This window comes from Bradyrhizobium sp. sGM-13 (assembly GCF_018398875.1).
Classification (GTDB): Bacteria; Pseudomonadota; Alphaproteobacteria; order Rhizobiales; family Xanthobacteraceae; genus Bradyrhizobium.
Genome location: NZ_JAGWDK010000007.1, coordinates 1 through 225,572, shown reverse-complemented (window position 1 = coordinate 225,572; position 225,572 = coordinate 1). Strand labels below are relative to the sequence as shown.

Here is a 225,572-nt window from a genome sequence, read left to right as displayed (position 1 = left end):
GGCCGGGCAACCTTACCCCCGGGGCCGCGCGGCGCGAGGTTGCCGCAGTATCGCAGTTCCGCCACACCGTGCGATTTTCAGACTACCCACAGGTGCATTCCGCCGCGGGAGATGTCATAAATAATGCAACGTTCGAATAGTCCGGGTTTGACAAGAACATTGCGCTGACAGCCTAGGCCCCGGTTTTTTCGCCATCTCGTCAGTCCCAGCCAAAGGGCGTCAGCTTTGTTGTTCCCTTCGATGTCGTCCTCGATCCCGGTAGGTGCGCTGATCGGATGGATGCTGCTTCTCACGGTGAAGCACGTCATTGCCGATTTCATGCTGCAAACTTCCTGGATGGCGATCGGCAAGGATCAAAAGACCGGCTGGGCGATGCCGCTGCTCGCACATTGCCTCGTGCACCTTGCGGTATCGCTGGCGTTGATCCTGATCGTCGCGCCGCGATTCTGGTTCGTCGCGTTTATCGATTTCTTCATCCACATCACCGTCGACCGCCTCAAGGGGATCATCGCCTCCCGGTTCGGCGTGACGCTTGAGAACGAGCATCCGTGGTTCTGGACACTGATCGGCGTCGATCAGGCGCTGCATCATCTCACCGGTTTCGGCCTGGCGATTTTCATGGCGGCGAACTGATCCCGCCTGGCGCCATGTGTCCAATCTTCTCCGAATTCGGAAGGCGCACCCACGCTGGCGCGAATCACGTTCTGATTCCGGTTCATGCGTCATTGGCAAGCGCCCCGGAACACTACTGGTGCAGGTGGTTAACCCTTCATTAGAGAATTACGCGGCATCTTCCGGATAGGGAGAACCCGCAATGTTTTCAAGCCGCGCCGCCTTCGAGAATGATTTCTGTCCGGTCCGGGACGAGCTGCTCGGCGAGATGTATCGCGCCAATCCGCACGGGCTGTCGCGGCTGGTGGAAAGCGTTTCATCCGACGTCCGTGCCATGCTGGCACTGTTCTGCTACCGCCGCAGCCACCTCCACGCGTTGGCCATCGCCATCGCCGCGAGCTGCACCGAACGCGAGCTGATCCATTTCGGCGGCCGGGTCGGCTCCACGCTCTACGCGCTGTCGCGCGAACCCGCCGCGCGTTCCGCCTCGTCGTCATCTAACGGCCGCAAGCCGATCACCCTTTCGACCAAGCCGCTCTCGACCTTCAAACCGATCGAAGATGAGATCGACGACGAAGATTTTGCGGAAGCCGTGACGGCGTAAAGAACGCTCAAACTCTCCGTCGTCCCGGCGAACGCAGGGACCCATAACCACCGGCCTTGGTTGGTTATCGAGCGACAGTCGTTCTGCTCTATCGATAGATCACGCGGTATGGTCCCTGCGCCCGTGCGCAATTGCGCACTAGGCAGGGACGACAACTAATATCACGCCAGCACCGGCAATCCGTGCCGCTTTCGCGCCATCGCGCATTCCACGTCACCGGGCATGCAGGTGCGGCACACCTCGGGCCGCACCGGGTAGACCAGGCACGACGTCGTCTCGCCGACCTTGCCTGACAGAGCCGAACAGCGATCGCCGTCGCAGCGCATTCCCGACAACCGTTCGTTGATGAATTGTTCTGGGATCAGGTCGAGCGCCGCATCGTCCTCGGTGGTGAAACGCGGCCAGTTCTGCGAGTAGCTGCAGCAGGCGCCGCAGGCTTGGCAGGGGTTTTGGTTGTCGGCGGCGATTCCTTGCATGTTTCAGCGTTTAGCCCGGAATGACGGCCGCGACCAGCGAGCGGCCTCAAGTATCCTTTGGCGCCTCCCAGACCAGGCTTCGCCGCCATTTCGCCCGCAGGATATCGCGCCGTTCCGGATATTTTTCGTCGTGGTAGACCGCGTCGACGACGCGGTCGGTGCGGAAGCTGCGAAAATCCTTCCGCAGTTCGCACCATGCCGCCAGTATCCGCACCGCCTCGTGATAGCCGACCGCAATCGGCCAGATCGTGCGCTGGCTGTCGCGGCCATGCTCGTCGCGATAGTTCAGCGTGATCTTCTTACCGTCGTGGATCTGCGCCCGTGTTCGCACCATGTCGATGCGGTCGGGCTCCCGGTTCCAGGCTCGCCGGGCGCGGCTGGCCGGCTCCAGCACAAATGGCCGCAAGCGCTCCGGCACTGTCTCGGCGACTTTCGCCATCAAGTCCTGGGCGGCGCGCGCCAATGCGGGATCGGCGTGGCCGACCACCCATTGCGCGCCGAGCACGCAGGCCTCGATCTCATCTGGCGTGAGCATCAAGGGCGGCAGGTCGAATCCCTTTTCCAGGATGTAGCCGACGCCGGCTTCGCCGCGGATCGGCACGCGCTGTTCGATCAGGGTCGTTATGTCGCGGTAGATGGTTCGCTTCGAAGTCTCCAGCTCCGCCGCGATCGCGTCCGCAGTCAAAGGCTTCCGGGTGCGCCGGAGCACCTGAATGATTTGAAACAGCCGGTCGGCCCGTCTCATGGCTCGTCTCTTTTCCTGATCGATGACCCGCGATGCTGACAGCATGTTGGCAGCAGGGGTTTTGTATATCGGGACAACACCTCAATTAAAGGGAACTTGTCCATGACGATTTTCAGCGAATTCGGCCTTCGGCGAAGCCGCGGACCCCTCGTGAATGCCCATCGATTTGCATTGGAACAGCTCGTCTCCATCCACTGCGTCACCACCGACCTGCGCTGGGCGACGGTTGAGCTGGCATGGCGTTCGCTCGTCGCCATGTGCGCCCTGGCGCAAGAGCAGCTTGCGTCGTGGGCGCGCAAGCCCCGTTCGCCGCGGCAGGAGGAAGGCGGCCGGCACTGCTGCTGCTGACACCATGGTGGCAGCAGGGGGGCGCTAGCCTCGGCCCGCGTTTTTGAGATCGGGAGACCAGCATGATTACCCTCTACGGCTTCGGTGCCGGCTTCGGCCTGCCGGAGATCAGCCCCTTTGTGACCAAGACCGAGGTCCAGCTCAAGATGGCCGGTCTTGCCTATCGCAAGGAGAAGGCCAAGCCGCCGGCTTCGCCCAAGGGGCAGTTGCCGTACATCGTCGACGAGGCCGAGACGATCGCCGACTCCACCTTCATTCGCGCGCATCTGGAGGCCAAGTATGGTTTCGACTTCGATGCGCCGCTCAGCCTGCAGGCGCGGGCGCAGGCCTGGGCGTTCGAGCGGATGATCGAGCATCATATTTATTGGGCGCTGGTCGGCGCGCGCTGGGTCGACGGCGACAATTTTGCCAAGGGCCCTGCGCATTTCTTCGACAGCGCGCCGGCGCACCTACGCGAGAAGATGCGCGAGGACGCCCAGTTCCGCGTCGCCGAGAACTACCTGCTCAGCGGCCTCGGCCGCCACGCCCCGGACGAGGACATCGATCTTGCCGCCCGCTCGCTGTTTGCGCTGTCGGTTCAGCTCGGCGACAAGCCGTTCTTGATGGGCGAAACACCCTGCGGCATGGACGCCACCGCGTTCGGCGCGCTCGCCGGAATCCTGACGCCGTTCTTCGAGTCGGCGCTGCGGCAGCGGACCGAGCAATTCGCCAATCTCACCGCCTATGTCGACCGGATGATGCTGCTGTACTATCCGGAATTCGCCTGGGCGCCGGTGCAACAGCAGGCCGCCTGATTACGACGTTGCCGCTGGGTGCCGGCCCTTCAGAGCGGCCAGCTCCGCTTCGAGCTCGGCAATGCGGGCGTCGCGCATGGCCAACGCCTGGGCGACGTCGGCAGCATCGAACTTCTGCGGAATGTGCTGTGGGCAGTTGGTGTCCCACGCCGCTATCCTGAACAGGATGACCTGCTCGGGGCGCGCTTTGTAGCCGTGCGGCATCAGCGATTTCGTCAGCGCCGGATCGTCTTCCACCACGCGCGCCTCGCCCCAGATCTTCACACGCCGGCGATGCGCATAGTCCATCACGAAAATATGTGCCTTCGGATTCTCCGATAGATTGCCCTGGCTGATGTACTGCCGGTTGCCGCTGTAATCGGCGAACGCGATGGTGTTCTTGTCGAGAATTTTGACAAAGCCCTTCGGCCCGCCGCGGTGCTGTATGTAAGGCTGGCCGTCGGCGGAAGCGGTCGCGAGATAGAAGCTCGTGGTCTCCGCCAGGAAGCCGGCGAGGTTCTCGTCGATCTCGACGCGCCAGCCGCCGCGCGCCTCGACGCTGGCATAGGCCTCGCGCGAGCCCTTGCGGGTCTGGATCGCCTTCACCGCCGGGGTGAAGGCAACGTCGCTGGAATAGGTGTGAACGTCAGACATCTGAGCCTCCCGTGGAGCGCCTAAATGATCGTCCTTCGGCCTTTAAGATGGATGTTTCCGTAACTTAAACAATCTTTGGAATTGACACTTCACTATTGCTGGATATGCAATAATAGGATGGACCGGCTCGATGCCATGCAGGCCTTTGTCGCGGTGGCTGACCTGCGGGGCTTTGCCCCCGCGGCACGCAAGCTTGGGCTGTCTCCGTCCGGCGTGACGCGGCTGATTGCGGCGCTGGAGGATCGTCTCGGCGCGCGGCTGCTGCAGCGGACGACGCGGCAGGTGACGCTGACCGACGCCGGCTCGCGCTATCTGGAGCGGGCGCGGCGGATCCTTGCTGACGTCGAGGAGGCCGAGGGCGCTGTCGCGGGCGAGCGTACGCGCCCCGAGGGGCAGCTCGTCATCTCGGCGCCGGTCGGGTTCGGCCGGCTGCATGTCAGCGCAATCGTGACCGCCTATCTGAAGCGCTATCCCGACGTCGGCGTCGATCTCCGCTTGTCCGACCGCATGATCAACCTGGTCGAGGACGGTGTCGATCTCGCGGTTAGAATCGGCCATCTGCCCGACTCGACGCTGGTGGCGCGCCATGTCGGCGAGATGCGGCGGATCGTGGTGGCTTCGCCCGGCTACCTCCGGGCGCGCGGCGAGCCGCAGCGGCCGCGGGACATCTCGGCGCATGACACGATCCAGTTCGGCGCCATGACCGCAGCGCTCGACTGGCGTTTCGTCGAGGACGGCCGCGAAATTCGCGTCGCCAGCACGCCGCGCTTTGCCACCAACAGCTCGGATGCCGCCATTCAGTATGCCGAGCAGGACGGCGGGCTGACGCGGGTGATGGCCTATCAGGCCGCCGAATCGCTGAAAGCGCGGCGTCTCCGAATCGTGCTCGCGCCGTTCGAACAGCCCGCGATGCCGATCCACATCGTCTATCCGACCTCGCGGCTGCTTTCGGCCAAGGTGCGCACCTTCGTCGATCTCGTAACCGAAATCGCCGATTGGCATTTCGGGTAGGGTCGTCGTTCCGGGGCGATGCGAAGCATCGAAGCCGGAACCTCGAGATTCCGAGTCTGGTGCTGGCGCACCATCCCGGAATGACATCACTCCTTCTTCGGCACCACCCGAAACGTCGCATTGGCCCGCGCGATCACGGCGTCATCGGCCTTGATCAGGCTCTGCGCGAAGCAGATCGTCCTGCCGGTCTTGACCACCTCGCTCTCGACTGCGAGCCACTGCCCGACCTCCGCGGTGCCGACGAAATCGACCGCCAGCCCGATCGTCACCAGCGACGACACCCCGCCCGTCACATGGGCGCAGCTATGGCCCATGGCAGCATCGGCGAGCGCCGCGATCAGCCCGCCATGGATGAGCCCTCGGCCGTTGGTGTGCGGTTTTGCCAGCCGCAGCCCGATGATCACGGCCTTGTCGGTCTTCTTCGAATACAGCGGCTCCCAGGGATCGGTAAGCGGGCTCTTGCGGGAGCGCGGCTCGAAGCCTTGGGGAATGTCGGATGCGGTCATTGGCGGCTCGCGGTGTGCCGAGGTTTTCAGTCATTGAACGCAAGGCGGCCGCGATGTCATCGCCTACAAAGTTTTAAACGGGATTTGCAAGCACGTTTGAAAAGGCATGACGGCGGAGCGACGTAGGGTGGGCAAAGCGAAGCGTGCCCACCATCATCATACACTCCGCAAGAATGGTGGGCACGCTGCGCTTTGCCCACCCTACAACACCTTAAAACGGCAGCCCGACATAATTCTCCGACAGCGATGCCGACGCCGCCTTCGAGTTGACGACGTAATCCAGCTCGGCGAGCTGAATCCGTGCGCCGAATTCGCCCTGGTCCGGGAATTTGTGCAGCATCGAGGTCATCCACCACGAGAAGCGCACCGCCTTCCAGACGCGCGACAATGCCTTGGCGGAATAATTGTCGATCCCGGCCGAAGATTTCTCATCGTAATATTCGCGCAGCGCCTGCGAGAGGTAATGCACATCGCTGGCGGCAAGGTTCAGGCCCTTGGCGCCGGTCGGCGGCACGATGTGGGAGGCGTCGCCGGCCAAAAACATCCGGCCGAACCGCATCGGCTCGGCGACGAAGCTGCGCAGCGGCGCAATGCTTTTTTCGATCGAGGGGCCGGTGACGAGTTCGTCGGCCGCCTTCTGGTCGATCCGGCGCTTCAGTTCGTCCCAGAAGCGCTCGTCCGGCCACTGGTCGATATGATCGTCGAGCGGACACTGCACGTAATAGCGGCTGCGTCGGGTCGATCGCATGGTGCAGAGCGCGAACCCGCGCGCATGGTTCGAGTAGATCAGCTCGGGGCTGACCGGCGGCGTCTCCGAGAGGATGCCGAGCCAGCCGAATGGATAAATCCGTTCAAAGGTCTGGATCGCGGACGGCTTTACGCTGGCGCGGCTGACGCCGTGAAAGCCGTCGCAGCCGGCGATGAAGTCGCATTCGATCTCGTGGGTGACGCCGTCCTTGACGTAGCTGACGCGCGGGCGGTCGGTATCGAAATCGAGCGGTTTGACGTCAGCGGCCTGGTAGATGGTGGTGAGGCCAGCCGCCTTGCGCGCGTTCATCAGGTCGAGCGTCACCTCGGTCTGACCGTAGATCATGACGGTCTTGCCGGTGGCGCCGTGCAAGTCGATTCGGTGCCGCGCGCCGCCAAACGCCAATTCCAGACCATGGTGGACCAGTCCCTCGCGATGGGCGCGCTCACCGGCGCCTACCTCGTCGAGCAGCGCCACTGTGCCCTCCTCGAGCAGGCCGGCGCGGATGCGGCCGAGCACGTATTCGCCTGTCTGGCGCTCGAGAATGACGTTATCGATGCCGTAGCGGTGAAGTAGTTGCCCAAGCAACAATCCTGCCGGACCTGCACCTATGATTGCGACTTTTGTCCTCAATACCCGCTCCTTCCGGTATTATAGGTTTCAAACCGGCGGTTGCCCCAGGCTTGCAATGGTAGTTATCTTGCAATGGTAGTTATATCATATAACGGTTTTGGCAAAGGACATTGGCGCGAAACAGTATGAATGTACTTCGCAGCGGTGCACATGGCGACCAGGGGAAGAGGAGACGCCGCGGCTGAACGTTCGCCTTGAAAACGCGGGCGAGTTAGATAACATGTTAATTAACAAGGTCGGGCGATCGAACAGCCCGCGTGCCAAGGGAGAGGATGCCGATGAGGAAAGCATTTCTGGCGATGCTGCTGGCCGCCAGCGTGACGCCTGCGCTGGCGCAGGAAAAAACCTTCGAACTGAAAATATCGCATTGGGTGCCGGCCTCGCATCCGCTGCAGAAGGCGCTGGAGGAATGGGGCGCGGCGGTCGAGAAGGAATCCGGCGGCACCGTCAAGTCCAAGGTGTTCCCGGCGCAGCAGCTCGGCAAGGCATTCGACCACTACGACATGGCGCGCGACGGCATCGCCGATGTCACCTATATCAACCCGGGCTATCAGCCGGGGCGGTTTCCACTCATCGGCGCCGGTGAATTGCCCTTCCTGATGTCGGACGCCAAGGGCGGCTCGATGGCGCTGGACGCCTGGTATCGCAAATATGCCGAGAAGGAGATGAAGGACGTCAAGTTCTGTCTGGCCTTCATCCATTCACCGTCGACGTTCCATTCCCGGACGAAGAAAATCGTTACGCCCGAAGACATCAAGGGCATGAAGATCCGGCCCGCCCACGCCACCATGGCGAACTTCGTCACCCAGCTCGGCGGCACCAACGTGCAGTCCTCGGCGCCCGAGGTCCGCGACATCATCGAACGCGGCGTGGCTGACGCCGTCACCTTCCCGTGGGGCTCGGTAGTGCTGTTCGGCATCGACAAGGTGACGAAGTATCACATCGAAGCGCCGATCTACGTCACGACCTTTGCCTTCGTGATGAACAAGGACAAGTACAACCAGATGTCCGACAAGCAAAAGAAGGCGATCGACAACAACTGCAACACGGAAGCCTCCGGCCGCGTCGGCGAACCCTGGGGCAAGTACGAGGATGCCGGCGTCGAGAAGATCAAGGCGATGTCGGGTCATGAGGTCTATAAACTGACGCCGGAGCAGACTGCGCAGTGGAAGAAGGCGGCCGAGCCGCTGGTCAAGACCTGGGGTGAGGGCGTCAAGAAGAACGGCGGCGATCCGGACGCAGCGCTGTCCGAACTCAAGGCCTCGCTCACCAAGTACAACGCGCTCGCGCAGTAAGGCCGAAGCCGTACCGAAGAGGCTGCGCTCCCTCTCCCGCGCTTGCGGGGGAGGGCTGGGGTGGGGGTCGTGCCGCATAACGCATGCTGGAGTTCGGGGAGAGAGCCCCCACCCGCTGCGCTTCGCGCCGCGACCTCCCCCGCAAGCGGGAGAGGTTAAGTGAGTTCGCGGCCAGACCTATTCAATCAACCGGCATCAGTCGATGGGGAGCTCCGCACATGAATCGCGCGTGGATGGATCGTTTCATCGACACGATCGAATGGATCGCGGCCGGCTTTGTCGGCATCGTGGCGCTCAACATCTTCATCGGCGTCCTCTTACGCAACACTTTCAATTATGCGATCCCGGATTCGTTCGACATCGGGCGCATGCTGCTCGGCATCCTGATCTTCTGGGGCATCGCCGCCACCAGCTATCGCGGCGGCCACATCACGGTCGATCTGATCTGGGCCAATGTCGGCCCGAAATACCAGCGCATGATCGACGTGTTCGCGACGCTGGTGCTGCTGTTCGTCGTCACGGTGCAGACCTATACCCTGTTCGACAAGGTGCGCGGCACCTACAACGACAATGTTCTCACCTTTGAAATGCACATGCCGACCTGGCCGTTCTTTGCGATCGCCTGGGCGGGCGATGCCGCCGCGGTGCTCCTGATCGCGATCCGCACTTGGCGGCTGGTCTTCCATCCGGAAGACATTCATGACGCCAAGATCAAGACCGTGGAGTAGGCGCCATGAGCACCGATACCGTCGCGGTCCTGGGATTTGGCGCGCTGTTCGTGCTGATGGTGCTGCGCGTGCCGGTCGGCATGGCGATGGGCCTCGTCGGCGTCTGCGGCTTCGGTTATCTGGTCGGGTTCACACCGGCGCTCAAGATGGTCGGCCAGACCTCGATGCGCACGGTGACCGACTACACCTTCGGCGTGATCCCGATGTTCCTGTTGATGGGCGCGTTCGTCAGCAATTCCGGCATGAGCCGCGAACTGTTTCGTGCTGCCAACGGCTTTGTCGGCCATCTGCGCGGCGGGCTTGGCATTGCTACCGTCGGGGCCTGCGGCGGTTTTGCCGCGATCTGCGGCTCGTCGGTGGCGACCGCCGCAACGTTCTCGGCCGTCGCCTATCCGGAAATGCGGCGCTATGGCTATCCGCAATCCTTTGCCACCGGCGTCATCGCGGCCGGCGGCACGTTAGGCGCCATGTTGCCGCCATCGACGGTGCTCGCCGTCTACGGCATCATCACTGAGCAGGACATCGGCAAGCTGTTCATCGCCGGCATCATCCCCGGCCTGCTCGCCATCGCCATGTACATGCTTACGATTTCGCTGATCGGCTGGTTCCGGCCGGACTTCCTGCCGGCGGGTCCGCAAACCAAATGGCGCGAGCGCCTGGCCGGCCTGAAGAACATCTGGGCGCCGGTGCTGCTGTTCATCTTCGTAATCGGTGGGCTGTACGGCCTGCCATTTCTGCCGCGCTTTACGCCGACGGAGGCAGGCGGCGTCGGCGCCACCGGTGCATTCCTGATCGGCGTGCTGACGGGAAGGCTGAACAAGGAAAAGATCCTGGGCGCGTTGCTGCAGGCGACGCGCACCGCCGCCGCGGTGTTCACGGTGCTGATCGGCGCGCTGATCTTCGGCTACTTCCTGACGGTGACTCAGACCCCGCAGAAGGTCACCGAGCTGCTCACCGGCCTCGGGCTCGGTCCCTACGGCATCCTGGCGCTGATCATGGTGATGTATCTGGTGCTGGGCTGCCTGATGGATGCCATGGCCATGATCATCCTGACGGTGCCGATCATCTTTCCAGTGATCGTCCACCTCGGTTTTGATCCGATCTGGTTCGGCGTCATCATCGTGATGACAGTCGAGCTTGGCCTCATCTCTCCACCGATCGGCATGAATGTCTTTGTCATCAAGAGCGTCGTCAAGGACGTGTCGTTCTCCACGATCTTCCGGGGCGTGATGCCTTTCGTGGTGACGGACTTGATCCGGCTGGTGATCCTGATCGCATTTCCAATGCTGGCACTGTGGCTGCCGCAGCGCATGGCCGGATAGGGCTGTTACGATGACCCCACAGCTTTCGACCCAGTACGTCTTCACCATCACGGCGCGGATCGGCGAGGTGATTTCGGCGGGCGAGATCGGCACCGGCGTGCGCCGGATCATTCCGATCATCGGCGGCGAGGTGAAGGGCGAAGTCAACGGCAAGGTTCTTCCCTTCGGCGCCGATTTTCAGATCATCCGCCCGAACGAGCTCATCGAGCTGGAAGCCAAATACGCTTTCGAGACCGACGACGGCGCCGTCGTCTATGTCGAGAACAAGGGTCTGCGCTTCGGCCCGGTCGAACTGCTGCGGAAGCTCAAGCGCGGCGAGCCGGTTGATCCGAAATTGATCTATTTCCGCACCGTGCCGAAGTTCGAGACGGGTGCAGAGAAATATCGCTGGCTGATGCAAAACCTCTTCATCGCCTCCGCCGCCCGCCACGCCGACCGCGTCGTCATCGACGTGCATCAGGTGCTGTGAGCCTTTCTTACGCTCCTGGGGAGGGTGAACAGCTACGCCGTAGTCGTCCACCCGCGAAGGCGGGTGACCCAGTATTCCAGAGACAGCAGTGATCGAACCGAGAAGCCGCGGGGTACTGGATCCCCGCATCCGCGGGGATGACAGTCGAGTGTTGCGTCGACGTCTCCGCGTCGTTGCGAGCGCAGCGAAGCAATCCATTCCACCGCTTGCGGAGATAGATTGCTTCGTCGCTGGCGCTCCTCGCAACGACGGGGAGGGACCGTAAACGCAACGACGCGCCTTGACTCCCGCCCGGCAAAATCGTTATAAAACATAACTATTCTGCGCAGGACCTAAAATTGCCCATGGGAAACGCCTCCACCGCCGCCGCGGGTCAATCCGACCTGCTCAAGATCGAGCAGAAGGGCGCGGTGCTGACCGTGGGCCTCAACCGTCCGGCCAAGCGCAATGCGCTGAACGACGGCATTATCCTCGCGATCCAGGATTGCTTCTCCAATCTGCCCGATGGCACAGGCGCGGTGGTCATCCATGGCGTCGGCGACCACTTTTCCTCCGGCCTTGACCTGTCCGAACTCACCGAACACGACGCCACCGAGGGCCTGCGGCATTCGCAAATGTGGCACCGGGTGTTCGATCGCATCCAGTATAGCCGCGTTCCCGTGATCGCGGCACTGAAGGGTGCGGTGATCGGCGGCGGGTTGGAGCTGGCCTGCGCGGCCCATATCCGCGTTGCCGAACCATCAGCCTATTTCGCGCTGCCCGAAGGCCAGCGCGGCATCTTCGTCGGCGGCGGCGGATCGGTGCGGCTGCCGCGCCTGATCGGGGTAGCGCGGATGATCGACATGATGCTCACGGGGCGGGTCTATTCGGCCACCGAAGGCTCGTCTTATGGTTTCTCGCAATATCTCACGGAGGCCGACGGCGCGCTGCCGAAGGCGCTGGAACTGGCGGAACGGGTGGCGGCGAACGCGCCGCTGACCAATTTCGCCGTGCTGCAGGCGCTGCCGATGATCGCGGAGGCCAACCCGCAAACCGGCCTGTTGATGGAATCCCTGATGGCGACTGTGGCGCAGAGCGACAAGGAAGCAAAACGCCGCATTCGTGCGTTTCTCGACCACAAGACCGCAAAGGTGAAGCCGACCTGACATGAGCGCCAAGCCCAGCATGTCCGCCTCGACCGATTCAGCCGCGCGCGCCGATCATCCGCTGCGCCCGATCTCGTTCGGCACGCCCGCGGTGCATGTCGAGCGCCGCGACGACGGCACCATCTATCTGCGTCCGAAAGCGCAGTTGCGCGACTATCCGATGCGCATCACCGACCGCCTGCATCATTGGGCCGCAGCGGCGCCTGACCGGGTCTTCATGGCGGAACGCAACGCGGCACGGGGCTGGCGGCAGATCACCTATGCAGGGCTCCTGACGTCATCGCGGCACATCGCGTCTGCGCTGCTGGCGCGTGGACTTTCGGCCGAGAAGCCGGTCGTCATCCTGTCCGGCAACTCGGTCGATCATGCGCTCATAGCGTTCGGCGCGCTCTATGCCGGCATTCCCTTCTGTCCGGTATCGCCGGCCTATTCGCTGGTATCGCGCGACTACGGCAAGCTCGCCTATCTGGTGAAGCTGTTGACTCCCGGCCTCGTGTTCGTCGACGACGCGACGAAATTCGCCGATGCGCTCGCCGCCAATGTATCGTTCGGGACCGAGATCGCTGCTTCGCGCGGTGCGGTGCCCGGCCGTGATGTCACGACGCTTGCGGATCTGATGGCGATGCCATTGCATCCGCGACTCGACGCGGCGCACGAGGCGATCGGCCCGGACACAATCGCCAAATTCCTGCTGACGTCGGGCTCGACCGGCAACCCCAAGGCCGTCATCAACACCCAGCGCATGATCTGCGCTAACCAGGTGATGCTGCGCGAGACGCTGGCGTTCCTGAAGGACGAGCCGCCGGTCATCATCGATTGGCTGCCGTGGAATCACACCTTTGGCGGCAATCACAATATCGGGTTGACGCTCTATAATGGTGGCTCGATGTATCTCGACGAGGGCAAGCCGATGCCCGGCGGCATTGAAGAGACCGTGCGCAATCTGCGGGAGATTTCGCCGACGGTCTATTTCAACGTGCCCAAGGGCTATGAATCGCTGTTGCCCTATCTGCGCGACGATGCGGCCTTGCGCAAAAAGTTCTTTGCGCGGCTGCACGCGATGTTCTTTTCGGGCGCGGCGCTGTCGGCCTTCGTCTGGAACAGCCTCGACGAATTGTCGGTCCAGGAAACCGGCTATCGCGTGCCGATGCTGACTGGTCTCGGCGCCACCGAGACCGCGCCGTTCTTCATGTCGGTCAATCCGGTGACCAGCCGCTCCGGCCATGTCGGGCTGCCGGTTCTGGGCAATGATGCGAAACTCGTGCCCAATAACGGCAAGCTGGAGGTTCGCGCCAAGGGGCCGAACGTGATGCCCGGCTATTGGCGTCAGCCTGATATGACGGCGAAGTCTTTCGATGAGGAAGGCTTCTACAAGATGGGCGATGCGCTCAAGCCGGCCGTTGCAGATGATTTCGACGCCGGCTTCGATTTCGACGGCCGCATCGGCGAGGACTTCAAGCTCGCCAGCGGCACCTGGGTCAGCGTCGGCCCGTTACGGGCGCGCTTCGTCGCGGCCTGCGCGCCGCTGGTGCGGGACGTCGTGATTGCCGGCATCAACCGCGACGAAATATCGGCGCTGGTGGTGCTCGATCTCGACGGTTGCCGCCTGATCAATCCGGCGCTTCCGCATGACGACCTCGCTGCTGCGGCGTCCGACCCGCTGATCGTCGCGGCCTTCCGCGAACGCTTTAGGAAGCTCGTCGCGGGCGCGACCGGTTCATCGACCCGGATCACGCGCGCGGTGCTGCTCGATACGCCGCTGTCGATCGATCGCGGCGAGGTCACCGACAAGGGTTCGATCAACCAGCGCGCGGTTCTGGAGAACCGCAGCGCGCTGATCGAGGAGATCTATTCGCCCGCGCCACCAGCGCAGGTGATCACGCCGTAACCGAATTCGTGCAAAGCTTGTCAGGGAGAGGACCATGCAGTTGAAGGACCAGGCCGCCATCGTCACCGGCGGCGCATCGGGATTGGGCGCGGCGACCGCGCGCCGCCTCGCGGCGCAGGGCGCCAAGGTCGCAGTCTGCGATCTCAATGCCCAGCTTGCCGAAACCGTTGCCGCCGAGATCGGCGGCGTCGCCGTGATCTGCGACGTTTCCGATGCCGCCTCGGCGGAGGCCGCGATCGCCAAGGCGGCGGCGGCCCATGGTCCGGCGCGCGTGCTGGTGAACTGCGCCGGCATCGGCGTCGCCAAGCGCGTGATCGGCAAGGACGGCCCGATGGCGCTCGGCGATTTCGACAAGGTGATCAAGGTCAACCTGATCGGCTCGTTCAACATGCTGCGGTTGGCGACCGCGCCGATGTCGAAGCTCGAGCCGCTTGCGACCGGCGAGCGCGGCGTGGTGATCTCGACTGCCTCGGTCGCGGCCTATGACGGCCAGATCGGTCAGTCGGCTTATTCGGCTTCCAAGGGCGGCATCGTCGCCATGACGCTGCCGATCGCGCGCGAACTGGCGCAGTTCGGCATTCGCGTGCTGACGATCGCGCCGGGCCTGTTCCTCACGCCGCTGCTCGCCAACCTGCCGCAGGAAGCGCAGGATTCGCTTGCCGCCTCGATCCCGTTCCCGCGCCGCCTCGGCCAGGCCGACGAGTTTGCCTCGCTGGCGCTGCACATGATCGACAATCCGTACCTGAACGGCGAAGTGGTGCGGCTCGATGCTGCGCTTCGCATGGCGCCGCGCTAGGATGCTTGATCCCATGTTCGTCAACCGGCGCGACGTGCAGATCCAGTGGGGCGATTGCGACCCCGCCAACATCGTTTACTACCCGCGTTACTTCGCGATGTTCGACGATTCCACCTCGGTCATGTTCGAAGCCGCCGGCTTTTCGAAACAGGATCTCATCCGCAAATATGGCCTCGTCGGCATTCCCATGGTCGACACAAGGGCCAAATTTCATATCCCGTCCACCCATGGCGACTGGATCCGGATCGAAAGCCGGATCGAGAGCTTCAAGCGCTCCAGCTTCGAGGTGATCCACAACGTGTTCAAGGGCGAGGCGTTGGCGATCGAGGCGTTCGAAACCCGCGTGCTGGTCGGCAAGCACCCGGATGATCCCGCAAAGCTGAAATCGGCGCCGATGCCGCCGGAGATCATCGAGCGTTTCATGCGGGGCTGACTTACTATCCGGCATGACCTAAAGAAGGGGCTGAATTAAGGGCCCGGTTTTGCTTAAGACTGCAGATAATAATCCAAGGGAGGAATGAATGAAGAAGGCTTTTCTGTCCGCGGCGGCGGTCATCGCGGCTCTCGCCCTGTCGGGGGCGCCGGCCATTGCACAGACCAATGAAATCACGATCGGCATCACCGTCACCACGACCGGTCCCGCAGCCGCTCTCGGTATTCCCGAACGCAACTCGCTCGATTTTGTGCCGAAGGAAATCGGCGGCGTGCCGATCAAGATCATCGTGCTCGATGACGGCGGCGATCCAACCACGGCTACCACCAATGCACGGCGCTTCGTCACCGAGTCGAAGGCCGACATCATCATGGGCTCCTCGACAACACCTCCGACGGTTGCGGTCTCCACGGTTGCGAACGAAGCGGGGATTCCGCATTTCGGCCTGGCGCCGCTGCCGATCAACGAGGCGCGCATGAAGTGGTCGGTCGCGATGCCGCAGCCGATTCCGATCATGGGCAAGGTGCTGTACGAGCACATGAAAGCGCACGGCATCAAGACCGTCGGCTACATCGGCTACTCCGATTCCTACGGTGATCTCTGGGTCAACGACTTCAAGACCCAGGCTGTACCCATGGGCCTGACCATGGTGACCGAAGAGCGCTACGCCCGTCCCGATACGTCGGTCGCGGGCCAGGTGCTAAAACTGGTTGCCGCCAATCCCGACGCCATTCTGGTCGGTGCCTCCGGCACCGCCGCAGCGCTGCCGCAGACCGCGCTGCGCGAGCGCGGCTACAAGGGCCTGATCTACCAGACCCACGGCGCCGCCAGCATGGACTTCATCCGCATCGCGGGTCCCGCGGCGGAAGGCGTGATCATGGCTTCCGGTCCGGTGATGTCGCCGGAAACCCAGCCCGACAGCGCGCTGACCAAGAAGCCGGGACTGGCGCTCAACACCGCCTACGAAGCCAAGTATGGCGCCAACAGCCGCAGCCAGTTCGCCGGCCATTCCTACGACGCCTTTGAGGTGCTCAAGCGCGTGATACCGGTGGCGCTGAAGAAGGCCAAGCCGGGCACGCCGGAATTCCGCGAGGCGATCCGTCTGGCGCTGATCTCGGAGAAGGAAATCGCGGCAAGCCAGGGCGTCTACAACTTCACCGAAAAGGATCGCTACGGCCTCGACGACCGCTCGCGCATCATCCTGACCGTGAAGGACGGAAAATACGTCCCGGCGAAGTGAAGGCCGCCCACTCAGCCGTCATCACCCGCGAAAGCGGGTGATCCAGTACGCCGCGGCACCTGACGTAAACCTCGATTTCCCGGCGTACTGGATGCCCCGCCTTCGCGGGGCATGACGAACGTGGGATTAGATCCCGCTTGCGCCCTCGTGCTGGAAGCCGAGATAGCTCGCCGCGACGCGCTGGTTGCTGGCGATATCCTTGGCCGATCCGGACAGGATGAATTCGCCGAGTTCCATGACGTAAGCGCGGTCGGCGATTTTAAGCGCCGCTTGCGCATTCTGTTCCACCAGCAGCACCGAGACCCCGGCGGCGCGCAATTCGCCGATGGTGCGGAAGATATCGGCCACGATGATCGGCGCGAGACCAAGGCTCGGTTCGTCCAGCATCAACAGTTTTGGCGCGCCCATCAGGGCGCGGCCCATCGCCAGCATCTGCTGCTCGCCGCCGGAGAGCGTGCCGGCCAATTGCTTGCGCCGCTCCTTGAGCCGCGGAAACAGCGTGTACACCCGCTCGAACGACCTTGCCGCGGATTCCTTCGGAATCCGGAAGGCGCCGAGCTGCAGATTGTCCTCGACGTTCATCGTGCCGAACAGTTCGCGGTGCTCCGGCACGAGACAGAGGCCCGCCGCGACGCGATCCTCGATGTCGAGCAGGGTCATGTCGGCGCCGGCGAAGGCGGTGGCGCCCTTGAGCGGCAGCACGCCCATGATGGCGTTCAGCAGCGTGGTCTTGCCGGCGCCGTTGGCGCCGATGATGGTGACGATCTCATCGTCGGCGACCTCGAGCGAAACCGAGCGCACGGCTTCGACCTTGCCGTAGGAAACGTGGGCGTCGGAGACCGATAACAGCGCACTCATGCGGTAGCTCCGAGATAGGCCTTGATCACATCGGGATTGGTCTTGATCGCATCCGGCGTGCCCTCGGCAATCTTGGTGCCGAAATCGAGCACGACGATGCGGTCGGCGAGATCCATCACGAAACCCATGTCGTGCTCGACCAGCAGCACCGACATGCCGCCGTCGCGCAGTTGACGGAGCAGGGCAGCGAGCCGCTGCTTTTCCAGATGGCGCAGTCCCGCAGCCGGCTCGTCGAGCAGCAGCAGCAACGGATCGACGCACAGCGCGCGTGCAATCTCGACAATGCGCTGCTGGCCGAGCGACAGGCTTCCGGCCAACTGGTCGATCTGGTCGCCGAGGCCGACGCGCTCGATCTGGCGAGCGGCTTCCGCCAGCAATTTCGCCTCGTCGGCCCGGTCGAGCCGGAGCATGCTGGAGATCGCGCCCGCAGACCCCCGCAAATGCGCACCGATCGCGACGTTCTCCAGCACGGTCATGTCAGGGACCAGCTTGACATGCTGGAAGGTGCGCGCGACGCCGAGTTTGACAACCTCCTGCGGCGGAGCGTTGTCGACCTTGTTGCCGAGCACCGAGATGGTGCCGCCGGTCGTCGTCAGCACGCCTGTGATCAGATTGAACGTCGTGCTCTTGCCGGCGCCGTTGGGGCCGATCAGGGCGACGATCTCGCGGGCCTGGACGTCGAACGAGACGTCGTTGACGGCAATCACGCCGCCGAACTGCTTGCGCGCCTTCTCGATCTGCAGCAGCACGGCGGACGAAGCCTGTGCGCGCACGGGCGTGGCAAGCGGAAGCGATGCATCGGGCATCTTGCGGCCCGGCTGGATCGGTAGCCGCGACATCAGCCAGGGCCAGACGCCGGTCGGCGCCAGTTGCAGCAGAACAACCAGCAGGATGCCGAACACGATGGTCTCGAGCTGGCTCTGGCCGCCGAAGATATAGGGCAGATAGCTCTGCAGGATCTCCTTGAGGATCACGACGATGCCGGCGCCGAGCACCGCGCCCCAGACATAGCCGGCGCCGCCGACCACGGCGATGAACAGATATTCGATACCGGCATGTGCGCCGAACGGCGTCGGATTGGCGGCGCGCTGGAAATGCGCATAGAGCCAGCCGGACAAACCCGCGAGAACCGCCGCATACACAAATACCAGAAGCTTGGCGCGCGGAGTCTGCACGCCGAACGCTTCGCCGGCGACATGCCCGCGCCGCAGCGCGCGGATCGCGCGGCCGGTGCGGGAGTCCAGGAGGTTCATGGTCAGGAGCGCCGAGACCAGCACCGCGATCCAGATCGCGAAATAGATCGTGCCGGGATCGAGCATCCGGAAATTGCCGATCGAGAGCGGCGGGATGCCGGAGATGCCGTCATTGCGGCCGAGAAATTCCAGCTTGCTGAACAGGTAAAACAGGCCGATGCCCCAGGCGATGGTGCCGAGCGGCAGATAATGGCCGGATAGCCGTACCGTGACGATGCCGAGCAGGACGGCGGCGATGCCGCTGACCACGAGCGAGAGCGGCAGCGTGAGCCATGGCGAGACACCATAGGCCGTGGTCAATACCGCCGTGGTGTAGGCGCCGAAGCCGCAGAAGGCGGCCTGGCCGAACGAGGTGAGGCCGCCAACGCCGGTCAGGAGCACGAGGCCCATCGCCACCAGTGCGGCGAGGCCGATATTGTTGAGCAGCACGATCCAGAATGGCGGGACCCCCGGAATGAACGGGATCGCTGCCATCACGAGCGCGAAGATGATGAGAGGGGTGCGCTGGTTCATCGCCGTCAATCCTTCTCTTCCTCGACCGCGGGCGCTGCGAGCGAGCGCAGCACCAGCACGGGAAGGATCAGCGTAAAGACGATGACCTCCTTGAAATTGCTGGCGTAGAACGATGAGAACGCTTCGACGCTGCCGACCAGCAAGGCTGCGACGGCCGTCAGCGGATAGCTGACCAATCCGCCGATGATCGCGGCAATAAAACCTTTCAGGCCGATCAGGAAGCCGGTATCGTAATAGAGCGTGGTGATCGGCACAATCAGGATCCCGGAAATCGCGCCGATGATGGATGCCAGCAGGAAAGCAATCTGCCCCGATAGCGTGGTGCGGATGCCGACGAGGCGGGCGCCGAGGCGGTTGACGGCGGTAGCGCGCAACGCCTTGCCCATCAGCGTGAAGCCGAAGAACAGCCACAGCGCGACGATGAAGGCGACCGTCAGCCCGTAGACCGCAAGGCTCTGGCCGGTGAAGCGCAGCGGGCCGATCGTCAGTGCGGTATTCGACAGCGCCGGCCCGCGCAGGCCCTCGGCGCCGAAGAACACGAGCCCCAGGCCCTGCAGCGCAAGATGGCAGCCGACAGAGGCGATCAGCAGCACCAGCACCGAGGTATGAGCGATCGGTTGAAACGCGATGCGGTAGAGGAACAGCCCGATCGCCGCGACGATCAACAGCGACAGCGCGATGTTGACTGCAATCGGGGTCTTGGGACCGGCAAGGCCGTAGGTCAGGGCCAGGATCGCGGCGGGGAGAGCGATGTTGAGGGCAAAGGCGCGCGCGACCCGCCTCGGCCGTAACGATCGCCGTGCCTCAAACAGGTCGAGGCCGAAGGCGACGACGCCCATGGCCATCGCCAGCTTTGCAGTGCCCGGCACCTGACCGGTTGCGAGCATGGCGTAGCTCAGCGCGCCGAAGGTCACGAACTCGCCCTGCGGGATCAGGATGACGCGGGTGACGGCAAACACCAGCACCAGCGCAAGCCCGAGCAGCGCATAGATCGCGCCATTGGTGATGCCGTCCTGCAGCAGGAACAGCATGATCGTCGTATTCAAGACTGGCGCTCCCCCTAAAAGCGTCGCCGGTCCTGACCTCGCACGGTCCGCCGGCCGTCCCATATCTCGGCAGTTGAAAGACGCCGATATTTGATATATCCAATAACAATTATTAAATATAACATCAAGGCCCGGTCACCCGACGAGCCTTTTTGGGGGCGAGCCTCACGCCATGACAGTTTCCAAGGCAGCGACCGATGTCGTCAAGTCGTCGCGCGGCAACGGCAAGGAAATCGCCGATGGCGCCGCGGAGAATGCCGGGCTGCAACTGGGCGAGCTGGCCGACCTGCTCGGCTATTCGCTCAAGCGCGCGCAGCTCAAGGTATTCGAGGATTTCCTGCGCTGTGTCGCGCCGCTGCAACTGACGCCGGCGCAATTCTCGGTGCTATTGTTGCTCGATCGCAATCCCGGGCGCAACCAGACCGAAATCGCCAACACGCTCGGCATCCTCAGGCCGAATTTCGTCTCGATGCTGGATGCGCTGGAGAGCCGCGGCCTCTGTGCCCGGATGCGCTCGACCAACGACCGTCGCTCGCACATCCTGGTTCTGACGGAGAAGGGAAGGGCGGTGCTGGCGCGCGCCAAGAAGCTCGTTGCCAGCAAGCACGAGGCGCGCCTCAACGAGTTGCTGGGTCCCGCCAACCGCGTCGCGCTGCTCGAAATGCTGTCGAAGATCGCGGCGGAGTTTTGAGGGACGTTGTCATTCCGGGATGGTCCGAAGGACCAGACCTCAGATGTGCAATTGCACATCGGGGAATCTCGAGATTCTCAGGTGCGCAATTGCGCACCATAGTTCGATGCTTTCGCATCGCCCCGGAATGACGGTATGGGGAGCCCTCACGCCGCGACGATACGGCCTTGAGCCTCTCGCGGCCCGCGTCCCGACAAAAACTGCCGCTCGATCTCGGCGGCGGGAAGCGGCTTGCTGAACAGGAAGCCCTGCATTTCCGTGCATCCCTCGGATGCGATGCTGTGGAGTTGCTCCGCCGTTTCGACGCCCTCGGCGGTAGCCGTCATGCCCATGCCATTGGCGAGCGCGGCAACCGCGCGCACGATGTTGAGCGAGCTCGAATTCTCGGTGATGTTCTTGACGAACGAGCGGTCGATCTTGATCTTGTCGAACGGAAAGCTCTGCAGGTAGGTCAGCGACGAATAACCGGTGCCGAAATCGTCCATGGCGATCCGGATTCCGAGCGCCCGCAACTGATGCAGCAGCGCGAGCGTCGCTTCCTTGTTGTGGAGCAACACGCTCTCGGTGATTTCGATCTCCAGCCGCGTCGGCGCGAGACCGGAGGCGGCGAGCGCACCGACGATCACCTGCATCAGGCCGGGACTGCGAAACTGGATCGCTGAAATATTGACGGCGACTTGAAGGTTGTCGGGCCATTGCGCGGCGGTGGCACAAGCCTTCCTGATGACCCACTCGCCCATCGGCACGATGAAGCCGATCTCTTCGGCCAGCGGGATGAAGGCGGCCGGCGAGATCAATCCCTTGGTCGGATGATTCCAGCGTATCAGCGCCTCGAAGCCGCTGATTTCCTTGCTCGCCAGATTGACGACCGGCTGGTAATGCAGCTCGAACTCGCCCGCCGGCAGGGCCTTGCGCAGATCCTGCTCCATGATGCGGCGGGTTTGCATCTGCAGATCCATCGCAGGCTCGAAGAAGCGAAACGTGCTGCGGCCGTCGCTCTTGGCGCGGTAGAGTGCGAGGTCGGCATTGCGCAGCAATTTGTCGGGGTTCGATCCGTCGCCGGGACCGACCGAAATGCCGATGCTGACGCCGATCACGACCTGCTGGCCGTCGATTTCATAGGGCTCGCTCAGCGCATCGATGACGCCCTGCGCCAGCGAAGTGGCATCGGCGGGGTCCGAGATCGCGGCCTGCACGATGACGAATTCATCGCCGCCCATTCGCGCGATCGTGTCGGAATCGCCGACGAGCCGGCGCAACCGTTCGGCGACGCTCCTGAGCAACTTGTCGCCGCAGGGGTGGCCGAACGTATCGTTCACGGCCTTGAACTGATCGAGATCGAGGTGATGGACGGCCACCATTTCCCCGTCCGAAACCCTGCCCAGCGCATACTCGAGCCGATCGTTCAACAACACCCGATTGGCAAGATCGGTCAGCGCATCGTGATGCGCCATGTATTCGATCTTGACCTCGGACTGGCGCTGCTCGGTGATGTCCTCATGCGTGGCGACCCAGCCGCCGCCGGGCATGGGGCGGTGCCGGATCTTGAAGGTACGCCCGTTCTTCAACTCGACGATGCTGTCTTTCGCTTCATTGGAAACCGCCACGTTGGTGCGCCATTGCAGATATTCGTCGCGCGTCATGGCAGGGAAGCTGCCGGCTTCGAAGCGCAGGTCGACGATCTCGACCAGCGACATGCCGGGGCTGACGCGCTCGGGCGCAATGTCGTACATCGTAACGAAGCGATCGTTGCAGACGATCAGGCGGTGGTCGGAATCGAAGAAGCAAAGCCCCTGCGACATGTTGTTGATCGCGGTGTCGAACTGGAAGTTCCTGACGCGCAGGGCCTCTTCCTGCTCCTTGCCGAGCTCGTACTGTTTCTTCAGCCGGGCATTGAGCGCTTCCCGCTCGGTGATGTCCTCGTGGGTCGCCATCCCGCCGCCGTCCGGCATCGGGTAGACGGTGTAGGCGACGATCCGGCCGTCGGTGAACTCCTGCACCGTGGTGTCGAGTGCGATGTCACGACCGACGCGCTCACGGATATAATCATCGACCGCGACCTGCACCTTCAGTCCGAGTTTCAGCCGGTGCCGGATCAGTTCCTGTGTCGGTGTTCCCGGCTTCACCTGTTCAGGCGAGAGCCCGTACATTTCCGTGTAGCGGCGGTTGCAGAAAACGACCTCGCGCTTCTCGTCGAATACGACGATTCCGAGCGACATATGGTTGATCGCGTCCTCCAGCCGAGCACTCAAATGCGCTGACCGCGGCGCGGTTGTCGCGATGTGATCCGTCATAGAGCGTTCCCCAGCCGCCACTGGCGACTCTCCTCCTGCAGGAGAACGGCCATTAGAAGCCAGGCTGGTGAATCGCACCTTCGAGAGAGGCAAACCGCGCGCGGGTTCCTCGCAAACTGCTCAACAAAGCGTTAATGCCGTTACGGCGCGTGCGAGGCTCCGGCAACTGCCCCGGCGATCTACGCCGGGTCCACCAGGATCACCCTGACGTCGTTGACGTTGGTGAGGGTCGGGCCGATCAGCAGGAGATCGCCGGTGGCTGAAAAGAACGCGGTCGCATCGTTGTTGGCGAGATAGGCCGCAGGATCGAGGCCGAGCGACTTCATCTTCGCGAACGTCGCCTCATCGATCAAAGCGCCAGCCGGGTCGGTCGCACTGCCGGCGCCGCCGTCGGCGCCGTCGGTGTCTGCGGCCAGCGCCACAATGCCGGACGTATCCTTCAGAAGATCGGCCAGCGCCAGCGCATATTCCTGGTTGGGACCGCCGCGGCCATTGCCGCGCACGGTCACCGTGAGTTCGCCGCCCGATAGGATCGCGATGCGTTTGCCCTCGCTCTGTGCTTTCAGCGCCAGTCGCGCATGATCGGCCGCCACCTCGCGCGCCTCGCCTTCGAGATCCGCGCCGAGGCCAACAACCTCATACCCTGCATCCTTCGCGACCTTGATCGCCGCGTCGAGAGAAGCCTTCGGTTTTGCGATCATCTCGAATTGCGCGCGGGCAAAGGCGGGATCGCCGGGCTTGCAGCTCTCGTTCCTGGGATCGTCGAGCGCGCGCCTGATGGCATCGTCGACCGTGAGATTATACTTTGCGACCAGGGCGCGGGCGTCCGCCAGCGTGGAGGCGTCCGGTACCGTCGGTCCCGATGCAATCGCGGACGGATCGTCGTGCGGTACGTCGGAGATCGCAAGCGTCACGATCTCGGCGGCGCGCTGCCCGGCGCGGGCCAGCCGGCCGCCCTTGATCCGCGACAGATGCTTGCGCACGACGTTCATCTCGCCGATCGGCGCGCCCGAGCGCAATAGCGCGCGGTTTACCTGCTGCTTCTGTGCGAACGGAACGCCATCTGCGGGTGCGATCCAGTTTGCCGAGCCGCCGCCGGACAACAGCACCAGCAAAAGGTCGTCCGCAGTCGCCTCCGCGGCAAGACGCAGCGTCTCGTCGGCGGCTTTCAGGCCGGCTTCGTCGGGCACGGGATGGCCGGCTTCGACGACCCTGATGCGCCGCGTCGGCACGCCGTGGCCGTGGCGCGTGGTGGCAAGGCCGGTCAGCCGCGACGGATCGAGGCCAAGCGTATCGAGGTAGTGCCGTTCCGCCGCGGCCGCCATCGCTGCCGCGCCCTTGCCTGCGGCGAGGCAGATCACCTTGCCCTTGGGCGCGGGACGCAGATGCGCCGAGAGCACGACGTCGGGATGCGCGGCCGCAACGGCCGCATCAAAGATCGAACGCAAGAGGGAACGTCGGTCGGTCATGATCTGCTACGAGGCTGCTAACGGGACGGGAGGTCTGGTTATCCATCCAATCGTTGCAAAAGAAAACCCCCGCAGACGGGCCGCGGGGGGTCTCCCGGCCCGCAAATGGGCCGATCAGACTTCAAAATGACTAGCCGCCGGCGTCGCCGGACAGGATTTCACCGAAGCGTTCCCAGGTGTCGCCCTTGAACTTGATCAATTGCACGGAGGAGATCGGGGCAAAGTCGGTCGCTGACGTGTTGACCTTGATGCCCGGCAGCAGGCCGCCGAGTTCGAGATCCTTGATGCTGGCCGCTTGCTTCATGACGTTCTCGCGGGTGAGGTTATCACCGCAGGCCTTCAGCACATGCACCAGACCCTGGGCAACGGTGTAGCCGAACATGACATTCGCGTCGGCGCGGTTGGCTTCCGGATAGTACTTGTCCAGGAACTCGTTCCAGGCCTTCAATCCGGCGTCATTCTTCCACTGTGCATCCGTCGGGTCCTTCAGGTACTGCGACGAGATGATGTCCTGCGCGTTCTCCATGCCGGCCGGCTTGATAACGGCGCCGATCGAGGCCGAGACGTTGTTGAGGAAGTGCAATGGCTTCCAGCCAATCTCGGCGTTCTTCTTGATCGCCTGCGCCGCAAACTTCGGCGTGGTGATGTTGATGAACACGTCGGCGCCGGACGCCTTCAGCTTGACGATGTGCGAGTCGATGGTCGGCTCGGAGACTTCGTAGCTTTCCTCTAGGACGATCATCGACGCAGCCTTGGCGCCAAGGCCGTCCTTGAAGCCCTTCAGATAGTCCTTACCGTAGTCGTCATTCTGATAGAGGATCCCGATCTTGGCGTTCGGCTTCTCCTTCAGGATGTACTTGGCATAGATCTGCGTTTCGCTCTGGTAGTTCGGCTGCCAGCCCATCGTCCACGGAAAACTCTTCGGATCATTCCACTTGGTGGCGCCGGTGGCGACGAACAGTTGCGGCACCTTCTTGCTGTTCAGGTACTTCTGGATCGCCGTGTTCGGCGGGGTGCCAAGCGGGTTGAAGACCAGCAGGACCTCATCGCTCTCGACCAGCTTGCGTGCCTGCTCCACGGTCTTCGGCGGGCTGTAGGCGTCGTCATAGCTGATGAAATTGATCTTTCGACCGTTGACGCCGCCCTCGGCATTGATCTTCCTGAAATAGGCCTCTTCGGTTTTGCCGATCACACCGTAAGCGGAAGCTGGCCCGCTGTAGGGCATAATATTGCCGATCTTGATTTCAGTGTCGCTCGCACCGGGATCGTATTTTTTCTGTGCGAGAACGCCGCTCGAACTTGCCGCGAGCAATCCAAACGCGGTCGAAACCACCGCAAGTTTTTTGATTGTGGACACTTCTGTCTCTCCCTTTTCATTTCTTAATGTAACTGTCGGGCCTCTTGACGAGGCTCTTTTGACAGCGTCGTGATTAGCATCTTGCCAAAGGCGTCACAATAAAAAGGCCCCTGCGGCAGAAGCCGCAGGGGCTGCATCTTAAACAGAGCTCGCAGCCAGGTCAGCCGCCGACGTCGCCCGAGAGAATTTCGCCGAAGCGTTCCCAATTCTCGCCCTTGAACCTTATCAGTTGCAATTGCGACAGCGGAGCAAAATCGGTCGGCGACGTGTTGACCTTGACCCCAGGCAGCAGGCCACCGAGTTCGAGGTCCTTGATGCTGGCCGCCTGCTTCATGACGTTTGCGCGGGTCAGGTCGTCGCCGCAGGCCTTTAGCACGTGCACCAAGCCTTGAGAGACGATATAGGCGTACATCACAGATGCATCGGCCCGGTTGGCTTCCGGATAATACTTATCCAGGAACTCGTTCCATGCCTTCATCGCGGCATCGTTCTTCCATTGCGCGTCGGTTGGATCTTTGAAGTATTGCGACGAGATGATGTCCTGCCCGTTCTCGAACCCGGCCGGCTTCATCACGCTGCCGATCGAGGCCGAGACGTTATTGAGGAAGTGCACTGGCTTCCAGCCGATCTCGGCATTCTTCTTGATCGCCTGAGCCGCGAACTTCGGCGTGGTAATGTTGAAAAAGACGTCGGCGCCGCTCGACTTCAGCTTGACGATGTGGGAGTCGATCGTCGGTTGAGAGACTTCGTAGCTCTCCTCAAGGACGATCATCGATGCGGCCTTGGCGCCGAGCCCGTCCTTGAAGCCCTTCAGGTAGTCCTTGCCGTAGTCGTCGTTCTGATAAAGAATTCCGATCTTGGCGTTCGGGTAGTTCTTCAGGATGTACTTGGCGTAGATCTGCGACTCGCTCTGGTAGTTGGGCTGCCAACCCATCGTCCAGGGAAAGTCCTTCGGATCATTCCACTTGGTGGCGCCGGTCGCGACGAACAGTTGCGGCACCTTCTTGCTGTTCAGGTACTTCTGGATCGCCGTGTTCGGCGGGGTGCCCAGCGGATTGAAGACGAGGAGCACTTCATCGCTCTCCACCAGCTTGCGGGCCTGCTCCACTGTCTTCGGCGGGCTGTACGCATCGTCATAGCTGATGAAGTTGATCTTGCGGCCATTGATGCCGCCTTCGGCGTTGATCTTCCTGAAGTAGGCCTCTTCGGTTTTACCGATCACGCCGTAAGCGGAAGCCGGTCCGCTGTAAGGCATGATGTTGCCGATCTTGATTTCGGTATCGCTGGCGCCGGTGTCGTATTTTTTCTGCGCGAGTGCGCCGCTGCTGGTCGCAGCAAGCAATGCGAGGGCGGCCGCAAAGGCCCCCAAACGCAAGTTGATGGCGGACATTTTTTGATCTCCCTAGGATCGGTGACTGTGTCATTGTTTTTGATTGGAGCGCTTGGCGGCTCTTGGGCTTCATTGAATACCTTTCGGCTGCGTCCAGCAACAAAAAGCCCCCCGCGACGGCGTCGCGGAGGGCGATATTTAGTCGGATGCTCCGGGAAACTACCGCCCCGCGGAATATTGGTTAATGGCCGAGTTCGCCGCTGATGATGTCAGCCGAACAGATCCTGCGGCGCGAGGTTAGTTCTTCAACTTACCGAGCATCTGCTGCGCAACAATTGCGACCTGCCTTGCGCCATGCGGCACGAGGAAGATGACAATAAACAAGAGCACGCCGAACACCGCACCGGAGAGGCCCTTTGAGATGCTCTCCGCGATGTTGGGCACGAAGATGATGAAGGCGGCGCCCACGAACGAGCCCGGCAGCCAGCCGACGCCGCCGACCACCATGCCGAGGAATAGCGCGATGGCCAGGTTGATCGTGTAGCTGTCGGGCGCCACGAACGCCACGACGATGGCGCTGAGCCCGCCGGCGATACCGGTGATGCCCGCAGATACGCCGAAGGCAAGCGTCTTGTACTGGGCGACGTCGACGCCCATGGCGGAAGCCGCGATCTCGTTGTCGCGGATCGACATGAGGGCGCGGCCCGAGCGCGAGCGCAGCAGGTTGACTGACCCGACATAGATCGCGACCGAGATCGCCAGCGTAAAGTAATAGAGCCACTTGTCCTGACCGATCGGCAAGCCGAACGGCGCATCGGGTTTCATGACGGTGAGGCCCTGAACGCCGCCGGTCCAATGCTCGAGGAAATGCAGCTTCAGGAGCTGCGGCATGGCGACCGCCAGCGCGAAGGTGGCTAGCGCGAGGTAGATGCCGGAAAGCCGCAACGCGGGTTTGCCGAACAGGTAGCCGGCACCGAACGAGACCAGCCCCGCGATCGGCAGCGTCAGCGCATAGTTCATGTTGGCGTTTTCCATCAGGACCGCCGACGTATAGGCGCCGAGCGCATAGAACGCGCTCTGGCCGAGCGAAAACTGCCCGCTGCCGCCGGTCAGGATGTTGAGTGCCAGCACCGCGATCCCGTAGATCATGACCATCGTCATCTGGAAGACGACGAAGTTCTTCACGAATACCGGCGTTACAAGCAGCGCCGCCAGGATCACCAGCGAGGTGCCGGTGCCCAGCGTCATGGCGCGCTTCGGAACAGCTTCGACGGCCGGGGCTTCTGTGACGGTGTCTTCTGCAGCTACGCTCATGATCAGACTCGCTTGACGATGGCTCGGCCGAAGAGACCGGCAGGTTTGAAGACCAGGACGGTGATGATCAGCGCAAGCGCGATCGGCAGTTTCAGTTCATTGCCCACGCCGGGGATGTAGGTGCCGGCGAGGTTTTCGAAGACGCCGACCAGGAAGCCGCCCATGACGGCGCCCAGCGGCGAACTAAGGCCGCCGAGCACGGCAGCGGCGAAACCGTACACCAGCACGCCGCCCATCATGTTCGGTTCGAGGAACACGACCGGGGCGATCAGGATGCCGGCGACGGCGCCGATCGCGGAGGCCATGCCCCAGCCGAGCGCGATCATCCAGGAGGTGTTGACGCCGACCAGCCGCGCCGATTCCGGCAATGCCGCCGCTGCACGCATGGCAAGGCCGATCCGGGTGAACTGGAAGAACAGGTAGAGCCCGATCAGCATCAGGAGAGTGACGCCGATCATCCCGACCTGGTGGGTCGAGATCAGCTGGCTGCCGAGGAACGGCGAGGAGCCGAACGGGGTCGGATATTGCTTGATGGTGAAGTCCCAGGTCAGGCCGGCCACCGAGTTGACGATCGCAAACAGCGCGATGAAACCGGCGACGTTGGTCAGCACCGGCGCTTTCGCAAGCGGCTTGAACAGGAGGCGTTCGATCAGGATGCCGCCGGCGAACGAAATCGCCAGCGTGAGCAGGAACGACCACCAATAGGGCACGCCCCACTGCATCAATTGCCAGGAGATGAAGGTCGAGAACATCGCCATTTCGCCCTGGGCGAAGTTCAGATGGTCGATCGCCTGGTAGATCATGACCACCGCGAGCGCCATACAGGCATAGATCGCGCCCGTGGCGATGCCGGCCAGGACTTGGTTGGTGAACAATTCCATCGTCCCAGCTCCTCAGTAGCCCAGATAGGATTTGCGGACGTCTTCGTTGCTCGCGATTTCCTTCGCGTTCCCCGACATCACGATTTTTCCGGTTTCGATCACATAGGCCTGGTCGGCGAGCTCCAGCGCGAGCTGCGCGTTCTGCTCCACCACGAGGATGGTGACCTTGTCCTCACGGTTGATCTTGCCGAGGATCTTGAACAGGTCGCGCACGATCAGCGGAGCGAGGCCGAACGACGGCTCGTCCAGCAACATCAGCCGCGGCCGCAGCATCAGCGCACGCGCTACCGCCAGCATCTGCTGCTCGCCGCCCGACAGGGTGCCGGCCTGCTGGGTGTGGCGTTCCTTCAGTACGGGAAAGTGCTCGTACATCCGCTCGATGTCGGCGACGATGTTCTTCTTGTCGGTGCGGGTGATGGCGCCGAGCTGCAGGTTCTCCTCCACCGTCATGGTGGTGAAGGTGCCGCGGCCCTGCGGCACATGCGCGATACCGAGGCGAACGACGTTTTCGGTCGACTTGCCGGACAGCGGCTTGCCCTCGAACTCGATCGCGCCGGTCGAGCGCACCATGTTGCAGATTGCCCGCAGGGTGGTGGTCTTGCCGGCGCCGTTGGCACCGAGCAGCGTGGTGAGGCTGCCTTCGTTTAGGGCGAAGGAGAGGCCGTGAAGGGCCTGGACCTGGCCGTAATAGGCGCGCAGGTCCCTGACATTGAGCATCGCAGTCATTGGTCCTTGCTCCCCAGGTAGGCCTTGATGACGTCAGGATCGGCCTGGACCTGGGCCGGCGTTCCCTCGGCAAGCTTGCGGCCGAAATTGAGCGCCACGACATGATCGGCGATCGACATCACCAGACCCATGTGGTGCTCGACCAGCAGCACCGTCATGTGCCGTTCGTCCCTGATGCGCTTGATCAGGTCACCAAGCACATGGACTTCCTCATGGTTGAGGCCGCCGGCGGGTTCGTCGAGCAGCAGGATCTTCGGATCCGCGGCCAGTGCGCGCGCCAGCTCGACGCGCTTCTGGGTGCCGAACGGCAGCCCGGACACGATGGTATGGGCAACATCCTCGAGATGCAGATAGGCGAGGATCTCCTGCACCTTCTTGTTGATCTCGACCTCGCCGCGGCGAACCCAGGGGAGTTTGATCGAGTCGGAGATGATGTCGCTGGAGGAGCGCGCGTGGCAGCCGACGCGGACGTTGTCGAGCACCGACAAATTGGGAAACAGCGCGACGTTCTGGAAAGTGCGGCCGATGCCGATCTCCGCGATCTTGTGCGCCGGGCGCGTCAGGATGCTGACGCCTTCCATCAGGATGTCGCCGGTGCTCGGCTGATAGAGGCGGGACAGACAGTTGAAGAGTGTCGTCTTGCCGGCGCCGTTCGGTCCGATCAGCCCGAGGATGTTTCCCTTATGCATGTCAAAGGACACACCGTTGAGCGCGATGATGCCGCCGAACACGACGCTGACGTCGCGGACCGCGAGCAGGGGAGCATTGCCCTGCGCGAGCTGTGGCTGCGTCATCGCGTCCTGCCCGCCCTGATCACGGAGCGGGAATGACCGCGCAAATGTTTTTGCCGGTCATGGTGAAGGCTATCTGATCCCCTCGGCCAAACGTGCAACTCTTCCTCCTGCTTTCAACTTCTTGTTCTCTGATTTTTTTGATTGCGGTGCTGCGCCGCCCAGCGCTGCTTCGATGTTCCTTACCATCGTGACAAGGCGAGGTCCAATGTCGTTGATCAAACGATCTTCCGTGAAACGGAAAGCGGGCGCACCGCAATTGAAGGCATACGGTCCGGTTCCGTCGCTGAGCTTCAGCGGCACACCTACGGCGTGCACATCGTCCTGCCATTCGCCGGCAGAGATAGTGAAGCCGTGACGGGCGAGCATTTCGCCCGCGCGCTCGATGCCGTCGCGCATTTTGGGCCAGCGATTGCCGTAGTGGTCGCGCAGTTCGCGCAATAGTGAGGCGCGCTCGTCGTCGGGCAGGGCCCAGAGATAGGCCCGTCCCATCGCGGTGGTCGCGATCGGAACGCGTGAGCCGACGTCAAGCTGCACACCGAGCAGCCCGGTGCGGCTCTGGCCGAAATAGATCATGCTGTGACGGTCGCGCCCGCCGACGGCCACGGCGCCACCGGTCTCGCGCATCAGGGCTTCGCGATAAGGCTCGGACAAATGCCGAACGCTGAGATTGGCAAGGGCGGCATACCCCAGCGCCATGGCTGATGGCGCGAGCTGATACTTCTCGAAACGCGGAACGGGTGTAAGATAGCCGAGTTTGGTCAGGGTGTAAGTCAGCCGGGAAATGGTTGGCTTCGGCAGTTTGGTACGGGCGGCGAGTTCTTGATTGCCAAGAAGCCCGTCATTGGGTTGGAATGCGCGCAACACATCGAGTCCGCGGGAGAGCGCGACGACGAAGCTGCGATCAGTCGCCACTTTCTTCCCTGGACGTTTCATTACCCGCTACTGCTGCTGATGAGCTCGTTGACAAGGGACGTGCTTCAAAATAACCCTCCCTGTCAAGATGTGGAATTAAATTTCGCAGTGCGAAATTGATGAAATGGCCGTAGCTACTCAACGCAAGTTGGGCGGTATCCAAGAACAAACGATCCAGGGAGAGTCCCGTGAGCGAAGTGGTAAAACTCGAGCGTCATGACGTCATCGCCATCGTCACGGTCAACAGTCCTCCCGTCAACGCGCTGAGTGCCGCGGTGCGCGGCGGCATCTTCGACTGCATGAAGAGCGCGATCGCGGATTCGGAAGTGAAGGCCATCGTGCTGACCTGCGCCGGCCGCACCTTCATCGCCGGCGCCGACATCACCGAGTTTGGCAAGCCGCCGAAGCCACCGGGCCTGGCCGAGGTGCTTGATCTCATGGAGAAGTCGCCGAAGCCGATCATTGCTGCCATTCACGGCACGGCGCTCGGCGGCGGTCTCGAAGTCGCGCTGGCATGCCACTATCGCGTCGCCACCAAGGACGCTCGCCTCGGCCTGCCCGAGGTGAAGCTCGGCCTGCTGCCGGGCGCCGGCGGCACCCAGCGCCTGCCGCGCGCGGTCGGGCCCGAGCTGGCGGTCAAGATGATCGTCAGCGGCGATCCGATCAGCGCGGCGGAGGCGCTCAAGAACGGCCTGATCGAGGAGATCGTCGAGGGGCCGGCGTCGGGTGGCGAATCCTTTGCACTGAAGGTGCTGGCGGAGAAGCGCCCGCTGCGCAAGCTGCGCGACGATGACTCAAAACTCGCAGCCGCCAAGGCCGACATCTCGATCTTTACCAACGCGGTCGCCGCATTGACCAAGAAGGCGCGCGGGCTGGAAGCGCCGTTCGCCGCGGCCGATGCGGTGCGCGCCGCGATCGAGCTGCCGTTCGACGAAGGGTTGAAGAAGGAGCGTGAAGGTTTCCTCAAGCTGGTCTCCAGCGACCAGTCCAAGGCGCAGCGTTACGCGTTCTTCGCCGAGCGCGAAGCCGCAAAAATCGCCGGCGTGCCTGATGGCACCAAGCCGCGCCCGGTCGAACGCGTCGCCATTATCGGCGCCGGCACCATGGGCGGCGGCATCGCAATGTCCTTTGCCAACGCCGGTATCCCGGTGACGCTGATCGAGACCGGCGAAGAGCAGCTCAAGCGCGGCATGGGCGTGATGCAGAAGAATTACGAGGCGACCGCGGCGCGCGGTGGCATCCCAGCGGATGCGCCGGCCAAGCGCATGGGCTTGATCGATGGCAAGGTCGGTCTCGAGCACGTCAAGGACGCTGACCTTGTGATCGAAGCGGTGTTCGAGACCATGGCGGTCAAGAAGGAGGTCTTCGAGGCGCTCGATAAATACGCCAAGCCCGGCGCGGTGCTGGCTTCCAACACCTCCTATCTCAACATCGACGAGATCGCGAAGGTGACGAAGCGTCCGCAGGACGTGCTCGGCATGCATTTCTTCTCGCCGGCCAACGTGATGAAGCTGTGCGAGATCGTCCGTGCCGACAAGACCGCGCCGGATGCCTTGACCACCGCGGTGTCGATCGCGCGCAAGATCGCAAAAGTGCCGGCCGTGGTCGGCGTCTGCGACGGCTTCGTCGGCAACCGCATGCTGGCCCAGCGCGGCAAGCAGTCGGAGAAGCTCTTGTTCGAAGGCGCGTTGCCGCAGCAGGTCGACGCCGTGGTGACGAAGTTCGGCATGCCGATGGGCCCGTTCGCGATGAGCGATCTCGCTGGCCTCGATATCGGCTGGCGTTCGCGCAAGGACCGCGGCATCAAGTCGGAAATCGCCGACGCGCTGTGCGAGGCGGGCCGCTTCGGCCAGAAGACCGGCAAGGGCTATTACAAATATGAAGGCGGCTCGCGCGCGCCGCTGCCTGATCCGGAAGTCGAGAAGCTGATCGATGAGACCTTGCAGCGGATGGGCCGCAAGAAGCGCGTCGTCAGCGACGACGAAATCCTCGAGCGCATGATGTACCCGATGATCAACGAGGGCGCGCGCATCCTGGAGGAAGGCATCGCGGCGCGGCCGAGCGACATCGACGTGATCTGGCTTTATGGCTATGGCTGGCCGATCTATCGCGGCGGCCCGATGTTCTATGCTGATCAGGTCGGGCTGAAGCATATTGCCGACCGGCTGTCGTACTATGCGAAGGAGACCAACGATCCGTCGCTCGAGCCGGCCCCGCTGCTCAAGCGCCTCGCCGCAGAAGGCAAGACGTTTGCGTCGCTGGCCGCGCAGTCGAAGGCGGCTTGATGGGTCACTGCTCTTGCCACACGTCATTCCGGGATGGTGCGACAGCACCAGACCTCAGATGCGCATTGCGCATCGGGGAATCTCAAGATTCCGGGTTCGCGCTCCGCGCGCCCCGGAATGACGGCTTCCGCTGAGCGCATCCATGACCCACCCCGGCGAGCAGTTCTATCCGGAAGGCGTCCGCTGGGACGATCAGATCGCGCGCGGCACGCTGCCGGATCTATTGTCGACAGCCGCCGCCGAGTTCGCCTCGCGGCCGGCCATCGAATTCCGCGACCGGCCGATCAGCTACGGCGAACTCGAAGCGTTGGTGGAGACCGCCGCAAGCGCCTTCCTCCGCGCGGGGTACGGCAAGAACAGTTCGGTCGCGCTGTTCCTCGGCAATTCGCCCGATCACCCGATCAGTTTCTTCGGTGCGCTGAAGGCCGGCGCCCGCGTCGTGCATCTGTCGCCGCTCGATGGCGAGATCGCGCTGTCGCACAAGCTCACGGATTCGGGCGCGCGCGTGCTGGTTACAAGCAATCTGTCGGCGCTGTTGCCGACTGCGCTGAAATTTCTCGCTCACGGACTGCTCGATTGCCTGATCGTTTGCGAGGACGATCATTGGGGCAAGGTCGGGACGCCGCAGACGGCGCTGCCGGTTAATCCGAAAATCGTCACCTACCAGCAATTCACCGACGGTGCGGCAAGGCCCGTGCAATGGCCCGCGATCTCGGCCGACGACGTCGCGCTGCTGCAATATACCGGCGGAACCACCGGATTGCCGAAGGGCGCGATGCTCAGCCACGGCAATCTGACGTCGGCGGTGTCGATCTACGACGTCTGGGGCAAGCCGTCGCGCGCCGAGCGCAATGCGATCGAGCGCGTGATCTGCGTGCTGCCGCTGTTCCATATCTATGCGCTGACGGTGGTGCTGCTGTCGTCGATCCGGCGCGGTAATCTGATCTCGCTGCATCAGCGTTTCGACGTCGAGGCCGTGATGCGCGATATCGAGGTCAAGCGCGCCACCTTTTTCCCCGGCGTGCCGACCATGTGGATCGCGATCGCGGCGCTGCCGGACCTCGACAAGCGCGATCTGTCCTCGCTGGTCAGCGTTGGTTCGGGCGGCGCACCGCTGCCGGTCGAAGTCGCGCGGATCCTGGAGCAGAGGGTCGGCATGAAGCTGAAGAGCGGTTGGGGCATGACCGAGACCTGCTCGCCCGGCACCGCACACCCGAAGGAGGGGCCTGATAAGCCGGGCTCGATCGGCCTGATGCTGCCCGGCATCGAGATGGACGTGGTGTCGCTGGAGGATCCGACCAAGTTGATGCCGGTGGGTGAAACCGGCGAAATCCGCATCCGCGGCCCGAACGTCACCAAGGGATACTGGAACCGGCCGAAGGAAACTGCGGAAGCCTTTGTCGGCGACCGTTTTCTCACCGGTGATATCGGCTACATGGACGCCGATGGCTATTTCTATCTGGTCGACCGCAAGAAGGACATGATTATCTCCGGCGGCTTCAACGTCTATCCGCAGATGATCGAGCAGGCGATCTATACGCACCCTGCCGTGCAGGAAGTGATCGTGATCGGAATTCCCGATGATTACCGCGGCGAGGCGGCGAAAGCCTTCATCAGGCTGCGTGATAGCGCCAAGCCGTTCACCATCGATGAGCTGCGCAGCTTCCTCGCGGGCAAGCTCGGCAAGCACGAGCTGCCGGCCGCCGTCGAGTTCGTCACGGAATTGCCGCGCACGCCGGTCGGCAAGCTGTCGCGCCACGAATTGCGCATGCAGCAGCCTTCTCAGGCTGCGCCATCGAAACAGCAAGTCGTATCAGGAGGTCGTTCCTAAACTCCGCCGTCGTCCCGGCCTTGAGCCGGGACCCATACGCCGCGGCCTGGCTTGAGGCACTTGGGGAGACGGCTTTGCGAGTTACAGAAGCCGGTGGTTATGGGTCCCTGCGTTCGCAGGGACGACGAAAGAAAGAGTTTCGCGTTACAACGGATGCAATTCATTCGCTCACAGGAGGATCTGATGGATCTCGCTTTCAGCAAGGAAGAAATCGCGTTTCGTGAAGAAGTCAGAGCCTTCTTCAGGGACAACGTACCGCCGGAAACGCGGCGCAAGATGGTCGAGGGCCGTCACCTCTCCAAGGACGAGATGGTCGCCTGGTGGCGCATCCTGAACAAGAAGGGCTGGGGCGTCTCGCACTGGCCGAAGGAATATGGCGGCACTGGCTGGAGCTCGGTGCAGCAGTACATTTTCAACGAAGAGCTGCAGATGCATCCGGCGCCGGCGCCGCTCGCCTTCGGCGTCAGCATGGTCGGCCCGGTCATCTACACCTTCGGCAACGAGAAGCAGAAGCAATATTATCTGCCGCGCATCGCCAATGTCGACGACTGGTGGTGCCAGGGCTTCTCGGAGCCGGGCTCGGGTTCTGACCTCGCCTCGCTGAAGACCAAGGCCGAGCGCAAGGGCGACAAGTACATCATCAACGGCCAGAAGACCTGGACCACGCTGGCCCAGCACGCCGACATGATCTTCTGCCTGTGCCGCACCGACACGTCAGCGAAGAAGCAGATGGGCATTTCCTTCATCGTGTTCAGCATGAAGTCGAAGGGCGTCACGGTGCGGCCGATCGAGACCATCGACGGCGGCCACGAGGTCAATGAAGTGTTCTTCGACGACGTCGAGGTGCCGGTCGAGAACCTGATCGGAGAGGAGAACAAGGGCTGGGATTACGCAAAGTTCCTGCTCGGCAACGAGCGCACCGGCATCGCCCGCGTCGGCGTCTCCAAGGAGCGGCTGCGCCGCATCAAGGAGCTCGCCTCCAAGGTCGAGCAGAACGGCAAGCCGGTACTGGAAGACCAGGGTTTCCGCGAGAAGCTGGCGGCCTGCGAGATCGAGCTGAAGGCGCTCGAACTGACGCAGCTCCGCGTCGTTGCCGACGAGGGCAAGCACGGCAAGGGCAAGCCCAACCCGGCGTCTTCGGTCCTGAAGATCAAGGGTTCGGAAATCCAGCAGACCACCACCGAACTTCTGATGGAAGTGATCGGCCCGTTCGCCGCGCCTTACGACGAGCACGGCGACGACGCCTCCAACGAAACCATGGATTGGACCGCCCAGATCGCGCCGAGCTACTTCAACAACCGCAAGGTCTCGATCTACGGCGGCTCCAACGAGATCCAGCGCAACATCATCACCAAGGCGGTGCTAGGGCTGTAGGCAAGGTAGCGCCACAACAATGCACGTCGTCCCCGCGAAAGCGGGGACCCAGTACGCCGCGGCGGTCGTGATTCACGAAGAACGCCGGTGAATACTGGATCCCCGCATTCGCGGGGATGACGACTGAGGGTGGGGCGCGGATGCCCGCGCATGACGACGAATTTGGTTAGCCGGAGAAAGAAAACAACATGGATTTTGATTTGTCCGAGGAGCAGCGCCTTCTCAAGGAGAGCATCGACGGTCTGTTGACCGATTCCTACGATTTCGATGCGCGCAAGAAGTACCAGAAGGAGAAGGGCGGCTGGAGCAAGGCCGTCTGGGGCAAGCTCGCCGAGCAGGGCCTGTTGGGCCTGCCGTTCGCGGAAGCCGACGGTGGCTTCGGCGCCGGCGCGGTTGAAACCATGATCGTGATGGAAGCGCTCGGCAGGGCGCTGGTGCTGGAGCCGTATCTCGCCACCGTCGTGATCGGCGGCGGCTTCCTGCGCCATGGCGGCTCGGCCGAGCAGAAGGCCGCGCACATTCCCGGGATCATCGACGGCAGCAAGACCTTTGCTTTCGCGCAGCTCGAGAAGAACTCGCGCTACGATCTCGCCGACGTCTCGACCACGGCCAAGAAGAAGGACGGGGCTTACGTGATAGACGGTGAAAAATTCGTCGTGCTCAACGGCGAGAATGCCGACACGCTGATCGTGACCGCGCGCACCAAGGGCAGCCGGCGCGACAAGACGGGCATCGGTGTGTTCCTCGTGCCGGCGAATGCCAAGGGCGTTACCCGCAAGGGCTATCCGACCCAGGACGGGCTGCATGCCGCCGACATCACCTTCACCGGTGTCGAGGTTGGCAGCGACGCTGCGATCGGCGATCCCGAGAACGGCTTGCCGCTGATCGAGCGCGTGGTCGATGAAGCCCGCACTGCGATGTGCGCGGAAGCCGTCGGTGCGATGGATGAATCGCTGAAGACGACCGTCGAGTATCTCAAGACGCGGAAACAGTTCGGCGTTCCGATCGGCAGCTTTCAGACCCTGCAGCATCGCGCCGCCGACATGTTCGTCGCCCTCGAACAGGCCCGCAGCATGTCGATGTTCGCGACCATGGCGGCCGATTTCGAAGACGCCAAGGAGCGCGCGACCGCGGTTGCCGCTGCCAAGGTGCAGATCGGGAAATCCGGAAAGTTCATCGGCCAGCAGTCGATCCAGCTCCACGGCGGCATCGGTATGACCCAGGAAGCCAAGATCGGCCACTACTTCAAGCGCCTGACCATGATCGAGAATACGTTCGGCGACACCGACTACCACCTCCGCCGTGTCGCGGAAGGTGGGCTGGTGTAGTTCCCAGCATTCAGACTGTCATCCTCCGCGTATTCCAGAGAACTTTCAATCATCACTGACGCCGCGGCGTACTGGATCGCCCGGTCCCAGTGCGCAATTGCGCACAAGGCCGGGCGATGACAGCGGCGCGTGCGCAGCATGCGGAGACAACAACAATGAAAAACACCCCGTTCGATCTCACCGGAAAAGTCGCCGTCATCACCGGCTCCAGCCGCGGCATCGGCCGTTCCTCCGCCGAACTGCTGGCAAAACTCGGGGCCAAGGTCGTGATCTCCAGCCGCAAGGCGGATGCCTGCCACGAAGTGGCCGAAGGCATCAAAAAGGCCGGCGGCGACGCCCATGTCATCCCCTGCAACATCTCGCGCCGCGAGGAAGTAGAGGCATTGATATCGGGCACGACAAAACATTACGGCAAGGTCGATATCCTCGTCTGCAACGCAGCGGTGAACCCCTATTACGGTCCGCTGCTCGATATCAAGGACGAGGCCTTCGACAAGATCATGGGCAGTAACGTCAAGAGCAACATCTGGCTCTGCGCGCTGGCGATCCCGCAGATGGCGGAGCGCGGCAACGGCTCGGTGGTGATCATCTCGTCCATCGGCGGCATGCGCGGCTCGACCGTGATCGGCGCCTACGGCATTTCGAAAGCGGCGGATTTCGCACTCTGCCGCAGCCTTGCCGGCGAATGGGGCCCAAAGGGCGTTCGCGTCAACTGTGTGGCGCCGGGCCTCGTCAAAACCGATTTCGCCCGCGCGCTGTGGGAAGACGCCGACCTCCTCAAACGCCGCACCGCCACCACGCCGCTGCGCCGGATCGGCGAGCCGGATGAAATCGCAAGCGCCGTAGCGTACCTCGCCTCCGATGCCTCCACCTTCATGACCGGCCAGACCATCGTGGTGGACGGCGGCGTGACCACGGCGGCGGTGTAGGTCCTGTCGTCCCTGCGAACGCAGGGACCCATAACCACCGGCGCTCATTGGTGCAGGAAGCGTCTGCCATCTAAGCTTGAGCCGAGGAAGCAACGCGGTATGGGTCCCTGCGTTCGCAGGGACGACGAAGATCTTTCGCAGGGTCGACGGAGATATTGACCTTCGCCTCCCGATCGGATTGCCTCTGCGCAACCAACAATCCTTCGGGGAAGCAGCGTCATGTCCTTTGTGCTGGCCATCGATCAGGGCACCACGTCCTCGCGCGCCATGGTGTTTCGCAGCGATATTTCCATCGCCGCCACGGCGCAGCAGGAATTCCCGCAGCATTTCCCGGCGTCGGGCTGGGTCGAGCATGAGCCGGAGGACATCTGGACCTCGACGTTACAGGTCTGCCGCGAGGCGCTGGAAAAGGCCGGACTGAAAGCGCAGGACATCGCCGCGATCGGCATCACCAACCAACGCGAGACCACGGTGGTGTGGGACCGCGCGACGGGCCAGGCGGTGCACCGCGCCATTGTCTGGCAGGACCGCCGCACCGCGGACATCTGCGCCAAATTAAAGAGCGAAGGCCACGAGCCCACGATCTCGGCCAAGACCGGCCTGATCATCGATCCCTATTTCTCCGGCACCAAAGTCGCATGGATCCTCGATCACGTCCCGGGCGCGCGCGAACGCGCCGGGCGCGGTGAACTGATGTTCGGCACCGTCGATTGCTACCTGCTGTGGCGGCTGACCGGCGGCAACGTGCACGTCACCGACGCCACCAACGCCTCGCGCACGCTGCTGTTCAACATCCACACCGGCGACTGGGACGACGAGCTCTTGAAAATCCTGCGCGTGCCGCGCTCGATGCTGCCCGAGGTCAAGGATTCCTCCGCCAAGTTCGGCGAAACCATGCCCGACCTGTTCGGCGGCTCGATCGCCATCTCCGGCATCGCCGGCGACCAGCAGGCCGCAACCATCGGCCAGGCCTGCTTCACGCCCGGCATGATCAAATCGACCTACGGCACCGGCTGCTTTGCGCTGCTCAACACCGGCACCACGCCGGTGGCCTCGAAGAACAAGCTGCTCACCACCATCGCCTATCAATTGAACGGCAAGCGCACCTATGCGCTCGAAGGCTCGATCTTCGTCGCGGGCTCGGCGGTGCAATGGCTGCGCGACGGCCTCGGCATCATCAAGCAGGCATCCGAAACCGGCCCGCTCGCCGACAAGTCCGATTCCATGCAAAGCGTCTATCTGGTGCCCGCCTTCGTCGGCCTCGGCGCGCCGTACTGGAATCCGCGCGTACGCGGCGCGCTGTTCGGCCTGACCCGCAACACCGGTCCGGCCGAACTCGCGCATGCGGCGCTGGAAAGCGTCTGTTACCAGACCTTCGACCTCTGGGCCGCGATGCGCGCCGACTGGCCGGACGCAACCGCCGCCAACATCGTGCTCCGCGTCGACGGTGGCATGACCGCTTCCGACTGGACCATGCAGCGCCTAGCTGATCTGCTTGACGCACCTGTCGATCGCCCGATGATCCAGGAGACCACGGCGCTGGGCGCGGCGTATCTCGCCGGGCTGAATGCCGGGGTCTATCCCGAGCCGGCAAAGTTCGCCGACAACTGGCGGCTGGAACACCGCTTCAAGCCGGCGATGAGCACGGCGACGCGCGAGCGGAAGCTGGCAGGTTGGGCGAGGGCGGTGAAAGGCGTGCTGGCAAGCGATGAAGGGGAGTGATGTCAGTTGATAGTGCCTGATGGTTACTCCGACATCGCTGCCGGCAAGATCGCGGCCGTCGTCACGCATCTGGAGATGACTGAACGGCCTGCGCCGCGTTCCGATCCGCCCCGAGCCTGGTCGCTGCGTCGGGTGGAGATGCCGCCGCTCGATTGGTTTCGCGATCTCTATCGTCGCGTCGGCGAGGAATGGCTGTGGTTCTCGCGAATACAGATGCCCGATGCCGAACTCGCAGCACGGCTCCATTCGCCGCAGCTCGAAGTCTACGCACTGGTCGATAACGGCCGCGACGAGGGTCTGTTAGAGCTGGATTTTCGCGGGCCCGATCAATGCGAGATCGGCATGTTCGGTGTCACCGCAAAACTGGTCGGCACCGGCGCCGGCCGCTGGCTGATGAACCGCGCGCTGGAGCTCGCATGGTCGCGACCGATCAACCGCGTCTGGCTGCACACCTGCACCTTTGACCACCCCGCTGCGCTCGCGTTCTACCAGCGCTCGGGGTTTCGTGCGTTCCGACGGCAGATTGAGGTCGTCGACGATCCGCGGCTCGACGGCACCGCACCGCGCGAGGTTGCGCAGCATGTGCCGGTGATTGAGTGACATGTGCCGGTGATTGAGTGAGGAGATAGAGAGAAGTTAGGGGCAGGAGCCTACGCCAATCGGAGCTACGTCCAACAAGTGGTCCCCCTTGCTACAACTGCAGAGCTTATCGATGATTCCAATGGAGTAAAAGTGCTTCGAGGGACATCTAAAGTTCTAGAATTGGTTCGATAATCCTAAAAACACCTTCTGCTTTGCCCGCGCCAGCTAGAACTCGCGGCGGTCTGCGCCGCCTATCTCGCCGGGCTGACCGCCGGCGTCTATCCCGAGCCGGCCAAGTTCGTTGACAACTGGCGCCTCGAACACCGCTTCAAGCCGGCAATGAGCGAGGCGACGCGGGAGCGGAAGCTCGCGGGCTGGGCAAGGAGGGCGTGCTGGCGAGCGATGAAGGGGAGGGGTAAGGAAGTTATCTTCCTCTCGATAGCAATTTTCGTTGGAGTATTCTGAAATGCCGACGCAACTGCCTTACAGGAGAGTCATCGCCTAATATGGCGCTTGCCTTTTTTGCATACGTGTAGAAATTTTGCCGACCGAGATGAGTTAGGTCTCTATAGATACCTCGAAGGAAAACTTTTCCTGAGCCGGATTTTTTCGCGGACCGAATAGTTTGACGCGTCGCATAAGTCATCCGGCGATAGTACCGAGAAATCGTACGCCCCCGAAGCAGCGCACGTTGCCCGTCATATGTTAAGCCAAGATAGGTCATCGGCCTATCGCATTCAAATACGCCTGAGGCGAGACGTTCAAATTCGGACACTTCAGTTTTGCTGTCGTTGATTTTCATCGAGGAGCCAAGTTTGGCAACCTCTATCTTTATGAAATCCAGCGCCTCCTTAGCCGTTTCCCGGCTGCCGATAATGAGTATGTCGTCGGAATATCGTCTATAAAAAACGCCGGTAGTCGCAAATTGCTTTACACAGGCAAGATCAAAACGCGTCATGTAAATATTAGATAGGACCGCAGACAGAGGGGACCCTTGCGGGATCCCAAATCCTTCTTTGTTTCGATTGATTAACGAGACATGCTTGCCGTCGTCACCGCGAACTATTTTTCGATAGATTTCGGGCGAGCAAATCGGCCGCGGTGGATTGTCCTTTTCGAAGTTCAATCGCTCGGAAAGATCCGAAATATCCACCCAAGAATACTGCGTCATCGATCTGTAGACTTTGAACCAGTCAAGGGGCAGCCGAACCTCACCAAGGACCTCGCAGAGATTTTGCTTTAGAACATTATGGTCGATGCTATCGAAAAAAGAGTTGATATCGAGAGCGATCGCACAGCAGGAGATTCGACGGTTGATTTCGTCGAATGCGGCTTTGGCCATATCGACATTCGTGCCCCTTCCCTTGCGGTAACCAATAACGACATCACTTAGATTGTGTTTGGCTAGGAATTCCTCGTATCTGGGGATAATTTGCTGGGCATAGAAAGAATGAATGTAACCATCGACGTGCGAGCAGTAGCGGAGGGGTCTATCCTTCGTGCTTACTATCGACGTTCCAGCCTCTTTTTTGAATTTTCTCTTGCTGTCGACAAATCCGATTAGCGGCCAAAAAGACCGCTCTATAATGAATTGCTTGTCCTGTACCCTTGAGAGCGCTGCCTCATAGGTCAAAGGTAGGTCAAAATGAGCAAATGGCTTCTTGACGTACCAGCCGCCTACACGGAGCTTGCGACGCCGTAACATGTTTTTCTCTCGTAGCAAGTTCGGAGGGGCGCAGGTACGCGTCCACCTTTGTCCCCTCCGAAACCAACTTAGTCTCGGCTTGTCATCGCCGTCCGCAAGATACTCGGTGAGCTATAATGTTGAAGGATATAACTCAATGCACTTCATTGGTCGCGTGATTGTCACGCTTGCAATCCATGCCGGCAAGTTCATGGCCTTGGCCATTGGACTTGACGGAAGTTACGCCTTCCCCCTTCGCCTTGCGCGAGGGCAAGGTTGATTTAGGTTCGGATTGCGCTACTTCAATATGCAGCTCTAGGTTTTTTGCTGTGTAGAGCCTCTTTTTTTGCTTGATTACGAATTGATGGGGCTTTGAGCGAACTGATTCGTGGGCGCAGTATCCGCTCATGGTGGAATCGATCACGAGCAAAGCCTGATCGCCTCCTCAAAACACCTCCTGCTTCGCCTTCGCCAGCGAAAACCCGCGCCGGTCGGTGTTGAAGCAGGTCACGCCTGCCTGCTCCGACTTGCACGTAAATCCCCCGCGCTGCCAGACCTCGTCGTAGGCCAGCACCGGCAGTGATTTGTCCATCACGGTGTCACCATGGCAGATGCGGGCGGCGGGGCCTTTGGCGTTCATCTCGAAGGCTTGGCCGTAGTCGAGCTCGCAATCGGCAGGCCTCCGCGGCTTGGTTTCCATGACGCTGAGGTCGCAGCGGAGCACGTTCTGCTTGTCGTAGTCGAAATATTTGCAGGCGATGTTTTTGGATGGCGACTGGAAGCCGGTCGGGCCGGATTGGGCGTGGGCGAGGTCGGGGAAAATCAGAAGGCACAGCGTGAGGAGAACTGGTCGCATACCACGCATGATGAGTGACTCCTGAGTTGCAATACGCCTCAACGTACTTAGGATGACGCATAGCGCAACCCCGACCCCGCATGTCATGCCCGGACTTGATCCGGGCATCCATCAATCTTCAAAAAAATCTTTCGAAGAGGATGGATTGCCGGGTCGAGTTCGGGTGGACGCGCTTCGCGCTTTTGCCCGGCAATGACGAGTGAGAAACCATGATCCTGATTGGCCAATTCGACTCCCCCTTTGTCCGCCGCGTCGCCATCGCTATGCGGCTCTATGGCATCGCCTTCGAGCACAAGCCGTGGTCGACCTTCGGCGACGCCGACAAGATCGCAGCCTATAACCCGCTGCGACGGGTGCCGACGCTGGTGCTCGATGATGGCGAGGCGCTGATCGAGAGCGCGATGATCCTCGATTATCTCGACGATCTCGTCGGCCCCGACAAGGCGATGATTGCGCGAAGCGGCGAGACGCGGCGGCGGCATTTGCGGGTCGCGGCGCTGGCGATGGGGCTCGGCGACAAGGGCGTCAGCCTGCTCTACGAGCGCGTGCTGCGGAAGGAGCAGCTCGATCTGTGGGTCGAGCGCTGCAAGTCGCAGATCGCCGGCGTGCTGGAGGTGCTGGAGAAGGAGCGCGCCGCGGTCAAAACGCCGTATTGGTTCGGCGAACGCGCCGGACACGCCGACATCGCGGTCGCCTGCGTGCTGCGCTTCGTCGGCGAGGCGCATCCGGAGTTGTTCGACGCCAGCTATCGGGCGCTGAAAGCGCATTCCGCTACTTGCGAGGCGCTGCCGCCGTTTAAAGAAATCGTGCAGCCGTTAGCCCCGCCGAGCGGCGATTGAGCTGGATGGGCCGTGCCCGGCCACGGCCGCGGAGTTAGGCCCAATCCTACTTTGCATGGGGTTGTTTTCGCGATTTGTTCAGCAGCCGCTGGCCCCGTAGGGTGGGCAAAGCCAACGGGTCGCGCGAATGCGCGCCCGATGACAGGCTCCGCGTGCCCACCATCGAGGATGGTCTGCCGACAAATGGTGGGCACGGCGCAAGCGCGCCTTTGCCCACCCTACTTCGCCCGCATCGCCTCCGGCGTATCCGGCTGCGCCAGCGGATGCGCCTTCGCAAATTCCGGCAGCGCCATCGCGGTCTCGAAAATGCGCTTCACGGTCGGATAGGTCGCCAGATTGACCTGCTGGTTCAGCGCAGCGGTGACATGGCCGACCATGCAGATGTCGACGATGGTCGGCGCATCGCCATGGCAGAATCTGCCGGTGTCCTTGTGGTCGACGAGATGTCCCTCCAGCGCTGCCAGCGTCTCGGCGATCCAGTGCCGCCGCCACGCCGCCTGCTGCGTATCGCGCAGATTCAGCTCGTGATCGAGATAGCGCCGCACCCGCGGCGTCAGCAGCGGGTGGCCCTCGCACGCCACCATCAGCGCCAGCGCGCGGACGCGGGCGCGGCCGGCGAGGTCGGAGGGCAATAGCGGCGGGGAGGGATATTTCTCGTCGAGATATTCGAGGATGGCGAGCGATTGGAACAGCGTGGTGCCGTCATCCTCCACCAGCGCCGGCAGCGCCATCTGCGGGTTGACCTTGCGATACTCGCCATCGCGGTGCGCATTGGCGTCGATGTCGACGAACATCACTTCGACCGGAACATTTTTCAGATTGAGCGCGATGCGAACGCGAAAGCTCGCCAGCGATCGCCAGAACGAGAAGAATTTCATGGGGCCTCCACGCACGCGTCACGCGCGGGCTTGACCCGCGCATCCATCACCCTTGTAAGACTCTTGAAGATGGATCACCGGGTCAAGCCCGGTGATGACACGTCAAGCCCCGACCGCCTTCTTCCGCCAGGCGAGGTGCACGGCGCAGGTGCAGCCGGGCGGATGCGAGGTGACGTCGTTGGCGGGGACGATCTCCGCCGCTGGCGCCTTCGTCGCGGGCTGCTCCTGCGAAGGGATGTAGTTCAGCACCGGGGCCAGCCAGCGTTCGGTCTCGGCGACGCTCATGCTCTTGCGCGCGGCATAGTCCTCGACCTGGTCGCGCTCGATCTTGCCGACGCCGAAATAGAAGCTTTCGGGATGGCTGAAATACAGCCCCGACACCGACGAGCCCGGCCACATCGCAAAGCTCTCGGTCAGCTTCACGCCGGCTGTCTTTTCCGCATCGAGCAAGCGGAAAAGCGTCGCCTTCTCGGTGTGGTCGGGCTGCGCGGGATAGCCGGGCGCCGGGCGAATGCCGGCATATTGCTCCAGGATCAACTGGTCGGAGGTCAGCGCCTCGTCCGGCGCATAACCCCAGAATTCCTTGCGGACGCGCTGGTGCATCCGCTCGGCAAAGGCTTCCGCCAGGCGATCGGCCAGCGCCTTGCACAGGATCGAGGAGTAGTCGTCATTGGCGTTCTTGAAGCGGTCGGCGACTACGTCCTCGCCGATTCCTGCCGTGACGACAAAGCCGCCGATATAGTCTGATACGCCCGACGACGCAGGCGCGATGAAATCCGACAATGCGGCGTTGAAGCGGCCTTCGCGCTTCTCCAACTGCTGACGCAGCGTATGGAAGGTTGCGATCTTCTTGGCTCGCGTATCGTCGGCATAGATGATGATATCGTCGCCTTCCACATTGGCCGGCCAGAAGCCGATCGTTGCACGCGCGGTGAACCATTTCTCCTTGATGATGCGGTCCAGCATCTTGCGTGCGTCGTCATAGAGCGAGCGCGCGACCTCGCCGATCTTGGGATCGTCGAGAATGGCCGGGAAACGCCCGGTCAGTTCCCAGGTCTGGAAGAACGGCGTCCAGTCGATGTATTCGGCAAGCTCGGCCAGATCATAGGCGTCAAAAGTCTTGAGCCCCAGGAACGACGGCTTCTTCGGCGGCGTTTTCACAAAGTCCGCCTTGACCGCATTGGCGCGGGCGTCCGCCAGCTTCAGCCGCTTCTTGTCGGCCTGCGCGCGCAGATGCGCGGCCGAAATCTTGGCGTATTCGGCGCGGATGTCGGCGGCATAGGCCTCGCGCTTGTCCGGCGAGAGCAGCGAGGATGCGACACCCACCGCGCGGCTGGCGTCATTGACGTGCACCACCGGACCGCCCTTGTAGTTCGGTTCGATCTTCACGGCAGTATGGACCCGGCTGGTGGTGGCGCCGCCGATCAACAGCGGCATCTTCATGCCCTGCCGTTCCATCTCGCCGGCCAGAAAGCTCATTTCGTCGAGCGAGGGCGTGATCAGGCCCGACAGCCCGATGATGTCGGCGCCCTCGGCTTTCGCCGTCTCGATGATCTTGGTCGCCGGTACCATGACGCCGAGGTCGATCACCTCGAAATTGTTACATTGCAGCACGATGCCGACGATGTTCTTGCCGATGTCGTGGACGTCGCCCTTCACGGTGGCCAGCACGATCTTGCCGGCGGCATTGCGGCCGTCGCCGGTGACACCATTGGCGAGGTTGCGCGCCTTCTCCTCTTCCATGAACGGCATCAGATAGGCGACGGCCTGCTTCATCACGCGCGCCGACTTCACCACCTGCGGCAGGAACATTTTGCCGTCGCCGAAGAGGTCGCCGACGATGTTCATGCCCGCCATCAGCGGCCCTTCGATCACATTCAGGGGGCGTTCGACCGTCAGCCGCGCGGCCTCGGTGTCTTCCTCGATGAATTCGGTGATGCCGTGCACCAGCGCGTGACTCAGCCGCTTTTCGACCGGCCATTCGCGCCAGGCGAGGTCCTGCTCTTTTGTCTGCTTCTCCTTGCCTCGGAATTTTTCCGCCAGCGCCAGCAGCCGCTCGGACGCGCCGGGGTCGCGGTTGAGGATCACGTCCTCGCACACCTGCCGCAGCTCGGGATCGATATCGTCATAAACGATCATCTGCCCGGCATTGACGATGCCCATATCCATGCCGGCGTGGATGGCGTGGTAGAGAAACACCGAATGCATCGCCTCGCGCACCGGCTCGTTGCCGCGGAACGAGAACGACAGGTTCGAGACGCCACCGGAGACATGCGCTCCCGGCAGGTTCGTCCGGATCCAGCGCGTTGCCTCGATGAAGTCGACGCCGTAATTGTTGTGCTCTTCGAGGCCCGTCGCGATCGCAAAGATATTCGGATCGAAGATGATGTCCTCGGGCGCAAAGCCGACCTCGTTGACCAGAATGTCATAGGCGCGCTTGCAGATTTCGGTCTTGCGCGCGAACGTGTCGGCCTGGCCGATCTCGTCGAACGCCATCACCACGACGGCCGCGCCATGGCGGCGCGCGATGCGGGCCTCGTGGATAAATTTCTCCACGCCTTCCTTCATCGAAATCGAGTTCACCACCGGCTTGCCCTGAACGCATTTCAGGCCGGCCTCGATCACATGGAATTTCGAGGAGTCGACCATCACAGGGACGCGCGCGATATCCGGCTCGGCAGCGACCAGGTTGAGGAACGTCACCATCGCGGCTTCCGAATCCAGCAATCCCTCGTCCATGTTGACGTCGATGATCTGCGCGCCGTTCTCGACCTGGTCGCGCGCCACCTGCAGTGCCGCGGTGTAATCGCCCGCGGTGATCAGCTTGCGGAATCTCGCTGAGCCCGTGATATTGGTGCGCTCACCGATGTTCACGAACGGAATCGCCGGCGTCAGTTCGAACGGCTCCAGCCCCGACAGCCGCAGCCGGGGCTCGATCATGGGCACAATACGCGGCTTGTGCGGGGCGACCGCGGCGGCAATCGCGGCGATATGGTCGGGCGTGGTGCCGCAGCAGCCGCCGACAATGTTGACGAGGCCGGCTTCGGCAAACTCGCCGATCAGCCGCGCCATATATTCCGGCGTCTCGTCGTACTGGCCGAATTCGTTGGGCAGGCCGGCATTCGGATAGGCGCAAACCAGCGTGTCGGCCACGCGGCCGATATCGGCGATATGGGCGCGAAGGTCTTCCGCACCGAGTGCGCAGTTGAAGCCAACGGTGATCGGCTTGGCGTGGCGGATCGAATTCCAGAATGCTTCCGGCAATTGGCCGGAGAGCAGGCGGCCGGATTTGTCGGTAATGGTGCCCGAGATCATCACGGGCACGTCGATGCCGCGTTCCTCCGTGATCTCCGAAATCGCGTAAAGCGCCGCCTTGGCATTCAGCGTGTCGAAAATGGTTTCGACCAGCAGCAGGTCGGCGCCACCGTCGAGCAGGCCATTGACCTGTTCGCCATAGGCCTTGCGCAGATCGTCGAAGGTGACGGCGCGATAGCCGGGATTGGAAACGTCGGGCGAAATCGAAGCGGTGCGGTTGGTCGGGCCGAGCGCGCCGGCAACGAAGCGCGGCTTGCCGTCCTCAGCCGAGACGCGCATCGCTGCGGCGCGGGCGAGTTTTGCGCCGTCACGGTTCAGCTCATAGGCGAGGTCCGACATATCGTAGTCGGCCTGTGCGATCGAGGTGGACGAAAACGTGTTGGTCGCGACGATGTCGGCGCCGGCGCGCAAGTAGGCGGCGTGGATGTCCTCGATTGCCTTGGGCTGCGTCAGAATCAACAGATCGTTGTTGCCTCTGACGTCGCGATGGAAGTCCTTGAAACGCTCGCCGCGAAACGCTGTTTCGTCGAACTGCAGGCCCTGGATCATGGTGCCCATGGCGCCATCGAGCACCAGGATGCGTTCGCGGGCGGCGGCGAGCAGGGCAGTTCGCTTCGGCGAAACCTTCGGAATCGAAACACTCATCGGATCAGGCGGCTTTCTGTGCGCCATTGGGGCGAATGCCCAGCAGATGGCTGATCGCGAACACCAGGTCCGCGCGGTTCATGGTGTAGAAGTGAAAAGTGTCGACGCCGTGCTTGGCGAGCTTTTGCACCTGGCCGGCGACCACAGTGGCGGCGACGAGCTTGCGCGTCTCCGCATCGTCGTCGAGGCCATCGAACTTGTCGGCGAGCCAGTCCGGCACCGTGGTGCCGGCACGGGTCACAAAACTCCGCGCCTGCTTGAAATTGTGCATCGGCATGATGCCGGGGACGATCGGAATATCGATGCCACGGGTACGGACGCGGTCGAGGTAGCGGAAGTAGAGATCGTTATCGAAGAACACCTGCGTGATCGCACGCGCCGCGCCGGCGTCGACCTTCGCCTTTAGCGTATCGATATCAGCGTCGATGGTCGGGCTTTCCGGATGTTTTTCCGGATAGGCGGACACCGAGATTTCGATATCGGGAAAGCGCTTCTTGATGCCTGCGATCAGGTCTGGCGAACTCTGGTAGCCGTCGGGGTGCGCGCGATAGGCGGTGCCGATGCCGGTGGTGGGATCGCCGCGCAGCGCTACGATATGGCGGACGCCGATCTCGTGATAGCGCGCCACCACGTCGTCGATCTCGCCCTTGGGCGCGCCGACGCAGGTCAGGTGCGCGGCAGGCGTTAGCCGCGTCTCTTTCAGGATGCGGGCAATGGTCGAATGGGTTCGCTCGCGGGTCGATCCCCCTGCGCCATAGGTCACCGAGACGAAATTGGGGGCGAGCGGCGCCAGCCGGTTGATAGTCTCCCACAGGCTCCGCTCCATCTCTTCGGTCTTGGGCGGAAAGAACTCAAAGGAGATCTTTGGCGAATGCAGCGCGCGATGGCCGTCGAAAGCGGGGGGCGTAACCTCGGTCATGGCACTTCACAAAGCTCCGAAACGATGGGCGAACATCAGCCGCAGCGAACGATGCGCTAAAATAAGCGAAACAGGGCGGACCAAACAGCCCATTGGAGATGGGAAGTAGCCCAATACGCGCAAAATAGACGAAGTTCCGGTCTTGATAGAATGGGTGAGTGGGCTGTCCTTTTAGTAAATTATACAGCGAAAGCAATGGCTTGTAGGATGGTCGCTTGCGGATGAGGTATAATCGGTAGTGGGCAATGGCGCAATTTATCGAATTTGTCACATTTCATCCCACTGCGGTGCTGCGATGTGGCGCTCTTTTCCCACGAGCGCGGGCCTGCTCTGCGCCGACCAGGCCTTTGTCGCCTCCCGTTGCCGCACTAGTTTAGCGCCATGATCCCGCTTTCCGTCCTCGACCTCTCCGTCGTCACCACAGGCACAAGACCCGCCGCCGCGCTGCAGAACAGCATTGATCTCGCGCGTCATGTCGATGGGCTCGGCTATGTCCGTTACTGGCTCGCCGAGCACCACAATCTGGCGTCGGTGGCGAGCCCCGCGCCTGATTTGATGATCGGGCAGATCGCCGCGGTGACCAAAAACATCCGCGTCGGCTCCGGCGGCGTGATGCTGCCCAACCATGCGCCGCTGGTGGTGGCCGAGCGCTTCAAGATGCTGGAGGCGCTGTTTCCCGGCCGCATCGATCTCGGTCTCGGCCGGGCGCCCGGCACCGATGGGGCGACCGCGCATGCGCTGCGCAGCCGGCTCGACCGCCGCGAGGGCGACGACTTTCTCGAACGGCTGAGCGAACTGGTGTTGTGGGAGACCCGCGGGTTTCCGGCCGGCCATCCCTACAACAATGTGGTGGCGATGCCGGACGACACGCCGCTGCCGCCGATCTGGCTGCTCGGCTCCTCCGATTACAGCTCGGAATTGGCGGCGCAAGTCGGCATGGGCTTCGCGTTCGCGCACCACTTCGCGTCCTACGACGCGATTGCAGCGATGACGAACTACCGCAGCCACTTCAAGTCGTCCGGCTGGCGGGAAACCCCACACGGCATTCTCGCCATTGCGGCGGTCGCCGCCGAGACCGATGCGGAGGCTGAGAAGCTCGCCTCCTCGATGGACCTCAACCGCTTGCGCCGCGATCGCGGGCAATACTTGCCATTGCCGAGCGTCGAGGAAGCGCTGGCCTATGATTACACCGACGCCGAGCGCGCCTCGGTCATGCGCAACCGTTCGCGCCTGTTTGTCGGCAGCCCCGCAACCATCATGGCGAAGCTGCAGCCGATGATTACGGCAAGTCAGCCGGATGAATTGATGATCATCACGGCCGTCTACGACCATGAGGCGCGCAAGAAGTCGTACAGCCTGCTCGCGGAAGCGTTCGGGCCGAGCAAGAAAGCCGCCGCCTAGACCGTGATGACTTTTCTGCGAATCTGTATCTCATTCTCTTGAGCATTCCTGCTTTTTCAGCATTCCTGATCTGCATGCCTGCGTTTGTTCGAGCCCCAGAAGCAACCAGGCGTTGTCAAGGAGGTTATTGAAGTCTCCAACCAAGGAGACAAACCATGGAACTGAAATCTGCTATTGTTGGGTTGGCCGCCCTCGGCGGCGTTGTGCTCGCGGCCGGCTCGGCTTCCGCCGCGATGCCGAACGGCATTCCGCAGGCCGACCAGATCTCACGCCAGGCCACTGATGTCGAGCAGGTCCGCTGGGTCTGCAACGCCTGGGGTCGCTGCTGGTGGCGTCCGGGTCCGAGATGGTACGGCGCCTATGGCGCTTGGGGCCCGCGCCCCGTGTGGCGTCCGGGATGGCGCGGCGCCTATGCTTGGGGCGGGCCAGTTTGGGGTCCGCGCCCCGTGTGGGGGCCGCGTCCAGGATGGGGCCCGCGTCCAGGATGGGGCTGGAACGGCCGGTGGTGATCGGAGAGGGGGCGTACGCCGGCTGATAACGCCGCGAGTACCGCTTTCATAATATCCGTATCCACTGCACCGTTAACGGCGCGCAACTTGCCGCTCGCTGGGCAAGCGTCCGGCTGTTGCACGTTACGTATCTGCGCGCCCACGGCAGCAGTCGTGCGCCGGGAGACGCGAACAGATGCGTGCGCGTCCCTTAATCCAGCTTTTCGCTGAACGTCGCGCGGAAAGGGTGGGCCGGGTAGACGCCGACGATGCGGAATTCGCGCGAGAAGAACTTCAGTTCCTCCAGCGCGAAGGCGAGGCCCCTGTCGTCGGGATGGCCCTCGACGTCGGCATAGAACTGGGTGGCGAAGAAATTGCCATCGACCATGTAGCTTTCGAGCTTGGTCATGTTGACGCCGTTGGTGGCAAAGCCGCCGAGCGCCTTGTAGAGCGCGGCGGGCAGGTTGCGCACCCGGAAAACAAAAGTCGTGACCAGCGGGCCCGAGCCTTGTTTCGCCCAGTCGGCCTCGCGCGCCAGCACCACGAAGCGCGTGGTGTTGTGCGCTTCGTCCTCGACGTCTTCGGCCAGGATATCGAGCCCGTAGATCTGTGCGGCCAGGCGGGACGCGATCGCGGCCACGCTTTTGTCCTTGCGTTCGGAAACGTCGCGCGCGCTGCCGGCGGTGTCGGCGGCGACGATCGGCTTGATGCCGAGCTTGCGGATGATACGGCGGCATTGGCCGAGCGCATGGACGTGGCTCTCCACCGTCCTGATGTCGGCGAGTTTTGCGCCTCTCGGCGCCATCAATTGATGGCGGATTGGCAGAAACCATTCGCCGACGATGAACAGGCCGGAAGCGGGCAATAAGTGATGGATGTCGGCGACGCGCCCCGCCACCGAATTCTCGATCGGGATCATGCCGAGATCGGCCTCGCCTGAGGCGATCGCCGACAGCGCGTCCTCGAAGGTCGCGCAGGGCAACGGCTCGGCGTCCGGATGGGCCTCGACGATGGCGATATGGGAATTGGCGCCAGGCTCGCCCTGGAACGCGATTTTGAACTTTTTGGTCATGTTGTCTTTCCTGGCGGGCCTTTTAGCAGCCGTTCAGCCATTTGCCAGTATGCGGCGGGCGGTGTCGAGGTCGGCCGGGGTATCGACGCCACGCGGCACGCTATCGACGATCGTGATGTCGATCCGCATCCCGGCTTCCAGCGCGCGGAGCTGTTCGAGCTTTTCCTGCTGCTCCAGCCGGGAGGGAGGCAAGGTCACGAACCGCTGCAGCGCGGCGCGGCGATAAGCATAGAGGCCGATATGGTGAAAGCGCGGTCCGTCGCCGTGAGGCGCGGTGGCGCGGGTGAAATACAGCGCGCGCAGCCGGTTTGGACCGATCGGCGAGCCGATCGCCTTCACCACGCTCGGCGCCCGGTCTTCCTCCTCGGTGTGGATCTGCGAGGCCAGCGTCGCGATGTCGACCGCGGGGTCGTCGAGCGGCGGCAGCGCAGCGCGGATGGTGTCCGGCGCGATCGTCGGGAAATCGCCCTGCAAGTTGACCACGATCTCAGCTTTGCCGGCCGGGTCGAGCGCCAGCATGGCCTCATGGATGCGGTCAGAGCCGGAAGCGTGGGAGGCACCGGTCATCACCGCCTCGCCGCCGGCAGCCCGCACCGCGTCGGCGATCTCCGGCGCGTCGGTCGCAACCGCAACCCGGCCGATCTTGGCTTCTTCCGCCCGCCGCAGCACGTGCACGATCATCGGCAGGCCGGCGATATCCAGCAGCGGCTTGCCCGGTAGCCGGGTCGCCGCCATCCGGGCGGGAATCAGCACCAAAATACGGGAATCGGTCATCGTCTGAAGGCCCGGCGGGATAGCTGGTTTTGATGGGGATGGGACGAAATTCGGCGCGTTTATACGGGTTGCCAGAGCCCGGGCAAACCGATATCTCAACCCTGCTGAGGGTGCGGCGCGAAAGGCTGATTCCTCACGCCCACCCGCGGCCGTTTTGCCGGCCTTCAGTCGACCTTTCCGGCCTGGAGCCTGATCCCGTTATGGACTCCTTCGAACTCAACAAGATTCTTGGTGCTATCCTTGGCACCTGCATTCTTCTTCTGGTGACGAACTTTGCTGCCGAGGCGATTTTTGCGCCGGTGAAGCCTGAAAAGCCGGGCTTCGAGATCGCCGTGAAGGAAGACACTTCTCAGGGTGCAGCCAAGGAAGCCGCCGCGCCGTCCGAGCCGATCGAGAAGCTTTTGCAGACCGCTTCCGTCGAGAAGGGCACCGCGGCCGCCAAGAAATGCGCCGCCTGCCATACGTTCGAAAAGGGCGGCCCCAACCGCGTCGGGCCCAATTTGTACGGCGTCTTGAATGAGCCGAAGGGCCAAGGGCGCGGCGGTTTCAACTTCTCGGCCGCCTTGAAGGCCAAGGGTGGCACCTGGACCTATGAGGACCTCAACAAGTTCCTCGCCAATCCCAAGGCCTTCGTTCCGGGCACGGCGATGGGCTTTGCCGGTATCCCGAAGGACAGCGAGCGCGCGGACGTGATCGCCTATCTGCGCAGCCTCTCGGACAGCCCGGCTCCGCTCCCGACGGCGGCGAACTAATATTTCGTCAGTCTCGCAGAGACTTCCATGTGGCATCACGGCCGGGCATTGCCTGGCCGTTTCGCTATGCGGGATCGCTTCGTCGTTGTCGGAGTTGTTACCGGGACTATTCGCCGCAGCGGCGGTGTTCTCAAGCTGCTATCATGAGGAAAAAGCAACGTAATTCGTCGAACCCTTGCCTTATATTAGGTCCTCACTAGCTCCGCCTTGTTGTTTTGCGTAGTTCGTGGCAGGGGCGGCGAACTTCGAAACAACGGATACTGGCGTCAGCAACAGGAATTCTGCATTTGGCCATTACCCGACGACATCTTCTCCAGGGCAGCGCAGTTGCCGCCATGGCACCTGCATTGGGGCTAGGCATACCCGAAATTTCGCCGGCTCACGCGCAATCGGACGCGGGCGAACCGGTCTTTCGGCATGCCCTGTCGCTGTTCGGCGACATCAAATACCCCGCCCACTTCAAGCGCTTTGACTACGTTAATCCGGACGCGCCCAAGGGTGGCACCGTCCGCAACGCTGCCTTCGGGACCTTCGACAATTTTAATATGGTGGTCGCAGGCGTGAAGGGCGCGCTCGCCGGTGCGATCCCACTCATCTATGAAACTCTGACGACAGCGTCGCTTGATGAGGCCTCGACGGAGTATGGCGAACTCGCCGAGGCCGTCTGCCATCCCGACGATTTCTCTTGGGTGATCTATCGCCTGCGGCCGGAGGCGAAATGGCACGACGGCAAGCCGATCAGCGCCGATGACGTCATCTTCTCGCTGGAAGCTTTCAAGAAGCATCATCCGCAGTTTTCGCAATACTATCGCCACGTTGTACAGACCGACAAGTTGAACGATCGAGAGGTAAAATTTGTCTTCGATGGTCCGGGCAACCGCGAGCTCCCGCTGATCGTCGGCCAGTTGTATGTCCTGCCCAAGCATTGGTGGGAAGGAACTGACGGCGAGGGACGCAAGCGCGATATCTCCACAACGACCCTGGAAGTGCCGCTCGGGTCTGGCCCATACCGAGTGAAGGAGTTTGTTGCAGGCAGGTCAATCACGTTTGAGCGTGTGAAGGACTATTGGGGCCGCAATCTTGCGGTCAATGTCGGCCGTGCCAATTTCGACGAGCTTCGGTACGACTATTTTCGAGATGCAACGGTCGCGCTTGAGGCCTTCAAAGGCGATCAAGTCGATTTTCGTGTCGAGAACAGCGCGAAGAACTGGGCGACAGCCTATGATTTTCCTGCGGTGACCGACAAACGAGTGCTGAAGGAGGAATTCCCCAACAATCGATCGGGGGTGATGCAGGCGTTTGTGCCGAACACTCGCCGCGGCAAGTTTGCCGATCCTCGGGTGCGACTAGCATTGAATTTCGCGTTCGACTTCGAAGAGATGAACAAGCAGATCTTCTTCGGGCAATACACGCGGATCAGCAGCTATTTCCACGGCATCGACGAATTGATGGCAACCGGGCTTCCGACCGGAAAGGAGCTGGAGATTCTCGAGTCCGTGCGGGCAGACGTTCCGAAGGAGGTCTTCACGACCGCCTACTCCAATCCGGTTGGAGGAAGTCCGGAAGCGGTCCGCAGCAATCTGCAGCAAGCGCTAAGACTGATGAAGCAGGCGGGCTTCGAGGTTCGTGATCGAAGGCTCGTCAATGCTGCAAGCGGTGAGCCGTTCTCAATCGAGCTGTTGTCGCGTGCCGATGATCCGGCTTTCGAACGCGTCGCCTTGTTTTACAAACCTTCTCTGGAACGGATCGGCATTTCGGTCTCCGTTCGTGGTGTCGATGCGATCCAATATCAGAATAGGCTTCGCAACTGGGACTACGACATGTTGACGATTTCGTCGTGGGGCCAGTCGCTGTCGCCGGGCAACGAGCAGCGTGAGCACTGGAGTTCGAAGTCCGCCGACCAGCCTGGATCGGACAACTACGTTGGAATCAAGAATCCGGCAATCGACAAGCTGGTTGACCGCGTCATCTTCGCGACGGATCGTCAAGACCTCATTGCGGCCACCAAAGCGCTCGACCGGGTGCTACTGTGGAATCACTACGTCGTGCCGCAGTGGACCTATCCGAAACAGCGCACGGTGCGTTGGGATCGCTTCAGCCGTCCTGCGGAAATGCCAAAATATGGCTTGTCGGCCTTCCCTGACATCTGGTGGTACGATGCGGAGAAGGCTACCCGGATCAGCAAGCGCTCTTGAAGGATATTTCGCGCATGGCGCAATTTTCCCGCCGGCACGTCCTCGGCCTTGGCGCAGGCGCGCTGAGCGTTCTGCGGCTTGGCCCCGTCCGCGCTACAGAGGAAAACGGCGCTGAGGTGCACGGCATCTCGGCGTTCGGCGATCTGAAATATCCGGCCGACTTCAAGAATTTCGACTATGTGAATGTCTCTGCCCCCAAGGGCGGCGTGTTCTCGACCATCCCGTCGACGCGCTCCTACAATCAGTCCTACCACACCTTCAATTCGCTCAACGCCTACATCCTCAAGGGCGAGGGCGCGCAGGGCATGGACCTGACCTTCTCAGTGCTGATGGTACGCGCGGGCGACGAGCCGGATGCGATGTACGGACTCGTCGCGAAGTCGGTGCGAATTTCGCCGGACAAGCTGATCTACCGCTTTACGCTGCGCCCTGAGGCCAAGTTTCACGACGGCTCGAGGATCACGGCGCATGACGTCGCATGGTCCATCAATACGCTGAAGGCCAAGGGCCATCCGCTGATCCAGGTGCAGATGCGTGACGTCAAGGGGGCCGAGGCGCTCGACGATGCGACCGTGATCGTTACCTTCGCAGAGAAGCGCGCGCGCGATGTGCCGCTCTACGTCGCGGGCCTGCCGATCTTCTCGAAGAAATATTATGAGACCCGGCCCTTCGATGAATCGACGCTGGACACGCCGCTGGGCTCGGGGCCCTATAAGGTCGGCAAGTTCGAGGTCAACCGTTTCATCGAGTACGAACGCGTCAAGGACTGGTGGGGGGCAAACCTCCCGGTCTGCCGCGGTCATTACAATTACGATGTGGTCCGCTACGAATTCTATCGCGACCGCGACGTCGCCTTCGAAGGCTTTACCAGCAAGAACTATCTATTCCGCGAAGAGTTCACTGCGCGCATCTGGGCGACGCGCTACGACTTCCCCGCCATCAAGGACGGCCGCGTCAAGCGCGAGCAGGTGCCGGACGAAAGGCCGTCCGGCGCGCAGGGCTGGTTCATCAATACCCGCCGCGACAAGTTCAAGGACCCCCGCGTGCGGGAGGCGCTGATCAACGCCTTCGATTTCGAGTGGACCAACAAGACTATTATGTACGACGCCTATGCGCGTACGCATTCGCCATTCCAGAATTCAGACATGATGGCGAAGGGGCCGCCCTCGCCGGACGAACTGAAGTTGCTCGAGCCATTCCGCGGCCAGGTGCCCGACGAAGTGTTCGGCCAGCCCTACGTGCCCCCAGTTTCGGACGGCTCTGGGCAAGACCGCACCATGCTGCGCAAGGCGCAGCAATTGCTCAACGAAGCCGGCTTCGTCATCAAGGACGGCAAGCGGATGACGCCGAGCGGCGAAGTGTTTCGCATCGAATTCCTGTACGATGAGCCTTCGCTGAATCCGCATCACGCGCCCTATATCAAGAATCTGGGAACGCTCGGCATCGAGGCGAGCCCGCGCATGGTCGATGCCGTGCAGTATCGCGCGAGGGTGGAAGATTTCGATTTCGACATGACTATCACGCGCTTCTCGATGTCGACGACGCCGGGCGACGCAATGCGTGCCTTCTTCTCCTCGCACGCTGCCAAAACCAAGGGCTCCTACAACCTGGCCGGTATAGAGAACCCCGCCATCGATGCGCTGATCGAAAAGATCATTGCGGCGGATACCCGCGCCGAGCTGACGGTTGCCTGCCATGCCTTCGACCGCGTTTTCCGCGCCGGCCGCTACTGGGTGCCGCAGTGGTACAACAAGACGCATCGGCTGGCTTATTGGGACATCTTCGATCGCCCGAAGAACCTGCCGCGTTATCAGATCGATGCATCGGGCTCCGGCGAGCGAGTTATCTGGTGGTATGACGCTGCCAAGGCCGGCAAACTTGAGCAGGCGAAGCAGTAATGACCGCTTATATCGCCCGCCGCATCCTTTTGATGTTTCCGACCTTGCTCGGCATCCTCTTCATTTCCTTCGTGGTCGTGCAGTTCGCGCCGGGCGGCCCTGTCGAACGTGTGATCGCACAGCTTTCCGGTGCCGATACCGGCGGCTCCTCGCGCATCTCTGGTTCTTCCACCGGCGATTTCGCCGGCCGCACGCCGCAGGCGGGTGCCTCAGCCGATGCCGTCAATTCGAAATACCGCGGCGCGCAGGGGCTTGACCCGGAATTCATCAAGAACCTGGAAAAACAGTTCGGCTTCGACAAGCCGGCGCATGAGCGCTTTGCGCTGATGGTGTGGAATTTCGCCCGCTTCGATTTTGGCAAGAGCTACTTTCGCGACACCACCGTGTTGCAGCTGATCAAGGAGAAGCTGCCGGTCTCGATATCGCTCGGCCTCTGGTTGACGCTGCTGACCTATTTGATCTCGATCCCGCTAGGCATCCGCAAGGCGGTGGCGGACGGAACGCGATTTGATACCTGGACTTCCGCCGCTATCATCGTCGGCTTTGCGATCCCCGGTTTCCTGTTCGCGATCCTGCTGATTATCCTGTTTGCCGGCGGCTCGTTCTTCAACTGGTTTCCGCTGCGCGGATTGACCTCGGACGGCTGGTCGCAATTCCCCTGGTACTGGAAGATCATTGACTACTTCTGGCACCTCACCCTGCCTTTGATCGCGATGGGTCTCGGCGCCTTCGCCACCATGACGCTGCTGACCAAGAACTCGTTTCTCGATGAGATCAGGAAGCAGTACGTCATGACCGCGCGTGCAAAGGGTTGCAGCGAGGGGCAGGTGCTCTACGGCCATATCTTCCGCAACGCCATGCTGATCGTAATCGCAGGCTTTCCCGGTGCGTTCATTGGTGCATTCTTCTCCGGCTCGCTGCTGATCGAGACCATCTTCTCGCTCGACGGCCTCGGCCTGCTCGGCTTCGAAAGCGTGCTCAACCGCGACTATCCGGTCGTGTTCGGCACGCTGTTCATCTTCTCCCTCGTGGGCCTTGTGGTGGGTCTGATCTCCGACCTCGCCTACATGTGGATCGATCCCCGGATCGACTTTGAGGCGAGGGAAGTCTGATGGCGCTGCTCGCTCCACAACCGGTCGAAACCACCGCGCGGTCGCCGCTTGGCGAGGTCGTCCCGGCCACGCAGCACGTGTTCGCGCCATCGCCGCTGAACCGCCGGCGCTGGCAGAACTTCAAGGCGAACCGCCGCGGCTACTGGTCGCTCTGGATATTCCTTGCGCTGTTTATGATCTCGCTGTTTGCCGAACTGATCGCCAACGATCGGCCGTTCCTTATCAAGTATGACGGAAAGCTGTACTGGCCGGCTTTCGTCAGCTATTCCGAGACCACTTTCGGCGGCGATTTCGAAACCGCGGCCGACTACCGCGATCCCTATTTGCAAAAGCTGATCGCCGAAAAGGGCGGCACCATCATCTGGCCCTTGATCCGCTATTCCTACTCTACCCACAATCTCGATTTACCGACGCCGGCGCCGTCGAAGCCGACATGGATGCTGACGGAAGAGCAGTGCAAGCCCGTGGTAGAGAAGAAGGGCCTGAAGAGCTGCAGCGACCTCGAATACAACTGGCTCGGTACCGACGACCAGGGCCGCGACGTGGTGGCGCGACTGATCTACGGCTTTCGCATCTCGGTGCTGTTCGGCCTGACGCTGACCATCCTGTCCTCGATCATCGGCGTCGTCGCCGGCGGCGTGCAAGGCTATTTCGGCGGCTGGACCGATCTGATCTTCCAGCGCATCATCGAAATCTGGAGCGCAATTCCCTCGCTCTATCTGCTGCTGATCCTGTCATCGGTGCTGGTGCCCGGCTTCTTCGTGCTGCTTGGCATTCTCCTGCTGTTCTCATGGACCTCGCTGGTTGGCCTGGTTCGCGCGGAATTCTTGCGTGGGCGCAATTTCGAATACATCCAGGCGGCGCGTGCGCTCGGCGTCTCCAACGGCGTGATCATGTTCCGGCATCTGCTGCCGAACGCGATGGTGGCGACCATGACCTTTCTGCCGTTCATCGTGTCGTCCTCGGTGATGACGCTGACGGCGCTCGACTTCCTCGGTTTCGGCCTGCCGCCGGGCTCGCCGTCGCTCGGCGAGCTGCTGTCGCAGGGTAAGTCCAACGTGCAGGCACCATGGCTCGGTTTTACCGGCTTCTTCTCGGTCGCGATCATGCTGTCGCTTTTGATCTTCATCGGGGAGGGCGTGCGCGACGCCTTCGACCCGCGCAAGACGTTCCGGTAGAGCATGATGGACGCCGTCAACCAGCCCTTGCTCGATGTGCGCGATCTCTCGGTGGCCTTTCACCAGCCGAGCGGCGCCACGACTGCGGTCGACCGCGTCTCGTTTTCCATTAAGCGCGGCGAGTGCGTGGCCCTGGTCGGCGAATCCGGTTCCGGCAAATCGGTCAGCGCGCTGTCGGTGCTAAGACTGCTGCCCTATCCGACCGCGTCGCATCCCTCCGGCACCATCCATTTCAAGGGCCGAGAGCTGCTCAATGCCTCGGAACGCGAGATGCGCGAGATCCGCGGCAACGATATCTCGATCATTTTTCAGGAGCCGATGACCTCGCTCAATCCGCTCCACACCATCGAGGCGCAGATCGGCGAAATCCTCTCGCTGCATAGAGGCATCAGCGGATCGATGGCGCGGGCGCGGACGCTCGAACTCTTGACGCAGGTCGGCATTCCCGATCCGGAAACGAGGCTACAAAGCTATCCGCACCAACTGTCCGGCGGCCAGCGTCAGCGTGTCATGATCGCGATGGCGCTCGCAAACGAGCCGGATCTTCTGATCGCGGACGAGCCGACCACCGCGCTCGACGTCACGGTGCAGGCCCAGATCCTGGCGTTGCTCGCGGAGATCAGGTCCCGGCTCGGCATGAGCATGCTGTTCATCACCCATGACCTCGGCATCGTCCGCCGCATCGCCGACGTGGTCTGCGTGATGAACTCGGGCAAGATCGTCGAGCAGGGCCCGGTCGAACAGGTCTTCACCGCGCCGAAACATACCTATACCCGCGCGCTGCTCGCGGCCGAGCCCAAGCCCGATCCGGCGCCGCCGCGGCCCAACGAGCCGGTGGTGATGTCGGCCGACAATCTCAAGGTCTGGTTTCCGATCAAGCGCGGGCTGTTGCGCTCGACCGTCGGCCACATCAAGGCGGTGGATGGCGTCAGCGTCTCGGTGCGCAAGGGTGAGACGCTCGGCGTCGTCGGCGAATCCGGCTCGGGCAAGACCACGCTGGGTCTCGCGCTGCTCCGGCTGATTTCCTCCGACGGCCCGATCGTGTTCCTCGGCAACAACATCCAGGGCCTGCGCTTCAAGGCCATGCTGCCGCACCGTCGCGACATGCAGATCGTGTTTCAGGATCCGTTCGGCGCGCTCAGCCCGCGAATGTCGGTCGGCGATATCGTCGCCGAAGGCCTGAGCGTGCATCAGAAGTCGCTGTCGCGTGAAGAGCGCGAGGCGCGCGTCGTCAAGGCGCTCACAGACGTCGGTCTCGACCCGGCGACGCGATTCCGCTATCCGCATGAATTTTCCGGCGGCCAGCGCCAGCGTATCTCGATTGCGCGCGCGGTGGTGCTGGAGCCGAATTTTGTCGTGCTGGACGAGCCGACCAGCGCGCTCGACATGCTGTTCCAAGCGCAGATGGTCGACCTGCTGCGCGAGCTGCAGCGCAAGCGCGATCTGACCTACATGTTCATCTCGCACGATTTGCGCGTCGTGGCCTCGCTGGCCAGCCATCTGATCGTGATGCGTCACGGCAAGGTGGTTGAGGAGGGGCCGGCCGCGGAGCTGTTCAAGAACCCGAAGAGCGACTACACCCGCGCCCTGTTCGCTGCCGCGTTCCGGATCGAGGCGGTTCCGGAGCCGCAGTAGCGGCCGTCAAGAGTAACAGCCGTCAAAGATAACAGCCGTCAAAGATAACGGTCGTCATGCCCCGCGAAGGCGGGGCATCCAGTACGCCGCGGCCCCTCATTCACTCACAACTGTCTCGGAGTACTGGATCACCCGCTTTCGCGGGTGATGACAGCGGGCTTGTGGTTAGAGCCGCTTGATCGCCGTCACCTCGCTGCCGATGGCCTTGATCCGCGCAATAGCCTCCTGCGTGTTCTCCACCACCGTCGCCATATGATGCGCATTGGCGTGCACGATGCTGTCAGCGTCGCGAACGATCGCGACGTGACCCTCCCAGAAGATCAGATCGCCGCGCTGCAGCTTCGTCATCTCGTTCTTATCCAGTGCACGGCCAAGACCCGCCTCTTGCATGTCGCTATCGCGCGGGCAACCCGTGCCGGCGGCGTTCAGCGATACCTGGACGAGGCCGGAGCAATCGATGCCGAGCGAGCTCTTGCCGCCCCAGAGATAGGGCGTACCGATGAAGCGTTCGGCGACCGCCACGAAATCCTTTTCCACCGCGTCGAGGCTGCCGACATGGTGGCGCGGCAGATACCGGCCGTCGCTTGTAATGGCGAACGCGCCGTCTTCGCGTATGACCGTCATCCTTGCTTCCATCGTCAGCGTCTCGACCGGCGGCAGCTTGATCGAGGGGCCCGGAAACGCGAACGTCCGCAGCACCGTGACCTTGTGCGTCGGTGCGGCCGCAGGCTTTGCCAGCGCGGCATCCGGAATCCAGCCGACATAGCCGTCGCTCGCGAGCTGACCCCACGCAAACCCTTCGCCATTGCGGTCGTAGATCGTGACGCGTTCGCCCTTCAGCGCCTGCGTCAGCATCATGGCGCCCGCGGCAGGTCGCTCCCACAGCGGCGCGATGGCCTCACACACGCAAAGTTCCTCGCCGGACACGTAGCGCGCGGCCTTCACCTTGCCTTCGAGATATTTCGCGGCGATTTCGGGCCGTGCCGGCATCAGGCGCGGATCATCCATAGCGTTCGCTCAACAGTTTGTAGATCGCACGCGCGGCCTGGCATTCGCCGCCTTCGGGACGCGCGGGTTTTGCGGAAGGCGTCCAGCCGTAGATATCGACATGCAGCCAGCTTTTGGCATCGGTGACGAAGCGCTGCAGGAACAAAGCGCAGGTGATCGAGCCGGCAAAGCCGCCCGACGGCGCGTTGTTGATGTCGGCGACCTTCGAATCCAGCCACGAATCATAGGGTGGCCACAGCGGCATCCGCCACAACGGATCGTTCTCCCGCTTTGCATGTTCTGCGACGCTTTCGGCCAGCGTCTCATCATGGGTGTAAAAGGGCGGTAAATCCGGTCCCAGCGCCACCCGCGCAGCGCCGGTCAGTGTGCCCAAGTCAATCAGCAGATCCGGTTTGTCTTCGTCCGCCAAGGCCAGCGCATCTGCCAGCACCAACCGTCCCTCGGCATCGGTATTGCCGATCTCCACCGTCGACCCCTTGCGCGACTTGAAGATGTCGAGCGGACGGAAGGCGTTGCCGGCGACTGCGTTCTCGACCGCGGGGATCACGACGCGCAGGCGGACCTTCAGCTTCGCGTCCATCATCATCTGCGCCAGCGCCAGAACGTTGGCGGCGCCGCCCATGTCCTTTTTCATGATCAGCATGCCGCTGGACGTTTTTAGGTCGAGCCCGCCGGTGTCGAAGCAGACACCCTTGCCGACCAGCGTGACCTTGGGGTCAGTGGCATCGCCCCAGCTCAGGTCGATCAGGCGCGGGGAACGCGCCGAGGCCATGCCGACTGCGTGGATCAGCGGAAAGTTCTGCTTCACGAGTTCGTCGCCGACGATGCAATCGAAGCTGGCGCCGAAACGCGCCGCAAGCGCTTGTGCGGCGTCTGCCAGTTGCTCCGGCCCCAGGTCGTTCGACGGCGTGTTGATCAGGTCGCGCGCCAGCGCCGCCGCTTCCGCCATCCGCGCGATGTCGGTGATATCGACGCCGTCGGGCGGCACCAGCCGGACCTCGGGCTTTTCGGCTTTGCGGTAGCGGCCGAAGCGGTAGCTCCCGAGTGCAAAGGCGAGTGTCGCCAGGCGCAGGTCGTGCGGCGCGTTGGCGAAGCGATAGACGCCCGGCGGCAGCAGGCCGGGCAGCGCGCCGGGCCGGAACAGGTCGCGCGACTTGGCGGTTTCTTCATCAAGCCCGAACACGACCTGCGCAATCTTCCCGTCTGGCGCCGGCAGCGTCAGGCACTTGCCGGGCTTGGCGGTAAAATCATTGGCGAGCGCAAACTGACGGGCCGATTCGGGAAGTTCTTTGGCAATCGTGCTCCAGGTGGTTTTGGTGGCGAAGGTAATCGGAATGGCGGGGGCGATGGGCGCGGTCTCGAACGGCGATTGCATGCATGTCTCGCGGGGAATGGGCGTGTCCGGCTGGCATAGCACAGCCGATTAACCGGCCGTTAGGGTTAACAGTCTATTGCTGACTAGCACGCTCTATTTGTTCCGCCATTCCCATGAGTTGAAGTGCCATGCGTCGATCGTCCAGCCACGCCGGGTCTTTTGCCCGGTTCCTGACCTCAGCCGCGGTAACCGCGGTTTTGGCCGCGGGCCTTGGCGGCTGCCAGACCATATCCGACATCACGGGATCGCTGAGCTCATCGTCAAAGGCCCAAGCTGCCCCCGACGATCCGCGCCGCGCGGCTGAGATATATGGCGAGCGCTATCGCGCCAATCCCAAGGATGCCGAAGCGGCGCTGGGCTATGGCCAGGCGCTCCGTGCTACCGGCCAGCGCGCGCAGGCCGCCGCCGTGCTCGAACAGGCCACCATCGCCCATCCCGGCAACAAGACGCTGCTCGCCGCTTACGGCCGCGCACTCGCCGATAACGGCAATTCGCAGGCTGCCTTCGAGGTGCTCAGCCGTGCCCATACGCCGGCCAATCCCGACTGGCGCATTCTTTCGGTGCAGGGGACCACGCTCGACAAGATGGGCAAACACGAAGAGGCCCGCCGCTATTACGCGAGCGCGCTGAAGATCACGCCGGAAGAGCCCTCGGTGCTGTCCAATCTCGGCCTCTCCTACATGCTGACGCGGGAGCTGCCGCAAGCCGAGGAAACGCTGCGGCGCGCCTATTCCAATCCGCGCGCCGATGCCAGGGTGCGGCAGAACCTCGCGCTGGTCGTCGGCTTGCAGGGCCGTTTCGCCGAAGCCGAGACTATCGCCAGGGGCGATCTGCCCGCCGACGAGGCCGCCGCCAACGTGACTTACCTGCGGGAAATGCTGAGCCGCAAGGACAAGGACCATTCGCGTCCCCCCGGCAACAGGGCGACCGTCCCGGTCGCCGCTCTCAACCGGCCGGACTGAGCATCACGCCGGTCACCCGCCGCAGCCTTGATCGCTATAGCCCCGGCTGCAGCGTTCGGGGAACGGAAAGCTATTTCCGGGTCTCAAAAGCTCTCGTGTCCCGGACGCGGCGCGGCGCACAGTGACGCGACGCAGAGACGGGGCCTACGACCAGCGGATACGTGGCCGGGGAAGCGCCGGCCGCCGTGCCGCTCGCCTCACGGCATCGCCTGAAGCTTGATGTAGGTCGGTCCGAGAATGACGATGAACAGGCATGGCAGGAAGAACAGGATCATCGGCACGGTCAGTTTCGGCGGCAGCGCTGCCGCCTTCTTCTCGGCCTCGGTCATGCGCATGTCGCGGTTTTCCTGCGCCATCACGCGCAGGCTCTGGCCGAGCGGAGTGCCGTAGCGTTCCGACTGCATCAGCGCGAGACAGACCGATTTCACGCCCTCCAGGCCGGTGCGCTTGGCGAGATTCTCGTAGGCCACCTTGCGGTCTTGCAGATAGGACAATTCCGCCGTGGTCAGCGCGAATTCCTCCGACAGCGCGATCGATTGCGACGTGATCTCGGTGGAAACCTTGCGGAAGGCGACTTCGACCGACATGCCGGACTCGATGCAGATCAGCAGGAGGTCGAGCGCGTCGGGAAAGGCGCGCTTGATGGAGAGCTGTCGCTTGCTGATGGCGTTTTTCAGGAACAGCATCGGCGCCTGCAGCCCGAGATAGGCGGCGCCGATGCAGATGCCGAGCTTGACTGTCAACGACTTGTCCAAGTTGGTGATCACGAAGACGTAGAGGGCCGCGCCGAGAAACAGCGCGACCGGCGTCACCGCGCGGGCAAACAGGAAGGTGATGTAGGGCGCGTGGCCGCGGTAGCCGGCCATGATCAGCTTGTCGCGCGCGGCTTCCTGCGCCAGCCATTTGGTCAGGTTCAGGTCTTCCACAACCTTGGAAACGAGTTGCTTCGGAGTCTGGCGCAGCGATACCTTTTCCGATTTGTTGAGGCGCTCGCGCTCGCGCTGGCGGAGCCGTTCGCGCTCGCTGGCCACCGCCTTCATGCGTTTGGCAAGGCCTTCGCCGGCGAACAGCGGCATGATCAGCGTATAGGCGGTCGCACTCGCCGCGATGGCGGCAAGCAGCATGGTCATGAACCGCGCGTCGTGCATCTTGCCGATCAGAAGCTCAATCATAGGCGCACCGTCAGAAGTCGAAGTTGATCATTTTCTTCATCACCAGGACGCCCATCCCCATCCAGCTCACGCAGCATAGCAGCATGAACTGGCCGAGGTGGGTGGTCCAAAGCAGCGAGACGTAGTCGGGCGTCGTGATCCACACCAGCAGCATCACGGCCGGCGGCAACGAGCCGATGATGCCGGCGGAGGCCTTGGCTTCCATCGACATCGCCTGAATCTTCTCCGCCATCTTCTTGCGATCGCGCAGAACCTTGGAGAGGTTGCCAAGTGCTTCCGACAGGTTACCGCCGGACTTCTGCTGGATCGCGACCACGATGCCGAAGAAGTTCGCCTCCGGCAGCGGCATCCGTTCATACAGCCGCGCGCAGGCCTCGCCGAGCGGCATGCCGATGGTCTGGGTTTCGACGATGGCGTTGAACTCGCTCCTGAGCGGCTCCGGCGAGTCGGCTGCGACCACCTTGATCGATTCGAACAACGGCAGACCGGCCTTGATGCCGCGTACGATGACGTCGACAGCGTCGGGAAGCGCTTTCAGAAACGCCTTCTCGCGGCGCTTCTTGAGGTAGCTCAAGAGCCAGCGCGGCAGGCCGAGGCCGGTGCCGAATGCCATCACGGCGGCGCCCAACGGCGAGCCGCCGACGATGAATGCGAGCACGAAGCCCACCGCCGCGAGGATGCCGGAAACGATCCAGAATTTCTGAGGCGTCCAGGATCCCAGCCCGGCCTGGGCGAGGCGGGTCGAGAGCGGAACGGACTTGTCCTTCTTGCGCCGGGCGTCGAGCTCCTTGAGCGATCCCTCGACCTGCTCGCGGCGCGAGCGCTGGCTTTTCTCGGCCTGCCGCGCCGGCGCATCGGAACGGGCGATCGAGGCGCGGCGGGATTCGGCCTTCTTCTCGCCCGACAGCGTCGGATAGACGAACACCCATGCCAGGCCGCCGATGGCGGTGGCGGCGAGAAACGCCAGTGCGAGCGCTTGCATGCTCATCGCCTCTTCACGTCTTGTCGACGACTTCGGCGGCATCGAGCGCCGCCGCAAGCCGCTTCTCTTCGTTGTAATATCGCGCGCGTTCCCAGAACTTCGGACGGCCGATGCCTGTCGAGCGGTGCCGCCCGATGATCTTGCCGTTGGCGTCTTCGCCGAGCAATTCGTAGACGAACAGGTCCTGGGTGATGATGGTGTCGCCTTCCATGCCCATCACCTCGGTGATGTGGGTGATGCGGCGCGAGCCGTCGCGCAGGCGCGCGGCCTGCACGATGACGTCGATCGAGGCGCAGATCATCTCGCGGATGGTGCGCGAGGGCAGCGAGAAGCCGCCCATCGTGATCATGGATTCGCAGCGCGACATGGCTTCGCGCGGGTTGTTGGCGTGCAGCGTTCCCATCGAGCCGTCGTGGCCGGTGTTCATCGCCTGCAACAGGTCAAACGCCTCGGGTCCGCGGACTTCGCCGACGATGATGCGTTCGGGACGCATACGCAGGCAATTGCGCACCAGCTCGCGCATGGTGACCTGGCCTTCGCCCTCGATGTTGGGCGGACGGGTTTCCAGCCGCACCACGTGAGGCTGCTGCAACTGAAGTTCGGCGGCGTCTTCGCAGGTGATGACGCGCTCGTCATGCTCGATGAACTGGGTCAGGCAGTTCAGCAGCGTGGTCTTGCCGGAGCCGGTACCGCCCGAGATCAGCACGTTGCAGCGGACACGGCCGATGATCTGCAGGATCGTAGCGCCTTCCGGTGAGATCGCGCCGAACTTGACCAGTTGATCGAGCGTCAGCTTGTCCTTCTTGAACTTACGAATGGTGAGGGCAGGCCCATCGATCGCCAGCGGCGGAACGATGGCATTGACGCGGGAGCCATCGGCGAGGCGGGCGTCGCAGATCGGCGAGGATTCGTCGACGCGCCGGCCGACCTGGCTGACGATGCGCTGGCAGATGTTGAGGAGCTGCTGGTTGTCGCGGAAGCGGATGCCGGTCTTCTGGATTTTGCCGGCGACTTCGATGAACACCGTACCGGCGCCGTTGACCATGATGTCGGCGATGTCGTCGCGTGACAACAGCGGCTCGAGCGGGCCGTAGCCGAGCACGTCGTTGCAGATGTCGTCGAGCAGCTCTTCCTGCTCGGCGATCGACATCACGATGTTCTTGATCGCGATGATCTCGTTGACGATGTCGCGGATTTCCTCGCGCGCGGACTCGCCGTCGAGCTTGGCGAGTTGGGCAAGGTCGATCGCCTCGATCAGCGCGCCGAAGATGGTCGCCTTGACCTGGTAGTAATTGTCGGAGCGCCGCGCCTCCATGGTGGGCGCGGGCTGCTGCTTTGCGGGTGCGAGCGGCGGCGAAGCCACCGCCGGCGCCGCGATCTCGCGCGGCGCCGCTACGGCGCTGGAGACCGGCTCCGGCGCCTGAATGGCGGGCTTAAGGACCCGCGTATCACTATCATTTCCGCTACGCTTACCGAACACGATGGCACTCCACGCGGGCTATCTACTTCTTGGCCCGCAACTTCTCGATCAAAGGCGACAGCAACGAACTCTTCGGCTTCTTGGTCTCGCCGCGGCCGGTGAGCCGTTGCGCAATCTGCAGGAACATCTCGGTGGTGCGATGAGTTGCGGAGATCTCCGCAATCATCTGGCCGTTGTTGGCGGCCGAGCCGAAGAGTTGCGGCTCGAACGGGATCGTGGCGATCGGGTGGTTCTCGATCGCCTTGGCGAACTCGGCGGCGGGGATCTCCGGCCGCTTCGGGATACCGACCTGATTGAGGCAGTAGAGCGGCGCACGATCGTTCGGGCGCGATGCCTTCAGGAGGTCGAAGATGTTCTTGGTGTTGCGCAGGTTGGCGAGATCGGGCGCGGCAACGATCAGGATGTCGTCGGCCGCGATCAAAGCGCGCTTGGTCCATCCCGACCATTGATGGGGAACGTCGAGCACGATGCAGGGCATCGTGGTCCGAAGCGTATCGAAGATCGAATCGAAGGCTTCCGCGCCGAAATCGTAGACCCGGTCGAGCGTGGCCGGCGCCGCCAGCAGGCTGAGATGGTCGGTGCATTTCGACAGCAGGCGGTCGAGGAACGCGGTATCGACCCGGTCGGGCGAGAACACCGCATCCGCGATACCCTGCGGCGGGTCCTGATTGTAGTCGAGGCCGGCGGTGCCGAAAGCGAGGTCGAGGTCGGCGACAACGGAATCCAGCGCCAGATCGCGCGCGATCGCCCAGGCGACGTTGTGGGCAACTGTGGACGCGCCGACACCGCCCTTGGCGCCGACGACGGCGATGATGCGGCCGACGGCCTTGGCTTCCGGCGAAGAGAACAGGTTGCAGACCGAGCGCACGACATCGATGGCGCTGACCGGCGCGATGACGTAGTCGCTGACGCCGCGGCGGACCAGTTCGCGATAGAGCATCACGTCGTTGATGCGCCCGATCACGATCACGCGTGTTCCGGCGTCGCAGACGGCGGCAAGCTGGTCGAGGCCGGCGAGAATGTCGTTGCGGCCCTCGGTCTCCAGGATGATGACGTTCGGGGTCGGGGCCGAGCGGTAGGCTTCGATGGCCGCGGCCATGCCGCCCATCTGGATCTTGAGATGAGCTTTGCCGAGGCGGCGGTCTTCGCCCGCCGACTGCACGGCGGCCGCGGTTTCCACCGTCTCGCAGAACGCCTGCACCGACACCCGCGGCGCCGGTGCGATGTGGTCCTCGGTCGACGGCGCCGTGATTTCCGGCTGCGATTCTGTATTCTGGCGCGAGTAAGTGATCATTTGCCGGTATCGCTGAGTTTGGCCCTTTCGGCCTCGGGATAGGTGGTCGCGGTGGTCGTACCCTTGCGATACTTGTCGAAGGCGATGCCACGGCGCGGCGCAAAGGCGGGGGTTTCGGGACGCGGCTGCGCGAGGTCGGATGGGTTATCGACCATCGCCGCTAGGTTGCGCTGGTTGGAGCAGCCGAAATTGTAGTACTGTTTGTTGTCGAAGTAGCTCTTGTTGTTGATCGACGGTCCGAGATCCTCCGGCCACAGCCCGCACGGCCCGGCCACCGCCGAGATCTTCGGATAGTTGAGGCGGATCGCGGCCATATGCCTGGGATCTTCCGGGTGATACTGACGGACATTGATCGCGCGCGGTGGCACGCCGGCAGCGGCAAAGCTCGCCCGGATCTCGCGCAATGAATCCTCGGCCGCCCGCGCGTTCGGCGTATTGACGGGTACGTCAACGCTGATGACGCCGGTGCCTTCACGAAGCCAGTCCTGGGCCAGACCCATGACATCGGCGCGCTGAGAGGCGGACAAGCCGCCGCGTCCGCGACCGACGAAAACGACGATCGAGCGGTCTGCTTCCTGGACGGCGATCGGATGGCGCTGGCGGTAATCATCGGGCACGCCGGCCGTCGTCACGGGATCGACGACGGTATGCTTGCAGGCGCCGAGCGCCACGGAAAGGCCGATCAGCGCTGCGGTCAGGCGAAGCGCGCGCTTGCGATCGGCGGGTTTTGTGCTCTGTGCTGTCATCGTCCCGCCTCAGTCCGTAATAAAGCCGTAGGTGCCGCGATAATTCCGCGCCTTCTCGACGCGGCCGGGAACGCCGTAGATGCGATTGATGCTGCCGAGCAGATCGGCCTGCGGATCCGATGCGCTGGCAAAGCCGTCATCGGGGCGCGACAGGTCCTTCTGCGCCACCGCGCGCACCACATAGGGCGTGACCAGTACCATCAGTTCGCTCTGGTTGTTGACGAAGTCGCGGCTGCGGAACAGCGTGCCGAGAACCGGCAGTTGCGCCAAACCCGGAAGACCGTTGATCGCCTGCTTGGTCTGGTCCTGGATCAGGCCGGCCATCGCCATCGCGCCGCCGGAGGGAATTTCCAGCGTCGTCTCGGCGCGGCGGGTCTTGATCGAGGGGATCGTCGTTCCACCGGCACCGCCCTTTAAAGCGTTTTCGGTCGAGACTTCCGACACTTCGGTCATCACCCGAAGGCTGATCCGCCCCTCCGTCAGCACGACCGGTGTAAAGTTAAGCGAGATGCCGAACTTCTTGAAGCTGACTGTCTGGACGCATTGTCCGATGCCACCACCCACTGTGGTTTGGCAGGTCACGCCGGTCGGAATTGGAAATTCGCCGCCGGAGATAAAGGTTGCGGATTCGCCGGAAATGGCTGTGAGGTTGGGCTCGGCAAGGGTCCGCACCACGCCGGCGCTTTCCATCGCGCGCAGCGTCGCCGTCACGGATGGCATCGTGCCGAATTTCCCGGTAAGGGCGTTGTCGGCGACGAGCGGCGCACTGTTTGCGGTGAACGGGTTGCTGTTGTTGAAGTTAACAACTGATGTGCCGTAGGTCATGCTGGCGCTGAGATCAATGCCTAGCTGCTTGATGACCGAGCGCTGGACTTCGGCGAGCGTGACCTTCAACATCACCTGGTCACGGCCGCGAATTGCAATCGAATTGACGACCCTTTCGGCGCCATTCACCAGGCGGGCGGCGATGTCGACGGCCTGCTGCGCCTCGACCGGGCTCGCCGCGCTGCCGCTCAGCACCACGCCGTCACCGACGCCTTCGATCTGGATGTCCGAATTCGGCAGCGACTGCTTCAGCGCCGCGCGCACGCCGTTGAGGTCGCGCTTGACCGCAATGTCATAGGCCGCGATCTGCGCGCCGGTGGAATCGAAGAAAACGATATTGGTCTGGCCGACCGCGGCGCCGATGATATAAGCGCGCTGGGTCGAACGCACCACGGCGTTGGCGATCTTCGGATCGGCAACCAGCACGTCCTTGATCTCGCGCGGCAGGTCGATCACGATGGATTTGCCGATTCCGAGAGAAACGAAGCGCGCGTTCATCTGCCCGTCGGTGGACACCGGCGCGACGCGATAGTCGCTCGCCACAACCGGCGTCAGCGCCGGATTGAGCGTGAGAGCAGCCACGGCCGAAAACGACAGGGCGCGGACGATGAACGTTCGCATCGTCGGCTGAATTTCCCTGCACTTCATATCGTGCGTCCTTTTGGTCACTTCTGCACCGTCTGCTGGCTGGCAACGCCGTAACGGATGACGTTAAGGTTCTCGCCGCGCTTGTTGAGTTGCTCGTCCGGCTTTTCGACCGCGTTGACGTCGGCGATGCTGCGCAGCGCCAGCGTCAGCGAGCCGTTCTGGCGCGACCGCGCCAGCGTCTCGGCCTGCTCGGGCTTGAGTTCGAGGGTAACCGTCCTGCCGATCAGCGCGCTGGCGCCTTCCTTTTCCTTCGGCGCCTGGTCGATCGCGAGAACGCGAACATTGCTGAGAATGACCTCCGAACTGGAGACGTCCGGGCCCTTGGCGTCGGGATTCTTCTCGCGCTTGGTAAGAATCACGTCGACGCGGTCGTTCGGCAGGATGAAGCCGCCGGCGCCGGTTTCCGGCGAAATTTCGGTGGAAATGGCTCGGTAGCCTGCGGGCAGGATCGCCGCCATGAAACCGGAGCCGTCGGCCTTCACCAGCTTCTGCTCGCGAATCGGCTCGCCCGCGATGAACGGCGCGCGCGCGATCGAGCCGGTGATCTCCTTGACGGCGTCGGCCTTGCTGGCACGGCTGATGAAGTTACTGCTGGCGGACGTGGCCGGCCAGGTCTGCCATTGCAGATCGTCGGCCTTGACCGACTTGCCGAGGTCGATGTCCGATTTTGCGACGAGAATATCGACGGTCTGAAGCTGCGCGACCGGCTGAGCCGGGGCAGGCTCGTTGCCGGACCCGCTGGCGAGATATGCGGCAATGCCGCCGGCGCCGATCGCGATGGCCAGGACCACAATGCGTGGCTTATTCATACGCTTCACTTTCCACATTACGCCGCGACGCTTCCGTCGCCGTGATGGGAGTTGACCAGCTATTCGTCAAAGCATGGTTAATGAGGCGTGTGTAAATTGCCTTAACGGAAAGTGAGCGACGCCGGATCAGCGCATGGCGAGGTGAGTAAGGTCGACCGCCTTGATCCATTCGGTCTCCGGATAGACGATCAGCGCGCCGAGCGCGAGCGCGATGCCATAGGGAATCCCGCTCTGCTTGTCGTGCAGCCGGTTCAGCCAGGCTTGTCCCGTGAGCAGCGAGGGCAGCGGCCATTGCCGAAACTGAATCAGCAGGACCGTCAGCGCGCCGCCGAGCAGCGAGGCATAGACCAGATAATTGAGGAGATGGTCGAAACCGAACCAGAGCGCCACGCTGGCCGCGACCTTCGCGTCGCCGCCGCCGACCCAGCCCATCGCAAAGCAGGCAAAGGCCACGACGAGAACGGCGGCGCCGGCGCCGAAATGCAGGAGGATGTCGTGAAGGCCCATGCCGCCGAACACCGCAAGCGCGACGAAGCCCGCGATCAGGGCTAGCGACACTCGGTTCGAAATCGTCATGGTGAAAAGGTCGCTCGCGGCTGCGAACGCCATCAGGGCTGGAAACAGCAGGAGACGGGCGGTATCGAGGATCATGAACTCACGCTTGCTGGCGAATGGCCCGATGTCCAGGCTCCGGCCGAGCCTAGCCACGAGAAGTGAACAATCGGGAAACGCCGGAAATCGTAGTCGTGCGCATCCGAGGCGCTTTCTGAGTCCGGCAGTGCGGACCTTGCGAAAAACAACAAAGGCCCCGGCATGCCGGGGCCCTTGAAAGCTAGCTCGCACCCGTCGCTTACTTCAGCGAGGTCGAGATGGCAGTGAACTTGCTCGACAGCGTGGTGCCGAGACCGTTGACGACGCCGATGATCGCGATCGAGATGCCGGCGGCGATCAGGCCGTATTCGATGGCAGTTGCGCCGGACTCGTCCTTCACGAAACGCGAAACGAGATTCTTCATGATAACTCCTGTGTACACACGTGGCTGGTCGAACTTAAGTTTGGTCTCGCCGGCGTTCTCAGCACCGTGACCATGGCGTCACCCTAGGGTGCGACAATTTCGGCGCAGTTAATTCGACCGTGCAAAAATGCTTGAAGCTTGCAGTTCTTGAGCACAGTAAACGCCGCATTAAGGCATCCGATAAAATGCAAGCGCGACGTCATGCACGGCTACAGGCGGTCGCGCCGTGCCGGCCGACCCTTTTGATTCACGGCTCCTTAAGTGCGGGCGGATACCCCTTGCAGTGTCCGATTGAACGAGGTCGTCATGTCCAGTTTGCCAATGGAAGTCATCGAGGTAGTGGGCCAGACGATAGCGAAGGTCGTTCCTGTCACGATCGCGCTTGCTCTCGTGTTCACGGTACTCTCGCATTTTTGGGCCTGCAATCCGGGCAAACCCTGGTGGCGCAAGCGCGAGCTCATCACCGACATCTGCTACTGGTTTCTCGTACCGGTGTTCGCGCGCACCTTGCGCATCGGACTATTGGTGCTCGGCGCCGGCATCGTCTTCAACATTCACGAGGCCGACGAACTGATCGCATTCTACGACAATGGCCATGGACCGCTGTCGCAGCTTCCGCTCTGGCTGCAGGCGGTGTTGTTCCTCGTTGCATCCGACTTCATGCTGTACTGGCTGCACCGCATGTTTCACGGCGGCGGGTTCTGGAAGTATCATGCCATCCATCATTCCTCTGAGGATCTCGAGTGGATCTCGGCGGCGCGGTTTCACCCCGTCAACCTGTTCATCGGAACGATCCTGGTCGACGTCATCCTGCTGATGGCGGGCATTTCTCCCAACATCATGCTCTGGGTCGGGCCGTTCACGACCTTCCACTCCGCCTTCGTTCACGCCAACCTGAACTGGACACTGGGGCCGTTCAAATACGTGCTTGCCACGCCGGTGTTCCATCGCTGGCATCACACCTCGCTTGAAGAGGGCGGCAATACCAATTTCGCGGGCACGTTTCCGCTCTGGGACATCCTGTTCGGAACGTTCCGCATGCCGGAGAACCGGCTGCCCGACAATTACGGCGTCGACGATCAGCAGATCCCGACCGAGATCGGCGGGCAATTGGCCTATCCATTCCGTCAGTAGCCCGGCCGGTAATTTCGCATGAGCACTGAAGTCGGGACGATCCAGCGGGCCAAAGCCTTCAGCCTGGGCGATGTCCCGGCATGGTTCTGGCTCGGCATCGCCGTCTACGCGCTGCTACTGATCGGTAGATGGCTTCTGAACGATTCGGATACCTACTGGCAGATCGCCGTGGGCCAGTGGATCCTCGACCACCACGCTTTGCCACGCGTCGATATCTATTCTTTCACCAAGGCCGGAGAGCCGTGGACATCATCGTCCTGGCTGTCGCAGGTACTGTATGCGGTGAGCTACAATCTGGCGGGCTGGACCGGACCCGTGGTTCTCGCCGCGACCTCCATCGCCGTAACCTTTGCGTTGTTCGCCCATATTCTCGGCCGCCGCATTCCCGCGGCCTATGCGGTCGCGGTCGCGATCGCGGCGCTGGTGCTCTCGATGGGGCATTTTCTGGCGCGCCCGCACGTATTGGTACTGCCGATCATGCTGGCATGGGCGTACGGGCTGATGTCGGCGAGCGAGCGCGGCCAGGCGCCGTCGCCATGGCTTTTGCTGCTGATCGCATTGTGGGCGAACCTGCACGGCGGATTCATATTCGGCCTGGTGCTGGTCGGCGCCTTCGCGCTCGATGCGCTGTGGAATGCCGATCGCGCGCAGCAAAGGTCGCTGGCGCTGCGCTGGGCAGCATTCGGCGTCGCTGCTCTGGCGGCGTGTTGCGTCACGCCCTACGGATGGGGGTCGATTCTTGCGGCGCGCAAGATTCTCGATCTCGGGGAACTGCTGCATCTCATCTATGAATGGATGCCGGCCAACTTCAGCAAGTTCGGCCTGTTCGAGATGTCGATCCTGGCGTTGATCGCGGGCGCGCTTTACGGCGGCGTAAAGCTATCGCCGCCGCGGATCGCGCTCGTGCTGGGTCTTTTGCACATGGCGCTGTCGCACGTCCGGAACATCGAGATCTTCGCGTTGTTGCTGCCGATCGCGGTGCTCGCACCGGTGGCGTCGCAGTTCGCGTTGCGGCCGGCTTGGTCTGCCCGCACCGGCGCTCCGATGCCTGTGCTGGCCGCGGTGATGATCCTCCTTGGCGGCTGGACATGGCTGCTCGCGGCGAACACCGCATTTGCGCCGCCCGAAAACCACTCGCCGGCCGCCGCCGTCGATGCTCTCAAGGTGCGCAATCCCAAGCGCGTCCTCAACGACCTTCCCTTCGGTGGCTATCTGATCTGGCGGCAGATGCCGGTGTTCATCGACGGGCGTGCCGAACTCTACGGCGAGGCGTTCGAAATGGCGTATTACCGCGCGCTCCAGCTCAAGGACATCAACCAGCTCCTCAGCCTTCTCAAGGACTACGAGATCGACGCCGTGCTGCTGACGCCCGCCACTCCGGCGGCGAGCCTGCTCGATCATCTCGACGGCTGGCAGAAAGTCTACGCGGACAAGAATGCAGTGCTGCATGTTCGCGCCGCGAATTGATTGATCGCGGCAGTTTCCGAATCAGCGGCGATTTCGCGCGGGCGGCGCTTTTCACCCCATGATGCTGCTGCTCGGAACCATCGCCGTTGAGGGCAACGGCTCCCGCCGCCACCATGGGCCTGCGCGGCGCAAGACCAGACCGGCGACGATCAGCGTAGCGCCGAGCCCGACCGGGATGCCTGCGAAGATGAAGGTTAGGATCAGGGCCATCGCACAGCCGAGCGCGGGAAGCTCGTAAGCGCGAAATCCGGACTTCAGTCCGATGCGGACCAGGAACGCTATCGGAATCGCCAGCACCATCATGTCGTACATGTACAGATACGGCGTGCTCAACAAGGTGCCGGCCGCAAGCGCCGCGGCCTTCATCGCGTAGGGCACGCGGCTCCTCCACATCAGCGCCAGCACAGTGGCGACCGAAGCGGTCAAGACCCATTGAAACGCCCACGCCAATTGGTCGGAGCCGCCCAAATAGCGCACCAGCGCAAGAAGGCTCTGCAGTTTCCACCACGCGGCCCTGCCTTCGGTCAGGAAGGCTTGCGAGGACAGCGGCAGCCAGTGAAAGAACGCCTGCCAGCTTTCGGTGCCGAACGCGAGCCAGGACGCGAGAGCCAACAGGACAGCCGTGACGCCGGCGCTAATGAACACGCGCCAATGTCCGGCGGCGATCAGCACGATCGGAAACAACAACCCGTATTGGGGCTTGTAGCTGAGCAGCCCGAGACACACGCCCGCCAGAACCGGTCTCGTCGGTAGCAGGTAGAGTGTGCCACCGATCAGCGCGGCGGTCAGAAAGCCGTTCTGTCCGACCATCATGTTGACGAACAGCATCGGAAGCGCGACCGCGAGCATCAGGCCGAAACTACGGCCAACGACCGCCCGCATAACCGCGAGATATGGCACCAGGCTGATTACCATCCAGCCAAGGAAGGCCATCGGATAAGGAAACTGAGCCAGAAAGGCCGCAACGAACAGGAACGGCGGCGGATAATGCCACGCGAAATTGCCGGAGAAGTCCTGGCCAAGTACCGCCACCTCGACTTGCCTCTGGATATCCCAGTCATAGGCCAGTGCCGGATGACCATCGAGCACGAGGCGGCCCGCGGCCCAGACGTTCACGAAATCGGTCGGCTCGAGGCGGCCATTCAGATCGTAGATCCATAAGCCCAGGAAGTACGCCACCGCGAAATAGCCGGCATTGATGCCGCATAGCACAAAGCACGCTCTGAACAGCGCGTCAGGAACGCCGCCTTGCCCGGGCGGGTTCATCGCAGCTTGTGCCAAAGTGGCCATGCGGATTCTCTTGCCTTTGCTGGAGCTCAGACTCTCAAGCAGTAGGCCGGAGTGAATTGCCGAAATCTTAAGCCTTTGGGTGTTCCGGCAGGATTTCGACGGCGCCGCTGGATGTCAGCGGTCAAACTGGCGGGTGCGCCCGAATTCTGGTAGCGAGTCCGCAAACTCAGGGCCCACCGGTTGGAGCAATTGCCGCTCCGGGTTGCCCGACCGGAAGAGACGGGTATGTCGGGCCTGCCCACGGAAATCGTCGAGATGCTAGGCCAGACCCTGGCCAAGGTGGTGCCGGTCACGATCGCGCTGGCGCTCGTGTTCTCGCTGCTTTCGCATTTCTGGGCCTGCAATCCCGGCAAGCCGTGGTGGCGCAAGCGCGAACTCGTCACCGACATCTGCTACTGGTTCCTGGTGCCGCTGTTCGCGCGCGTATTCCGCATCGGGCTATTGGTGCTCGGCACCGCTTTGCTGTTTGGAATTCACGACGCCGACGAGCTGATCGCCTTCTACGACAACGGCCACGGCCCATTGTCTAGGATGCCGTTGTGGCTGCAGGCGATGCTGTTTCTGGTGGCTGCCGATTTCATGATGTACTGGCTGCACCGCATGTTCCACGGCGGCGGATTCTGGAAATACCACGCCATTCATCATTCGTCGGAAGATGTGGACTGGATCTCGGCGGCACGCTTTCACCCGGTCAACCTGCTGCTCGGGACCATCGGGGTCGACGTCGTGCTGCTGATAGCCGGCATTTCGCCGGGCGTGATGCTGTGGCTCGGGCCGTTCAACATTTTCCATTCGGCGTTCGTTCACGCCAACCTCAACTGGACGCTGGGGCCGTTCAGATATGTCGTGGCGACGCCGGTGTTTCACCGCTGGCATCACACCTCGCGCGAGGAGGGCGGCGACACCAATTTTGCCGGCACCTTTCCGCTCTGGGACATCCTGTTCGGGACCTTCCGGATGCCGAAGGGCGCGCTGCCGGAGCAGTACGGCGTAGACGATCAGTCCTCGTTCCCGCGCGAAATCATTGGGCAACTGGCTTACCCATTCCGCAAATAGGCCGGCGGCGGATTTCTTGCCGCACAGCCGGTTCTATTTGCCGTTTGTTCATGAATTGTCGTCAGATTCACCTTGTCGGGCGCCGGTTCCGCTGCGTATCGCCATCGCCGGCTTGTTGATGCCCCGGGGTAAAGTATGTCGTTCAAGTTCCCGCGTATTCGCGCACGAGCGCGTTCTGGATTGCGTTCTCTCGCTGCAGGAATACTGCTGTGGCCGGCCGTCGGCCTGGCCTCGCCCGATCCCGACCGCATCGCCGTCTATGTCGACCAGGCGAAGCTCGTGAAGCTTCCCGCCAAGGTCTCCACGATTGTGGTCGGAAACCCCTTGATCGCGGACGTCACGCTGCAGAGCGGCGGCATCGTCGTCGTCACCGGCAAGGGCTACGGCGCGACCAACTTCATCGCCATGGACCGCAACGGCGAGGTGCTGGTGGACCGCCAGATCCAGGTCGAAGGCCCGACCGATCAGCTCGTCACCGTCTATCGCGGCGTCGAACGCGAATCCTATAGCTGCATGCCGATCTGCCAGCGCCGGGTCACCCTTGGTGACGGCGACGGCTACTTCAAGACCGCCATCGATCAGGCCGGTTCGCTCAGCGGTCAAGCCAGCGGCGCTGCAGGCAAAACGGGAAACTGAGCCCCTAACCGGTCCCTTTGCGAGACGGGTCAGAGGAAGCTTGTCGGCGCGTCCAGCACATTGTCCCGTCTGCGAATCGACGTCGGCCCGCACGCTCCGAGGTTAGTTAACGCCCGGTTAGCGAGGCGGGCCGCCCCACTTCGATTCGACGAAACACTTCCACAATCACTTTCAGCTAGTTCTTGCGGGCGGATAATCGCTGCCGTCTGGGGACTTTTCGATGTCGTCACCCGCTCCTGCAACAGTCTCTGTTAGAAGTCTATTGCGCCGATTTCGCCGCAACCGGCGGGGCACGGCCGCCGTCGAGTTCGCGCTGATCGCGCCGTTGTTCTTCCTCCTGCTGTTTGCGATTATCGAGGCGGCGATCGTGTTTTTTGCAGGCCAGCTTCTGGAACAGGGAACGGCGGATAGCGCGCGGCTGATGATGACGCATCAGGCCCAGGACAGCGGCATGGACGAAACTGCGTTCAAAACGAACCTCTGCAATCGCATTAAAGTATTGTTCAACTGCGACGGCGGCAATCTGGCCAACCTTACCGTGGATGTGAAGGTCTTTACCCCGGGCACCGAGATCACGATTACCGATCCGATCGTCGCTGGAAGCCTGACCGGACCTTTCTCATATTCTGTGCCGCCTTCGGGCTCTCCCAATACCATCGTCGTTCGCGCCTTTTATAAATGGCCGCTATTCGTGACCGGATTAGGCTTCAACTTGGCAAATCTCAACGGCAGCCAACGGTTGCTCGCTGCGACCGCCGCTTTTCATGTAGAGCCGTGATGCGATGATGGTGTCCCCGATGCAGAAGATGTCGCTTCGCGTGCGCGGTCTGTTGGCCGATCGCAGCGGCCTTGCGGCGGTTGAGTTTGCCATTATCTTGCCGGTGATGGTGGTGATGGTCTTCGGAGTGGTCGAGATTTCGTCGGCCATTTCTGCGGATCGCAAGGCCACCCTGGCGGCGCGAACGCTTTCCGATCTGACGTCTCAGATGAAGAGCGTGGCAGATGCCGACCTCAAAAATTTTGGTCAAACGGCAAAGGCGATCATGACGCCGTACCCGGCATCGCCGTTGATATCCTCGATTACGCAGGTTTACATCGATGCATCGGGGGTCGCTAAGGTCCAGTGGAGCAAGGGACTGACGATCGATCCGTCAGGCAAAGTCGATATCACGATGGCGCCTCATAACAAGGATGACATTGTGCCCTTGCCGTCGACTCTCGTTGCGGCCAAGGGCACATACGTGATCTGGAGCAAAGTCAGCTACAAATATACACCGGCCGTCGGCTATGTGGTGGCGAAGACCATCGACCCCTTTGACAGTGCCGCTTACACGCGTCCGCGGACGGAGCTCTGTGTTACATATCCGACGGGTGGCTACGCCACTTGTCAGGGCTCGTAGCATTCGCCGCGGACCTTCCCTTGGAAGACGGGCGGCGCTGTTTCGTGGGTTGAGTTGGTCGGGCTTCGGTAAGGGCGGGCCCGATCCGCTGCATTGGAAAGCGGTCCTGTACGGCTTCGATCGGATCAGGATCTAATGCGCGCGCCAGCAACGCGGTATTCCTGCATCGATCGCCTGCCTCGCCGCCAAACGGACAACCTTAGTCTCATCGCGGTCGTTCCGGGCGCCTTGCCGTTTGGGATAGAACGCCAGGAAAGACGTTGGCCTTGTGGGGCCAAGGCCATCCGCAGTCGTGGCCGATTTTGAAGAAGACGGGGCTCGCCGGCCGAACAGCCCCGTTGAGGGGCTGATGGCCGGCCCCTTCTGCCAGGTCAGTGCGTGATATGCGCGGTCCGCAGCGCGTGCTTGAACATGGCGTCCAGAGCAAGTTTGATCTCGTCGGGCGTGTTCGCTGTGCGGAAGAAATCAGACGACGACGCGCATTTCCGCAGGCTGGCCGGAATATACTGAATGTTGTTGTTGGCATAGGTGCCTTCGTTGCCGGCAAAGCTCGTATTCACGGGATCGATCTTTTCATAGGGAATATAAAGCACGGAAACTTTGATGCCGCGGCCCTTGAGGGCTTCGCAGGAGGGAACGGTCGTCAGGGTGTTCTGGAGATCAATCGTGGTGGCGTGGTTGCTGCCGGACCAGGAGCCGTTGGGAACGCCTTTCACCTGGTTGTTTTGTGCGCCGTCGGTGATGAGGAAGACGTAAGGCTGCGGGGTGGTCGGCGTGCTGCCGTCGCCGACGGCGCCGCTGCCGCCGGAGATGAGGTTATTGACCGAAGTAAGCGCGGCACTGATATGCGTGCCGCCGGAGCCAAGGTTTGCATTTACATTTGTATCAAGCAGCGTGGCAAGGTTTGCGGCCGCGTAGTTGATGGTGCCGGGGGTTTCGGGATCGCCGTTGATGTTTTTGGTCAGCGGAAAATAGGCGTAGAGATACCGGATGAACGGGTAGAGACCGATCTTGAACTGGTCGGGAACCTTCTTCTCGGCGTTCGCGGTTTTGAACAACTCGGTCAAGGCGTAGCCGACCGCGTCGAGGCGCAACTGGATGCAGTCGTCGGTGCCAGGGGCCTTGCAGTTTGGAACCGCGGTCAGGCCTCCCCCGGTCAGGCCCGACTGCGGCCCGGGGTTCTTGGGGGCATACAGCGAGTTCGGCAGGCCTGAAGCGATGCCAGTCGGCAGTTGCTGCTTCTTGGGATAAGTGTTGTTTGTCATGAGGAGACTTGTGTATCCGGATTGGCTCACGCGCGAGATTTTATAGCCCAAGCAGTAGTTGTTCGTTGGGTATCCCTGGGTCCCGCTATTGGTGCAGGCGCTGTTCTGCGGCGAAAAATGGCAGGCGAAGGCGCAGCCGGTGGGATATTGGCGATAGTTATCCGGGTTGATTTGGGCAAGCCGCGTCTGCTCGGCGGGCGTCGACGCCAGGCCCATCGAGCCCGAGACGTCCAGCGTCAGATAAAAATCGAGATACGGCGGCAACGAAGCGGCCGAACTTGAAACGCCCGTTACCGTCAGCTTCTGAAACCCAACCACTTTCATGAAGGTTACCGGTACGTCGGCCGAGAACGTGACGCTGGCGGCCAGCTTGATTCCGGTCTTCGTAACGGTGCTGTTGCGGACCAGATTTTGGTAGCCGGTGATCCCGTTCATGTTGGCATCAAAGACATTGTTGGCATCGGTAACGCCGGCGGTGACCGAGCCGTTGCCTGTCATGGCCGAAGCCGCGAGAAAGCCAGGCGACTTCTGTGCAAGCGCGGCGATGCTCGCAGCGTCCGCCGCGGTTTGCATTTTGGCCTTCATTCGGGTCGCCTGCGAGTAATCCACTGCACAGCCGACGGCCGATATCAGGGGGATCGCCGCGATCGTGAAAATTACCGCCACATTGCCGCGTTGATCGCGGCGGAAACGGGAAAGAAGCTGCTGAAGACGGAATTGCACGAGAGCGCCCCTTGGCTATCCAAAAGCGCGTGATCGTAGCCCCGGCCCTCCTAAGTGCCCCTTAATTCGATTGCCGAAAAACGGGCTGATCTCGGACGTGACCGATTTCAGCAACGGTCGGTTACGATCTCTTTACTACGTGAGATCAGTGAAGACGCAGCGCCCTGTGCGTTCTTCGTCGACAAGCAGATCGCTCGCACCGACCAAATAAAAAGGCCGCGCATCAGCGCGGCCTTTCTATATTTCGAACTGGATTTCTCGGCCGAGGCCGAAGGAAATCCTTTATCCGGCGGCGCGCAGATTGTCGGCCGAAGATTTGCCAGAGCGGCGATCTGCCACGATTTCGTAGGAGATCTTCTGGCCTTCACGCAACGTTCCAAGACCGGCACGCTCGACAGCGCTGATGTGCACGAACACGTCATTGCCGCCGTCATCCGGCTGGATGAAGCCATAGCCCTTGGTTGCGTTAAACCACTTCACGGTTCCCATGCTCACGGGGGTAGTCCCTTCTCAGATATACAAGTCGTAGCCCACCTTTCGACGGGCTGGTGAGATCGAATTTTTGGAAGGGTCGTCAGCGTCTAAACCGGCTGTACCGGTGGATAGCTAATGTCGTCCGGCCGAAAATCGATACCTAATATTATTCTATAGTAGGGTTCAAAACAATCCTGACGTGCGACTTTTTGATTCGGCCGGCCAGCCGCCCTCATTCGCGCGCGACGCCGCCGCGTCGGGCGCGACTTCGAGGGCGTTTACGATCTGTTTACCGGCGGCGGAACTGGCCGCCGCGCGGCGGCGCGCCGCGTGGGGCGCCCGGTGTCGACGGACGCTCGTCCTTGTGTCGGAAGATCAGGCGACCCTTCTCCAGATCGTACGGCGACATTTCGATCGTCACGCGGTCGCCTGCCAGCGTCTTGATCCGGTTCTTCTTCATCTTGCCCGCGGTATAGGCAACAATCTCGTGTCCGGCATCGAGCTGCACGCGATAGCGCGCGTCGGGGAGAATTTCGGTCACCAGTCCTTCGAACTGGATCAGCTCTTCTTTAGCCATGGTGGTCTCCAGGTCGATCGAGGCTAGCGCTGCGGTCGGTGGTTACGGTTCGGTTGATTATTCGGACGGCTCTCGCGATGCAAGAAGGCGACGCCCTGAATGCCCTCGCTTTGGCCGGCCTGGCTCTTGCCGGCCTGCTGGGCCGGACGCGGCGCTTCGTGCCTGTTCGGCTGCTGCGCATTATTACCACCACCGCGTCGGCGTCGGCGAGGGCCTTTTGCGCTCGGGGCCGGTTCATGAGAACGGCCAGCATGGACGCGTGTTCCGGGCCGTCCGCCCCGGTTCTGGGCGGGGGCCGGCGCCGCATCACGGTGGCCCGGCGTCCTTCGGTCTTCCCGCGGCAGCGCAATGCGAATCAGCCGCTCGATGTCGCGCAGATAGCCCATTTCCTCGGCGCCCGCGATCAGCGAGATCGCCACGCCCTCGGCGCCGGCGCGCGCGGTGCGGCCGATGCGGTGGACATAGGTTTCGGGGACATTGGGCAGGTCGAAATTCACGACATGGCTGATGCCGTCGACATCAATGCCGCGGGCGGCAATGTCGGTGGCGACCAACGTGCGGATCTCGCCGGAGCGGAACGCCGCCAGCACGCGTTCCCGGTGGTTCTGCGACTTGTTGCCGTGAATCGCATTGGCTTCGATGCCGGCCTTGGCCAGCACCTTCACCACCTTGTCGGCGCCGTGCTTGGTGCGGGTGAAGACCAGCGCGCGGTCGACCGGTTCCTGCTTCAAGAGCTGCGCCAGCACCGCCGGCTTGGCCGCGAAATCGACCTGGATGATGCGCTGGCTGATCCGGTCGGCCGTCGAGGCCACCGGCGTCACCGCCACCCGCGCAGGGTCGCGCAGCATGGATTCGGCGAGTTCCGCGATATCCTTCGGCATGGTGGCCGAGAAGAACAGCGTCTGCCGCTTGATCGGCAGCTTGGCGACGACTTTGCGGATGTCGTTGATGAAGCCCATGTCGAGCATACGGTCGGCTTCGTCGAGCACCAGGAACTCGACCTGGTTCAGCTTCAGCCCGTTGCTCTGGACGAGATCGAGCAGACGGCCGGGGGTCGCCACCATCACTTCAACGCCCTGCATGACCGAGCGGACCTGGCGGCCCATCGGCACGCCGCCGATCGCCAGCGCCGAGGTCAGGCGGATGTGGCGGCCATAGGCGTTGAAGCTGTCGAGGATCTGGCCTGACAGCTCGCGGGTCGGCGACAGCACCAGCACGCGGCAGCTCTTCGGCTGTGGCCGGATGCGGTTCTCCAGGATCCGGTGCAGGATCGGCAGCGCAAACGCCGCGGTCTTGCCGGTGCCGGTCTGGGCGATGCCGACCACGTCACGGCCGGTCAATGCGATGGGAATGGTCTGGGCCTGAATGGGCGTGGGCGTGTGGTAATTTTCTTCCTTGAGTGCACGCGAGATGGGATCGGCAAGGCCGAAATCCTGAAAGGAGGTCAAAAGGGTGGTTCTTTCCATTAAAAGAGGCAGGCGCCCGGCGATGTCAGCCAGGAGCGCGCGAGTGTGTCAGAGACACCCGCGTGTTTGGGGCGTCGGTTTTGCTAGCTGAAGGGGGCAAGCCAGAAACCGCAAAACGGGATCAGAACACGCGGCTCGCAGGGACCTGATGATTCTCTAGGTCACGGCACTCATATGGAGCACCTGCGCGCCGCTTTCAAGGTGAATTCGGCGCGCCTCGCCAGCGCGGTTAAAGGAAACCGATCGGCCAGATCGCGCCGTGGCGCCTAGCCAACCCAAACGATCAAAATTCGTGCAAGAAATCTAGCCAAATTGCGGCATTTGCACAAAAAGTAGATGGTTTGCTGCCAAAGCATACATTTTTGCTGTCTAATAAATAGGCAGATTTCCTGCCGACGGCTTTCGCGTAGTCGGAATTTCCAAGCGATTATAGGAGCTTATCCGGCCATCGAGCGATGGCATGGTTCTTGCGATTCGCTTCACGCAGGCGGCCGTGGGGCCGTTCGCAGCGTTCAACGCCTGCGTCAGGGAGATGACATTTCATGCTTACAAAATTGACTCACGATATAGTGACGCTGAGCCGCCGCCGCTGGCTGGCGGCCACTGCCGGCCTGGTTTTGGGTCTGGCTGCGTTCTCGAACGCCAAGGCGCAGGAGACCATCAAGGTCGGCGTGCTGCATTCGCTTTCCGGCACCATGGCCATCAGCGAAACCACGCTGAAGGACACTATTCTCTTCCTGATCGAGGAGCAGAACAAGAAGGGCGGCGTGCTCGGCAAGAAGCTCGAGCCTGTCGTCGTCGACCCCGCCTCGAACTGGCCGCTGTTTGCCGAAAAGGCGCGCGAGCTGATCACCAAGGACAAGGTTTCGGTCGTGTTCGGCTGCTGGACCTCGGTGTCGCGCAAGTCCGTGCTCCCGGTATTCAAGGAACTGAACTCGATCCTGTTCTACCCCGTGCAATACGAGGGCGAGGAGAGCGAGCGCAACGTGTTCTACACCGGTGCTGCGCCGAACCAGCAGGCGATTCCTGCCGTCGACTATTTGATGAAGGACGAGAAGGTGAAGCGCTGGGTGCTGGCCGGCACCGACTACGTCTATCCGCGCACCACCAACAAGATCCTCGAAGCCTACTTGAAGTCGAAGGGCGTCAAGCAGGAAGACATCATGATCAACTACACGCCGTTTGGTCATAGTGACTGGCAGACGATCGTGGCCGACATCAAGAAGTTCGGCTCCGCCGGCAAGAAGACTGCCGTGGTCTCCACCATCAACGGCGACGCCAACGTTCCCTTCTACAAGGAGCTCGGCAACCAGGGCATCAAGGCGACCGACATTCCGGTGGTCGCGTTCTCGGTCGGTGAAGAAGAACTCGCCGGCATCGACACCAAGCCGCTGCTCGGCCATCTCGCCGCCTGGAACTACTTCCAGTCGATCAAGTCGCCCGAGAACGAGAAGTTCATCAAGGCCTGGCAGGCCTACACCAAGAATCCGAAGCGCGTGACCAACGATCCGATGGAAGCGCACGTCATCGGCTTCGACATGTGGGTCAAGGCGGTCGAGAAGGTGAAGTCGACCGATCCGGACAAGGTGATCGACGCGCTGCCCGGCATCGAAGCCAAGAACCTGACCGGCGGCACCTCCAAGATGCTGCCCAACCATCACATCACCAAGCCGGTGTTCATCGGCGAAATCAAAGCCAACGGCCAGTTCGACGTGGTGTGGAAGACCCCGGGCCTTGTCGCTGGCGACGCCTGGTCGAAGGAGCTCGAAGGCTCCAAGGACCTGATCGGCGACTGGGTCGGCAAGAAGTGCGGCAACTACAACACCAAGACCAACAAGTGCGGCGGTCAGGGCTCCTGATCCCGATCTGATCCGATTGGATCATGATCCCGATCTGATCCGACAGGATCAGGATCGCCCGAGTTGCAATAAAGAACTTCCAAAAGTTCTTCGAACAGAACGACCGGAGAAGGCGGCGCTGCCGCCGCCTTCTCCCCATACTCCTGCCGGGGTCGTATTGTGTCTGCCAATTTCCTTGATAGCCTTCGCGCGCTTTTGCTCGCGATCCTTTTGGCTGCAGCCTTTGCGGCGCCGGCGCTGGCGGGCCCGTTCGAGGACGCGGTCGCCAAGTTCGCCAACGACGATTTTTCCGATACCGATGAAGCGATCGGCGCGGTCGCGACGTCGGGCAATCCGCTGGCCTTTCCGATCATCAGCGCGCTGCAGGAAGGGCGGCTGTCGGCCGATCCTGATACCAAGAAGGTTTTCGTCACGCAGGCCGACGGCAAAGTCATCGATGCCGCGACCGGCGCTGCCGTGGACAAGCTGCCGGACAACGCGGCTGCCGTGCGCCTCAACAACCGCTTGCGCCGCGCCGTGGAAGCCGCGCTCGGTGGGCTGACGCTGTTGTCACCCGATCCGGCCAAGCGGATCGCGGCGGCGCAGTCGGTGTTCAAGAGCCATGAGGAGAGTGCGCTCGTCGTAATCGACGGCGCCCTGGCGAAGGAGACCAACAAGTCCGTCAAGGCCGCCTTCGCGGAAGCCCGCGCCGCCATCCTGCTCTACAAGTCCGACGCGACAGAGGTCGAGAAGCTCGAAGCGGTCGCCGTCGTTAAGGCGCGCGGCGATCAGGAGGCGATGGCGCTCTTGACGGGCTTGGGCAGCGACCTGCCGCCCAACGTCGCGCGCGCCGTAGCAAGCGCGATCGCCTCGATCCAGAGCAATCTGCAGATGTGGTCGATGGTGCAGTACGCCTGGTACGGCCTGTCGCTGGGATCGGTGCTGCTGCTCGCCGCGATCGGCCTCGCCATCACCTTCGGCGTCATGGGCGTCATCAACATGGCCCATGGCGAGATGGTGATGCTGGGCGCCTACACCACCTTCGTGGTGCAGGAGGTCATTCGCAGCAATTATCCCGGCCTGTTCGATTATTCGCTGCTGATCGCGGTGCCGCTGGCGTTCCTCGTCGCCGGCGCCGTCGGCGTAGCGATCGAGCGCGGCATCATCCGTTTCCTCTATGGCCGCCCGCTGGAAACGCTGCTCGCGACCTGGGGCCTGTCGCTGGTATTGCAGCAGGCCGTGCGCACCGCGTTCGGGCCCACCAACCGCGAGGTCGGCAATCCCTCCTGGATGAGCGGCGCGTTCGAGCTCGGGCAGATCACCATCACCTATAACCGGCTCTGGATCCTCTGCTTCACGCTCGCGGTGTTCGTCATCCTGCTCGCGATGCTGCGTTACACCGCGCTCGGGCTCGAGATGCGCGCGGTGACGCAGAACCGCCGCATGGCGGCCTCGATGGGCATCGCCACCTCGCGCGTCGATGCGCTGACCTTCGGCCTCGGCTCGGGCATCGCCGGGATTGCCGGCGTGGCGCTGTCGCAGATCGACAATGTCAGCCCCAATCTCGGCCAGAGCTACATCATCGATAGCTTCATGGTCGTCGTGTTCGGCGGCGTCGGCAATCTCTGGGGCACGCTGGTCGGCGCCTTCACGCTCGGCATCGCCAACAAGTTCCTGGAGCCGGTGGCGGGCGCCGTCCTCGGCAAGATCGCCATCCTGGTGCTGATCATCCTGTTCATCCAGAAACGCCCGCGCGGCCTGTTCGCGCTCAAGGGCCGGGCGGTGGAAGCATGACTCCGCACGTCCTCACGCGCTCGCTCGACCGCAGCGCCACCATCTTCCTGGTGGTGGTCGCCGGCCTCGGCGTGCTGATCCCGCTGTCCAACCTGCTGCTGCCGGCAGGATCTGCACTGCAGGTGCCGACCTATCTGGTCGCGCTGTTCGGCAAATACGCCTGCTACGCCATTTTGGCGCTCTCGATTGACCTGATCTGGGGTTATTGCGGCATTCTCTCGCTCGGCCATGGCGCGTTCTTCGCGCTCGGCGGCTACGCCATGGGCATGTACCTGATGCGCCAGATCGGCAGCCGCGGCGTCTACGGCAATCCGATCCTGCCCGACTTCATGGTGTTTCTGAACTATCCGGCGCTGCCCTGGTACTGGCACGGCTTTGATATGTTCTGGTTCGCGGCGCTGATGGTCATTCTTGTTCCCGGCCTGCTCGCGTTCTGCTTCGGCTGGTTGGCGTTCCGCTCCCGCGTCACCGGCGTCTATCTCTCGATCATCACCCAGGCCATGACGTATGCGCTGCTGCTGGCGTTCTTCCGCAACGATTTCGGCTTCGGCGGCAATAACGGCCTGACCGATTTCAAGGACATCCTCGGCTTCAACGTACAGGCCGACGGCACCCGCGCCGCTCTGTTCGCGCTGAGCTGCCTGGCGCTGATCGTCACCTTCCTGATCTGCCGGGCGGTAGTAACCTCGAAGCTCGGCAAGGTCCTGATCGCAATCCGCGATGCCGAGTCGCGGACCCGCTTCCTCGGCTACCGCGTCGAGTCCTACAAGCTGTTCGTGTTCACGCTCTCGGCCTGCATGGCCGGCGTCGCCGGCGCGCTGTACGTGCCGCAAGTCGGCATCATCAATCCGAGCGAATTTGCACCGGGCAACTCCATCGAAGCGGTGATCTGGGTTGCCGTGGGTGGCCGCGGCACGCTGGTGGGTGCGGCGCTCGGCGCTGTCGTCGTCAATTACGCAAAAACCTACTTCACCTCGGGCCCGCTGGCGCCGTACTGGCTGTTCATGCTGGGCGCGCTGTTCATCCTGGTAACGCTGCTGCTGCCAAAGGGGATCGTCGGCACCTTTAACGCCTGGCGGGAGTCCCGGAAGGCAACCGAAAAAGCCAATGCCGAAAGCGCCGCGCTCGAAGACGGCGTCGGCGAACCGAAGCCGGCGGAGTGAGCGCATGAGTGTCATGGAGGGAAGGACCACTTCGGCGCTGCTCTACCTCGACGGCGTGCATGTCTCGTTCGACGGCTTTCACGCCATCAACAACCTGTCGCTGACGCTTGAGCCCGGCGAGATGCGCGCCATCATCGGCCCGAACGGCGCCGGCAAGACCACGATGATGGACATCATCACCGGCAAGACCAAGCCGGACGAAGGCACAGTGCTGTTCGATGGCATGACCGACCTGACGCGACTGGACGAGACCCATATCGCCGAACTCGGCATTGGCCGCAAATTCCAGAAGCCGACGGTGTTCGAGAGCCAGACCATCGAGGACAATCTGTTGCTGGCGCTCAATGTCGATCACAGCGTCAGGGGCACGCTGTTCTGGCGCGGCAGCAGGGATGAGTCCGAGCGGATCGACCGCGTGCTCGAAACCATCCGCCTGACCGATGCGCGCAACCGCCTTGCGGGCAGCCTGTCACACGGCCAGAAGCAGTGGCTGGAAATCGGCATGCTGCTGGCACAGGACCCAAAACTGCTGCTGGTCGACGAGCCGGTCGCGGGCATGACCGATGTCGAGACGCATCAGACCGCCGAGCTTCTGAAGGAAATCAACAAGGAAAAGACCGTCATGGTCGTCGAGCACGACATGACCTTTGTGCGCGAACTCGGCGTCAAGGTCACCTGCCTGCACGAAGGCACGGTGCTGGCGGAGGGGACCATCGATCAGGTCTCATCGAACGAGCGCGTGATCGAAGTGTATCTGGGAAGATAGGCGGAGAGCGAGTAGCGAATAGCGATTGGAATTCTTCTTCGAACTATTCGCTACTCGCCATTCGCCATTCGCGAAAGGCTGACGATGCTGGATGCGAAAAACATCAATCTCTACTACGGCGCAGCACAAGCCTTGCGCGGCGTCTCGCTGTCCGCCGAACCCGGCAAGGTGACGTGCGTGCTGGGCCGCAACGGCGTCGGCAAGACCTCGCTGCTGCGCGCGATGGTCGGCCAGTATCCGATCGCCAGTGGCTCGATCGCGCTTGATGGTCACGATATCACCGGTCTGAAACCTTATGAACGCGCGCGGCGCGGCATCGGCTTCGTGCCGCAGGGCCGCGAAATTTTTCCGCTGCTCACGGTTGAGGAAAATCTCAAGACCGGCTTCGGGCCGCTCAAGCGCGAGGATCGCTATATCCCCGACGACGTGTTTTCACTGTTTCCGGTGTTGAATACGATGCTGGGGCGGCGCGGCGGCGATCTCTCCGGCGGCCAACAGCAGCAGCTCGCGATCGGCCGTGCCCTGGTGATGCGGCCGAAACTGTTGCTGTTGGACGAGCCGACCGAAGGCATTCAGCCCTCGATCATCAAGGACATCGGCCGCGCGATCTCGTACCTGCGCAGCCTCGGCAACATCGCGATCGTGCTGGTCGAACAATATCTCGACTTTGCCTGCGAGCTCGGCGACAATTTTGCGATCATGGACCGCGGTGCGGTGAAGTATGCCTGCGACCGCGCCAATCTCGATCCCGCGGAAATCAGTCGCCAGATGGCGCTGTAACGCTTTCGAGCGCGGCACACACCGTTTGGGGGACGGATGCGGACCGATATCACGCGCGCGGCTTCAGCAACGTTCGCGGCCAACCGCGCGCAGGGCGCTGTGCGGTTCGGCGTGCATCTGCAGGATGGTGTCACCCGCCGTGGCGACCTGCACGAATCCGGCTCGCTGCGCGTCCGCTTTCCCTCTCCTGAAGCGGAAGGACTGTTCGGCGTGTTCGTCAACACCGCCGGCGGCATTGCCGGCGGAGACCGCTTCGATATCGATATCGGGGCAGGCGAGGGGACGCGGCTGACGCTGACGACGGCGGCGGCCGAAAAGGTCTATCGCGCGCCCGGCGCCGCCGCCCAGCTCAGCATCGCCCTGAAGGCGGAAGCCGGTGCGCATCTCGCCTGGCTGCCGCAGGAAACCATCCTGTTCGACCGCGCGCGAATTGTCAGGCGCATCGACATCGACTTGGCCGAAGACGCCTCGCTTCTGCTCTGCGAAATCGTCGTGTTCGGCCGCGCCGCGATGGGCGAGCGGATGCTTCACGGCGAGTTCGTCGACCGCTGGCGCCTGCGCCGCGGCGGCAAGCTGGTGTTTGCGGAGACCATCCGGCTCGACGGCGACATCGGCGCAAAGCTGGCGCGGCCGGCCGTTGCGAAAGGCGGCGTTGCCATCGGCACCGCGCTGATCGTGCCCGGCGATGAGGCAGTCGTGGAGCGCATCCGTGAAGCCGGGGAAAGCTTCGGCGGCGAGGTCGGCATCTCCTGTTGGAATGGATTTGCAATGGCACGCTTCTGTGCCCAAGATGCGGCCCGGCTCCGCGCCGATATGATGACGGTGCTCGGCCGTGCCAGCGGCGTGGCGCTGCCAAGACTTTGGCTCAATTAACCGCTGTGGCTCAATTAGAGACAATCACCAGAGTGCTCGCATGAATTTCTCCCCCCGCGAAAAGGACAAGCTCTTGATCTCGATGGCGGCCGTGGTGGCGCGCCGCAGGCTGGAGCGCGGCGTCAAGCTCAACCACCCCGAGGCGGTGGCCATCATCTCCGACTTCATCGTCGAAGGCGCCCGCGACGGCCGCACTGTCGCCGAACTGATGCAAGCCGGCGCCCAGGTCCTGACCCGCGCGCAGGTGATGGATGGCATTCCCGAAATGATTCACGACATCCAGGTCGAAGCGACGTTTCCGGATGGTACAAAACTCGTCACCGTGCACGAGCCGATACGATAGTCATCGTCATTCCGGGGCGGCCGCAAAGCGGCCGAACCCGGAATCCAGAGGTTATTATCTCGAACTTCCAGGTTCGATGCTGCGCATCGCCCGGAATGACAGAGGAGGCTAAATGATCCCCGGCGAACGCTTCATCAAAGACGGCGAGATCGAACTCAACGCCGGCCGCAAGACGGTGACGCTTACCGTCGCCAATACCGGCGACCGCCCGATCCAGGTCGGCTCGCACTATCATTTCTTCGAAACCAATCCCGCACTGAAATTCGACCGCAAAAAATCCCGCGGGATGCGCCTCGACATCGCCGCCGGCACCGCGGTGCGGTTCGAACCCGGCCAGACCCGCGACGTACAACTGGTCGCCCTCGCCGGCAAGCGCGTCATCTACGGTTTCCGCGGCGACGTGCAGGGCAAACTGTGATCTTCGAAGGCGAAATGCTGACAGGAATATGTCTCGTCACCGAAGCTGCCGAGTTCGCTGCGCGCTGCCACACCGGCATGGCGCGCAAGGGGCGCGGCAACGAGCCCTACGTCAACCATCTCGCCGAGGTCGCACACCTGCTCGCCGTCGCGACCGATGGCGCGGATGCCGAGCTCGTCGCGGCCGGCTGGCTGCATGACACCATCGAAGACACCGAAACGACGCGCGAGGAGCTTGCGGAAGAGTTCGGCGCACGCGTCGCGGATATCGTGGTCGAGGTGACCGACGATATGAGTCTGCCCAAAGACCAGCGCCGGCAAAAGCAGATCGTCGATGCTCCGCACAAATCCTCTGAGGCGAAAATGATCAAGATCGCCGACAAGATCAGTAATATCCGCGCACGCGTCTTCCCGCATCCGAGCGAGACCGAACGCGACGATCTCGCCGACTATATCGCCTGGGCCGAAAAAGTCGTCGCCGGATGCCGCGGCGTCAACGCGGTGCTCGATCGAACTTTCGACAAAGCAGCCGAGCTTGCAAGGAGCACACTGTGAGCACGAAAATCAAACGTAGCGTCTATGCCGACATGTTCGGGCCGACCACCGGCGACAGAGTGCGGCTGGCCGATACCGATCTCATCATCGAGGTTGAAAAGGACTTCACCACCTATGGCGAGGAGGTGAAGTTCGGTGGCGGCAAGGTGATCCGCGATGGCATGGGGCAGTCGCAGGTCACCAACCGGCAGGGCGCTGCCGATACCGTCATCACCAATGCGCTGATCGTCGATCACTGGGGCATCGTCAAGGCCGACGTTGCGATCAAGGAGGGTATGATCGCGGCGATCGGCAAGGCCGGCAATCCCGATATCCAACCCGGCGTTACCATCATCATCGGCCCCGGCACCGACGTCATCGCGGGCGAGGGAAAAATTCTCACCGCCGGCGGCTTCGACAGCCACATCCATTTCATCTGCCCGCAGCAGATCGAGCATGCGTTGATGAGTGGCGTCACCTCGATGCTCGGCGGTGGCACCGGGCCCTCGCACGGCACCTTTGCGACCACCTGCACGCCCGGCCCCTGGCATATGGGCCGGATGATCCAGTCGTTCGACGCCTTCCCGGTCAATCTTGGCATATCAGGCAAGGGCAACGCCGCGCGTCCCGCTGCACTGGTCGAGATGATCAAGGCCGGTGCCTGCGCGCTGAAGCTGCACGAGGATTGGGGCACCACGCCGGCCGCGATCGACAACTGTCTCGCCGTCGCCGACGATTACGACGTCCAGGTGATGCTGCATTCGGACACGCTGAACGAATCCGGTTTCGTCGAGGACACGGTAAAAGCCTTCAAGGGCCGCACCATCCACGCCTTCCATACCGAAGGCGCCGGCGGCGGCCATGCGCCTGATATCATCAAGATTGCCGGCTTGAAGAATGTGCTGCCGTCCTCGACCAACCCGACGCGCCCCTTCACGCGCAACACCATCGACGAGCATCTGGACATGCTGATGGTGTGCCACCATCTCGATCCGTCGATTGCGGAGGATCTCGCGTTTGCCGAAAGCCGCATCCGGAAAGAAACCATCGCAGCCGAAGACATCCTGCACGATCTCGGCGCGCTGTCGATGATGTCGTCGGATTCGCAGGCGATGGGCCGGCTGGGCGAAGTCATCATCCGCACTTGGCAGACCGCCGACAAGATGAAGAAGCAGCGCGGCACGCTGCCGGAGGACAAGGGTAACGACAACGACAATTTCCGCGTCAAGCGCTACATCGCCAAATACACCATCAACCCCGCGATCGCGCATGGCGTCTCGAAACTGATCGGCTCGGTGGAGAAGGGCAAGCTCGCCGACCTCGTGCTGTGGTCACCGGCGTTCTTCGGCGTCAAGCCGGATTGCATCATCAAGGGCGGCTCGATCGTGGCGGCGCCGATGGGCGATCCGAACGCCTCGATCCCGACGCCGCAGCCGGTGCATTACCAGCCGATGTTCGCCGCCTTCGGCAAGTCGCTGACCGCATCCTCAGTGGTGTTCACCTCGAAGGCCGCTATCACCGGCGGGCTGGCGCGCAAGCTCGGTATCAGCAAGACGCTCTACCCGGTGAAGAACACCCGCGGCGGCATTTCCAAGAAGAGCATGATCCATAACGGCGCGACGCCCAAGATCGAGGTCGATGCCGAGACCTATGAGGTGCGCGCAGACGGCGAGCTTCTGACATGCGCGCCCGCAGAGGTTCTGCCCATGGCGCAGCGGTATTTCATGTTCTAAGGTCTGGCCCGGAACGTTAGCCAGAACAAAAATCCGGGAGGATCTAGTGATCTATGTCGTTGCCACGCTGACCATCAAGCCCGAAACGCGCGCCGATTTCATCGCCGCCGCCACCGCCTGCATCAAGGAAACCCGGAAAGAACCCGGCAATATCGCCTATGACCTGCACGAGAGCGTCACCGATCCTTCAAAAATGGTGTTCGTCGAGCAGTGGGAAAATGCCGAGGCGCTGGTGCCGCATCGTAGCGCCGAGCACATGAAGACCTTCGGTCGCGTCGCCGTGAAATGCATGTCGGCGCCACCGAAGATCGAAGTGATCACGCCCGAAAAGGTCGAGACCCGCTAACAAGAAAAGCCAGCGGGAGATAAATTGTGGAGAAGCTTTGAGGCCCACGTCATGATCCGCGCGACAAAAGTCCTGGGCCAGCATCGCTGGACACAAGCAGCCGCCGACACCGTGGTGCTCGATTTCGACGACCGGCACCGGCGGCGGATGGCGATGACGGGAACGCGCGGGCTCGAATTCCTGCTCGACCTGGAGAATGCGGTGGCGCTGCGCGGCGGTGACGCGCTGGTGCTGGAGGACGGCAGGCTGATCGAGGTGGTCGCGGCCGCCGAGCCCCTGATCGAGATCCGGGGCGTCGATCCCTTGCATCTGGTCCGCATCGCCTGGCATCTCGGCAACCGTCATTTGCCGACCCAGATCATGCCGAAAGGCCTGCGAATCCGCCGCGATCACGTCATCGAGGCGATGGTGAGGGGGCTGGGTGCGCGCGTCATCGAGATCGAGGCGCCGTTCGATCCCGAAGGCGGCGCCTATGCACAGGCTTCGCATGATCATGCCGCGCACGGCCACGGCCATGATCATCACCATCATGATGATCATACGCACCATCACCACCACGACGAACATTGCGACCACGATCATCACCACCACGATCACTCCCATGCTCATGACCACAAGTGAGCCTGCGCCCGCCGACGCGAGCAGTGGAATGAATACGGAGGAGTCGTCGGCGCTGTACCGGCTGATGACCTGGCTGTCGCCGTCCTTCCCGGTCGGTGCATTCTCTTATTCCAGTGGCATCGAGTGGGCGGTGGAGGCGGGCGACATCACCGACGCCGCATCGCTGCGCGACTGGCTGGCCGCGATGCTCAACGAAGGCTCCGGCTTCTGCGACGCCGTGTTTCTGGCGCAGGCGTATCGCGCCGCGTCCGTGCAGGACGCCACGGCGTTGCGCGAGGTTGCCGAACTCGCGGCTGCCTTCGTGCCCTCGCGCGAGCGTCAGCTCGAGACGACAACGCAGGGCCGCGCCTTCATCGATATCGCGCGCGCCGCCTGGGCCTGCGATGGCCTCGACGGCATGGTTGCCGCCAGCGGCAGCGCAATCGTTTATCCCGTCGCGGTTGGCGTCGTCAGCGCCGCCCATGCCGTTCCGCTTGCGCCGGCGATGCATGCCTTCCTGCATGCCGTGGTTTCGAACTGGATTTCCGCCGGCGCGCGCCTCGTGCCGCTCGGGCAAACCGACAGCCAGCGCATTCTCGCGGGCCTGGAAACTGATGTCGCCTCGACCGCCAGCCGAGCGCTTGCCGCCTCGCTGGACGATCTCGGCAGCGCCACCTTCCGCGCCGATCTCGCCAGCCTCCGCCACGAGACGCAGTATACGCGGCTGTTCCGGTCATGATGGGGGTGAGCCATTCACCATTCGTCGTCCCTGCGAAAGCAGGGACCCATAACCACAGGTGCCTGTTTTGCGAAGAGCGTCGGCCACCGCAATCTACCGTTAGGCCGCGGCGTATGGGTCCCTGCGTTCGCAGGGACGACGACAACAAAGAGAGCATCGCATATGTCTAAATCTCACGGCCCGCTTCGGATCGGCGTCGGCGGTCCTGTCGGCTCCGGCAAGACCGCGCTGATGGACCTGCTCTGCAAGTCGATGCGGGAGCGTTACGACATCGCCGCCATCACCAACGACATCTACACCAAGTGGGACGCCGAATTCCTGGTGCGTTCGGGCTCGCTGACACCCGACCGCATCGCCGGCGTCGAGACCGGCGGCTGCCCGCACACCGCGATCCGCGAGGACGCCTCGATGAATCTCGCGGCGGTCGCCGACATGCGGGCGAAATTTCCCGATCTCGATCTGGTGCTGATCGAATCCGGCGGCGACAATCTTGCGGCGACGTTTTCTCCCGAACTCGCCGATCTCACGATCTACGTGATCGACGTTGCCGCCGGCGACAAGATTCCCTCCAAGGGCGGCCCCGGCATCACCCGCTCGGACCTGCTCGTCATCAACAAGATCGACCTGGCGCCTTATGTCGGCGCGTCGCTGGAGAAGATGGAGACGGACGCCAAGCGGATGCGCGGCGAGCGGCCGTTCGTGATGACCAATCTGAAGAAGAGCGAGGGGCTCGATCGCATCATCGGCTTCATCGAGACCAAGGGCGGCCTGCGCCCGGCCACGAAGGCCCGGTAGGCCCGGGGCAGCCGGCCCCGCAGGGCCCGGACGACAGGCGGCCGAACGAGCGGTCAGGCCAGCGGCAGGTGAGCGGCGCGTTAACATTAATGCTCGGTCCGCCGCCGCAGCCCGCGGATTTGTCCGCCCGCGCCGGAACCAAATCGACGGTGTCAGATTATCCAACTTCTGGCGCCGCCAAATCAGCGTTAACGGCTGCCGTGTTGTTGCCCGCTGCCAAGCTGTCAGTTGCGTGCTGATGATCGCTCCGTCATATTCGCCGCGCTTGGCCTTCGCGCTATTGCCACGTGTCTCTGCCCCGGCAGACCCCGAAATGCTTCCAATACGTCTTCGCCAACACGTCATTCCTGAGTAAGCGAGTGGTTCGGCTGGGCTTCATTATCGGCTTTATCGCACTGATCGGAGTTCTGCTCTCCGGTCTCGCAGCCTATCGCGTCCACGAGCAGGAACTGGCGATCGACGGCATCGCGCTGTCGCGCGCCATCGACGTTCATGCCAGCCTGGTGCAGGATCGGCTGACCGAGCGCGAATTGCTCGCACGGGTTGCATCCGGCTTGTTTCGCTCCCCTTCAGTAGTGAAGGCCAACATGCTGCAGCCGCTGCGTTCGGCGATCTATGCCTTCAAGACCGATTTTGTGATCGCGTCCTGGATCGCGCGTCTCAAGCCGGGCGATCTGGTGGCTGCCCAGACGGAGCTGAAGGGCGCCGGCTTTACCAATCCGACGATCAGGGATTTCGACGACAAGCCGCTGGATCTACGGACCATCAACAAGCCGATCGACGTGCTGATGGATCTCGAGCCGCGCAGTCCTGATACGCTCGGCTTTCCCGGCCGGGCCTACGACCGGCACTCGGTGATCGGGCCGATGCTGGCGCAGGCGGCGGCAGCCGGCAAGCCGCTGGCGTCGGACCCGATCCCGCTGTTGCGCCAGAGCGGGCCGATCGGTCTCGTGCTGGCGTCTCCGATTCTGCTCGAGGGCAGTTCGGAGCCGGCCGGCTTCGTGACCTTTTCCTACGAGCTGGCGCCGCTGATGCTGACCGATGACGACCGCTCGTTGTTCTCGGTGGTGTTGAAAGACCCTGATGACGCCAACGACGAATATGTCGCCAACGACCAGGGCGTCGTCACGCTGCGGGCGGTGAGGCAGGGTGATCCGTTGCCGTCGGTGGTGCGGACGGTAACGTTCGGCGGCCGCGACTGGTCGCTCGGCTATTACGCCAAGAACAACGCCGCGCTGCGTGCGCAGCAGACCGCGATCGTCGTCGCAGCCATCGGGCTGGCGCTCACCGGAATCGTCTGCGGCCTGTTCGGCTATGTCGCCTACAACAATCTGCGGCTCAGCCGCGAGATCCAGGTGCGGATCGGCTTCGAGCGTCGCTTGACCGCCGTCATCGACGAGCTCAACCACCGGGTCAAGAACATCCTGGCCGTGATCCAGTCGATCGTGACGCGCACGCTGCGTCACGGCTCCGACATGGATGTGGCACGCGAGCTGTTGATCGGCCGCATTCACGCGATGTCGAACGTGGTGACGCTGCTCAGCGAAAGCCAGTGGCAGGGCGTCAAGCTCAAGGGCCTGTTCGAGTCGCGCGCGATCCCGCATGCCGACCGCATCGTCATCAACGGCCCGGATATCGCCGTCAGCGCGCGCGCCGCGCAGTCGCTCTCGCTATTGTTTTTCGAGCTGGCCTCGCACTCCGACGAGGGCCTGTCGCTGGTCGGCAAACATCCGCATATCGTCGCGAACTGGGAAGTGACCGGCGAGGAGCCCGACACGATCTTTCATTTCCGCTGGGAAGAGTTCAACACCAGTGCGGCGACACGGCGCGAAGATAGCGATTTCGGCCTCATCCTGCTCGACCGCGTCGCCCCCGAAGCGCTCGGCGGCACCGCAAAACGCTACTTCACCGATGTCAGCTATGTCTACGAACTCACCGCGCCGATGGCCACGGTGGTCGACATGACCGAGCGCGATCGCACGGGCGAAATTTCCGCGCCGGTACGGCCAGTAAAGTAGGTCACGTCGTCCCTGCGACGCAGGGACCCATAACCACCGCTGTGAATGGTGAGACACGCCGTCTTGCCTTGTGCCAGTTCCGCCGGCCGCGGCGTCTGGGTCCCTGCGTTCGCAGGGACGACCACGTTGAAGGCATCACGTCCAGGTTACGATAGCGACAAAAAAGGCGGCTGCTCCGGCCGCCTTTTTCATGTCACCTCGATCGCGTCATCAGCCGCCGTTGCCGCCGATCACGGCGCGCACGGTCTCGTCAGGTCCGAAATCCTCGGCGCCCTCGACATAGAGCAACGCGGAGAGTTTCGAGCGCGCGCGGTTGACGCGGCTCTTGATGGTGCCGACCGCGCAGCCGCAGATGGCGGCGGCGTCCTCGTAGGAGAAACCGGAGGCGCCGACCAGGATCAACGCTTCGCGCTGGTCCTGCGGCAGCTTGTCGAGTGCTGTGCGAAACTCCTCAAACTCCAGATGCGCGTTTTGCGACGGCTGGGTCTTCAAAGTTTTTGCGTAATTGCCCTCGGCGTCCTCCACCTCGCGCCGCCGCTTGCGATAGTCCGAGCGAAACAGGTTGCGCAGGATGGTGAACAACCAGGCCGGCAGGTTCGAGCCGGGCTGGAACGAGTCAATGTTGGCAATGGCGCGCAGCAACGTTTCCTGCACCAGGTCATCCGCACGGTCGCCATTACCCGAGAGCGAGATCGCGAACGCGCGCAGGCTGGGTACCGACGCCAAAATGTCGTCGCGAAGTTGGTCTGTGAGAGGCATTAGTCCCTCCCGTCATTTTTTGCTGTTTCGTCGATCTGGGCCGCCGCCGCCTCCGGCCCGTCGAGCTTCCGGATCAGCTCCGCAAAGCGGTCCGGCACGCCCTGTCGGACCACATCGTCGTACATGGCGCGGAGCTGGTGGCCGATCCTCGATTGAATCTCGGCATTGAGCCCGCCCTGCTTTTTTGCTTCCTTCATGGTCTGATCCACGCTTCCCCGAGAGTTAATTCTCTGTGGTTTCAAGAGTTTACCTCGAAATTGGGCCTAGGCCGCCGCGTTATAGGTCCGAGGCTAATGCGAATATCTGCGGAAGGTTCCGAAATCTGGGAACTTTTTCTGGAACTTTTTTGCCCTCCGCGAGTAGTCGGGGTGACAGGGGAACCGGGTCCCCCCGACTCAAATGGTTTAAAAAGTCTTAAATGGCGCCGGACGCGGCGCTCGAGGTTACGTCCGCCCAGATGCGACCCTAAGTACGGCCAAGAATACGGCCCTAGACAAGGATGAATGGGGATGTCCCGATCACAGCTCGTTGCTGAACATCTGCCGCTGTTGCGGCGCTATGCCCGTGCGCTCACCGGAAACCAGGCCTCGGGCGATGCCTATGTGGCCGCCATGTTGGAGGCCCTGCTGCAGGATGGCTCGCTGCTGGATGAACGGTACGGCCCGCGCGCCGGGCTGTTCAAGCTGTTCACCCAGATCTGGAATTCGGTCTCGCTCAACGACAATCCCGATGTCGCGACTTTGGCGCTGCCGCCGGAGCGGCGGCTGTCGAACATCACGCCGCTGCCGCGGCAGGCGTTCCTGTTGCTGTCGCTCGAAGGCTTCTCCGAGGAGGAGGTGGCGTTCATTCTCAATACCGACATTGCCGAGACCCGGCAGTTGACGGATGCTGCCGGCCGCGAGATGGCGGCCGAAATCGCCACCGACGTCCTCATCATCGAGGACGAGACCTTCATCGCGATGGACCTCGAAAGCCTCGTGAAGAACCTCGGTCACAACGTCATCGGCGTCGCCCGCACCCACGCCGACGCAGTCGCGCTGGCCAAGAACAAAAAGCCCGGCCTGATCCTCGCCGACATCCAGCTCGCCGACGGCTCGTCGGGCCTGGATGCGGTCAACGAATTGCTGCGTACGTTCGAGGTGCCGGTGGTGTTCATCACCGCTTACCCCGAGCGCTTCCTGACCGGCGAACGCCCCGAGCCGGCGTTCCTGATCTCAAAGCCGTTCCAGCCCGCAATGGTTTCGGCGGTGGCGAGCCAGGCGCTGTTCTTCCAGCGCAACTCGCGCAATCGCACCCCGCGCGCAGCCACCGGCTGACGGGAGCCTTGTAGCGAGAGTAGTAATGATCCGGCGCGCCCAACTAGCGCGTCGGATTTTTTGCGGTCATAAACCGCAGGGCTTGGGGCGGCGAATCAAATGGTGCGGGCTGGAAATCGATGAGTATCGGGCTGATCGGCCTTCTTGATGATGTCGCTGGTATCGCGAAGGTAGCTGCAGCCTCCCTCGATGATGTCGCCAGCCAGGCCGCCAGAGCGGGTGCGAAGGCCGCAGGTGTCGTGATCGACGATACCGCTGTTACGCCCGGTTACGTGATCGGGTTCGAGCCGAAGCGCGAGCTTCCCATTGTGGGCAGGATCGCCGCAGGATCGCTGCGCAACAAGCTGTTGATTCTGCTGCCAGCCGCCCTGGTGCTGAGCTACTTCCTTCCCTGGACGATCACGCCGCTGCTCATGCTGGGCGGGGCCTATCTCTGCTACGAAGGGGTGGAAAAGGTACTTGAGGCCGTTATGCCGCACAGCGCGCATCAGCATGAGGCCCAGCTCGAAACGGTCGCTTTGAACGCGCAGTCGGTCGAAGACGAGAAGGTCGCAAGCGCGATCAAGACCGACTTCATCCTCTCAGCCGAGATCATGGCGATCACGCTGGCGGCGCTCCCAGCGGGGAGCATTTGGAACCAGGCGCTCGTGTTGGCGGTCGTGGCGATCGGAATCACCGTCGCCGTGTATGGCGTGGTCGCGCTGATAGTGAAGGCCGACGATGTCGGCGTGGGTCTGGCGCAGAGCGACCGCGCCTCGCCTGTCGGCCGCGCGCTCGGCCGCGGCATCGTTCGCAGCATGCCCGTGCTGCTGAAAATCCTCAGCGTCGTCGGCACCGCCGCCATGATCTGGGTGGGCGGTGGCATCATCCTGCATGGCCTCGAGGTCTACGGCCCGCCCGCGATCGAACACGCCGTCAAGGCGGCGGCGGAGGCTGCGGCGCACGCAGTGCCGCCCCTCGCCGCGATTCTCGAATGGGTGGTTGAGGCCGCCATCTCCGGTGCCATCGGATTACTGGTCGGCGCCGCATCGATTCCGGTCGTCGGATTTGTCGTCGCGCCGGCGTGGAAATGGCTGAAGCATCTTCTGCAACGCGGTCAGAATGGGCCGGCTCAGTGAAGAGCCGCCGGTTTGCGGCGGAAGATGTTAAACCTTCGTATAGTCGGTCCATCCGTTTCGATACCGGCGGCTTACCTCGGTACAATTGAGCTCGGCGCGCATGCACCTTAACGTTGGCGTGTCGAGGCAGGATGCATATCGACTAAACTACTGGCGCAGCGCGCGATTGTTCCTCCCGGTCGTCGGCGCCCCTGCCTCGTCACCTCGGTCAGCTTTTGTAGCTAGCAGCGTGCGGGCAAGCCTTTAGCGAATGCTCGCCCGATCGGCGTCCCCTAAATGAGAGGCCAGTGTCTGATGATGCCGTCCGACAGAATTGCGCTCTTCATCGATGGCGCTAATCTCTACGCGACTGCCAGGACACTCGGTTTCGATATCGACTACCGGCGTCTGCTTAAGGAGTTCCAGCGCCGTGGCGCGTTATTGCGCGCGTTCTACTACACGACCATTATCGAGGATCAGGAATATACATCGATCCGTCCCCTGGTCGATTGGCTCGATTATAACGGCTACACTGTCGTCACCAAGCTCACCAAGGAATTCACTGACGCCAGCGGCCGTCGCAAGGTGAAGGGCAGCATGCATATCGAGCTTGCTGTCACTGCGATGGAGCTCGCCGAGCGTATCGACAGGATATTTCTGTTCTCCGGCGATGGGGATTTTCGCCCGCTGCTGGAGGCGGTGCAGCGCCGCGGCGTGCACGTTACTGTCGTCTCGACCCTGACCAGCCAGCCTCCGATGGTGGCTGACGAACTGCGGCGGCAGGCCGACGCTTTTCTCGACCTTGCGGAATTGCGGGCAACGATCGGGCGCGATCCGTCCGAGCGGCCGCCGGCACGCGACATCCGCCAGCAATTGCCGCCGCTCGCAGCGCGCGGAGCGATCAATGGCGGTGGCATCGCAGAATGATTTCGGATTGGTCTGTTGGACCGCAGGCCGCGGCCTGATCCGAGTTGTTGTTGCGTAGAGTTGGATGGATTCGGCGAGACCGCTGCACGGCCTGTCTTTTTGTGCAAGCGGTCTGTGAAGCAGTTCACCTCCGGCTTGTGAGGCCGGCGGTATGATTGCTTCGCCTGACACGCCGCCGATCCCGGAATTCCACACGCTGGAATTGGCGATCGCCGACGTTACCGTGTTCTCGGCCAGGCACCTCCCCCTGGCTAGAGCCACCAGCTTCGATGTGAAAGCTGGTCGGACTATCCGGCGCGCCACCAGCGCGCCGGATTTTTTCGGGCAGGAGCCACGCACGCACTGACATAGGGTTAGCAATCGGATCGATTGCTTGTTGAACTGCGCGCTGCGCCCGCATAGGCTCGTTGCAACGAGAAAACAAACGGAACGTCCCTTCACCGATGCAGTCCGCCGAGCGGCCTTTCCCCCACCGCCGGGGCCTCATCATCGTTGCGACATTGGCGACCGCCTATGTCGCCAGCCATTTTTTCCGCGCCTCCAACGTCACCATCGGCCTCGATTTGATGCGCGATCTTGCGATCGGGCCGGAAGCGCTGGGGGCGCTGACCGGCGCGTTCTTCTTCGGCTTCGCCGCGATGCAGATCCCGTGCGGCTTCTTCTTCGACCGTTTCGGGCCGCGCTATACCGTGGTTGGCATGCTGATCGTGGCCTGCATCGGCGGCGCGATGTTCACGCTGGCGCCGAGTTGGCCGGTGCTGCTCACCGGCCGCGTGCTGATGGGCGCCGGCTGGGGCGTGATGCTGATCGGCAGCATGGTGGTGATCTCGCGCTGGTTTCCGCCGGATCGTTTCTCCACGCTGACGGCGCTCGTGCTGTCGATCGGCCTGCTCGGCAACCTCGCCGCCACCACGCCGCTCGCCTGGGCATCGCAGGCGGTCGGCTGGCGTCCGGTGTTCGGCGCCGTCGTCGTGTTCACCGCGCTCGCCACAGTCGCGATCTTTCTGGTGGTGCGCGACGCGCCGCCGGGCCATCCCTTCCTGAGCCGAAAGGCGGAGCCGCCCGGCGAGATGCTCAAAGGCTTGATCGAGGTGCTGCGCAACCCGCGCCTGAAGCCGATCCTGGCGCTGAACTTCTGCAATTATGCCTGCACCTTCACCGTGCAGGGCCTGTGGGGCGGCGCATTCCTGCGCGAGGTGCATGGCTTGAGCCCGATCGCGGCCGGTAATGTCCTGCTCTGTGCCGTGATCGCCTATCAGGCCGGCATGCTCGCCTTCGGCCCGCTCGACCGCCGGCTCGACACCCGCAAGTGGATCGCCATCGGCGGCACCTCGGCGATCATCTTGCTGCTCGCGATTCTGGCGCTGTTCTCCCACCCGCCCGCCTGGCTGCCGGTCGGCGTCATCGTCGCCATGGGCTTCTTCTCCGCCTCCAGCACCATGGTGATGACCCACGGCCGCGGCATCTTCCCCGACCGCCTGATCGGCCGCGGCATCTCGACCATGAACACCTCAGTGATGCTCGGCGTTGCCTGCATGCAGACGCTCTCCGGCATCATCATCGGCGCGTTCGAGCCGCTGGCGAACGGCGCGCGCACGGAGGAGGCCTATCGCGCGCTGTTCGGCACGCTGACGCTGGTGCTGATCGTCGCGGTCGCGATCTACAGCAGATCGCAGGATGTGAAACCGAGTGAGGAGATGAGGGCGGCAGGACGGTAGTTACAAAAAAGCAGGGCGCGACCGGCATCACCACGGTCGCGCCCTACGTCGCCGGTCAATGGGGCAGGGGGAATAACCGGCTGCCGGGATGACTCCGAGCCCCCCGGAGTCGTTCCATGGTGCCGCAAATATTTTTCATACACGGTTAAGTGATCGATAAGCGCCGGACCTACGGCTACTCGGTTCGGGTTGTGTTCGTGATCGCCATGGGGCGAGGGACACAGAGCCATGTCACAGATTTTCAAAACAATTTTTGCCCTTCTTGCCGTCTTCGCCACGTTTAGCGCCGTTCAGCTTGCCTCTGGTCACGATCTCGCAAACCGGCTGAAACTCGCCGCGACCTCACCCGGAACAGACATCAACCGTGGGGCAGACATCAACCGTGCTGCCAAGGCCGACCGCGCGGCCATTAAAGCCGCGGCGGGTCAGACCGAGACGATTACGATCCGGACCGTCGGCCTCGAGGACACATCCGTGGTGGTGCGTGTTCCCGTGGTCCAAGAGGAGGCGCGGAACCGCCCGACGCCACCGGCAAAGCCGGAGAACAAGCCCGGCAAATCCCAGACCGTGATCGCCTGCGAACCGCCGGTCAGCGTGTTGACCGAAGTCGCAAAACTGCTTCAGCCCGGCCGCTGCGTGACCTGAGGCATCGTATCCGCCAAACGAGATCTGTAGTGTGGGCAAAGGCGCGATCGCGCCGTGCCCACCATCCATCATCGAGCACGCTTCGTGATGGTGGGCACGCGGAGCTTTGCCTACCCTACGAACCGCGCGCTGATTTGCCTGGCGTGCAAGCGCAATCTCGATGCAACGTTGCGACAAATCATGTCGCGAGATCGCAAACGCACACTCATGTGTCATCGCCCGGCCTTGACCGGGCGACCCAGTATCCCAGAGACGTCAGTGATAGAACCGATAAACCGCAACGTACTGGATCCCGCCTTCGCAGGGATGACAGTGGTGTGTGCGTTGCTATTGGCACGTCATTGCGAGCATAGCGAAGCAATCCATGCCGTCGCATAAAGAAGAATGGATTGCTTCGCTGCGCTCGCAATGACGTGCGATAGGCCGCAGCGCACTGGATACGCCGTACGCTCAGCATGTGACAGCTTCACTATCACTCACGACGGCCGAGCTCGTCCTACTCCGCCGGCGCTTCGCTCTCGCCGCTGCTGGCGTTGGCGCGGCTTGCCAAGAATCCCAGCGCCAGTCCGCCGATTGCGAGAATCGGAATCAGCTTCCTGACGCCGATGGCGCGGATCACCTGGATGCCGGTCGCGACCAGCACCGGATCGGACAGCACGGTCTGCGCGGCGGATTTCGCCTTCGCCGCCTGTTTGGCGCGAGCCTCGATCTGCTTCTTGCGCACCATGTACCAGCCGCCCGCGATCAGCGCGACCACGAAGAAGATGGCGGCACCGGTGAGGCAAGCCTGCACGGGACCGTACCGCTCCAGCACGAACACGAAGGCCGCTGCGCACAGAAAGGCGGCCATGACCAGCAATGCTGTCGCCGCCGCTGCCGCCAGCGAAGTCAGCCGCAACGCGGTGCCGGTCGATTCCTTGAAATCGTCGATCAGTCGCTGAAACATGGCCACGCCTCGATCTGAAAACCGCGTCAACGAAACACGCCGCAGCGCTCCGTCGCCACGGGAATGCAAGAGGCGATGCACGGCATGGCTGCCCAGCGCCCGCGATCGGTCGCCAAACCTACCTACGCCACGCCACACCGATCAGAAAGCCGATCCCCAGCGCCACGGCGACGGTTGCCAGGGGACGCTGCGTGATGGCGTCTTCCAGCGTCTCCTCGATCGAAGAGGCGGCGTCTTGGGCTGCGTCCATCATCGCGCTGCCGCGCTCCGACACGTCGTCGACCACCTGTTCTGCATTGGCGCGCGCCTGCCTGTAGCCATGCCGCGCCTGCTTGCCGGCGGTACCGGCAAAACTGCTCAGCGCGTCGGTGATCTGCTCGGTCAGGGCTGCGATATCGTTTTTCACAGCGGTCACGTCCTTCTGCAGGCGCTCGTAGGTCGCTTTGTCCGTCAGATTCTTCGTTGCGGCGTCAGACATCGAAAGCTCCCGGGTACTGAGTTCATTCGTGGAACAAACGCTCCGCCGAATGGGAAGTTCCTTGCTCTACTCCTCCGGCAGTTGCGGCGAATCCGGCGGCATCAAGTGCTCCTTCACGATCAGCGCGACGATCAGAAGCGGCGACGACAGGAACGCGCCCATCGGGCCCCACAGCCAGGTCCAGAACGCCACTGCCAGGAATACCGCAAGCGCGTTCAGCGCCAGCCGGCGGCCGACGATCGTCGGCGTCAGGAAATGGCCTTCCAGGAAAGTCATCACGGCGAACATGGCCGGCGCCAGCAGCCCGGCGCCGATGGTCGGGAGCGCGACAATGCCGACCACGACCAGCACGGCAAACATTGCCACCGGGCCGATGATCGGAATGAAATTCAGGATCGCCGCCAGTGCGCCGAGACTGGCCGGGTTGGGCATGCCCGTGACCGCGCAGATCAGGCCGGTGGCGATGCCGACGCCGGCATTGATCATGGTCACCAGCAACAAATAATTGCCGAGATGCTCCTCGATCTCGTTGAGAATCCGCAGCGTCCGCAGCCGCCACGCCCGCTCGCCGAAATTCAGGATCAGGGCCCGGCGCAGGTCCCGCCAGCTCGCGATGAACAGGAGCAGCGTCGCGATGAACAGCAGGAATTCGGCAAAGGTCGGCGACAGGAATTCCAGCGTCGGCTGCACCCAGTCGACCTTGGGCAGATGCAATGTCGTCAACGTGCCGGGCCCGCCGAGCATGCTCTGCAGCTCCTGCCACAGCGCGAGCGGCCGGTCGAACACGCGCAGCTTGTCCTTCAAAAGCGCTCCCAGCTCCGGAAGCTTGCCGCTCCATTCGATCGCGGGCGAGGCGATCAGGCCGACCATGAAAGCGGTCGCGGCGCTGGCGGCCGCCACGATCAGCACCGCGGCGACCGCGCGCGGAATGCGGTAGCGTTCCAGGAAGCTGGCGGCCGGCGAAAGCATGGTGCCGACGATAAAGGCCAGCGTGATCGGCAGAAGGAGCGCCTTGGCGAGATAGAGGCCGGTGATGATGCAGATGATCAGAAGCCCTACGAGGCAGATCACAACTACTTCCGTGCGGCGGATGACCGGCGGCAAATCGAGCTTGCTTTCGGGGACCGGCGTGCCTTCCTGCTCGTGGGGAAGCTGGCGTTCACCGGGCAACGGCTTTGTCGGCGGGGATTTGGCGGCCAAAGGCTTGGTGGGCGAAGGCTTGGTGGGAATGACGCTCACAATGGTTTTCCCTCGCCCGAAGCGGCGGTGACACGGCAAAAGCGACGTCGCGAACCGGACTGCGATCATAACGTGACGCCAAGGTGCGAGTTCCAATCGCGCAGGCGTGAGCGGTGTCGCACTTGACCGTGATGCGACGCGACATCGGCGGTTCGGAACCGCCGGCTTGTGGCCGCGTTTGTTGGGGCAGAGCATCCAATGATGCACAATCCCACGGGGCAGGTCCTATGACACAGCCTTCCGATCGCCGGCCTTCGTCGCGCGTGGCGAGCGCGTTTGTCCTCGTCACCGCCGTCTTGCTGACGCCCTCGGCGCTCTCGAGCGCTGCGAACGCGCAGACGCTCGGCTACGCGTCCACCCAGCCGAATGGCTATCCCGCCGATGAGGTGATTGCCTCCGACGAGGGCGCGACGCCCGAACGGCTTCGCCGCGCGGTCGTTCCCTTCGGCACGACCGAGGCGCCGGGCACCATCGTCATCGATACCGGCAACACCACGCTCTATTACGTGCTCGGTCAGGGCCGGGCCATCAGGTACGGCGTCGGCGTTGGCCGCGAAGGCTTTACCTGGGCCGGAGTGCAGACCATCAGCCGCAAGGCGGAATGGCCGGATTGGCATCCGCCTAGCGAGATGATCGCGCGCCAGCCCTATCTGCCGCGCTTCATGGCCGGCGGTCCCGGAAATCCGCTCGGCGCGCGGGCGATGTATCTCGGCACCAGCCAGTACCGCATTCACGGCACCAACGATCCCTCGACGATCGGGAAATTCGTCTCGTCCGGCTGCATCCGCCTGGTCAATGAGGACGTCATCGACCTGTTCAACCGTGTCGATGTCGGCACCAAGGTCGTGGTGCTGCCGAAGAACGCCCCGGTCATGGCGCGCGGCGGGGATTCCAGGACCGGCATCACGGCTCGTCCGGCCGCCGCGCATCCGCGCCCCGTCGCAATTGCTCCGTCGGGCCGCCAGGCGATGAATCTGACGCCGCAGCTCAACTGAAGTGATGCCTGGTATTGCGTGAGAGGAAAGCGTTGATGCGATCGGGAAAACTGGCGGTATGGGGAGCAGCCGCGCTGGCATGCGCGTCGGCGCTGACGCCTGCCGCGCAGGCGCAGGACTTCTTTTCGCAACTATTCGGCGGATTCGCCCGCCCGCGCCATCAGCCCACTATCCAGATGCCGTCTCCCAATGACGACGGCCAGGTGTATGCGCCGCGCGGCGAGGGGCGCACCCGTTACGGCGGCGGCCGGGCCTATTGCGTGCGGACCTGCGACGGGCGCTACTTCCCGCTCACAGCGTCCGACAACGCAAGCCGGGGGACCTCCTGCAACAAGCTATGCCCGGCGAGCGAGACCAAGGTGTTCTACGGCAGCAGCATCGACGACGCGGCCGCCGAGAACGGAAAGGCCTATTCGGAATTGCCGAACGCGTTCCGCTATCGCAACGAACTCGTCAGCGGCTGCACCTGCAACGGCAAGGACCAGGTCGGGCTGGCGCAGGTCAAGATCGAGGACGACCCGACGCTGCGCAAGGGCGACATCGTCGCCGGCGAGAACGGACTATTGGTCGCTGGCCGCAGCGGCGACAGGCGCGGCACTGAGCTGAACTTCTCACCCGCATCCGGAAAGGTCCGCACCAAATACGGTCGCGTGCCGGTGGTAGCGCGGGACTGAGGGATTTGGTGGCGAACATCTGCCAAAGCCGGTGGTTATGGGCCCCTGCGTTCGCAGGGGCGACGGCGGGCGTGGGTGCCCGGGTCAAGGCTGGTCAAGCCGGGGCGTGACGAGTGGAGGTGAACTAAGCCGCGCGGATCTTGCCGAGAAACGCGGTGACCTGATTGCCGAGTTGCTGGCTCTGCGTCTCCAGCGTCTGCGAGGCCTGCTTGACGTCCTCGGCGGCGGCCGCTGCCGCGTCGGCATCGGCCTTCACGCCGGTGATGTTGTCGGACACGTTCTTGGTGCCCTGCGCGGCAAACTGGGTCGAGCGCGTGATCTCCTGCGTTGCGGCACCCTGTTGCTGCACGGCGGCGGCAATCGCGGTCGCGACCTCGTTGACCTCGCCGATGATGCTGCCGATGCCCTTGATGGCATCGATGGCTTCGCCGGCAACCCGCTGGATGTCCGAGATCTGCTCGGAAATCTCCTCGGTCGCCTTCGCGGTCTGGCTCGCCAGCGACTTGACTTCGGAGGCGACCACCGCAAAGCCGCGGCCGGCTTCGCCGGCGCGCGCGGCCTCGATGGTGGCGTTGAGTGCCAGGAGGTTGGTCTGCGCGGCGATGGTATTGATCAGGCCGACGACTTCGCCGATCCGCCCTGCCGACTGCGCCAGCCCCTGAACGGTGCCGTCGGTATTGCGCGCCTGGCCGACCGCGCGGCTGGCAATGCTGGCGGCGTGCGCCGCCTGCTGGCTGATGTCGTTGATGGAGGCGCTAAGCTCTTCGGAAGCCGCAGCGACCGTCTCGACGCTCATCGAGGCGTCGCCGGAGGCCTTTTCGGCGACCTGGACGCGCTCGTTGGTCTGGCGCGAAATCGCCGAGAGGCCGGTCGAGGTGGTCCGCATCTGGCCGGAAGCATCGCCGAGTTGGGTGAGCGTCTCGCGCACCATGCCCTCGAACTCGCCGACATAGCTCTCGATCGTCTGCTGCCGCGCCATCACGCCGGCGTTGCGCTCGCGCTGCTGCGCCTCGATCCGCGCTTTGTCGACGGCCTGCTGCTTGAACGTCTCCAGTGCGCCCGCCAGCGCGCCGATTTCGTCGTGGCGCGCGGCATAGCCGGTATCGACACCGAGGTCGCCGGCGGCGACTTTCAACATGGCATCGCGCATGGTGTGCAGCGGCTTGATGACGCGGCGGGTAACGATCGCCATGGCACCGAACGCCAGCGCCAGCGCGCCGGTTAGCAATGCGAGCTGCACCGTCAGGGAGCGTTGGGCGGTGGAGCGCAGGTGCGCGGCGTGATGCTTGGCGGCGTCGAGCGCGGCCTCGGCCACGTTGACGGCGGCGGAGAGACGCCCGACCGTGACCGGCGTCCACTGGTTGGCGGTCATTTCCGGCTTCTCGCCGCCCGCAATCTGCATCAGCAGCCGGTCGCGCAGAGCAAGATATTGCGGCTCGAAATAGGCGGTTTTGGTTGCGGCCATGACGCTCGAGATCGCCGGGGGCAACTGCATCCCCGCTGCGGTCAATTCCAGCGCGCTCCAGGCGGCGTCGATGCCGCCAGTATATTTCGTGTAGGCGAGCCTTCCCTCAGGCGAGACCTTCCCGGTGCTGAGCCCGGTCGAGACGATCAGCGAGGCCTCACCGGCGGTGTTGCGCAACAGCCAGGCGATCTGCTTGATCGCCAGCAACTGGTCGATGGTCGCGTCCTGGTGATTGACGGCCGCACCCAGCGCCCCGGACAGCTTCTCCAGCGTCTCCAGCATCGCGCTGGCGGCAGCCATATACTCCTTGGCCAGCTCGGGTCGGCGCGCCGCCTTCGGCTTGGCCACGGCTTCCCAGAACTCCCTCTGCAGCGCGGTCATCGTCTTGTAGAGACGGTCGAACTCGGGGACCAGCGTCTGGTGCTGCGCGAACTCCAGGCTGCCGAGCAGGCCGAGCGCATTGCCCATCGCCGGCATTTCGGTGTCGCGGATGTTGCGCAGATACTTCTCGATATCGGCATCCATCGGCGCATCGGAATTCAAGAGCCGGTTGGTCGTGGAGCGATCGGTGCGCAGATTGTGCATCGCCTTGAACATGTTTGCGGAGGCGTCGGCGATGACCGCAATGCGGCTAGCCGCCTGCAAGCGGCCCCAGGATTCCCAGGCGCTAAGCGAAAATCCAACCACCACGCAGAATGAGGTGACGAGGATGACGGCTTTCAGCAGCGCGGATACGGTCAGACGGTTCAACATGATGGTCCCCCGAGGCGTCGTGGCCATTTGGAGGGCAAACGGTAAATACTTGTCGAGTGAGAGCCGCGTAGTACTACGAGGATTCCTTGAAATGACTGCAATTTTCCAAGCGGGTGCGGTTCCGTCGCGCGGAACCCGGGGCGCCTGTTCACGTTAACAAAACACTACAGCGCATTTTCCGGCCAACGCCGAAGGGGGCTTCACATGCTTGTCAGCATACTCATCACGTTCCTGGTCGTTATCCTCGTCCTCTATCTCATCAACCTCCTGCCGATCGACGGCCGCGCCAAGCAGATCGCGCGCGTCGTGGTGATCATTCTGGGCGTGATCTCGCTGTTGAGATACATCGCGGTGATTTAGCCGCAGCCACCAACGAAAAAACCCCGGCGCGGGCCGGGGCTTTTTTCGCTCCAAAGCGTGTTCCTATTTCAGGGTCCTGAACCAGTCGTCGACGTCCTTGCGGATCTGGTCCTTGGCGAAGCCGTAGCGCTCCTGCAGCTTGCCTTCGAGTTGCTCGCGGCTCCCCTCAATCACATTGAGATCATCATCGGTGAGCTTGCCCCACTTCTGCTTGGCCGCGCCCTTGAACTGCTTCCAGTTGCCTTCAACCCTGTTCCAATCCATCGTCATCTCCTCCGTATTGAGATGACAATCAACGACGGTCCGCGCCGGACGTTCCGGCCGGAACCGCGGCATCATGACATGGCTCAGCCCGCCGCTTTTGCCTCGCGGCGGCGCGCCGTGAGAATGTATTCGGTGTAGCCGTTCGGCTGCTCGCGGCCCTTGAAGACAAGATCGCAGGCGGCCTGGAAAGCAACGCCGTCGAACGAAGGCGCCATCGGCTTGTAGAGCGGGTCGCTGGCATTCTGCTTGTCCACTACGACGGCCATTCGCTTCAGCGATTCCATCACCTGATCCTTGCTGACGACGCCATGCGCCAGCCAGTTCGCCAGATGCTGGCTGGAAATGCGCAAGGTCGCGCGGTCTTCCATCAGGCCGACGTCATGGATGTCGGGCACCTTGGAGCAGCCGACGCCCTGGTCGATCCAGCGCACGACATAGCCGAGGATGCCCTGACAGTTGTTGTCGATCTCCTGCTTCACGTCATCCGGCGCCCAGTTCGACTGCGAAACCGGAATGGTGAGGATGTCGGAGAGTTTTGCGCGCTGGCCGCCCCTGGCGAGCTCTTCCTGTCGCGCGATCACGTTGACCTGGTGATAATGCAGCGCGTGCAGCGTGGCCGCGGTCGGCGACGGCACCCATGCCGTGGTCGCACCGGCCTGTGGATGGCCGAGTTTCTGGGTGAGCATGTCGGCCATCTTGTCGGGCGCCGCCCACATGCCCTTGCCGATCTGGGCATGGCCGGGCAGGCCGTCGATCAGGCCCATGTCGACGTTCCAGTCTTCATAGGCCTTGATCCAGGGCTGCGCCTTCATGTCGTTCTTGCGGATCATCGGACCCGCTTCCATCGAGGTGTGAATCTCGTCGCCGGTGCGGTCGAGGAAGCCGGTGTTGATGAAGCAGATGCGCTTCGACGCGTTCTGAATGCAGGCCTTCAGGTTCACCGTGGTGCGGCGCTCCTCGTCCATGATGCCGACCTTCATGGTGTTCTCGGGCAGTCCGAGCAGCTTTTCCACCTCGCCGAACAATTCACAGGTCAGCGCGACTTCGTCGGGGCCGTGCATCTTCGGCTTGACGATGTAGACCGAGCCGGTGCGGCTATTCCTGACCTTCGAGTTGCCCTTGAGGTCGTGGATCGCGAGCAGACCGGCGACCGCAGCATCGAGCAACCCTTCCGGAATCTCCTCGCCCTTTTCATCGAGCACGGCGTCGGTGAACATGTGATGGCCGACATTGCGCATCAGCAGCAGGCTGCGTCCGTGCAGCGTCAGCTCCTTGCCGTCGGGCGTCTTGTAGACGCGGTCAGGGTTGAGAGATCGTTGAACGGCCTTGCCGCCCTTTTCAAAGTCGGCGGAAAGCGTGCCGTTCATCAGGCCGAGCGTGTTGCGATAGACCAGCACCTTGTCTTCGGCGTCGACCGCGGCAACCGAGTCTTCCATGTCGAGAATGGTGGAAACCGCCGATTCCAGAATCATGTCGGCGACACCGGCCGGATCGTCCTTGCCGATCGCATGATTGCGGTTGATCTTCACTTCGACGTGCATGCCGTTGTTGACGAGCAGGACCGCGGAAGGCTGAGCGGCGTCGCCCTGGTAGCCGGCGAACTGCGACGCGGATTTTAGCGCGGTGGCGTTGCCGCTCTTGAGCTTCACCGCAAGCTGGCCGGCGATCACGCTATACGAGGTCACGTCGGTGTGGCTGCCGGTCGCGAGCGGCACGGCGGAATCGAGGAACGCCTTGGCCTTGGCGATCACCTTGTCGCCGCGCGCCTTGTTGTAGCCGCGGCCAGCCTCGCTCGGATCATGCGGAATCGCGTCGGTGCCGTAGAAGGCGTCATAGAGCGAGCCCCAGCGCGCATTCGCCGCGTTCAGCGCGTAGCGGGCATTGGTCAGGGGAACGACGAGCTGCGGTCCGCAGATCTTGCCGATCTCCTCGTCGACATCCGATGTCTCGACCTTCTGCGTAGCCGGCTCGGGCAGGAGATAACCGATCTCCTTCAGGAAGGCCGTATAGGCGTTCATGTCGAACGCCTTGCCCTTGTTGGCGCGATGCCAGCCGTCGATTTTGACCTGCAGCGCGTCGCGGAGGGCGAGCAGCTCGCGATTTTTCGGCCCGAGCTTTTTGACGATGGCGGCGACGCCGGCCCAGAATGCATCGGGCGAGATCCCGGTTTTAGGGGTCGCCTCCTTGGCGATGAAGTCGAACAGAACAGGGGCGATCTTTAATCCGTGGGCATCGACACGATTCATGATGGGCTTTCTCGGGCAAAAACTGGCGTTCAATTGCTGGTTTTCAGACGAAAACAGCAAAAAACGCGCCAAAGGGGCGGCATTGGCCGCCCTTTTAGCCCTAAAGCCGGGTCGATGAGAAGGCCCCAAAAGAAGTGGAAGGCCCTATTTGGACGCGTTCTCTTCACGCAAACCGGCGTCCACTTCGCTCGAAAACGCTTTTAAATGTTGGCCGCGAGGTCGACGAGTTCGTCGAACAGAATGCCGGTCTCCGCCAGCATTCGCTCTATATCGTCAGTTGCGTCCGAAATCGAGCGCGCAGAGGTGTCGATGCGCAGCTCCGCCTGGGCCGGCGGTTGGTAGTCGTTGCCGATGCCGGTGAAAGCCTGCAGCGTGCCCGCGCGCGCCTTAGCATAATGGCCCTTGGGGTCGCGGCTCTCGCAGACTTCGGCAGGCGTCGCGACGTAGATCTCGCGGAACGAAGCGTCGGCGACGCGTCGCGCGGCTGCGCGATCGTCAGCGGACGGCGACACCGCCGCGACGACGGCAATGTGCCCGTTGCGCGCCAGATGGGTCGCAACTTCCGCCAGCCGGCGGATGTTCTCGGTGCGATCATGCGCCGAGAAGCCGAGATCGCCGTTGAGGCCGGCGCGCAGCGTGTCGCCATCGAGCAGAATAGGCGAACCGCCGCGCGAAAACAGCCGTCGCTCGAGTGCGCGCGCCAGCGTCGATTTGCCCGAACCCGGCAGGCCGGTCAGCCAGATCACCGCGCCGTTGTGGCGGTAGCGCGCCGAGCGCTCTTCCGGGCGCAATGCGGATTCCACCGGCACGATGTCGATCGGAATAGCGCGCTGTCCGGCGTCGACCGACAGCACGAGGCCGCCGCCGGCGATGCGGCCATTGACTTCGATCACCAGCCGACCGGTGCGCGAATTTTCCTGATAGGGATCGGCCGCGATCGGCTGCGCCAGCGAGATGTCGATTTCGCCGACATGATTGCGCGCGATCGCCGTGGTCTCCTCGTTGGAGAGTTCACCGGGATCGACCGCCTTCTCGATCGCTACCACGCTGGCGCGGGTTTCCCGCGTGCCGAGGCGGATCAGAATCTGGTCGCCCTTCGACAGCGGCTTGTCGTGCAGCCAGAAAATGCGCGCGCGCATGCGCCGTGTGTCGCGCGGGGTAGCTCCCGCATGGGCGATGACATCGCCGCGCTCGATGAACAATTCGCGGTCGAGCGTGATGCCGACCGAACGGCCGGCGCCATGGCTGCCGTTGAGCGGCGTGACCGGCCAGCTCTCCACCGTCTTGATCTTCGCGATCTTGCCGGCGGGCATGATGACGATTTCATCGCCGGCACTCAGATGTCCGGACTCGATGCGGCCCGCAACAATGCGGCGGTCGTCGAACTTGTAGATCGCCTGCACCGGCAGCCGCAGCGCCAGTTGCTCCAGCGGCCGCGCCGGCTCGAGCGCATCAAGCGCCTCGACGACGGTTGGTCCCCGGTACCAGCCGATCCGTGGCGTCTGCTCCGCAACGCCGTCGCCGTCGCGTGCGGAAATCGGAATCACGGCCGAGGGCGTCACGCCGAGCCCGATGAGATGCGCCGAAATTTCGTCGCTGATCTCCTTGAAGCGATCCGCGCTGAAATCGACGCGGTCCATCTTGTTGACGACGATCGCGACCTGCTTGATGCCCAACAGATGCAGCAGATAGCCATGCCGCCGGGTCTGGTCGCGCACGCCCTCCAGCGCGTCGATGATCAGCACCGCACCGTCGGCCTGCGAGGCGCCGGTGATCATGTTGCGCAGAAATTCGGCATGGCCGGGCGCGTCGATCAGTACGACGTCGCGCGAGCGGGTGCGGAAGCGGATTTGCGTGGTGTCGATGGTGATGCCCTGGTCGCGCTCGGTCTGCAGCGCATCGAGCAGGAACGACCATTCGAACGGCATGCCGCGTCGCGCGCTGACCGCTTTCAGCATCTCCAGCTTGCCTTCAGGCAAGCTGCCGGTTTCGTGCAGCAGGCGGCCGACCAGCGTGGATTTGCCGTGATCGACGTGACCGACGATGACGATGCGGACTTGCGGGCGGGTGGTGCCGTTCGGTGTTGCCGAAACGCTGGCAGGCAGGATCATGTTCATCGCAACGCTCACAGCAAATGTCCGTTAGAGATAGCCGGCGACGCGCAGCCGCTCGAAAGCATCTTCGGTTTCATGATCCAGTGCGCGGCCGGCGCGCTCCGGCACCTTGGTGCCGTCGAGCTCGGCGAGAATTTCGTCGATGCTGGAGGCGGTCGAAGCAACCGGATTGGTGATGTCCTGATCGCCCAGCGAGCGATAGCGCTTGCCGTCCTTCGAGAGATAGAGCGGAATGACCGGAATGTTTTCGCGCTTGGTGTAGGCCCAGATGTCGGCCTCGGTCCAATGCAGGATCGGATGGACGCGTAGATGTGCGCCTTGCGGCACTGAAGCGTTGAATTGATCCCAGAACTCCGGAGGCTGATCGCGCACGTCCCAGCCGCCTTCGAGTCCGCGCGGAGAGAACACGCGCTCCTTGGCGCGCGTGGCCTCCTCATCGCGGCGGATGCCGGCAATCAATCCGTCGAAACCATATTTGGTCAGGGCCCACTTCAGCCCTTCGGTCTTGCGAGCGGCCGAACGTGCGGCCGGCGGTAGCGTTGGATCGACGGCATCGATCGACGGGCAGGGTTCGACTTTCAGATCGAGATCCCACTCTTTTCCGAAGCGATCGCGGAAGGCGTACATCTCGGGAAATTTCTTGCCGGTATCGACGTGAAGCGCCGGAAACGGCACGCGGCCGAAGAAGGCCTTGCGCGCCAGCCAGATCATCACGTTGGAATCTTTTCCGAGCGACCACAGCAGCGCGAGTTTTTTCAACCGCGCGAACGCCTCGCGCAGAATGTAGATGCTCTGTGCCTCGAGCTCGTCGAGATGATCCATCGAGGGCGGCGGCAGCCGTCCATCGGTGAAAATTTGTTCGACGGTGGCGCCGCTTTTGCGGTCGGCGCCACGCAACCGGTCTTTGGCAGAGTCGGGATTGAGAAGATGCATCTCTGGGCCTTGGCCTTGGAGGGCGAAAATTCTATAGTCGCGACGCAACAGAGAAGAAAAAATTTTCTCTTTGCGGGCGCTGAACGACACATATATAGAAAATAATTCCAGTCAACCCCGAAGTGGGGAAGTGAGTTTCGCATGCGATTTCTGCCCGTGTTTCTCGATCTGCAAAGCGGCGTGGTGCTGCTCGTCGGAGCCGGCGAACTTGTGCGCGCGAAGCTGCGCCTCCTGGCATCGGCCGGTGCAAACATTCGCTGGTATGCGACCGACGGCAGCCATGACGTTTCGGGACTCGATGCGGCCACTGCCGCGCGGATCGAGCGCGCAACCGGCGATCCGCTCACTGCCGATCTCTCAGGCGTCATCGCGGTGCTCTGCGCCGGCGCCGGTGATATCGGCGTTGCGATGTCAGTGCGCGCGAAGGCGGTCGGTCTGCCCGTCAACGTGATGGACGATCTCGCTCATTCCACTTTCATCTTTCCCGCGATCGTCGATCGCGGCGACGTCGTCGTCGCCGTCGGCACCGGCGGCGCGTCGCCGGTGGTTGCGCGTCGCGTGCGCGAGCGCATCGAAGCGGTGCTGCCGGCGCGCATCGGCGATCTCGCCGCCTTCATCGGCAGCTTTCGTAAATCGATGCATACACGCATTCCCGAATTTGCGCTGCGCCGCCGCTTCTGGGAGCGCGTGATTGACGGCCCGATTGGTGCGCTGGTTCTGGCCGGGCGCAAGGCCGAGGCGGAAACCGCGCTGAATGAAATCGCCGATCCCTCCGCCTTCGCCGGCGCGAGCAAGGACGGCAAGGCCGAGGGCAGGGTGACGCTGGTCGGCGCGGGGCCGGGCGATCCGGATCTGCTCACCATCAAGGCGCTGCGCGCGCTACAGGATGCCGACGTCGTTTTCTACGACGAGCTGGTGTCGCCGGAAATTCTCGACCGCATCCGCCGCGACGCTTCGCGCATTCCGGTCGGCCGTCGCGTCGGCAAGCCCGGCATCGGCCAGGATGCGATCAACAAGCTGCTGATCGAGGCTGCCAAGGCTGGACAGCGCGCGGTACGGCTGAAGGGCGGCGATCCCTTCATCTTCGGCCGCGGCGGCGAGGAAATCGAAGTGCTGCGCGCCGCAGGCGTTGCCTATTCGGTGGTGCCGGGCATCACCGCAGGCCTCGGCGCCGCCGCGCAGTTCGAGGCGCCGCTGACCTATCGGCATGAAGCGCTGCGCATCACTTTCCTGACCGCGCACAAGGCAAAGGACGCCGAGGCCGTCGACTGGTCGGTGCTGACCGACAAGAAGATGACCATCGTGGTCTACATGGGCATGACGGCCGCACCGTCGGTCCGCGCAGGGCTTCTGGCCGCAGGGCGGTCGCCACAAACGCCGGTCGGAATATTTGCGCGCGTGACGCGGCCGGATGCGCAGGCCGTGGTCGGGACGCTCGAGAACCTTCCCGCGCTGGTCGAAAAAATCGATGGCGGCCCCGCTATTCTCATCATCGGCGACGTCGTCGCGCATTCCGCGCCGTGGCGCCAGTCCAACCTCAATCAAGTCATCTCAAAACTATTGGATGCTGCCGAATGACCTCTCCGCTCGAACAAAAGAAAATCAGAATCACTGGGCCGTCGGTGGTGACCGCCAACCGCACCTGGGATGGCGCCGTGGTCTACCGGACCGCACAACAGGGTTGGTCGACCGCTCTGTCCGACGCTGCGATCGTGAGCACTTCGGATGATGCGCGTGCTTTGCTCGCCGAAAGCGCTGCCGATGACGTCGGCGCAGTCGGTGCCTATATCGCGCCGGTCGAGCTCAAAGGCGGGGTAGTCAAGCCCGGCAACCTCCGTGAACACATCCGGTCGAAGGGCCTCACCATCGACCTTCTTCCGGCCTAAAGGCTGATCCATCATGTATGCATATGACGAACTCGACCGCACGCTCATCAACGAGCGGGTTTCGGAATTCCGCGATCAGGTGAAGCGCCGCCTCTCGGGCGAACTCACCGAGGACGAATTCAAGATGCTGCGGTTGCAGAACGGCGTGTACCTGCAATTGCACGCCTACATGTTCCGCGTCGCGATCCCCTATGGCACGTTGTCGTCGAAGCAGTTGCGCCGGCTTGCCCATATTGCCCGCCGCTACGACCGCGGTTATGGCCATTTCACCACGCGGCAGAACATCCAGTTCAACTGGATCAAGCTTGCCGAGTTGCCCGATGCGCTGGCCGAGCTTGCCGAGGTCGGCATCCACGCGATGCAGACCTCGGGCAATAACATGCGCAATGTCACCTCGGACCAATGGGCCGGCGTCGCGCCCGGCGAGGTCGAGGATCCCCGCATCTGGTCGGAAATCCTGCGTCAGCATACCACGCTGCATCCGGAATTCTCGTTCCTGCCGCGCAAGTTCAAGATTGCGATCACCGCATCCGAGCACGACCGTGCCGCGATCAAGATCCACGACATCGGCTTGCGCCTGCACAAGAACGCCGACGGCGAGACCAGTTTCGAGGTGCTGGTCGGCGGCGGCCTCGGCCGCACGCCGTTCATCGCCAAAACCATCAAGCCGTTCGTCCACGGCCGCGACATTCTCAACTACGTCGAGGCGATCCTGCGCGTCTACAACCAGTACGGCCGTCGCGACAACATCTACAAGGCGCGCATTAAGATCCTGGTGCATGAGCTCGGCATCGAGAAGTTCGCGCGTGAGGTCGACGAGGAATGGAGGCAGATGGGCCACAGCGCCCTGACACTCGACCATTCCGTCATCGAGGAGGTGCGTTCGCGCTTCTCCTATCCGGCTTACGAGAAACTTCCGCACATGCCGGACGAGCTGAAGCAGGCCGCGCATGATCCGCTGTTCGAGCGCTGGCGGAAGAACTCGGTGGCCCCGCACAAGGTGCAGGGTTATTCGATCGTGACGCTGTCGCTGAAGCCGGTGGGCGGCCCGCCCGGCGACGCCACTGCCGACCAGATGGACGCGATCGCCGATCTCGCCGATAAATACTCCTTCGGCGAAATCCGCGTCGGCCACGAGCAGAATTTGGCGTTGCCGCATGTTGCCAAGCGCGACCTGCCGCAGTTGTGGAAGGCGCTCGACCGTCTCGGGCTCGCCACGCCGAACGTCAATCTGGTCACCGATATCATCGCCTGCCCAGGGCTCGACTACTGCTCGCTCGCCAACGCGCGCTCGATTCCGATCGCACAGGAATTGACCCGGCGTTTTGCCAACCACGACACCGCCGACATGATCGGCCGGCTGCACATCAACATCTCCGGCTGCATCAACGCGTGCGGCCATCACCACGTCGGCCACATCGGCATCCTCGGCGTCGAGAAGAACGGCGAGGAGTTTTACCAGATCACGATTGGCGGCCGCGCCGACGAGAACGCGCAGATGGGCGCGCTGATCGGCCCGGCCGTCCCTTATGCGGAAGTTGCCGACGTGGTCGAAGACATTGTCGAAGCCTATCTCGCGCTGCGCGACCGTCCCGAAGAACTGTTCGTCGATACGGTCAAGCGTCTGGGCGTCGAGCCATTCAAGGAGCGGGTCTATGCCACTCGTTAAGAACGGAAGAATCGCCACCGACCTGTTCGTCCATGTTGCCGACGGCGCCGAATTGCCGGGCGACGGAGCGGTCCTCCTTTCGTCAGCGCGGTTCCTCGAAGATCCGGAAGCCATTCTCAAGCGTGCCGGCAAAACCGGCGTGATCTGGCCGAACAGCCGAGCCGTCGACGATCTCGTGCCCTATCTCGACCGCCTGGCCGCCGTCGCGCTGGTGTTCCCGACCTTCCGCGATGGCCGTGCCTACAGCCAGGCGCGCTTGTTGCGCGAGCGGCATGGCTATGACGGCGAGCTGCGCGCCACCGGCCAGGTGCTGCGCGACCAGTTCGTGTTCATGTCGCGCGCCGGCTTCGACGCGTTCGAGGTCAAGAAGGATGCCGACGCCGATGCCTTCGCCGAGACCATGAAGCGCTATTCGGTGTTCTACCAACCGACCGGCGATGGCCGCGTCACGGCGCTCAATCGGCGGATGCAGTTGCGTCATTCGGAGAGTGCCGGCCAGTGAGCACGATTTCACAGCAGGTGGTCGCCGCTGAAGCAGCGATCCTTCATTCGGCGCAGACGCTCGACGATACCTTGCGCGACGCTTCGCCGACGCATGTCATTGAAACCGCGCTGAAGACCGTCGGCCGCGAGCAGCTTGCGCTGGTGTCGTCGTTCGGTACGGAATCGGCGGCGCTGCTGAAGGTGATGGCCGACGTCGACCCCGCGATTCCCGTGATCTTCCTCGATACAGGTTGGCTGTTCGAGGAGACGCTCGCCTATCGCGATACGCTGATTGCTGCGCTTGGTCTCCGCGACGTCCGCTCGATCAAGCCGCTGGCAGAAGCGCTCTCACGCCAGGATCCCGATCGCGAATTATGGTTTTCCGATCCCGACGCCTGCTGCCGTATCCGTAAAGTAGAGCCGCTGGCGCGGGCGCTCAAACCGTTCTCGGCCTGGATCAACGGACGCAAGCGGTTTCAGGGCGGCGCGCGCGCTGAGATTCCCGTTGTCGAGGACGACGGCGACAGGCTGAAATTCAATCCGTTTGCCAACGTGTCGCGCGAAGAGATCGAGGCGATTTACAAGCTCGCCAAATTGCCGCCGCATCCGCTGGTCGCCTCGGGTTATCTCTCGGTCGGGTGCATGCCGTGTTCGAGCCGGACGGCGCCGGACGAGGACGCCCGCGCCGGCCGTTGGCGCGGCAGGCCCAAGACGGAATGCGGCATCCATACGACCAAAACTTCCTAGAGTCCGGACTTCATAGGACAAGGAAGCTGCGGAACCGCAAACAATGAAATGCGGTTTCGTTGACTAAGCGGCCTTTCGTAGCACTTATGCGCTCGTGGTTGATGATATGCTTCGTCAAGCCGAATGGAGATCAACGATGATCCGTCGCATTCTGCCGCTTGTTGCCGGATTGCTCTGGGCGAGTTCGGCCTTCGCTGCCGACTACACCTTACTCAACGTGTCCTACGATCCGACGCGCGAGCTGTACGCCGATTTCAACAAGGCGTTCGCGGCGGCCTACCAGAAAGAGAACGGCAAGAGCGTCGAAATCAAGCAGTCGCATGGCGGCTCAGGCTCGCAGGCGCGCGCGGTAATCGACGGGCTGCAGGCCGATGTCGTCACGCTGGCGCTGGCCTATGACATCGACGCCATCGCTGCGAAGGGGCTGGTGGCGCCGGATTGGCAGAAGCGCCTGTCGCTCAATGCATCGCCGTATACTTCGACGATCGTATTCCTGGTGCGCAAGGGTAACCCAAAAGCCATCAAGGATTGGGACGATCTGATCAAGCCCGGCCTGCAGGTGATTACGCCGAACCCGAAGACCTCGGGTGGCGCGCGATGGAATTACCTGGCGGCATGGGGCTTTGCCGAAAAGAAATTCGGTTCCGCCGACAAGGCGAAGAAGTTCGTCGCCGATCTCTTCAACAACGTGCCGGTGCTCGATACCGGCGCGCGCGGCTCGACCGTAACTTTCGTCGAGCGCGGCGTCGGCGACGTGTTGCTGGCGTGGGAGAACGAGGCATTCCTGGCGCAGCGCGAATTCGGCAAGGGCAAATTCGAGATCGTCGCGCCGCCTTTGTCGATTCTCGCCGAGCCGCCGATTTCGGTCGTCGACAAGGTTGCCGATAAAAAAGGCACGCGAGCCGTCGCCGAAGCCTATCTGAAGTATTGGTATACCAAAGAAGGCCAGGAAATCGCCGCGCGCAATTCCTATCGTCCGCGCGATCCGGAAATTGCGAAGGAGCACGAAAAATCCTTCGCCAGGGTCGAACTTTTCACAATCGACGACGTTTTCGGTGGTTGGACCAAGGCGCAGAAAGATCACTTCGGCGAAGGCGGCATTTTCGACCAGATCTACAAGAACTGATCCGGCCAACGGGCGGCCGTAGCGGAAGCAGGGGGATTTGTGAACACAGCGGTCGCACGGCGCACGAGCTTGCCCGGGTTCGGTCTGACCATGGGCCTGACGCTGACGTGGCTCTCAATTATCATCCTCATTCCGCTCGCCGGACTGTTCCTCAAGACGCTCGAGCTTTCGCCCGCCCAGTTCTGGGAAATTCTCAGCAGCCGCCGCACGCTGAATGCGCTGAAGATTTCGTTCGGTCTGTCCTTTGCCGCAGCCTGCGTCAACCTGGTGATGGGCACCATCATCGTGTGGGCGCTGGTGCGCTACCGCTTTCCGGGCCGGCGGATTTTCGATGCCATCGTCGACATTCCCTTTGCGCTGCCGACCGCGGTCGCGGGCGTGGCGCTGACGCAGTTGTTCGCACAGAAGGGATGGCTTGGGGCGCCGCTGGCTGAACTCGGCATCAAGGTGGCGTTCACGCCGATTGGGATTTTTATTGCGATGATTTTCATCGGCATCCCCTTCGTGGTGCGCACGGTTCAGCCCGTCCTGATCGATCTCGATCCGGAAATCGAGGAAGCGGCCGCAAGCCTCGGCGCCAACCGCTGGCACACCGTGTTCCGGGTGATTTTGCCGAGCCTGATTCCGGCGCTGCTGACCGGCTTTGCGTTGGCATTCGCGCGCGCGGTCGGCGAATACGGGTCGGTGATCTTCATCGCCGGCAATCTGCCCAACGTATCGGAGATCGCGCCACTGCTGATCGTGATCCGGTTGTCCGAATTTCGCTACGCCGATGCGACGGCGATTGCCGTCGTCATGCTGCTGGCTTCGTTCGTGATCATCTTTGCCGTCAATCGCCTGCAACGCTGGGCGCAAACCCGCATTCCCGCGCATTGAGGGCCGATCGATGTCGACGCAAACGAGCTTTGTGACTCCGGAGGCGCCGCTAAAGGCCTACGCGTCAACGGCGGGCGCGGCCATTTCCTCGCTGTCGCGCCGCGAAGCGCGCGAGCGTCCGCGGGCGCTTGCTTCACCCAAGGATTTTCGGACAGAGCCGGGGCCGGTCCGCTTCGTCATCGTCGCGCTTGCCGTCAGCTTCCTCACCATCTTTGTCGTGCTGCCGCTGGTCGTGGTGTTCGCATCGGCCTTGTCGAAGGGTTTTGGCGCCTATTTCGCCGCGCTGGCCGAGCCGGAGGCGCTGTCGGCAATTCGGTTGACCCTGCTGGTGGCGGCGATTTCGGTCGGTCTCAATCTGCTGTTCGGGGTGATCGCGGCCTGGGCGATCGCAAAGTTCGATTTCCCCGGCAAGACCTTCCTGGTCACGCTGATCGACCTGCCGTTCTCGGTCAGTCCGGTCATTTCGGGCCTCGTCTTCGTGCTGCTGTTCGGCGCGCAGGGCTATTGGGGCACCTGGCTACAGGCCCACAACGTCCATATTCTGTTCGCCGTGCCCGGCATTGCGCTCGCGACCATCTTCGTGACGTTTCCGTTTGTGGCCCGCTCGCTGATCCCGCTGATGCAGGAGCAGGGCACGCAGGAGGAGGAAGCCGCGATCTCGCTGGGAGCGTCAGGCCTGCAGACCTTCTTCCGCGTCACTCTGCCCAATATCAAATGGGGCCTGTTATATGGCGTACTGCTGTGCAATGCGCGCGCCATGGGCGAGTTCGGCGCGGTGTCGGTGGTGTCGGGCCATATCCGCGGCGAGACCAACACCATGCCGCTACTGGTCGAGATCCTCTATAATGAATATCAGTTCGTAGCCTCGTTTGCGATTGCCTCGCTCCTGGCGATGCTGGCCTTGATCACGCTGGTCGTGAAGACCGTTCTCGAGCAGCGTCTGGATGAAGGACAAACCCCAAGAGACGATCCAAGGGATGATTTAAGGGACGATCCAAGTGACCATTGAAGTCAAAAACATCGTCAAGAGATTCGGCGCGTTCGCGGCCCTCGACAATGTCGATCTGAAGGTCGGCAAAGGCGAATTGCTGGCGCTGCTTGGCCCATCCGGGTCGGGCAAGACCACGCTGCTGCGGATTATCGCGGGCCTCGACTGGCCCGATGCGGGCGAGGTGCGGATCGATGGCGAGGATGCGCTCGGCCACGGCGCCAGCGAACGCCATGTCGGATTCGTGTTCCAGCACTACGCGTTGTTCCGCCACATGACGGTGTTCGAGAACGTCGCCTTCGGCTTGCGCGTGCAGCCGCGCGCCGTCCGCAAGGACGAGGCCACGATCCGTGCCCGCGTCAAGGAATTGCTCGACCTGGTGCAGCTCGACTGGCTGGCAAACCGCTATCCCAGCCAATTGTCGGGCGGCCAACGGCAGCGCATTGCGCTGGCACGCGCGCTTGCGATCGAGCCGCGCATCCTCCTGCTCGACGAGCCCTTCGGCGCGCTCGACGCCAAGGTGCGGAAAGAGCTGCGGCAATGGCTGCGCTCGCTGCATTCCGAAATCCATGTCACTTCGATCTTCGTCACCCACGACCAGGAAGAGGCGTTGGAAGTCGCTAACCGCGTGGTGGTGATGGACAAGGGGCGCATCGAGCAGATCGGCACGCCAGGCGACGTCTATGACAATCCGGCGACCGCCTTTGTCCACGGCTTCATCGGCGAATCCATCGTGCTGCCGGTCGAGGTCTCAGGCGGCTCGGTGCGGCTCGGCGGCCGGCCGCTCAATATCGCCGCCGATGGTGCAGCCTCCGGCGCCTCAAAGCTGTTCGTCCGTCGCCACGACATGCAGATCGGGCCCGCCGGAACCGGCTCGCTGGAGGGCGCGGTGCGCCATGTCCGCTCGTTCGGCCCGATCCAGCGGGCGGAGATCGCCTTGACGGGCGGGGAGGGCAAGACTGTGATCGAGATCGACGCCCCCCGCGACCGGGAACTCCAGGCCGGCGAAATCATCAGCCTGCAACCCCGCCGCTACCGGATCTTTGCCGCGCAGGAATGACGTCGAAACGACGGCCCGTTCACCATTCAGCCACGGTTGGTATGCAACAAGCGGCCATCCAGGCTTAGGGGCTTCTTCGGGGGATTCTTTCAGTGAAACGGGCGACCACCGCCATTATCGGCCTATTGCTGCTTGCCGGCTGCTCGGCAGACGTCAAGATTCCGGAACAGCCGGCCATGTATCTCGACATGGCCCAACCCGGCGCCACGCTCGACCCTGTGGCGGCGGCGCTTCTGATCTCGCAATATCGCCAGAACAATGGCCTCGGCGCCGTCGTGGTCGATCCCGATCTGATCAAGCTGGCGGAGCAGCAGTCGCAGGCGATGGCGGCCCGCAACAAGATGGACCACAACGTGAAGGGCCCGCTGGAGAAGCGGCTGGGGGCCTCAGGCTATCCGGCGAAGCTTGCCGTCGAGAATATCTCGGCCGGCTATCACACGATGGCGGAAGCCTTTTCCGGCTGGCGCGACTCGCCGCCGCACAAGGCCAATATGCTCAAGAATGGTGTCACAAAATTGGGCATCGCGGCGGTTTACGCTCCAAACACCAAATACAAGGTGTTCTGGACGCTGATCCTTGCATCAACCTGAGGCAACGCTGGATGCGGGCTTCGACCTCTCACAAAACGATAAACTCGGCGTGATCCTTGCTTCGATCCTGCCTGATTGACGCCGTCGCGAACTGCCGCCACGGTGCACCGGTCATTGTCCACTAGCCGACGGTCACGATGGATTATTCCGATACCGCGCCGGCAACCACGCCCGCCAAAGCGCAGCGTGTGCTGGTCCTGCAAGGGGGCGGCGCGCTCGGCTCCTATCAGGCGGGTGCCTTTCAGGCGCTGTGCCGCTCGGGGTTCGAACCTGAATGGATCGCGGGCATTTCGATCGGCTCCGTCAATGCCGCGATCATTGCCGGCAACGAAGGTGAAAAGCGCGTCGATCGGCTGAAAGAATTTTGGGAGATGGTGTCATCTCCGGTGCCATGGAAGCCCGTCGCATCAGGCGACCGCGCGCGCTCGCTGTTCAACGAGACCAGTGCCGCGCTGATTGCGACCTTCGGCGTACCGGGCTTCTTCACGCCGCGCATTCCACCTGCACCCTTGTGGCCGCCGGGCAGCCGGCAATCGCAAAGCTATTATGACACTGCGCCGCTGAAGAAAACGCTGGAGCGGCTGGTCGACTTCGACCGCATCAACGATCTGAAGACGCGGCTCAGCGTCGGCGCGGTCGGAGTAACCTCGGGCAACCTTAAATACTTCGACAATTTCGATTTCAGGAAGCGCGGCAAGAAGATTGGCCCGGAGCACATCATGGCCTCCGGCGCGCTGCCGCCCGGCTTTCCTTCCATCGAGATCGAAGGCGAGCACTATTGGGACGGCGGCATCGCTTCCAACACGCCGCTCGATTACGTGCTGGGTGAGGAATCCAACCGCGATCTCCTGATCTTTCAAGTCGATTTGTTCAGCGCGCGCGGCGAATTGCCGACGTCGCTGCTGGAGGCCGCAGAGCGCGAAAAGGACATCCGCTATTCCAGCCGCACCCGCATGACTACCGACAAGAACAAGCAGGTGCACAACGCGCGGAAGGCGCTGCGCGAGCTGCTCGGAAAGTTGCCCGATGATCTCAAGAACGATCCGTCGGTGGCAGTTCTCTGCAACGCGGCCAAGGAAAACACCGTCACCGTCGTGCATCTGATCTACAAGAGCAAGAACTACGAAACGTCATCCAAGGATTACGACTTTTCGCATGTCGCCATGGTCGAACACTGGAACGCAGGCGTCCGCGACGTTCATCTGTCGATGCGTCACAAGGATGTGTTGGAGCGTCCGCAATCCGGCCAGACCATGATGGCCTACGATATGACGGGGGATGTTTCGAAGAGCGCCGCAGGCAAGCAGGAGTGAATGGAATGGGTACGTTAAAAGGCAAGACCGCTGTCGTGACCGGCTCGACAAGCGGCATTGGATTGGCTTACGCGCGCGCTTTTGCCGCCGCCGGCGCCAATGTCGTGCTCAACGGCATGGGCGTGCCGGCCGATATCGAGCGCGAGCGTTCCGGCATCGAGACCGACTTCAAGGTCCGCGCCGTGCACTCGCCCGCCGACATGACCAAGCCCGCCGAGATTGCCGAAATGGTCGCGCTTGGCGAGAAGACGTTTGGTTCGGTCGATATCCTCGTCAACAATGCCGGCATCCAGTTCGTCTCGCCGATCGAGGAGTTTCCGGCCGAGAAGTGGGAAGCCATTATCGCCATCAACCTGTCATCGGCGTTCTACGGCATCCGCGCTGCAGTCCCCGGCATGAAGAAGCGCGGCTGGGGCCGTATCATCAACACGGCTTCCGCGCATTCGCTGGTGGCGTCGCCGTTCAAGGCGGCCTATGTCTCGGCCAAGCACGGCATTGCCGGTCTCACCAAGACGGTGGCGCTGGAGCTTGCGACGTTCAAGATCACCTGCAACTGCATCAGCCCCGGTTATGTCTGGACGCCGCTGGTGGAAAAGCAGATTCCCGACACCATGAAGGCGCGCAACCTGACCAAGGAGCAGGTCATCAACGACGTGTTGCTGGAGGCGCAGCCGACCAAGGAGTTCGTGACCTCCGAACAGGTCGCCGCACTGGCGCTGTACCTGTGCAGCGACGATGCCGCCCAGATCACCGGCGCCAATCTGTCGATCGATGGCGGATGGACCGCGGCATAGCAATTGCGAACGAGGAATTTCGAACGGCCCGGGAAGCGCGCCTGGAGCCTTTTCGGTTCTGATTGAATCAGAACCGGGCTCCAGGTTTTTGTTTGACGCGTTTTCTTGAACGCGAACCGGTGTCCACTTCGCTGGAAAACGCGCTAATGGGCGACGCTCCCGGTCACGGCTGCGATACTCGCCTGCGAAAAATGCAACTCGTTGAAGCCGAGTTTGCTGGCCACCAGAATCAGCACCGAGGCCAGCACCACCCTCAGCACCGTCTCCGGCACGCGAACCGCGCAGTAGCTCCCGATCACGATGCCGGGCAACGATCCGATCAACAGCACACCCATCAGCGCCCAATCGACCGAACCCAGCGCCCAATGTCCGATGCCGGCCACCAGCGTCAGCGGCACCGCATGCGCGATGTCGGAGCCGACAATGCTCGCCATCGGGAGGCGCGGATAGAGCAGCAAGAGCGCAGTGACGCCGACGGCGCCGGCGCCGACGGATGAAATCGAGACCAGCACACCGAGCGCCACGCCGACCATCACGGTCGCGCGGCCGGTCGCCGCGGCATCGAACCCTTCCATGCGCCGGCGATAGTGATCCATGATCGCCCTGCGGAAGATCAACGATGTCGCCGTGAGGAGGAGCGCGAAGCACAGCACCAGATTGACCAGGCTGCGCGCGGCCTCCCCCTTGAGCTCGAGTTGCCACAGCACGAGCAAGGTAACGACGCTTGCCGGGATGCTGCCGCTGGCAAGGCGCATCACTGCCGGCCAGTGGATGCTGCGTGCAAAGCCATGCACCAAGCTGCCGCCCGTCTTGGTGGCAGCGGCATATAGAAGGTCGGTGCCGACAGCGGTCGACGGGTGGATGCCGAATAGCAGAATCAGCAACGGCGTCATCAGCGAGCCGCCGCCGACACCAGTCATCCCGACGAGCAGGCCGACGCCGAATCCCGAGGCAACGTAAAGCGGATCAATCATTTCCGGGTGCAAGTTCCATTTGGCATGTGCGGGTATATATCAACGCAGGGGATAAACGTCCTATCGATGGCGGCGCATCGGGTGAAATAAGAATATTTCATGCGCACATGGGAATCCGGTGGTTATTTTCCCCAATTTGGCGGTGCAGAGCGAAACCGGTATCCTGCCTCGCCGATGCCGTCGGCCGCCTGGCGGGGCCCTGCTGGTCAACCTCGTTAACGGGCCGTCGCGACGTTGTCGGATGTGCAGGATATCGATCGTGTCCTTGCGCAAACGATAGAAAATCCGGAAACGGATAACGCAGGACGGTTACGACACGGACTTGAGGTGCAGGCGGCCGTCTTCCAACCGCTCCAGTGGCCTACAGGATCAACGCTTCCCGAACGCCAGCACGCGCAGTCCGAGCCGCCGGCGCACGATCCAGAACAGCAGCACCGTCTCGAACGTCAGCGAGATCGAGGTCGCCGCTGCCGCGCCATGGCCGCCGAAGTCGGGCACCAGGACGAGGCACAGCACAACGTTCATGACGAAGGCGAGCGCATAGGCCAGCGCGCAGATGTGCTGATGGCCGAGCATATTCAGGAGCCGCTCGACCGGGCCGATGGCGGAACGCACCACAAGGCCAATCGCTGCAATGAACATGATGTCATAGCCGACGACGAATTGCGGTCCGAACAACGACAATAGCGGCTTGCCCAGCGCCAGCAGCAGAACAGTTGCGCCGAGCGACGGCCAGAACGTCCACTGAATCGCATGCGCCACATAGGCCGACAGCCGCGGCTTATCGCCCTGCGCGTGATACTCGGCAAAGCGATGCGCAGTCGAAGCCCCCATCGCGTAGTGAATGAAGGAGACCAGCGCCAGCGTCTTCACCACGGCAAAGTAGACGCCGACCTCTTCCGAGGAGCGGAATTGCTGCAGCACCAGTACGTCGGTGTAGGACAACAGCAGATAAAAGCTCTCTACCAGCAGGATCGGCAGCGAGACCGCGAGCCAGCCGCGGAAGTCATAGGCCCGGGGGCCGGGGTCGATATGGCCGCCGAGCTTGCGATTGAGCACGATCATCTGGCCGATCATCGCGATCCATACCGCCGCGGCGCTGGCCCACATCGCGGCGGTGGCACCGAGATTGAAGCCGAGCACGAAGGCGCCGGCGGTCAGGCCAATGATCAGCGACTGGCGCACGATGAACTGCGGCACCAGGCCAAGCCGCATCCAGTCATGCGAGCGGGCGATGCCGTCCTGGGTGTTGGCGACGACGAACGCCGGCAGTGTCAGGCAACCGATGTAGAGGGGAACGATCGCGTTGCCGTCGATCCACGGCGATAATCCCTTCACCGCGCCCGCCAGCAGCAGCGAGACGATGGAGGAGACTGCGAACGTCATCCATCGGCTGCCGGAGAGAAAGCCGCGCAGCAGCGCATGCTCGCCGCGTGTACGATATTCCGGAATGATCTTCTGCGCGGACGCCGAGATGCCGAAATCCATCATGCTGCCGAGCAGCAGCACCCAGGTCCAGACATAGACATAGACGCCATAGTCCGAGCCGCCCATCCAGCGCGCCAGCAGGATCTGCGAGAAATAGGCAAGTGCTGCGCTGAAGACGCGGATCACGAAGATCGTGCCGGCCAGCCGCTTTGTAACGGAGGCTTCACTGGAGCCGCCAAGCAGCGCACGCAGGCGCGCGATCACGCCACCAGGCGGAGCGGTTGTGGATTGCGAATCCATTACGGCCACGACGGTACATCCCCGAAACGCGCCGCGAGGTGGCGGCGACGATCGGATATATCAACCATTCGTTAAGATTCGGTTGGGTGCCCGTGATGTGCAGGGACCGATATGAGTGGCTTTCGGGCCGACCGACGCCGCTCCGCGGTCATGCCCTACCAGGAATAGCTTGTATCGCGCCGCTGCAGATGGATGCGATCTGCGCGAGCAACCGCAAATCGCATCCGGAGAGACTTGGCTCAATTAGCCGTCAGCTTCTGCTTATCCTGCGGCTCTGGTGTCAGTCCAATTCCCCACCGCAACGTCGGCGACAGCAGGAGGTCGGTCTTGGACGCGTTGGTGTTGACGTTCCACTGCATCCAGGGGATGGAATCGAGGTAGGGAATTGGCGGCAAGATGATCGGAGTCGCGGCGCGATCGGAAGGCTGCTGGGTATGCGGACTATCGATTCCCCAGGCTGCCAGCGCCGGCATGGCCAATGCCGCGCCAGTGAAAGCTGCGATCAATCGCCGGATGAAGCGGCGATCTTCGACGGCCTTTTTGCGTTGCTCCGCCCGAGCGGAGACAATGGTGTGATCAGTGATCATATCATCCTCCTATCGTTCGAAAACTGATCCAAGCGATCGTTGCGAAGCTCATTGCGACCATGAGCCAGTCCAGAACAAGCGATCCGCCCTTGCGCGGCCTTCGCTGAACAGAGGTGCTCATCTCAAGCTCCCGTGGTTTACCGATCTATCCTTTCCTCGTTTGACGATTGCGTCGCCGGGCCTGCAAACCGGGGCTCCGGATTTGGATGTGCGCCGTCTGCGGCATCGAAGCGCCTCCGGCGCGGAAAATGATCTGAGGAGCACAAAAATAGGGTTCAAGAGGTCAGCGAAATTTTTGTTTAGCGCACGGTCAGGAGCCGCCACCGACCATGGCTGGGCGCGAAGGCACGTCGCGGCGACCAGTTGAATTCGCCCCCTGCCGCTGATCGCTCCGGGACGGCTCGAACCCTGAGCTGCTTGGTCGGGGTGCCACGAAACGACGAAGTCAGGAACAAAACGGCTGGGCCGTCGTTTGATGCCGCGGAGCCATCGCCCGCCGTTCACAACGGCGCATGTCGCGGATAGCCAAAGGTCTTCGGACCCGCCGTTATTCGTTACAGGCGCTCGCGCGGATAGCCAAAGGCGATGGCTGCCATCGCACCCGAACGCCCGCATGTCCGGGCCGCGAGATGGATGATCCGAATGATCTGGTCCTGGCCATGTTGGGATTGGTGATCGCTGCCATCATGCTGGTGGCCGGCGCGCTTTATCTCATCAACGCACCCGATCCCATACCGACCCACAGGCCCCCGCCAGCCGTGCAGCTATCCCCGGTTTCGTAGCTTCATGCTGGTTGGTCCCGGGGTTGCGGAACTTTTCTGGCTTTTTATAACTTGAGCTTCGGCCGCATGGTGCGGCCGGGGAGGAAAAATATGAAACTGCTGTTTGTCACCGCTGTAACGATCACCACCGCGCTGGCTGTCAGCCCGGCTTCTGCCCAGAAGGCTGCTGCCCAGAAGACGGGTTGCACAAGCGAGAACATGGCCAAGCTCGTCGCGTCCAGTAACGCTATGCCTGATAGCCCCGGCAAATTTGCGATGATGAAAGAGTTGGGTGCGGCGAATACCGCCATGTCAAAGGGCGACATGCGTAGTGCCTGCAAGAGCTATATGCGCGCTCAGCAGATGAGCGGCCAGAAGAGCTAGGAGGACACACGTTGCTGAAGAGGAGAGCTGCCAAGCGCCGGCTCTCCTTTGACTGGAAAGCGTCGCTGCACCCGGTGGAAACACCTTGCGGCATCGTGGCGCGGCTGAGCACGTCCGCAGGGTCGGCAGGTCGCGTCAATTCAAGTCGCGTCAATTCAAACTGACGTTGAACTCGTAGGCCCGGTCGCCGCCGACGAGCGTCAGTTTGAGTGCGGCGCCTTCCAGACTGGCGCCGGGCGGCAGGCCGTCGAGTTCGAAGGCAAAGCGTTTGACGCCGGGCGGGCCTTGCTCCACGAGCTTGGGAACCGGCAACGCCCAGTCGGGCGTCGGCCCCTCGGCGAACAGGTTGACCTCCCGGGCCTCGGGCGCGGTCACGTCGACCAGCACGTTCTTTCCCTCGCGCTTGACGCCGCGGATGGTCAGCGGATTGGGGTCCCCGACATTGGCCGGCTTCGGCACCGCATTGAGCGCCTCGGACAGTGTGCCGTCCTCGGTGCTTGCCACGCTGGCAAAAGCGAGTTCGGCATGGGCTTCGACGGGAATGCAGAGCTTTTCGCAAACCGCGTAGCTGATGTGGGTGCGCAGCGTCACCGGCTTGTCGGCATTCTTGGCGACGATCCGCAACGGCAGCACGACCTGTTGCTTGTATCCCAGCGCGGTGCCGCCTGCGCCGTCGTCGAATTTCATCGGTGCCGGCCACAGCACCGTCACAGCTTCGACATTGTCGGATTTGGAGAAGTCGAAGCGGGGTGGCACGCCGGAATCCCCGGGCGTCCGCCAATAGGTCTTCCATCCCGGCTGCAACTGGATGGCAACGCCGCCGAGCAGCACTGCGCCGCTGCGTGATCCCGCCAGCAACCGTACCGCGGAATGGGCGTCATGTTGCCACGGTGAGGCATCCTGGGCGCGAACATCCGACGCCGCACACGCGACGCTCAAGGCGGCGACGCCGAGTGCGGCGCGCAGGGGAACTAGGACGCTCATGGCACGTCTTTACAGGCAAGTTTCGAGGCAAACCATTGAATTGCGTGTGATCGGCAGCCGAATGATGCCGGAAGCTTGATTGACAGAAACCGCACCCGATATCAGGATATGAACCTGCAAGAGAGAGGCCTTTGCGGATGAGCCCTGAAGGCAAGACATCGAAGCCTGTCCGCCGCAAAGCCGCCGGCTTTGGCGATAATTCGTCCGGCGAGGGCTATCTGGACGGCCGGCTGCTGATCGCCATGCCGGTCATGGGCGATCCGCGTTTCGAGCGCTCCGTCATCTACATGTGCGCGCACTCGTCGGAAGGGGCGATGGGCATCATCGTCAACCGTCCGGCCGGCAGCATCGACTTTCCAGGACTGCTGGTGCAACTCGATATCATCGAGAAGGCCGACCAGATCACGCTGCCGGAAAACGCCGAGACCATGCAGGTGCTGAAGGGCGGTCCGGTCGATACCGGCCGCGGTTTCGTGCTGCATACGAGCGATTTCTTCATCAAGGACGCGACTCTGAACATCGACGAGGGCATCTGCCTGACCGCGACGGTGGACATCCTCAAGGCGATCGCCAAGGGCACCGGCCCGAAGCACGCCATCCTGGCGCTCGGCTATGCCGGCTGGGCGCCCGGGCAGCTTGAGGACGAGATCCAGCACAATGGCTGGCTGCACTGCGATGCCGACCCGGATCTGATCTTCGGCGACGACGTCGACGACAAATATCAACGTGCGTTGCGCAAGATCGGCATCGACCCGGGCATGCTGTCGAATGAGGCCGGGCACGCGTAGGGGTCTCGTCGCGGACCTTGCCACAAACACCGCGTCGTCCCTGCGGAAGCAGGGACCCATACGCCGCGGCCCATCCGTGAAGCGATGGGGTAGTTACCGTTCAAACAACCGAAGCCGATGGTTATGGGTCCCTGCGTTCGCAGGGACGACGATGCCTTTGTGACAATCTACTCCGCGGCCTGCTGCGTCACCGTCGGCTCGGTACCGGCAACCGTGGCGCGGCGCATGTCGCGGGGCTGCGACTGGTCGTAGCGCCGCACCCGGTGCATGGTCTGGCGGTTATCCCACATCACGAGGTCATGCACGGTCCATTTATGGACGTAGACGAATTCCTTCTGCGTGGCGTGCTCGGTCAGGTCGCGCAGCAATAACCGCGCCTCGGGCATGCTCATGCCCAGAATCGCGCCCGCGTGCGATGACAGATACAGCGACTTGCGGCGATGCACCGGATGCGTCCGCACCAGCCGCTGCAGCACCGGCCTGAACATCTCTTTTTCTTCATCGGTATAATCCAGGAAGCCGAGCGAGCCGCGCGAATACATCAGCGAATGTTCGCAGATCAGGTCCTCGATCTCGGCCTTGGTGTCGTCGTCGAGCGCGTCATAGGCCGCGCGCATGTCGGCGAATTCGGTGTTGCCGCCCTTCGGGTTCACCACCCGCGCCGACAAGAGCGAGAACTTCGCCGGGATCGGACGAAACGAGCTGTCGGAATGCCACAGGCAATTGCCGAGGTTGAACAGATGTGCGCGGCTGTCGCGCGGCAATGGCTTGCCGTCCTTGCCGAGATTGGAGACGTCGTTGAGGCCGGTCGAGAGGCGCGAATCCTGAGGCTTGACGATGTTGCCGTCGCGAGCGTCTTCGCGCTTGCCGAAATTCAGCGCAAATGCGAGTTGCTGTTCGTCCGTGATGTCCTGGTTGCGGAACAGCAGCACGGCGTATTTGTCCATGCCGGCTTCGATGTCGGCTGCTTCCTGCGGCGTCAGGGGTTTTCGTAGATCAAGCCCGGATACTTCGCCGACAAAATGCGGATGCAACTGCCGGATTGCGATCACCATGGCGTCTCTCCAGAAAGCGGCGGGCGGTTTGCCCGCTCTGTTTGTAAGAAAAATTACTCGCCGAAATGTCCAAGTCAACGCTGCGGCGCGCATGCGGCATTGCGCCTGTCTCGTGTCCCGGACGGTGCTGATTTCTCATGCCCCGGGCGCAGCGCAGCACAGAGTGCTGCGCTGCTGAACCGGGGCCCAGGTCTAGCGGCGCTACGGGTCCCGGCTCTGCGGCGCAGCGTACCGGACGATGCTTCGCATCGCCGGGACACGCTGCACCGCGTCCGGGACACGTTAACGGCTCTACCTCATCTTCCAGAGTGTCAGGCATATCTGCCGCGCAGCATCCGGGGAACGCCTCACGCATTTCGCGCCATCAGCCCACCGTCGACCGGGATCACCGCGCCGGTCAGGAACGAGGCGGCAGGCAGGCAGAGGCTCAGCGTTATGTGTGCCACTTCCTCAGGCTCGCCGTAGCGGCCGAGTGCGGTGCGGCGCTTGGCATAGATCGTCTTGTGCTCTTCGGAAATCCGCTCGGTGATCGCGGTGCGGATCGGGCCCGGGCAGACGCAATTCACGGTGATGCCTTCGCGGCCGAGCTCGACGGCGAGCGAGCGCGTCAAGCCGGTGACGCCGGCTTTCGCCGCCGAATAGGGACTGTGCAGCGCGGTCGCGCCGAGCGCCTCGGTGGAGGCGATATTGACGATCCGCGGGCATTTCGATCGGCGCAAATGCGGCAACGCGGCGCGGATGATACGCGGATGCGCGGTCAGCATCACGGCCAACGCCCTGTCCCAGGCGGCTCCATAACCTTCCTCGTCGATCGCCATGCGCACGGAGATGCCGGCATTGTTGATGACGATGTCGAGTCCACCGAAATGTGCGGCAACCTCGTTGACCACCTTGATGATGTCGTCGGGCTTCGCGACGTCGAGCGTCCACGCCTTCGCCGCGCCGCCATTTGCTGCGATTTCGCTGGCAACCGCCTGGGTAAGCTCGGCGTTTAAATCGGTAACCGCGACGTTGGCGCCCTCGGCCGCGAACACGAGCGCGGTCGCGCGGCCCATGCCGCTGGCAGCACCGGTGACGAGAACGGTCAGACCTTTGACCGAACGACTGAGCTGCTTGAAATCTGACATGAGGGATCCGGACAAAAATGCGAGGTGCGCGTTGCAGGATTGACAAGGCTGGCACCGATCCGCAGACAGGTCAAACGAGCTGAGCGAGGTGCAAACGTGACGAATATTCGCGGCCTGCAGATCCGCCGCCTGGAGCCTTCGGACGCTGCGCTGTTCAGGGATATCCGGCTGGAAGGCCTGCAGCGAAATCCGGAAGCCTTCGGCAGCACGTTTGAGAAGGAGAGCGCGCTACCACTGTCGTGGTTCGAAGCGGTCCTTGGCCGTACCGCCATCTTCGGCGCTTTCGTCGAGGAGACGCTCGGAGGCGTCGCAGCCTATGCTGCGCAGGAAGGTACGAAGCAAGCGCATCGGGCGACCCTCTGGGGCATGTATGTTCGAGACAGCGCAAGAAACTTGGGGCTCGGGAGGAAGCTCGTTGCGGCGGTACTCGATCATGCACGCGGACGCGTGGAGATGGTTCAATTGACCGTGGTGAGTAAGAATGAGAGCGCGCGCCGGGTCTACAGCGCCGCGGGTTTCGTCGAGTACGGCTATGAAAAGAGGGGCCTCAAGCGTGACGGGCGATATTACGACCAGGTCCTGATGGTCAAATTCCTCGACGAAGATTGAACTAGAACACAAGGAAGGGATCGCGAGCGATGAACGAACTGGATTTCAGCGGCAGGCAGGTGCTGGTGGTCGGCGGCTCCAGCGGGATCGGCAATGGCATCGCGCAGGCGTTCCGTGCCAAGGGCGCGCGTGTCGCCGTCTGCGGTACCCGCGAAAGCGCCGCCGACTATTCGTCCGACGAAGGCTCGCTTCTCGACGGGCTGGAATATTTTCAACTCGACGTCAGCAACGCGGAGGCCATTGAATCCTTCCAGCCATCCTTCACGAAATTGGACGTGCTGGTGCTGGCGCAGGGCGCGGTGATCTACCGCCGCGGCGAATTCGAGATGGATGGCTTTCGCAAGGTGGTTGAAGTCAACCTGATGAGCCTGATGGCCTGCGCGACAAAATTCCATGCGATGCTGAGCGCTAGCAAAGGCTCGCTCATCATCGTCAGTTCGACCGCCGCCTATCACTCGACGATGGGCAATCCGGCCTACAACGCCTCGAAGACCGGCGCGGTCGGGCTGACGCGCACGCTCGGCGAGGCATGGGCCGGAGACGGCATCCGCGTCAACGGCATCGCGCCCGGGCTGGTCGACACCAAGATGACCAAGGCGACCACCGCCAATCCGAAACGCCTCGAAGGCGCGCTCGAGCGGATCCCATTGAAGCGGCTCGGCAGGCCGGCCGACATGGCCGGTGCGGCGCTGTTCCTGGCCTCGCCGCTTGCGTCCTACGTCATCGGCCAGACCATCGTGGTCGACGGTGGTCTGATCCTGTAAGCTTGGCATCTTGATTAGAACTGCGTTTCGATCGCGGTAGGAACCCGAACGGGGTCTCACCGGTTACATTCCCCGAAAACAGGAGGACCGCGATGGACAAGGATCGGATTGCTGGTTCGGCCGAGGATTTTGCGGGTAAGGTCGAAAGCACCGTCGGCGATATGGCTGGCGATGCGAAGGCGCAAGCCGAAGGCCGCGCGCGCGAAGCGGCGGGCACAGTGCAAAATCTCTACGGCCAGGCCAAGGATGCCGCCCGCGACGCCACTGACACCGCCGTCAGCTATGCCAAGGACGCCATTGAGCATAGCGGCGACACCATTCGTAGCGGCCAGCAGACGGTAGCGAAAACTGTTCAGGAAAATCCGCTCGGCGCGCTGTTGGTCGCAGCCGGCATTGGCTTTGCGCTGGCGCTGTTGATGACGCGCCCGCCGCGCCGCCCGCCGCCGCGCTGGCGCTATTAGGGCTAACTTCATCCTGAGAGGAGCGGCCTCTTGGCCGCGTCTCGAAGGATGGCTGCATGGGAGCTTCATGGTTCGCGCGGCGATGTGAAGCATCGCCCGCAGACGCGCGGAGAAGCGCTCCTCAGCATGAGGACTAGAGCCGGTTCTGATTGAATCAGAACAGGGCTCTAGGTTTTTGTTTTGACGCGTTTTCTTGACGCGAACCGGTGTCCACTTCGCTGGAAAACGCTCTACCTAAATCATCGCGTGAAATTGCCGGGCGGAACCTCTGCCGAGCGCCCGACATTGCCCGGCGGCCGCGGCGCGCCCGGAAGAGCAGCGGGTCCACGCGGCGGTGCAGCCGCGGGTGGTGCAGGCGGCCGCGGCCCCACACCGAACCCGCCGAAGAAGTCACGTAGTGACGGACCGTTGTTTTGCGCCGGGCGGATCTGCATCGGTGGCGGCGGCACCTGTCTCTTCTGTTGCTGCAGCGTTTGCTGCGGCGGCGGCAGTAAAAGCTGCTTCTGTGGCGGGGCGGCTGCCGCGGTTCCGCTCGGTGAGGTGGCCGCCATCGGCGTATCGCCCTTCGCCGGCTCGCGGCCGATTTCGCGACGAGGCCATACGTAGTCGTCGGCGCGGCCGGCCGGCGCGGCCAGCGCTTCACCCTTCACCAGCGTGCGCGCGGCTAGCGCATCAACCGCTGCCGGACGCGAGCCGGGACCGCCGAGCAATTGATCGGTGCCGACGGAAGAGGCCACCAGCGGCATGACCGGTCCAGCCAGCGGACGCGGCGCCGGCTGGCCGGGCGCGACATTGGCCTCCGGCGTCGCCGGTTCGATCGGCACCGCGATCGGCCCGGAGCGGGCGGCGAGGAGGCGCGTCACCTCGCGCTCGACATAGTGTGCGAGCTTGCGCGCGCCGGGCTTGGTGAAGAAGACGCCGTCGGCCGTGCGGAGCTGGCGGATCTGACCTTCGAAGTCGGGACCTTTCTGCAGGAACCGGCCGGCTTCATCGACAAAGCCATCCCAGATATCGACATAGGTGATGCCAGCCTTGCCGGCGCCGTCGCGATACAGCGCATCGAGGAACAGCATGTCGGCCGTTCCCTTTTGCCCGCGGATCGCCGGCAGGCCGACCCACAACACCGGGACGCCCTTGGATTTCAGCACGCCGATCAGCTCTTCGATCTTCTTGGTGTAGAGTTCGACCCAGCGCTCGTCGCGGAATTCGTAAAGTCCGCCGCCAGATCGCGCGGGTGCGGCGGTTTGTGGCGTGTCGCTATCGGCTGCATCGTCAGGCGACAATTCGGCATCGGCCGGCTTATCGTCCCGCTTTGCCGTGTCAGCCGAGCCTTCCGGCTTCTTTGCGTCCGCCGGCTTGGTATCTGTCTTGGTATCTGTCTTGCCGCGCGCGTCCTTCTTGTCTTCCTTCTTGTCGGTCTTCTTCTCGGTGACCGCCTCGCGGATGGCCTGGCGGTCGTGAAGGCCGAGCATGACGACGATGGCATCGGGGTTTTCGGTGGCGAGGATGCCCTTGGCGGCCGCGGTCCAATCGGCGGGCTCGCCGCGCGGCTGATACTTGATCAGGCCGGAGACGGTCTTGTGCTTGCGGATCACGCCCATGTCGGGCTGCTCGGAATAGGCGTCTTCCAGGCCATAGGCGAGCCAGTCAGCCATGGCGTCGCCGAGCACCAGAACGTTACGTTCCGGCACCGTGTCTCGCTTGGCGGGCGCGGGGGCGCGGGAAAAATCCTGGCGCGGCGCCTGGGGGGCCTGCTGCTGGAATGGCGAAAAGAAATCGCCGCCGAACCAGCCGCGCTGCGGCGCTTGCCGCTGCGGCGGCCCGCCAAAGCCGCCGAAATTGAAAAACTGCGCCGACGCGGGTCCCACGATCCCGATCAGGAGCGCGATCGCAACCGCCAGCGCCACCAGTGGCCCGGTCTCGGTAAACACGCGCAAGAAGGAGGTTGGCTTTCGCATCCGGCTCGGTCGCAAATGGATCGTGAAGCGTCAAATATAGCTGCGGAATCGGGCCGCAAGCGGGCAGATTTCACATCCTCATAAACCGGGGTTCCCGGTCCAGCGTCAAGGCTCCTGCCGAATCGTGGTTTTCAGGGTCATTTAAGCGCTGAAAACAGGTCTTAGCGGTCCCGCAGCCGCTCCAGCACGTCGGAAGAGGCAAATCCATCCGCTGGCGCTCCGATCGAAGCCTGGAAGCTGCGGAGCGCCTCCCGCGTCTGACCACCGAACTGGCCATCCGGCGTGCCCTTGTAGAAGCCGCGCTGCGCCAGGAGCTGCTGCAGTTCCAGTCGCTCCGCCCTCGACAGCACCCGTTCCTGCCGCGGCCAGGGTTGCACGAACGGCGGTCCGCCGCGCAGGCGGTCGGCAAAATGGCCGATCGCCAGCGCATAGGCCTCGGCCGGGTTGTACTTCATGATCACCCGAAAATTCTGCAGCATCAGGAAGCCGGGCCCCTGCATGCCGGCCGGCGCCAACAGATAGGCCCTCTCGGTTGTGTCAGGAAACGGCTTGCCGTCGGCCCGCTTCAGTCCCTGGCTCTGCCACTGCGCAATCGTCATCGCCTTGGACTTGTCTGCCAGCATGAAATTAAAGCCCTCCGGCAGCACCACCTCGTAGCCCCAGCTCCGGCCGGTCTGCCAGCCGTCCTTTTTGAGGTTGTTGGCAGTGGAGGCGATCAGATCGGCGACATTGTCGACGACGTCGCGGCGGCCGTCGCCGTCGGCGTCGACGGCATAACGCTTGAAGGCGGTCGGCATGAACTGCGTCGGCCCGAACGCGCCGGCCCAGGAGCCGCGCATCTGTTCGGGTCTGAGATCGCCGCGGTTGAGGATCTCGATCGCGGTGAGGAATTCATCCTTAAAATAGGCCTGGCGGCGGCCGATGCAGGCCAGTGTCGCGGTCGATCGCACGACATTGCGGTCGCCCACTTGCGTCGAATAGTTCGATTCGATGCCCCAGATCGACGCGATGATGTAGCGGTCGACGCCATAGGCTTTCTCCACCGCGTCGAATTGCGGCTTGTACTGGGCGAGGATCTCGCGGCCCTTGGCAAGGCGGTTGTCATTGACGAGGATGTCGAGATAATCCCAGACCGCCTTGGTGAACTCGGGCTGCGAGTCCATCAGGTCCATGATGCGCAAATCAGGCTCGAGGCCGGTGGTGAAGCGCTCGAAATTTTGCTGGGTGACGTTGCGCCGCGCAGCATCCGGCCACATCGAGGCGACGCAATTTTGAAAGTTCGCCGCCGCCTGCCTGATCGCGGACGCCGTCATCAGCGGATGGCCGGAGGCGCCGTCTTCTCCGCTCCAGGGCGGCGGACCGCCGTTGGGGCCGGGCGCGGGTTGCGGTGGCTGGCTGGACTGCTGGCCTTGGAAGATGTTGCCAAGGAAGTTCGAAATCCCGTCGTTGCCGGAGGATTGGGCATGCGATTGGCCAGAGGAACATAACAGCGCGGCCGCGATTAAGACCGCGCCGATTCGATTGCTCATCGTTCGTTCCATCAGACCCATGCCGTGCCGTCCATCGTAACAACCCCGTGCCAGAAGGCCCTGCCACGGTTTCCAATAGCTTAACAGAGGCCATTTTGTTGTCGCAGCCGGCGAGCGCAAGGGGAGGTGCAAGGGAGGAAGGCCACCATACATCCGCCTTTGTTCAGGGGTGCAAACCGGCTATCAACGTGCAATCAAAGCGACTTTCCGCATTTCGAAGTTTCTCAATATCAAGGCGCCCGACATCCCATGAAAATCCGTAAAGCCGTCTTCCCGGTCGCCGGCCTCGGCACCCGCGTCCTGCCCGCCACCAAGGCGATGCCGAAGGAAATGCTGACTATCGTCGACAAGCCGCTGATTCAATACGTGGTCGACGAGGCCAAGGAGGCCGGCATTGAGCATTTCGTCTTCGTCACCGGGCGCAACAAGGGAGTGATCGAAGATCATTTCGACCGGATGTTCGAGCTCGACACCACGCTCGCCGCGCGCGGCAAGAAGGCCGAGCAGGACATCCTAGCGCGCGACCAGCCCGAAGCCGGCGCCATGAGTTTCACCCGCCAGCAGGCGCCGCTCGGCCTCGGTCACGCGGTCTGGTGCGCGCGCGATATTGTTGGCGATGAGCCGTTCGCCGTGGTGCTGCCGGACGAACTGGTGCTCAACAGCCCGGGTTGCTTGAAGCAGATGATCGAGGCCGCAGCGAAACTCGGCGCTAAATCCAATCTGCTCGCGGTGGAGGCGGTGCCCGACGATCTCACCCACCAATACGGCATCTGCGGCGTCGGCAAGCGCCTCGCCAAAAACATGTTCGAGGTCGACGGCATGGTGGAGAAACCGCCGAAGGGCACCGCGCCGTCAAACCTTTCGATCACCGGGCGTTACATCCTGCAGCCGGAAATCTTCAAGATCCTGGAAACCCAGGAGCGCGGCGCAGGCAACGAGATCCAGCTCACCGATGCGATGAAAACTCTCGCCAAGATGCAAAAGTTCTACGGCGTGGAATTCGAGGGCGAGCGGCACGACTGCGGCTCGAAATCCGGCTTCCTTCGCGCCAACATCGCCTACGGCATGGCGCGCGCCGAGCTGCGCGAAGGCCTGCGCGCGGAGATGAAGAAGTATCTGGTCGAATAGGGGCGAGGGACGCATTCCGCATTCCTCCGCTGTCATCATCCGCGAAGGCGGATGATCCAGTACTCCGCGGCATTGGTGATTGATCATAAGCGGCGCAGCGTACTGGATGCCCGCCTTCGCGGGCATGACGAGACTGTGCCCTAAGCCACCAGCGCAAGCTGCGGGATGGCGGCGACCACCGACTGGTTGCGGCCGTTGGCCTTGGCCGCGTAGAGGGCCTTGTCGGCCGCTTCGATCAGATAGGACCAATCGATCGCTGCCGTGGGCGTCATGCTCGCCACGCCGATACTCACCGTCGTCACGCTGGGGTATTCGGCCCATTGTTCGACTTTGACGCGGATGGTTTCGGCGACGGTGAGCGCTTCCACCGCAGAGAGGCCGGGCAGAAGTACCGCGAATTCCTCGCCGCCGTATCTGGCCGGACAGTCGCCGGCCCGCCCCACCGAATCCGAAATGCAGATCGCAATGCCGACCAGCACCTGGTCGCCGGCCTGATGTCCAAACGTGTCATTGAACGATTTGAAATGATCGGCATCGATCATCAGCACCGCGACCGGGGTCTGGTTGCGCGTCGCCCGCCGCCATTCCAGGTCGATCTCGGAATCGAATTTGCGCCGGTTCTTCAGGCCGGTGAGCGCGTCGGTGGTCGCAAGCTCTTCCAGCTTTTCCTCGGCCTCGGCGCGGCGGCCGATCTCGCGCGCGAGAAACAATGTGGTGCCGAGCACGAACAGGATCAGGGCCACCATGACCGCGCCGATCCGGATCACCTCCCGGTGCCAGAGGCTCAGGATGCTCGCCAGCGGTTTTCCGACTACGACAAAGAACAGGCTCGTATTGGCGCTTCGAACGTAAAGCCGCGGTGTCGGGTCCACCGGTCCGACCCCGACGTAGGATCCGCCTTGCTGCAGATTTGCCGGATTCCAGTTTCTTCGCTCTGCCAGATTTTTGCCGACGATGTCGAGATCGAATGGCTTGCGCATGATGATCGTCCGGTCACGGCGCAATACCGTGATCGTGTCGGTGGGATCGAGTGTCAGCCGCCCGAACAAATCGTGGAAATAGCTGAAGCGGATCGAGCCCACGACCACACCGAGAAAACCACCATCGGCATCGGCGATGCGTCGACTGAGCACGATCGAATAGGCGCTGCGATGCAGCATCGGACGGCTCATGTACAAGCCCACGTCGGGCCTGTCGCGATGGACGAAGAAGTATTCCTCATCGCTGCGATCCTCCGGCACGGGGTCGAGGCTTGCCGCATCGATGATCAGTTTACCCTGCGCGTCGAGCACCTGGATCGCGCCGAAATGCCTGGCGGTCGCGGCATGATCGAACAGAATCAGGTGGCGAATCTCCTTGCTGACCTTTTCGATCTCCGGCACCACCAGATTGGTGGCGACGTTACGCAGCGACAGATCGTAGAGTTCGATATTCCGGCTGATATCGGAGTCGATGCTCGAGGCCAGATTTTCCAGCGTTTGACGCGCCAGCTCTTCCTCGCCGCGGCGCATGTCGAACATGACGCTGGTGCAAATCGCGGAGAAACCGATCACGGCCGCGACCGACGACGCGATCAGAAGCTTTACGGACAATCGCCAGGGGCGGCGGCCGGAGTCTTTCCTGAACCAACCCTTTCTGGCTACGTCGCTTTGCCGCTCGAATAGCATTCATCCGCTCCAAGCCTTCCGGTATGCGCCGGATAAATTGTTGCGGTCTTAAGCGGCGACGGCGATATGGTAGACAGTTAACATTCGGTTGCCGGCGCCGACGGTTTTGTGCAATTCGCTCAAGAGGACACGTGTGAACGTTTACGATCCGTTGCGGGACTATCTGAAGGCGCAGACGCGCACCGAGTTCGTGCTGAGCTTCGAAGAGATCGAGGAGATCATCGATGCGGCGCTGCCGCGCGCCGCGCACCGTGCGTCATGGTGGGAGACGTTGCGAAGCCCGCAGGAGAAGATGCCGCAGCGCGAGGCCTGCCTCGAAGCCGGCTACATTGCAACGCGGCAGGCGGATGGAAAGAGCGTGAAGTTCAAGAGAATGCCTCAAGACCGCCGTCGCCCCAGCGAACGCGGATACCCATAACCACCGGGGCCTTGTTGTAGCGAAGGCAATTGGCCCCATCATTTCACGCAAAAGCCGCGGCGTATGGGCACCTGCCTTGCTAACGGTGCGGATTTCGGTCTCCGATCTGTGGAAGAATAGCGGGCATTACGGCCTCAGGCAGCATCAGCAATCACCGGCTTGATCTTTTCCAGTTGCTTGCCGAGCTCGCGCTCAGCCGTCTGCACGTCATAGGCGTTCTGTAGGTTAAGCCAGAGCAGGGCTGACGTATTGAGCGCCTTGGACAGCCTGAGAGCCGTATCCGCCGTGATGTTGGTGTTTTCGCTCGCAATGCGCTCGATCCTGGTGCGGGGGACGCCGCACGCCTTCGCCAGCGCACCTGGCGAGAGCCCGAGCGGCTTCAAGAACTCTTCTCGGAGAACTTCTCCGGGGTGCATCGGTGCCAGTTTTTTTGCCATGTGCGACTTCTCCAAATCTGGGGCCTGCCCTTCGGCAGTCTCAGTGTGGCTAGTGGTAGTCCGTGAATTCGACGTCTTTCGGTCCGTCCTTGGTCCACACGAAGCAGATGCGGAACTGATCGTTCACGCGAATGGAGTGTTGTCCGCCCCTGTCACCCTTCAGGGCTTCCAGCCGATTTCCTGGAGGGGAACGAAGGTCTCAAGGAAATCGCCGCGTTCAGGTACTGAAGCTTGCGGCGGGCCACCTTGAGCAGATCGGCCGGAAAGCCCTTTGTCGTTTCGCCTTCGAAGGCGGCACGGGCCAGATCATTCTTGAAGCTCTTGATCACAAGCCCTTACGTATCACGTATTGATACAGAACGCAAGGACTTTGTATCATGCGACGATACACCCCTCAGAGGGCTCGTGCCGCAGCGGTTAGCTCGCCGCTTCCAGCCGTTCTTCGGTCAATAGCCGCATCGCGGCATCCGCATCCATCGGCTCGCCGAAGGCAAAGCCTTGCGCGTATTCGCAGCCCAATTGATAGAGCTCGACGGCATCTGAATCCGTCTCCGCGCCTTCCGCCACCACATCCATGCCGAGGTCATGCGCCAGCGCAATGATCGATTTGAGGATCACCGGCCGCGTGCCGCGGCTGGTGGTGCGCACGAAGGACTGGTCGATCTTGATAGTGTCGAAGGGGAAGCGCTGCAGGTACGCCAGCGAGGAATGGCCGGTGCCGAAATCGTCCAGCGACAGTCCGGTGCCGAGTTCGCGAATGCGCGCCAGCATCTGTGCCGCATGCTCCGGATTCTCCATCACAAGCGACTCGGTGAGCTCCAGCTTAAGCGTGCCGCGCGCCACCGACGAACGCGACAGCACGGTGCGGATATCGTGGATCAAGTCGTGGCGGAGCAACTGCCGCGAGGAAACGTTGACGGAGGCGAAGATCGGTTCGCGCGAGCGCATCGCGCGCTGCCACACCGAGAGCTGCCGCGCGGTCTGGTCCAGCACGAACATGCCGAGGTCGACGATCAGGCCGATTTCCTCGGCAATCGTGATGAATTCCGACGGCGACATCCGCCCGAGCTTGGGATGATCCCAGCGCGCCAGCGCCTCAAAGCCGGCGATCGAGCGGTCTTCCAGCCGCACGATCGGCTGGTAGAGAATAGTGATTTCCTGCCGCTCGATGGCCCGGCGCAATTCGCTTTCCAGCGTCAGGCGGTCGGTCTTTCGCGCGCGCATCGCCGGCTTGTAGACGTCGATGCGGTCGCCGCCGATCCGCTTGGAGTGATACATCGCAAGCTCGGCGTCCTTGATGATCTCGTCGGACAATTGCGTCTGCGGATCCGACAGCGCGAGCCCGATGGAAGCGGTCAGGAAGATCTCGCGGTCGTTGAAGGCGATCGGCGCGCGGATGGTCTTGCGGATGGTTTCGGCGAAGGCGGTGATACGTGCCGGGTCCTGTTCCGACATCAGGATCAGGCCGAACTGGTCGCCGGCCAGGCGCGCCAGCGTATCCTGCGGTTTCAGGATGCGCGTCAGCCGCCGCGCCAGCGTCAGCAGGATGGAGTCGCCGACCGCAATGCCGACGGAATCGTTGACCTGCTTGAATCGATCGAGGTCGATCACCATCAGCGTCGGCCGCAGGTTCGGCATGCTCTTGGCGAAATTTGCCACCGCGCCGAGGCGATCCATGAACAGTTTGCGGTTGGGCAGGCCGGTGAGGTTGTCATGCACGGAGTCGTGCAGCATGCGCTCTTCGGCGTTCTTGATTTCGGTGACGTCGGTCAGCGTGCCGACCACGCGCGAGACTTCGCCGTCGGAGCCGACCACCGGGCGCGCCTTCAGCGCGAACCACATGAAGTGGCCGTCAGGCGTGCGCAGGCGGAAATCCTGCACGAGCCGGCCGCGGCGCTGGTCGAGCACGCTGTCCAGCGCGGCACGGAAGCGGTCCTGGTCGAGCGGGTGCAGCACCTCCAGCCATTTTGCGGCCGGACCTTCCAGCGTGCCCCGCTTCAACCCCAGCAGGCTTTCGGTCTCCGGGCTGGTGAATACCTTGTCGGCAGAGACGTCCCAGTCCCAGATCAGGTCGCCGGAGCCGGTCAGCGCCAGCGCGCGGCGCTCGATATCGGAGACAATGCCCGTTGTCGCGCCGCCGCCGGCGAACGCGTGCTGCATCACCGTAAATCCGATCAGCATCACGATCAGCACGAGGCCGCCGAGCAGCGCCGGGCCTACGATGTCGTTGGTGACGCTTCCCGCCACCGTCATGCCGGCGGCGATCACCCAGACCACCAGCAGGAACCAGGTCGGGATCAACAACACCGCGCGGTCGAAACCATGCGTCGAGAGATAGACGATCAGCGCAAAGCCGGCGAAGGCGATTAAGACCAGCGAGATGCGCGCAATGCCGGAGGCGACCGCGGGATCGAACAGCGCCAGCGCCACCAGCGATCCGAGGAAGGCCAGCCAGCCGACGGTGATGTGGGAATAGCGCACATGCCAGCGGCTTAAGTTGAGATAGGCGAACAGAAACACCAGCAGCGTCGCTGCGAGGATCGCTTCGCCGGCCGCGCGCCAGACGCGCTCGGCATTGTTCGACATGTCGAGCACCTTGCCCCAAAAGCCGAAATCGACACCGATATAAACCAGCACCGCCCAGGCCAGCGCGGCGGCGGCGGGGAACATGATGCTGCCCTTGACCACGAACAGGATCGTCAGCACCAGCGCCAGCAGGCCGGAAATGCCGATCACGATGCCCTGGTAGAGCGTGAACGAGTTGACTTTGTCCTTGTAGGCGTCGGGTTCCCAGAGATAGAGCTGTGGCAGCTTGTCGGTGCGCAGCTCCGCCACGAAGGTGATGACGGCGCCGGGGTCGAGCGTGATGCGGAAGATGTCGGCGGTCGCGCTCTCCTGCCGTTCGGGGCGGTCGCCGGTCGACGGCGTAATGGTCGCGATGCGCGACAGGCCGAGGTCGGGCCACAACAGACCCGATGACACGATCCGATAGTGTGGCGCGACGATCAGACGGTCGAGCTGGTCGTCGGTGTTGTTGGCAAGCGCGAACACCACCCAGTTCTGTCCGCCTTCGCGGGCGCGCACTTCGATACGGCGGACGATGCCATCGGTTCCCGGCGCTGTCGAAACCTGGATACGATCGGTTTCGCTACGCTGGTGGTCGAGCACTGCAGTGAGATCGATGGCAGGCGCGTCGCTGCGGACGCTGACCGCGTCAATGGCATGCGCCGCAGGCGCGGCCATAACAATCATGAGGCCCAGCGCAACTAGCGCAAGGCACCTGATCAGACGCAATGTCAGTACTCCGCGACCAGCGATTCTCCCGGCCCAGCGAACGGGGTCGGCGTTGCCGCGATAAATGACATGAAAGCGAAGCAAATCAAAGGGTTTCCACCCGCGCTTCGCTCGCGATCGGTTAGACCGCCAACACAATTTTGCCAATATGTGCGGAGGTCTCCATCCGCCGGTGCGCGTCGGCCGCTTTTTCCAGCGGGAATGAGCTGTCCATCAGCGGTTTTACACGTCCCTCGCGCAATAGCGGCATCACCTTGGCCTCGATCGCGGCGACCATCGCGGCCTTATCCGCATTAGTACGGGGGCGCAGCGTGGAGCCGGTATGGGTCAGCCGCTTCACCATCACCTTGGCAATGTTGACGGTAACCTTGGGGCCGTTGAGCGTCGCGATCTGCACGATACGGCCGTCGACCGCAGCAGCGTCATAGTTGCGATCGACATAGTCGCCGGCGACCATGTCCAGGATCAGGTTGGCGCCGACATTGTTGGTCTCGGCCTTGACCACGGCGACGAAGTCTTCGGTCTTGTAATTGATCGCGCGGTCGGCGCCGAGCTTGAGGCAGGCGTCGATCTTGTCCTGAGAGCCGACGGTCACGAGCACCTTGGAGCCGAACGCTTTCGCAAGCTGGATCGCCATGGTGCCGATGCCGGACGAGCCGCCGTGGATCAGAAGCGTTTCGCCGGGCTTGAGCCCGCCGCGCTCGAACACATTGTGCCAGACGGTCATCAGCGTTTCCGGGATCGCGCCGGCTTCCTGGATCGACAGCGACGGCGGCACCGCCATCGCCTGCGCATCTTGCGCAATGCAATACTGGGCGTAGCCACCGCCCGCGACCAGCGACATCACCTTGTCGCCGAGCTTGTGCTTTTTGGCGCCTTCGCCAAGCGCCACCACTTCGCCCGCGATTTCAAGGCCGGGCAGGTCGCTGGCGCCGGGCGGCGGCGGGTAAGCGCCGGAACGTTGCGCAACGTCGGGGCGGTTGACGCCGGCGGCCATCACCTTGACCAGAATTTCGCCTGGGCCGGGCGCTGGAACGCTGCGGGTTTCGGGCAACAGCACTTCGGGGCCGCCTGGCTTGCTGATGCCGATGACGGTCATTTGCGCGGGCAGCTTTGACATGATTTGTCCTTGTGAAAGGCTGAGAATTGAAGGCGGTCCCTGATTAGCCAGCCCGGCTGCGGCTGGCAACCGCGAGAAGGGGCGGCCAGACCTGCTGGGAAAAGCCGAAAGGAGGAAACGCATGGCCATCGAAGACGACGACAAGCCGCGGAAGAAAATCAGCCATGAGATCGGCCAGGACCTGTCGCTGCTCTCGGTCGAGGAACTGACGGAGCGGATTGCGCTCTTGAATTCGGAAATCGCGCGGCTGCAAGAGGCGGTCACCAAAAAGCGCGCGTCAAAGGACGCCGCGAACAGTTTCTTCAAGACGTAGGACTTTAGAACGCGCTCTCTCACCATGTCGTCCCTGCGAACGCAGGGACCCATACGCCGCAGCCTTTCTTGTGGCAGGCCGTTGGCCGACTTTCCCTCAACTATGACTGCCGGTGGTTATGGGTCCCTGCGTTCGCAGGGACGACCCGCGGTTAGAGTCAATCACCAAACTCGGCCAATGGCCGACATGGCAAACAATCCCTAAAGAAAATTGCTCGTTTACGAAGGATTAAGCTTTCTCGATTATGACTGTCATCGTCCTCGTTTGGACACCGAGTGGCTCCTGTCCACTCTGTTTGACGCCTCCCTGTTATCAACTTCAAAAGCCGCCGGAAACGGCGGCTCTTTTTTGTGCTCTCCGCGGCTATTTTGTGCCCCCACGAGCTGGAAACCATAAATCCGGTTGCCGCTGGACTCTCGACTTCGCCCGAGCAATGATTTGTTCATCATAAACCGGTGGTTCACAGCCGGTTGGGGCAAATAGTGGCGTGAGGGCGTTAACCATGGCGGACCGTTCGCAAAGCGAACCCGCGCTCGTTCTGTTCAGCGAGCGGCTGACTAATTCGGCGGCGTTCGGAACTCTCTTCCGGGAAGGCATGGATCTGGTCGAGGAAACCGCCGCCTATCTCGATGGCGATGGCCGCACCGAAGCCAAGGCGCTCGAACGTTCTGTCAGCCTTACTTACGCAACCGAAAGCATGCGCCTGACCACCCGCCTGATGCAGCTTGCGTCATGGCTGTTGCTGCATCGCGCGGTCAAGGAAGGCGAGATGACGCTGACCCAGGCCAATCGGGAAAAGACCAAGGTCAAGCTCACGGCCGCCGATCCCGGGCCGGAGGAGATGATCGAGAAGCTCCCGCAGCAATTGCAGGATCTGATTGCGCGATCGATGAGCCTGCAGACGCGGGTCCGTCGCCTCGACATCTCGATCCACGCGGCGCCCGCGGAACGTGCGCCGATCGGCAATCCGCTGGTGCCGCAGCTCAACAGGTTGAAAGCGGCGTTCGAGCAGTAAGTTCGGAAGAGATCACATCCGTCATTCCGGGATGGTCCGAAGGACCAGACTCCGAATCTCGAGATTCTAGGGTGCGCAATTGCGCACCATAGTTCGATGCTTCGCATCGCCCCGGAATGACAACAGCAAATAAAAAACGCCCCGGCTGACCGGAGCGTTCTTGCATTTCTGGGCAGGAGGAGAGCGCCTCAATCCTTCTTGAGGAAGCCCGAAAACTTCTTCTGGAAGCGCGACACTCGGCCGCCGCGGTCGAGGATCTGCTGCGAGCCGCCGGTCCAGGCCGGGTGCGACTTGGGATCGATATCGAGGTTCAGCTTGTCGCCTTCCTTGCCCCAGGTGGAGCGGGTCTGGTACTCGGTCCCGTCGGTCATTACGACCGTAATCGTATGATAATTCGGATGAATTTCGGCTTTCATGGCATATCCTTCGGCGCGCCTGCGCCCGTCTCAACTGTCAGGGGATACGGGATTTGGCGGCTCTATAGCTCAGGAAGCCTGTCAAAACAAGCTACGTATGTGTTCTGATTGGGAATCTCCCGGATTTGCCAGAGGGGGGCGCGGAGGCCTATCTGGGGGCAGAAAAACGGGTTGGATTTCATGAGCGCAGTGGAACAGATTGAAGCCCCCCGCGGCACGCCGCCGCGTGACGCCCTGCTCGAGGAAGAGGCCTTCATCGAGAGCCAGTTGACGCAATCGCCGGCCAGGACCGGCGCCAGGCTGCGCCCGCTGCTGGCGCTCGCGCCCTATGTCGCGCGCTACCGCGGGCGCGCGGCGCTCGCTTTGATTTCGTTGACGGTCGCGGCGATCACCACGCTGGTGGTGCCGATCGCGGTCCGGCGCATGATCGATTTCGGCTTCAGTCCTGAAGGCATTGTCCTGATCAACAGCTATTTCAGCGTCATGATCGCGATCGTCGCGGTGCTCGCCGCCGCCAGCGCGTCGCGTTACTACCTCGTCATGACGATCGGCGAACGCATCGTTGCCGACGTCAGGCGCGATGTGTTCGCGCACCTGATCTCACTCTCGCCCGCATTTTTCGATTCCGCGCGTTCGGGCGAGTTGGTGTCGCGGCTGACGGCCGACACCACCCAGATCAAATCCGCGGTCGGCGCCTCGGTATCCATCGCGCTGCGCAACATGATGCTGTTCATTGGCGCCGCCACCATGATGGTGATCACGAGCCCCAAGCTTTCAGGCTTCGTGCTGCTGGCGATCCCCGCGATCGTGATCCCGCTGGTCGCCTTCGGGCGGTGGGTGCGGCGGCTGTCGCGCAACGCGCAGGATACGCTGGCGGACGCCAGCGCGTACGCTTCCGAACTGGTCGGTGCGATCAGGACCGTGCAGGCCTATACCAGCGAGCGGATGGCCACCGCCCGCTTCGGCGGCGATGTCGAACAGGCCTATGAGGCGGCGCGCAGCTCGACGCGGGCGCGCGCGGTGCTGACGCTGATCATCATCTTCATCGTGTTCTCCAGCGTGGTGGCGATTCTCTGGGTCGGCTCGCACGACGTGCTGACCGGCCAGATCACGCCGGGCCGACTCGGTCAGTTCGTGCTGTATGCGGCATTCGCCGCCGCCGGTCTCGGACAGCTTAGCGAGGTCTGGGGCGAAGTCTCGGCCGCCTCCGGCGCCGCCGAGCGGCTGTTTGAGATTCTTCGGGTCAAGTCGCAGATCACGGCCCCGCCGCAGCCCGTCGCGCTGCCGCAGCCTGCGCGCGGCGACGTCGGGTTCGAGAACGTCAGCTTTGCCTATCCGGCGCGGCCGGAAGTGCTCGCGGTCGATGATGTTTCGCTCTCGGTCAAAGCAGGCGAGAAGGTCGCGATCGTCGGTCCCTCGGGTGCGGGCAAGAGCACGCTGTTTCATCTCCTGCTGCGATTCTACGATCCGGCCAAGGGCACGATCTCGCTCGACGGCGTGCCGGTCAAATCGGCAGATCCGTTTGACGTACGCTCGCGGATTGCGCTGGTGCCACAGGACTCGGTGGTGTTTGCGGCCACGGCGCGCGAAAATATCCGCTTCGGCCGGCCCGATGCCACTGACGCCGAAGTCGAGCGCGCCGCCGATCTCGCGCACGCCACCGAATTCCTGCGCAAGCTGCCCGGCGGCTTCGAGGCGCAACTCGGCGAGCGCGGCGTGACTCTGTCCGGCGGCCAGCGCCAGCGCATCGCGATCGCGCGTGCGATCCTGCGTGACGCGCCGCTATTGCTGCTCGACGAAGCGACGTCAGCGCTCGATGCCGAAAGCGAGACGCTGGTGCAGACCGCGCTGGAAGAGCTGATGCGCCACCGCACCACGCTCGTGATCGCGCATCGCCTCGCCACCGTGCTCTCCTGCGACCGCATTATGGTGATGGACCAGGGCAGGATCGTCGAACAGGGCACGCATGCGGAGCTGGTCGCGGCGAACGGGCTATACGCGCGATTGGCGCGGCTGCAGTTCGAGGGGATTTGAGATTGGCGGCTATGACCCCCGAGGAATTGGCTAACCTGCGATGCTGGTGGTTTGGCTCTGTCCACGAAATCTCGAATATTGAGTTGCAGCGTGGCACTTGGCTTGCTCCGCCAACCCCCAGCCCGCATTGGTCCTTTGTTGAATTTTGTTGCTCGTTTCCAAAGCCTGAGCAGCTCCAATTCGGGCTTGATCAAGGATATTTGAGTGCGTCGGAGTTTGATCAGTTGGCGGCACTCAGCGTGGCAATTGCGCGGTACAAACCCCAAGGGAGCGCGTACGATCATCTCGCAATATTGTCCGATCCTGCCTGGCATGCAGTCGTCGCACTAGCTGAAAAAACCCGTCAAGCACTCTTGCATCTGACGAATGATCCGATTGAACGAGGCTACTTGATGGATAACCCTATTTCGTCATTGCGAGCGAAGCGAAGCAATCCATAGGCGTTCACCCGGAAGGCTGGATTGCTTCGCTCCTCGCAATGACGGCGTACCCTAAGGCTTCCACGCCATCTTCAGCACCGGCCGTCCGGACGTCGGGTTCACATCCTCGCCGGCATGCGCAAAGCCGTTGCGCTCGTAGAAGCGGATCGCGCGCGCGTTGTCCTTGTTGACGAGCAGCGTGACGCCCTCAGGCGACAGGCGCTTTGCCTTGTCGACCAAAGTGCCGGCGAGTTTCGAGCCCCAATGGTCGGGACTGACAACGAGCTGGTCGAGATAACCCGATCCGTCGATGGTCACGAACCCGATCAGCGCCTCTGCCTGCTCGGCCACGATGATCTCAGCGTTCGGCACCAGTTCGTTGCGCCAGCGCTCGCGCCACCACGCGACGCGCGCGGTGAAATCGATCGAGGGATAGGCCTGCTGCCACGTCAGCCGCCACAACTCGATCGCAGCGTCTTCATCCTCGGCGCGATAGGGGCGGAGCGTGAATGAACTCAACCCCGTCATGCCCGGGCTTGCCCCGGGCAACGTGGATGGCCGGGATAAGCCCGGCCATGACGACGCTGCGAGAGGCGCAATGAAATCACCGTTCCGTCAGCTTCAGTTCGATGCGGCGGTTGCGCTTGTAGGCGTCTTCGTTGGGTGCTGAGTCGAGCGGCTGGAATTCGGCAAAGCCGGCGGCGACCAGCCGCTGCGCGGGAACGCCAAGGAAAACCAGATACTGCACCACGGAGATGGCGCGCGCCGACGACAATTCCCAGTTCGACTTGAACAGCGGCGAGTTGATCGGCCGCATGTCGGTGTGTCCGTCGACCCGCAGCACCCAGCCGATCTCGCTCGGTATCTGCTTGTCCAGATCGATCAGCGCAGTGGCGAGTTTGTCGAGTTCGGAGCGGCCCTCGGGGAGCAGCACCGCCTGGCCGGTATCGAAGAACACTTCCGACTGGAATACGAAGCGGTCGCCGACGATGCGGATATCGGGCCGATTGCCCAGAATGGCGCGCAGGCGGCCAAAGAATTCCGAACGGTAGCGCGACAATTCCTGCACGCGTTGCGCCAGCGCGACGTTCAGGCGCTGGCCGAGATCGGCAATCCGTCCCTGCGATTCCTTGTCACGCTTTTCGGAGGCTTCCAGCGCTTCCTCGAGCGCCGCAAGTTGGCGGCGCAGCGCGCTGATCTGCTGGTTCAGCACCTCGATCTGGGCGAGCGCGCGGGAGCTCACCGCCTTTTCGGATTCGAGCGCCTTGTTGAGCTCGTTGGCGCGGCCCTGGGCGTCGCCGGCACCGGATAACCCGTCGTAAAGCCCCTTGATGCGGTCGCGTTCACCTTCCGCGGCGGCGAGGCCGGCGCGCAATTGCGCGAGCTGGTCGTCGAGCGTGATCTTGCCGAGCTTTTCCAGCGACAGCAGGTCGTTGAGCTGTGCGATCTTGGCGTTGAGTTGTTCGAGCGCCTTGTCCTTGCCGGTAACCTCCTGCGACAGGAAGAATTGCACCACCAAAAACACCGACAGCAGGAACACGATCGACAGCACCAGCGTCGACAGCGCGTCGACGAAGCCCGGCCAATAGTTGAAACCGGATTCACTGCGGCGGGCACGGGCGAGGGCCATTTATTGTCTCCAATCTCGTGTCCCGGACGCGGTGCGGCGTGTAAGCGCCGCTCCGCAGAGCCGGGACCTAGAGTGCTTGCATTGGCCCCGGCTCTGCAGCGCAGCACTTCGTGCTGCGCTGCGTCCGGGGCACGAAGTGTTCGTTCAGCTCTTCTCGGGCTGCCTGGCGATCCGCTCCAGGAGCTTCTTGATCTCGCGGTTTTGTTCGCCCTGGCCGTCGGCCCATTCGCGGATCATCTGCTGCTCGGTGCGCATATGCGCAACCAGGCCCTGGATCGCCTCGGCCAGATTGGCCATCGCCGCCGTGGTGTTGCGGCTGCCGCCGCTCTCTTCCACCACTGCGCGGATACGTTCCATCGCATGCTGCAGTTCGCCGCCGATCCCGGAACTGCCATCGCCATATTCGCGCACGGTGGAGGCGAGCCAGTCTTCAAGGTCGGTATAGAAGCGATTCTGCGCCTGGCTCGACTGCAGGTCGAGAAAGCCCAGGATCAGGGAGCCCGCGAGGCCGAACAGCGAGGACGAGAACGAAATGCCCATGCCGCCGAGCGGCGCGGCCAACCCCTCTTTGAGCGTGTCGAACAGCGAGCCGGCATCGCCGCCGACTTTCAGGCCGTCGATCACCTTGCCGACGGAACCGACGGTTTCGATGAGGCCCCAGAAGGTGCCGAGCAGGCCGAGGAAGACCAATAAGCCCGTCATGTAGCGGGAGATATCACGGGCTTCGTCTAGCCGCGTCGCAATCGAGTCCAGCAGGTGCCGCATGGTCTGCTGCGATATCGTCATCCGCCCGGTACGCTCGCCGCCGAGGATTGCCGCCATCGGCGCCAGCAGGGTCGGGCGCCGGTCGATCGCGAGTCCCGGATCGGCGATGCGGAAACTGTTGACCCAGGCCACCTCCGGATAGAGCCGAACCACCTGCCGGAACGACAGGATGATGCCGATCAGGAGCACCCCGCCGATCAGCGCGTTAAGGCCAGGATTGGCAAAGAACGCCACGATGATCTGCTTGTAGAGCACGACCGTGACCAGCGCGCACAGCACCAGGAACACGAGCATCCGCACCAGGAAAATCCGTGGTGAGGACAGTTTGCTCAGTTCGATCTCTATTTCGGAGCGGGAGGAGGGGCCTGAAGGCATTTGCGGGGTGTCATCCGGTTACGAAAAGCCGCGCTGGCGCCAATATGGCACAGCGGGCTGGAGAAAAAAGCTGGCAAGCCGCGATTTCGGGCCGACGGTGGTGGAACATCTTCCCGAAACCCGGCTTTGACATCAGCGTATTTTGGAACGGTTCGCTGTCCAACCGGGATTTTTCAGGAGCCCCGCCCAACGCTCGGCAGTGGCGCTATCGCGACTGCCGGTTGCGCACCACCCCATTTCTTCCCGCGGCCGTCGCCGGCATCATCCGACCCGGAGGATCGCGTTAGCCCATAGCGGGCACCGGTCTTTTGAAGAGGATCGTGCCAAAAAAGGGAGGGAGTGGTCACGAGCTTCGTCTCCGCGATCATGGGCACCGCCGAGCGGGTGCCGCTGCCCGACGTCATTATCCGGGCCGCAATCCACCAGCTCCGCTCACGCACCGCCACGAAGCTCGCCACCGGAAATGCAGAAAGCGATGCCAGGCTCGCCGACGAAATCGAGCGCGTGCTTCGCAAGGTCCATGGCGGCGAGACCGCGCTGTGGATGCGGCGCTGGCGCTGGTTCCTGCTCCCACCGCAGGGCCTGTTCGCTTACGCCGGTGGCAGCGAGTGGGGCACCAGCCATTACCGGCTCAAGGCGCCTTAGCCCGAAATTAACCGATTCGTGCCGGATGCCTCCCGCGCGGTCATCTGCTGCAATCATATGCAGCGAAACGGCAGGTTCCGGGCGCTCGGTTTCCGACCCAGCCGCAATGGAACCGACTCACAATCAAGTGAGTCCGGAAAAATCGGCGGTAATTCAGTGTGATAGCGTTGTGTGACATTGGGCCGCCGCGAAATCGTATTGCATCGCAGCAGCCTGTCCCTATCCTATCTTCCATCAACCGTGAGTTCCCAAGACTGCTTACGACAACGACGCTTACGGCAACGTCGCGAATGATCAACTCGCGCCTTCCAACCTGAACTGGGGCAATGCTTTCAATGTCCGGACTACGAACGCAATCGGCATGCATCATTGTGATGTTGACTGCGATGGCGCCGCTTTTGGCTGGCTGCAATGAACCGATCGCAGCGACCGCAGCGGCAAAGCCGCCCGAGCCTGAAGTAGGCACTTTCACCGTCAGATCTCAGCCCCGCGCCATCGTTCGTGAATTGCCCGGCCGAATCGCACCCACCCGGGTCTCGGAAGTCCGGGCGCGGGTTTCGGGCATCGTCATCGAGCGCCTGTTCCAGCAGGGCACCGAGGTGAAGGCCGGCGATCCGCTCTACCGGATCGACCCCAAACCGTTCGAGGTGGAACTGCAGGCGAGTGAAGCCGCGCTGGACAAGGCGGAGGCTGCGCTCGATCTCGCCACCCAGCACGCCCGGCGCATTGCGACGCTGACCAGCCAGCGCGCGGCGCCCGAGGCCGAGAACGAAAAGGCCATCGCGGCCCAACGCCAGGCTGAGGCTGAAGTTGACAGCCGCAAGGCCGATGTCGCCCGCGCGAAACTCAATCTCGACTACGCGACAATCCGTGCACCGATCAGCGGCGTCGTCGGCGCGGCGCTGGTGAGCGAAGGCGCGCTGGTGGTGCAGAACGATGCCACCAGCCTCGCCACGATCCAGCAACTTGATCCAATCTACGCCGACTTCACCCAATCGATCGCGGAGATGAACAAGCTGCGCCGTGCGCTCGAAAGCGGCGACCTCGACCGGATCGCGCCCGACGTGGCCAAGGTCCGCCTCGTGCTCGACGATGGTCCGGCCTATTCGATTCCCGGCAAGCTTCTGTTCTCTGATGCCAAGGTCGACGCCTATACCGGGCAGGTCACGCTGCGCGGACAGTTTCCGAATCCGAATCGCGAACTACTGCCCGGCATGTATGTCCGCGTCCTGATCGAACAGGGCATCGATTCCGATGCCATGGCCGTGCCGCAGCAGGCGATCCAGCGCGATGCCGGCGGCGCCAGCGAGGTCTTCGTGGTCAAGGACGACGGCCGCGTCGCGACGCAGCCGGTCCGCACCGGCCCGATGCAGGACGGCCTGTGGCTGATCAGCGATGGCCTCAAGGAGGGCGACCGCGTCATCGTCGACGGGTTCCAGAAGTTTGTTGCCGGCGACAAGGTCAAGGCGAAGGCGTGGATCGATGCGGATGCCTCGGTTGGTTCGATATCGCCAGCACCGGCAGCGCAAGCGTCCCGCTGAGACCGGGAGATGCCCAGCTTCTTCATTGACCGGCCGATCTTCGCCTGGGTGGTCGCGCTTTTCATCTGCCTAATCGGCGCGATCTCGATCCCGTTGCTGGCGGTCGCGCAATATCCGATCATCGCACCGCCCTCGATCTCGATCTCGACCAGCTATCCCGGCGCGTCGCCGGAGAACCTCTACAACAGCGTCACGCGGCTGATCGAGGAGGAACTCAACGGCGCCTCCGGCATCCTCAATTTCGAATCTACCTCTGACTCGCTGGGACAGGTCGAAATCATCGCCAACTTCGTGCCCGGCACGGAGACGGGTGCGGCGTCGGTCGAAGTGCAGAACCGACTCAAGCGCGTCGAGGCGCGGCTTCCGCGCGCGGTGATCCAGCAGGGCATCCTGGTCGAGGAGGCCTCCTCTGCCGTGCTGCAGATCATTACGCTGAATTCGGCCGACGGCTCGCTCGACGAAATCGGCCTCGGCGATTTCATGATCCGCAACGTGCTCGGCGAGATCAGGCGCATTCCCGGCGTTGGCCGCGCCACGCTCTATTCCACCGAACGTTCGCTGCGGATCTGGGTCGATCCGGCCAAGCTGGTCGGCTACGGCCTCACCGCCGACGACGTCAACAAGGCGATCTCGGCACAGAACGCCCAGGTCGCCTCGGGCAGCGTCGGCGCCGAGCCGAGCACGCCGGAGCAGAGGATTTCCGCGCTGGTTCTGGTCAAGGGTCAGCTCTCATCGCCGGATGAATTCGGCGCCATCACGCTGCGCGCCAATCCGGATGGATCGACGGTGCGGCTGCGCGACGTCGCCCGTATCGAGATTGGCGGCTTGAGCTACCAGTTCAACACGCGGCTCAACGGCAAGCCGACGGCGGGCCTTTCGGTGCTGCTGTCGCCGACCGGCAACGCGCTTGCCACCGCCAGCGCCGTTGAAGCCAAGATGAAGGAACTATCAAAGTTCTTTCCGGCCAATATCGGCTACGAAATCCCCTACAACATCACGCCCGTCGTCAAGGCCTCGATCAACAAGGTGTTGATGACGCTGGTGGAAGCGGTGGTGCTGGTCTTCATCGTGATGTTCCTGTTCCTGCAGAACATCCGCTACACCATCATTCCGACCATCGTGGTGCCGGTGGCGCTGCTCGGCACCTGTGCGATGCTGATGGCGGCCGGCTATTCCATCAACATGCTGACCATGTTCGGCATGGTGCTGGCGGTCGGTATCCTCGTCGACGACGCCATCGTCGTGGTCGAGAATGTCGAGCGGATCATGGCGGAAGAGGGCCTGCCGCCGAAGGAGGCGACCCGCAAGGCGATGTCGCAGATCACCAGCGCCATCATCGGCATCACGCTGGTGCTGATGGCCGTGTTCGTGCCGATGGCGTTCTTTCCGGGATCGGTCGGCATCATCTATCGCCAGTTCTCGGTCACGATGATCTCGGCCATCGCCTTCTCCGCGCTGCTGGCGCTTTCGCTGACGCCGGCGCTGTGCGCGACGCTGTTGAAGCCGGTCGAGGCCGGCCACGGCCATGCGCGCAAGGGCGTGTTCGGCTGGTTCAACCGCGTGCTTGAGACGAGCCGTGGCGGCTATTCGCGCACCGTGCAGGGCTCGCTGAAGCGCACCGGGCGTTTGATGCTGATCTACGCCGCGCTGCTCATCGGCCTCGGCTGGGCCTTCGTCCGGCTGCCCGGCGGCTTCCTGCCGGTCGACGACCAGGGCTTCATCACGACAGACGTGCAGACGCCGTCCGACTCCTCCTATGCCCGCACCGAAGCGGCGGTCGAGGCCGTGGAGAAGTATCTGCTCAATCGCGCCGGCGTCGAGGACGTCACGTTCCTCACTGGCTTCAGCTTCCTCGGCCAGGGCATGAACACCGCGCAGGCCTTCATCACGTTGAAGGACTGGTCGGAACGGGGCAAAAAGGATTCCGCCGCGGCGATCGTGGCCGACATCAACCGCGAGCTCTCGTCGATCCGCGACGCCAGGATCTCGGCGCTGCAGCCGCCGCCGATCGACAATCTCGGCAATTCCTCCGGCTTCTCGTTCCGCCTGCAGGACCGCGGCCAGAAGGGCTATCCGGCGCTGGTTGCCGCATCCGACCGGCTGATCGCAGAAGCCAACGCCAGCCCCATCCTGCAGAAGGTCTATGTCGAGGGCCTGCCGCCGGCGCCGCAGGTCAATCTGATGATCGACCGCGAAAAAGCCGGCGCGTTCGGCGTCACCTTCGAGGACATCAACCAGACGATCTCGACCAATCTCGGCTCGAACTATATCAACGACTTTCCGAACCGCGGCAGGATGCAGCGCGTGATCGTGCAGGCCGACCGCGCCAGCCGAATGAACGCCGACGACATCCTCAATTACAACGTCAAAAACAGCCGCGGTCAGTTGGTGCCGTTCTCCGCCTTCGCCACGGTCCAGTGGTCGAAGGGGCCGACCCAGATCGCAGGCTTCAACTACTATCCCGCCGTGCGCATCTCAGGCGAAGCCAAGCCCGGCTTCACCTCCGGCGATGCCATCGCCGAGATGGAGCGGCTGGCCAACAAGCTGCCGCGCGGCTTCGGTTTCGAATGGACCGGCCAGTCGCTGCAGGAAAAGCTGTCGGGATCGCAGGCGCCGTTCCTGCTCGGCCTCTCGGTGCTGGTGGTGTTCCTGCTGCTTGCTGCGCTCTATGAGAGCTGGACCATTCCGCTTGCGGTCTTGCTGACGGTGCCGCTCGGCATCTGCGGCGCGGTGATTGCTGCGACCATGCGGGGGCTACCGAACGACGTCTACTTCACCGTCGGCCTGATCACCATCATTGGCCTGGCGGCGAAAGACGCCATCCTCATCATCGAATTCGCCAAGGATCTGCGTGCGCAGGGCAAGCCGCTGATTGAAGCGACGGTCGAAGCCTGCTCGCTGCGCTTCCGCCCGATTTTGATGACCGGCTTAGCCTTCGTCTGCGGCGTGCTGCCGATGGCGATAGCGACGGGAGCTGGCGGCGCCAGCCAGCAGGCGCTCGGCACCAGCGTGATGGGCGGCATGATCGCGGTGGTGATTCTGGCGCTGTTGATGGTGCCCGTGTTCTTCGTCTCAGTGCAGCGCGTGCTGGCGGGGGACCGGGAGCCGAAGGTAGAGGACGAGGCGGCGGTGGCGGAGCCGCACACTCCAGCCGTCGTCACCCGCGAAGGCGGGTGAACCAGTATTCCAGAGACGCTGGTACTGAATCGAGAGGCCGCGGCGTACTGGATACCCCGCATGCGCGGGGTATGACGCTCGCGTGGGTCGTCCGCATTGCCCAGTAGCCGTCGAGAAGTCTTGGCGCAGGCGGCGGCCGATGCATCCAGTCCGTGAACCCATAAATTTGCCGGGCTGACGCCGCGCCAGAGTCCGCTATGCCCCGATAGCCGGCGTGCTGCTGCATAGCAGCGAAACGACGCTATGGGCCAGGTCCGGACGCGAGCAGCGCGCCCGTCACGATGGAGTCGATACCGGATTCTTGCGCCGCCAAAAGTGGCTTCGTTAGCTCGGTCAGATGTTATCTGCTGATCAAGTAACCACCGACGAGCATGAGGCAAATTCCCAAGCCCTTTTGTAGCATCTTCGTGCGATCTAGCGATTCCTTGGCCACGCGAGGGAAAAACAGGGTCAACACGATGCCGAATGCAAAGACGAAAAGTGGCTGGAACGAATTCACGAGAAGAACCAATGCGACGGGCGCCAGGAGGGTCGCGTAAAGCGTGACGGCTTCGCTGACACTGAACAATGTTTTGCTCAGTGCGATGAGGCCAACAGCGGCGACTTTCGATTGCTGGAATAGGTCGAGAAAATCTCTGCGGTAACTTGGAACGATGACCAGGAAAGCCAAGCCGGTCATCGTTTGGCCGACGAATCCCCAGGAAAGCGAGACCCAAAAACCCTTGTCCACGGCGATCAGCTTGAAAATGACGCCATTGACCGCACTCAAGAAGGAAGCCCCGAGCATCAGTGCCACAACGTTTCGCCTGAACCGCATTCCCCGCCGACCAGACTCAAACGACAATGCAAGTGCACCAACAATAATAACGAACGAACCCAATCCTTGAGCAAGCGTGATCGTTTCACCGAGGATGAAGTAGCCGAGGAAGTAAGCAAAGATGGGCACCGTCTGATAAAAAGGTGTGACGAAAGATGCCTCATCGATATCGAGTGCGTAGAGATAGCAAACACCAGCGAAGACGCTCGACACTCCGGTCGCGATAAGCGCAGTTCGTTGAACAAAGCTGACGTCGTACACGTCCGGCTGCATGAACAACAAGATCGGGATCACCACGCCGCTGAACAGCGAAGAGAGTATGACAATCGATCCGATACTCTTCTGCTCAAGGTATCTCGACAGCAAAAACTTGTCGTTGTGATTGGCGCAAGCAAGTAGGAATGGCGCACACAGGGCGATGAAAAACCAGCTCATAATCGACACTCCGCCAGAAATTGCCTTCAGTTCTGCCGTGGCGGAGACTGTGGCTGATCCCGATTGACGGCCTGCTCGTGCGTTCTACTGCGTCAGAACCGAACCCCAAGAGTTCTGCGACGTTGATCCTATTCTTCTCCGGAGCCTCAAGCCTAGCATTTGCCGCCCTGCTGGGCGATGCGGCGTGGCATTCAGCGTCTGCGAAAACTCGGGCTGGGTAGCGACTCTGCAAACCGATCGCATTGACGCGCCAGGTTCCGAACGAGAGGCAAATGCGGCGCGCGTCCCACCTCCATCCGGGGAACCTAAGCGAAGCAATTAAATTGTTTTGTCGTCTAGAGTCGGTACCTGCCATGCCGATGATACAGAAGCGGAATTCGATTAGTCCTGTCGATCTCGCAGGCCGCCCCCTGCGGGGACAGACACCCGACGCTGAACGACGAGCGCCTTGGTTAAGGTTTCGCGGTGTCAGGACCACGCCCTCATGCAACACCACCGATATCAGGTCCTTCTTTGATCGATGTGCATCAACAGGATCTCCCGAGCAGCACGGTGATCCGCAACGACTGCTCGAATACCGACTCGCGCTTGTGCGAAGCCTGGCTCGAATCCGGCCCTCTGATGTGGTGCTGGACCTCGGTTGCGGCAACGGCCATCACCTGTTCGCCCTTGCCCCTGAAATAGCTCGTGGCATCGGGATTGATGTCTCGTCGGGCATGATCGCATTGGCGCGCGCTCGTCTTCGGAACTCAGCTTGGAAAGCCAACCTTACGTTTGACGTGGGCAACGCAGAGGAGCTGAACGGAATCTCAGACCAGTCGATCGACTTGGCGATTTGTATCGGTGCCTTCGAGCATATGCTAGACAAGCGAGCAGTGTTGGCCAGCATCTATAGAGTGCTGAAGTTTGGTGGCCGTTTTTTCTGCCTGACACCGAATGCCGATTACGTTTGGTATCGGGCGATAGCGCCTGTGTTGGGGTTTGACACCAAACATCTTTCCAGTGACAGAATACTGACTCGCGAAGAATTTTCCGTGCTGCTGGATCAAGCTGGGTTTCGCCGCCGTCGCTCTGTTCCCTGGACGTTCATTCCCAAAGGAGACGTGCCCGCCCTCGTTGCGCTGCTGCTCACCATGCTTGATGTCATCGGGAGACACGCGCGATTGGCTTCTTTTCGCGGCGGCCTCGCACTATGCGCCTGGAAGGAGGCGAAACCTACCTAGCGGCGCGGCGAAAGGAATGGCGCCATGAAGAGGCATATTGTTCGGCTTGCGGCTCGCGCAAATCCGGCTAACTTTACGCAACCATCGCTGGATCCGCACCGTGCGCACGTTTCCATGCAATGAACTGCACGTTGCGTTCGCCGTGCCGGGTGATCTCGCTACACCGACCGGAGGTTATCGCTATGATCGACGCATCATCCAGGAGCTTCGGCGACTCGGTTGGCGCGTCGATGTTGCCAACATCGGCGACAGCTTTCCATTCCCGAGCATCGCGCAGCGCGCGACCGCGCTCGCCACACTGCGCGCGGTGCCGGCCGGCTGTCCGATAATCCTCGACGGGCTTGCGTTCGGGGTCCTGCCAGAAGCCGGCGCGCTCCGATCCCGCACACCACTCGTCGCGCTGGTGCACCAACCGCTTGCTCTGCACGCCGGTCTAGACAGAAAGCAGGCAGACGTGTTCCGCGAGAGCGAGCGCGCTGCGCTCGCCGCTGCCGCGCAGGTCGTGGTCACGAGTGAGGCAACCGCCCGGATTGTAATCGCTGATTACGACGTCCCGGCCCGGCGCGTCAGCGTGGTCCGACCGGGTAATGATCCAGTTCCGTCAGCGCCCGGCAGCAAGGATGGGGTCGTTCGGCTTCTCTCGATTGGCTCGGTGGTGCCGGACAAAGGATACGATCTGCTGATCGCTGCTCTGGTCGCGCTTGCCGACAAGCCCTGGCGGCTGACGATCGCGGGTGACCGGACCCGCAACCCGACCGCCGCCGCGCAGCTTGACGCCGACATCGAAGCCTACGGCCTCGGCGACAGGGTCGCGGTGCTGGGCGCCGTGCCGCCTGAGCGCATCATCGAACTCTATTTGGCATCCGACATATTTGTTCTCGCGTCGCGTTTCGAAGGGTATGGGATGGCACTCGCCGAAGCGATCGGGCACGGCCTTCCGGTCGTATCTACCAGAGCGGGCGCAATCCCCGATACAGTGCCGGCGGAGGCAGGTCTGCTGGTGCCTCCGGAGGATACGATCGCATTGGCGCAGGCGCTGCGCCGTCTGATCGACGATCCGCCTGAACGGCGGCGACTTGCCGCGAATGCTCGCGCGGCAGCGGCTCAACTCCCCACTTGGCAAGATTCCGCCCGACTGTTTGCCAGCGCAATCGAGACGATCGGTTCATGAGTGGAGGCTGGCTTCTCATTCGCCGGTGGGCGGTGCAGACTATCGCGTATGACACGTCAGGCCGCCGGGAATTCCAGTTCGAGATTTAAGAAAATGGCTGTCAGTGCGAATGCCGATATTGCTTCGGCCCTATGGTATCGCGGACCCGGGCAGGTCGAGATTCGCCGGGAAGAGATGGCTCCGCCTGGCGCGGGCGAAGTACGCGTGAAAACCATCTATAGCGCAATCAGTCGGGGTACTGAATCACTCGTGTTTGGCGGGCGCGTACCCGTCAGCGAATTCGAAAGGATGCGCGCGCCGTTCATGGCGGGTGATTTTCCCTTTCCCGTCAAGTACGGCTACGCCGCCGTCGGACGGGTCGAGAGCGGCGAAGGCGCTTTGCAGGGCAAGAACGTCTTCGCGCTCTTCCCGCACCAGACCGCTTTCAACATCCCTGCGAGCGCGGCGGTCGCGCTTCCGCAGGACGTGCCACCATACCGTGCGGTGCTGGCGGCCAACATGGAAACCGCGCTCAACGGCGTGTGGGACGCTGCACCGGCACCAGCCGACCGCATCGCTGTCATAGGGGCCGGCGTAGTCGGTTCTCTCGTCGCGTATCTGTGCGGGCGGATTCCTGGTACGGACGTCACGCTTGTCGATATCAATCCAGGTCGGGCGAAATTAGCAGGAACACTCGGGGTTAGTTTCGCTGAACCCGGGAAAGCAAGGGGTGACTGCGACCTCATCGTTCACGCCAGCGGTTCGCCTGATGGACTACGGACGGCGCTCGAACTGGGCGGAGACGAGGCTACTGTGCTCGAGATGAGTTGGTATGGTGATGCGGCAGTGACCGCGATGCTTGGCGGCTCCTTCCATAGCCGCCGGCTTCGGCTGATATCGAGCCAGGTCGGGCGCGTTGCCCCATCGCACCGTCCACGCTGGACGTGCGTCCGCCGTCTTGCGTCGGCCGTCGCACTGCTCAACGACCAACGGCTCGACGCATTGCTTGCACCGGCGGTTGCGTTTGGCGATTTGCCGCATCAACTTCCGGGAATTCTCGACGCCAAGACGGGGATACTCTGCCAACCCGTCGTTTATTCGTAAGGAGTTGCCTTGTTCACCGTCGAAGTTCGCGATCACATCATGATCGCTCATTCGTTTCGGGGCGCGGTTTTCGGGCCTGCGCAGACGTTGCACGGGGCGACGTTCGTGGTCGATGCAGCCTTCATCGCGGACACCCTCGATAACAATGGAATTGTCATCGACATCGGCCGCGCACACCATGCGCTTAAGGCGGTGCTGGCGCCACTTAACTACCGCAATCTCGACGACATACCCGAGTTCAAGGGCAGCAACACCACTACGGAATTTCTGTCCAAGTATATTTTCGACGGGCTGGCGAAGCCGGCCCGAGCTGGCGAACTCGGCCGTCCCGGCCGGGAGCTCAAGGCGCTGCGCATCACGCTCTCGGAGTCACACGTCGCCCGCGCGCAGTACGAGGCGCACTTGTGGTGATTACGTCGTCTTCGCCGTGCCCCGACCGCTCCGTGTGCGAAATCGAACCGCTATCACGCCCGAAATCGACCGCTGGCTGGTCAGGAAATGCCGCAATCAGCAAAACCGTTTCAGCGGTGCGCGTAGTTCACGTCGACTTCTTTGGCACACCGAGTGCCACGCGTTGAGCCGAGAGGTCGCAATCAAACAGAACATCATCCTCGATCATGTGCACGCGCACGGGCATACGGTGGGCCTGATCGGCCCGCTCGAGCGGCGGCAACTGGATGCCAGGACCTCCGGCGCCCAACATGATAGGCGAGACGGTTATGTGCAGGCGATCGAGACATCGGGCCGCGATAAAGCGCGAAACAGTGTCAGCGCCGCCCTCGATCAGCATGCGGCGCATCCCTGCCCGCGTCAGCGAGGCTACGATGGTGGACGGAGCTATATTTCCATGTTCGGCCGGCAAGGTCACAACTTCAACCCCGGGAGGCGGCGTACAACGTGTGCCCTCTGCCGTGATTAGCAGTCGGCGAACACCATCATCGGCGAACAATCTCGCATTGGCCCCGAGGCGGCCTCTTGGATCAATCACGGCACGCGCCGGCTGAGGGCCAGCTACTTGTCTGACCGTCAATTGCGGGTCGTCAGCGACGGCAGTGCGAACGCCAACGACGACAATGTCGACGAGCGCACGCAGCCGGTGAAGGTGCTCAATGCCAGCCGGACAATTGATATACTTTGAATGGCCAGTAGCCGTCGCGATGCGTCCATCGAGCGATTGGCCGACCTGCCCTACGATCACGAGATCGTCCACTTCCCCGTTTCGCAACGGACCAAACAGATCCGCCCACGCTCGAGGAAGGGGCTGTTGCCCTCTACGAAAACGCTGGACAAAGCTCTCCCATGCATCAGGAGACGCGAATTCACGGGTGCGTAATTTGCCAAACTGCACGGCAGAGATCAAAATTCGGAACCTGTGAACGATCAATGCTACTATCGACCTCTCGGCCGCAAAAATCCATCTGATTCCTAGCGGAATGATTCAGGACTTTCGGTGTTCTACGAACGCGCCCGGTAACGAAAGTCACCTGCGAATGAGCGCCGCGCATTCGTCTGCAAATTCAGCCCTGCTTGGCAACAAGGAATGCCTCAATGTCAGCCGCGCGTTAAGCGAGCTGCAGGCGCGAAGACCGATTCGTATTCGCGCATCTGGCGAATCCTTGCTCGTTTTGCCAGTCGACGGGCTTGACCAACAACGCCTGGGTGATTTTGCGGTCCTATGCAGTCCGAACGCGCCGAAACTCGTCGTCACGGAACAGCGAGCGCGCTCGATCGGCATCAGGGCATCGACAGCAATGGCGTTATCGCTTTCCCGAGTAGTCGGCGTGAGTACTATCTTCGACCTCGCTGCCAACGCTGAAAACGAGGAGCCTTTTGCAGGAGAGGCGGAAGCTGCAAGTCGTGCTGCCACGGCGGCAATCCGGCTCGCTAAATTGAGCCGCAGCCTGCCGGCGGTTCTCGCGGCGGACGTGCTGCCGAACGGCGACGACGATTTGATGGACTTGATCGTTGCGGTCGAAGCGGACGCGGTCAATCGGTTTGCCGCGGACGCGACCAATACACTTGCGCTCGCGAGCGAAGCAACGATTCCATTGGCGTCGGGCAGAGCGGCGCGCTTTGTCGTGTTTCGGGATGCTCTCGGCGTGGATCAAGTCGCCATCATAGTCGGCAAGCCAGATTTTACCCAACCGGTGCCGGTTCGACTTCATTCGGCATGCCTGACCGGAGACGTGTTCGGCTCACGGCGATGCGACTGTGGTGACCAGCTTCGGCTGGCCCTCGCTCACCTGGAAAGCCTCGGCGGCGGCGTCATTCTATATATGGCGCAAGAAGGCCGCGGTATCGGCCTTGCGAACAAGATGAGAGCCTATCGACGGCAGGACGGCGGGCTCGATACGCGTGATGCCAACACGACGCTCGGCTTCGAAGACGATGAGCGCGACTACGGGGTTGCTGCGCTGATGCTGCGAACCCTGAACTGCACGCGGATCGTCCTGCTCACCACCCGCCAAGCTCGACGGGCTCACTGAAGCCGGAATCGAGATCGCTGCCCGCGTCGCGCTTGAAGTGCCGGTCACCCCCCACAACAAGCGGTACCTAACGACGAAGGCGGTACGCTCCGGTCACCATCTCAGGGGCGATCTCCAGCCGGACTGCCGGATTGAGCGCGGGGATTGACCGGCCGACGAGGTAATCGAGAGAGCGGCTGTCTGCATGTCGCGTATGGGTCCAATCGCTACGCGGGCGACCCAGCGGCAAGTCCGGCCATGTCGGCTAGGCCTCCGTAAGCGGAAGTAAATTCAGAGCATCAATTTAGTGTCATGTTGCTGGGCTCCCCAGCCCTTCCACCAGCGTGCTCAAGGCCGCATCCAAGGGGGCCGATCCCACCTTCTCGGACACCAAGAGCCCATCGATCGCAAGCATAGTCATGCCGTGGACCAGCCCCCAGCCGGCTGCCGCCTGACCTTCTATCGGCCGCTTGCGAATGCTCCCCGCGGCCTGGCCGCGCCGGAGGACTTCGAGGAGAACATCGAATACCGCCAGCGCCCGCTCGTTGAGATGTATTCCCACCGCTTTCCCGTCCTCCGCGCTATACATCAGGCGGTAGAGAGCCGGGTTGTCCATTCCAAACGCGACGTAGGCGCGGGCTATCGTAGTAATTTCGTCGCGCAGAGATTTGGGCGCTTTGGGCTTCGCGGCCGAGAGGGACTCGCGCAGCCGGTCGAACCCAATCATGGCGAGTTCTGCAAGCAGCGCGGCTTTGTCCGGAAAGTGCTTGTAGGGGGCCGCGTGGCTCACGCCAGCCCGGCGGGCGACCTCCCGCAGCGTGAACTGCCAGCCCTTCTCCTCCCGAAGCATATCCAACGCCGTCTCGATAACCGCGCGACGGAGATCACCGTGGTGATAGGGGCGGTTGGGTGCGTCCGGCATGGTACCTCAAAGTTTCTTCTGGATACATTGTTGACAGTGGCTACTTCAGCGCCTATGTCAAGGGCGTAAGTTTCTTCTGTCTACATCGGAGTGGAACATGAGCGCCATCGCAAAAATTACCGACGCAGATCGGCTAGCCGGCCTCCTCGCCAGCCAGCGTGCTGCCTTCCTGCGTGAGGGAGCGCCTTCGCTGGCGCAGCGACGCGCTGATCTGACCAAGTTCAGGGCCACGATAATCGGGCACCGCCAAGCGATCGAAGATGCCATCAATGCCGATTTCGGGCATCGCTCGAAGTATGAGACGGCGATCATGGAGGTTGGAGGGGTCGCCGAGGGCACAAAGTATCTGATCCGCAACCTTCGCAAATTCATGGCGCCAACCCGCCGACACGTTGCGCTACACATGCAGGCTGGCAAGGCCCGCATCGAATATCAGCCGCTTGGTGTCGTCGGCGTCATGTCGCCTTGGAACTATCCGGTGAACCTCGCGCTGATGCCGGTTGCCACGGCCATCGCCGCCGGAAACCGAGTTATGCTGAAGCCCTCGGAATTCACGCCCGTCACCAATGCGCTACTCGCGAAGATGCTGGGCGAGATCTTCCCCGAGGACCAGTTCGCGATCGTGACCGGCGATGCGGCCGTGGGGGCGGCTTTCTCGGCCTTGCCGTTCGACCACCTGGTCTTCACCGGGAGCACTGCAGTAGGGCGGTCGGTGATGAAGGCCGCCAGCGACAGTCTCGTTCCGGTTACCCTCGAACTCGGGGGCAAGTCACCGAGCATCGTTGCCAAGGACCACGCCCTCGACCAAGCGGCGGCGTCAATTGCCTACGGAAAGCTGCTCAGCGCCGGCCAGACCTGCATCGCCCCGGACTACGCACTCGTCCACGAAAGCGAAATTGACTCGTTCATCGGGGCGTATGACCGGAAGGTGGCGTCCTTCTATGCGGACGGTCCGACGAGTGAACACTACACCTCAATCATAAACGAGCGGCACCATGCCCGGCTTCAGAGCCTGATCGACGATGCCCGCTCCAAAGGAGCGCGGATCATCGAGGTCGGCAACCGGCCCGGTGAGGCGTCTCTGCGCCCCAACACGCTGGCGCCGACTGTCGTCCTCGGCGTCACAGACGAGATGCGCATCGCTCATGAGGAGATCTTCGGCCCGATCCTGCCGATCTTTCCCTACCGCGACATCGGCGATGCGATTGCCTACGTGAACGCCCGGCCTCGGCCGCTCGCGCTCTACTATTTCGGTGCCGATGATGAAGACCGACGCAGGGTGCTGAGCCGAACAACCTCAGGCAACGTCACTATCAACGGGACGATCATGCACATCGCCCAGGATGACTTGCCCTTCGGCGGCGTCGGGGCCAGCGGCATGGGCGCTTACCATGGCGTCGAGGGCTTCCGTACCCTCAGCCATGCCAAGGGGATCTATGAGCAGGGGCGCTGGAACCTCTCCAATCTTCTGCGCGCGCCCTTCAGACAGCCGATTGATACCATCCTCAACATGATGCTCCGGTGACCAGCATGCCGTCATCAAATCAAGCTCAGGAACATCAGCACATGACCACCGACACATCGTTGCCGCTCCGCGGCTCCTGCGAATGCGGCGCTTGCTCCTTCGAGGTACATACGTCGCCGAAAGCCAGGTTCCGGTGCCACTGTCTGATCTGCCAGGCGTTCAACGACAAACCGTTCGCGGATGTGGTCGCCGTTCGCGCCAAGGATGTCGTGCTAAAAAACGCCGGCAATATCTCATTCAGGAAATACCGTCCGCCGCCGAACTTCAATCGCGGGGTTTGCCTGACTTGCGGCAAGCCTGTTGTGGAGGTTGCGGGCGTCGGGCCGTTCAAGGTGATGTTCATCCCGGCCAGCAATTTCGAGCCCGAGACCCGGCTGCCGCCGGTTCGGATGGATGCATTCTATCACCGCCGTGTGCGGGACATGCCCGATAGCTTGCCCAAATACAGCGGCTACTTCGCGATCGAGTGGGCGGTCGGGAAAATGATCATGAGCGGCTTGTGAAATGGCGAGTCGATCTATTTGGCGAAGCGTAAACCGAAGATATCGATAGCGAACAGACTCGTCTTTCGGGCGGCCCCCGACGACTTCGCAGAGATACGATGTACGGTCGTATTGGTTTGGACGCTCGCCGTAGAGGCGGGTTCCAAAGAACACTAGATTTGCAGGACGCACGATCGCACGGCCGGCCAATTGATACCGCCGCTTGTATTCAAGAATCACTCCGGGCTTGCGGCCAGCATCGCCCACCAACTTCTGCCCAGAGGGACCTACCGCCGTCGCACCAGACGCACTGAGCATGGTTGGGGTCTTCAATCCCTTTTATGCAACCGGTTGCAAAAGGCGAAATTCCGAGCTATGCTGTTTTGCAACTAATTGCATAAATGGTGAGCTCTCCCGAATTGTTGCGGCCGCTCGAGCTCGACTTCACCACGCTCCGCAACCGACTTCTGATGGGCTCCATGCACGTCGGACTATCAACCAACTAAGCAACGAAATTGGCGCGACGGAGGATTGCATCATGTTCAACGAGGGGCTTCTCACAGGCCGCAATATCCTGGTGACTGGCGGTGGCACCGGGCTCGGCAAGGCCATGGCAGCGAAGTTTCTCAGCCTCGGCGCAGAGATTCACATTTGCGGACGCCGCAAAGGCGTGTGCGAGGAGACCGCCGCCGAGTTGATGAGACTTCATGGCGGCAAGGTCACCGCCCACGGCGTGGACATCCGCGACGCTGCGGCGGTCGACGCCATGGTCGAGTCCGCCTTCAAGGACAGTCCCCTCACCGATCTCATCAACAACGCCGCGGGCAATTTCATTTCCCGCACGCAGGATCTCACGCCGCGCGGGTTCGACGCCATCGCCAATATCGTGATGCACGGCACGTTCTACGTGACCCACGCTGTCGGCAAACGCTGGATCGCCAGCGGACATCGCGGCAACGTTGTCTCCATTACCGTGACATGGGTACGTAATGGCAGCCCGTACGTGGTGCCGTCCACCATGAGCAAATCCGCGATTCACGCCATGACCATGTCGCTGGCCACGGAATGGGGTCGCTACGGCATCCGCCTCAACACCATCGCGCCGGGAGAAATTCCGACCGAAGGCATGAGCAAGCGTATCAAGCCCGGCGACGAGGCCGGTGCGAGGACCATCGCTGCGAATCCGATGGGCCGCCTTGGAGAAATGAGCGAGTTGCAAAATCTCGCGACGTTTCTGATCTCCGGCGGCTGCGACTGGATCAACGGCGAGACCATCGTGATGGATGGCGCCCAGGCGCTGGCGATGGGCGGCAACTTCTACGAAGTGCGCGACTGGAAGGATTCAGATTGGGCCGCAGTGCGCGACGCCATCATGGCTCAAAACGAAAAGGACAAGGCGAAGCGTGGTTAGCAGTCGAACTGGACGCTAAGCGCGCCATGAATCAGGGAGCACGGCTTGTCGCGTCCCTCTGAGTACGCAATCCGGAATTCCAAAGGCGAGGAAGTCACAATGACTGGACTGCCCGATCTTCATCCGGCCGCCGCAGCATCTCTGGAGAAGTGGCACGCTATGATCGCAAGGAAAGATCTTGTCGATCTTCCCTCGATCACTCATCCGGAAGTGGTCCTCCGCTTCCCGATCGCATTCAATCCCTACCACAGCGTCGAAGCGTTGGTTCTCATCATGAGCAACGCGGTTCAGATTTTTGAGGACTTCAACTACCATCGTCAGGCCGCGACTGCCGACGGCCGGAATGTCGTTCTCGAATTCAGCGCCAAGGTTGGCGGCAAGATGGCCAAGGGAATCGATTTCATTCGCTTTGACGACGACGGCAAGATCGTCGAGTTCGACGTGATGATGCGGCCGCTCAATGCCGCGCAGGCGCTTGCCGCGGAAATGGCGAAACGCGTTTCCGGCGCGCTCCCTTCGTTCAAGTGAGGTGAAATGAGATGCGTGTTCATTTGGTCCATGCGCACCCAGAGCCGAACTCCTTTGTGAGCGCGATGCGCGATGTCGTCATCGACGAACTGAAGGCCGCGGGTGCGATTGTCACCATTTGTGATCTCTATCACAACGGTTTCAACCCTGTTCTCTCCGGGAACGATTTCACTTCAAGAAGCCGACCCGATTACTTGGTATACACGCTCGAACAACGGCACGGCTACACTACTTCGACGCTGGCTTCCGATGTTGCCCGCGAGGTAGAGAATGTACTGACGGCGGACCTCATCGTCTTCACTTTCCCAATATTCTGGTTCAGCGTTCCGGCAATTCTCAAAGGCTGGATCGACCGTGTCTTGCTGTGCGGCCCGATGCATAGCGGCAACCGGGGGTTCTACGATCTGGGTGGTCTCAGGGGTAAGAGAACATTTACTGCAATGGCTCTCGGCGGGCGCCGAAATATGTTCGGACCAGACGCCCTCCACGGAGAGCTCGAGACTGGGATGATGCGCCACTTCTTTCAGGGGACGTTGGGCTATGTCGGACTAACCGTACACAAGCCATTTGTCGCCTATCATGTTCCATATGTTACGGACCACGAGAGGCAGACACTGCTGCAGGACCTGCGGGTCTATCTGCGTGAACTCGACCGCCAACCCACCCTTAAGTTTCCCGAGCTTAGAGATTTCGACGATGTGCTTAGGCCAATGCGCGACCGTGCTCGTTAGCGGATAGTCCGGCCAATTGAGGCTGCTGACCGTGGGCGCTGACGTCATTGTCGTGCAGGGTAGTAAGGGGCTGGATCATCAGCTCAGGATGCTTTCAGGATCGAAATTGCCTCCTTGCAAAAGGCGATACGCTGGGTCTCGAAGTCGATTCCGGCCTTGAGCACGAGCCAACGAAGCTTTTCATCCCGCGTCATTCTCTTTTGCGAGAAATCCCTGGCCTCGATTTCCCGGTAGACCTTGAGCTTTTCCCGGTGTTGCCCGGCAAGTCTCTCCAGCTTTTCGATGAGGCGTGTAGGACCGATGACGGCTTCCGCCCGAAGCCGAACCATCAGCTCATCGCGAATCGGAGACGGGGCCTGCGTCTCCGTAAGCCAACGTCGCAGTTCCTTGAGTCCGGCGGGCAGCACAAGATAAGTCTTCTTGCCGCCTCGCGCGCCGTCGACGAGAGAGCCTTGAACGAAGCCGGCATCTTCGAGACGGGCAAGCTCCCGGTAGATCTGCTGATGAGTTGCCTGCCAAAAATAGCCGATGGAACGGTCGAAGCGCTCGGCCAGTTCGGAGCCGGAACAGGGTCGTTCGATCAATGCGGTCAACAGCGCGTGGGGCAAGGACATCGACGATAGAGTCTCAACATGGCGGTAGAGCTTGTCGCATCAGCTATGGACGAACTCAATGGCGAAGTGGTCGAACTTCTCGGCCTAGATTGGCTTCGAAATCGCGGTGGTGATTCTGGCGCTGTTGATGGTGCCGGTGTTCTTCGTCTCAGTGCAGCGCGTGCTGGCGGGGGACCGTGAGAAAGTGGAGGAGGTGGCGGGAGCCGAGGTGGTCGGCCCGCCGGCGCCAGTGAAGTGACAGACGTTGTCATGCTCCGTGACCTCGCGACGCCAGGGCTTCGCCGGGACTTGCGGTCTCGGGCCGTCGAGAAGCCTTGGCGCAGGCGGCGGCCGATGCATCCAGTCCATGACCCCATAAATTTGCCGGGCTGACGCCGCGCCAGAGTCCGCTATGCCCCGATAGCCGACGTGCGGCTGCATAGCAGCGAAACGACGCTATGTGCCATAGGACTAAACCGCTGCCGAAGCGTCGGCAAGCTCGTCCCTCACCCGGCGCGCCGATCTTGACGCGCCTTCAAAGGATACCTGCTGATCGCAATCCGACCAGGCAATCCAACCGACGCCAGCGATTAAGAATTCGTTAACCTTACGGGAGCAAAACTTTTCCCGCCGGGGCTGGGCGCATCATGAGAGGAGAATCCCATGCAAAATCTGGAAGAGGCCATTCGCGAACGTGCCTACCACCTCTGGATCGCCGATGGCCAACCCGAGGGCCAGGCGGACATGTATTGGCTCAATGCTCAACGCGAAATTCTCACGACATCAGTTGAAGGCTCAGGCAGCAACGCTGCCGCTGCAGCGCCCACCGACACGAGATTGGTTGCGACGAAATCCGCTAAAAAGGCAAAGGTCGCCCGATCGAGAAAAGGCGAAACCCGCGCCGCATAGTTGCATGCGAGCATCGTCACGCGGACCGCAACGACGACTCCGTCATCAGCGGAGGGGGCAGCCCCGCTCCCCCGTTGTTCGTCAAAACGTATCGAGGCCGATTTTCAGGAATGGCGAGGAGTACGGCTTCGCCTATTCGACGATGCAATCGGCTTCGATCTCGACGAGCCACGTGGGATCGATGAGGCCCGAAACCTGGACAAACGTGCAAGCAGGTCACGAAAGACCTCGCCATGCGCGCGAGCTGCATCGCGATTGTTCCCCCGCCTCTCACGCCACCCCTCTCCGCCGCCGCTCGCCCGCTGCGCTTCTGGGTGAGGCGAGCGACGGCGGCTCCGAGGGGATGGCTCGGCCGGACCCCATGATCGATTTTGCCGAACTTGACGCACAGAACTCTTGGCGCAGGCGGGGCCGATGCATCCAGTCCATGCACTCACAAATTTGCCGGGCTGACGCCACGCCAGAGTCCGCTATGCCCCGATAGCCGACGTGCTACTGCCTAGCAGCGAAACGACGCCATGTGCCACAAGCGGACTCAGGCACTGCAGCAAGACGCTCTTGTTTTCGGCTTCGCTTTAGAGACGATGGCCGCAGGCAGCGTGCAATGATCGGTACTTCAAGCACTGCCAAGCGAAGGATGAGCGGGAGGACTGTTGCCAATCTGCTCACCAATCTGGCGCTCGATCCGTTTGGAAAGATCCCAAAAGAGTTCTGCGCCGTGCGCGCGAAGCCAGTGGGAATTAGGACGGCGGCGGAGCAGGCGACGGCCGGGATCAATCTCCTCGGACCGCTGTCAGTTGGCGAAAGGCGTCTGCGGCGCGATCTTGTTCTGCGCGATGATGGCTTCGGCCCGCGCGAGATTTTCCAGCAGGCGCTGGCTGGTCAAGACAAGGAAGTAATAGCCGAACTGCGGGTTTTGGAAGTAGATCTCGAGCAGCTTTTCATAGCTGATAGTCAGGACGCGGCCATCCTCGATACATTCGATCGTCGCGGTCCGGCGGTTGTCGAGCGTGAGGAAACCAAGCTCGCCCATCAAACGCCCCGGCGGAAGTTCGACGTTGATTTCGATGACCCGGAATTTGCCGGTAACGGTCAGCAGCATTTCGTTGGCTGCGTCACCCTTCTTCATCAAGATATCGCCCTTGCGATGCTTGCGGTCGGTCATGAACGGCTTGAGCCACTCCATCGACATGTCGCCCTGTGTTGCGGTGCGCGCCTTCTTCACCAGCGCGAGCATTTGACGGAGACGGTAGGCATTGATGGGAATCATCAGGAGATAAAGAAGAAAGATCGTGACGGCTCCGGTGAGCGCACCGAAGATGGCGAAGAATGCGCAACCGATCATGTTCGCGACCCGCAGCGGCACCATCGTGTGCGTCAGCAATGTAGCGACAAAGAAGATCGCGCCGACCAGGGCGAACATATTGGCAAGCGTGATGTTGTGCAGAAAGATTTCCAGCAGGCGGTTGAAGATGGCGTCCGAGGTCACGTTGTTCGGATCGAGACCCATTTGGACCAGAATCTTCGCGAACCTGAGGTTGTCGGTTGCTGCATCGAGAATGCGGTCCAGCATGATGGACATATCCTTTGGAGCCGGTGAGGCCAGCTTACCGGAAGTGACTTTATCGTAGCGCAGCAAACTTGGCCGCCCGACTTCCGAGATGGGTCAAAAGCCGGCGTTGAAGGTCGCACTGAGCTACGTCCGGTCTACCCCCACGAGCCGACGGCCAATGATCTTCGGCTAAGGGCCATGTGTGGACGGCTCAATCATTTCGCTCGTTTCCAAATTACGTCGACTACATCTCCCGCCGGAGGACGAACGGTCAGCGTCAGTAGGTCTCCCGCAATCGCGACAAAGCGCTTCTGTTCGGTACCATTCCAGTTTGGAAAGGAACTGCCTTCGACGTGGATTGCGATGCTGCTATCTGCCTCGTTTGCTGAATACGTTCCGAAGTAGGTTATCGTGCCGTCGGCAGTTTCCTTGTTCTCCTCAGGTGTGCCCTGCCACAGGGTATTGCTCGCGTATTTGGCCCGATCTGAGCGCATCACCGTAATGATGTATCGCCCACCCGCATCAAAAAACGCGATGCCCTTCGGAGCGGCCCCATAACGCTCGATCTTGGTGCCGTCGCCTTTCTTTTGCTCCCACGAGAGCAGCGTCCATGTACCAACCAGTTGATCTCTCAGCGTTTGCTTCTGACCAAGCGCGTCGACTGTCATCATGAACGATCCAGAAGCTGCAATAGCGCATTCGGCGAAAATTGCTCGCAAAGTCATTCGTTTGTCCCAAGCGACGGACTGATACATCGGTGGAGCACCCCGGATGTTACCACGCACCGGCGATACGGGTAAGAGAGGGCCGGCATGTCCTTACCGGGTCAAATCGCTACACGGGCGACCCGGCGGCAAGTCCGGCCATGTCGGCTATGCCTCCGAAAGCGGAAGTAGATTCAGAGCATTAGCGGCTTCGCTAGGGGCCGGTGCGGATTGATGGCGCTACCTTGGATGTCATTCAAGCTTCGAAACCGGAGCCTCGAATCATGCGCTACGAATTCAGCGAACATGAGTGGACCGCCATTAAGCCGATGTTGCCGAACAAGCCGCGCGGCGTTCGGCGAGTAGATGACCACCGCGTGCTCGATGGCATCGTTTGAGTCCTGCGTTCAGGTGCGCCATGGCGCGACCTGCCGGCGACCTATGGTCCCCGCACGACTTGTTACAATCGCTACCTTCGGTGGATGATGGTCTTGTCTCGCTGATTTGCCCGACGTGTCAAATGTCGACTTCGGCACTCGACGAGTGCCGGCTACTATGCATGGGGTTGTTTTCAATATTTTGGCTGGGAGCGCCGAGGCTCCTCGGTGTGCTTCCACCGCTTCCGGAAGGCTGTATCACCCGATCGCGGATGAGGCGACGGCGCGTGGCTTGGAGCCGTCGCCCTATTTTCCCAGCGGCCCCAATATCTTCACCAGCTCCCCGTGCACGAACTCGTTGCCGCAGACCACGTGCCCGGTCTTCAGCGCATCGTCATTGCCGCCAATATCAGAGATCGTGCCGCCTGCCTCCCGCACCATGATCTGCCCCGCTGCGATATCCCACGGCGCCAGGTTGCGCTCCCAGTAACCGTCGAGACGGCCGGCGGCGACGAAGGCGAGGTCGAGCGAGGCGGCGCCGAAGCGGCGGAAGCCGGCGACCTTGTTCTGCAGCGCGGCCATCTCGCGGTTTGCCAGCGCATGGTCGCCGCGGCCGATATGCGGCAGGCCGCAAGCGACCACGCATTCGTTGAGCTGGCGGCGGCCGGCGACGCGCAGCCGCTGGTCGTTGAGGAACGCGCCCTTGCCGCGCTCCGCGATGTACAGCTCGTCATTGGCGGGATTGTAGATCACGCCGGCGATGACGGTGTCTTCGCGCCGCAAGCCGATCGAGATCGCGAATTGCGGAATGCCGTGCAGGAAGTTGGTGGTGCCGTCGAGCGGATCGACGATCCAGGTGTGGGTCTTGTCGGCGCCCTCGCGCGTGCCGCCTTCCTCGCCGATGAAGCCGTAGCCGGGACGTGCCTTGGCGAGATCCTCGTACAGCATTTCCTCGGCGCGCTTGTCGGCCTTGGTAACGAAGTTCGCCGGCCCCTTCAGCGACACCTGCAGATGCTCAATTTCGCCGAGGTCGCGCTTGAGGCTGCGGCCGGCGCGGCGCGCGGCTTTCACCATGACGTTGATAAGAGCAGAGTAGAGCATGATGAACAGGTTTCGTTGGCGCGATGATTGTGAGTGGCGGACTGGGTCTTGTTCCGTCATCCCCGCACAACGGCTACGCCGATGTTGCTGGGAGCGCGGGACGCGTCTTAAAGGGACGGCCACCGGCGGGATCGTTCATCCTTCGAGGCTCGCATAGCGAGCACCCTCGGGATGACGGGAAAGGCATGGGTGCCCTCTGGAGCCGCCGCCGTCAAGGCGTCATTTACTGGCGGTGCCGATCCATTTTTTCGCAGCTTCCTGGGCCTTGGCGCGATCTTCGGGACTGATCTCGGAGAACCTTTCGTCCAGCTCGGGGTCGCCCTTGCCGGCGGTCTTGGCGACAATGTGCCACTTGAAACCCTCGATCTTGTCCATCGGCGCGCCCTGTCCGGTGACCAGCACGCGGGCGAGCCGGTTCTGCGCGATCGGCGAGTTCTGCCGCGCCGCCTTGCGCAGCAGCGCGACCGCCGCGGCCTGGTTCTTCGGCGTGCCGGTGCCGTTGTAGAGCGCAATCGCATATTCGACCTCGGCGTCGACATTGTCGGCCAGCGATGCCGCCTGAAGCAGCCGCACCGCCTTGTCGATGTCCTTCGGCACGCCGGTGCCTTCCTTGTAGAAGGTAGCTAACGCGTATTGTGCTTCCGGACTGCCTGCGTCGGCTGCGACGCGCAGCAGTTCGGCAGCGCGCCGGACATCCTGCGGCAGCGTGTTGCCGTCGAGGTAGAGCAGCGCGAGGTTGTAGGCCGCCTTCGGGTTGCCGAGCTTGGCCGCGGAGGCCAGGAGCTTGACGGCCTGTTCCCGATTGGTCGGCCCGCCGCGGCCGGACAGCCGCATCATGGCGAGCGCGAACATGGCCTCGCGGTCGCCGGCATCGGCCGCACGCTGGTACCAATCGGCAGCCTTCCCATAGTCGCGCTTGATGCCGAGCCCGTTGGCGTAGAGCTCGCCCAGCATCGTCATCGCCTTTGGGTCGCCGTTATATTGCGCGCGCGTCGTCGCGAGATCGAACGCCGTCTTGTACATGCCGCGCTGATAGGCGCCGTAGACGAGATCGACGTTGGGATCCTCGAAGGCCGTCGTCGGCGAGGGGGCCGGCGTGGGCGTTGCCGCCGGTTTGGGCGCTGCCGCCGGCTTCGGCGGCGCGGCGGGGGGCTGCTTCGCAGCGGGCGGCGCTTTTGGCTTGGGCGGCGCTTCCTTTTTCGCCGGCGGCGGGCTGGCGGGCGGTTGCGCGGCAGGCGGCTGCGCGGCAGGCGGCGTCAGCGAGATCTGCGCGGAGGCGCCGGCCATCGTCATCACGAGGCCCGCAAGCAGCGATATGGGACGCAGGAGTTTCATTGTCCGGCGTTATCCGTGCCCGGCCTTATCCGTGCCGGACTTATCGGTACCAGCTTTGGTTTTTCCGAACGCGGCTTCGTACGCTTGCGCGATTGCCTGCGCGGCGTCGATCAGTGCCGCCTTGGCGCCGCGCGGGTCGGCCCAGATGAAATCGCCCACCAGCACGAAATCGGCGCCGGCAGCCGCAAATTCGAGAAGCTCCTCGCGCGAGGCGGCAAAGCCGACGCAGGGCGGCTCGAACAGTTCATCCCACCATTGCAGCCGCTCGGCAATCGCTTCAGTCGATGGTCGCTGGCCCTTGGCATCGGGCTCGCCGAACAGCACGTAGTCGGCGCCCGCTTCGCCCGCGGCCATCGAATCGTGCCGCGTGGCAAGGCCGCCGATGCCGGCGATGCGGTCCGGCTTCAGCGACGGCCAGGCATCTTCCAGCGCGGCGAGGCCGGTCAGATGCGCACCGTCGGCGCCGGCACGCGCCACCAGTTCGACATGGCCGTCGAGCAACAGCGCCGCGCCGCTATTCTGGATCGCGGGCGCAAGTGCTTTCACGCGCGCGATCATCGTGCGCTGGTCGGTCTGCTTCAGCCGCAGCAGCACCGCCGCGACGTCGGCCGCGGCCAACAGCTCCGGAAGCTGGTTTGCGAGCTGCGATGGATCGTCCACCTCGGGCGTCGCGAGATAGAGGCGCGGCGCCGGGCGCGGCGGAACGGGTTTGTTGGACAAGTCTAGGCGACCTTCTTTTCCTGGCCGGTGTCCCACTCGCCTTTGCTCGCCAGCGCGTTCATCCGCGCACGGTGTGTGAACGCGCGCTGGCCCGCGGCGACGTTCTCGGCCTTACCCGACCACGCCTTCTGCGGCGCCGCCTGCAGCGCCCGGCCATAGGAGAAGGTCAGCCGCCAGGGCAGGCCGCCGATCCGGTTCATGGCATTCAGATGCGCGGTCGCTTCCTCATCGGATTGTCCGCCGGAGAGGAAGGCGATGCCGGGCACGGCCGCGGGAACGCACGCCTTCAGGAGACGGACGGTTTTCTCCGCGACTTCCTCGACGGAAGCCTGCTTCGGACACTTCTTGCCCGAGATGGCCATGTTGGGCTTCAGCACCATGCCCTCGAGCTCGACACGCTGGACCCGCAATTCCTGGAATGTCTTGTTCAGCACACGCTGGGTCACATCGTAGCAGCGCTCGATATCGTGATCGCCGTCCATCAACACTTCCGGTTCGACGATCGGCACGATCTGCGCCGCCTGGCACAGCGCGGCGTAGCGCGCCAGCGCATGCGCGTTGACGTGGATCGCCGTCTGTGTGGGAATGCCGCTGCCGATATCGATCACTGCACGCCACTTGGCGAAGCGCGCGCCGCGCTCGTAGTATTTTTTCAGGCGCTCGGCGAGCTTGTCGAGGCCGACGGTCACCAGTTCGCCCGGACATTGCGGCAGCGCTTGCGTTCCTTCATCGACCTTGATGCCGGGGATGGCGCCGGACTGCTCGATCAGCTTGACCAGCGGTGTGCCGTCCTTGGCGTTCTGCCAGATAGTTTCGTCGTAGAGGATGACGCCCGAGACGTACTTGCTCATCGCCTCGGTGGAGCGGAACAGCATTTCACGGTAGTCGCGGCGATTCTCCTCCGTGGATTCGACCTTGATGGCGTCAAAACGCTTCTTGATCGTGCCCGAGGATTCGTCGGCAGCGAGAATGCCCTTGCCTGGGGTGACCATGGCGAGGGCAACCTTGTTGAGGTCAGCAAGATTCATGGGAACGTTCTCCGAAAACATCATGCCCTTGCGCACCAAAATAGGCGGTTCTCGGGCAATTGCCTAGAAAACGTTCGTCGCACCCTGGGTGTTTGCAAGGCGCGGGGGGCCGCTCAGGCGATCTTGTCAGGCGACCTTGGGGTCCAGCTCACCCTTGCCGTACCGCTTGGCCATTTCGGCCGTCGTCAGCACCTTCTTGATCTTGCTGGCTTGCCCTGCGGTATTGAATTCCTGCAGCCGCTGCTTGCACAGCTTGGCCATCGCTTCCATCGCGGGCTTGAGGTATTTGCGCGGGTCGAACTCTTCCGGATTGTCCTTGAAGACTTTGCGGATCTGCCCGGTCATCGCCATGCGGTTGTCGGTATCGATGTTGATCTTGCGCACGCCGTTCTTGATGCCGCGCTGAATCTCCGAAACCGGCACACCCCAGGTTGGCTTCATCTTGCCGCCATTGGCATTGATGATTTCCTGCAGGTCCTGCGGCACCGAGGACGAGCCGTGCATCACCAGATGCGTGTTCGGCAGCTTGCGATGGATTTCCTCGATCACGTTCATGGCGAGGATGTCGCCGTCCGGCTTGCGGGTGAACTTGTAGGCGCCGTGCGAGGTGCCCATCGCGATCGCCAGCGCGTCGACCTTGGTCTCCTTGACGAACTTCACGGCCTCGTCGGGGTTGGTGAGCAACTGGTCGTGCGACAGCTTGCCCTCGGCGCCGTGGCCGTCTTCCTTGTCGCCCATGCCGGTCTCCAGCGAACCGAGCACGCCGAGCTCGCCTTCCACCGAGATGCCGCCGAGATGGGCCATGTCGGTGACTGTCTTGGTCACGCCGACATTGTAGTCCCAATCGCCCGGGGTCTTGCCGTCGGCCTTGAGCGAGCCGTCCATCATGACCGAGGTGAAGCCGGCCTGGATCGCGGTCATGCAGGTCGCGGGCTCGTTACCGTGGTCGAGATGCACGCAGACCGGGATCTGCGGATAGATTTCGGTGACGGCGTCCATCATGTGCTTGAGCATCACGTCGTTGGCGTAGGCGCGCGCGCCGCGCGAGGCCTGGATAATGACGGGCGCGTCGACCGAGGAGGCTGCCTCCATGATGGCGAGGGCCTGCTCCATGTTGTTGATGTTGAACGCCGGCACCCCGTAATCGTGCTCTGCCGCATGATCGAGCAGTTGACGCAAGGTAATGCGAGCCATTCAAATTCTCCTGTATTTGCCGCGCCTTGGGCGCTTCATTGGGTCCCGGTCTAACGCAGTTTGAGAACTTCGACGCCGGGAAGCGGTTTGCCTTCCATCCATTCGAGAAACGCGCCGCCTGCCGTCGATACGTAGGAAAAATCATCGGCCACGCCGGCCTGATTCAGCGCCGCGACCGTGTCGCCGCCGCCGGCAACCGAGATCAGCTTCTTCGCCTTGGTGCGCTCCACTGCGTGCTTGGCCGCAACCACCGTGCCGCGGTCGAACGGCGTCATCTCGAATGCGCCGAGCGGGCCGTTCCAGACCAGCGTCGCGGCGTCGTCGATCGCGGCGTGAATCCGCGCGATCGATTGCGGCCCGACATCGAGGATCATGCCGTCGGCAGGAATGGCGTCGAGGCCATAGGCGTGCGAGGGCGAGTTGGCGGCGAAGTGATAGGCGACCACGGCATCGACGGGGAGGATGATGGCGCAGTTCGCAGCGGTGGCTTTTTCCAGGATGCGCAGCGCGGTTGCGGCGAGGTCTTTTTCCGCCAGCGACTTGCCGACGCCGACGCCCTGCGCGTGCAGGAAGGTGTTGGCCATGCCGCCGCCGATCACCAGCGCATCGACCTTCTTCACCAGGTTTTCGAGCAGATCGATTTTGGTGGAGACTTTTGCGCCGCCGATAATCGCGATAACCGGCTTGGTCGGCGCTTCCAGCGCCTTGCCAAGCGCGTCGAGTTCGGCCTGCATGGTGCGGCCGGCATAGGCGGGCAGCTTGCGGCCAAGACCTTCGGTCGTAGCGTGCGCGCGGTGCGCCGCCGAAAAGGCGTCGTTGACCCAGATGTCCCCGAGCTTTGCCAGCTCGGCTACGAACGCCGGATCGTTTTTCTCTTCCTCTTTATGGAAACGGGTGTTTTCTAGGCAGAGGATATCGCCATCTTTCATCGCAGCCACGGCCTTGGCGGCAGCCTCGCCGATGCAGTCGTCGGCAAATGCAACCGGCTTCTTGATGACGTGGCTGAGCGCTGCCGCGACGGGCTTCAGCGAATCCTTGGCGTCGCGCCCCTTCGGGCGGCCGAAATGGGCGAGCAGGATGACCTTGCCGGCCTTGTCGGAAATTTCGGTGATGGTCGGCGCGACGCGCTCGAGCCTGGTCGCGTCGGTGACGCGGCCGTTCTCCATGGGCACGTTGAGGTCGACGCGCAGCAGCACGCGCTTGCCCTTCACATCGACGTCATCGAGGGTGCGGAAGTTTTTGGACATTGGCGCTCTCTTGTCCTGGGCGCACTGCGGCGCCAAGCGCCGCTGTGCAGAACCGGGACCTCTACGCTGGAGTGGGTCCCGGCTCTGCGTCGCGTCACTTCGTGCCGCGACGCGTCCGGGACACGAGACTTACAGCAGCTTCCCCATCGCCACGGCGGTGTCCGCCATGCGGTTGGAGAAACCCCATTCATTGTCGTACCAGGACATCACGCGCACCAGCGTTCCGTTCTGCACCTTGGTCTGGTCCTCGTGGAACGTCGACGAGTGGGGATCGTGGTTGAAGTCGATCGAGACATTCGGCGCCGTGGTGTAGCCAAGGATGCCCTTGAGCTGTTGCTCGGAGGCGCGCTTCATGGCCGCGTTGATTTCCTTGGCATCGGTTGCGCGCTTGGCGACGATCTTGAGATCGACCACCGAGACGTTCGGGGTCGGCACGCGGATCGCGACGCCGTCGAGCTTGCCCTTCAGTTCGGGGAGCACGAGGCCGATTGCCTTCGCCGCACCGGTCGAGGTCGGGATCATCGACATCGCCGCCGCACGGCCGCGATAGAGATCCTTGTGCAGGGTGTCGAGCGTCGGCTGGTCGCCGGTGTAAGCGTGGATCGTGGTCATGAAGCCGGTCTCGATGCCGACGGTGTCATTCAAGACCTTGGCGAGCGGCGCCAGGCAGTTGGTGGTGCAGGAGCCGTTGGAGACGACCAGGTGATCCTTGGTCAGGGTGTCGTGGTTGACGCCGTAGACGATGGTGGCGTCGGCGTTGTCGGCGGGCGCCGAGACCAGCACGCGCTTGGCGCCGGCGGCCAGATGCGCGGAAGCCTTGTCCTTGGCCGTGAAGATGCCGGTGCATTCCAGCGCAATGTCGACGCCCAGCGCCTTCCACGGCAGCTTCGACGGGTCGCGCTCGGCGGAAACCTTGATCTTGCCGTTGCCGAGGCTGATCGAGTCGCCGTCGACGGTCACGGTGCCGGGGAAGCGGCCATGCACGGAATCGAAGCGCAGCAGGTGGGCGTTCGTCTCGACCGGGCCGAGATCGTTGATGCCGACCACTTCGATATCCTTGCGGCCGGATTCTGCGATGGCGCGCAAGATATTGCGGCCGATGCGGCCAAATCCGTTGATCCCGATGCGGACTGCCATGCTGGTTTCTCCTCTGATAGCCGGTGCCCGCCCCGCGGAGACGTTCCACGGAGGTGCTGACGGCGGAACGCCCGGTTCGGCCGGGCGGGAACGGTCAATATGGGGGTCTAGGTAGTCCTTTTTCCCCCACAGCTCAACCGTCAGCGGAGCGCCGCCGATTTGAAGTTCCTGCTATGGTTGCTTCGAGCACCGTCAGGAACTTCAAATCGACAAGCGGCGCTCCCAAACGTATTCAATCGTCTAGTGCCCATCTATTTCCGAAGTTCGCATCGCACGGGCCGCAAAAAGCGTGCGAACTTCGGAAACGGGCACTAGACGCGCTTCAGGACAGCGTTAACCGCAGCCTCGGCGGTAATTCCGAAGTGCTTGAAAAGGTCCTTGGCGGGGGCGCTTGCACCGAAACCGTGCATGCCGATGAATTCACCATCCTGGCCGATCACGGCGTCCCAGCCCCAGCGTACCGCGGCCTCGATGGCGATCTTGATCGGCGCATCGCCGATAATGGCTGCCTTTCGGTCTGCCGGCTGCGCCAGCAGGAGCTCGAGCGAGGGCACGGAGACCACCCGCGACGGGATGCCACGCTCACTCAGTTGCTTTTGGGCTGCCACCGCGATCTCGACCTCGGAGCCCGAGGCGAACAGTGACACTTTTGCGTTGCCCTGCGCCGCGACCAGCTCATAGGCGCCATGCGCGCAAGGATTATCGTTCGGTGCGTTGGTGCGAAGCTGTGGCAGGTTCTGGCGGGTGAGCGCCAGTACCGTCGGGCCGTCGACACGGTTGAGCGCCAGTTCCCAGCATTCCGCGACCTCGACGGCGTCGCACGGGCGGAACACGCGCATGTTGGGAATGGCGCGAAGCGCCGCGAGATGCTCGACCGGCTGATGCGTCGGCCCGTCCTCGCCGAGCCCGATCGAATCATGGGTCATCACGTAGACGACGCCCGCGCCCATCAGCGCGGCGATCCGCATCGCAGGCCGTGCGTAGTCCGTGAACACCAGGAAGGTCGCGCCGTTCGGCGCGAAGCCGCCATGCAGGAAGATGCCGTTCATCGCCGCGGCCATGCCGTGCTCGCGGATCCCGTAATGGATGAAGCGGCCCTTCGGCGCCTTGGCCGAGAACGCCACTGCCGACTTCGCCTTGTTGTTGTTGGAGCCGGTGAGGTCGGCAGAGCCCGCCAAAAATTCCATCGGCATCGCGGCGGCGATCGCCTCGATCGCGGCTTCGGATGATTTCCGCGTTGCGACATTCAGCGGCGATTCCAATAGCGTCTTCTTGTGCGCCCGCAGCGCCTTCGACAGCGCGGCCGGCCGCTCGTGCCGCATCCGCCGCTCGAACTCGGCGCGCTTGCGCGGGCCGAGCTCGGCGAAAACGCTTTCCCATTCCTCGCGCGCGGCAGCGCCGCGGCTACCGGCCGCACGCCATGCCTTCAGCACATCGTCAGGCACCGAGAAGGCGTCGAGCGAAATGCCGAGTTTTTCCTTGGCGCCCTTGAGCTCGTCGGCGCCGAGCGCCTCGCCATGGGCCTTCGCCGTGCCGGCCCGCGTCGGCGCGCCATAACCGATCGTGGTCTTGCAGGAGATCAGCGACGGCTTGTTGGATTTTTGCGCGCGAGCGATCGCGGCGGCAATCGCCTTCGGGTCTTGGCCGTCGATCAGTTCGGCCGCCCAGCCCGCGGACTTGAAGCGCTTCACCTGGTCGACCGAATCGGCGAGCGAGGTCGGGCCGTCGATCGAGATGCCGTTGTTGTCATACAGTACGATCAGCTTGTTCAGCTTCCAGTGCCCGGCCATCGCGATCGCTTCCTGCGACACGCCTTCCATCAGGTCGCCGTCGGAAGCGAGCACGTAGGTGTGGTGGCTGACCACCTTTTTGCCGAACTCGGCGGCCAGCATCTTTTCCGCCAGCGCCATGCCGATCGAGGTAGCGATGCCCTGACCGAGCGGGCCGGTGGTGGTCTCGACGCCGCTGGTCTCGAAATTCTCCGGATGTCCCGGCGTCTTGGAGCCGAGCTGACGGAAATTCCGGATCTGATCGAGCGTCATGTCCTTGTTGCCGGTGAGGTACAGCAGCGCATAGAGCAGCATCGAGCCGTGTCCGGCCGACAGCACGAAGCGGTCGCGGTCCGGCCAGGTCGGTGCCGCCGCGTCGAATTTGAGGAACTGCGTGAACAGCACAGTCGCGATGTCGGCGGTGCCCATCGGCAGGCCGGGATGGCCGGATTTCGCCTTTTCGACGGCATCCATGGCAAGCCCGCGAATCGCATTGGCCATACGGGTATGATCGACCTGCGTCATGATGAAAATCCGCCTGAAATGAGGTGCTTGGTTAGGGGTATGTACCGGGCGAAGGCCGCAATACGGGCGTGTTTGAGGGAAAGTGCGGGCTGGATAGCACCTCAATCCCCGGGAGTCCAAGGCGTGGAAACGTCCTTGCCATGCGAAAAGTTGCTTAGCGGTGCATAGCTTCGCGCGGGCGTTGCGCTCGGCTCGCTTGCCACGTAAATTTCGTGCTCTAACCGCTTGCCGAACCGCGGATTTTGCTGCCGTGCGGCGGGCCTACCGCCAGGGTGCGCGCTGTCTCTTATGAGCGATCGTCACACCAACGGGGCTGGCAATGCCGAGCCGGTCCAAGTCGACATCGACGCCGCCACGCGGCGCCTGATGATGGCGCTCGATGCGCTCGAGGCTGCGGCCGAGCGGCGGCGCGACGCCGACCGCGACGAGAACGAGTTGGCGAGCCGGATTCAGGCGCTCGGCGCCGATCGCTCGCGGCTCGCCGACGAACTCGACGGCTCGCTGGTGAAGACGCGGCGGCTGGAGCGGACCAACCGCGAGATATCGGAAAAGCTGGATGCCGCAATCGGCACCATCCGTGCGGTGCTCGATGCCGACGCCGGGGAGAGTGAATGAGTCACATCAACGTCACCATCAACGGCCGGCAGTACCGCATGGCCTGCGAGGAAGGGCAGGAGGTGCGGCTGTTAAAGCTCGCCGAGAGCCTGGAATCGCGGGTCGGAGAGTTGCGCGGCAAGTTCGGCGAAATCGGCGATGCGCGCCTCACCGTGATGGCCGCGCTCACCGTGTGCGACGAGCTGCTGGATGCCAACGCGCGCATCCGCGCGCTGGAGGGCGAACTCGAAACACTGCGCAACGTCCGCACCGCCGCCGCCGATCGCGCCAAGGCCACCCAGGTCGCCGTCGCCAACGCGCTCAACGCCGCCGCCGACCGCATCGAAAAAACCACGCAGGTCATCAACCGCACCATCGGCAGCGGCGTCGCGATCGGGTGAATCTCGCGCGCGGCACTCCTTCGCCCCCTGGAGGGCGCTCCAGGGAAGGGTGAAGTGAAACGCAATCTAAAGGCGATCACAAGTGATTTCCTTACCGCTGGCGGATTGGCTCCGTAACGCTTACATTGTACTGGCGAGGCTGCGTCGTGCGTCAGGAGCCATATATCCCCGGGGCCTTATCGATCCTTTAGGGAACTGTCCCTGGCCGGGTCCGTGGATCCGGACATATGGTGCCCACCTACTTTCGTAGGGAACTCCGGGATCGAGTGCTTCAACGGCGTTCGCGGCCTCGCACTTTAATTTTTTGTTGCTTGCGACCTCGTCCTACCCGCGCACGTCCCGTCATACCCCGCGCATGCGGGGTATCCAGTACGCCGCGGCGTCTCGGTTGAATCACTGAAGTCTCTGGAATACTGGATCACCCGCCTTTCCGCCTTCGCTCGTTGAGCCTCGGCGGACAGGTCGCGGGTGATGACAGCGGAAAGATACTGCATGACGGCAACCTTGTCGAAAGCCGATCTCCGCGCCGCAGCTCTGGCGAAACGCGATGCGTTGAGCGACGAGCAGCGTGCGGCTGCGGCAGAGGCGATGGCGAAGCGCGGCCTGCCGTTCGAGGTCGAGCCAGGGCTCGTCGTGTCAGGATACTCGCCGATCCGCAGCGAGATCGATCCCGCGCCCTTGATGCGCAAGCTCGCCGAGCAGGGCGCAAAGCTCGCGCTGCCGGCGGTGCTGTCGCGCGGCAAATCGCTCGCGTTTCGCGCGTGGTCGCCCGACGATAGGCTGATGATGGGGCCGCTCGGCATTCTCGAACCGTCGCCGGCGGCGGCCGAACTCGTTCCCGATATCATGATGGTGCCGCTGGCTGCGTTCGATCGCGCCGGCCACCGCATCGGCTATGGCGCCGGACACTACGACTTCACGCTTGCCCACTTGCGCAAGGCGAAGGCCATTACGGCTGTCGGCACCGCCTTCTCCGTGCAGGAAATAAAGGCCGTTCCCGCGCTGCCGCACGACGTGGCGCTGGATTATGTGCTAACGGAAAAGAAAGTGTTCGATTTCCGGAGCTGAACTTTGCGTATTCTCTTCGTTGGTGATGTGGTCGGTCGCGCTGGGCGCGCCGCGGTCGCGGCATATCTGCCCGGCATGATCAGGGACTGGGCGCTCGACCTCGTCGTCGTCAATGGCGAGAATTCTGCCGGCGGGTTCGGCATCACCGAGGTGATCTATCAGGAATTGCTCGACGCCGGGGCGGATGCCATCACGCTCGGCAACCACGCCTGGGATCAGCGCGAGGCGCTGGTGTTCATCGAGCGCGCGCCGAAACTGGTCCGGCCCGCGAACTATCCGAAGGGCACGCCGGGCCGGGGAGCGGCGCTGGTCGATACCAAGAACGGCAAGCGCGCGCTCGTTATCAACGCGATCGGCCGCGTCTTCATGACGCCGTTCGACGATCCCTTCACGGTGCTCAATCAGGAGCTCGAGGCCTGTCCGCTGGGCGAAGCCGCGGATGCGATCGTGGTCGATTTCCATGCCGAGGCGACCAGCGAGAAACAAGGCATCGGCTATTTCTGCGATGGCCGCGCCAGCCTCGTCGTCGGCACGCATACCCATGTGCCGACTGCCGATCATCAGATCCTCGCCGGCGGCACCGCCTACATGACAGACGCCGGCATGACCGGCGATTATGATTCCATCATCGGCATGCAGAAGGAAGAGCCGCTGCGGCGCTTTACGACGGGTATTCCATCAACCCGTTTCGAACCGGCCGCAGGGGTGGCGACACTCAGCGGTGTTGCGGTCGAGACCGATGATTTAACCGGCCTCGCGCTGCGTGTTGCGCCGGTGCGCGCCGGTGGCCGGCTCGAGCCGGCCGTGCCGGCGTTTTGGGCGTGAGAGAATTCACACGCCGGAGAGTGTCGATGCCGAGATTACCACTCTCCGTTCCCCGGACGCAGCGCCGCACGCGGTGATGCGCTGCTGAGCCGGGGCCCAGAGATGATATGCGGAAACATGGGTCCCGGCTCTGCGGAACCGCGCTACGCGCTGCACCGCGTCAGGGACACGGACCTAGCTTCAATTGAACTGGATCACCTTGTCGAGCGTGATCGGCAGGTCGCGCACGCGTTTTCCCGTCGCATGATAGACCGCGTTGGCGATCGCCGCCGCCACGCCGACAATGCCGATCTCGCCGAGGCCCTTGATACCGAGCGGGTTGACGATCTCATCCGGCTCGTCGACGAAAATCACCTTGATGTCGTGCACGTCGGCATTCACGGGCATATGGTATTCGGCGATATTGGCGTTCATGACGCGTCCGAAGCGATGGTCGAACAGCGTTTCCTCGTGCAGCGCCATGCCGATTCCCCAGACCACGCCACCCATGACCTGGCTGTGGGCGGTCTTCGGGTTGAGAATGCGGCCGGCGGCGACGGCATTGACCACGCGGGTCACGCGGATCACGCCAAGCTGTTCGTCCACCTTGACCTCCGCAAAGATGGCCGAGTGGACATTGCGCGCGTGAGACTTGTCATCGGCAACCTTGTTGACCTCCTCGCGCGTGATGCGGTCGGCGTTGCCGGACTGCATCGCGCTGGCAATCGAGACCGCGCGGGTCGCATCCCGCCTGCTGACGATCTTGCCGTCGATCAGCGCGACGTCGTCCACGCCGGCGCCCGCCAGCGGCGAATCCTTCATGCCGATTGCAAGCTTCAGCAAGTCGCCGCGAACCCCGCGGGCGGTATTGGCGATCGCGTTGCACACCGAGGACGCGATCCACGAACCGCCTTCGAGTGGACATTGCGGCAGCGTGGAATCGCCGAGCTTGACGCTGATATTGTCGATCGGCAGGCCGAGCATGTCGGCCGCGACCTGCGCCATGATCGTGTAGGTGCCGGTGCCGATATCGGAGGCTGCGGTCGCCACTTCCGCATGGCCGTTCGCTGTCAGCACGATGCGCACCGTGGTGGGCATCTGCAGCGCCTCCCATACGCCTGACGCCATGCCCCAGCCGACCAGTTCGCTGCCCTCGCGCATCGAGCGCGGCTGCGGGTTGCGCTTGTCCCAGCCGAACTCCGCGGCGCCTTGCTGGTAGCATTCGCGCAGTTGCTTGCTGGTGTAAGGAATATCCTCGCCTTGATGACGCTCGGAATAGCATTGCAGTCGCAACTGCACCGGATCGGCGTCGAGCGCGATGGCGAGTTCATCCATTGCGCATTCCAGCGCATAGACGCCGGTCGCAGCGCCTGGCGCCCGCATATCGCAGGACGTCGGCAGATCGAGCTTCACGAGCTTGTGCTCAAATTTCGCGTTGGGACTTTTGTAAAGCAGATTGCCCCAGCCGGTATCGTTGCGCGCGAATTCCTCGAACTGCGAGGTCACGGCGATGGTTTCATGTTGCATGGATTCGAGCGTGCCGCCGCTGCTCGCGCCGAGCGCAAGCCGTTCGATGCTCGCCGGCCGATAGCCGAGCGCGTACATCTGCGCCCTCGTCAGCATGACGCGAACGGGGCGTTTGAGCGCGCGCGCTCCCAGCACCGCCAGCACGACCTGGTATTGCGGGCGCAGGCCCGCCCCGAAGCCGCCGCCCATATAGGGCGACATCACGCGCACCTCGTCTGGCTTCATCTTGAACACGCTGCAAAGATATTTTTGCACGTTCTGCACGCCTTGCGTCTTGTCGTAGACGGTGAGCCGACCGTCTTCCCAAATCGCGGTCGAGGCAAACAATTCCATCGGGTTGTGATGCTCGGTCGGAATGAAATATTCGGCCGCGTGACGCACGGCGGCGGACGCGAATGCCTTTTCGGCATCGCCGCGCGGCTTCTCCGGCGCGTCGATGGCAAACGCCCTGCTACGCTCTGCGTGCAAGTCAGTGACGTGCGGCTCCTTCTGGTACTCGACTTTTACCATTGAGGCGGCGACGCGCGCGGCTTCCCAATCTTCTGCCAGCACCAGCGCGACCGGCTGTCCGGTGAAGAGGATCCTGTCGTCGTAGAGCGGGCGATAGGGCGAACCTTTTTCCGGTGCGACTTCGTCCTTGTAGGCATCATCCTTGTCGGGCATCTGCGGCCGATTGCGATGGGTGAGCACATCGATCACGCCGGCAACTTCCAGGGCAGCGCTGGTGTCGATGCGCGCGATCCGGCCCTTAGGGATTGTCGACTCGACGACATAGCCGTGAACAAGGCCGGGGACGTTGAACTCGCCGGCATACTTGGCTTCGCCGGTGACCTTGGCTCTGCCGTCGACGCGGGATGTCGCTGATCCGATATAGGATGCCATGGCGTTCACCGTATTTTCTTGTCGGAGATCGACTGCGGCTTGCCGCGCGCTGCCTGACCGAGCGTCCGGATGATGGCGCGCCGCGCCAGGCCGATCTTGAAGTCGTTGTGTCCATAACCTTTGGCGCCATGCAGCAGCCAATCCGCGGCCTTCGCAAATGCGGTCGCGTCAGTGCGTTGTCCGAGCAGGGCTGCTTCGGCCGCGGTACTGCGCCATGGCTTGTGTGCGACGCCGCCGAGCGCCAGGCGGGCTTCCTTGATCGTGTCGCCGTCGAGTTCGAGCGCTGCCGCCACCGAGACCAGCGCGAACGCATACGACAGACGATCGCGAATCTTCAGGTAGGAATAGTTCTCGCTAAATCCTTTTGGCGGAAGCTCGATGGCCGTGATGATCTCATCGGGTTCCAGATTGGTGTCGCGCTGCGGCGTGTTGCCGGGCAGGCGATGGAAATCGGCAAACGCGATGGTGCGCGCCCCGGCCGGACCTGTGACATGCACGGTGGCTTCGAGCGCTGCGAGTGCCACGCACATGTCGGAAGGATGCGTAGCGATGCAGGCCTCGCTCGTTCCAAGGATCGCATTGATGCGGTTGACGCCATCGATCGCCGAGCAGCCGCTGCCCGGTTCACGTTTGTTGCAGGGCGTCGCCGTGTCGTAATAATAGAAGCAGCGCGTCCGCTGCAGCAGGTTGCCGCCGGTCGAGGCCATGTTGCGCAGCTGCTGCGACGCGCCTGATAGTATCGCGCGCGCCAGCAGTGGATAGCGCCCTTCGATCAGGGGGTGGTAGGCGAGGTCGGTGTTCGGCACCATCGCGCCGATCAGAACGCCGCCGGCGGAGGTTGGCTCGACGCTCCTGAGCGGCAGGTGCGAAATATCGATCAGCCGGCTCGGCGCCTCGACATCATATTTGATCAGGTCGATCAGGTTGGTGCCGCCCGCGATGAATTTTGCGGAAGGATCCGTGGCGATCTGCTTGATAGCGTCGGCGACGTCGTTGGCTCGCGTGTACTGGAACGGGATCATGATCGCTCCATTGCTTGCAGGATTGCCGCCACGATGTTCGGATAGGCGCCGCAGCGGCAGATGTTGCCGCTCATCAGTTCGCGGATCTCATTGGGCGTTCTTGCCTTGCCCTCGGCGATCAGCCCGACGCCCGAACAGATCTGTCCCGACGTGCAGTAGCCGCACTGAAACGCATCCTGATCGATGAACGCCTGCTGTAGCGGATGCAGCACGCCATCGCGCGCAAGGCCCTCGATCGTGATTATCTCGGCGCCTTCCTTCATCACGGCCAGCGTTAGGCAGGAGTTGATCCGCCGGCCGTCGACGAGCACGGTGCACGCGCCGCATTGTCCGTGGTCGCACCCTTTCTTGGTGCCGGTCAGGTCGAGATGGTCGCGCAGCGCGTCCAGCAGCGTCGTCCAGGGAGCGACCTGAAGTTTGACCGCTTTGTCGTTGACGCGCAGCGTTATCGAAATTTTCTCAGGTACCGATGCGATGCGCCCGGCACGCGATACTGTCCCAGAATGCGTCATTTTCTTCTCCGCCTGTTCTGGTGCTTGGGATGGTCAGATCCGCACGTCAGTACGATGGCTCTCACCACGCCATTTGTCATGAGCAAAAAATGAGGCCAGGATTTCCGAGCCCGTCTACAACCAACTCGTTCGAAGAAGGTTCAGGACGAGGCGCGCGATATACTCATCCCGGATTGGGACAGCGATGTTGATGCTTCCTCTGCCATGATCGAATGACGCCGATATGACCGCCATTCGGTGCGCATTTCTCGCGCGCGCGATCGCGCGCGAGAGCTCCGCGCGCGCCGCTTCTGCACTATTTCGAGCAAAAGTGGCTACAGCCGGTAGGCCGTGCGAAAGCCGCCCCAGTGGCGGCCCTTGACGCGGATCGGCACGTCGATCTCGCGCATCATCACAGTGTTACCGTTGCCCATGTCGCGGGCGTAGCTCTGGATCAGATAGGCGCGCTGATTGCGTCCGGCAGCGAGTCCGGCCGGATCGTTGAAGATACGGCGGTTGCGGCTGTTGGCGGTATTCCAGGTGACGTCGCCCGGCCGCTGCGGGTGCGAATAGATTTTGTTGTGCACCGGCAAATAGCCGTTGGTGTCGATCATGGCGCAGAACGCCATCCGCGTATCCTTGGCAAGGAACGCTTCCTGGAACGGCGGCAGCGCGCGATCGGCCCAGTCCAGGATTTTGGTGCGGTATTGCACCGGGTTGCTGCCTGGTATCTCGACATAGTTGGTGTCGAACATGTCTTCCATCGAGATGGCGCCGCTATCGATACCGTTCTCGAAAATCTTCTTCAGCGCCGCGCCGGCTTCCATCGCGCGGGTGACCGCTTCGGTGTTGTCGTCCTGAATCGACCACAGCTTGTCTTCGATCTTCTCGGTCAGCGCGGCGTTGGTCCGCTCGAACCGGGCCTGCGTGCCGGCCTTCGAGCGCTCACTGACGCGAATGCGACAAGCGCCGATGTCCTGGAGCGTCGCCTCGAAACTCTGGCCCTGCGCGAGCCCTTCGGCGTCTGGCCCGCTGACCAGGATGCCGTCGATCGAAATCTCATAGACCGGCGCCCATATCACGCCGCGCGGCGTCTGGATTTCGATCTTGAGGCTGCAAGGTAGTTTTTGCTGTTCGCGGCGCTCCGTGCGCTCGCCTTCCTTTTCTCCTTGCCGCAGCAGCACCGCGCAACGCGCCTTGAGCTTCTGCGCAAACGTGGTGACGGCCCGTCCGGCCTTGGCGACGCTTTCGCCATGGGCCTCGGCTTCCTTGGTGGCGCTGTCGATTTCGGTGGCGCTGGCACCGACGGAAGCGATGAAGCTCGAAGCGGAGGCCGCATTGTCAGCCATCTCGCCGGTGGTCGCGCTCTGCTCGGCGACCGCGCCGTTGACGTTCTCGAACACCGGGCGGATCGCCTCGATCGCCTGCGTGATGCGATGCACTGCATCAACGGAGCCTGCGGCATCCCGCTGCAGCGCCTCGATCTTTTTGCTGATTTCCTCTGTCGCGTTCTGGGTCTGCACCGCGAGCGCCTTCACTTCGGTGGCGACCACGGCAAAACCGCGCCCGGCTTCGCCGGCGCGCGCGGCCTCGATGGTGGAATTGAGCGCCAAGAGCGTGGTCTGCCGCGCGATTTGCGCGATCAGGTTGACCACGTTGCCGATCGCGGCCGATGATTCCCTCAGGCGGTCGACATTGGCGCCGGCTTCGCGGGCGGCCTCACTGGCCTGGTCGGCGAGTTTGCCGGCGTCGCGCACCTGGGAGCCGATCCCTTGCGCCGATTGGGTGAACTTGTCGGCGGCGTGCGAAAATGTCGTCGCCGTGCCCTGTGCAGCGCTGGTGCGGCTCGTCAGGGCGTCGGTGCGCTGGCGAATGGTGGAGAGCGTCGCAGCGGTCGCCTCGGCGCCGCCGGCGACCGAATTGGCCGCGCGCTCGAGCTGGCGGATCATCGCGCCGAGTTCGAGTTCCAGAAGCTCGAGGATCGCCTTGGCCGACTCGCCATCACCGGAGCCGGCCTCCGTCACGGCGGCGGCCGACTGCCCCTTGGGCTGAACGGCAGGTAAAGCCGGTTCCGGCACCTGCTTTTTGAACAAACCGAAGGCCATGGGGTCCCTTAAAAGTTGAGGGCGCGTGCGAAATCCTCTCATCCGAGCATGAAGTCATGGTTAACAAGTGCCTGTTTTTCCCGTAGGCACGCACTACTTTAGTCGCCGAATCGGCCGTAAATCTTTGATTTCAGCCGGTTTCCGGCCTATAAGGCCGCGCTTCACCCCCTACACTCCCGGATGAATCCAAGAGACTCCGCATGGCCGGCCATTCCCAATTCAAGAACATCATGCACCGCAAGGGCCGGCAGGATGCCCAGAAGTCCAAGCTGTTCAGCAAGCTGGCGCGCGAAATCACGGTCGCCGCCAAGCTTGGCACGCCAGACCCGGCGATGAACCCCCGGCTGCGCGCGGCCGTGATCGCGGCGCGCCAGGAGAACATGCCGAAGGACAATATCGAGCGCGCCATCAAGAAGGCGATCGGCGGCGAGAGCGAGAGCTATGACGAAATCCGCTACGAGGGCTACGGCCCCGGCGGCGTCGCCATCATCGTCGAGGCGCTGACGGACAACCGCAACCGCGCCGCCTCCGACATCCGCTCCTACTTCACCAAGTCCGGCGGCAATCTCGGTGAAACCGGCTCGGTCGCCTTCATGTTCGACCGCACCGGCATCATCGAATACGACGCCAGCAAGGCCTCCGACGACGCGATGCTGGAAGCCGCCATCGAGGCCGGCGCCGACGACGTCGTATCCAGCGAAAGCGGCCACGAGATCTACGCCTCGCAGGAAACCTTTCGCGAGGTTGCGAAAGCGTTGGAAGCCAAGTTCGGCGAAGCCCGCAAGGCAGCGCTGACCTGGAAGCCGCAGAACACGGTCGCGGTCGACGACGAGACCGGCGAGAAGCTGTTGAAGCTGATGGATCTCTTGAACGAGCACGACGACGTGCAGAACGTCTACGCCAATTTCGAAGTCTCCGACGCGCTGGTCGCCAAGATGGGCGGGTAGGGTGTCGTCCCTGCGAACGCAGGGATCCATACGCCGCGGCTTCTCCGTAGCGCGATGAGAATAGTTACTTCGTGAAACAATCAGAGCCGGTGGTTATGGGTCCCTGCGTTCGCAGGGACGACGATGGTTCGAGTATTAAGGCGCATTAACTCTCCGGCACGGCCAGCCCACATCCGGGGGATTTCCGTTCTCTTTATGTTTCGTTCACCCAGCTCTGGCGTTATCACTACGCCATGACATCCCCACCGATTCGCCACCCCGTCCGGATTATCGGCATCGACCCAGGCCTGCGCCGCACCGGCTGGGGTGTGATCGAGACCGAGGGCAACCGGCTCGTCTTTATCGGCTGCGGCTCGGTGGAGCCGCCGGACAATCTGCCGATAGCGAGCCGCCTGCTCGCGATCCATGAGGGGCTCGCCACAGTCCTCGGCGATTTCAGGCCGGCGGAAGCCGCAGTGGAGCAGACTTTTGTCAACAAGGACGGCGTCGCGACGCTGAAGCTCGGCCAGGCCCGCGGCGTCGCCATGCTGGCGCCCGCGATGTTCGGTATTGCCGTTGCGGAATATGCACCCAACCAAGTCAAGAAAACCGTGGTCGGCGCCGGCCACGCCGACAAGAACCAGATCGCGGTGATGCTGAAGATATTGCTGCCGAAGGCCGAACCGAAATCCGCCGACGCCGCTGACGCGCTGGCGATCGCCATCACCCACGCCCACCACCGCCAGAGCGCTGCGCTGCGGCTGAAAGTGGCGAGCGCATGATCGGCAAACTCAAAGGCCTGATCGATTCCTATGGCGAGGATTACGTGATCCTCGATGTCGGCGGCGTCGGCTATCAGGTGCATTGTTCCTCGCGCACGCTGCAGGCGCTGCCGTCGCCAGGTGAGGCTGCGGTGCTGTCGATCGAAACCTATGTCCGCGAGGACCAGATAAAACTGTTCGGCTTCCGCACCGATACCGAGCGCGAATGGTTCCGCCTCTTGCAGACCGTGCAGGGCGTCGGCGCCAAGGTCGCGCTCGCCGTGCTATCGACGCTGCCGCCTGCTGAACTCGCCAACGCCATCGCGCTGCGCGACAAGGCCGCGGTGTCGCGCACGCCGGGCGTCGGACCGAAAGTCGCCGAGCGCATCGTCTCTGAATTGAAGGACAAGGCGCCTGCCTTCGCCAATGTCGACCCCGCCGTGGTGCATCTGGCCGGCGCGATCGACAGCCACCGCGCGCCGCGCCCGGTCACCGACGCGATCTCGGCTTTGGTCAATCTCGGCTACGGCCAGCCGCAGGCCGCCGCCGCCATTGCCGCCGCCTCGCGCAGCGCGGGCGAGAATGCCGAGACGGCCCAACTGATCCGGCTGGGCCTGAAGGAGCTGGCGAAATAGACTATGTTCGCCACTGATAGATGAAGGAATGCGTTTCCGCCATGTTGAGTGAAAAAGACCAGGAACTAATTGCCGCCGCGATTGACGCGATCAGGCCGCGTTATCGCAACAAATGGCAGGAGGTCGGCGCTGCGATGCGCACCCGCGACGGCCGCATCGTCACTGGCGTGAATATCGACGCCTATATCGGCCGGATCGCCGTCTGCGCGGAGGCGATCGCCATTGGGCGCGCCATCACCGAAACCGGCGATCACGGCATCGAGACCATCGTCGCCGTGCGCCATCCCAAGCCGGACGAGCCCGGCGATATCGCCGTGGTATCGCCCTGTGGCATCTGTCGCGAGCTGATCCACGATTACGATGCAAAGGCGCGGGTCATCGTTCCCGACAATGGCCGCGAGCCGAACGTCGTCACTATCGGCGAGCTTTTGCCCAACAAGTACCGGAGAGGTAACGGGTGAACACCCCCTCCCGCATCGTCACCCCCGAGCGCCGATCCGACGATGTCGGCGACACTGCTTTGCGTCCGCAACTGCTGTCCGAGTTCGTCGGCCAGGCGCAAGCGCGCAAAAATCTCTCGATCTTCATCGAGGCGGCGCGCAAGCGCGGCGAGGCGCTGGACCACGTGCTGTTCGTCGGGCCTCCCGGCCTCGGCAAGACCACGCTGGCGCAGATCGTCGCGCGCGAGCTCGGCGTCGGCTTTCGCGCCACGTCCGGTCCCGTCATCGCCAAGGCCGGCGATCTCGCGGCACTGCTCACCAATCTCGAAGAGCGCGACGTGCTGTTCATCGACGAAATCCATCGCCTCAGCCCGGCCGTCGAGGAAGTGCTCTATCCCGCGATGGAGGATTTCCAGCTCGACCTCATCATCGGCGAGGGGCCGGCGGCGCGTTCGGTCAAGATCGATCTCGCAAAGTTCACCCTTGTCGGCGCCACGACGCGCGCAGGGCTGTTGACCAATCCGCTGCGCGACCGTTTCGGCATTCCGATCCGGCTGAACTTCTACACCGAGGAAGAGCTGGAGAAGATCGTCAGCCGGGGCGCCCGCGTGCTCAACATCGGCATGACGGCCGACGGTGCCAACGAGATCGCGCGCCGCGCCCGCGGCACGCCGCGTATCGCCGGCCGCCTGCTGCGCCGCGTACGCGATTTTGCATCCGCAGCCGACGCCAGCTCGGTCGACCGCGCCATCGCCGACCACGCGCTGAGCGCGCTGGAAGTCGATGCCGCCGGCCTCGATGCCATGGACCGTCGCTATCTGACGACCATCGCGATGAACTATGGCGGCGGCCCGGTCGGCGTCGAGACTATGGCGGCGGCGCTATCCGAGCCACGCGATGCCATCGAGGACATCATCGAGCCGTATCTGATCCAGTGCGGCTATCTGCAGCGCACCCCGCGCGGTAGGCTGCTCACCTCGCACGCCTTCCGCCACCTCGGCCTCGCCGAGCCCGCCCGCGATCCCGCGCAGTTCGGCCTGTTCGGCAACGACAGCGACGACTGATCACTTCGAACCCGATCACTCGGGGAATGCACTAACGGCGGCTGGATGCTCTGGTGCGGCAGAATCGCTGGTGAGAAGCTGCTGGAGGTCTGCTAACGTTCTGCACAAACGTACCCCAATTCAGGCCCAATCCGCCACCATGTTGGCGCTGCATCACGATTGGATCACATGTTAACACGCCGTCATTTCTTGAAGTCCATGGGTGGATTGGGCGCGCTGGGCGCCTCGACCACCGCTTACGGGTTCAGCGCGCCGCTCGTCCGGCTTCGGGTCGAGCGGTACAATATCTCGCCGCCGCAATGGCCGGCCGGTCTCAATCTCAGGATCGCCGCCATCGCCGACCTCCACGCCTGCGATCCCTGGATGTCGCTCGATCATATCGGTGAGATCGTCGAACGCACCAATGCGCTCAAGCCTGACATCGTTGTCATGCTCGGCGACTACGTGGCCGGACATCGCAAGGTTACGCGCTTCATTCCCGACGCCGAATGGGCGGGAGCGTTGGCCGGATTGAAGGCGCCGCTCGGCGTGCATGCGGTGCTCGGCAATCACGACTGGTGGGAAGACAAGGAAGTGCAGCGCAACGGGCAGGGGCTGCCGAGCGCGGGCCGTGCGCTGGAAGCGGTCGGTATCCCGGTGTACGAAAACGACGCCAGGAAGCTCAGCAAGAATGGTCACTCGTTCTGGCTCGCCGGTCTCGGTGACCAGCTCGCCTATGTGCCGGCGCGCCGCTTCAGGTTGCTCAAGCGGATCGGGGTCGATGACCTCGGCGCGACGCTGGCGAAGATCACCGACGACGCGCCCGTGGTTCTGATAGCGCACGAGCCTGACATCGCGCGGCGCGTGCCCTCGCGCGTTGCGCTGCAGCTCTCCGGACACACCCATGGCGGCCAGGTGCGGATGCTGGGCTGGTCGCCGATCTCGCCGTCCGGCCAGCAGCTCGCCTACGGCCACATCAAGATGAACTGCGACGTCGTCGTCTCCGGCGGCCTCGGCTGCAGCATCATGCCATTCCGGCTCGGCGTTCCCCCGGAGATCGTGCTGGTGACGCTGGCGGCGGGGCAGCCGGCCGTGGCGTAGCGTTCCTCGCAGCGCTTGCGCGCCGCGCCGATTTTGCGCAAAAGCAGGGCTTTCCAGCGCGATCAGGAACCGCAAGTGGCATTACCTAGTCTCGACGGCGAGATCCGCGACGGCCGCCATCATATGCAGGTCCGTGTCTACTACGAGGACACCGATTTCTCCGGCATCGTCTATCACGCCAATTACCTGCGCTTCATGGAACGCGGGCGCACCAATCATCTGCGGCTGATGGGCGCCTCGCAGCATGCGCTGTTCGAACAGGCCGAGGTGGAGACGCCGGGCTTTGCCTTTGTGGTGCGCTCGATGCAGCTTGACTACCTGCGGCCGGCGCGGATGGACGACGTACTCGACGTCGTGACATGGCCTATCGCGGTGAAGGGCGCTTCGATCACGCTGGCACAGGAGGTGCGGCGCGGCGAGGATGTCCTCGTCAAGGCCGAGGTGCGCGTTGCCTTCATCAGCGAGGGACGGGCGCAGCCGATCCCGAAATCGTTGCGGCTGTTGATGAAGGCCGATCTGGCGCCGGAGTAAACCTTCGGATTGACTCTGTGTACCGATCGGTACAATCTCCTCCGGCAATCATTCCGGAGAAATCTCATGTCGCGTCCGCCGCTGCCGCCCTTCACCCGCGAAACCGCAGCCCAAAAGGCGCGCATGGCCGAAGACGCCTGGAATTCGCGCGATCCGGTCCGGGTATCGCTGGCCTATACCGAGGACAGCCGCTGGCGTAACCGCGCCGAATTCTTTGAAGGCCGCGAGGCGATCGTCGAATTCCTCACCCGCAAATGGGCGAAGGAGCATGATTACCGGCTGATCAAGGATCTCTGGGCGTTCGATCAGAACCGCATCGCGGTGCGCTTCCAGTACGAATGGCACGACGGTGCCGGGCAGTGGCATCGCTCCTACGGCAACGAGCAGTGGGAGTTCGACGAACACGGCCTGATGCGGCGGCGCGAGGCCAGCATCAACGATATCGCCATCAAGGAAAGCGAGCGGCGCTTCCATTGGCCGGCGCCGGGTCCGCGCCCGGCGGATGTCGCGGGGCTAAGCGAGAATCCGCTATGATCAGATGCTGAAAAGAGGCCTCGAACGTGGAGAGGTACTGCGCGCGCTCGGCGAGGTGTTTCGCGCGCATGGCTACGAGGGCGCCTCGCTGACGCTGATCACGGAGGCCACAGGCCTCGGCAAGGGCAGCCTCTATCATCTGTTCCCCGGCGGCAAGGAGCAGATGGCCGCCGAGGTGCTGGCCGAGATCGACGGCTGGTTCGAACGCCATATCTTCGCGCCCTTGCGCACCGCCGACGATCCCGCACGCGCCATCGCTGCGATGATCGCTGGCGTCGATCAATATTTCCACTCGGGCGATCGCGTCTGCCTGGTCGGCATGGTGGCGCTCGGCTCGGCGCGCGACAGTTTTGCCGAGGCGGTCGATGGCTATTTCGCGCGCTGGCAAACGGCGCTGGCGTCGCTGTTGCGGCGATCCGGGCTCACGACCAGCCAGGCGCAGCGGCGCGCCGAGGATGCGCTCCTCACCATTCAAGGCGCGCTGGTGCTGTCGCGGGCGCGGGGCGACGCCAAAATATTTCGTCGCGCGTTGAGCGATTTGACGGCGCGGTTGCTGGCGCCGCCGGCGTGACGGCAGAACGAGGTCGTCCCCGCGAACGCAGGGACCATACGCCGCGGCCTTTCGAGTTGTTCGCGGTGAGAGACGATGCCCTCACTGACCCCGGTGGTTATGGGTCCCCGCGTTCGCGGGGACGACGTATTGAGAGACTGCGCCCTACGCCGCTGCCTTATGCCGCGCCAGCTCGGCCTTGTAGAGTTCGAACTCCTCGGCGACCGCTTTCGCAATGCTCGGGCGGGCGCGCAGCCGCTCGTAATAGGCTTTCACCGCCGGCCACTTCGCCAGTTCGATCGGCGGCGTCGCCATCGTCCAGTTGATGATGGTGACAAGATAGGCATCCGCGGCGCTGAAGTGATCGAGCAGGAATTCGCGGCCCTTCAGGTAGTTCTCGAGATAGTCGAGCCGCGACAGATTCTTGTTCAGCGCATAAGTCTTTGCGTCCTGCGGCGCCGTCTTGTCGAGCAGCGGCACGAACAGCGCCTTGTGCAGTTCGGTGCCGATGAAGCACAGCCATTGATGCAGGCGGCTGCGCTCCTCAGCGGAATTGGCCGAGATGCCGGCGCCCGGAAAACGGTCGGCGACATATTGCAGGATCGCGCCGTTCTCCGTCAGCACGGTCCCATCGTCAGTGCGCAGTGTCGGCACCAGCCCGAGCGGGTTGACGGTGCGAAAATCCGAGCCGTCCTTCTGCACCACCTTGGTCTTGGGATCGACTTCGAGATAGTTGGCCTCAGCGCCGGCTTCGTACAGCGCGATCCGGGTCGCCAGCGAGCAGGCGAGCGGCGAGAAATACAGGTCCATGATTTGCCTCCTTGGCGGTTGATCAATCGGCCGGCGTTCAAGGCGGGCAGGATTGATTTTTATACTGTTCCGCATAATATAGATCCGGTCAAGGAATTCTTTGCGAAATGGTACAAAAAAGCAAGAAGCCTCCGGTCCCCCGGATTGACGCTCCCGTCCAGCCCAAGCGGCGGGGCCGCCCGCGCGCCTATGAGCCGGGCGTGGCGCTAGGCAAGGCGCTCGACCTGTTTCGGAAGGACGGTTTTGCGGCCACCTCGCTCGACGGTCTCTCCGCTGCCACCGGCATGAACCGGCCGAGCCTCTATGGCGCGTTCGGCGACAAGCGCGAACTCTTCATCAAGAGCTACCGGCGCTATCGCGACGACGCGCGGGTCGCGATGGGGGACATCTTCCGGAACGAACTGCCGATCCGAAAACGCCTCGAACGCATCTATGCGGTGGCGCTCGATATTTATCTGTCCGGCGAATCCGGTCCGCGCGGCTGCTTCACGGTGATGACCGCAGCCTCCGAGGCGGTGCATGACCCCGATATCCGCGCGATGGTGCTGGAAGGTTTTGCCGAGCTCGACAAGGCATTTGCCACCTGTTTCCGGCTCGCCCAGGAAAAGGGCGAGCTACCGGTGAGCGCCGACGCGACCGTGCTGGCGCAACTTGCCTCCGCCACCATTCACACCATCGCCATCCGCGCCCGCGCCCAGGTGCCGCGCAAGGAATTGGAGGCGATTGTGAACGGTGCGATCGACGTGATGTGCGGGGCGGCGAAATAGCTTTTCCGTCGCCCCTGCGGACGCAGGGGCCCATAACCACCGCTCGAAGTCGTTGAAGCAAAGCTGTCCCCCCGCGTGCCCCTTACGCCGGCCGCGGCGTATGGGTCCCTGCGTTCGCAGGGACGACGATAGGGCGTCAATATCCCCGCTTACGATCCACCACATTCTCCAGCGCGCCACCGGCTTCGAAGCACGCGATCTGCTGCGCGACATATTTCGATATCTCGTCGGGATCGGTATCGGCGGCATTGTGCGGGGTCAGCACTACCTTCGGATGGGTCCAGAACCGGCTGTCGGCGGGCAGTGGCTCAGTGGCGTAGACGTCGAGCGAGGCGCCGCCGAGCGTACCGTCATCGAGGCATTGCAGGATGTCGGCCTCGTTCTGCAGGCCGCCGCGGCCGGCATTGATCACGACCGGCGCGCCGAGCGGGCTCGTGCGATTCAGTTTTTCAAATAGCGCGCGGTTGAGAATGTGCCGCGTCTCCGGCGTCAGCGGCAGGAGGCACACCAGAATGTCGGTCCGCCGCAGGAATGCCTCGAGCTGCGCTTCGCCGTGAAAGCATTCAATGCCCTCGATCGTTCGCGGGCTGCGGCTCCAGCCTGCGACAGGAAAGCCCAGCCGCCGCAGCACGTCGGCCGCGTCAGCACCGAGCGTGCCGAGCCCCATGATTCCGACCGAAATCGCGCCCGCAGCCCATTGCGATTTCGGCGCCCAGCGTTTTTCGCGCTGCGACTCGCGCAAGTACGGCTCCTGCCGGTGGTGCATTAGGACATGCAGCACGACATATTCGGTCATCCGCGCGGTGAGATCGCCGACTGCGACGCGCACCAGCGGCACCTCGGGCAATGAGCGGTCGGCCATCAGCGCGTCCACGCCCGCGCCGAGATTGAAGATGACGCGCAGGTTGGGGAAGGCGGCGAGCTCGCCCGGATGCGGCTTCCACACCGCCGCGTAATGCACAGCAGCCGGATCGAACGACGTGTTCGGCAACAGCAGCACGGACCGCCCAGCGCAAACCTCGTCGAACCGCTCCTTCCAGCGCTGCGGCGACCAGTTGTCGGTCCCGCCATGCACCAGCAGCGCAAGCGCACCCTTCGTCATTGCCATTCCTTTCGCGTCGCCAACCCGGCGTGACCCGCCTCACATCGCGGACCGAGGTGTTTCTCTAGCCTCCTTTCATCCGACAGGGGAGACCTTGCATCGTCAATCGGGGTCGAGGCCGCCAGATGAAAATGCTCAGGTGCATCGTTCTCATTCTCGGTGTGTGCAGCCTTTGTTCCAAGGCGGCCATTCACGCCTACAGGCATTTCAATCCACCGCCGCCGCCGATTGTCGGTCCCTGACGGCAGGCAGGGCGTTTTTAAAATTTCTTCGACGCGCCTGTCGGCTCCGGGCATAATCGTTCGTCATCAAGACAACGGAGATGCTTGAGCCTCATGCTGTACGCCATTCTTTGCTATCACGATGAAGACACCGTCGGTTCCTGGACCAAGGAACAGGACGCCGCGGTCATGAAGAAATTGTCCGTTGTGCAGGACAAATTGACCAAACAGGGCCGGCTTGGTCCGGTGGCGCGGCTGTTGCCGACGACGGCAGCGACCACGCTGCGCAAGGACGATCCGCCGCTGGTGCTGGACGGCCCCTATGCCGAAACCAAGGAACAGTTGCTTGGCTTCTATCTCGTCGACTGCAAGGACCTCGACGAGGCCCTCGGCGTCGCCCGCGAGCTCGGCGCGGCCAATCCCGGCGGCGCTTACGAGATCCGCCCCGTTGGCCACTTCACGGCGGGGAGCGTGCAGCCATGACCGATACCGCCTGGATCGATGCCGCACTGACTTCGGCGCGCCCCCAGGCGGTCGGCGCGTTGCTGCGCTATTTCCGTAACCTCGATACCGCCGAGGAAGCCTTTCAGAACGCCTGCCTGCGCGCGCTGAAGAGCTGGCCGCAAAACGGCCCGCCGCGCGATCCGGCGGCGTGGCTGATCATGGTCGGCCGCAATGTCGCGATCGACGATATCAGGCGCGGCAAGAAGCAGACGGCGCTGCCCGAGGACGAGGCGATCTCCGACCTCGACGACGCCGAGGAGGAGCTTGCCGAGCGGCTCGACGGCTCGCATTACCGGGACGATATCTTGCGGCTGTTGTTCATCTGCTGCCATCCGGACTTGCCGGCGACGCAGCAGATCGCGCTCGCGCTGCGCATCGTTTCGGGCCTCTCCGTCAAACAGATCGCGCGCGCCTTCCTGGTCTCGGAAGCCGCGATGGAGCAGCGCATCACGCGGGCGAAGGCGCGGGTGGCGGACGCTAAAGTGCCGTTCGAAACGCCGGGCGCAGCGGAGCGCTCCGAGCGCCTCGCCTCCGTCGCCGCCATGATCTATCTGATTTTCAACGAGGGCTACTCGGCCTCCGGCGACACCGCCGAGATTCGCAAGCCCCTGTGCGAGGAAGCGATCCGGCTGGCGCGGCTGCTGCTGCGGTTGTTCCAGAGCGAGCCTGAGATCATGGGGCTGACCGCGCTGTTGCTGCTGCAGCATGCGCGCTCTGATGCGCGGTTCGATGCCGATGGCGCGGTGATCCTGCTCGACGACCAGGACCGTTCGAAATGGAATAAGGCTCTGATCGCCGAGGGGCTGGCCTTGATCGACAAGGCGATGCGCCATCGCCGCAGCGGGCCCTATCAGGTCCAGGCCGCGATCGCGGCGCTGCATGCCCGCGCCGAGAAGCCCGAGGATACCGACTGGACCCAGATCGACCTGCTCTATGGCGCGCTGGAGATCATGCAGCCGTCGCCGGTGGTGACCTTGAACCGCGCGGTCGCGGTGTCCAAGGTGAAAGGGCCGGAAGCCGCGCTCGACATGATCGAGCCGTTAGCGGCGCGGCTGTCGAATTATTTTCATTTCTTCGGCGTGCGCGGCGCCTTCCTGATGCAACTCGGCCGCAACGACGAGGCCCGCGTGGCCTTCGACCGAGCCATTGCGCTCGCCAACACCTCGGCCGAAGCCGCCCACATCCGCATGCACCTCGACCGCCTGCAGCGCGACAGCCAGCCCCGCGGCAAGAAGGCGGGGAAGTAGGTTCTTCCCTTCTCCCACAAGTGGAGAAGGGAAGCTGTCGCAAAAAACTTCATCCGACCTGTCGGTTTCCACCTCCCTCATTCGTCTTGAATCCGAGCAGCCATTCAAGACAACGGGGACCGATCATGACCGTCATCGCCGAGACCGCGCCTGTCGCAAACCCGGCGCGCTGGATGGGCCGCCTTCTCTCCGGCCTCGTCATCCTGTTCCTGATGATCGACGGCGCCATCAAGCTGGTGCCGTGGCCGGTCGTCACGGAAACGATGGATCGGATGGGTTACGGTTCGAGTGACGCGTTGATGCGCGGCCTCGGCGCCATCACTATCGTCTGCACCGTGCTCTACGCCATTCCGCCGACCTCGATCTTAGGGGCGATCCTGCTCACCGGCTATCTCGGCGGCGCGATCGCTTCGCATGTGCGGATCGATAGCCCCCTGCTTACGCACACGCTGTTCGGGCTCTACCTCGGCCTGATGTTGTGGGGCGGGCTGTGGCTGCGCGACAAGAACCTCCGCAGCGTGATCCCCCTTCGCCGCTGATTAGTTTCAACCGGTCATTCACGGAGCCCGACATGCTGGAAGTCATTGCCGTCGTCGCCGTCATATTGGCGATTGTCGTCGCCATCGTGCTCATTCTCGCCGCGACCAAGCCGAATACGTTACGGGTACAGCGCGCGATCAGCATCAAGGCGCCGGCGGAAAGGATATTTCCGCTGATCTCCGACTTCCAGCAGTGGCGGAGCTGGTCGCCCTACGAGGAGAAGGACCCGGCGATGAAGCGCACCTATAGCGGTGCGGAGCGCGGCAAGGGTGCCGTCTATGCCTGGGACGGCGACAAGAATGTCGGTTCCGGCCGCATGGAAATTCTCGAGGCCGCGGCGCCCCAGAAAATCGTCATCAAGCTCGATTTCTTCAAGCCGTTCGAAGGCCACAACACTGCCGAGTTCACAATGCTGCCGCAGGGCGATGGCACCCATGTCACATGGTTGATGCATGGTCCGGCGAACTTCATGTCCAGGCTGATCCAGGTGTTCATGAACCTGGATCGCATGATCGGTAGGGATTTCGAAGCCGGTCTCGCCAATCTGAAAACGCTCACCGAGAAATGAGTGTGACGACACTGTCACGACACTATCGTGTCCCGGACGCGGCGCAGCACGCCAGTGATGCGGCGGCAGAGCCGGGACCCAGCGATGGACCCCGGATCAGCAGCGCATCACTTCGTGCTGCGCAGCATCCGGGGAACGCCGCAACTGCCTAGGCAAACCCAAGGAGGCCCACATGCAGGTCAATCCCTATCTGTTCTACAACGGTAATTGCGAAGAGGCGCTGAACCATTATCAGAAGGTATTGGGCGCCCAGATCGAAGCGAAGATGCCGTATGGCGAGGGGCCCGCCGACATGCCGGTGCCGGCGGACTGGAAAACCAAGATCATGCATGCCCGCATCACCATTGACGGCGAAGTGCTGATGGCCTCCGACGCGACACCCGGCGATTACCATCAGCCGCAGGGCATGTCGGTTGCGCTGGCGGTCGAAGATCCCGCCGACGCCGAACGCCGCTTCAATGCGCTCGCTGAAGGCGGCACGATCAGGATGCCGTTCGGCAAGACCTTCTTCTCCAACGGTTTCGGCATGTGCGTCGACAGGTTCGGCATTCCCTGGATGGTGAACTGTCCGAAGGAAGATATGTAGATTCGTTGGCGCCGTACGGTGGGCAAAGCCACCGGGTCGCGCGAATGCGCGCCCAGCGACGAGCGCAAGGGCGCTCGCGGAGTGATGACAGGCTCCGCGTGCCCACCCTGCGCCACAAGGAAGATGGTGGGCACGGCGCAAGAGCGCCTTTGCCCACCCTACAAATCATCTGCACCTTGGATAGATCGCCGCCAGGTCACGTCCGCGCAGCAGCAACAGCCGCGACGTCAGGCCGCCGCGGCTTCTGATCCAGTCCCGCACCGGCGCTGGATAAGCTGCCTGCACGGCGCGCGAGGCTTCCGGCTCGGCATAGATCCGGCCGTGACCGTCGATCGAGCGCGCGGCGTGGAATCCGAGCACCGCGCGGCGGGTTACGCAGATGCGCTCGGCCGGCACCGTCATCAGCACCAGCGTGCAGGCCGACAGGCATGGCCCGTCGATCACCACCCGCTCGCCGGATTCGCGCACGCGATCGAACAGTTCGAGAAACGGCCCGACCTGTCCGCCGGGACTGGCGAGAATGCGAATCTCGGCCCGCACCGGCATGATTGCCGCCAACAGCGCGGCGGCGACAACGATGAGCTTGATGACCGCCATTCCCATGTGCAGCTCCTCCGTCAGCACTGCCCCCGGCCAGTTACGCTGGGACATGTGGCAAGGTTTGGTCAAGCGTCCGCGTCGGAGACCCTCGCCTCGGTGAAGGTTGCCCATCCCGGCATGGCAGGCGAGTGCGCCAGCAGGATCCATGGCAGCAACGCGATGGTGTCCACCATAGCGTCACGAGACAACACGGAACCGCCTTCAGCTCTACCGCCTTACGGTCACCGAGAAGCGCGGCGCTGCTCTATCGAAGCTGCTCTATCGAAATTGCCGCGCAGCCCAGCGGAACGAACAGTGCAGCCCTTCGTTGTGGACCGCATGGATCATTTTTTCCTCAGCATTATCTGTGCGGGCGTTTTATTGCTCGTGACGGCGTTCGCACTGGGAACGCCAAGTATGCGAGCGGATGTTCCACTGGAAAGGACAGTGTTGCTGCATCGCGGCGCGCTGAACAATGACTTGCCTCCTCGATCCAGCAATGACGGGCCGGCAGCCAAGGTCATTCGTACTGGGCTCTGATCCGCACTCCAAGCAACACAGCCACGGAGGACCTACCCGTTCCGCCGCTGGCCGCGCAGCGTCGGCAGACCGATGCCGGCAGCATCAAAACCGCCATCGACGGCGAGGATCTGCCCGGTGATGTAGCTTGCGCGATCGCTGCACAGGAAGAAGATCGCTTCCGCCAGTTCCTCCTCGAGGCCATAGCGGTTGAGCGGAATGGCGTCGTGATAATCGGCGCGGATTTCCGGCGTGTGGACCTGTTTTGCCATCGCGGTCTCGACCGGGCCAGGCGCTACCCCGTTGACGCGAATGCCGAGTGAAGCGAGTTCCACCGCTAGCTGCTTTGTCAGATGCGCGAGCCCCGCCTTGCTGGTGCCGTAGGCCGAGCGCAGCGTGGAGGCGCGCACCGCCGAGATCGACGTGACGTTGACGATCGCGCCGCCGCCATGTTCGCGCATCAATGGCGCCGCCGCCTTGGTGCACAGGAACGGACCGGTGAGGTTGACCTGCAGGATGCGGTTCCAGTCGTCACCCGAGGTGTCGAGCAGCGGCGCGAACACCGCGATCCCGGCATTGTTGACCAGCGCGTCGAGCCGGCCGAAGCGTTCGCTCACCGCGGCCACGGCGTTCGCCACCGCCTTGCCGTCGGAGACGTCGCAATGCAGCGCCAGCGTATTGTCGGGATCGGCGAGGCCGGCGACCGCGCCGCGCAACCGTTCGCCTTCGATGTCGAGGAGTGCCACCTGCCAGCCCTCGGCGAGAAAGCGTTTCGCCGTCGCAAGCCCGATGCCGCGCGCGGCGCCGGTGACGAGAGCAACTTTCTGCGGGGAAGGGGGCATGGGCGGGTCCGTTTGCGAGAGAGAAGAGTTCCCGCTCCTATAACCCAGGCCCCGTCGCATGTCCCGGCGACAATCATGCAGATTTCAGCGCTGCCCGGTGGAGCCGCGGCATAGCAAATCCGGTACGGGCGGCTGTCCCGTACCTGACGCATTCGATGATGGTATCTAACCGCCCGCGCGCTGCGCGATCGCCTTCGCTTCCGCGGCGGCGCGCTGCATGTTGGCCGACATCTCGCCGGTCACCGTGCTCTGCTCCTCGACCGCGGCCGCGGTGGCGGTGACATATTCGCTGACGCCCTGGATCGCACTCTTGATGCTGTCAAGCGCGCCAACGACGTCGCCGGAGATGCCGTTGAGATTGCTGATCTCCTGGCCGATCTTGTCGGTCGCCTGCTTGGCCTGGGTGGCGAGGTTCTTAACCTCGGAAGCCACCACGGCAAAGCCGCGTCCGGCCTCGCCGGCGCGCGCCGATTCGATCGTCGCATTGAGCGCCAAGAGGTTGATCTGGCCGGTGATGTTGCCGATCAGCTCCACGATGCCGCTCATCGCCTGCGCCGCTTCGTTCAGCCGCTGCGCCTGGGCGTCGGCCGCCTCGACCCGCCCGACCGCGGTCGCCGCCGTCTCGCGCGACTTGGTCATGGCTTCGGAGATTTCCCGGACCGAAGCGTTCAGTTCCTCGGCGCCTGCCGCCACCGATTCCATCATGCCACGCACGCGCTCATTGCCCATCCGGACTAGCGCTTGCGCGGTGGTGTCGGTGGCGTATTTCACCACCTTGAACGGCTTGCCGTTGAGGTCGACGATCGGATTGTAGGATGCCTGGATCCAGACCTCCTTGCCGTGCTTGCCGATCCGCTTGTATTCGGCCGCCTGATATTCCCCGCGGTTGAGCGCCGCCCAGAATTCACGATAGGCCGCGCTGTCGCGCTCCGTCTGTTCGACGAACATGCTGTGGTGCCGGCCGCGGATCTCGTCCAGCGCGTAACCGACTGCCTTCAGGAAGTTCTGGTTGGCGCCGATGATGGTGCCGTCCATCTTGAACTCGATCACGGCCTGCGACTTGCCGATGGCGGCAATCTGGCCGGCGAGATCGGCGGTCGAAAGTTTCTGGCTGGAGATATCGGTGGCGAATTTCACCACCCGGAACGGCCTGCCCTTCTCGTCGAGCACGGGGTTGTAGGAGGCGAGAATCCAGACTTCCTTCCCGCCCTTGCCGATCCGCTTGTACTCGGCCTGTTGGCTTTCGCCGCGGTTGAGGCTCGCCCAGAACTGCCGGTAGGCGGCGCTGTCGCGCTCCGACGGAGCGACGAATATGCCGTGATGCTTGCCCTGGATTTCGGCGAGCGTATAGCCCATCGCTTTCAGGAAGTTGTCATTGGCGGTGACGACGGTGCCGTCCATCTCGAACGCAATGACCGCCTGCGTACGGTTGATCGCGGCGACCTGGCCGGTATCCTCCATGCTTTTGAGCTTGCGGGCGGTGATGTCGGTCGCGAACTTCACGACCTTGCAAGGTTTGCCGCTACCGTCGAGCACGGGGTTGTAGGTCGCCTGGATCCAGATTTCCCTGCCGCCCTTGCCGATCCGCCTGTATTCGGCGGCCTGGTATTCGCCGCGCTTGAGCGCCGTCCAGAAGTCGCGATACGCTGCGCTGTCGCGCTGCGATGGATCGACGAACATGCTGTGATGCTTGCCCTTGATCTCGCCGAGCGAGTAGCCGAGGGCTTTGAGGAAATTGTTGTTGGCGGCGAGAATCGTGCCGTCCATGCCGAACTCGATAACGGCCTGCGAGCGGCCGAGAGCGTCGGCAAGCGCTTTGTCTGTCGAGGAGCTCTTGAGAAATTGAAACACCGTAGGCCTCATTGCATGGGTAAATGACGAGGCTGCTGGTTAATGCCGCCGAGCCCCCCTTGTCCGAGCCACGTTTGATCAAAATGAAAAAAGAATGCGTTAACGATATTCTCCGTAAGATGACGGATAGCATCGCGACGTAATGCTGATCTTAAGGATGTCCCCGCGCGCGACGCCCGCCGGACGAGCATGCAGCAGCGGACTCGGGGGCTATCTTCCGTTCACGACGCTTTCGTACGCCGCCTGCAGTCGCTCACCGACCGAAGGACCGCTACGCCTGCGCCGCTTTGCGCCGAGATGGTTCTCGCGCAGCTCATCCATGAATTCGGCCCACATTTTCGGTCCGCCCTCGCTGAGCAGCCGCGCGCGGATGCCGAGCTCCTCGGTGACCGGTAGATATTTGTAACCCCAGGCCGCCATCTGCGCGAGAACAGGCAAGAGCTCGATGCCTTGCTCCGTCAGCGAATAGATTCCCTTCTGCTTGTGCGTGGGATCGTCCTCGCGGGTGATGATGCCCTGCTCGAGCAGGGTCTTCAGCCGGTCGGCGAGGATGTTGGAGGAGATGCCTTCCTCCGATTTGGTCAGCAGCTCGCGAAAATGCCGCCGGTTGCCGAACATCATGTCCCGGATGATCAGAAGGCTCCATTTGTCGCCGAGCACTTCCAGCGAAAGATTGATCGGGCAGCCGGAGCGCTGGGCATCGGTCATGGTCGTCTCCAGGGCGGGCGCCGAGGCGCCCTAAAAAACTGCTTGCAATATTGCACCAGTTCGATCATCCTGCAACCGGTTGCAATTCGCAATCGGTTTAGGGAGAAATCGCAATGGCGAAATTGATCATGTGGAACCTGATGACGCTGGATGGCTTCGTTGAAGGCCCCAACCGCGACATTTCTTGGCATTCCGACGTCTGGGGCGAGGAGCTGGAGCAATTGTCGATCGAGCAGATGAACGCCGCCGGCGGATTGCTGTTTGGCCGCGTCACCTATGAGCTGATGGCGGGCCACTGGCCGAGCGCGACCGGCGAGGTCGCCGACATCATGAATGCCGCGCCGAAATACGTCTTCTCGCGCATGGTGAAGACATCCGATTGGAACAACACGCAGATGTTCAGCGCCGATGTGCCGGAGACCGTCGCGCGGCTGAAGCGCGACAGCGCCAAGGACATTTTTCTGTTCGGCAGCGCCGATCTCGCCAGCAGCCTGATCCCGCACGGGCTGATCGACGAGTTTCGTATTGCGGTAAGCCCTGTCATCCTTGGCGGAGGCGCGCCACTGTTCAAGCCGGGCGAAAAGCGCAAGCTGAAGCTGCTCGACAGCCGGCCGTTGTCGACCGGCATCGTGATCCTGCGCTACGTGCCGGCGCCATAAATGTCGGCGTCACCAGACGCAGATCGTCTTGCAAACGGCAAACCGGAGTTTCCATGTCGCTAACGCTGCACTTCCACCCGCTGGCCTCGTTCTGCTGGAAGGCGCTGATCGCGCTCTACGAGAACGACATTCCGTTCCGGCCGAATCTCGTCGATCTCGGCAATCCGGCCGAGCGCGCCGCGCTGCTGAAGCTGTGGGGCATCGGCAAGTTCCCGGTGCTGCGCGACGATGCACGGGATCAGACCGTGCCGGAATCCAGCATCATCGTCGAACATCTCGATTCATACTATCGCGGCCGCGTCCGGCTTATTCCCGAGGATCCCGCCCGTGCCTTGCAGACCCGGCTGCGCGACCGGTTCTACGATCTCTATGTGCATCTGCCGATGCAGAAGATCGTAACGGACCGGTTGCGGCCCGAGGGCAAGCGGGATCCGTACGGCATCGAGGAGGCGCGGGCGCAGTTGCGCACTTCCTACGCCATGATCGAGCAGCAGATGGAAAACGGCGGCTGGGCGATAGGCGAGGAGTTCAGCCTCGCCGATTGCGCGGCAGTGCCGTCATTGTTCTACGGCAACATGGCGATGCCGTTCGGTGAGGCGCAGAAAAACCTCAGCGCCTATCTCGAGCGGCTGAAGGCGCGTCCCTCCGTCGCGCGCGTGTTGAAGGAAGCCGAACCGTATTTCCAGATGGTACCCAAAGAGCCCTAAAGGAGCGCTGAATGGCCGAAGCAAACAAGGCGGAGACGATCCGCAAGATCTTCGCAGCTTATCTGTCCAACGATCGCCAATTCGTCGAGAATGCCTTCAGCGAGGATTTCCGCTTCACCAGTCCGTTCGATGACAACATCGATAAAGCGACCTATTTCGCGCGCTGCTGGCAGTCCAGCGACTGGATCGAACGGCACGAGCTGGAGCGGATTCTCGTCGACGGCGATCAGGCCTTTGTGACCTACCGCTGCACGGCCAAGGACGGAAAGAGCTTTCGCAATACCGAGTTCCTTGTCTTCGATGGCGACAAGGTGAAGCGCATCGACGTCTATTTCGGCGCGAACTACCAGGATGGCAAGTTCGTCAGGCAGCCGGGTTAGCGGCACACTTTGCTTCGTTCTCGGACGCGACGTGGCGCGAAGGACCGGGGCCCACTACGTCTCACAGCGATGGGCCCCGTTCTACGGCGCATCGAGCTTTAGGTAGCTTGCTGCACCGCGCCCGGGGCTCGAATAGCGCCAAAATAATTTCCATTGACATGTCGGCGGCGTAAAAGCCCGCTCGTCTTGTTGACGAAGCCGATGCGGCAAGTGGTCGGCCCAAGAAGATCAACACGGAGAACGACGATGCGATTCATGGTGATTGTGAAGGCGAACAAGGATTCGGAAGCCGGCGTGATGCCGACTACGGAACAACTGGCGGCGATGGGAAAATTCAACGAGGAGTTGGTCAAGGCGGGCATGATGGAAGCGGGCGAAGGCCTGCACCCGACCTCGAATGGCGCGCGGATCAAGTATGCAGGCGGGCGGGGCAGTGCCAGTCGCGGTCCGTTCCCGCTCTCGGGTGATCTCGTCGCCGGCTTCTGGCTGATCAACGCCAAATCGCTCGATGAAGCGATCGACTGGATGAAGCGCGCGCCGTTCAGCGATGGCGACGAGGTCGAAATCCGCCAGGTGTTTTCTGCGGAAGATTTTGGCGAAGCCCTCACGCCCGAGCTGCGCGAGCAGGAAGAGCGGCTGCGGGCGCAGACCGCGAAGAAGTGACGGCAACTGAACAACACGGAGCCCGCCATGCGATTCATGATGCTAATGATCCCCTTGGGCTATGAGACCGCGCCGCCGGACGTCCAGCTCGATCCCGAGCGCGTCAAGGCGATGATGAAATACAACGAGGCGCTGAAGGAGGCCGGCGTGCTGATCGCGCTCGACGGGCTGCATCCGCCCTCGATGGGCGCGCGGGTTTCCTTCGCCACCGGCAAGCCCATCGTGACCGACGGTCCCTTCACAGAGGCCAAGGAAGTGCTCGGCGGCTACTGGATGATCAACGTGAAGTCGCGCGAAGAGGCGATCGAGTGGGCGAAGAAGTGCCCGGCGTCCGAAAACGAGATCATCGAAATCCGCCAGGTGCAGGAGATCGGCGACTTCTCGGAGGAAGTGCAGCAAGCCGCCAAGGGCTTCGACGAGCTGCAGAAGGGAAATGCGCATAAGGCGCGGTGAACCGGGAGGCGCTGTAACTTGGCTCCGCCCGACGTCAAGTCGACGGCCTATCGCAATCAGTCAAACCGCAAGGGAGGAAAACCTCATGAGCACCAACGATACGTTCCTCGCAGTCTTCCTCGGCAGCAAGACCAGTACGAAAATGGCGGCCTGGAATGCGTTGCCCGAGGCTGCGCGGCGCGCCAAGGAGCAGCAGGGAATCGCGGCGTGGAAGGCTTGGGTCGAAAAGCACCAGGCGGCGCTCGTCGCCATGGGCGGCCCGCTCGGCAAGACCAAGAAGGTCGATTCAGACGGTATTGCCGACATCGCAAACGAGATGGGCGCCTTCACGGTGGTGCGCGCCGGCTCGCATGAGGACGCCGCAAAGATGTTCGAGAACCACCCGCACTTTACGATCTTTCCCGGCGAGCGCGTGGAGATCATGCCGGTCCTTCCGATCCCGGGCGGTTAGGCCGGGGCGGCTGGAATCGTCGGAATTTGCGCCGCCCGCACGCCGTTAATCTTGATGAACACCAGTTAACGGCCTCAAATTAAGTGACCTTTACGGCCACCTCATGTAAAAGCCTTTAACATGAGTTGGCAAAAGGACCGCCGCGGCGAGCGTGGCTACCATCACGGCAATCTGAAAGAGGCATTGCTGCAGGCGGCGCTCGACCTGATTTCGCAAAAGGGCCCGGCCGGCTTCACCTTTGCGGACGCCGCACGCATGGCCGGCGTCAGTCCGGCCGCGCCCTATCGCCACTTTCGCGACCGCGATGAATTGCTGTCCTCGATCGCGCAGCGCGGCTTCGAGCAGTTTGAGGCGCTGCTGACGCAGGCCTGGGACGACGGCCGCCCGGACACGGTCACGGCGTTCGAACGGGTCGGCAAGGCCTATCTTGCCTTCGCCCGCAACGAGCCAGCGTTCTATTCGGCGATGTTCGAATCCGGGGTGCCTGTCGATTCGAGCCCGACATTGATGGCTGCCAGCGAGCGCGCGTTCGCGATCATTCGCGCCGCCGCCGAGCGGCTCGCCGCCCTGGCGCCGCCCGGCATGCCGCGGCCTCCCGCGATGATGATGGCGCTGCATATCTGGTCGATGTCGCACGGCATAGCCTCGCTGTTCGGCCGCGGCGACGCCGCGCGCCGCAAATTGCCGATGTCGCCGGAAGAGCTGTTGGAAGCGGAAGTGCTGATTTATCTGCGCGGCCTCGGCTTCCCAACCGACCGCCGGACTACCGACCAGAAGCCGCCAGGGCCGCCGCCGGTGCCGCCCTCTAGCAACGGACCTTCGGGTCCTTGGGGCAAGCCCAAATAGCCGGCGATTTGATGAGCTCCATCTGAGGAACTCGCGCTGATCTTCCCTGTTGCATGTCTCTAACAGGATGATGCGGCGATGATAACGGCAGGCGCGAATTCACTTGGCGTGACCGAAAAACGATCTTTCCCTGTAGCAGCGGGCATTTTCTTCGGCCTGGGCCTTGGAGGCTTTTTTGATGGAATCGTTCTGCACCAGTTGCTGCAATGGCACCACATGCTGAGCAACTGGTACCCGGTAAATAACATCGAGAACCTCGAACTTAACACCCGATGGGACGGCATCTTTCATAGCGCCACTTATGTCTTCGTGCTGATCGGACTATTTCTCTTGTGGCGCGCCGCTCATCGCGCGCACCTCTATTGGTCAACCAAGCTACTCGTCGGCACGATGCTGCTCGGTTTTGGCATCTTCAACACAGTTGAAGGCGTCGTGGATCATCACGTGCTTGGCATTCACCACGTCAACGAGACGGTGGCGCGCGAGCATTGGCCGATATGGGATATCGGATTCACCATCTGGGGCATCGCCATGATCGCGATCGGGTGGCTGATCATGAGGGCGGGGAGATGGGGGAAGCCATCATGAGTCGGCTCCCGCCAGCGTTGATGTACCCGATCTTTGGTTTGGGTCTCGCAGTGGCCACGCTGCCGATCTGGCGCTTCTGGCTGTTTGGGTTCAGTCCGCCTCTCGATGAATTGCTGCGCCTTCGGTGTCTGGCGTTTTGACTTCGCTGCCTTCCCACGCTGATCAAATAATTTTTGCGGGCTGCGGCCAGCCGCCCGCTTGACAAAAACGCGGGATGGTTTAGGTATGTAAATGTTATTTACATTCACAACGGCGTGATTGCCGTCATGGAGAGGGAAATGGCCTACACCGCAGATGTCAATCGATGGCGCGGTCAGACGGAACAGACCTATCGACCGCATATGCTTGAGAGCCCCTGGCACCCCGGCTGGATCGTGGTGACTATCCTCGGCTTCATCATCTGGTGGCCGATCGGGCTTGCCCTTCTCCTTTTCACACTAGGGAGCAGAAAAATGGGTTGCTGGAGCAACGGAGACCGCTGGCAGAACAAGATGGAGCGGATGCAGTACAAGATGGACCGGATGCGCGACCGCATGGAGCGTCGCGGCTTTGGCGGCTTCGGATTCGGCCCGCCGTCCAGCGGCAACCGCGCCTTCGACGAGTACCGCATGGAAACCCTGCGCCGGCTCGAGGAAGAGCAGGTCGAGTTCAAGAACTTCCTCGAGCGTCTGCGCCAGGCCAAGGACAAGGAAGAGTTCGACGCCTTCATGGCGCAGCACCGCCAGCGTCCGACTCCGCCGAACGACCAGCCGCAGCAGGGCTGATCGTCAACGGTGAGTGGAGTTCAGCCGCAGGCGTGATGCCCCCATGGCGCCCGACGGCGGTATAGCCGCCCATCTGCGACCCGCAGGTGGGCGGTTTGTTTTGTGCGCCCAGCATGAGCGTACTCTTGTGGGTGCAAGTCCCACCGCGAGTTGAT

The 225,572-nt window shown here is 62.6% G+C and carries 219 protein-coding genes, 1 other RNA gene and 4 pseudogenes; 132 read left to right on the top strand and 92 right to left on the bottom strand.

Translation table 11 applies throughout. The features are described 5' to 3' along the window. Positions 1-279 precede the first annotated feature (279 nt). Positions 280-633, top strand: a complete 354-nt coding sequence (locus KJQ96_RS13300) for a DUF3307 domain-containing protein (RefSeq protein ID WP_083754910.1) — start codon at positions 280-282, stop codon at positions 631-633. A gap of 181 nt (positions 634-814) precedes the next feature. Then, positions 815-1,216 (top strand): hypothetical protein, encoded by a 402-nt coding sequence (locus tag KJQ96_RS13295; RefSeq protein WP_213287035.1) that lies wholly within the window; start codon positions 815-817, stop codon positions 1,214-1,216. Positions 1,217-1,377: 161 nt separating this feature from the next. Here the strand turns inward: KJQ96_RS13295 and KJQ96_RS13290 are convergent, their stop codons facing one another. Together KJQ96_RS13290 and KJQ96_RS13285 are read right to left on the bottom strand one after the other, a co-directional pair. After that, a complete protein-coding gene (locus tag KJQ96_RS13290) occupies positions 1,378-1,692 on the bottom strand; it encodes a YkgJ family cysteine cluster protein (protein ID WP_213287034.1) in 315 nt (104 codons plus the stop codon). 46 nt (positions 1,693-1,738) lie between these two features. Continuing rightward, entirely contained in the window at positions 1,739-2,437 is a 699-nt protein-coding gene (locus KJQ96_RS13285) for a YafY family protein (protein WP_028351726.1), read from the bottom strand. 102 nt (positions 2,438-2,539) lie between these two features. Between KJQ96_RS13285 and KJQ96_RS13280 the strand changes: the two genes are divergently transcribed. Both KJQ96_RS13280 and KJQ96_RS13275 read left to right on the top strand, forming a co-directional pair. Then, positions 2,540-2,785, top strand: a complete 246-nt coding sequence (locus tag KJQ96_RS13280) for a hypothetical protein (RefSeq protein WP_213287033.1) — start codon at positions 2,540-2,542, stop codon at positions 2,783-2,785. Between the two features lie 62 nt (positions 2,786-2,847). After that, positions 2,848-3,579 carry a glutathione S-transferase family protein gene (locus KJQ96_RS13275; RefSeq protein ID WP_213287032.1) on the top strand — a complete coding sequence of 244 codons (732 nt, stop codon included), beginning with the start codon at positions 2,848-2,850 and terminating at the stop codon, positions 3,577-3,579. Here the strand turns inward: KJQ96_RS13275 and KJQ96_RS13270 are convergent, their stop codons facing one another. After that, positions 3,580-4,212, bottom strand: coding sequence for a pyridoxamine 5'-phosphate oxidase family protein (locus tag KJQ96_RS13270; protein ID WP_213287031.1), 633 nt, complete (start codon positions 4,210-4,212; stop codon positions 3,580-3,582). A 117-nt stretch (positions 4,213-4,329) separates the two neighbouring features. On the opposite strand from KJQ96_RS13270, the gene KJQ96_RS13265 reads away from it, so the two are divergent. Next, entirely contained in the window at positions 4,330-5,223 is an 894-nt protein-coding gene (locus tag KJQ96_RS13265; RefSeq protein ID WP_028351722.1) for a LysR family transcriptional regulator, read from the top strand. A gap of 86 nt (positions 5,224-5,309) precedes the next feature. On the opposite strand, the gene KJQ96_RS13260 is transcribed toward KJQ96_RS13265, so the two are convergent. Together KJQ96_RS13260 and pobA are read right to left on the bottom strand one after the other, a co-directional pair. After that, complete coding sequence (locus tag KJQ96_RS13260; RefSeq protein ID WP_213287030.1) at positions 5,310-5,729, bottom strand: PaaI family thioesterase; 420 nt, start codon at positions 5,727-5,729, stop codon at positions 5,310-5,312. A gap of 211 nt (positions 5,730-5,940) precedes the next feature. Continuing rightward, positions 5,941-7,110 (bottom strand): 4-hydroxybenzoate 3-monooxygenase, encoded by a 1,170-nt coding sequence (gene pobA / locus KJQ96_RS13255; protein WP_213287029.1) that lies wholly within the window; start codon positions 7,108-7,110, stop codon positions 5,941-5,943. A gap of 278 nt (positions 7,111-7,388) precedes the next feature. On the opposite strand from pobA, the gene KJQ96_RS13250 reads away from it, so the two are divergent. From KJQ96_RS13250 to KJQ96_RS13210, 9 genes are all read left to right on the top strand, one after another. Next, positions 7,389-8,405, top strand: coding sequence for a TRAP transporter substrate-binding protein (locus KJQ96_RS13250; protein ID WP_213287028.1), 1,017 nt, complete (start codon positions 7,389-7,391; stop codon positions 8,403-8,405). A gap of 218 nt (positions 8,406-8,623) precedes the next feature. Then, entirely contained in the window at positions 8,624-9,133 is a 510-nt protein-coding gene (locus KJQ96_RS13245; protein ID WP_213287027.1) for a TRAP transporter small permease, read from the top strand. 5 nt (positions 9,134-9,138) lie between these two features. Beyond that, a complete protein-coding gene (locus KJQ96_RS13240) occupies positions 9,139-10,455 on the top strand; it encodes a TRAP transporter large permease (RefSeq protein ID WP_213287026.1) in 1,317 nt (438 codons plus the stop codon). Between the two features lie 10 nt (positions 10,456-10,465). Further along, positions 10,466-10,924 (top strand): DUF3237 domain-containing protein, encoded by a 459-nt coding sequence (locus KJQ96_RS13235; protein WP_213287025.1) that lies wholly within the window; start codon positions 10,466-10,468, stop codon positions 10,922-10,924. A 338-nt stretch (positions 10,925-11,262) separates the two neighbouring features. After that, positions 11,263-12,069, top strand: coding sequence for a crotonase/enoyl-CoA hydratase family protein (locus KJQ96_RS13230; protein ID WP_375293163.1), 807 nt, complete (start codon positions 11,263-11,265; stop codon positions 12,067-12,069). Between the two features lies 1 nt (position 12,070). After that, a complete protein-coding gene (locus KJQ96_RS13225; RefSeq protein WP_213287024.1) occupies positions 12,071-13,957 on the top strand; it encodes a feruloyl-CoA synthase in 1,887 nt (628 codons plus the stop codon). Positions 13,958-13,991: 34 nt separating this feature from the next. After that, the gene (locus KJQ96_RS13220) at positions 13,992-14,753 is read left to right on the top strand and encodes an SDR family NAD(P)-dependent oxidoreductase (protein ID WP_213287023.1); all 762 of its coding nucleotides are present in this window, start codon (positions 13,992-13,994) and stop codon (positions 14,751-14,753) included. 13 nt (positions 14,754-14,766) lie between these two features. Then, positions 14,767-15,186: a thioesterase family protein gene (locus KJQ96_RS13215; RefSeq protein WP_213287022.1), complete on the top strand. Its 420-nt coding sequence runs from the start codon at positions 14,767-14,769 to the stop codon at positions 15,184-15,186. A gap of 88 nt (positions 15,187-15,274) precedes the next feature. Next, on the top strand, positions 15,275-16,426 hold the full coding sequence (locus KJQ96_RS13210; protein ID WP_213287021.1) for an ABC transporter substrate-binding protein: 1,152 nt from the start codon (positions 15,275-15,277) through the stop codon (positions 16,424-16,426). Between the two features lie 126 nt (positions 16,427-16,552). On the opposite strand, the gene KJQ96_RS13205 is transcribed toward KJQ96_RS13210, so the two are convergent. The 3 genes from KJQ96_RS13205 to KJQ96_RS13195 are packed head-to-tail and all read right to left on the bottom strand — an operon-like array spanning position 16,553 to position 20,096. Then, positions 16,553-17,284, bottom strand: a complete 732-nt coding sequence (locus tag KJQ96_RS13205; protein WP_213287020.1) for an ABC transporter ATP-binding protein — start codon at positions 17,282-17,284, stop codon at positions 16,553-16,555. Beyond that, positions 17,281-19,050 carry an ATP-binding cassette domain-containing protein gene (locus KJQ96_RS13200; RefSeq protein ID WP_213287019.1) on the bottom strand — a complete coding sequence of 590 codons (1,770 nt, stop codon included), beginning with the start codon at positions 19,048-19,050 and terminating at the stop codon, positions 17,281-17,283. Before KJQ96_RS13200 ends, KJQ96_RS13205 begins: the two co-directional genes overlap by 4 nt. Before the next feature lie 5 nt (positions 19,051-19,055). Further along, positions 19,056-20,096, bottom strand: coding sequence for a branched-chain amino acid ABC transporter permease (locus KJQ96_RS13195; RefSeq protein ID WP_213287018.1), 1,041 nt, complete (start codon positions 20,094-20,096; stop codon positions 19,056-19,058). A gap of 172 nt (positions 20,097-20,268) precedes the next feature. On the opposite strand from KJQ96_RS13195, the gene KJQ96_RS13190 reads away from it, so the two are divergent. Beyond that, on the top strand, positions 20,269-20,787 hold the full coding sequence (locus tag KJQ96_RS13190; RefSeq protein ID WP_065747524.1) for a MarR family winged helix-turn-helix transcriptional regulator: 519 nt from the start codon (positions 20,269-20,271) through the stop codon (positions 20,785-20,787). Between the two features lie 146 nt (positions 20,788-20,933). Here the strand turns inward: KJQ96_RS13190 and KJQ96_RS13185 are convergent, their stop codons facing one another. The 9 genes from KJQ96_RS13185 to KJQ96_RS13145 form a co-directional block, all read right to left on the bottom strand. Continuing rightward, a complete protein-coding gene (locus tag KJQ96_RS13185) occupies positions 20,934-23,081 on the bottom strand; it encodes an EAL domain-containing protein (protein WP_213287017.1) in 2,148 nt (715 codons plus the stop codon). A 179-nt stretch (positions 23,082-23,260) separates the two neighbouring features. Continuing rightward, on the bottom strand, positions 23,261-24,550 hold the full coding sequence (locus KJQ96_RS13180) for a glycerate kinase (protein WP_213287016.1): 1,290 nt from the start codon (positions 24,548-24,550) through the stop codon (positions 23,261-23,263). 130 nt (positions 24,551-24,680) lie between these two features. After that, complete coding sequence (locus KJQ96_RS13175) at positions 24,681-25,907, bottom strand: ABC transporter substrate-binding protein (RefSeq protein ID WP_213287015.1); 1,227 nt, start codon at positions 25,905-25,907, stop codon at positions 24,681-24,683. Between the two features lie 160 nt (positions 25,908-26,067). Beyond that, positions 26,068-27,297 carry an ABC transporter substrate-binding protein gene (locus tag KJQ96_RS13170; protein WP_213287014.1) on the bottom strand — a complete coding sequence of 410 codons (1,230 nt, stop codon included), beginning with the start codon at positions 27,295-27,297 and terminating at the stop codon, positions 26,068-26,070. 237 nt (positions 27,298-27,534) lie between these two features. Beyond that, positions 27,535-28,551: a branched-chain amino acid ABC transporter permease gene (locus tag KJQ96_RS13165; protein WP_213287013.1), complete on the bottom strand. Its 1,017-nt coding sequence runs from the start codon at positions 28,549-28,551 to the stop codon at positions 27,535-27,537. Positions 28,552-28,553: 2 nt separating this feature from the next. Beyond that, complete coding sequence (locus KJQ96_RS13160) at positions 28,554-29,432, bottom strand: branched-chain amino acid ABC transporter permease (RefSeq protein ID WP_057841099.1); 879 nt, start codon at positions 29,430-29,432, stop codon at positions 28,554-28,556. Positions 29,433-29,444: 12 nt separating this feature from the next. Next, positions 29,445-30,158 carry an ABC transporter ATP-binding protein gene (locus KJQ96_RS13155; RefSeq protein WP_057841098.1) on the bottom strand — a complete coding sequence of 238 codons (714 nt, stop codon included), beginning with the start codon at positions 30,156-30,158 and terminating at the stop codon, positions 29,445-29,447. Further along, positions 30,155-30,952, bottom strand: a complete 798-nt coding sequence (locus KJQ96_RS13150; protein WP_213287012.1) for an ABC transporter ATP-binding protein — start codon at positions 30,950-30,952, stop codon at positions 30,155-30,157. Before KJQ96_RS13150 ends, KJQ96_RS13155 begins: the two co-directional genes overlap by 4 nt. Before the next feature lie 69 nt (positions 30,953-31,021). Beyond that, positions 31,022-31,885: an IclR family transcriptional regulator gene (locus KJQ96_RS13145; RefSeq protein ID WP_213287011.1), complete on the bottom strand. Its 864-nt coding sequence runs from the start codon at positions 31,883-31,885 to the stop codon at positions 31,022-31,024. Positions 31,886-32,052: 167 nt separating this feature from the next. Here KJQ96_RS13145 and KJQ96_RS13140 point away from each other — a divergent pair, with 167 nt between their 5' ends. The 8 genes and pseudogenes from KJQ96_RS13140 to KJQ96_RS13105 all read left to right on the top strand — a co-directional run. Then, a complete protein-coding gene (locus KJQ96_RS13140; RefSeq protein ID WP_213287010.1) occupies positions 32,053-34,149 on the top strand; it encodes a 3-hydroxyacyl-CoA dehydrogenase NAD-binding domain-containing protein in 2,097 nt (698 codons plus the stop codon). Positions 34,150-34,291: 142 nt separating this feature from the next. After that, positions 34,292-35,980: a dicarboxylate--CoA ligase PimA gene (gene pimA / locus KJQ96_RS13135; protein ID WP_213287009.1), complete on the top strand. Its 1,689-nt coding sequence runs from the start codon at positions 34,292-34,294 to the stop codon at positions 35,978-35,980. A 183-nt stretch (positions 35,981-36,163) separates the two neighbouring features. After that, positions 36,164-37,354 carry a pimeloyl-CoA dehydrogenase large subunit gene (gene pimC, locus KJQ96_RS13130; protein WP_213287008.1) on the top strand — a complete coding sequence of 397 codons (1,191 nt, stop codon included), beginning with the start codon at positions 36,164-36,166 and terminating at the stop codon, positions 37,352-37,354. Between the two features lie 188 nt (positions 37,355-37,542). Continuing rightward, positions 37,543-38,682 carry a pimeloyl-CoA dehydrogenase small subunit gene (gene pimD, locus KJQ96_RS13125; RefSeq protein WP_213287007.1) on the top strand — a complete coding sequence of 380 codons (1,140 nt, stop codon included), beginning with the start codon at positions 37,543-37,545 and terminating at the stop codon, positions 38,680-38,682. Between the two features lie 155 nt (positions 38,683-38,837). Beyond that, positions 38,838-39,611 carry an SDR family NAD(P)-dependent oxidoreductase gene (locus KJQ96_RS13120; protein WP_213287006.1) on the top strand — a complete coding sequence of 258 codons (774 nt, stop codon included), beginning with the start codon at positions 38,838-38,840 and terminating at the stop codon, positions 39,609-39,611. A 219-nt stretch (positions 39,612-39,830) separates the two neighbouring features. Beyond that, positions 39,831-41,333: a glycerol kinase GlpK gene (glpK, locus tag KJQ96_RS13115; protein ID WP_213287005.1), complete on the top strand. Its 1,503-nt coding sequence runs from the start codon at positions 39,831-39,833 to the stop codon at positions 41,331-41,333. 6 nt (positions 41,334-41,339) lie between these two features. Next, positions 41,340-41,933 carry a GNAT family N-acetyltransferase gene (locus KJQ96_RS13110; RefSeq protein WP_213287004.1) on the top strand — a complete coding sequence of 198 codons (594 nt, stop codon included), beginning with the start codon at positions 41,340-41,342 and terminating at the stop codon, positions 41,931-41,933. A 219-nt stretch (positions 41,934-42,152) separates the two neighbouring features. After that, positions 42,153-42,334, top strand: a pseudogene (locus tag KJQ96_RS13105) (glycerol kinase); the annotation flags it as partial. Positions 42,335-42,339: 5 nt separating this feature from the next. Here KJQ96_RS13105 and drt2 read toward each other — a convergent pair. The 3 genes from drt2 to KJQ96_RS13090 form a co-directional block, all read right to left on the bottom strand. Further along, the gene (gene drt2 / locus KJQ96_RS13100) at positions 42,340-43,620 is read right to left on the bottom strand and encodes an antiviral reverse transcriptase Drt2 (protein WP_213287003.1); all 1,281 of its coding nucleotides are present in this window, start codon (positions 43,618-43,620) and stop codon (positions 42,340-42,342) included. 133 nt (positions 43,621-43,753) lie between these two features. Next, positions 43,754-44,023, bottom strand: a complete 270-nt coding sequence (locus KJQ96_RS13095) for a hypothetical protein (RefSeq protein WP_213287002.1) — start codon at positions 44,021-44,023, stop codon at positions 43,754-43,756. A 21-nt stretch (positions 44,024-44,044) separates the two neighbouring features. Then, a complete protein-coding gene (locus KJQ96_RS13090; RefSeq protein ID WP_213287001.1) occupies positions 44,045-44,464 on the bottom strand; it encodes a DUF6636 domain-containing protein in 420 nt (139 codons plus the stop codon). A 200-nt stretch (positions 44,465-44,664) separates the two neighbouring features. Here KJQ96_RS13090 and KJQ96_RS13085 point away from each other — a divergent pair, with 200 nt between their 5' ends. After that, positions 44,665-45,294 (top strand): glutathione S-transferase family protein, encoded by a 630-nt coding sequence (locus KJQ96_RS13085; protein WP_213287000.1) that lies wholly within the window; start codon positions 44,665-44,667, stop codon positions 45,292-45,294. Between the two features lie 218 nt (positions 45,295-45,512). On the opposite strand, the gene maiA is transcribed toward KJQ96_RS13085, so the two are convergent. The 3 genes from maiA to metF all read right to left on the bottom strand — a co-directional run bounded on the left by maiA (position 45,513) and on the right by metF (position 51,051). Next, positions 45,513-46,172, bottom strand: a complete 660-nt coding sequence (maiA, locus tag KJQ96_RS13080) for a maleylacetoacetate isomerase (protein ID WP_213286999.1) — start codon at positions 46,170-46,172, stop codon at positions 45,513-45,515. Between the two features lie 102 nt (positions 46,173-46,274). Further along, positions 46,275-50,132, bottom strand: a complete 3,858-nt coding sequence (metH, locus tag KJQ96_RS13075) for a methionine synthase (protein ID WP_213287139.1) — start codon at positions 50,130-50,132, stop codon at positions 46,275-46,277. 4 nt (positions 50,133-50,136) lie between these two features. Next, positions 50,137-51,051 carry a methylenetetrahydrofolate reductase [NAD(P)H] gene (metF, locus tag KJQ96_RS13070; RefSeq protein WP_213286998.1) on the bottom strand — a complete coding sequence of 305 codons (915 nt, stop codon included), beginning with the start codon at positions 51,049-51,051 and terminating at the stop codon, positions 50,137-50,139. Positions 51,052-51,432: 381 nt separating this feature from the next. On the opposite strand from metF, the gene KJQ96_RS13065 reads away from it, so the two are divergent. Both KJQ96_RS13065 and KJQ96_RS13060 read left to right on the top strand, forming a co-directional pair. Beyond that, the gene (locus KJQ96_RS13065; RefSeq protein WP_213286997.1) at positions 51,433-52,452 is read left to right on the top strand and encodes an LLM class flavin-dependent oxidoreductase; all 1,020 of its coding nucleotides are present in this window, start codon (positions 51,433-51,435) and stop codon (positions 52,450-52,452) included. Positions 52,453-52,607: 155 nt separating this feature from the next. Next, a complete protein-coding gene (locus tag KJQ96_RS13060; RefSeq protein WP_213286996.1) occupies positions 52,608-52,961 on the top strand; it encodes a hypothetical protein in 354 nt (117 codons plus the stop codon). Positions 52,962-53,151: 190 nt separating this feature from the next. On the opposite strand, the gene KJQ96_RS13055 is transcribed toward KJQ96_RS13060, so the two are convergent. Together KJQ96_RS13055 and KJQ96_RS13050 are read right to left on the bottom strand one after the other, a co-directional pair. Continuing rightward, positions 53,152-54,012: a prephenate dehydratase gene (locus tag KJQ96_RS13055; protein ID WP_213286995.1), complete on the bottom strand. Its 861-nt coding sequence runs from the start codon at positions 54,010-54,012 to the stop codon at positions 53,152-53,154. A gap of 33 nt (positions 54,013-54,045) precedes the next feature. Further along, positions 54,046-54,786 (bottom strand): 3-deoxy-manno-octulosonate cytidylyltransferase, encoded by a 741-nt coding sequence (locus KJQ96_RS13050; protein WP_213286994.1) that lies wholly within the window; start codon positions 54,784-54,786, stop codon positions 54,046-54,048. A gap of 200 nt (positions 54,787-54,986) precedes the next feature. Here KJQ96_RS13050 and KJQ96_RS13045 point away from each other — a divergent pair, with 200 nt between their 5' ends. The 6 genes from KJQ96_RS13045 (at position 54,987) to KJQ96_RS13020 (ending at position 63,556) form a co-directional block, all read left to right on the top strand. Beyond that, positions 54,987-55,538 (top strand): cytochrome c family protein, encoded by a 552-nt coding sequence (locus tag KJQ96_RS13045; protein WP_213286993.1) that lies wholly within the window; start codon positions 54,987-54,989, stop codon positions 55,536-55,538. Between the two features lie 287 nt (positions 55,539-55,825). Beyond that, complete coding sequence (locus KJQ96_RS13040; RefSeq protein WP_213286992.1) at positions 55,826-57,733, top strand: extracellular solute-binding protein; 1,908 nt, start codon at positions 55,826-55,828, stop codon at positions 57,731-57,733. 14 nt (positions 57,734-57,747) lie between these two features. Next, positions 57,748-59,631: an extracellular solute-binding protein gene (locus tag KJQ96_RS13035; protein ID WP_213286991.1), complete on the top strand. Its 1,884-nt coding sequence runs from the start codon at positions 57,748-57,750 to the stop codon at positions 59,629-59,631. Next, the gene (locus KJQ96_RS13030; protein ID WP_213286990.1) at positions 59,631-60,743 is read left to right on the top strand and encodes a microcin C ABC transporter permease YejB; all 1,113 of its coding nucleotides are present in this window, start codon (positions 59,631-59,633) and stop codon (positions 60,741-60,743) included. Before KJQ96_RS13035 ends, KJQ96_RS13030 begins: the two co-directional genes overlap by 1 nt. Next, complete coding sequence (locus KJQ96_RS13025) at positions 60,743-61,921, top strand: ABC transporter permease (protein WP_213286989.1); 1,179 nt, start codon at positions 60,743-60,745, stop codon at positions 61,919-61,921. The genes KJQ96_RS13030 and KJQ96_RS13025 overlap by 1 nt, the downstream gene beginning before the upstream one ends. Before the next feature lie 6 nt (positions 61,922-61,927). After that, complete coding sequence (locus KJQ96_RS13020) at positions 61,928-63,556, top strand: ABC transporter ATP-binding protein (RefSeq protein ID WP_213286988.1); 1,629 nt, start codon at positions 61,928-61,930, stop codon at positions 63,554-63,556. Between the two features lie 165 nt (positions 63,557-63,721). Here KJQ96_RS13020 and KJQ96_RS13015 read toward each other — a convergent pair whose 3' ends face one another. Then, on the bottom strand, positions 63,722-64,564 hold the full coding sequence (locus tag KJQ96_RS13015; RefSeq protein WP_213286987.1) for an NlpC/P60 family protein: 843 nt from the start codon (positions 64,562-64,564) through the stop codon (positions 63,722-63,724). Continuing rightward, entirely contained in the window at positions 64,557-65,939 is a 1,383-nt protein-coding gene (locus tag KJQ96_RS13010) for a M17 family metallopeptidase (protein ID WP_213286986.1), read from the bottom strand. Before KJQ96_RS13010 ends, KJQ96_RS13015 begins: the two co-directional genes overlap by 8 nt. A 128-nt stretch (positions 65,940-66,067) precedes the next feature. On the opposite strand from KJQ96_RS13010, the gene KJQ96_RS13005 reads away from it, so the two are divergent. Next, entirely contained in the window at positions 66,068-66,901 is an 834-nt protein-coding gene (locus KJQ96_RS13005) for a tetratricopeptide repeat protein (RefSeq protein WP_213286985.1), read from the top strand. Positions 66,902-67,098: 197 nt separating this feature from the next. On the opposite strand, the gene KJQ96_RS13000 is transcribed toward KJQ96_RS13005, so the two are convergent. From KJQ96_RS13000 to KJQ96_RS12960, 9 genes are all read right to left on the bottom strand, one after another. Beyond that, positions 67,099-68,073 (bottom strand): type II secretion system F family protein, encoded by a 975-nt coding sequence (locus KJQ96_RS13000; RefSeq protein ID WP_213286984.1) that lies wholly within the window; start codon positions 68,071-68,073, stop codon positions 67,099-67,101. A 10-nt stretch (positions 68,074-68,083) separates the two neighbouring features. Continuing rightward, positions 68,084-69,061, bottom strand: coding sequence for a type II secretion system F family protein (locus KJQ96_RS12995; protein WP_213286983.1), 978 nt, complete (start codon positions 69,059-69,061; stop codon positions 68,084-68,086). 7 nt (positions 69,062-69,068) lie between these two features. Next, entirely contained in the window at positions 69,069-70,535 is a 1,467-nt protein-coding gene (locus KJQ96_RS12990) for a CpaF family protein (protein ID WP_213286982.1), read from the bottom strand. 22 nt (positions 70,536-70,557) lie between these two features. After that, positions 70,558-71,829, bottom strand: coding sequence for an AAA family ATPase (locus KJQ96_RS12985; protein WP_213286981.1), 1,272 nt, complete (start codon positions 71,827-71,829; stop codon positions 70,558-70,560). Beyond that, complete coding sequence (locus tag KJQ96_RS12980; RefSeq protein WP_213286980.1) at positions 71,826-72,575, bottom strand: CpaD family pilus assembly protein; 750 nt, start codon at positions 72,573-72,575, stop codon at positions 71,826-71,828. Before KJQ96_RS12980 ends, KJQ96_RS12985 begins: the two co-directional genes overlap by 4 nt. Positions 72,576-72,584: 9 nt before the next feature. Then, positions 72,585-74,048, bottom strand: a complete 1,464-nt coding sequence (locus KJQ96_RS12975; RefSeq protein ID WP_213286979.1) for a type II and III secretion system protein family protein — start codon at positions 74,046-74,048, stop codon at positions 72,585-72,587. A 17-nt stretch (positions 74,049-74,065) separates the two neighbouring features. After that, positions 74,066-74,857 (bottom strand): Flp pilus assembly protein CpaB, encoded by a 792-nt coding sequence (gene cpaB / locus KJQ96_RS12970; protein ID WP_213286978.1) that lies wholly within the window; start codon positions 74,855-74,857, stop codon positions 74,066-74,068. A 126-nt stretch (positions 74,858-74,983) separates the two neighbouring features. Continuing rightward, positions 74,984-75,508, bottom strand: a complete 525-nt coding sequence (locus tag KJQ96_RS12965; protein WP_213286977.1) for a prepilin peptidase — start codon at positions 75,506-75,508, stop codon at positions 74,984-74,986. A gap of 199 nt (positions 75,509-75,707) precedes the next feature. Beyond that, entirely contained in the window at positions 75,708-75,872 is a 165-nt protein-coding gene (locus tag KJQ96_RS12960; protein ID WP_213286976.1) for a Flp family type IVb pilin, read from the bottom strand. A 306-nt stretch (positions 75,873-76,178) separates the two neighbouring features. On the opposite strand from KJQ96_RS12960, the gene KJQ96_RS12955 reads away from it, so the two are divergent. Both KJQ96_RS12955 and KJQ96_RS12950 read left to right on the top strand, forming a co-directional pair. Beyond that, entirely contained in the window at positions 76,179-77,006 is an 828-nt protein-coding gene (locus KJQ96_RS12955) for a sterol desaturase family protein (protein WP_213286975.1), read from the top strand. 18 nt (positions 77,007-77,024) lie between these two features. Then, complete coding sequence (locus tag KJQ96_RS12950; RefSeq protein ID WP_213286974.1) at positions 77,025-78,473, top strand: hypothetical protein; 1,449 nt, start codon at positions 77,025-77,027, stop codon at positions 78,471-78,473. Between the two features lie 51 nt (positions 78,474-78,524). Here KJQ96_RS12950 and KJQ96_RS12945 read toward each other — a convergent pair whose 3' ends face one another. Continuing rightward, positions 78,525-79,763 (bottom strand): glycosyltransferase family 87 protein, encoded by a 1,239-nt coding sequence (locus tag KJQ96_RS12945; RefSeq protein WP_213286973.1) that lies wholly within the window; start codon positions 79,761-79,763, stop codon positions 78,525-78,527. 225 nt (positions 79,764-79,988) lie between these two features. Between KJQ96_RS12945 and KJQ96_RS12940 the strand changes: the two genes are divergently transcribed. The 4 genes from KJQ96_RS12940 to KJQ96_RS12925 all read left to right on the top strand — a co-directional run bounded on the left by KJQ96_RS12940 (position 79,989) and on the right by KJQ96_RS12925 (position 82,855). Further along, positions 79,989-80,819 carry a sterol desaturase family protein gene (locus tag KJQ96_RS12940; RefSeq protein WP_213286972.1) on the top strand — a complete coding sequence of 277 codons (831 nt, stop codon included), beginning with the start codon at positions 79,989-79,991 and terminating at the stop codon, positions 80,817-80,819. Positions 80,820-80,954: 135 nt separating this feature from the next. After that, on the top strand, positions 80,955-81,455 hold the full coding sequence (locus KJQ96_RS12935; RefSeq protein WP_213286971.1) for a pilus assembly protein N-terminal domain-containing protein: 501 nt from the start codon (positions 80,955-80,957) through the stop codon (positions 81,453-81,455). Positions 81,456-81,675: 220 nt separating this feature from the next. Then, entirely contained in the window at positions 81,676-82,233 is a 558-nt protein-coding gene (locus KJQ96_RS12930; RefSeq protein WP_213286970.1) for a TadE/TadG family type IV pilus assembly protein, read from the top strand. 19 nt (positions 82,234-82,252) lie between these two features. Beyond that, positions 82,253-82,855: a TadE/TadG family type IV pilus assembly protein gene (locus KJQ96_RS12925; protein WP_249734016.1), complete on the top strand. Its 603-nt coding sequence runs from the start codon at positions 82,253-82,255 to the stop codon at positions 82,853-82,855. Positions 82,856-83,226: 371 nt separating this feature from the next. Here the strand turns inward: KJQ96_RS12925 and KJQ96_RS12920 are convergent, their stop codons facing one another. From KJQ96_RS12920 to KJQ96_RS12905, 4 genes are all read right to left on the bottom strand, one after another. Then, positions 83,227-84,843, bottom strand: a complete 1,617-nt coding sequence (locus KJQ96_RS12920) for a TadE/TadG family type IV pilus assembly protein (RefSeq protein WP_213286969.1) — start codon at positions 84,841-84,843, stop codon at positions 83,227-83,229. A gap of 282 nt (positions 84,844-85,125) precedes the next feature. Continuing rightward, positions 85,126-85,338 (bottom strand): cold-shock protein, encoded by a 213-nt coding sequence (locus tag KJQ96_RS12915; RefSeq protein WP_002714433.1) that lies wholly within the window; start codon positions 85,336-85,338, stop codon positions 85,126-85,128. Positions 85,339-85,606: 268 nt separating this feature from the next. Next, entirely contained in the window at positions 85,607-85,894 is a 288-nt protein-coding gene (infA, locus tag KJQ96_RS12910; protein WP_028349326.1) for a translation initiation factor IF-1, read from the bottom strand. A 23-nt stretch (positions 85,895-85,917) separates the two neighbouring features. Then, positions 85,918-87,360, bottom strand: coding sequence for a DEAD/DEAH box helicase (locus KJQ96_RS12905; RefSeq protein WP_213286968.1), 1,443 nt, complete (start codon positions 87,358-87,360; stop codon positions 85,918-85,920). A 542-nt stretch (positions 87,361-87,902) separates the two neighbouring features. Here KJQ96_RS12905 and urtA point away from each other — a divergent pair. The 15 genes from urtA to KJQ96_RS12830 all read left to right on the top strand — a co-directional run bounded on the left by urtA (position 87,903) and on the right by KJQ96_RS12830 (position 102,099). Next, positions 87,903-89,219 carry an urea ABC transporter substrate-binding protein gene (gene urtA, locus KJQ96_RS12900; protein ID WP_213286967.1) on the top strand — a complete coding sequence of 439 codons (1,317 nt, stop codon included), beginning with the start codon at positions 87,903-87,905 and terminating at the stop codon, positions 89,217-89,219. Between the two features lie 159 nt (positions 89,220-89,378). Further along, the gene (gene urtB / locus KJQ96_RS12895; RefSeq protein ID WP_213286966.1) at positions 89,379-90,992 is read left to right on the top strand and encodes an urea ABC transporter permease subunit UrtB; all 1,614 of its coding nucleotides are present in this window, start codon (positions 89,379-89,381) and stop codon (positions 90,990-90,992) included. Continuing rightward, entirely contained in the window at positions 90,989-92,155 is a 1,167-nt protein-coding gene (gene urtC / locus KJQ96_RS12890) for an urea ABC transporter permease subunit UrtC (RefSeq protein ID WP_213286965.1), read from the top strand. The genes urtB and urtC overlap by 4 nt, the downstream gene beginning before the upstream one ends. Before the next feature lie 4 nt (positions 92,156-92,159). Beyond that, entirely contained in the window at positions 92,160-92,921 is a 762-nt protein-coding gene (gene urtD, locus KJQ96_RS12885; RefSeq protein WP_213286964.1) for an urea ABC transporter ATP-binding protein UrtD, read from the top strand. Between the two features lie 84 nt (positions 92,922-93,005). After that, entirely contained in the window at positions 93,006-93,701 is a 696-nt protein-coding gene (urtE, locus tag KJQ96_RS12880; RefSeq protein ID WP_213286963.1) for an urea ABC transporter ATP-binding subunit UrtE, read from the top strand. 36 nt (positions 93,702-93,737) lie between these two features. After that, a complete protein-coding gene (locus KJQ96_RS12875) occupies positions 93,738-94,574 on the top strand; it encodes an urease accessory protein UreD (protein ID WP_213286962.1) in 837 nt (278 codons plus the stop codon). A 40-nt stretch (positions 94,575-94,614) separates the two neighbouring features. Then, entirely contained in the window at positions 94,615-94,917 is a 303-nt protein-coding gene (locus tag KJQ96_RS12870; protein ID WP_213286961.1) for an urease subunit gamma, read from the top strand. 112 nt (positions 94,918-95,029) lie between these two features. Next, positions 95,030-95,335 carry an urease subunit beta gene (locus tag KJQ96_RS12865; protein ID WP_057841052.1) on the top strand — a complete coding sequence of 102 codons (306 nt, stop codon included), beginning with the start codon at positions 95,030-95,032 and terminating at the stop codon, positions 95,333-95,335. 14 nt (positions 95,336-95,349) lie between these two features. Beyond that, positions 95,350-95,889, top strand: a complete 540-nt coding sequence (locus KJQ96_RS12860; protein WP_213286960.1) for an HD domain-containing protein — start codon at positions 95,350-95,352, stop codon at positions 95,887-95,889. After that, positions 95,886-97,601 (top strand): urease subunit alpha, encoded by a 1,716-nt coding sequence (gene ureC, locus KJQ96_RS12855; RefSeq protein WP_213286959.1) that lies wholly within the window; start codon positions 95,886-95,888, stop codon positions 97,599-97,601. The genes KJQ96_RS12860 and ureC overlap by 4 nt, the downstream gene beginning before the upstream one ends. Positions 97,602-97,647: 46 nt before the next feature. Then, entirely contained in the window at positions 97,648-97,947 is a 300-nt protein-coding gene (locus KJQ96_RS12850) for a putative quinol monooxygenase (protein ID WP_213286958.1), read from the top strand. 51 nt (positions 97,948-97,998) lie between these two features. Further along, on the top strand, positions 97,999-98,568 hold the full coding sequence (locus KJQ96_RS12845; protein ID WP_213287137.1) for an urease accessory protein UreE: 570 nt from the start codon (positions 97,999-98,001) through the stop codon (positions 98,566-98,568). After that, positions 98,549-99,286: an urease accessory protein UreF gene (locus KJQ96_RS12840; protein WP_213287136.1), complete on the top strand. Its 738-nt coding sequence runs from the start codon at positions 98,549-98,551 to the stop codon at positions 99,284-99,286. Before KJQ96_RS12845 ends, KJQ96_RS12840 begins: the two co-directional genes overlap by 20 nt. A gap of 162 nt (positions 99,287-99,448) precedes the next feature. Further along, a complete protein-coding gene (ureG, locus tag KJQ96_RS12835; RefSeq protein WP_213286957.1) occupies positions 99,449-100,081 on the top strand; it encodes an urease accessory protein UreG in 633 nt (210 codons plus the stop codon). A 359-nt stretch (positions 100,082-100,440) separates the two neighbouring features. Continuing rightward, entirely contained in the window at positions 100,441-102,099 is a 1,659-nt protein-coding gene (locus KJQ96_RS12830) for an HWE histidine kinase domain-containing protein (protein WP_213286956.1), read from the top strand. A gap of 210 nt (positions 102,100-102,309) precedes the next feature. On the opposite strand, the gene KJQ96_RS12825 is transcribed toward KJQ96_RS12830, so the two are convergent. Together KJQ96_RS12825 and KJQ96_RS12820 are read right to left on the bottom strand one after the other, a co-directional pair. Beyond that, positions 102,310-102,858: a sigma-70 family RNA polymerase sigma factor gene (locus tag KJQ96_RS12825; RefSeq protein WP_213286955.1), complete on the bottom strand. Its 549-nt coding sequence runs from the start codon at positions 102,856-102,858 to the stop codon at positions 102,310-102,312. Beyond that, complete coding sequence (locus KJQ96_RS12820) at positions 102,858-103,055, bottom strand: NepR family anti-sigma factor (RefSeq protein ID WP_057841045.1); 198 nt, start codon at positions 103,053-103,055, stop codon at positions 102,858-102,860. The genes KJQ96_RS12825 and KJQ96_RS12820 overlap by 1 nt, the downstream gene beginning before the upstream one ends. A gap of 312 nt (positions 103,056-103,367) precedes the next feature. Here KJQ96_RS12820 and KJQ96_RS12815 point away from each other — a divergent pair, with 312 nt between their 5' ends. From KJQ96_RS12815 to KJQ96_RS12795, 5 genes are all read left to right on the top strand, one after another. Beyond that, positions 103,368-104,174: a response regulator gene (locus tag KJQ96_RS12815; protein ID WP_213286954.1), complete on the top strand. Its 807-nt coding sequence runs from the start codon at positions 103,368-103,370 to the stop codon at positions 104,172-104,174. 119 nt (positions 104,175-104,293) lie between these two features. Then, positions 104,294-105,292: a DUF808 domain-containing protein gene (locus KJQ96_RS12810; RefSeq protein WP_213286953.1), complete on the top strand. Its 999-nt coding sequence runs from the start codon at positions 104,294-104,296 to the stop codon at positions 105,290-105,292. Between the two features lie 294 nt (positions 105,293-105,586). Beyond that, positions 105,587-106,198: an NYN domain-containing protein gene (locus KJQ96_RS12805; protein WP_213286952.1), complete on the top strand. Its 612-nt coding sequence runs from the start codon at positions 105,587-105,589 to the stop codon at positions 106,196-106,198. 443 nt (positions 106,199-106,641) lie between these two features. After that, positions 106,642-107,916 (top strand): MFS transporter, encoded by a 1,275-nt coding sequence (locus KJQ96_RS12800; RefSeq protein ID WP_213286951.1) that lies wholly within the window; start codon positions 106,642-106,644, stop codon positions 107,914-107,916. A gap of 228 nt (positions 107,917-108,144) precedes the next feature. Beyond that, positions 108,145-108,561 (top strand): hypothetical protein, encoded by a 417-nt coding sequence (locus tag KJQ96_RS12795; protein ID WP_213286950.1) that lies wholly within the window; start codon positions 108,145-108,147, stop codon positions 108,559-108,561. 496 nt (positions 108,562-109,057) lie between these two features. On the opposite strand, the gene KJQ96_RS12790 is transcribed toward KJQ96_RS12795, so the two are convergent. The 3 genes from KJQ96_RS12790 to KJQ96_RS12780 all read right to left on the bottom strand — a co-directional run bounded on the left by KJQ96_RS12790 (position 109,058) and on the right by KJQ96_RS12780 (position 111,185). After that, positions 109,058-109,507 carry a hypothetical protein gene (locus tag KJQ96_RS12790; RefSeq protein ID WP_213286949.1) on the bottom strand — a complete coding sequence of 150 codons (450 nt, stop codon included), beginning with the start codon at positions 109,505-109,507 and terminating at the stop codon, positions 109,058-109,060. A gap of 118 nt (positions 109,508-109,625) precedes the next feature. Next, on the bottom strand, positions 109,626-109,985 hold the full coding sequence (locus KJQ96_RS12785) for a YqjD family protein (RefSeq protein ID WP_213286948.1): 360 nt from the start codon (positions 109,983-109,985) through the stop codon (positions 109,626-109,628). Between the two features lie 66 nt (positions 109,986-110,051). Then, entirely contained in the window at positions 110,052-111,185 is a 1,134-nt protein-coding gene (locus KJQ96_RS12780; RefSeq protein WP_375293166.1) for an AI-2E family transporter, read from the bottom strand. A 266-nt stretch (positions 111,186-111,451) separates the two neighbouring features. Here KJQ96_RS12780 and KJQ96_RS12775 point away from each other — a divergent pair, with 266 nt between their 5' ends. Beyond that, positions 111,452-112,219: a L,D-transpeptidase gene (locus KJQ96_RS12775; protein WP_213286946.1), complete on the top strand. Its 768-nt coding sequence runs from the start codon at positions 111,452-111,454 to the stop codon at positions 112,217-112,219. A gap of 35 nt (positions 112,220-112,254) precedes the next feature. Next, entirely contained in the window at positions 112,255-112,893 is a 639-nt protein-coding gene (locus KJQ96_RS12770; RefSeq protein WP_213286945.1) for a DUF2865 domain-containing protein, read from the top strand. A 124-nt stretch (positions 112,894-113,017) separates the two neighbouring features. Here KJQ96_RS12770 and KJQ96_RS12765 read toward each other — a convergent pair whose 3' ends face one another. Further along, positions 113,018-115,111: a methyl-accepting chemotaxis protein gene (locus KJQ96_RS12765; RefSeq protein ID WP_213286944.1), complete on the bottom strand. Its 2,094-nt coding sequence runs from the start codon at positions 115,109-115,111 to the stop codon at positions 113,018-113,020. 204 nt (positions 115,112-115,315) lie between these two features. Between KJQ96_RS12765 and KJQ96_RS12760 the strand changes: the two genes are divergently transcribed. Continuing rightward, on the top strand, positions 115,316-115,471 hold the full coding sequence (locus KJQ96_RS12760; protein ID WP_141686784.1) for a Thivi_2564 family membrane protein: 156 nt from the start codon (positions 115,316-115,318) through the stop codon (positions 115,469-115,471). A 63-nt stretch (positions 115,472-115,534) separates the two neighbouring features. Here the strand turns inward: KJQ96_RS12760 and KJQ96_RS12755 are convergent, their stop codons facing one another. The 4 genes from KJQ96_RS12755 to cysD all read right to left on the bottom strand — a co-directional run bounded on the left by KJQ96_RS12755 (position 115,535) and on the right by cysD (position 120,917). Continuing rightward, a complete protein-coding gene (locus tag KJQ96_RS12755) occupies positions 115,535-115,735 on the bottom strand; it encodes a CsbD family protein (protein ID WP_213286943.1) in 201 nt (66 codons plus the stop codon). 83 nt (positions 115,736-115,818) lie between these two features. After that, on the bottom strand, positions 115,819-117,981 hold the full coding sequence (locus KJQ96_RS12750; RefSeq protein WP_213286942.1) for a malate synthase G: 2,163 nt from the start codon (positions 117,979-117,981) through the stop codon (positions 115,819-115,821). A gap of 200 nt (positions 117,982-118,181) precedes the next feature. Continuing rightward, a complete protein-coding gene (gene cysC, locus KJQ96_RS12745; protein ID WP_213287135.1) occupies positions 118,182-120,098 on the bottom strand; it encodes an adenylyl-sulfate kinase in 1,917 nt (638 codons plus the stop codon). Between the two features lie 24 nt (positions 120,099-120,122). After that, complete coding sequence (gene cysD, locus KJQ96_RS12740) at positions 120,123-120,917, bottom strand: sulfate adenylyltransferase subunit CysD (protein ID WP_213287134.1); 795 nt, start codon at positions 120,915-120,917, stop codon at positions 120,123-120,125. A 252-nt stretch (positions 120,918-121,169) separates the two neighbouring features. Here cysD and cysG point away from each other — a divergent pair, with 252 nt between their 5' ends. The 12 genes from cysG (at position 121,170) to KJQ96_RS12680 (ending at position 132,560) form a co-directional block, all read left to right on the top strand. After that, entirely contained in the window at positions 121,170-122,606 is a 1,437-nt protein-coding gene (gene cysG, locus KJQ96_RS12735; RefSeq protein WP_213286941.1) for a siroheme synthase CysG, read from the top strand. Continuing rightward, the gene (locus KJQ96_RS12730; protein ID WP_065747452.1) at positions 122,603-122,914 is read left to right on the top strand and encodes a DUF2849 domain-containing protein; all 312 of its coding nucleotides are present in this window, start codon (positions 122,603-122,605) and stop codon (positions 122,912-122,914) included. Before cysG ends, KJQ96_RS12730 begins: the two co-directional genes overlap by 4 nt. Before the next feature lie 13 nt (positions 122,915-122,927). Further along, the gene (locus tag KJQ96_RS12725) at positions 122,928-124,583 is read left to right on the top strand and encodes a nitrite/sulfite reductase (protein ID WP_213286940.1); all 1,656 of its coding nucleotides are present in this window, start codon (positions 122,928-122,930) and stop codon (positions 124,581-124,583) included. Next, a complete protein-coding gene (locus KJQ96_RS12720) occupies positions 124,570-125,085 on the top strand; it encodes a DUF934 domain-containing protein (RefSeq protein WP_213286939.1) in 516 nt (171 codons plus the stop codon). The genes KJQ96_RS12725 and KJQ96_RS12720 overlap by 14 nt, the downstream gene beginning before the upstream one ends. Beyond that, positions 125,082-125,813: a phosphoadenylyl-sulfate reductase gene (locus tag KJQ96_RS12715; RefSeq protein ID WP_213286938.1), complete on the top strand. Its 732-nt coding sequence runs from the start codon at positions 125,082-125,084 to the stop codon at positions 125,811-125,813. The genes KJQ96_RS12720 and KJQ96_RS12715 overlap by 4 nt, the downstream gene beginning before the upstream one ends. Before the next feature lie 136 nt (positions 125,814-125,949). Beyond that, entirely contained in the window at positions 125,950-126,939 is a 990-nt protein-coding gene (locus KJQ96_RS12710; RefSeq protein WP_213286937.1) for a sulfate ABC transporter substrate-binding protein, read from the top strand. A 69-nt stretch (positions 126,940-127,008) separates the two neighbouring features. Beyond that, positions 127,009-127,815: a sulfate ABC transporter permease subunit CysT gene (gene cysT / locus KJQ96_RS12705; protein WP_213287133.1), complete on the top strand. Its 807-nt coding sequence runs from the start codon at positions 127,009-127,011 to the stop codon at positions 127,813-127,815. A 10-nt stretch (positions 127,816-127,825) separates the two neighbouring features. Beyond that, entirely contained in the window at positions 127,826-128,824 is a 999-nt protein-coding gene (gene cysW / locus KJQ96_RS12700) for a sulfate ABC transporter permease subunit CysW (RefSeq protein WP_249734015.1), read from the top strand. Next, positions 128,814-129,863, top strand: a complete 1,050-nt coding sequence (locus KJQ96_RS12695) for a sulfate/molybdate ABC transporter ATP-binding protein (RefSeq protein WP_213286936.1) — start codon at positions 128,814-128,816, stop codon at positions 129,861-129,863. The genes cysW and KJQ96_RS12695 overlap by 11 nt, the downstream gene beginning before the upstream one ends. 92 nt (positions 129,864-129,955) lie before the next feature. Beyond that, positions 129,956-130,453 carry a CAP domain-containing protein gene (locus tag KJQ96_RS12690; protein ID WP_213286935.1) on the top strand — a complete coding sequence of 166 codons (498 nt, stop codon included), beginning with the start codon at positions 129,956-129,958 and terminating at the stop codon, positions 130,451-130,453. 137 nt (positions 130,454-130,590) lie between these two features. After that, positions 130,591-131,766 carry a patatin-like phospholipase family protein gene (locus KJQ96_RS12685; protein WP_213286934.1) on the top strand — a complete coding sequence of 392 codons (1,176 nt, stop codon included), beginning with the start codon at positions 130,591-130,593 and terminating at the stop codon, positions 131,764-131,766. Positions 131,767-131,771: 5 nt separating this feature from the next. After that, complete coding sequence (locus KJQ96_RS12680) at positions 131,772-132,560, top strand: 3-hydroxybutyrate dehydrogenase (protein WP_213286933.1); 789 nt, start codon at positions 131,772-131,774, stop codon at positions 132,558-132,560. A 143-nt stretch (positions 132,561-132,703) separates the two neighbouring features. On the opposite strand, the gene KJQ96_RS12675 is transcribed toward KJQ96_RS12680, so the two are convergent. The 3 genes from KJQ96_RS12675 to KJQ96_RS12665 form a co-directional block, all read right to left on the bottom strand. Next, positions 132,704-133,534 (bottom strand): sulfite exporter TauE/SafE family protein, encoded by an 831-nt coding sequence (locus KJQ96_RS12675; protein ID WP_213286932.1) that lies wholly within the window; start codon positions 133,532-133,534, stop codon positions 132,704-132,706. A gap of 369 nt (positions 133,535-133,903) precedes the next feature. Beyond that, positions 133,904-135,262 (bottom strand): polysaccharide biosynthesis C-terminal domain-containing protein, encoded by a 1,359-nt coding sequence (locus KJQ96_RS12670; protein WP_213287131.1) that lies wholly within the window; start codon positions 135,260-135,262, stop codon positions 133,904-133,906. A 239-nt stretch (positions 135,263-135,501) separates the two neighbouring features. Beyond that, positions 135,502-135,849 (bottom strand): hypothetical protein, encoded by a 348-nt coding sequence (locus KJQ96_RS12665; protein ID WP_213286931.1) that lies wholly within the window; start codon positions 135,847-135,849, stop codon positions 135,502-135,504. 629 nt (positions 135,850-136,478) lie between these two features. Here KJQ96_RS12665 and KJQ96_RS12660 point away from each other — a divergent pair. Continuing rightward, positions 136,479-136,631: a hypothetical protein gene (locus KJQ96_RS12660; RefSeq protein WP_213286930.1), complete on the top strand. Its 153-nt coding sequence runs from the start codon at positions 136,479-136,481 to the stop codon at positions 136,629-136,631. 90 nt (positions 136,632-136,721) lie between these two features. Beyond that, complete coding sequence (locus KJQ96_RS12655; protein WP_213286929.1) at positions 136,722-136,994, top strand: hypothetical protein; 273 nt, start codon at positions 136,722-136,724, stop codon at positions 136,992-136,994. Between the two features lie 150 nt (positions 136,995-137,144). Here KJQ96_RS12655 and KJQ96_RS12650 read toward each other — a convergent pair whose 3' ends face one another. Further along, a complete protein-coding gene (locus KJQ96_RS12650) occupies positions 137,145-137,978 on the bottom strand; it encodes a protein-disulfide reductase DsbD domain-containing protein (protein WP_213286928.1) in 834 nt (277 codons plus the stop codon). Between the two features lie 137 nt (positions 137,979-138,115). On the opposite strand from KJQ96_RS12650, the gene KJQ96_RS12645 reads away from it, so the two are divergent. Then, on the top strand, positions 138,116-138,766 hold the full coding sequence (locus tag KJQ96_RS12645) for a YqgE/AlgH family protein (RefSeq protein WP_213286927.1): 651 nt from the start codon (positions 138,116-138,118) through the stop codon (positions 138,764-138,766). A gap of 167 nt (positions 138,767-138,933) precedes the next feature. Here KJQ96_RS12645 and KJQ96_RS12640 read toward each other — a convergent pair whose 3' ends face one another. Both KJQ96_RS12640 and KJQ96_RS12635 read right to left on the bottom strand, forming a co-directional pair. Next, positions 138,934-139,821, bottom strand: a complete 888-nt coding sequence (locus KJQ96_RS12640) for a TauD/TfdA family dioxygenase (protein ID WP_213286926.1) — start codon at positions 139,819-139,821, stop codon at positions 138,934-138,936. A 347-nt stretch (positions 139,822-140,168) separates the two neighbouring features. Further along, complete coding sequence (locus tag KJQ96_RS12635) at positions 140,169-140,948, bottom strand: SDR family NAD(P)-dependent oxidoreductase (RefSeq protein ID WP_213286925.1); 780 nt, start codon at positions 140,946-140,948, stop codon at positions 140,169-140,171. Between the two features lie 39 nt (positions 140,949-140,987). Here KJQ96_RS12635 and KJQ96_RS12630 point away from each other — a divergent pair, with 39 nt between their 5' ends. From KJQ96_RS12630 to KJQ96_RS12620, 3 genes are all read left to right on the top strand, one after another. Then, the gene (locus KJQ96_RS12630) at positions 140,988-141,557 is read left to right on the top strand and encodes a GNAT family N-acetyltransferase (RefSeq protein ID WP_249734014.1); all 570 of its coding nucleotides are present in this window, start codon (positions 140,988-140,990) and stop codon (positions 141,555-141,557) included. Positions 141,558-141,586: 29 nt separating this feature from the next. Next, positions 141,587-142,321: an SDR family NAD(P)-dependent oxidoreductase gene (locus KJQ96_RS12625; RefSeq protein WP_213286924.1), complete on the top strand. Its 735-nt coding sequence runs from the start codon at positions 141,587-141,589 to the stop codon at positions 142,319-142,321. A 92-nt stretch (positions 142,322-142,413) separates the two neighbouring features. After that, complete coding sequence (locus KJQ96_RS12620) at positions 142,414-142,782, top strand: CsbD family protein (RefSeq protein ID WP_213286923.1); 369 nt, start codon at positions 142,414-142,416, stop codon at positions 142,780-142,782. 239 nt (positions 142,783-143,021) lie between these two features. Here KJQ96_RS12620 and KJQ96_RS12615 read toward each other — a convergent pair whose 3' ends face one another. After that, positions 143,022-144,740 (bottom strand): SGNH family hydrolase, encoded by a 1,719-nt coding sequence (locus tag KJQ96_RS12615; protein ID WP_213286922.1) that lies wholly within the window; start codon positions 144,738-144,740, stop codon positions 143,022-143,024. Between the two features lie 161 nt (positions 144,741-144,901). Continuing rightward, positions 144,902-146,269: a lytic murein transglycosylase gene (locus KJQ96_RS12610; RefSeq protein ID WP_249734012.1), complete on the bottom strand. Its 1,368-nt coding sequence runs from the start codon at positions 146,267-146,269 to the stop codon at positions 144,902-144,904. Positions 146,270-146,518: 249 nt separating this feature from the next. On the opposite strand from KJQ96_RS12610, the gene galU reads away from it, so the two are divergent. Next, entirely contained in the window at positions 146,519-147,397 is an 879-nt protein-coding gene (gene galU, locus KJQ96_RS12605; RefSeq protein WP_213286920.1) for a UTP--glucose-1-phosphate uridylyltransferase GalU, read from the top strand. 140 nt (positions 147,398-147,537) lie between these two features. On the opposite strand, the gene KJQ96_RS12600 is transcribed toward galU, so the two are convergent. Then, entirely contained in the window at positions 147,538-149,064 is a 1,527-nt protein-coding gene (locus KJQ96_RS12600) for a diguanylate cyclase (protein WP_213286919.1), read from the bottom strand. A gap of 133 nt (positions 149,065-149,197) precedes the next feature. On the opposite strand from KJQ96_RS12600, the gene KJQ96_RS12595 reads away from it, so the two are divergent. Beyond that, positions 149,198-149,482: a hypothetical protein gene (locus KJQ96_RS12595; protein ID WP_213286918.1), complete on the top strand. Its 285-nt coding sequence runs from the start codon at positions 149,198-149,200 to the stop codon at positions 149,480-149,482. Positions 149,483-149,616: 134 nt separating this feature from the next. On the opposite strand, the gene KJQ96_RS12590 is transcribed toward KJQ96_RS12595, so the two are convergent. The 4 genes and pseudogenes from KJQ96_RS12590 to KJQ96_RS12575 all read right to left on the bottom strand — a co-directional run bounded on the left by KJQ96_RS12590 (position 149,617) and on the right by KJQ96_RS12575 (position 154,333). After that, positions 149,617-149,919 (bottom strand): HigA family addiction module antitoxin, encoded by a 303-nt coding sequence (locus KJQ96_RS12590; protein ID WP_213286917.1) that lies wholly within the window; start codon positions 149,917-149,919, stop codon positions 149,617-149,619. Positions 149,920-149,968: 49 nt separating this feature from the next. Beyond that, a pseudogene (locus tag KJQ96_RS12585) lies at positions 149,969-150,248 on the bottom strand (type II toxin-antitoxin system RelE/ParE family toxin). Between the two features lie 88 nt (positions 150,249-150,336). Next, positions 150,337-153,213: an EAL domain-containing protein gene (locus KJQ96_RS12580; protein ID WP_213286916.1), complete on the bottom strand. Its 2,877-nt coding sequence runs from the start codon at positions 153,211-153,213 to the stop codon at positions 150,337-150,339. A gap of 121 nt (positions 153,214-153,334) precedes the next feature. Then, a complete protein-coding gene (locus KJQ96_RS12575) occupies positions 153,335-154,333 on the bottom strand; it encodes an NAD(P)H-quinone oxidoreductase (RefSeq protein ID WP_213286915.1) in 999 nt (332 codons plus the stop codon). A 121-nt stretch (positions 154,334-154,454) separates the two neighbouring features. On the opposite strand from KJQ96_RS12575, the gene KJQ96_RS12570 reads away from it, so the two are divergent. Both KJQ96_RS12570 and KJQ96_RS12565 read left to right on the top strand, forming a co-directional pair. After that, the gene (locus KJQ96_RS12570) at positions 154,455-154,646 is read left to right on the top strand and encodes a DUF1192 domain-containing protein (protein WP_028349263.1); all 192 of its coding nucleotides are present in this window, start codon (positions 154,455-154,457) and stop codon (positions 154,644-154,646) included. 502 nt (positions 154,647-155,148) lie between these two features. Next, positions 155,149-155,661, top strand: a complete 513-nt coding sequence (locus KJQ96_RS12565; protein ID WP_213286914.1) for a DUF1465 family protein — start codon at positions 155,149-155,151, stop codon at positions 155,659-155,661. A 188-nt stretch (positions 155,662-155,849) separates the two neighbouring features. On the opposite strand, the gene rpmE is transcribed toward KJQ96_RS12565, so the two are convergent. Continuing rightward, positions 155,850-156,077: a 50S ribosomal protein L31 gene (gene rpmE, locus KJQ96_RS12560; RefSeq protein ID WP_057833964.1), complete on the bottom strand. Its 228-nt coding sequence runs from the start codon at positions 156,075-156,077 to the stop codon at positions 155,850-155,852. A gap of 180 nt (positions 156,078-156,257) precedes the next feature. Here rpmE and KJQ96_RS12555 point away from each other — a divergent pair, with 180 nt between their 5' ends. Together KJQ96_RS12555 and KJQ96_RS12550 are read left to right on the top strand one after the other, a co-directional pair. Next, entirely contained in the window at positions 156,258-158,111 is a 1,854-nt protein-coding gene (locus KJQ96_RS12555) for an ABC transporter ATP-binding protein/permease (protein WP_213286913.1), read from the top strand. Positions 158,112-158,122: 11 nt separating this feature from the next. Beyond that, positions 158,123-158,551: a hypothetical protein gene (locus tag KJQ96_RS12550; protein ID WP_213286912.1), complete on the top strand. Its 429-nt coding sequence runs from the start codon at positions 158,123-158,125 to the stop codon at positions 158,549-158,551. A 51-nt stretch (positions 158,552-158,602) separates the two neighbouring features. On the opposite strand, the gene KJQ96_RS12545 is transcribed toward KJQ96_RS12550, so the two are convergent. The 3 genes from KJQ96_RS12545 to KJQ96_RS12535 form a co-directional block, all read right to left on the bottom strand. Beyond that, a complete protein-coding gene (locus tag KJQ96_RS12545) occupies positions 158,603-159,049 on the bottom strand; it encodes a GNAT family N-acetyltransferase (protein WP_375293165.1) in 447 nt (148 codons plus the stop codon). 85 nt (positions 159,050-159,134) lie between these two features. Then, entirely contained in the window at positions 159,135-160,160 is a 1,026-nt protein-coding gene (locus tag KJQ96_RS12540; protein ID WP_213286910.1) for a peptidoglycan -binding protein, read from the bottom strand. Between the two features lie 144 nt (positions 160,161-160,304). Then, complete coding sequence (locus tag KJQ96_RS12535) at positions 160,305-161,300, bottom strand: flagellar motor protein MotA (RefSeq protein ID WP_213286909.1); 996 nt, start codon at positions 161,298-161,300, stop codon at positions 160,305-160,307. A 489-nt stretch (positions 161,301-161,789) separates the two neighbouring features. Between KJQ96_RS12535 and KJQ96_RS12530 the strand changes: the two are divergent. The 3 genes and pseudogenes from KJQ96_RS12530 to KJQ96_RS12520 all read left to right on the top strand — a co-directional run. Further along, positions 161,790-161,945 (top strand): annotated as a pseudogene (locus KJQ96_RS12530) (class I SAM-dependent methyltransferase); the annotation flags it as partial. A 335-nt stretch (positions 161,946-162,280) separates the two neighbouring features. Next, the gene (locus tag KJQ96_RS12525; RefSeq protein WP_213286908.1) at positions 162,281-163,486 is read left to right on the top strand and encodes an efflux RND transporter periplasmic adaptor subunit; all 1,206 of its coding nucleotides are present in this window, start codon (positions 162,281-162,283) and stop codon (positions 163,484-163,486) included. A gap of 9 nt (positions 163,487-163,495) precedes the next feature. Then, a complete protein-coding gene (locus KJQ96_RS12520) occupies positions 163,496-166,663 on the top strand; it encodes a multidrug efflux RND transporter permease subunit (protein ID WP_213286907.1) in 3,168 nt (1,055 codons plus the stop codon). 340 nt (positions 166,664-167,003) lie between these two features. On the opposite strand, the gene KJQ96_RS12515 is transcribed toward KJQ96_RS12520, so the two are convergent. Continuing rightward, positions 167,004-167,915, bottom strand: coding sequence for an EamA family transporter (locus KJQ96_RS12515; protein WP_213286906.1), 912 nt, complete (start codon positions 167,913-167,915; stop codon positions 167,004-167,006). Between the two features lie 272 nt (positions 167,916-168,187). On the opposite strand from KJQ96_RS12515, the gene KJQ96_RS12510 reads away from it, so the two are divergent. The 4 genes from KJQ96_RS12510 (at position 168,188) to KJQ96_RS12495 (ending at position 171,803) form a co-directional block, all read left to right on the top strand. Next, positions 168,188-169,138: a methyltransferase domain-containing protein gene (locus KJQ96_RS12510; protein WP_309142405.1), complete on the top strand. Its 951-nt coding sequence runs from the start codon at positions 168,188-168,190 to the stop codon at positions 169,136-169,138. Positions 169,139-169,238: 100 nt separating this feature from the next. Continuing rightward, positions 169,239-170,309 carry a glycosyltransferase family 4 protein gene (locus tag KJQ96_RS12505; RefSeq protein WP_213286905.1) on the top strand — a complete coding sequence of 357 codons (1,071 nt, stop codon included), beginning with the start codon at positions 169,239-169,241 and terminating at the stop codon, positions 170,307-170,309. Positions 170,310-170,357: 48 nt separating this feature from the next. Further along, positions 170,358-171,392, top strand: a complete 1,035-nt coding sequence (locus KJQ96_RS12500) for a zinc-binding alcohol dehydrogenase (RefSeq protein ID WP_249734010.1) — start codon at positions 170,358-170,360, stop codon at positions 171,390-171,392. 9 nt (positions 171,393-171,401) lie between these two features. Then, positions 171,402-171,803 (top strand): 6-carboxytetrahydropterin synthase, encoded by a 402-nt coding sequence (locus KJQ96_RS12495; protein WP_213286904.1) that lies wholly within the window; start codon positions 171,402-171,404, stop codon positions 171,801-171,803. Between the two features lie 127 nt (positions 171,804-171,930). On the opposite strand, the gene KJQ96_RS12490 is transcribed toward KJQ96_RS12495, so the two are convergent. Then, positions 171,931-172,776: a RibD family protein gene (locus KJQ96_RS12490; protein WP_249734008.1), complete on the bottom strand. Its 846-nt coding sequence runs from the start codon at positions 172,774-172,776 to the stop codon at positions 171,931-171,933. Positions 172,777-172,882: 106 nt separating this feature from the next. Between KJQ96_RS12490 and ribA the strand changes: the two genes are divergently transcribed. Beyond that, entirely contained in the window at positions 172,883-173,878 is a 996-nt protein-coding gene (ribA, locus tag KJQ96_RS12485; RefSeq protein ID WP_213286903.1) for a GTP cyclohydrolase II RibA, read from the top strand. A 289-nt stretch (positions 173,879-174,167) separates the two neighbouring features. Here ribA and KJQ96_RS12480 read toward each other — a convergent pair whose 3' ends face one another. After that, on the bottom strand, positions 174,168-174,779 hold the full coding sequence (locus tag KJQ96_RS12480) for a TetR/AcrR family transcriptional regulator (protein ID WP_213286902.1): 612 nt from the start codon (positions 174,777-174,779) through the stop codon (positions 174,168-174,170). Positions 174,780-174,876: 97 nt separating this feature from the next. Between KJQ96_RS12480 and KJQ96_RS12475 the strand changes: the two genes are divergently transcribed. The 5 genes from KJQ96_RS12475 to KJQ96_RS12455 all read left to right on the top strand — a co-directional run bounded on the left by KJQ96_RS12475 (position 174,877) and on the right by KJQ96_RS12455 (position 179,456). Next, positions 174,877-176,304: a coniferyl aldehyde dehydrogenase gene (locus tag KJQ96_RS12475; RefSeq protein ID WP_213286901.1), complete on the top strand. Its 1,428-nt coding sequence runs from the start codon at positions 174,877-174,879 to the stop codon at positions 176,302-176,304. A gap of 5 nt (positions 176,305-176,309) precedes the next feature. After that, entirely contained in the window at positions 176,310-176,807 is a 498-nt protein-coding gene (locus KJQ96_RS12470; RefSeq protein ID WP_249734026.1) for a GFA family protein, read from the top strand. Between the two features lie 517 nt (positions 176,808-177,324). Further along, complete coding sequence (locus tag KJQ96_RS12465) at positions 177,325-178,197, top strand: SDR family oxidoreductase (protein WP_213287125.1); 873 nt, start codon at positions 177,325-177,327, stop codon at positions 178,195-178,197. 99 nt (positions 178,198-178,296) lie between these two features. Beyond that, complete coding sequence (locus KJQ96_RS12460; protein ID WP_213286900.1) at positions 178,297-178,725, top strand: nuclear transport factor 2 family protein; 429 nt, start codon at positions 178,297-178,299, stop codon at positions 178,723-178,725. Between the two features lie 11 nt (positions 178,726-178,736). Continuing rightward, positions 178,737-179,456, top strand: a complete 720-nt coding sequence (locus KJQ96_RS12455; protein WP_213286899.1) for an NAD(P)H-dependent oxidoreductase — start codon at positions 178,737-178,739, stop codon at positions 179,454-179,456. An 83-nt stretch (positions 179,457-179,539) separates the two neighbouring features. Here the strand turns inward: KJQ96_RS12455 and KJQ96_RS12450 are convergent, their stop codons facing one another. After that, positions 179,540-180,049, bottom strand: a complete 510-nt coding sequence (locus KJQ96_RS12450) for a PadR family transcriptional regulator (RefSeq protein WP_249734006.1) — start codon at positions 180,047-180,049, stop codon at positions 179,540-179,542. Positions 180,050-180,176: 127 nt separating this feature from the next. Here KJQ96_RS12450 and KJQ96_RS41360 point away from each other — a divergent pair, with 127 nt between their 5' ends. Beyond that, positions 180,177-180,308 carry a hypothetical protein gene (locus KJQ96_RS41360; protein WP_256441612.1) on the top strand — a complete coding sequence of 44 codons (132 nt, stop codon included), beginning with the start codon at positions 180,177-180,179 and terminating at the stop codon, positions 180,306-180,308. Positions 180,309-180,712: 404 nt separating this feature from the next. Beyond that, positions 180,713-180,958, top strand: a complete 246-nt coding sequence (locus tag KJQ96_RS12445; protein ID WP_213286897.1) for a DUF2934 domain-containing protein — start codon at positions 180,713-180,715, stop codon at positions 180,956-180,958. A gap of 793 nt (positions 180,959-181,751) precedes the next feature. On the opposite strand, the gene KJQ96_RS12440 is transcribed toward KJQ96_RS12445, so the two are convergent. Beyond that, on the bottom strand, positions 181,752-182,540 hold the full coding sequence (locus KJQ96_RS12440; RefSeq protein ID WP_213286896.1) for a Crp/Fnr family transcriptional regulator: 789 nt from the start codon (positions 182,538-182,540) through the stop codon (positions 181,752-181,754). Between the two features lie 185 nt (positions 182,541-182,725). Continuing rightward, positions 182,726-183,265 carry a lipocalin-like domain-containing protein gene (locus KJQ96_RS12435; RefSeq protein WP_213286895.1) on the bottom strand — a complete coding sequence of 180 codons (540 nt, stop codon included), beginning with the start codon at positions 183,263-183,265 and terminating at the stop codon, positions 182,726-182,728. 233 nt (positions 183,266-183,498) lie between these two features. On the opposite strand from KJQ96_RS12435, the pseudogene KJQ96_RS12430 reads away from it, so the two are divergent. Further along, positions 183,499-183,696, top strand: a pseudogene (locus KJQ96_RS12430) (transposase); the annotation flags it as partial. Between the two features lie 201 nt (positions 183,697-183,897). On the opposite strand, the gene KJQ96_RS12425 reads toward KJQ96_RS12430, so the two are convergent. From KJQ96_RS12425 to tkt, 8 genes are all read right to left on the bottom strand, one after another. Further along, complete coding sequence (locus KJQ96_RS12425; protein WP_213286894.1) at positions 183,898-184,692, bottom strand: inositol monophosphatase family protein; 795 nt, start codon at positions 184,690-184,692, stop codon at positions 183,898-183,900. A gap of 219 nt (positions 184,693-184,911) precedes the next feature. Next, entirely contained in the window at positions 184,912-186,027 is a 1,116-nt protein-coding gene (locus KJQ96_RS12420) for a tetratricopeptide repeat protein (protein ID WP_213286893.1), read from the bottom strand. A gap of 9 nt (positions 186,028-186,036) precedes the next feature. Beyond that, positions 186,037-186,747 (bottom strand): thiamine phosphate synthase, encoded by a 711-nt coding sequence (locus KJQ96_RS12415; protein WP_213286892.1) that lies wholly within the window; start codon positions 186,745-186,747, stop codon positions 186,037-186,039. A gap of 2 nt (positions 186,748-186,749) precedes the next feature. After that, positions 186,750-187,775 (bottom strand): class I fructose-bisphosphate aldolase, encoded by a 1,026-nt coding sequence (locus tag KJQ96_RS12410; RefSeq protein ID WP_213286891.1) that lies wholly within the window; start codon positions 187,773-187,775, stop codon positions 186,750-186,752. A 126-nt stretch (positions 187,776-187,901) separates the two neighbouring features. Continuing rightward, positions 187,902-188,969, bottom strand: coding sequence for a class II fructose-bisphosphate aldolase (gene fba / locus KJQ96_RS12405; protein WP_213286890.1), 1,068 nt, complete (start codon positions 188,967-188,969; stop codon positions 187,902-187,904). Between the two features lie 50 nt (positions 188,970-189,019). Further along, positions 189,020-190,216: a phosphoglycerate kinase gene (locus KJQ96_RS12400; RefSeq protein WP_213286889.1), complete on the bottom strand. Its 1,197-nt coding sequence runs from the start codon at positions 190,214-190,216 to the stop codon at positions 189,020-189,022. A gap of 129 nt (positions 190,217-190,345) precedes the next feature. Then, positions 190,346-191,353 carry a type I glyceraldehyde-3-phosphate dehydrogenase gene (gap, locus tag KJQ96_RS12395; protein WP_213286888.1) on the bottom strand — a complete coding sequence of 336 codons (1,008 nt, stop codon included), beginning with the start codon at positions 191,351-191,353 and terminating at the stop codon, positions 190,346-190,348. Between the two features lie 311 nt (positions 191,354-191,664). Next, positions 191,665-193,647, bottom strand: coding sequence for a transketolase (gene tkt, locus KJQ96_RS12390; protein ID WP_213286887.1), 1,983 nt, complete (start codon positions 193,645-193,647; stop codon positions 191,665-191,667). Positions 193,648-193,935: 288 nt separating this feature from the next. Here tkt and KJQ96_RS12385 point away from each other — a divergent pair, with 288 nt between their 5' ends. The 5 genes from KJQ96_RS12385 to KJQ96_RS12365 all read left to right on the top strand — a co-directional run bounded on the left by KJQ96_RS12385 (position 193,936) and on the right by KJQ96_RS12365 (position 196,535). Next, the gene (locus KJQ96_RS12385) at positions 193,936-194,262 is read left to right on the top strand and encodes a DUF4164 domain-containing protein (RefSeq protein ID WP_028349230.1); all 327 of its coding nucleotides are present in this window, start codon (positions 193,936-193,938) and stop codon (positions 194,260-194,262) included. Continuing rightward, a complete protein-coding gene (locus tag KJQ96_RS12380) occupies positions 194,259-194,642 on the top strand; it encodes a cell division protein ZapA (protein WP_028349229.1) in 384 nt (127 codons plus the stop codon). Before KJQ96_RS12385 ends, KJQ96_RS12380 begins: the two co-directional genes overlap by 4 nt. A 133-nt stretch (positions 194,643-194,775) precedes the next feature. After that, positions 194,776-194,936, top strand: a non-coding RNA gene (gene ssrS, locus KJQ96_RS12375) — 6S RNA. 198 nt (positions 194,937-195,134) lie between these two features. Then, positions 195,135-195,710 (top strand): 5-formyltetrahydrofolate cyclo-ligase, encoded by a 576-nt coding sequence (locus tag KJQ96_RS12370; RefSeq protein WP_213286886.1) that lies wholly within the window; start codon positions 195,135-195,137, stop codon positions 195,708-195,710. A gap of 3 nt (positions 195,711-195,713) precedes the next feature. Continuing rightward, on the top strand, positions 195,714-196,535 hold the full coding sequence (locus KJQ96_RS12365) for a TIGR00282 family metallophosphoesterase (RefSeq protein WP_213286885.1): 822 nt from the start codon (positions 195,714-195,716) through the stop codon (positions 196,533-196,535). Positions 196,536-196,715: 180 nt separating this feature from the next. Here the strand turns inward: KJQ96_RS12365 and KJQ96_RS12360 are convergent, their stop codons facing one another. From KJQ96_RS12360 to KJQ96_RS12345, 4 genes are all read right to left on the bottom strand, one after another. Further along, entirely contained in the window at positions 196,716-198,923 is a 2,208-nt protein-coding gene (locus KJQ96_RS12360) for a xanthine dehydrogenase family protein molybdopterin-binding subunit (protein WP_213286884.1), read from the bottom strand. A gap of 5 nt (positions 198,924-198,928) precedes the next feature. After that, entirely contained in the window at positions 198,929-199,945 is a 1,017-nt protein-coding gene (locus KJQ96_RS12355) for a xanthine dehydrogenase family protein subunit M (RefSeq protein WP_213286883.1), read from the bottom strand. After that, on the bottom strand, positions 199,942-200,457 hold the full coding sequence (locus KJQ96_RS12350) for a (2Fe-2S)-binding protein (RefSeq protein WP_213286882.1): 516 nt from the start codon (positions 200,455-200,457) through the stop codon (positions 199,942-199,944). The genes KJQ96_RS12355 and KJQ96_RS12350 overlap by 4 nt, the downstream gene beginning before the upstream one ends. Positions 200,458-200,771: 314 nt before the next feature. Further along, positions 200,772-202,541 carry a methyl-accepting chemotaxis protein gene (locus KJQ96_RS12345; protein ID WP_213286881.1) on the bottom strand — a complete coding sequence of 590 codons (1,770 nt, stop codon included), beginning with the start codon at positions 202,539-202,541 and terminating at the stop codon, positions 200,772-200,774. Between the two features lie 200 nt (positions 202,542-202,741). Here KJQ96_RS12345 and KJQ96_RS12340 point away from each other — a divergent pair, with 200 nt between their 5' ends. From KJQ96_RS12340 to KJQ96_RS12300, 9 genes are all read left to right on the top strand, one after another. Beyond that, on the top strand, positions 202,742-203,488 hold the full coding sequence (locus tag KJQ96_RS12340; protein ID WP_065743088.1) for a YebC/PmpR family DNA-binding transcriptional regulator: 747 nt from the start codon (positions 202,742-202,744) through the stop codon (positions 203,486-203,488). A gap of 233 nt (positions 203,489-203,721) precedes the next feature. Next, positions 203,722-204,249 carry a crossover junction endodeoxyribonuclease RuvC gene (gene ruvC, locus KJQ96_RS12335; protein ID WP_213286880.1) on the top strand — a complete coding sequence of 176 codons (528 nt, stop codon included), beginning with the start codon at positions 203,722-203,724 and terminating at the stop codon, positions 204,247-204,249. Then, positions 204,246-204,863 (top strand): Holliday junction branch migration protein RuvA, encoded by a 618-nt coding sequence (gene ruvA, locus KJQ96_RS12330; RefSeq protein ID WP_028349220.1) that lies wholly within the window; start codon positions 204,246-204,248, stop codon positions 204,861-204,863. Before ruvC ends, ruvA begins: the two co-directional genes overlap by 4 nt. 41 nt (positions 204,864-204,904) lie before the next feature. After that, positions 204,905-205,324 carry a cytidine deaminase gene (locus KJQ96_RS12325; protein WP_213286879.1) on the top strand — a complete coding sequence of 140 codons (420 nt, stop codon included), beginning with the start codon at positions 204,905-204,907 and terminating at the stop codon, positions 205,322-205,324. Beyond that, positions 205,321-206,367 (top strand): Holliday junction branch migration DNA helicase RuvB, encoded by a 1,047-nt coding sequence (gene ruvB / locus KJQ96_RS12320; protein ID WP_213286878.1) that lies wholly within the window; start codon positions 205,321-205,323, stop codon positions 206,365-206,367. Before KJQ96_RS12325 ends, ruvB begins: the two co-directional genes overlap by 4 nt. 168 nt (positions 206,368-206,535) lie before the next feature. After that, entirely contained in the window at positions 206,536-207,447 is a 912-nt protein-coding gene (locus KJQ96_RS12315) for a metallophosphoesterase (RefSeq protein WP_213286877.1), read from the top strand. A 123-nt stretch (positions 207,448-207,570) separates the two neighbouring features. Beyond that, complete coding sequence (ybgC, locus tag KJQ96_RS12310; protein ID WP_213287124.1) at positions 207,571-207,978, top strand: tol-pal system-associated acyl-CoA thioesterase; 408 nt, start codon at positions 207,571-207,573, stop codon at positions 207,976-207,978. A 66-nt stretch (positions 207,979-208,044) separates the two neighbouring features. Next, positions 208,045-208,512: a nuclear transport factor 2 family protein gene (locus KJQ96_RS12305; protein WP_213286876.1), complete on the top strand. Its 468-nt coding sequence runs from the start codon at positions 208,045-208,047 to the stop codon at positions 208,510-208,512. A gap of 4 nt (positions 208,513-208,516) precedes the next feature. Then, complete coding sequence (locus KJQ96_RS12300; RefSeq protein ID WP_213286875.1) at positions 208,517-209,083, top strand: TetR/AcrR family transcriptional regulator; 567 nt, start codon at positions 208,517-208,519, stop codon at positions 209,081-209,083. A 144-nt stretch (positions 209,084-209,227) separates the two neighbouring features. On the opposite strand, the gene KJQ96_RS12295 is transcribed toward KJQ96_RS12300, so the two are convergent. Continuing rightward, entirely contained in the window at positions 209,228-209,872 is a 645-nt protein-coding gene (locus KJQ96_RS12295; protein ID WP_213286874.1) for a glutathione binding-like protein, read from the bottom strand. A 107-nt stretch (positions 209,873-209,979) separates the two neighbouring features. Here KJQ96_RS12295 and KJQ96_RS12290 point away from each other — a divergent pair, with 107 nt between their 5' ends. Then, complete coding sequence (locus KJQ96_RS12290; RefSeq protein ID WP_213286873.1) at positions 209,980-210,639, top strand: TetR/AcrR family transcriptional regulator; 660 nt, start codon at positions 209,980-209,982, stop codon at positions 210,637-210,639. A gap of 136 nt (positions 210,640-210,775) precedes the next feature. Here KJQ96_RS12290 and KJQ96_RS12285 read toward each other — a convergent pair whose 3' ends face one another. Then, positions 210,776-211,741 (bottom strand): glyoxylate/hydroxypyruvate reductase A, encoded by a 966-nt coding sequence (locus KJQ96_RS12285; RefSeq protein ID WP_213286872.1) that lies wholly within the window; start codon positions 211,739-211,741, stop codon positions 210,776-210,778. 335 nt (positions 211,742-212,076) lie between these two features. Here KJQ96_RS12285 and KJQ96_RS12280 point away from each other — a divergent pair, with 335 nt between their 5' ends. The 5 genes from KJQ96_RS12280 (at position 212,077) to KJQ96_RS12260 (ending at position 215,407) form a co-directional block, all read left to right on the top strand. Further along, on the top strand, positions 212,077-212,445 hold the full coding sequence (locus tag KJQ96_RS12280; protein WP_213287123.1) for a YciI family protein: 369 nt from the start codon (positions 212,077-212,079) through the stop codon (positions 212,443-212,445). After that, positions 212,442-213,713, top strand: a complete 1,272-nt coding sequence (locus KJQ96_RS12275; protein WP_213286871.1) for an RNA polymerase sigma factor — start codon at positions 212,442-212,444, stop codon at positions 213,711-213,713. The genes KJQ96_RS12280 and KJQ96_RS12275 overlap by 4 nt, the downstream gene beginning before the upstream one ends. A 125-nt stretch (positions 213,714-213,838) precedes the next feature. Next, positions 213,839-214,252: a DoxX family protein gene (locus tag KJQ96_RS12270; protein ID WP_213286870.1), complete on the top strand. Its 414-nt coding sequence runs from the start codon at positions 213,839-213,841 to the stop codon at positions 214,250-214,252. 32 nt (positions 214,253-214,284) lie between these two features. Beyond that, the gene (locus KJQ96_RS12265) at positions 214,285-214,821 is read left to right on the top strand and encodes an SRPBCC family protein (protein WP_213286869.1); all 537 of its coding nucleotides are present in this window, start codon (positions 214,285-214,287) and stop codon (positions 214,819-214,821) included. A 172-nt stretch (positions 214,822-214,993) separates the two neighbouring features. Next, positions 214,994-215,407 carry a VOC family protein gene (locus tag KJQ96_RS12260; protein WP_028349206.1) on the top strand — a complete coding sequence of 138 codons (414 nt, stop codon included), beginning with the start codon at positions 214,994-214,996 and terminating at the stop codon, positions 215,405-215,407. 165 nt (positions 215,408-215,572) lie between these two features. Here KJQ96_RS12260 and KJQ96_RS12255 read toward each other — a convergent pair whose 3' ends face one another. Continuing rightward, complete coding sequence (locus KJQ96_RS12255) at positions 215,573-216,010, bottom strand: hypothetical protein (protein WP_213286868.1); 438 nt, start codon at positions 216,008-216,010, stop codon at positions 215,573-215,575. A 93-nt stretch (positions 216,011-216,103) separates the two neighbouring features. On the opposite strand from KJQ96_RS12255, the gene KJQ96_RS12250 reads away from it, so the two are divergent. Then, complete coding sequence (locus tag KJQ96_RS12250; RefSeq protein ID WP_213286867.1) at positions 216,104-216,526, top strand: hypothetical protein; 423 nt, start codon at positions 216,104-216,106, stop codon at positions 216,524-216,526. Between the two features lie 32 nt (positions 216,527-216,558). On the opposite strand, the gene KJQ96_RS12245 is transcribed toward KJQ96_RS12250, so the two are convergent. The 3 genes from KJQ96_RS12245 to KJQ96_RS12235 all read right to left on the bottom strand — a co-directional run bounded on the left by KJQ96_RS12245 (position 216,559) and on the right by KJQ96_RS12235 (position 219,906). Then, on the bottom strand, positions 216,559-217,347 hold the full coding sequence (locus tag KJQ96_RS12245) for an SDR family NAD(P)-dependent oxidoreductase (RefSeq protein WP_213286866.1): 789 nt from the start codon (positions 217,345-217,347) through the stop codon (positions 216,559-216,561). Positions 217,348-217,512: 165 nt separating this feature from the next. Further along, positions 217,513-219,198: a PAS domain-containing methyl-accepting chemotaxis protein gene (locus tag KJQ96_RS12240; RefSeq protein ID WP_309142404.1), complete on the bottom strand. Its 1,686-nt coding sequence runs from the start codon at positions 219,196-219,198 to the stop codon at positions 217,513-217,515. A 210-nt stretch (positions 219,199-219,408) separates the two neighbouring features. Continuing rightward, on the bottom strand, positions 219,409-219,906 hold the full coding sequence (locus KJQ96_RS12235; protein ID WP_213286864.1) for a helix-turn-helix domain-containing protein: 498 nt from the start codon (positions 219,904-219,906) through the stop codon (positions 219,409-219,411). Positions 219,907-220,019: 113 nt separating this feature from the next. Between KJQ96_RS12235 and KJQ96_RS12230 the strand changes: the two genes are divergently transcribed. The 9 genes from KJQ96_RS12230 to KJQ96_RS12190 all read left to right on the top strand — a co-directional run bounded on the left by KJQ96_RS12230 (position 220,020) and on the right by KJQ96_RS12190 (position 225,417). Further along, on the top strand, positions 220,020-220,565 hold the full coding sequence (locus tag KJQ96_RS12230; RefSeq protein WP_213286863.1) for a dihydrofolate reductase family protein: 546 nt from the start codon (positions 220,020-220,022) through the stop codon (positions 220,563-220,565). Between the two features lie 53 nt (positions 220,566-220,618). After that, complete coding sequence (locus tag KJQ96_RS12225) at positions 220,619-221,272, top strand: glutathione S-transferase family protein (RefSeq protein WP_213286862.1); 654 nt, start codon at positions 220,619-220,621, stop codon at positions 221,270-221,272. A gap of 11 nt (positions 221,273-221,283) precedes the next feature. Then, entirely contained in the window at positions 221,284-221,652 is a 369-nt protein-coding gene (locus tag KJQ96_RS12220; RefSeq protein WP_213286861.1) for a nuclear transport factor 2 family protein, read from the top strand. 246 nt (positions 221,653-221,898) lie between these two features. Next, entirely contained in the window at positions 221,899-222,315 is a 417-nt protein-coding gene (locus KJQ96_RS12215) for a YciI family protein (RefSeq protein ID WP_213286860.1), read from the top strand. Positions 222,316-222,342: 27 nt separating this feature from the next. Further along, on the top strand, positions 222,343-222,768 hold the full coding sequence (locus tag KJQ96_RS12210) for a YciI family protein (RefSeq protein ID WP_213286859.1): 426 nt from the start codon (positions 222,343-222,345) through the stop codon (positions 222,766-222,768). 85 nt (positions 222,769-222,853) lie between these two features. Further along, a complete protein-coding gene (locus KJQ96_RS12205; RefSeq protein ID WP_213286858.1) occupies positions 222,854-223,219 on the top strand; it encodes a hypothetical protein in 366 nt (121 codons plus the stop codon). A 120-nt stretch (positions 223,220-223,339) separates the two neighbouring features. Continuing rightward, positions 223,340-224,065, top strand: coding sequence for a TetR/AcrR family transcriptional regulator (locus KJQ96_RS12200; RefSeq protein ID WP_213286857.1), 726 nt, complete (start codon positions 223,340-223,342; stop codon positions 224,063-224,065). Positions 224,066-224,143: 78 nt separating this feature from the next. Continuing rightward, positions 224,144-224,653, top strand: coding sequence for a DUF2243 domain-containing protein (locus tag KJQ96_RS12195; RefSeq protein WP_213286856.1), 510 nt, complete (start codon positions 224,144-224,146; stop codon positions 224,651-224,653). A gap of 278 nt (positions 224,654-224,931) precedes the next feature. Beyond that, the gene (locus KJQ96_RS12190) at positions 224,932-225,417 is read left to right on the top strand and encodes a DUF2852 domain-containing protein (protein WP_213287122.1); all 486 of its coding nucleotides are present in this window, start codon (positions 224,932-224,934) and stop codon (positions 225,415-225,417) included. The last annotated feature ends 155 nt before the right edge of the window (positions 225,418-225,572 follow it).

Coding starts and splice junctions, on each gene's coding strand:
- KJQ96_RS12525 (WP_213286908.1), top strand. CDS start 162,281: ATGTCCGGACTACGAACGCAATCGGCATGCATCATTGTGATGTTGACT.
- KJQ96_RS12905 (WP_213286968.1), bottom strand. CDS start 87,360: ATGGAAAGAACCACCCTTTTGACCTCCTTTCAGGATTTCGGCCTTGCC.
- KJQ96_RS13085 (WP_213287000.1), top strand. CDS start 44,665: ATGATCCTGATTGGCCAATTCGACTCCCCCTTTGTCCGCCGCGTCGCC.
- KJQ96_RS13030 (WP_213286990.1), top strand. CDS start 59,631: ATGACCGCTTATATCGCCCGCCGCATCCTTTTGATGTTTCCGACCTTG.
- KJQ96_RS12985 (WP_213286981.1), bottom strand. CDS start 71,829: ATGATCACTTACTCGCGCCAGAATACAGAATCGCAGCCGGAAATCACG.
- KJQ96_RS13260 (WP_213287030.1), bottom strand. CDS start 5,729: ATGACCGCATCCGACATTCCCCAAGGCTTCGAGCCGCGCTCCCGCAAG.
- cysG (WP_213286941.1), top strand. CDS start 121,170: ATGCGATTTCTGCCCGTGTTTCTCGATCTGCAAAGCGGCGTGGTGCTG.
- KJQ96_RS12340 (WP_065743088.1), top strand. CDS start 202,742: ATGGCCGGCCATTCCCAATTCAAGAACATCATGCACCGCAAGGGCCGG.
- KJQ96_RS12455 (WP_213286899.1), top strand. CDS start 178,737: ATGCGTGTTCATTTGGTCCATGCGCACCCAGAGCCGAACTCCTTTGTG.
- KJQ96_RS13020 (WP_213286988.1), top strand. CDS start 61,928: ATGGACGCCGTCAACCAGCCCTTGCTCGATGTGCGCGATCTCTCGGTG.
- KJQ96_RS13200 (WP_213287019.1), bottom strand. CDS start 19,050: ATGAACCAGCGCACCCCTCTCATCATCTTCGCGCTCGTGATGGCAGCG.
- KJQ96_RS12760 (WP_141686784.1), top strand. CDS start 115,316: ATGCTTGTCAGCATACTCATCACGTTCCTGGTCGTTATCCTCGTCCTC.
- urtD (WP_213286964.1), top strand. CDS start 92,160: ATGAGTGTCATGGAGGGAAGGACCACTTCGGCGCTGCTCTACCTCGAC.
- pimA (WP_213287009.1), top strand. CDS start 34,292: ATGACCCACCCCGGCGAGCAGTTCTATCCGGAAGGCGTCCGCTGGGAC.
- KJQ96_RS12675 (WP_213286932.1), bottom strand. CDS start 133,534: ATGATTGATCCGCTTTACGTTGCCTCGGGATTCGGCGTCGGCCTGCTC.
- KJQ96_RS13225 (WP_213287024.1), top strand. CDS start 12,071: ATGAGCGCCAAGCCCAGCATGTCCGCCTCGACCGATTCAGCCGCGCGC.
- KJQ96_RS12480 (WP_213286902.1), bottom strand. CDS start 174,779: ATGCCGGACGCACCCAACCGCCCCTATCACCACGGTGATCTCCGTCGC.
- rpmE (WP_057833964.1), bottom strand. CDS start 156,077: ATGAAAGCCGAAATTCATCCGAATTATCATACGATTACGGTCGTAATG.
- KJQ96_RS12670 (WP_213287131.1), bottom strand. CDS start 135,262: ATGGATTCGCAATCCACAACCGCTCCGCCTGGTGGCGTGATCGCGCGC.
- KJQ96_RS13190 (WP_065747524.1), top strand. CDS start 20,269: ATGACAGTTTCCAAGGCAGCGACCGATGTCGTCAAGTCGTCGCGCGGC.
- KJQ96_RS12680 (WP_213286933.1), top strand. CDS start 131,772: ATGGGTACGTTAAAAGGCAAGACCGCTGTCGTGACCGGCTCGACAAGC.
- KJQ96_RS13250 (WP_213287028.1), top strand. CDS start 7,389: ATGAGGAAAGCATTTCTGGCGATGCTGCTGGCCGCCAGCGTGACGCCT.
- KJQ96_RS13240 (WP_213287026.1), top strand. CDS start 9,139: ATGAGCACCGATACCGTCGCGGTCCTGGGATTTGGCGCGCTGTTCGTG.
- KJQ96_RS12600 (WP_213286919.1), bottom strand. CDS start 149,064: ATGCTATTCGAGCGGCAAAGCGACGTAGCCAGAAAGGGTTGGTTCAGG.
- KJQ96_RS12385 (WP_028349230.1), top strand. CDS start 193,936: ATGAGCGATCGTCACACCAACGGGGCTGGCAATGCCGAGCCGGTCCAA.
- ribA (WP_213286903.1), top strand. CDS start 172,883: ATGAGCGCCGCGCATTCGTCTGCAAATTCAGCCCTGCTTGGCAACAAG.
- ruvA (WP_028349220.1), top strand. CDS start 204,246: ATGATCGGCAAACTCAAAGGCCTGATCGATTCCTATGGCGAGGATTAC.
- KJQ96_RS12665 (WP_213286931.1), bottom strand. CDS start 135,849: ATGATCACTGATCACACCATTGTCTCCGCTCGGGCGGAGCAACGCAAA.
- KJQ96_RS13155 (WP_057841098.1), bottom strand. CDS start 30,158: ATGACTGCGATGCTCAATGTCAGGGACCTGCGCGCCTATTACGGCCAG.
- KJQ96_RS12445 (WP_213286897.1), top strand. CDS start 180,713: ATGCAAAATCTGGAAGAGGCCATTCGCGAACGTGCCTACCACCTCTGG.
- KJQ96_RS12730 (WP_065747452.1), top strand. CDS start 122,603: ATGACCTCTCCGCTCGAACAAAAGAAAATCAGAATCACTGGGCCGTCG.
- KJQ96_RS12685 (WP_213286934.1), top strand. CDS start 130,591: ATGGATTATTCCGATACCGCGCCGGCAACCACGCCCGCCAAAGCGCAG.
- KJQ96_RS12370 (WP_213286886.1), top strand. CDS start 195,135: ATGACGGCAACCTTGTCGAAAGCCGATCTCCGCGCCGCAGCTCTGGCG.
- KJQ96_RS12540 (WP_213286910.1), bottom strand. CDS start 160,160: ATGGCCCTCGCCCGTGCCCGCCGCAGTGAATCCGGTTTCAACTATTGG.
- KJQ96_RS13005 (WP_213286985.1), top strand. CDS start 66,068: ATGCGTCGATCGTCCAGCCACGCCGGGTCTTTTGCCCGGTTCCTGACC.
- KJQ96_RS13165 (WP_213287013.1), bottom strand. CDS start 28,551: ATGAGCGTAGCTGCAGAAGACACCGTCACAGAAGCCCCGGCCGTCGAA.
- KJQ96_RS12710 (WP_213286937.1), top strand. CDS start 125,950: ATGATCCGTCGCATTCTGCCGCTTGTTGCCGGATTGCTCTGGGCGAGT.
- KJQ96_RS12795 (WP_213286950.1), top strand. CDS start 108,145: ATGTCACAGATTTTCAAAACAATTTTTGCCCTTCTTGCCGTCTTCGCC.
- KJQ96_RS13065 (WP_213286997.1), top strand. CDS start 51,433: ATGATCCCGCTTTCCGTCCTCGACCTCTCCGTCGTCACCACAGGCACA.
- KJQ96_RS13285 (WP_028351726.1), bottom strand. CDS start 2,437: ATGAGACGGGCCGACCGGCTGTTTCAAATCATTCAGGTGCTCCGGCGC.
- KJQ96_RS12535 (WP_213286909.1), bottom strand. CDS start 161,300: ATGCCTTCAGGCCCCTCCTCCCGCTCCGAAATAGAGATCGAACTGAGC.
- KJQ96_RS12645 (WP_213286927.1), top strand. CDS start 138,116: ATGAGCCCTGAAGGCAAGACATCGAAGCCTGTCCGCCGCAAAGCCGCC.
- KJQ96_RS12995 (WP_213286983.1), bottom strand. CDS start 69,061: ATGAGCATGCAAGCGCTCGCACTGGCGTTTCTCGCCGCCACCGCCATC.
- KJQ96_RS12210 (WP_213286859.1), top strand. CDS start 222,343: ATGCGATTCATGATGCTAATGATCCCCTTGGGCTATGAGACCGCGCCG.
- KJQ96_RS13265 (WP_028351722.1), top strand. CDS start 4,330: ATGGACCGGCTCGATGCCATGCAGGCCTTTGTCGCGGTGGCTGACCTG.
- urtE (WP_213286963.1), top strand. CDS start 93,006: ATGCTGGATGCGAAAAACATCAATCTCTACTACGGCGCAGCACAAGCC.
- KJQ96_RS12570 (WP_028349263.1), top strand. CDS start 154,455: ATGGCCATCGAAGACGACGACAAGCCGCGGAAGAAAATCAGCCATGAG.
- KJQ96_RS13055 (WP_213286995.1), bottom strand. CDS start 54,012: ATGACCAAAAAGTTCAAAATCGCGTTCCAGGGCGAGCCTGGCGCCAAT.
- KJQ96_RS12755 (WP_213286943.1), bottom strand. CDS start 115,735: ATGGATTGGAACAGGGTTGAAGGCAACTGGAAGCAGTTCAAGGGCGCG.
- KJQ96_RS12550 (WP_213286912.1), top strand. CDS start 158,123: ATGACCCCCGAGGAATTGGCTAACCTGCGATGCTGGTGGTTTGGCTCT.
- tkt (WP_213286887.1), bottom strand. CDS start 193,647: ATGACGCAGGTCGATCATACCCGTATGGCCAATGCGATTCGCGGGCTT.
- drt2 (WP_213287003.1), bottom strand. CDS start 43,620: ATGTTACGGCGTCGCAAGCTCCGTGTAGGCGGCTGGTACGTCAAGAAG.
- KJQ96_RS12300 (WP_213286875.1), top strand. CDS start 208,517: ATGCTGAAAAGAGGCCTCGAACGTGGAGAGGTACTGCGCGCGCTCGGC.
- KJQ96_RS12865 (WP_057841052.1), top strand. CDS start 95,030: ATGATCCCCGGCGAACGCTTCATCAAAGACGGCGAGATCGAACTCAAC.
- cysC (WP_213287135.1), bottom strand. CDS start 120,098: ATGAACATGATCCTGCCTGCCAGCGTTTCGGCAACACCGAACGGCACC.
- KJQ96_RS12260 (WP_028349206.1), top strand. CDS start 214,994: ATGCAGGTCAATCCCTATCTGTTCTACAACGGTAATTGCGAAGAGGCG.
- KJQ96_RS13015 (WP_213286987.1), bottom strand. CDS start 64,564: ATGGATGATCCGCGCCTGATGCCGGCACGGCCCGAAATCGCCGCGAAA.
- KJQ96_RS12975 (WP_213286979.1), bottom strand. CDS start 74,048: ATGAAGTGCAGGGAAATTCAGCCGACGATGCGAACGTTCATCGTCCGC.
- KJQ96_RS12230 (WP_213286863.1), top strand. CDS start 220,020: ATGGCGAAATTGATCATGTGGAACCTGATGACGCTGGATGGCTTCGTT.
- KJQ96_RS13295 (WP_213287035.1), top strand. CDS start 815: ATGTTTTCAAGCCGCGCCGCCTTCGAGAATGATTTCTGTCCGGTCCGG.
- KJQ96_RS12640 (WP_213286926.1), bottom strand. CDS start 139,821: ATGGTGATCGCAATCCGGCAGTTGCATCCGCATTTTGTCGGCGAAGTA.
- KJQ96_RS12565 (WP_213286914.1), top strand. CDS start 155,149: ATGGCGGACCGTTCGCAAAGCGAACCCGCGCTCGTTCTGTTCAGCGAG.
- ureG (WP_213286957.1), top strand. CDS start 99,449: ATGTCTAAATCTCACGGCCCGCTTCGGATCGGCGTCGGCGGTCCTGTC.
- KJQ96_RS12805 (WP_213286952.1), top strand. CDS start 105,587: ATGATGCCGTCCGACAGAATTGCGCTCTTCATCGATGGCGCTAATCTC.
- KJQ96_RS12660 (WP_213286930.1), top strand. CDS start 136,479: ATGGATGATCCGAATGATCTGGTCCTGGCCATGTTGGGATTGGTGATC.
- KJQ96_RS12380 (WP_028349229.1), top strand. CDS start 194,259: ATGAGTCACATCAACGTCACCATCAACGGCCGGCAGTACCGCATGGCC.
- KJQ96_RS12930 (WP_213286970.1), top strand. CDS start 81,676: ATGTCGTCACCCGCTCCTGCAACAGTCTCTGTTAGAAGTCTATTGCGC.
- pimD (WP_213287007.1), top strand. CDS start 37,543: ATGGATTTTGATTTGTCCGAGGAGCAGCGCCTTCTCAAGGAGAGCATC.
- KJQ96_RS12775 (WP_213286946.1), top strand. CDS start 111,452: ATGACACAGCCTTCCGATCGCCGGCCTTCGTCGCGCGTGGCGAGCGCG.
- KJQ96_RS12925 (WP_249734016.1), top strand. CDS start 82,253: ATGCAGAAGATGTCGCTTCGCGTGCGCGGTCTGTTGGCCGATCGCAGC.
- KJQ96_RS12655 (WP_213286929.1), top strand. CDS start 136,722: ATGAAACTGCTGTTTGTCACCGCTGTAACGATCACCACCGCGCTGGCT.
- infA (WP_028349326.1), bottom strand. CDS start 85,894: ATGGCTAAAGAAGAGCTGATCCAGTTCGAAGGACTGGTGACCGAAATT.
- KJQ96_RS13000 (WP_213286984.1), bottom strand. CDS start 68,073: ATGATTGAGCTTCTGATCGGCAAGATGCACGACGCGCGGTTCATGACC.
- KJQ96_RS13205 (WP_213287020.1), bottom strand. CDS start 17,284: ATGAGTGCGCTGTTATCGGTCTCCGACGCCCACGTTTCCTACGGCAAG.
- KJQ96_RS12980 (WP_213286980.1), bottom strand. CDS start 72,575: ATGACAGCACAGAGCACAAAACCCGCCGATCGCAAGCGCGCGCTTCGC.
- cpaB (WP_213286978.1), bottom strand. CDS start 74,857: ATGAATAAGCCACGCATTGTGGTCCTGGCCATCGCGATCGGCGCCGGC.
- KJQ96_RS12225 (WP_213286862.1), top strand. CDS start 220,619: ATGTCGCTAACGCTGCACTTCCACCCGCTGGCCTCGTTCTGCTGGAAG.
- KJQ96_RS12265 (WP_213286869.1), top strand. CDS start 214,285: ATGCTGGAAGTCATTGCCGTCGTCGCCGTCATATTGGCGATTGTCGTC.
- KJQ96_RS13270 (WP_213287031.1), bottom strand. CDS start 4,212: ATGTCTGACGTTCACACCTATTCCAGCGACGTTGCCTTCACCCCGGCG.
- KJQ96_RS12190 (WP_213287122.1), top strand. CDS start 224,932: ATGGCCTACACCGCAGATGTCAATCGATGGCGCGGTCAGACGGAACAG.
- KJQ96_RS13145 (WP_213287011.1), bottom strand. CDS start 31,885: ATGAAACGTCCAGGGAAGAAAGTGGCGACTGATCGCAGCTTCGTCGTC.
- KJQ96_RS13170 (WP_213287014.1), bottom strand. CDS start 27,297: ATGTCCGCCATCAACTTGCGTTTGGGGGCCTTTGCGGCCGCCCTCGCA.
- KJQ96_RS12315 (WP_213286877.1), top strand. CDS start 206,536: ATGTTAACACGCCGTCATTTCTTGAAGTCCATGGGTGGATTGGGCGCG.
- KJQ96_RS12945 (WP_213286973.1), bottom strand. CDS start 79,763: ATGGCCACTTTGGCACAAGCTGCGATGAACCCGCCCGGGCAAGGCGGC.
- KJQ96_RS12460 (WP_213286900.1), top strand. CDS start 178,297: ATGACTGGACTGCCCGATCTTCATCCGGCCGCCGCAGCATCTCTGGAG.
- KJQ96_RS12965 (WP_213286977.1), bottom strand. CDS start 75,508: ATGATCCTCGATACCGCCCGTCTCCTGCTGTTTCCAGCCCTGATGGCG.
- KJQ96_RS12875 (WP_213286962.1), top strand. CDS start 93,738: ATGCGGACCGATATCACGCGCGCGGCTTCAGCAACGTTCGCGGCCAAC.
- KJQ96_RS12350 (WP_213286882.1), bottom strand. CDS start 200,457: ATGACGCATTCTGGGACAGTATCGCGTGCCGGGCGCATCGCATCGGTA.
- KJQ96_RS12235 (WP_213286864.1), bottom strand. CDS start 219,906: ATGACCGATGCCCAGCGCTCCGGCTGCCCGATCAATCTTTCGCTGGAA.
- KJQ96_RS12590 (WP_213286917.1), bottom strand. CDS start 149,919: ATGGCAAAAAAACTGGCACCGATGCACCCCGGAGAAGTTCTCCGAGAA.
- galU (WP_213286920.1), top strand. CDS start 146,519: ATGAAAATCCGTAAAGCCGTCTTCCCGGTCGCCGGCCTCGGCACCCGC.
- KJQ96_RS12750 (WP_213286942.1), bottom strand. CDS start 117,981: ATGAATCGTGTCGATGCCCACGGATTAAAGATCGCCCCTGTTCTGTTC.
- KJQ96_RS12305 (WP_213286876.1), top strand. CDS start 208,045: ATGTCGCGTCCGCCGCTGCCGCCCTTCACCCGCGAAACCGCAGCCCAA.
- KJQ96_RS12440 (WP_213286896.1), bottom strand. CDS start 182,540: ATGTCCATCATGCTGGACCGCATTCTCGATGCAGCAACCGACAACCTC.
- KJQ96_RS12720 (WP_213286939.1), top strand. CDS start 124,570: ATGCCACTCGTTAAGAACGGAAGAATCGCCACCGACCTGTTCGTCCAT.
- KJQ96_RS12435 (WP_213286895.1), bottom strand. CDS start 183,265: ATGTATCAGTCCGTCGCTTGGGACAAACGAATGACTTTGCGAGCAATT.
- KJQ96_RS13185 (WP_213287017.1), bottom strand. CDS start 23,081: ATGACGGATCACATCGCGACAACCGCGCCGCGGTCAGCGCATTTGAGT.
- KJQ96_RS12825 (WP_213286955.1), bottom strand. CDS start 102,858: ATGCCTCTCACAGACCAACTTCGCGACGACATTTTGGCGTCGGTACCC.
- KJQ96_RS13050 (WP_213286994.1), bottom strand. CDS start 54,786: ATGACCGATTCCCGTATTTTGGTGCTGATTCCCGCCCGGATGGCGGCG.
- KJQ96_RS12870 (WP_213286961.1), top strand. CDS start 94,615: ATGAATTTCTCCCCCCGCGAAAAGGACAAGCTCTTGATCTCGATGGCG.
- KJQ96_RS12500 (WP_249734010.1), top strand. CDS start 170,358: ATGACACGTCAGGCCGCCGGGAATTCCAGTTCGAGATTTAAGAAAATG.
- KJQ96_RS12270 (WP_213286870.1), top strand. CDS start 213,839: ATGACCGTCATCGCCGAGACCGCGCCTGTCGCAAACCCGGCGCGCTGG.
- KJQ96_RS12220 (WP_213286861.1), top strand. CDS start 221,284: ATGGCCGAAGCAAACAAGGCGGAGACGATCCGCAAGATCTTCGCAGCT.
- KJQ96_RS13290 (WP_213287034.1), bottom strand. CDS start 1,692: ATGCAAGGAATCGCCGCCGACAACCAAAACCCCTGCCAAGCCTGCGGC.
- KJQ96_RS12255 (WP_213286868.1), bottom strand. CDS start 216,010: ATGGGAATGGCGGTCATCAAGCTCATCGTTGTCGCCGCCGCGCTGTTG.
- fba (WP_213286890.1), bottom strand. CDS start 188,969: ATGGCTCGCATTACCTTGCGTCAACTGCTCGATCATGCGGCAGAGCAC.
- KJQ96_RS13210 (WP_213287021.1), top strand. CDS start 15,275: ATGAAGAAGGCTTTTCTGTCCGCGGCGGCGGTCATCGCGGCTCTCGCC.
- KJQ96_RS12765 (WP_213286944.1), bottom strand. CDS start 115,111: ATGTTGAACCGTCTGACCGTATCCGCGCTGCTGAAAGCCGTCATCCTC.
- KJQ96_RS13180 (WP_213287016.1), bottom strand. CDS start 24,550: ATGACCGACCGACGTTCCCTCTTGCGTTCGATCTTTGATGCGGCCGTT.
- KJQ96_RS12275 (WP_213286871.1), top strand. CDS start 212,442: ATGACCGATACCGCCTGGATCGATGCCGCACTGACTTCGGCGCGCCCC.
- KJQ96_RS12295 (WP_213286874.1), bottom strand. CDS start 209,872: ATGGACCTGTATTTCTCGCCGCTCGCCTGCTCGCTGGCGACCCGGATC.
- KJQ96_RS12345 (WP_213286881.1), bottom strand. CDS start 202,541: ATGGCCTTCGGTTTGTTCAAAAAGCAGGTGCCGGAACCGGCTTTACCT.
- KJQ96_RS13120 (WP_213287006.1), top strand. CDS start 38,838: ATGAAAAACACCCCGTTCGATCTCACCGGAAAAGTCGCCGTCATCACC.
- KJQ96_RS12205 (WP_213286858.1), top strand. CDS start 222,854: ATGAGCACCAACGATACGTTCCTCGCAGTCTTCCTCGGCAGCAAGACC.
- metH (WP_213287139.1), bottom strand. CDS start 50,132: ATGAGTGTTTCGATTCCGAAGGTTTCGCCGAAGCGAACTGCCCTGCTC.
- KJQ96_RS13045 (WP_213286993.1), top strand. CDS start 54,987: ATGGACTCCTTCGAACTCAACAAGATTCTTGGTGCTATCCTTGGCACC.
- KJQ96_RS13150 (WP_213287012.1), bottom strand. CDS start 30,952: ATGACGCAGCCACAGCTCGCGCAGGGCAATGCTCCCCTGCTCGCGGTC.
- KJQ96_RS12860 (WP_213286960.1), top strand. CDS start 95,350: ATGCTGACAGGAATATGTCTCGTCACCGAAGCTGCCGAGTTCGCTGCG.
- KJQ96_RS12935 (WP_213286971.1), top strand. CDS start 80,955: ATGTCGTTCAAGTTCCCGCGTATTCGCGCACGAGCGCGTTCTGGATTG.
- KJQ96_RS12465 (WP_213287125.1), top strand. CDS start 177,325: ATGTTCAACGAGGGGCTTCTCACAGGCCGCAATATCCTGGTGACTGGC.
- KJQ96_RS13060 (WP_213286996.1), top strand. CDS start 52,608: ATGGAACTGAAATCTGCTATTGTTGGGTTGGCCGCCCTCGGCGGCGTT.
- KJQ96_RS12400 (WP_213286889.1), bottom strand. CDS start 190,216: ATGTCCAAAAACTTCCGCACCCTCGATGACGTCGATGTGAAGGGCAAG.
- KJQ96_RS12245 (WP_213286866.1), bottom strand. CDS start 217,347: ATGCCCCCTTCCCCGCAGAAAGTTGCTCTCGTCACCGGCGCCGCGCGC.
- KJQ96_RS12940 (WP_213286972.1), top strand. CDS start 79,989: ATGTCGGGCCTGCCCACGGAAATCGTCGAGATGCTAGGCCAGACCCTG.
- KJQ96_RS12555 (WP_213286913.1), top strand. CDS start 156,258: ATGAGCGCAGTGGAACAGATTGAAGCCCCCCGCGGCACGCCGCCGCGT.
- KJQ96_RS12420 (WP_213286893.1), bottom strand. CDS start 186,027: ATGAAACTCCTGCGTCCCATATCGCTGCTTGCGGGCCTCGTGATGACG.
- KJQ96_RS12195 (WP_213286856.1), top strand. CDS start 224,144: ATGATAACGGCAGGCGCGAATTCACTTGGCGTGACCGAAAAACGATCT.
- KJQ96_RS12280 (WP_213287123.1), top strand. CDS start 212,077: ATGCTGTACGCCATTCTTTGCTATCACGATGAAGACACCGTCGGTTCC.
- KJQ96_RS12950 (WP_213286974.1), top strand. CDS start 77,025: ATGAGCACTGAAGTCGGGACGATCCAGCGGGCCAAAGCCTTCAGCCTG.
- KJQ96_RS12410 (WP_213286891.1), bottom strand. CDS start 187,775: ATGAATCTTGCTGACCTCAACAAGGTTGCCCTCGCCATGGTCACCCCA.
- KJQ96_RS13220 (WP_213287023.1), top strand. CDS start 13,992: ATGCAGTTGAAGGACCAGGCCGCCATCGTCACCGGCGGCGCATCGGGA.
- KJQ96_RS12625 (WP_213286924.1), top strand. CDS start 141,587: ATGAACGAACTGGATTTCAGCGGCAGGCAGGTGCTGGTGGTCGGCGGC.
- KJQ96_RS12820 (WP_057841045.1), bottom strand. CDS start 103,055: ATGAAGGAAGCAAAAAAGCAGGGCGGGCTCAATGCCGAGATTCAATCG.
- KJQ96_RS12800 (WP_213286951.1), top strand. CDS start 106,642: ATGCAGTCCGCCGAGCGGCCTTTCCCCCACCGCCGGGGCCTCATCATC.
- urtC (WP_213286965.1), top strand. CDS start 90,989: ATGACTCCGCACGTCCTCACGCGCTCGCTCGACCGCAGCGCCACCATC.
- maiA (WP_213286999.1), bottom strand. CDS start 46,172: ATGAAATTCTTCTCGTTCTGGCGATCGCTGGCGAGCTTTCGCGTTCGC.
- KJQ96_RS12360 (WP_213286884.1), bottom strand. CDS start 198,923: ATGGCATCCTATATCGGATCAGCGACATCCCGCGTCGACGGCAGAGCC.
- cysD (WP_213287134.1), bottom strand. CDS start 120,917: ATGGATCATCTCGACGAGCTCGAGGCACAGAGCATCTACATTCTGCGC.
- KJQ96_RS13010 (WP_213286986.1), bottom strand. CDS start 65,939: ATGCAATCGCCGTTCGAGACCGCGCCCATCGCCCCCGCCATTCCGATT.
- KJQ96_RS12325 (WP_213286879.1), top strand. CDS start 204,905: ATGTTGAGTGAAAAAGACCAGGAACTAATTGCCGCCGCGATTGACGCG.
- urtA (WP_213286967.1), top strand. CDS start 87,903: ATGCTTACAAAATTGACTCACGATATAGTGACGCTGAGCCGCCGCCGC.
- KJQ96_RS12575 (WP_213286915.1), bottom strand. CDS start 154,333: ATGTCAAAGCTGCCCGCGCAAATGACCGTCATCGGCATCAGCAAGCCA.
- KJQ96_RS12290 (WP_213286873.1), top strand. CDS start 209,980: ATGGTACAAAAAAGCAAGAAGCCTCCGGTCCCCCGGATTGACGCTCCC.
- gap (WP_213286888.1), bottom strand. CDS start 191,353: ATGGCAGTCCGCATCGGGATCAACGGATTTGGCCGCATCGGCCGCAAT.
- KJQ96_RS12955 (WP_213286975.1), top strand. CDS start 76,179: ATGTCCAGTTTGCCAATGGAAGTCATCGAGGTAGTGGGCCAGACGATA.
- KJQ96_RS12355 (WP_213286883.1), bottom strand. CDS start 199,945: ATGATCCCGTTCCAGTACACGCGAGCCAACGACGTCGCCGACGCTATC.
- ruvC (WP_213286880.1), top strand. CDS start 203,722: ATGACATCCCCACCGATTCGCCACCCCGTCCGGATTATCGGCATCGAC.
- KJQ96_RS12770 (WP_213286945.1), top strand. CDS start 112,255: ATGCGATCGGGAAAACTGGCGGTATGGGGAGCAGCCGCGCTGGCATGC.
- KJQ96_RS12620 (WP_213286923.1), top strand. CDS start 142,414: ATGGACAAGGATCGGATTGCTGGTTCGGCCGAGGATTTTGCGGGTAAG.
- ybgC (WP_213287124.1), top strand. CDS start 207,571: ATGCAGGTCCGTGTCTACTACGAGGACACCGATTTCTCCGGCATCGTC.
- KJQ96_RS12475 (WP_213286901.1), top strand. CDS start 174,877: ATGAGCGCCATCGCAAAAATTACCGACGCAGATCGGCTAGCCGGCCTC.
- KJQ96_RS13025 (WP_213286989.1), top strand. CDS start 60,743: ATGGCGCTGCTCGCTCCACAACCGGTCGAAACCACCGCGCGGTCGCCG.
- glpK (WP_213287005.1), top strand. CDS start 39,831: ATGTCCTTTGTGCTGGCCATCGATCAGGGCACCACGTCCTCGCGCGCC.
- KJQ96_RS12725 (WP_213286940.1), top strand. CDS start 122,928: ATGTATGCATATGACGAACTCGACCGCACGCTCATCAACGAGCGGGTT.
- KJQ96_RS12470 (WP_249734026.1), top strand. CDS start 176,310: ATGCCGTCATCAAATCAAGCTCAGGAACATCAGCACATGACCACCGAC.
- KJQ96_RS13035 (WP_213286991.1), top strand. CDS start 57,748: ATGGCGCAATTTTCCCGCCGGCACGTCCTCGGCCTTGGCGCAGGCGCG.
- KJQ96_RS12785 (WP_213286948.1), bottom strand. CDS start 109,985: ATGTCTGACGCCGCAACGAAGAATCTGACGGACAAAGCGACCTACGAG.
- KJQ96_RS12650 (WP_213286928.1), bottom strand. CDS start 137,978: ATGAGCGTCCTAGTTCCCCTGCGCGCCGCACTCGGCGTCGCCGCCTTG.
- KJQ96_RS13300 (WP_083754910.1), top strand. CDS start 280: ATGCTGCTTCTCACGGTGAAGCACGTCATTGCCGATTTCATGCTGCAA.
- KJQ96_RS12510 (WP_309142405.1), top strand. CDS start 168,188: ATGCGGCGCGCGTCCCACCTCCATCCGGGGAACCTAAGCGAAGCAATT.
- KJQ96_RS13245 (WP_213287027.1), top strand. CDS start 8,624: ATGAATCGCGCGTGGATGGATCGTTTCATCGACACGATCGAATGGATC.
- metF (WP_213286998.1), bottom strand. CDS start 51,051: ATGACCGAGGTTACGCCCCCCGCTTTCGACGGCCATCGCGCGCTGCAT.
- cysW (WP_249734015.1), top strand. CDS start 127,826: ATGTCGACGCAAACGAGCTTTGTGACTCCGGAGGCGCCGCTAAAGGCC.
- KJQ96_RS12815 (WP_213286954.1), top strand. CDS start 103,368: ATGTCCCGATCACAGCTCGTTGCTGAACATCTGCCGCTGTTGCGGCGC.
- KJQ96_RS12610 (WP_249734012.1), bottom strand. CDS start 146,269: ATGAGCAATCGAATCGGCGCGGTCTTAATCGCGGCCGCGCTGTTATGT.
- pimC (WP_213287008.1), top strand. CDS start 36,164: ATGGATCTCGCTTTCAGCAAGGAAGAAATCGCGTTTCGTGAAGAAGTC.
- KJQ96_RS12520 (WP_213286907.1), top strand. CDS start 163,496: ATGCCCAGCTTCTTCATTGACCGGCCGATCTTCGCCTGGGTGGTCGCG.
- KJQ96_RS12790 (WP_213286949.1), bottom strand. CDS start 109,507: ATGTTTCAGCGACTGATCGACGATTTCAAGGAATCGACCGGCACCGCG.
- KJQ96_RS12635 (WP_213286925.1), bottom strand. CDS start 140,948: ATGTCAGATTTCAAGCAGCTCAGTCGTTCGGTCAAAGGTCTGACCGTT.
- KJQ96_RS12845 (WP_213287137.1), top strand. CDS start 97,999: ATGATCCGCGCGACAAAAGTCCTGGGCCAGCATCGCTGGACACAAGCA.
- KJQ96_RS13275 (WP_213287032.1), top strand. CDS start 2,848: ATGATTACCCTCTACGGCTTCGGTGCCGGCTTCGGCCTGCCGGAGATC.
- KJQ96_RS12810 (WP_213286953.1), top strand. CDS start 104,294: ATGAGTATCGGGCTGATCGGCCTTCTTGATGATGTCGCTGGTATCGCG.
- KJQ96_RS12615 (WP_213286922.1), bottom strand. CDS start 144,740: ATGCGAAAGCCAACCTCCTTCTTGCGCGTGTTTACCGAGACCGGGCCA.
- KJQ96_RS13215 (WP_213287022.1), top strand. CDS start 14,767: ATGTTCGTCAACCGGCGCGACGTGCAGATCCAGTGGGGCGATTGCGAC.
- KJQ96_RS13280 (WP_213287033.1), top strand. CDS start 2,540: ATGACGATTTTCAGCGAATTCGGCCTTCGGCGAAGCCGCGGACCCCTC.
- KJQ96_RS12200 (WP_213286857.1), top strand. CDS start 223,340: ATGAGTTGGCAAAAGGACCGCCGCGGCGAGCGTGGCTACCATCACGGC.
- KJQ96_RS12285 (WP_213286872.1), bottom strand. CDS start 211,741: ATGACGAAGGGTGCGCTTGCGCTGCTGGTGCATGGCGGGACCGACAAC.
- KJQ96_RS12960 (WP_213286976.1), bottom strand. CDS start 75,872: ATGAAGAATCTCGTTTCGCGTTTCGTGAAGGACGAGTCCGGCGCAACT.
- KJQ96_RS12425 (WP_213286894.1), bottom strand. CDS start 184,692: ATGCTCTACTCTGCTCTTATCAACGTCATGGTGAAAGCCGCGCGCCGC.
- KJQ96_RS12840 (WP_213287136.1), top strand. CDS start 98,549: ATGCTCATGACCACAAGTGAGCCTGCGCCCGCCGACGCGAGCAGTGGA.
- KJQ96_RS13160 (WP_057841099.1), bottom strand. CDS start 29,432: ATGGAATTGTTCACCAACCAAGTCCTGGCCGGCATCGCCACGGGCGCG.
- KJQ96_RS13090 (WP_213287001.1), bottom strand. CDS start 44,464: ATGCGTGGTATGCGACCAGTTCTCCTCACGCTGTGCCTTCTGATTTTC.
- KJQ96_RS12215 (WP_213286860.1), top strand. CDS start 221,899: ATGCGATTCATGGTGATTGTGAAGGCGAACAAGGATTCGGAAGCCGGC.
- KJQ96_RS12515 (WP_213286906.1), bottom strand. CDS start 167,915: ATGAGCTGGTTTTTCATCGCCCTGTGTGCGCCATTCCTACTTGCTTGC.
- KJQ96_RS13235 (WP_213287025.1), top strand. CDS start 10,466: ATGACCCCACAGCTTTCGACCCAGTACGTCTTCACCATCACGGCGCGG.